At 38.2% G+C, this 230686-nt stretch carries 228 protein-coding genes, 4 tRNA genes, 3 rRNA genes and 27 pseudogenes (2 of these 262 cut by a window edge); 86 read left to right on the forward strand and 176 right to left on the reverse strand.

The genetic code is table 11. The annotated features are described in order from the left end of the window. From FGL31_RS17465 to FGL31_RS17480, 4 genes are all read left to right on the forward strand, one after another. Positions 1–436, forward strand: the 3' portion of a protein-coding gene (locus FGL31_RS17465; protein WP_138093368.1) for a LysR family transcriptional regulator. It extends 464 nt beyond the left edge of the window; 436 of the gene's 900 nt are visible here — the last part of the coding sequence; its start codon lies beyond the left edge, outside the window; it ends in the stop codon at positions 434–436. A gap of 74 nt (positions 437–510) precedes the next feature. Continuing rightward, positions 511–1113: a hypothetical protein gene (locus FGL31_RS17470; RefSeq protein WP_138093371.1), complete on the forward strand. Its 603-nt coding sequence runs from the start codon at positions 511–513 to the stop codon at positions 1111–1113. Positions 1114–1193: 80 nt separating this feature from the next. Beyond that, positions 1194–1394 (forward strand): tetratricopeptide repeat protein, encoded by a 201-nt coding sequence (locus FGL31_RS17475; RefSeq protein WP_138093374.1) that lies wholly within the window; start codon positions 1194–1196, stop codon positions 1392–1394. Further along, a complete protein-coding gene (locus tag FGL31_RS17480) occupies positions 1367–6304 on the forward strand; it encodes an alpha-2-macroglobulin family protein (RefSeq protein ID WP_138093376.1) in 4938 nt (1645 codons plus the stop codon). Before FGL31_RS17475 ends, FGL31_RS17480 begins: the two co-directional genes overlap by 28 nt. 66 nt (positions 6305–6370) lie before the next feature. On the opposite strand, the gene FGL31_RS17485 is transcribed toward FGL31_RS17480, so the two are convergent. From FGL31_RS17485 to gyrB, 7 genes and pseudogenes are all read right to left on the reverse strand, one after another. After that, a complete protein-coding gene (locus FGL31_RS17485) occupies positions 6371–8617 on the reverse strand; it encodes a sodium-translocating pyrophosphatase (protein WP_099371772.1) in 2247 nt (748 codons plus the stop codon). A gap of 143 nt (positions 8618–8760) precedes the next feature. Continuing rightward, positions 8761–9795 carry a RecQ family zinc-binding domain-containing protein gene (locus FGL31_RS29180; protein ID WP_317131056.1) on the reverse strand — a complete coding sequence of 345 codons (1035 nt, stop codon included), beginning with the start codon at positions 9793–9795 and terminating at the stop codon, positions 8761–8763. Beyond that, positions 9776–10681, reverse strand: a complete 906-nt coding sequence (locus FGL31_RS29185) for a RecQ family ATP-dependent DNA helicase (protein WP_317131057.1) — start codon at positions 10679–10681, stop codon at positions 9776–9778. The genes FGL31_RS29180 and FGL31_RS29185 overlap by 20 nt, the downstream gene beginning before the upstream one ends. Then, entirely contained in the window at positions 10647–12710 is a 2064-nt protein-coding gene (locus tag FGL31_RS17495) for a ComEC/Rec2 family competence protein (protein WP_138093379.1), read from the reverse strand. Before FGL31_RS17495 ends, FGL31_RS29185 begins: the two co-directional genes overlap by 35 nt. Continuing rightward, positions 12710–14746, reverse strand: coding sequence for a ComEA family DNA-binding protein (locus FGL31_RS17500; RefSeq protein WP_232046899.1), 2037 nt, complete (start codon positions 14744–14746; stop codon positions 12710–12712). Before FGL31_RS17500 ends, FGL31_RS17495 begins: the two co-directional genes overlap by 1 nt. A gap of 167 nt (positions 14747–14913) precedes the next feature. Then, positions 14914–16074, reverse strand: a complete 1161-nt coding sequence (locus FGL31_RS17505) for an FG-GAP repeat domain-containing protein (protein WP_138093385.1) — start codon at positions 16072–16074, stop codon at positions 14914–14916. A gap of 168 nt (positions 16075–16242) precedes the next feature. Next, positions 16243–18203: pseudogene (gene gyrB, locus FGL31_RS17510) on the reverse strand (DNA topoisomerase (ATP-hydrolyzing) subunit B). A 200-nt stretch (positions 18204–18403) separates the two neighbouring features. On the opposite strand from gyrB, the gene FGL31_RS17515 reads away from it, so the two are divergent. The 3 genes from FGL31_RS17515 (at position 18404) to FGL31_RS28265 (ending at position 20059) form a co-directional block, all read left to right on the forward strand. After that, positions 18404–19015, forward strand: a complete 612-nt coding sequence (locus FGL31_RS17515) for an OmpH/Skp family outer membrane protein (protein WP_099371778.1) — start codon at positions 18404–18406, stop codon at positions 19013–19015. A gap of 137 nt (positions 19016–19152) precedes the next feature. After that, positions 19153–19485 (forward strand): CorA family divalent cation transporter, encoded by a 333-nt coding sequence (locus FGL31_RS28260; protein WP_262709157.1) that lies wholly within the window; start codon positions 19153–19155, stop codon positions 19483–19485. 34 nt (positions 19486–19519) lie between these two features. Continuing rightward, a complete protein-coding gene (locus FGL31_RS28265) occupies positions 19520–20059 on the forward strand; it encodes a CorA family divalent cation transporter (RefSeq protein WP_262709158.1) in 540 nt (179 codons plus the stop codon). Between the two features lie 81 nt (positions 20060–20140). Here the strand turns inward: FGL31_RS28265 and tsaB are convergent, their stop codons facing one another. From tsaB to mscL, 5 genes are all read right to left on the reverse strand, one after another. Next, the gene (tsaB, locus tag FGL31_RS17525) at positions 20141–20626 is read right to left on the reverse strand and encodes a tRNA (adenosine(37)-N6)-threonylcarbamoyltransferase complex dimerization subunit type 1 TsaB (protein WP_232046900.1); all 486 of its coding nucleotides are present in this window, start codon (positions 20624–20626) and stop codon (positions 20141–20143) included. Positions 20627–20781: 155 nt separating this feature from the next. Continuing rightward, complete coding sequence (yidD, locus tag FGL31_RS17530; protein ID WP_099371780.1) at positions 20782–21036, reverse strand: membrane protein insertion efficiency factor YidD; 255 nt, start codon at positions 21034–21036, stop codon at positions 20782–20784. After that, complete coding sequence (locus tag FGL31_RS17535; protein WP_099371781.1) at positions 20999–21412, reverse strand: ribonuclease P protein component; 414 nt, start codon at positions 21410–21412, stop codon at positions 20999–21001. The genes yidD and FGL31_RS17535 overlap by 38 nt, the downstream gene beginning before the upstream one ends. A 58-nt stretch (positions 21413–21470) precedes the next feature. Then, positions 21471–21629, reverse strand: coding sequence for a 50S ribosomal protein L34 (gene rpmH, locus FGL31_RS17540; RefSeq protein WP_099371782.1), 159 nt, complete (start codon positions 21627–21629; stop codon positions 21471–21473). 171 nt (positions 21630–21800) lie between these two features. Beyond that, on the reverse strand, positions 21801–22208 hold the full coding sequence (mscL, locus tag FGL31_RS17545; protein WP_099371783.1) for a large-conductance mechanosensitive channel protein MscL: 408 nt from the start codon (positions 22206–22208) through the stop codon (positions 21801–21803). 306 nt (positions 22209–22514) lie between these two features. On the opposite strand from mscL, the gene FGL31_RS26375 reads away from it, so the two are divergent. Together FGL31_RS26375 and FGL31_RS26380 are read left to right on the forward strand one after the other, a co-directional pair. After that, positions 22515–22904: a response regulator gene (locus FGL31_RS26375; RefSeq protein ID WP_232046901.1), complete on the forward strand. Its 390-nt coding sequence runs from the start codon at positions 22515–22517 to the stop codon at positions 22902–22904. After that, entirely contained in the window at positions 22888–23160 is a 273-nt protein-coding gene (locus tag FGL31_RS26380; RefSeq protein ID WP_232046902.1) for a helix-turn-helix transcriptional regulator, read from the forward strand. The genes FGL31_RS26375 and FGL31_RS26380 overlap by 17 nt, the downstream gene beginning before the upstream one ends. A gap of 33 nt (positions 23161–23193) precedes the next feature. On the opposite strand, the gene FGL31_RS26385 is transcribed toward FGL31_RS26380, so the two are convergent. From FGL31_RS26385 to mraZ, 20 genes and pseudogenes are all read right to left on the reverse strand, one after another. Continuing rightward, on the reverse strand, positions 23194–23457 hold the full coding sequence (locus tag FGL31_RS26385; protein WP_232046903.1) for a hypothetical protein: 264 nt from the start codon (positions 23455–23457) through the stop codon (positions 23194–23196). After that, positions 23454–23909: a sugar phosphate isomerase/epimerase family protein gene (locus tag FGL31_RS26390; protein WP_232046904.1), complete on the reverse strand. Its 456-nt coding sequence runs from the start codon at positions 23907–23909 to the stop codon at positions 23454–23456. The genes FGL31_RS26385 and FGL31_RS26390 overlap by 4 nt, the downstream gene beginning before the upstream one ends. Continuing rightward, positions 23906–24334 (reverse strand): IolE/MocC family protein, encoded by a 429-nt coding sequence (locus FGL31_RS26395; RefSeq protein WP_232046905.1) that lies wholly within the window; start codon positions 24332–24334, stop codon positions 23906–23908. Before FGL31_RS26395 ends, FGL31_RS26390 begins: the two co-directional genes overlap by 4 nt. Before the next feature lie 82 nt (positions 24335–24416). After that, entirely contained in the window at positions 24417–24602 is a 186-nt protein-coding gene (locus tag FGL31_RS17560; protein WP_099371786.1) for a BF3379 family histone-like protein, read from the reverse strand. A 131-nt stretch (positions 24603–24733) separates the two neighbouring features. Continuing rightward, positions 24734–26458 (reverse strand): cell division protein FtsZ, encoded by a 1725-nt coding sequence (gene ftsZ, locus FGL31_RS17565; protein WP_138093388.1) that lies wholly within the window; start codon positions 26456–26458, stop codon positions 24734–24736. Positions 26459–26623: 165 nt separating this feature from the next. Continuing rightward, entirely contained in the window at positions 26624–27985 is a 1362-nt protein-coding gene (gene ftsA, locus FGL31_RS17570; protein ID WP_138093391.1) for a cell division protein FtsA, read from the reverse strand. Between the two features lie 33 nt (positions 27986–28018). Further along, positions 28019–28849 (reverse strand): POTRA-like domain-containing protein, encoded by an 831-nt coding sequence (locus FGL31_RS17575; RefSeq protein ID WP_138093394.1) that lies wholly within the window; start codon positions 28847–28849, stop codon positions 28019–28021. Further along, the gene (murC, locus tag FGL31_RS17580) at positions 28839–30197 is read right to left on the reverse strand and encodes a UDP-N-acetylmuramate--L-alanine ligase (RefSeq protein WP_138093397.1); all 1359 of its coding nucleotides are present in this window, start codon (positions 30195–30197) and stop codon (positions 28839–28841) included. The genes FGL31_RS17575 and murC overlap by 11 nt, the downstream gene beginning before the upstream one ends. Before the next feature lie 3 nt (positions 30198–30200). Continuing rightward, the gene (gene murG, locus FGL31_RS17585; protein WP_138093400.1) at positions 30201–31301 is read right to left on the reverse strand and encodes an undecaprenyldiphospho-muramoylpentapeptide beta-N-acetylglucosaminyltransferase; all 1101 of its coding nucleotides are present in this window, start codon (positions 31299–31301) and stop codon (positions 30201–30203) included. A 12-nt stretch (positions 31302–31313) separates the two neighbouring features. Continuing rightward, a complete protein-coding gene (locus FGL31_RS30565; protein ID WP_512745614.1) occupies positions 31314–31454 on the reverse strand; it encodes a hypothetical protein in 141 nt (46 codons plus the stop codon). Then, entirely contained in the window at positions 31390–31968 is a 579-nt protein-coding gene (locus tag FGL31_RS30570) for an FtsW/RodA/SpoVE family cell cycle protein (protein WP_512745631.1), read from the reverse strand. Before FGL31_RS30570 ends, FGL31_RS30565 begins: the two co-directional genes overlap by 65 nt. 210 nt (positions 31969–32178) lie before the next feature. Further along, positions 32179–32460, reverse strand: a complete 282-nt coding sequence (locus FGL31_RS30575; RefSeq protein ID WP_512745632.1) for an FtsW/RodA/SpoVE family cell cycle protein — start codon at positions 32458–32460, stop codon at positions 32179–32181. A 69-nt stretch (positions 32461–32529) separates the two neighbouring features. Next, positions 32530–33909: pseudogene (murD, locus tag FGL31_RS17595) on the reverse strand (UDP-N-acetylmuramoyl-L-alanine--D-glutamate ligase). Between the two features lie 4 nt (positions 33910–33913). Then, a pseudogene (mraY, locus tag FGL31_RS17600) lies at positions 33914–35157 on the reverse strand (phospho-N-acetylmuramoyl-pentapeptide-transferase). A 5-nt stretch (positions 35158–35162) separates the two neighbouring features. Further along, positions 35163–36621 (reverse strand): annotated as a pseudogene (locus tag FGL31_RS17605) (UDP-N-acetylmuramoyl-L-alanyl-D-glutamate--2,6-diaminopimelate ligase). 1 nt (position 36622) lies between these two features. Then, positions 36623–37741 carry a penicillin-binding transpeptidase domain-containing protein gene (locus FGL31_RS28270; protein ID WP_262709159.1) on the reverse strand — a complete coding sequence of 373 codons (1119 nt, stop codon included), beginning with the start codon at positions 37739–37741 and terminating at the stop codon, positions 36623–36625. Next, positions 37668–38750, reverse strand: a complete 1083-nt coding sequence (locus FGL31_RS28275) for a penicillin-binding transpeptidase domain-containing protein (protein ID WP_262709160.1) — start codon at positions 38748–38750, stop codon at positions 37668–37670. The genes FGL31_RS28270 and FGL31_RS28275 overlap by 74 nt, the downstream gene beginning before the upstream one ends. Before the next feature lie 15 nt (positions 38751–38765). Then, on the reverse strand, positions 38766–38963 hold the full coding sequence (locus FGL31_RS26405; RefSeq protein WP_232046906.1) for an FtsL-like putative cell division protein: 198 nt from the start codon (positions 38961–38963) through the stop codon (positions 38766–38768). 224 nt (positions 38964–39187) lie between these two features. Then, positions 39188–40099 (reverse strand): 16S rRNA (cytosine(1402)-N(4))-methyltransferase RsmH, encoded by a 912-nt coding sequence (rsmH, locus tag FGL31_RS17620; RefSeq protein ID WP_138093403.1) that lies wholly within the window; start codon positions 40097–40099, stop codon positions 39188–39190. Next, entirely contained in the window at positions 40092–40562 is a 471-nt protein-coding gene (gene mraZ, locus FGL31_RS17625) for a division/cell wall cluster transcriptional repressor MraZ (protein ID WP_099371798.1), read from the reverse strand. The genes rsmH and mraZ overlap by 8 nt, the downstream gene beginning before the upstream one ends. Before the next feature lie 603 nt (positions 40563–41165). On the opposite strand from mraZ, the pseudogene aspS reads away from it, so the two are divergent. The 3 genes and pseudogenes from aspS to FGL31_RS17640 all read left to right on the forward strand — a co-directional run bounded on the left by aspS (position 41166) and on the right by FGL31_RS17640 (position 45306). Further along, positions 41166–42926 (forward strand): annotated as a pseudogene (gene aspS, locus FGL31_RS17630) (aspartate--tRNA ligase). A gap of 161 nt (positions 42927–43087) precedes the next feature. Continuing rightward, a complete protein-coding gene (locus FGL31_RS17635) occupies positions 43088–44497 on the forward strand; it encodes a LutB/LldF family L-lactate oxidation iron-sulfur protein (RefSeq protein WP_138093406.1) in 1410 nt (469 codons plus the stop codon). A gap of 272 nt (positions 44498–44769) precedes the next feature. Continuing rightward, the gene (locus tag FGL31_RS17640) at positions 44770–45306 is read left to right on the forward strand and encodes a hypothetical protein (RefSeq protein ID WP_138093409.1); all 537 of its coding nucleotides are present in this window, start codon (positions 44770–44772) and stop codon (positions 45304–45306) included. Between the two features lie 64 nt (positions 45307–45370). On the opposite strand, the gene FGL31_RS26410 is transcribed toward FGL31_RS17640, so the two are convergent. From FGL31_RS26410 to FGL31_RS26420, 3 genes are read right to left on the reverse strand one after another with little or no spacing between them, the layout of a single operon-like run. Further along, positions 45371–46459 (reverse strand): vWA domain-containing protein, encoded by a 1089-nt coding sequence (locus FGL31_RS26410; protein ID WP_262709161.1) that lies wholly within the window; start codon positions 46457–46459, stop codon positions 45371–45373. Further along, entirely contained in the window at positions 46456–46995 is a 540-nt protein-coding gene (locus tag FGL31_RS26415) for a von Willebrand factor type A domain-containing protein (protein ID WP_232046908.1), read from the reverse strand. The genes FGL31_RS26410 and FGL31_RS26415 overlap by 4 nt, the downstream gene beginning before the upstream one ends. A gap of 4 nt (positions 46996–46999) precedes the next feature. Then, the gene (locus FGL31_RS26420) at positions 47000–47218 is read right to left on the reverse strand and encodes a carboxypeptidase-like regulatory domain-containing protein (RefSeq protein WP_232046909.1); all 219 of its coding nucleotides are present in this window, start codon (positions 47216–47218) and stop codon (positions 47000–47002) included. A 79-nt stretch (positions 47219–47297) separates the two neighbouring features. Here FGL31_RS26420 and FGL31_RS17650 point away from each other — a divergent pair, with 79 nt between their 5' ends. From FGL31_RS17650 to FGL31_RS17665, 4 genes are all read left to right on the forward strand, one after another. Further along, positions 47298–47804 carry an RNA polymerase sigma factor gene (locus tag FGL31_RS17650; RefSeq protein WP_232046910.1) on the forward strand — a complete coding sequence of 169 codons (507 nt, stop codon included), beginning with the start codon at positions 47298–47300 and terminating at the stop codon, positions 47802–47804. A gap of 62 nt (positions 47805–47866) precedes the next feature. Then, positions 47867–48166: a hypothetical protein gene (locus FGL31_RS17655; protein WP_138093412.1), complete on the forward strand. Its 300-nt coding sequence runs from the start codon at positions 47867–47869 to the stop codon at positions 48164–48166. A gap of 25 nt (positions 48167–48191) precedes the next feature. Continuing rightward, positions 48192–48380, forward strand: a complete 189-nt coding sequence (locus FGL31_RS17660; protein ID WP_138093415.1) for a hypothetical protein — start codon at positions 48192–48194, stop codon at positions 48378–48380. Between the two features lie 25 nt (positions 48381–48405). Continuing rightward, positions 48406–49167 carry a carboxypeptidase-like regulatory domain-containing protein gene (locus FGL31_RS17665; RefSeq protein ID WP_138093418.1) on the forward strand — a complete coding sequence of 254 codons (762 nt, stop codon included), beginning with the start codon at positions 48406–48408 and terminating at the stop codon, positions 49165–49167. A 278-nt stretch (positions 49168–49445) separates the two neighbouring features. Here the strand turns inward: FGL31_RS17665 and tsaD are convergent. After that, positions 49446–50448, reverse strand: a pseudogene (gene tsaD, locus FGL31_RS17670) (tRNA (adenosine(37)-N6)-threonylcarbamoyltransferase complex transferase subunit TsaD). 43 nt (positions 50449–50491) lie between these two features. Here tsaD and FGL31_RS17675 point away from each other — a divergent pair. From FGL31_RS17675 to FGL31_RS17710, 8 genes are all read left to right on the forward strand, one after another. Further along, complete coding sequence (locus FGL31_RS17675) at positions 50492–51268, forward strand: DUF748 domain-containing protein (protein WP_262709259.1); 777 nt, start codon at positions 50492–50494, stop codon at positions 51266–51268. A 14-nt stretch (positions 51269–51282) separates the two neighbouring features. Beyond that, on the forward strand, positions 51283–51549 hold the full coding sequence (locus FGL31_RS17680; protein WP_138093424.1) for a hypothetical protein: 267 nt from the start codon (positions 51283–51285) through the stop codon (positions 51547–51549). A gap of 105 nt (positions 51550–51654) precedes the next feature. Beyond that, positions 51655–51924: a hypothetical protein gene (locus FGL31_RS17685; RefSeq protein ID WP_138093427.1), complete on the forward strand. Its 270-nt coding sequence runs from the start codon at positions 51655–51657 to the stop codon at positions 51922–51924. Positions 51925–52435: 511 nt separating this feature from the next. After that, a complete protein-coding gene (locus FGL31_RS17690; protein ID WP_138093430.1) occupies positions 52436–52855 on the forward strand; it encodes a hypothetical protein in 420 nt (139 codons plus the stop codon). Beyond that, the gene (locus FGL31_RS17695) at positions 52836–53114 is read left to right on the forward strand and encodes a hypothetical protein (RefSeq protein WP_138093433.1); all 279 of its coding nucleotides are present in this window, start codon (positions 52836–52838) and stop codon (positions 53112–53114) included. The genes FGL31_RS17690 and FGL31_RS17695 overlap by 20 nt, the downstream gene beginning before the upstream one ends. A gap of 42 nt (positions 53115–53156) precedes the next feature. Continuing rightward, positions 53157–54209: a translocation/assembly module TamB domain-containing protein gene (locus FGL31_RS28280; protein WP_138093436.1), complete on the forward strand. Its 1053-nt coding sequence runs from the start codon at positions 53157–53159 to the stop codon at positions 54207–54209. After that, entirely contained in the window at positions 54181–54603 is a 423-nt protein-coding gene (locus tag FGL31_RS28285) for a translocation/assembly module TamB domain-containing protein (RefSeq protein WP_262709260.1), read from the forward strand. The genes FGL31_RS28280 and FGL31_RS28285 overlap by 29 nt, the downstream gene beginning before the upstream one ends. 29 nt (positions 54604–54632) lie before the next feature. Beyond that, entirely contained in the window at positions 54633–54929 is a 297-nt protein-coding gene (locus FGL31_RS17710; protein ID WP_138093442.1) for a hypothetical protein, read from the forward strand. Here the strand turns inward: FGL31_RS17710 and FGL31_RS17715 are convergent. Beyond that, on the reverse strand, positions 54922–55209 hold the full coding sequence (locus tag FGL31_RS17715) for a hypothetical protein (RefSeq protein ID WP_138093445.1): 288 nt from the start codon (positions 55207–55209) through the stop codon (positions 54922–54924). The genes FGL31_RS17710 and FGL31_RS17715 overlap by 8 nt on opposite strands. Positions 55210–55371: 162 nt before the next feature. On the opposite strand from FGL31_RS17715, the gene FGL31_RS23830 reads away from it, so the two are divergent. From FGL31_RS23830 to FGL31_RS17730, 4 genes are all read left to right on the forward strand, one after another. Beyond that, the gene (locus FGL31_RS23830) at positions 55372–55551 is read left to right on the forward strand and encodes a hypothetical protein (protein ID WP_197734305.1); all 180 of its coding nucleotides are present in this window, start codon (positions 55372–55374) and stop codon (positions 55549–55551) included. A gap of 38 nt (positions 55552–55589) precedes the next feature. Continuing rightward, complete coding sequence (locus tag FGL31_RS17720) at positions 55590–56264, forward strand: helix-turn-helix domain-containing protein (RefSeq protein ID WP_197734306.1); 675 nt, start codon at positions 55590–55592, stop codon at positions 56262–56264. Positions 56265–56357: 93 nt separating this feature from the next. Further along, positions 56358–57311, forward strand: coding sequence for an MBL fold metallo-hydrolase (locus tag FGL31_RS17725; protein ID WP_138093448.1), 954 nt, complete (start codon positions 56358–56360; stop codon positions 57309–57311). 46 nt (positions 57312–57357) lie between these two features. Beyond that, positions 57358–58359: an aldo/keto reductase gene (locus FGL31_RS17730; RefSeq protein ID WP_138093451.1), complete on the forward strand. Its 1002-nt coding sequence runs from the start codon at positions 57358–57360 to the stop codon at positions 58357–58359. A gap of 73 nt (positions 58360–58432) precedes the next feature. Here FGL31_RS17730 and FGL31_RS17735 read toward each other — a convergent pair whose 3' ends face one another. Beyond that, entirely contained in the window at positions 58433–60670 is a 2238-nt protein-coding gene (locus tag FGL31_RS17735; RefSeq protein ID WP_138093454.1) for a Tex family protein, read from the reverse strand. Between the two features lie 70 nt (positions 60671–60740). After that, positions 60741–61289 carry a Sec-independent protein translocase subunit TatA/TatB gene (locus tag FGL31_RS29190; protein WP_138093457.1) on the reverse strand — a complete coding sequence of 183 codons (549 nt, stop codon included), beginning with the start codon at positions 61287–61289 and terminating at the stop codon, positions 60741–60743. Between the two features lie 153 nt (positions 61290–61442). Here FGL31_RS29190 and FGL31_RS29195 point away from each other — a divergent pair, with 153 nt between their 5' ends. Further along, positions 61443–62213, forward strand: a complete 771-nt coding sequence (locus FGL31_RS29195) for an MATE family efflux transporter (RefSeq protein ID WP_317131058.1) — start codon at positions 61443–61445, stop codon at positions 62211–62213. Further along, positions 62203–62820 (forward strand): MATE family efflux transporter, encoded by a 618-nt coding sequence (locus FGL31_RS29200; RefSeq protein WP_317131059.1) that lies wholly within the window; start codon positions 62203–62205, stop codon positions 62818–62820. Before FGL31_RS29195 ends, FGL31_RS29200 begins: the two co-directional genes overlap by 11 nt. 54 nt (positions 62821–62874) lie before the next feature. Here the strand turns inward: FGL31_RS29200 and FGL31_RS17750 are convergent, their stop codons facing one another. From FGL31_RS17750 to FGL31_RS17760, 4 genes are all read right to left on the reverse strand, one after another. Next, positions 62875–64296 carry a dihydrolipoamide acetyltransferase family protein gene (locus FGL31_RS17750; RefSeq protein WP_138093460.1) on the reverse strand — a complete coding sequence of 474 codons (1422 nt, stop codon included), beginning with the start codon at positions 64294–64296 and terminating at the stop codon, positions 62875–62877. A 107-nt stretch (positions 64297–64403) separates the two neighbouring features. Further along, positions 64404–65654 (reverse strand): competence/damage-inducible protein A, encoded by a 1251-nt coding sequence (locus FGL31_RS17755; protein ID WP_138093463.1) that lies wholly within the window; start codon positions 65652–65654, stop codon positions 64404–64406. A 23-nt stretch (positions 65655–65677) separates the two neighbouring features. Beyond that, entirely contained in the window at positions 65678–66382 is a 705-nt protein-coding gene (locus tag FGL31_RS26435; protein WP_394366156.1) for a putative LPS assembly protein LptD, read from the reverse strand. A 49-nt stretch (positions 66383–66431) separates the two neighbouring features. Further along, on the reverse strand, positions 66432–68303 hold the full coding sequence (locus tag FGL31_RS17760; protein ID WP_232046911.1) for a putative LPS assembly protein LptD: 1872 nt from the start codon (positions 68301–68303) through the stop codon (positions 66432–66434). Positions 68304–68498: 195 nt separating this feature from the next. On the opposite strand from FGL31_RS17760, the gene FGL31_RS26440 reads away from it, so the two are divergent. From FGL31_RS26440 to FGL31_RS17775, 5 genes are all read left to right on the forward strand, one after another. After that, the gene (locus tag FGL31_RS26440; protein ID WP_232046912.1) at positions 68499–69011 is read left to right on the forward strand and encodes an N-acetylmuramoyl-L-alanine amidase family protein; all 513 of its coding nucleotides are present in this window, start codon (positions 68499–68501) and stop codon (positions 69009–69011) included. Further along, positions 68962–69393: an N-acetylmuramoyl-L-alanine amidase family protein gene (locus FGL31_RS26445; RefSeq protein WP_232046913.1), complete on the forward strand. Its 432-nt coding sequence runs from the start codon at positions 68962–68964 to the stop codon at positions 69391–69393. The genes FGL31_RS26440 and FGL31_RS26445 overlap by 50 nt, the downstream gene beginning before the upstream one ends. A gap of 67 nt (positions 69394–69460) precedes the next feature. Then, on the forward strand, positions 69461–69844 hold the full coding sequence (locus FGL31_RS28295; protein ID WP_262709162.1) for an N-acetylmuramoyl-L-alanine amidase family protein: 384 nt from the start codon (positions 69461–69463) through the stop codon (positions 69842–69844). A gap of 58 nt (positions 69845–69902) precedes the next feature. Next, positions 69903–70307: an N-acetylmuramoyl-L-alanine amidase family protein gene (locus FGL31_RS28300; RefSeq protein WP_262709163.1), complete on the forward strand. Its 405-nt coding sequence runs from the start codon at positions 69903–69905 to the stop codon at positions 70305–70307. Between the two features lie 57 nt (positions 70308–70364). Continuing rightward, on the forward strand, positions 70365–71312 hold the full coding sequence (locus tag FGL31_RS17775; protein WP_099371818.1) for an MlaD family protein: 948 nt from the start codon (positions 70365–70367) through the stop codon (positions 71310–71312). Positions 71313–71642: 330 nt separating this feature from the next. Here the strand turns inward: FGL31_RS17775 and FGL31_RS26450 are convergent, their stop codons facing one another. The 8 genes from FGL31_RS26450 to FGL31_RS17805 all read right to left on the reverse strand — a co-directional run bounded on the left by FGL31_RS26450 (position 71643) and on the right by FGL31_RS17805 (position 76868). Further along, positions 71643–72353 carry a S9 family peptidase gene (locus tag FGL31_RS26450; protein WP_232046914.1) on the reverse strand — a complete coding sequence of 237 codons (711 nt, stop codon included), beginning with the start codon at positions 72351–72353 and terminating at the stop codon, positions 71643–71645. A gap of 1160 nt (positions 72354–73513) precedes the next feature. Continuing rightward, the gene (locus FGL31_RS26455) at positions 73514–73753 is read right to left on the reverse strand and encodes a hypothetical protein (protein ID WP_138093466.1); all 240 of its coding nucleotides are present in this window, start codon (positions 73751–73753) and stop codon (positions 73514–73516) included. A gap of 142 nt (positions 73754–73895) precedes the next feature. Then, the gene (locus tag FGL31_RS28305; protein WP_262709164.1) at positions 73896–74438 is read right to left on the reverse strand and encodes an inner membrane CreD family protein; all 543 of its coding nucleotides are present in this window, start codon (positions 74436–74438) and stop codon (positions 73896–73898) included. Beyond that, on the reverse strand, positions 74392–75174 hold the full coding sequence (locus tag FGL31_RS28310) for an inner membrane CreD family protein (protein ID WP_262709261.1): 783 nt from the start codon (positions 75172–75174) through the stop codon (positions 74392–74394). Before FGL31_RS28310 ends, FGL31_RS28305 begins: the two co-directional genes overlap by 47 nt. Next, on the reverse strand, positions 75140–75394 hold the full coding sequence (locus tag FGL31_RS26460; RefSeq protein ID WP_232046915.1) for an inner membrane CreD family protein: 255 nt from the start codon (positions 75392–75394) through the stop codon (positions 75140–75142). Before FGL31_RS26460 ends, FGL31_RS28310 begins: the two co-directional genes overlap by 35 nt. Beyond that, on the reverse strand, positions 75384–75866 hold the full coding sequence (locus FGL31_RS17795; protein ID WP_171017723.1) for a Coq4 family protein: 483 nt from the start codon (positions 75864–75866) through the stop codon (positions 75384–75386). Before FGL31_RS17795 ends, FGL31_RS26460 begins: the two co-directional genes overlap by 11 nt. Before the next feature lie 79 nt (positions 75867–75945). Then, positions 75946–76248, reverse strand: a complete 303-nt coding sequence (locus FGL31_RS17800) for a winged helix-turn-helix domain-containing protein (RefSeq protein ID WP_138093472.1) — start codon at positions 76246–76248, stop codon at positions 75946–75948. Continuing rightward, positions 76245–76868 carry a hypothetical protein gene (locus tag FGL31_RS17805; protein WP_099371823.1) on the reverse strand — a complete coding sequence of 208 codons (624 nt, stop codon included), beginning with the start codon at positions 76866–76868 and terminating at the stop codon, positions 76245–76247. Before FGL31_RS17805 ends, FGL31_RS17800 begins: the two co-directional genes overlap by 4 nt. Before the next feature lie 317 nt (positions 76869–77185). On the opposite strand from FGL31_RS17805, the gene FGL31_RS17810 reads away from it, so the two are divergent. The 4 genes and pseudogenes from FGL31_RS17810 to FGL31_RS29210 all read left to right on the forward strand — a co-directional run bounded on the left by FGL31_RS17810 (position 77186) and on the right by FGL31_RS29210 (position 78673). Beyond that, a tRNA-Leu gene (locus tag FGL31_RS17810) sits at positions 77186–77267 on the forward strand. Positions 77268–77338: 71 nt separating this feature from the next. After that, positions 77339–77809, forward strand: coding sequence for a trigger factor family protein (locus tag FGL31_RS29205; RefSeq protein ID WP_317131060.1), 471 nt, complete (start codon positions 77339–77341; stop codon positions 77807–77809). 15 nt (positions 77810–77824) lie between these two features. After that, positions 77825–78088 (forward strand): annotated as a pseudogene (locus FGL31_RS30580) (trigger factor); the annotation flags it as partial. Continuing rightward, positions 78068–78673, forward strand: coding sequence for a trigger factor (locus FGL31_RS29210; protein WP_512745633.1), 606 nt, complete (start codon positions 78068–78070; stop codon positions 78671–78673). The pseudogene FGL31_RS30580 and the gene FGL31_RS29210, both read left to right, overlap by 21 nt. A gap of 215 nt (positions 78674–78888) precedes the next feature. On the opposite strand, the gene FGL31_RS17820 is transcribed toward FGL31_RS29210, so the two are convergent. Further along, entirely contained in the window at positions 78889–80367 is a 1479-nt protein-coding gene (locus tag FGL31_RS17820) for a DUF3943 domain-containing protein (protein ID WP_138093475.1), read from the reverse strand. A 112-nt stretch (positions 80368–80479) separates the two neighbouring features. Between FGL31_RS17820 and FGL31_RS17825 the strand changes: the two genes are divergently transcribed. Beyond that, positions 80480–81169: a hypothetical protein gene (locus tag FGL31_RS17825; RefSeq protein WP_138093478.1), complete on the forward strand. Its 690-nt coding sequence runs from the start codon at positions 80480–80482 to the stop codon at positions 81167–81169. Positions 81170–81226: 57 nt separating this feature from the next. Here FGL31_RS17825 and cysM read toward each other — a convergent pair. From cysM to FGL31_RS17855, 9 genes and pseudogenes are all read right to left on the reverse strand, one after another. Continuing rightward, a pseudogene (gene cysM / locus FGL31_RS17830) lies at positions 81227–82100 on the reverse strand (cysteine synthase CysM). Beyond that, complete coding sequence (locus FGL31_RS29215; RefSeq protein ID WP_317131062.1) at positions 82100–82384, reverse strand: serine O-acetyltransferase; 285 nt, start codon at positions 82382–82384, stop codon at positions 82100–82102. The pseudogene cysM and the gene FGL31_RS29215 overlap by 1 nt, the downstream one beginning before the upstream one ends. After that, entirely contained in the window at positions 82381–82908 is a 528-nt protein-coding gene (locus tag FGL31_RS17835; RefSeq protein WP_317131063.1) for a serine O-acetyltransferase, read from the reverse strand. The genes FGL31_RS29215 and FGL31_RS17835 overlap by 4 nt, the downstream gene beginning before the upstream one ends. A gap of 34 nt (positions 82909–82942) precedes the next feature. Next, a complete protein-coding gene (locus FGL31_RS28315) occupies positions 82943–83110 on the reverse strand; it encodes a DUF3037 domain-containing protein (RefSeq protein ID WP_317131064.1) in 168 nt (55 codons plus the stop codon). Then, complete coding sequence (locus FGL31_RS17840) at positions 83074–83325, reverse strand: DUF3037 domain-containing protein (RefSeq protein WP_262709166.1); 252 nt, start codon at positions 83323–83325, stop codon at positions 83074–83076. Before FGL31_RS17840 ends, FGL31_RS28315 begins: the two co-directional genes overlap by 37 nt. Then, the gene (locus FGL31_RS29220; protein ID WP_317131065.1) at positions 83315–83596 is read right to left on the reverse strand and encodes a hypothetical protein; all 282 of its coding nucleotides are present in this window, start codon (positions 83594–83596) and stop codon (positions 83315–83317) included. The genes FGL31_RS17840 and FGL31_RS29220 overlap by 11 nt, the downstream gene beginning before the upstream one ends. Then, a complete protein-coding gene (locus FGL31_RS17845) occupies positions 83569–84102 on the reverse strand; it encodes a HipA family kinase (protein ID WP_317131066.1) in 534 nt (177 codons plus the stop codon). The genes FGL31_RS29220 and FGL31_RS17845 overlap by 28 nt, the downstream gene beginning before the upstream one ends. A gap of 3 nt (positions 84103–84105) precedes the next feature. Beyond that, complete coding sequence (locus FGL31_RS17850) at positions 84106–84402, reverse strand: DUF4269 domain-containing protein (RefSeq protein WP_138093481.1); 297 nt, start codon at positions 84400–84402, stop codon at positions 84106–84108. A 25-nt stretch (positions 84403–84427) separates the two neighbouring features. After that, positions 84428–84637: a DUF4269 domain-containing protein gene (locus FGL31_RS17855; RefSeq protein ID WP_138093484.1), complete on the reverse strand. Its 210-nt coding sequence runs from the start codon at positions 84635–84637 to the stop codon at positions 84428–84430. Positions 84638–84764: 127 nt separating this feature from the next. On the opposite strand from FGL31_RS17855, the gene FGL31_RS17860 reads away from it, so the two are divergent. From FGL31_RS17860 to FGL31_RS17880, 6 genes are all read left to right on the forward strand, one after another. After that, positions 84765–85304 (forward strand): DUF1599 domain-containing protein, encoded by a 540-nt coding sequence (locus tag FGL31_RS17860; protein ID WP_099371862.1) that lies wholly within the window; start codon positions 84765–84767, stop codon positions 85302–85304. Positions 85305–85544: 240 nt separating this feature from the next. After that, complete coding sequence (locus FGL31_RS29995) at positions 85545–85787, forward strand: MauE/DoxX family redox-associated membrane protein (RefSeq protein WP_394366194.1); 243 nt, start codon at positions 85545–85547, stop codon at positions 85785–85787. Beyond that, entirely contained in the window at positions 85732–86520 is a 789-nt protein-coding gene (locus tag FGL31_RS17865) for a hypothetical protein (RefSeq protein WP_317131067.1), read from the forward strand. The genes FGL31_RS29995 and FGL31_RS17865 overlap by 56 nt, the downstream gene beginning before the upstream one ends. After that, entirely contained in the window at positions 86517–87047 is a 531-nt protein-coding gene (locus FGL31_RS17870; protein ID WP_232046916.1) for a shikimate kinase, read from the forward strand. The genes FGL31_RS17865 and FGL31_RS17870 overlap by 4 nt, the downstream gene beginning before the upstream one ends. After that, on the forward strand, positions 87037–87990 hold the full coding sequence (locus FGL31_RS17875) for a glycerophosphodiester phosphodiesterase family protein (protein ID WP_138093487.1): 954 nt from the start codon (positions 87037–87039) through the stop codon (positions 87988–87990). The genes FGL31_RS17870 and FGL31_RS17875 overlap by 11 nt, the downstream gene beginning before the upstream one ends. Before the next feature lie 157 nt (positions 87991–88147). Further along, positions 88148–88744, forward strand: coding sequence for a putative outer membrane beta-barrel protein (locus tag FGL31_RS17880; RefSeq protein WP_138093490.1), 597 nt, complete (start codon positions 88148–88150; stop codon positions 88742–88744). Between the two features lie 98 nt (positions 88745–88842). Here FGL31_RS17880 and scpC read toward each other — a convergent pair whose 3' ends face one another. Further along, positions 88843–90330: a succinyl-CoA:acetate CoA-transferase ScpC gene (scpC, locus tag FGL31_RS17885; RefSeq protein WP_099371834.1), complete on the reverse strand. Its 1488-nt coding sequence runs from the start codon at positions 90328–90330 to the stop codon at positions 88843–88845. 354 nt (positions 90331–90684) lie between these two features. Between scpC and FGL31_RS17890 the strand changes: the two genes are divergently transcribed. Further along, a complete protein-coding gene (locus FGL31_RS17890) occupies positions 90685–91494 on the forward strand; it encodes an AraC family transcriptional regulator (RefSeq protein WP_099371835.1) in 810 nt (269 codons plus the stop codon). Between the two features lie 10 nt (positions 91495–91504). Next, entirely contained in the window at positions 91505–92362 is an 858-nt protein-coding gene (locus FGL31_RS17895; protein ID WP_138093493.1) for a 3-keto-disaccharide hydrolase, read from the forward strand. A gap of 146 nt (positions 92363–92508) precedes the next feature. Here the strand turns inward: FGL31_RS17895 and rpsT are convergent, their stop codons facing one another. After that, a complete protein-coding gene (gene rpsT / locus FGL31_RS17900; protein ID WP_099371837.1) occupies positions 92509–92763 on the reverse strand; it encodes a 30S ribosomal protein S20 in 255 nt (84 codons plus the stop codon). Between the two features lie 118 nt (positions 92764–92881). Here rpsT and FGL31_RS17905 point away from each other — a divergent pair, with 118 nt between their 5' ends. Both FGL31_RS17905 and sucD read left to right on the forward strand, forming a co-directional pair. After that, on the forward strand, positions 92882–93421 hold the full coding sequence (locus tag FGL31_RS17905; RefSeq protein ID WP_138093496.1) for an RNA methyltransferase: 540 nt from the start codon (positions 92882–92884) through the stop codon (positions 93419–93421). Positions 93422–93494: 73 nt separating this feature from the next. After that, positions 93495–94367 (forward strand): succinate--CoA ligase subunit alpha, encoded by an 873-nt coding sequence (gene sucD / locus FGL31_RS17910; RefSeq protein ID WP_093098465.1) that lies wholly within the window; start codon positions 93495–93497, stop codon positions 94365–94367. A gap of 79 nt (positions 94368–94446) precedes the next feature. On the opposite strand, the gene FGL31_RS17915 is transcribed toward sucD, so the two are convergent. The 5 genes from FGL31_RS17915 to FGL31_RS17935 form a co-directional block, all read right to left on the reverse strand. After that, positions 94447–94992, reverse strand: coding sequence for a DUF4252 domain-containing protein (locus FGL31_RS17915; RefSeq protein WP_099371839.1), 546 nt, complete (start codon positions 94990–94992; stop codon positions 94447–94449). A 28-nt stretch (positions 94993–95020) separates the two neighbouring features. Beyond that, on the reverse strand, positions 95021–95491 hold the full coding sequence (locus FGL31_RS17920) for a DUF4252 domain-containing protein (protein WP_138093499.1): 471 nt from the start codon (positions 95489–95491) through the stop codon (positions 95021–95023). 13 nt (positions 95492–95504) lie between these two features. Continuing rightward, complete coding sequence (locus tag FGL31_RS17925; RefSeq protein WP_138093502.1) at positions 95505–96194, reverse strand: hypothetical protein; 690 nt, start codon at positions 96192–96194, stop codon at positions 95505–95507. Next, positions 96172–96678, reverse strand: a complete 507-nt coding sequence (locus FGL31_RS17930) for a GFO_1088 family ECF-type sigma factor (RefSeq protein WP_099371841.1) — start codon at positions 96676–96678, stop codon at positions 96172–96174. The genes FGL31_RS17925 and FGL31_RS17930 overlap by 23 nt, the downstream gene beginning before the upstream one ends. A 154-nt stretch (positions 96679–96832) precedes the next feature. Further along, on the reverse strand, positions 96833–97327 hold the full coding sequence (locus FGL31_RS17935; RefSeq protein ID WP_138093505.1) for a DinB family protein: 495 nt from the start codon (positions 97325–97327) through the stop codon (positions 96833–96835). An 83-nt stretch (positions 97328–97410) separates the two neighbouring features. Between FGL31_RS17935 and FGL31_RS17940 the strand changes: the two genes are divergently transcribed. Further along, positions 97411–99294, forward strand: a complete 1884-nt coding sequence (locus FGL31_RS17940; protein WP_138093508.1) for a CocE/NonD family hydrolase — start codon at positions 97411–97413, stop codon at positions 99292–99294. 74 nt (positions 99295–99368) lie between these two features. Next, the gene (locus FGL31_RS17945) at positions 99369–100217 is read left to right on the forward strand and encodes a TraB/GumN family protein (RefSeq protein ID WP_138093511.1); all 849 of its coding nucleotides are present in this window, start codon (positions 99369–99371) and stop codon (positions 100215–100217) included. A gap of 52 nt (positions 100218–100269) precedes the next feature. Here the strand turns inward: FGL31_RS17945 and putP are convergent, their stop codons facing one another. From putP to FGL31_RS28320, 24 genes and pseudogenes are all read right to left on the reverse strand, one after another. Continuing rightward, entirely contained in the window at positions 100270–101766 is a 1497-nt protein-coding gene (putP, locus tag FGL31_RS17950) for a sodium/proline symporter PutP (protein WP_138093515.1), read from the reverse strand. Between the two features lie 25 nt (positions 101767–101791). Further along, the gene (locus FGL31_RS17955; protein ID WP_138093518.1) at positions 101792–104665 is read right to left on the reverse strand and encodes a tetratricopeptide repeat protein; all 2874 of its coding nucleotides are present in this window, start codon (positions 104663–104665) and stop codon (positions 101792–101794) included. A gap of 51 nt (positions 104666–104716) precedes the next feature. After that, positions 104717–106189, reverse strand: a complete 1473-nt coding sequence (locus tag FGL31_RS17960; RefSeq protein ID WP_138093521.1) for a S10 family peptidase — start codon at positions 106187–106189, stop codon at positions 104717–104719. Between the two features lie 83 nt (positions 106190–106272). Then, on the reverse strand, positions 106273–107649 hold the full coding sequence (locus FGL31_RS17965; RefSeq protein ID WP_197734307.1) for an alginate export family protein: 1377 nt from the start codon (positions 107647–107649) through the stop codon (positions 106273–106275). 44 nt (positions 107650–107693) lie between these two features. After that, positions 107694–109469: an amidohydrolase gene (locus FGL31_RS17970; RefSeq protein WP_138093524.1), complete on the reverse strand. Its 1776-nt coding sequence runs from the start codon at positions 109467–109469 to the stop codon at positions 107694–107696. A gap of 62 nt (positions 109470–109531) precedes the next feature. After that, positions 109532–110206, reverse strand: a complete 675-nt coding sequence (locus FGL31_RS17975) for a hydrolase (RefSeq protein WP_317131150.1) — start codon at positions 110204–110206, stop codon at positions 109532–109534. A gap of 92 nt (positions 110207–110298) precedes the next feature. Next, complete coding sequence (locus FGL31_RS26465) at positions 110299–110547, reverse strand: pirin family protein (RefSeq protein ID WP_232046917.1); 249 nt, start codon at positions 110545–110547, stop codon at positions 110299–110301. Beyond that, positions 110514–110831, reverse strand: a complete 318-nt coding sequence (locus tag FGL31_RS26470) for a pirin family protein (protein ID WP_232046918.1) — start codon at positions 110829–110831, stop codon at positions 110514–110516. The genes FGL31_RS26465 and FGL31_RS26470 overlap by 34 nt, the downstream gene beginning before the upstream one ends. Before the next feature lie 61 nt (positions 110832–110892). Next, the gene (locus tag FGL31_RS26475) at positions 110893–111174 is read right to left on the reverse strand and encodes a hypothetical protein (RefSeq protein WP_232046919.1); all 282 of its coding nucleotides are present in this window, start codon (positions 111172–111174) and stop codon (positions 110893–110895) included. A gap of 178 nt (positions 111175–111352) precedes the next feature. Then, positions 111353–111754, reverse strand: coding sequence for a Crp/Fnr family transcriptional regulator (locus FGL31_RS17985; RefSeq protein WP_197734309.1), 402 nt, complete (start codon positions 111752–111754; stop codon positions 111353–111355). 153 nt (positions 111755–111907) lie between these two features. Beyond that, entirely contained in the window at positions 111908–112219 is a 312-nt protein-coding gene (locus tag FGL31_RS17990; RefSeq protein ID WP_099371850.1) for a hypothetical protein, read from the reverse strand. A 1144-nt stretch (positions 112220–113363) separates the two neighbouring features. Beyond that, positions 113364–113475 (reverse strand): 5S ribosomal RNA (rrf, locus tag FGL31_RS17995). Positions 113476–113561: 86 nt separating this feature from the next. Then, positions 113562–116452, reverse strand: a 23S ribosomal RNA gene (locus tag FGL31_RS18000). A 143-nt stretch (positions 116453–116595) separates the two neighbouring features. Then, positions 116596–116669, reverse strand: a tRNA-Ala gene (locus tag FGL31_RS18005). A 4-nt stretch (positions 116670–116673) separates the two neighbouring features. Next, positions 116674–116750 (reverse strand) — tRNA-Ile (locus FGL31_RS18010). Between the two features lie 129 nt (positions 116751–116879). After that, positions 116880–118407: ribosomal RNA gene (locus tag FGL31_RS18015) — 16S ribosomal RNA — on the reverse strand. Together the 16S, 23S and 5S rRNA genes with 2 tRNA genes alongside form the textbook arrangement of a ribosomal RNA operon. A gap of 1320 nt (positions 118408–119727) precedes the next feature. Beyond that, positions 119728–120114 (reverse strand): GtrA family protein, encoded by a 387-nt coding sequence (locus FGL31_RS18020; RefSeq protein ID WP_099371870.1) that lies wholly within the window; start codon positions 120112–120114, stop codon positions 119728–119730. A gap of 2 nt (positions 120115–120116) precedes the next feature. Next, positions 120117–120815, reverse strand: coding sequence for a CDP-alcohol phosphatidyltransferase family protein (locus FGL31_RS18025; RefSeq protein ID WP_138093530.1), 699 nt, complete (start codon positions 120813–120815; stop codon positions 120117–120119). A gap of 23 nt (positions 120816–120838) precedes the next feature. Next, complete coding sequence (locus FGL31_RS18030; protein WP_232046920.1) at positions 120839–121741, reverse strand: NAD-dependent epimerase/dehydratase family protein; 903 nt, start codon at positions 121739–121741, stop codon at positions 120839–120841. A gap of 16 nt (positions 121742–121757) precedes the next feature. Beyond that, positions 121758–121829 (reverse strand): annotated as a pseudogene (locus FGL31_RS30000) (NAD-dependent epimerase/dehydratase family protein); the annotation flags it as partial. Continuing rightward, positions 121826–122032, reverse strand: coding sequence for a hypothetical protein (locus FGL31_RS26485; RefSeq protein ID WP_232046921.1), 207 nt, complete (start codon positions 122030–122032; stop codon positions 121826–121828). The pseudogene FGL31_RS30000 and the gene FGL31_RS26485, both read right to left, overlap by 4 nt. Continuing rightward, positions 122010–122828 (reverse strand): hypothetical protein, encoded by an 819-nt coding sequence (locus FGL31_RS18035; protein WP_232046922.1) that lies wholly within the window; start codon positions 122826–122828, stop codon positions 122010–122012. Before FGL31_RS18035 ends, FGL31_RS26485 begins: the two co-directional genes overlap by 23 nt. A gap of 132 nt (positions 122829–122960) precedes the next feature. Further along, complete coding sequence (locus FGL31_RS18040; protein WP_262709167.1) at positions 122961–123782, reverse strand: aminotransferase class I/II-fold pyridoxal phosphate-dependent enzyme; 822 nt, start codon at positions 123780–123782, stop codon at positions 122961–122963. Between the two features lie 32 nt (positions 123783–123814). Further along, entirely contained in the window at positions 123815–124171 is a 357-nt protein-coding gene (locus FGL31_RS28320; RefSeq protein WP_262709168.1) for a PLP-dependent aminotransferase family protein, read from the reverse strand. Positions 124172–124469: 298 nt separating this feature from the next. Here FGL31_RS28320 and smpB point away from each other — a divergent pair, with 298 nt between their 5' ends. Next, entirely contained in the window at positions 124470–124925 is a 456-nt protein-coding gene (smpB, locus tag FGL31_RS18045) for an SsrA-binding protein SmpB (protein ID WP_094257745.1), read from the forward strand. Here smpB and FGL31_RS26490 read toward each other — a convergent pair. Beyond that, positions 124912–125151, reverse strand: a complete 240-nt coding sequence (locus FGL31_RS26490) for a helix-turn-helix domain-containing protein (RefSeq protein ID WP_232046923.1) — start codon at positions 125149–125151, stop codon at positions 124912–124914. The two genes, smpB and FGL31_RS26490, sit on opposite strands and share 14 nt — an antisense overlap. Positions 125152–125180: 29 nt before the next feature. Continuing rightward, positions 125181–125675: an AraC family transcriptional regulator N-terminal domain-containing protein gene (locus tag FGL31_RS26495; protein ID WP_232046924.1), complete on the reverse strand. Its 495-nt coding sequence runs from the start codon at positions 125673–125675 to the stop codon at positions 125181–125183. Positions 125676–126006: 331 nt separating this feature from the next. Here FGL31_RS26495 and FGL31_RS30405 point away from each other — a divergent pair, with 331 nt between their 5' ends. The 6 genes and pseudogenes from FGL31_RS30405 to FGL31_RS18065 all read left to right on the forward strand — a co-directional run bounded on the left by FGL31_RS30405 (position 126007) and on the right by FGL31_RS18065 (position 129239). Further along, on the forward strand, positions 126007–126933 hold the full coding sequence (locus FGL31_RS30405; RefSeq protein ID WP_317131068.1) for an aldehyde dehydrogenase family protein: 927 nt from the start codon (positions 126007–126009) through the stop codon (positions 126931–126933). Next, positions 126881–127030, forward strand: a pseudogene (locus tag FGL31_RS30410) (aldehyde dehydrogenase family protein); the annotation flags it as partial. The gene FGL31_RS30405 and the pseudogene FGL31_RS30410, both read left to right, overlap by 53 nt. A gap of 80 nt (positions 127031–127110) precedes the next feature. Then, on the forward strand, positions 127111–127509 hold the full coding sequence (locus FGL31_RS30415) for an aldehyde dehydrogenase family protein (RefSeq protein WP_317131069.1): 399 nt from the start codon (positions 127111–127113) through the stop codon (positions 127507–127509). A gap of 147 nt (positions 127510–127656) precedes the next feature. Beyond that, the gene (locus FGL31_RS18060) at positions 127657–127920 is read left to right on the forward strand and encodes a DUF779 domain-containing protein (RefSeq protein ID WP_232047178.1); all 264 of its coding nucleotides are present in this window, start codon (positions 127657–127659) and stop codon (positions 127918–127920) included. 239 nt (positions 127921–128159) lie between these two features. Then, positions 128160–128435 (forward strand): oxidoreductase, encoded by a 276-nt coding sequence (locus tag FGL31_RS26500; RefSeq protein WP_232046925.1) that lies wholly within the window; start codon positions 128160–128162, stop codon positions 128433–128435. 36 nt (positions 128436–128471) lie between these two features. Then, complete coding sequence (locus FGL31_RS18065; RefSeq protein WP_232046926.1) at positions 128472–129239, forward strand: oxidoreductase; 768 nt, start codon at positions 128472–128474, stop codon at positions 129237–129239. A gap of 2 nt (positions 129240–129241) precedes the next feature. Here FGL31_RS18065 and FGL31_RS18070 read toward each other — a convergent pair whose 3' ends face one another. The 4 genes and pseudogenes from FGL31_RS18070 to FGL31_RS29240 all read right to left on the reverse strand — a co-directional run bounded on the left by FGL31_RS18070 (position 129242) and on the right by FGL31_RS29240 (position 132350). Beyond that, the gene (locus tag FGL31_RS18070; protein WP_099371879.1) at positions 129242–129643 is read right to left on the reverse strand and encodes an acyl-CoA thioesterase; all 402 of its coding nucleotides are present in this window, start codon (positions 129641–129643) and stop codon (positions 129242–129244) included. Between the two features lie 22 nt (positions 129644–129665). Continuing rightward, a complete protein-coding gene (locus tag FGL31_RS26505) occupies positions 129666–130100 on the reverse strand; it encodes a MutS-related protein (RefSeq protein ID WP_232046927.1) in 435 nt (144 codons plus the stop codon). A 1-nt stretch (position 130101) separates the two neighbouring features. Then, positions 130102–131184 (reverse strand): MutS family DNA mismatch repair protein, encoded by a 1083-nt coding sequence (locus FGL31_RS26510; protein ID WP_232046928.1) that lies wholly within the window; start codon positions 131182–131184, stop codon positions 130102–130104. Between the two features lie 508 nt (positions 131185–131692). After that, positions 131693–132350 (reverse strand): annotated as a pseudogene (locus tag FGL31_RS29240) (protein-L-isoaspartate(D-aspartate) O-methyltransferase). 179 nt (positions 132351–132529) lie between these two features. On the opposite strand from FGL31_RS29240, the gene FGL31_RS30010 reads away from it, so the two are divergent. After that, positions 132530–132772 carry a DUF4886 domain-containing protein gene (locus FGL31_RS30010; RefSeq protein ID WP_394366157.1) on the forward strand — a complete coding sequence of 81 codons (243 nt, stop codon included), beginning with the start codon at positions 132530–132532 and terminating at the stop codon, positions 132770–132772. Next, positions 132678–133385, forward strand: a complete 708-nt coding sequence (locus FGL31_RS18085; protein ID WP_394366158.1) for a DUF4886 domain-containing protein — start codon at positions 132678–132680, stop codon at positions 133383–133385. Before FGL31_RS30010 ends, FGL31_RS18085 begins: the two co-directional genes overlap by 95 nt. A 90-nt stretch (positions 133386–133475) precedes the next feature. On the opposite strand, the pseudogene FGL31_RS30015 reads toward FGL31_RS18085, so the two are convergent. Further along, positions 133476–133598 (reverse strand): annotated as a pseudogene (locus FGL31_RS30015) (hypothetical protein); the annotation flags it as partial. A 156-nt stretch (positions 133599–133754) separates the two neighbouring features. Here FGL31_RS30015 and FGL31_RS18095 point away from each other — a divergent pair. After that, a complete protein-coding gene (locus FGL31_RS18095) occupies positions 133755–134396 on the forward strand; it encodes a DUF6266 family protein (protein WP_138093533.1) in 642 nt (213 codons plus the stop codon). A 6-nt stretch (positions 134397–134402) separates the two neighbouring features. Here FGL31_RS18095 and priA read toward each other — a convergent pair whose 3' ends face one another. Together priA and FGL31_RS18105 are read right to left on the reverse strand one after the other, a co-directional pair. Then, on the reverse strand, positions 134403–136883 hold the full coding sequence (gene priA, locus FGL31_RS18100; RefSeq protein ID WP_138093536.1) for a replication restart helicase PriA: 2481 nt from the start codon (positions 136881–136883) through the stop codon (positions 134403–134405). 190 nt (positions 136884–137073) lie between these two features. Further along, positions 137074–137463 (reverse strand): DUF423 domain-containing protein, encoded by a 390-nt coding sequence (locus FGL31_RS18105; protein ID WP_099370067.1) that lies wholly within the window; start codon positions 137461–137463, stop codon positions 137074–137076. Between the two features lie 133 nt (positions 137464–137596). Between FGL31_RS18105 and FGL31_RS18110 the strand changes: the two genes are divergently transcribed. The 5 genes from FGL31_RS18110 (at position 137597) to FGL31_RS18130 (ending at position 144319) form a co-directional block, all read left to right on the forward strand. After that, positions 137597–140248, forward strand: a complete 2652-nt coding sequence (locus tag FGL31_RS18110; protein WP_138093539.1) for a PQQ-binding-like beta-propeller repeat protein — start codon at positions 137597–137599, stop codon at positions 140246–140248. Positions 140249–140364: 116 nt separating this feature from the next. Next, on the forward strand, positions 140365–141372 hold the full coding sequence (locus tag FGL31_RS18115) for a DHH family phosphoesterase (RefSeq protein ID WP_138093542.1): 1008 nt from the start codon (positions 140365–140367) through the stop codon (positions 141370–141372). Positions 141373–141399: 27 nt separating this feature from the next. Further along, entirely contained in the window at positions 141400–142389 is a 990-nt protein-coding gene (locus FGL31_RS18120; RefSeq protein ID WP_099370064.1) for an FKBP-type peptidyl-prolyl cis-trans isomerase, read from the forward strand. Positions 142390–142498: 109 nt separating this feature from the next. Further along, positions 142499–143293, forward strand: a complete 795-nt coding sequence (locus FGL31_RS18125; protein WP_138093545.1) for a TatD family hydrolase — start codon at positions 142499–142501, stop codon at positions 143291–143293. Between the two features lie 3 nt (positions 143294–143296). Then, a complete protein-coding gene (locus FGL31_RS18130) occupies positions 143297–144319 on the forward strand; it encodes an asparaginase (protein WP_138093548.1) in 1023 nt (340 codons plus the stop codon). Here FGL31_RS18130 and FGL31_RS29245 read toward each other — a convergent pair. The 24 genes and pseudogenes from FGL31_RS29245 to FGL31_RS26585 form a co-directional block, all read right to left on the reverse strand. Beyond that, positions 144306–144806: a glutamate ligase domain-containing protein gene (locus FGL31_RS29245; protein ID WP_317131070.1), complete on the reverse strand. Its 501-nt coding sequence runs from the start codon at positions 144804–144806 to the stop codon at positions 144306–144308. The two genes, FGL31_RS18130 and FGL31_RS29245, sit on opposite strands and share 14 nt — an antisense overlap. A 112-nt stretch (positions 144807–144918) precedes the next feature. Next, entirely contained in the window at positions 144919–145608 is a 690-nt protein-coding gene (locus tag FGL31_RS29250; protein WP_317131071.1) for a bifunctional folylpolyglutamate synthase/dihydrofolate synthase, read from the reverse strand. A gap of 10 nt (positions 145609–145618) precedes the next feature. Then, a complete protein-coding gene (locus FGL31_RS26515) occupies positions 145619–145810 on the reverse strand; it encodes an energy transducer TonB (RefSeq protein WP_232046929.1) in 192 nt (63 codons plus the stop codon). A gap of 31 nt (positions 145811–145841) precedes the next feature. Next, positions 145842–146243: a hypothetical protein gene (locus FGL31_RS26520; protein ID WP_232046930.1), complete on the reverse strand. Its 402-nt coding sequence runs from the start codon at positions 146241–146243 to the stop codon at positions 145842–145844. Next, positions 146197–146373 (reverse strand): hypothetical protein, encoded by a 177-nt coding sequence (locus tag FGL31_RS26525; RefSeq protein WP_232046931.1) that lies wholly within the window; start codon positions 146371–146373, stop codon positions 146197–146199. Before FGL31_RS26525 ends, FGL31_RS26520 begins: the two co-directional genes overlap by 47 nt. Before the next feature lie 125 nt (positions 146374–146498). Beyond that, positions 146499–146908 (reverse strand): annotated as a pseudogene (locus FGL31_RS18145) (ExbD/TolR family protein). A gap of 32 nt (positions 146909–146940) precedes the next feature. Next, positions 146941–147643: pseudogene (locus tag FGL31_RS18150) on the reverse strand (MotA/TolQ/ExbB proton channel family protein). Positions 147644–147681: 38 nt separating this feature from the next. Beyond that, complete coding sequence (locus FGL31_RS18155; protein ID WP_138093551.1) at positions 147682–147879, reverse strand: hypothetical protein; 198 nt, start codon at positions 147877–147879, stop codon at positions 147682–147684. Positions 147880–147970: 91 nt separating this feature from the next. Next, the gene (locus tag FGL31_RS18160; RefSeq protein WP_138093554.1) at positions 147971–148432 is read right to left on the reverse strand and encodes a hypothetical protein; all 462 of its coding nucleotides are present in this window, start codon (positions 148430–148432) and stop codon (positions 147971–147973) included. Beyond that, positions 148389–148667 (reverse strand): hypothetical protein, encoded by a 279-nt coding sequence (locus tag FGL31_RS18165; protein ID WP_138093557.1) that lies wholly within the window; start codon positions 148665–148667, stop codon positions 148389–148391. The genes FGL31_RS18160 and FGL31_RS18165 overlap by 44 nt, the downstream gene beginning before the upstream one ends. Before the next feature lie 101 nt (positions 148668–148768). Continuing rightward, positions 148769–149158: a TonB-dependent receptor gene (locus FGL31_RS26530; RefSeq protein ID WP_232046932.1), complete on the reverse strand. Its 390-nt coding sequence runs from the start codon at positions 149156–149158 to the stop codon at positions 148769–148771. Positions 149159–149180: 22 nt separating this feature from the next. After that, the gene (locus tag FGL31_RS26535) at positions 149181–149366 is read right to left on the reverse strand and encodes a hypothetical protein (protein ID WP_232046933.1); all 186 of its coding nucleotides are present in this window, start codon (positions 149364–149366) and stop codon (positions 149181–149183) included. A 22-nt stretch (positions 149367–149388) separates the two neighbouring features. After that, complete coding sequence (locus FGL31_RS26540; RefSeq protein WP_232046934.1) at positions 149389–150492, reverse strand: hypothetical protein; 1104 nt, start codon at positions 150490–150492, stop codon at positions 149389–149391. After that, entirely contained in the window at positions 150489–150863 is a 375-nt protein-coding gene (locus tag FGL31_RS26545) for a tetratricopeptide repeat protein (protein ID WP_232046935.1), read from the reverse strand. The genes FGL31_RS26540 and FGL31_RS26545 overlap by 4 nt, the downstream gene beginning before the upstream one ends. Then, the gene (locus tag FGL31_RS26550) at positions 150815–152572 is read right to left on the reverse strand and encodes a tetratricopeptide repeat protein (RefSeq protein WP_232046936.1); all 1758 of its coding nucleotides are present in this window, start codon (positions 152570–152572) and stop codon (positions 150815–150817) included. Before FGL31_RS26550 ends, FGL31_RS26545 begins: the two co-directional genes overlap by 49 nt. 375 nt (positions 152573–152947) lie before the next feature. Next, positions 152948–153112: a hypothetical protein gene (locus FGL31_RS26555; protein ID WP_232046937.1), complete on the reverse strand. Its 165-nt coding sequence runs from the start codon at positions 153110–153112 to the stop codon at positions 152948–152950. A gap of 11 nt (positions 153113–153123) precedes the next feature. Beyond that, entirely contained in the window at positions 153124–153507 is a 384-nt protein-coding gene (locus tag FGL31_RS26560) for an outer membrane protein assembly factor BamD (protein ID WP_232046938.1), read from the reverse strand. Between the two features lie 438 nt (positions 153508–153945). Then, positions 153946–154881, reverse strand: coding sequence for an aspartate carbamoyltransferase catalytic subunit (locus tag FGL31_RS18180; protein WP_099370054.1), 936 nt, complete (start codon positions 154879–154881; stop codon positions 153946–153948). Positions 154882–154902: 21 nt separating this feature from the next. Further along, positions 154903–155449: pseudogene (pyrR, locus tag FGL31_RS18185) on the reverse strand (bifunctional pyr operon transcriptional regulator/uracil phosphoribosyltransferase PyrR). A 132-nt stretch (positions 155450–155581) separates the two neighbouring features. Beyond that, the gene (locus FGL31_RS26565; protein WP_232046939.1) at positions 155582–156256 is read right to left on the reverse strand and encodes a hypothetical protein; all 675 of its coding nucleotides are present in this window, start codon (positions 156254–156256) and stop codon (positions 155582–155584) included. A 25-nt stretch (positions 156257–156281) separates the two neighbouring features. After that, a complete protein-coding gene (locus tag FGL31_RS26570; RefSeq protein WP_512745634.1) occupies positions 156282–156572 on the reverse strand; it encodes a hypothetical protein in 291 nt (96 codons plus the stop codon). Positions 156573–156594: 22 nt separating this feature from the next. Continuing rightward, positions 156595–157317 carry a hypothetical protein gene (locus tag FGL31_RS26575; protein ID WP_232046941.1) on the reverse strand — a complete coding sequence of 241 codons (723 nt, stop codon included), beginning with the start codon at positions 157315–157317 and terminating at the stop codon, positions 156595–156597. 38 nt (positions 157318–157355) lie between these two features. After that, entirely contained in the window at positions 157356–157904 is a 549-nt protein-coding gene (locus FGL31_RS26580; RefSeq protein ID WP_232046942.1) for a hypothetical protein, read from the reverse strand. Further along, complete coding sequence (locus tag FGL31_RS26585; RefSeq protein WP_232046943.1) at positions 157895–158608, reverse strand: glycosyltransferase family 117 protein; 714 nt, start codon at positions 158606–158608, stop codon at positions 157895–157897. The genes FGL31_RS26580 and FGL31_RS26585 overlap by 10 nt, the downstream gene beginning before the upstream one ends. Before the next feature lie 264 nt (positions 158609–158872). Between FGL31_RS26585 and FGL31_RS18195 the strand changes: the two genes are divergently transcribed. Continuing rightward, positions 158873–158943, forward strand: a tRNA-Gln gene (locus tag FGL31_RS18195). Positions 158944–158983: 40 nt separating this feature from the next. Here FGL31_RS18195 and FGL31_RS18200 read toward each other — a convergent pair. Genes FGL31_RS18200 through FGL31_RS18210 form a run of 3 tightly spaced genes read right to left on the reverse strand, consistent with a single transcriptional unit; the run spans position 158984 to position 165006 of the window. After that, a complete protein-coding gene (locus FGL31_RS18200; protein WP_138093564.1) occupies positions 158984–160414 on the reverse strand; it encodes an arylsulfatase in 1431 nt (476 codons plus the stop codon). Positions 160415–160421: 7 nt separating this feature from the next. Continuing rightward, positions 160422–161933: a RagB/SusD family nutrient uptake outer membrane protein gene (locus tag FGL31_RS18205; protein ID WP_138093567.1), complete on the reverse strand. Its 1512-nt coding sequence runs from the start codon at positions 161931–161933 to the stop codon at positions 160422–160424. 4 nt (positions 161934–161937) lie between these two features. Further along, a complete protein-coding gene (locus FGL31_RS18210; protein ID WP_138093570.1) occupies positions 161938–165006 on the reverse strand; it encodes a SusC/RagA family TonB-linked outer membrane protein in 3069 nt (1022 codons plus the stop codon). Between the two features lie 570 nt (positions 165007–165576). On the opposite strand from FGL31_RS18210, the gene FGL31_RS18215 reads away from it, so the two are divergent. The 3 genes from FGL31_RS18215 (at position 165577) to FGL31_RS18225 (ending at position 168146) form a co-directional block, all read left to right on the forward strand. Continuing rightward, positions 165577–166209, forward strand: a complete 633-nt coding sequence (locus FGL31_RS18215) for a response regulator (protein WP_138093573.1) — start codon at positions 165577–165579, stop codon at positions 166207–166209. A gap of 213 nt (positions 166210–166422) precedes the next feature. After that, on the forward strand, positions 166423–167379 hold the full coding sequence (locus tag FGL31_RS18220) for a ribose-phosphate pyrophosphokinase (RefSeq protein WP_099370049.1): 957 nt from the start codon (positions 166423–166425) through the stop codon (positions 167377–167379). Positions 167380–167549: 170 nt separating this feature from the next. Then, positions 167550–168146 (forward strand): 50S ribosomal protein L25/general stress protein Ctc, encoded by a 597-nt coding sequence (locus tag FGL31_RS18225; RefSeq protein WP_099370048.1) that lies wholly within the window; start codon positions 167550–167552, stop codon positions 168144–168146. A gap of 91 nt (positions 168147–168237) precedes the next feature. On the opposite strand, the gene FGL31_RS18230 is transcribed toward FGL31_RS18225, so the two are convergent. The 8 genes from FGL31_RS18230 to azu all read right to left on the reverse strand — a co-directional run bounded on the left by FGL31_RS18230 (position 168238) and on the right by azu (position 174984). Further along, a complete protein-coding gene (locus FGL31_RS18230; RefSeq protein WP_138093576.1) occupies positions 168238–168855 on the reverse strand; it encodes an SCO family protein in 618 nt (205 codons plus the stop codon). Between the two features lie 6 nt (positions 168856–168861). After that, a complete protein-coding gene (locus FGL31_RS18235; protein ID WP_232046944.1) occupies positions 168862–169632 on the reverse strand; it encodes a formylglycine-generating enzyme family protein in 771 nt (256 codons plus the stop codon). Between the two features lie 55 nt (positions 169633–169687). After that, on the reverse strand, positions 169688–171082 hold the full coding sequence (gene nirK, locus FGL31_RS18240; RefSeq protein WP_138093582.1) for a copper-containing nitrite reductase: 1395 nt from the start codon (positions 171080–171082) through the stop codon (positions 169688–169690). A gap of 431 nt (positions 171083–171513) precedes the next feature. Further along, positions 171514–171948 carry a hemerythrin domain-containing protein gene (locus FGL31_RS23835; protein ID WP_197734311.1) on the reverse strand — a complete coding sequence of 145 codons (435 nt, stop codon included), beginning with the start codon at positions 171946–171948 and terminating at the stop codon, positions 171514–171516. Continuing rightward, on the reverse strand, positions 171941–172126 hold the full coding sequence (locus FGL31_RS23840) for a DUF542 domain-containing protein (RefSeq protein ID WP_197734312.1): 186 nt from the start codon (positions 172124–172126) through the stop codon (positions 171941–171943). The genes FGL31_RS23835 and FGL31_RS23840 overlap by 8 nt, the downstream gene beginning before the upstream one ends. A gap of 4 nt (positions 172127–172130) precedes the next feature. Continuing rightward, complete coding sequence (locus FGL31_RS26590) at positions 172131–172460, reverse strand: hypothetical protein (protein ID WP_232046945.1); 330 nt, start codon at positions 172458–172460, stop codon at positions 172131–172133. After that, on the reverse strand, positions 172448–174367 hold the full coding sequence (locus tag FGL31_RS18250) for a nitric-oxide reductase large subunit (protein ID WP_232046946.1): 1920 nt from the start codon (positions 174365–174367) through the stop codon (positions 172448–172450). Before FGL31_RS18250 ends, FGL31_RS26590 begins: the two co-directional genes overlap by 13 nt. Before the next feature lie 71 nt (positions 174368–174438). Further along, positions 174439–174984 carry an azurin gene (azu, locus tag FGL31_RS18255; protein WP_099370042.1) on the reverse strand — a complete coding sequence of 182 codons (546 nt, stop codon included), beginning with the start codon at positions 174982–174984 and terminating at the stop codon, positions 174439–174441. A 125-nt stretch (positions 174985–175109) separates the two neighbouring features. Between azu and pth the strand changes: the two genes are divergently transcribed. Then, positions 175110–175673, forward strand: coding sequence for an aminoacyl-tRNA hydrolase (pth, locus tag FGL31_RS18260; RefSeq protein WP_099370041.1), 564 nt, complete (start codon positions 175110–175112; stop codon positions 175671–175673). Between the two features lie 73 nt (positions 175674–175746). Here pth and FGL31_RS18265 read toward each other — a convergent pair whose 3' ends face one another. Together FGL31_RS18265 and FGL31_RS18270 are read right to left on the reverse strand one after the other, a co-directional pair. Beyond that, entirely contained in the window at positions 175747–177741 is a 1995-nt protein-coding gene (locus FGL31_RS18265) for a M56 family metallopeptidase (RefSeq protein WP_138093585.1), read from the reverse strand. A gap of 4 nt (positions 177742–177745) precedes the next feature. Next, complete coding sequence (locus tag FGL31_RS18270; RefSeq protein WP_138093588.1) at positions 177746–178108, reverse strand: BlaI/MecI/CopY family transcriptional regulator; 363 nt, start codon at positions 178106–178108, stop codon at positions 177746–177748. 313 nt (positions 178109–178421) lie between these two features. On the opposite strand from FGL31_RS18270, the pseudogene FGL31_RS18275 reads away from it, so the two are divergent. Continuing rightward, positions 178422–179712: pseudogene (locus tag FGL31_RS18275) on the forward strand (citrate synthase). 557 nt (positions 179713–180269) lie between these two features. Here FGL31_RS18275 and FGL31_RS18280 read toward each other — a convergent pair. Further along, positions 180270–180716: a T9SS type A sorting domain-containing protein gene (locus FGL31_RS18280; RefSeq protein WP_138093591.1), complete on the reverse strand. Its 447-nt coding sequence runs from the start codon at positions 180714–180716 to the stop codon at positions 180270–180272. A 207-nt stretch (positions 180717–180923) separates the two neighbouring features. On the opposite strand from FGL31_RS18280, the gene FGL31_RS18285 reads away from it, so the two are divergent. Then, positions 180924–182864, forward strand: a complete 1941-nt coding sequence (locus FGL31_RS18285; RefSeq protein WP_138093594.1) for a KUP/HAK/KT family potassium transporter — start codon at positions 180924–180926, stop codon at positions 182862–182864. A 416-nt stretch (positions 182865–183280) separates the two neighbouring features. Here FGL31_RS18285 and FGL31_RS18290 read toward each other — a convergent pair whose 3' ends face one another. Both FGL31_RS18290 and FGL31_RS18295 read right to left on the reverse strand, forming a co-directional pair. Next, positions 183281–184969, reverse strand: coding sequence for an amino acid permease (locus FGL31_RS18290; RefSeq protein ID WP_099370035.1), 1689 nt, complete (start codon positions 184967–184969; stop codon positions 183281–183283). Positions 184970–185010: 41 nt separating this feature from the next. Further along, on the reverse strand, positions 185011–185694 hold the full coding sequence (locus tag FGL31_RS18295) for a hypothetical protein (protein WP_099370034.1): 684 nt from the start codon (positions 185692–185694) through the stop codon (positions 185011–185013). A gap of 84 nt (positions 185695–185778) precedes the next feature. Between FGL31_RS18295 and tyrS the strand changes: the two are divergent. Next, positions 185779–187064, forward strand: a pseudogene (gene tyrS, locus FGL31_RS18300) (tyrosine--tRNA ligase). Between the two features lie 147 nt (positions 187065–187211). Next, positions 187212–188662 (forward strand): annotated as a pseudogene (locus FGL31_RS18305) (IS1182 family transposase). A gap of 242 nt (positions 188663–188904) precedes the next feature. Here the strand turns inward: FGL31_RS18305 and FGL31_RS18310 are convergent. After that, entirely contained in the window at positions 188905–189525 is a 621-nt protein-coding gene (locus FGL31_RS18310; protein WP_138093596.1) for a DUF4397 domain-containing protein, read from the reverse strand. Positions 189526–189828: 303 nt separating this feature from the next. Between FGL31_RS18310 and FGL31_RS28335 the strand changes: the two are divergent. Both FGL31_RS28335 and lolA1 read left to right on the forward strand, forming a co-directional pair. Continuing rightward, positions 189829–192356 (forward strand): annotated as a pseudogene (locus FGL31_RS28335) (FtsK/SpoIIIE family DNA translocase). Next, complete coding sequence (gene lolA1 / locus FGL31_RS18320) at positions 192356–192994, forward strand: outer membrane lipoprotein periplasmic chaperone LolA1 (RefSeq protein WP_099370030.1); 639 nt, start codon at positions 192356–192358, stop codon at positions 192992–192994. The pseudogene FGL31_RS28335 and the gene lolA1 overlap by 1 nt, the downstream one beginning before the upstream one ends. A 61-nt stretch (positions 192995–193055) precedes the next feature. On the opposite strand, the gene FGL31_RS18325 is transcribed toward lolA1, so the two are convergent. The 26 genes and pseudogenes from FGL31_RS18325 to FGL31_RS30430 all read right to left on the reverse strand — a co-directional run bounded on the left by FGL31_RS18325 (position 193056) and on the right by FGL31_RS30430 (position 216152). After that, positions 193056–194807, reverse strand: coding sequence for a hypothetical protein (locus FGL31_RS18325; protein WP_138093599.1), 1752 nt, complete (start codon positions 194805–194807; stop codon positions 193056–193058). A gap of 42 nt (positions 194808–194849) precedes the next feature. Further along, entirely contained in the window at positions 194850–195347 is a 498-nt protein-coding gene (locus tag FGL31_RS23845) for a hypothetical protein (protein ID WP_197734313.1), read from the reverse strand. A gap of 245 nt (positions 195348–195592) precedes the next feature. Next, positions 195593–196297, reverse strand: coding sequence for a hypothetical protein (locus tag FGL31_RS23850; RefSeq protein ID WP_197734314.1), 705 nt, complete (start codon positions 196295–196297; stop codon positions 195593–195595). A 153-nt stretch (positions 196298–196450) separates the two neighbouring features. Then, positions 196451–196663, reverse strand: coding sequence for a hypothetical protein (locus FGL31_RS23855; RefSeq protein ID WP_197734315.1), 213 nt, complete (start codon positions 196661–196663; stop codon positions 196451–196453). 196 nt (positions 196664–196859) lie between these two features. Continuing rightward, positions 196860–197453 carry a RagB/SusD family nutrient uptake outer membrane protein gene (locus tag FGL31_RS23860; protein ID WP_197734316.1) on the reverse strand — a complete coding sequence of 198 codons (594 nt, stop codon included), beginning with the start codon at positions 197451–197453 and terminating at the stop codon, positions 196860–196862. Further along, positions 197410–198450, reverse strand: coding sequence for a RagB/SusD family nutrient uptake outer membrane protein (locus FGL31_RS23865; RefSeq protein ID WP_197734317.1), 1041 nt, complete (start codon positions 198448–198450; stop codon positions 197410–197412). Before FGL31_RS23865 ends, FGL31_RS23860 begins: the two co-directional genes overlap by 44 nt. Before the next feature lie 39 nt (positions 198451–198489). After that, on the reverse strand, positions 198490–198738 hold the full coding sequence (locus FGL31_RS18340) for a TonB-dependent receptor (RefSeq protein WP_138093602.1): 249 nt from the start codon (positions 198736–198738) through the stop codon (positions 198490–198492). Beyond that, the gene (locus FGL31_RS18345) at positions 198707–199927 is read right to left on the reverse strand and encodes a SusC/RagA family TonB-linked outer membrane protein (RefSeq protein WP_138093605.1); all 1221 of its coding nucleotides are present in this window, start codon (positions 199925–199927) and stop codon (positions 198707–198709) included. Before FGL31_RS18345 ends, FGL31_RS18340 begins: the two co-directional genes overlap by 32 nt. Before the next feature lie 16 nt (positions 199928–199943). After that, positions 199944–201119: a TonB-dependent receptor plug domain-containing protein gene (locus FGL31_RS18350; RefSeq protein WP_138093608.1), complete on the reverse strand. Its 1176-nt coding sequence runs from the start codon at positions 201117–201119 to the stop codon at positions 199944–199946. 1 nt (position 201120) lies between these two features. Continuing rightward, positions 201121–201615 carry a carboxypeptidase-like regulatory domain-containing protein gene (locus FGL31_RS18355; RefSeq protein WP_138093611.1) on the reverse strand — a complete coding sequence of 165 codons (495 nt, stop codon included), beginning with the start codon at positions 201613–201615 and terminating at the stop codon, positions 201121–201123. A 19-nt stretch (positions 201616–201634) separates the two neighbouring features. After that, positions 201635–202483, reverse strand: a pseudogene (locus FGL31_RS23870) (RagB/SusD family nutrient uptake outer membrane protein); the annotation flags it as partial. Positions 202484–202558: 75 nt separating this feature from the next. After that, on the reverse strand, positions 202559–203341 hold the full coding sequence (locus FGL31_RS23875; protein ID WP_197734318.1) for a RagB/SusD family nutrient uptake outer membrane protein: 783 nt from the start codon (positions 203339–203341) through the stop codon (positions 202559–202561). Between the two features lie 37 nt (positions 203342–203378). After that, a complete protein-coding gene (locus tag FGL31_RS23880; protein WP_197734319.1) occupies positions 203379–203552 on the reverse strand; it encodes a hypothetical protein in 174 nt (57 codons plus the stop codon). Positions 203553–203564: 12 nt separating this feature from the next. Continuing rightward, a complete protein-coding gene (locus tag FGL31_RS18365; RefSeq protein ID WP_138093614.1) occupies positions 203565–203789 on the reverse strand; it encodes a hypothetical protein in 225 nt (74 codons plus the stop codon). A gap of 139 nt (positions 203790–203928) precedes the next feature. After that, complete coding sequence (locus FGL31_RS18370) at positions 203929–206022, reverse strand: SusC/RagA family TonB-linked outer membrane protein (protein WP_138093617.1); 2094 nt, start codon at positions 206020–206022, stop codon at positions 203929–203931. Next, positions 206009–206734 (reverse strand): TonB-dependent receptor plug domain-containing protein, encoded by a 726-nt coding sequence (locus tag FGL31_RS18375; protein WP_138093620.1) that lies wholly within the window; start codon positions 206732–206734, stop codon positions 206009–206011. Before FGL31_RS18375 ends, FGL31_RS18370 begins: the two co-directional genes overlap by 14 nt. Positions 206735–207176: 442 nt before the next feature. Next, positions 207177–207506, reverse strand: coding sequence for an FGGY-family carbohydrate kinase (locus FGL31_RS29255; protein WP_317131073.1), 330 nt, complete (start codon positions 207504–207506; stop codon positions 207177–207179). Position 207507: 1 nt separating this feature from the next. Beyond that, positions 207508–208341 carry an FGGY family carbohydrate kinase gene (locus tag FGL31_RS29260; RefSeq protein ID WP_317131074.1) on the reverse strand — a complete coding sequence of 278 codons (834 nt, stop codon included), beginning with the start codon at positions 208339–208341 and terminating at the stop codon, positions 207508–207510. 203 nt (positions 208342–208544) lie between these two features. Then, a pseudogene (locus tag FGL31_RS18385) lies at positions 208545–209820 on the reverse strand (sugar isomerase). A 31-nt stretch (positions 209821–209851) separates the two neighbouring features. Then, a pseudogene (locus FGL31_RS18390) lies at positions 209852–211961 on the reverse strand (bifunctional aldolase/short-chain dehydrogenase). Between the two features lie 33 nt (positions 211962–211994). After that, a complete protein-coding gene (gene rhaT, locus FGL31_RS18395) occupies positions 211995–213068 on the reverse strand; it encodes an L-rhamnose/proton symporter RhaT (RefSeq protein ID WP_099370020.1) in 1074 nt (357 codons plus the stop codon). Positions 213069–213624: 556 nt separating this feature from the next. Next, on the reverse strand, positions 213625–214176 hold the full coding sequence (locus tag FGL31_RS18400; RefSeq protein ID WP_317131151.1) for a 3-oxoacid CoA-transferase subunit B: 552 nt from the start codon (positions 214174–214176) through the stop codon (positions 213625–213627). An 82-nt stretch (positions 214177–214258) separates the two neighbouring features. Beyond that, positions 214259–215435, reverse strand: a pseudogene (locus FGL31_RS18405) (thiolase family protein). Continuing rightward, positions 215428–215709 carry a CoA transferase subunit A gene (locus FGL31_RS30420; protein ID WP_262709173.1) on the reverse strand — a complete coding sequence of 94 codons (282 nt, stop codon included), beginning with the start codon at positions 215707–215709 and terminating at the stop codon, positions 215428–215430. Before FGL31_RS30420 ends, FGL31_RS18405 begins: the two are co-directional and overlap by 8 nt. Further along, complete coding sequence (locus tag FGL31_RS30425) at positions 215693–216079, reverse strand: CoA transferase subunit A (protein WP_262709174.1); 387 nt, start codon at positions 216077–216079, stop codon at positions 215693–215695. Before FGL31_RS30425 ends, FGL31_RS30420 begins: the two co-directional genes overlap by 17 nt. Next, the gene (locus FGL31_RS30430) at positions 216051–216152 is read right to left on the reverse strand and encodes a CoA-transferase (RefSeq protein ID WP_232046949.1); all 102 of its coding nucleotides are present in this window, start codon (positions 216150–216152) and stop codon (positions 216051–216053) included. Before FGL31_RS30430 ends, FGL31_RS30425 begins: the two co-directional genes overlap by 29 nt. Positions 216153–216605: 453 nt before the next feature. Between FGL31_RS30430 and FGL31_RS18415 the strand changes: the two genes are divergently transcribed. From FGL31_RS18415 to FGL31_RS18425, 3 genes are all read left to right on the forward strand, one after another. Continuing rightward, positions 216606–217193 carry a hypothetical protein gene (locus FGL31_RS18415; RefSeq protein ID WP_099370016.1) on the forward strand — a complete coding sequence of 196 codons (588 nt, stop codon included), beginning with the start codon at positions 216606–216608 and terminating at the stop codon, positions 217191–217193. A 299-nt stretch (positions 217194–217492) separates the two neighbouring features. Further along, on the forward strand, positions 217493–218410 hold the full coding sequence (locus FGL31_RS18420) for a hypothetical protein (protein WP_138093623.1): 918 nt from the start codon (positions 217493–217495) through the stop codon (positions 218408–218410). Next, complete coding sequence (locus tag FGL31_RS18425) at positions 218407–219081, forward strand: ABC transporter ATP-binding protein (protein WP_138093626.1); 675 nt, start codon at positions 218407–218409, stop codon at positions 219079–219081. Before FGL31_RS18420 ends, FGL31_RS18425 begins: the two co-directional genes overlap by 4 nt. 378 nt (positions 219082–219459) lie before the next feature. On the opposite strand, the gene FGL31_RS23885 is transcribed toward FGL31_RS18425, so the two are convergent. From FGL31_RS23885 to FGL31_RS18455, 8 genes and pseudogenes are all read right to left on the reverse strand, one after another. Beyond that, positions 219460–219894, reverse strand: coding sequence for a DUF8731 domain-containing protein (locus tag FGL31_RS23885; RefSeq protein ID WP_197734320.1), 435 nt, complete (start codon positions 219892–219894; stop codon positions 219460–219462). Beyond that, positions 219878–221101: a M14 family metallopeptidase gene (locus FGL31_RS18430; RefSeq protein ID WP_197734321.1), complete on the reverse strand. Its 1224-nt coding sequence runs from the start codon at positions 221099–221101 to the stop codon at positions 219878–219880. The genes FGL31_RS23885 and FGL31_RS18430 overlap by 17 nt, the downstream gene beginning before the upstream one ends. 160 nt (positions 221102–221261) lie before the next feature. Beyond that, a complete protein-coding gene (locus FGL31_RS30585; RefSeq protein WP_512745615.1) occupies positions 221262–221387 on the reverse strand; it encodes a hypothetical protein in 126 nt (41 codons plus the stop codon). Beyond that, positions 221374–221637: pseudogene (locus FGL31_RS18435) on the reverse strand (DUF8731 domain-containing protein); the annotation flags it as partial. The pseudogene FGL31_RS18435 and the gene FGL31_RS30585, both read right to left, overlap by 14 nt. Then, on the reverse strand, positions 221618–221878 hold the full coding sequence (locus FGL31_RS18440; RefSeq protein WP_138093632.1) for a hypothetical protein: 261 nt from the start codon (positions 221876–221878) through the stop codon (positions 221618–221620). The gene FGL31_RS18440 and the pseudogene FGL31_RS18435, both read right to left, overlap by 20 nt. Continuing rightward, on the reverse strand, positions 221875–222198 hold the full coding sequence (locus FGL31_RS18445) for a M14 family metallopeptidase (protein ID WP_138093635.1): 324 nt from the start codon (positions 222196–222198) through the stop codon (positions 221875–221877). The genes FGL31_RS18440 and FGL31_RS18445 overlap by 4 nt, the downstream gene beginning before the upstream one ends. Beyond that, on the reverse strand, positions 222179–222895 hold the full coding sequence (locus FGL31_RS18450; protein WP_138093638.1) for a M14 family zinc carboxypeptidase: 717 nt from the start codon (positions 222893–222895) through the stop codon (positions 222179–222181). Before FGL31_RS18450 ends, FGL31_RS18445 begins: the two co-directional genes overlap by 20 nt. Positions 222896–222972: 77 nt before the next feature. Continuing rightward, positions 222973–224100, reverse strand: coding sequence for an alpha/beta hydrolase (locus tag FGL31_RS18455; protein WP_138093641.1), 1128 nt, complete (start codon positions 224098–224100; stop codon positions 222973–222975). A 267-nt stretch (positions 224101–224367) separates the two neighbouring features. Between FGL31_RS18455 and atpD the strand changes: the two are divergent. The 5 genes and pseudogenes from atpD to ilvB form a co-directional block, all read left to right on the forward strand. Then, a pseudogene (gene atpD / locus FGL31_RS18460) lies at positions 224368–225873 on the forward strand (F0F1 ATP synthase subunit beta). A gap of 115 nt (positions 225874–225988) precedes the next feature. After that, positions 225989–226237, forward strand: coding sequence for an ATP synthase F1 subunit epsilon (gene atpC, locus FGL31_RS18465; RefSeq protein ID WP_099370009.1), 249 nt, complete (start codon positions 225989–225991; stop codon positions 226235–226237). A gap of 368 nt (positions 226238–226605) precedes the next feature. Beyond that, the gene (ilvE, locus tag FGL31_RS18470) at positions 226606–227349 is read left to right on the forward strand and encodes a branched-chain-amino-acid transaminase (RefSeq protein ID WP_232046950.1); all 744 of its coding nucleotides are present in this window, start codon (positions 226606–226608) and stop codon (positions 227347–227349) included. A gap of 130 nt (positions 227350–227479) precedes the next feature. Further along, positions 227480–229181, forward strand: a pseudogene (ilvD, locus tag FGL31_RS30435) (dihydroxy-acid dehydratase). A 193-nt stretch (positions 229182–229374) separates the two neighbouring features. Then, positions 229375–230686 (forward strand): annotated as a pseudogene (ilvB, locus tag FGL31_RS30025) (biosynthetic-type acetolactate synthase large subunit) (it continues 434 nt past the right edge of the window).

Raw genomic sequence — 230686 nt, forward strand, 5'->3', positions numbered from 1 at the left:
AGCATTGGGAATACAGTCTGTTCCTATTTTGACGGAACATTTCTCCCTAGTCGTACCAAAGAAAAGGTTTCCAAAAGCAAAGGGAAAAGTAAATTTGATGGACTTTGCCGAAGAGCCATTTATCTTATTCTCGAAGGAATACAGCAATTCATATTATGAATTGGTCATGAGTATTTTTGATGACCATGGGTTTGAACCGAATGTAACCCTAAAAACCGTCAATGCATTGAGTATTTTTAATTTGGTGAGTCAGGGCTTGGGAGTTGCCATTGTACCTACTTCATTGAAAAAGGGTTACCATACCCATGTTGATTTCCTTGAATTGAACCATTTGCCACAACGGACAACATTATCATTGGTATGGAACAAAAAAAACAGAAACCCAGGGATCCCTCTGATGTTGGAAATTGTAAATGGGCTGAAAGGAAAAAGTTAATTTTTTTCTCCTAAATTTATGGAATCCAAACTTTTCCTGCATCCGTAGGTGAAACAAGGTTTTATTTAATGGTTATGAAAAAATTAATCCTGCTAGTTATCATCCTTGCCCCTATTTTTTTGTTCGGGCAGAAAATCAAGACAGATCCTATGATTGCAGAAAAATGGAAAGAAATAGACCGTCTCAACTCCATAGGGAATTTTGAGCAGACAGCCCCTATAGTGAAGGAAATAAAGGCTTATGCAAAAAAGAACAATGATGCTCCAATGTTAATTCGAGCAATTCTTGCTGAAAGTCAATTCCTAAGGATTAATACTATGCAGAAAGATTTTTTTAGTAAAGTCGAAAAACACTTTCAAGAAAATATTAATGAAACAAATGGGGTTCAAAAAAGTCTTCTATATGGTTTTTATGCTCAATTCTTAGGCAGTAACTCCGCTTATTATAGTGAAGGCGACAATAAATTTCTTACATCTGATGAAAAAACTAAGAATAAAATCATTGATTCTATTTTCCAAAAATCAATTGAAAATAAAGATCTTCTGTTAAAAGAGTCCATAGATAAATGGTTACCCCTGTTTGCAGATACGACCAATGTATCTTTGACTCCAACCTTGTACCATTTTAACATCAATTCTTATTTAGCCTTTTTAAGACTAGATAGGGAAGCAATATAAGCAGAATAGAGAGCTTATCGAATGACCTGCTAGCTATCAATGCAAAAGGTAGTTACCATAATGCAACATCATACCTATTATTGAACAATATCTCTAAAGAAAACGGAGACCCAAAGGATAAAATCAATGAATTAAAGAAAATAATTGCCCAAAATAAGAGTGATTTCAATGCTTATATTTATTCCATGATGGCCTCATTGGCACATCAACAAGGTAATTCCACAGAGGGAATTGGTTATTTAGAAAAGGCTAAATGGAATACCCCAAATCACCATGGCTGAGAGAAGTTGCTGTCATAGAACATTCCATAAAAAAGGCTGAATTGGATTTCAGGATCAACAAAATTCTTCCATCTAATGAGTTTAGTCCTATTGAGTTGAGCTTCCGAAACACTGAAAAATTGTTTATCAAAATTTTCAATACGACCAATACCCCAAAAAACTTTAAAAGATATAAGGTTGAAATTGACAGTATTACTTATAAAGTGTCATTAGATGCTAAGGAAGTATATTCTGAGGTAGTAGAACTTAAAGATTTTGGAGATTATAAATTTCATTCTACGATTTATAAAATAAATCCATTGCCATACGGTAGTTATGAGTTAATGATTTCCAACAACAGCGAATTTATTAATGATGGAGCATTCAACACGGTTTCTTCCTCTAAATTTCTAGTGAGTGATCTATTTATTTCGAGTGGAATTGAGCATAATATTGACAATTCACAAAGTTTTATTGGGATGCTAATGAATCGGAAATCAGGCAATCCTTATGCAAATAAGACGCTGAATATTTTCGATATAAACTCAGGGAAACAGCCCAAGCTAAAGACAACCGTTAAAACCAATGCTGTAGGTAAATTCAAAATATCAAAAATATCTCAAGAGGAACCACAAAGAATTGCCGAATTGCAAATCTTTATTCCTGAGGAGAACCAATTGATTGATATTCAGAACTACGAGCAATTTACGGGAAATGTGGATTTTTGGGATAATGAGTCAATAAATTTCAATAGCAGGACACTAACAGACCGTGCGATTTATAGACCAGGCCAAAAAATATTATTCAAAACTATTGTTTACAGCTCTAATTTATTGGCTGGAAAAATAGAAGCAGAAAAGAAAGTTCAAATCATATTAAAAGATGCAAATGGTCAAAAAGTAGACTCTCTGAATCTAACTACCAATGGATTTGGATCGGTAAATGGTGAGCTTCAGATTCCCAATAATATTTTAGCCGGTGGATTCAACATTTTGGTTTTGGAAAATGGAAAACAGATTGGTTTCCATTTTATCCGGGTAGAGGAATATAAACGACCTACCTTCAAGGTGTCATTTGATGAGAATAAAGATACTTACAAAAGAAGTGACATTGCAGTCTTCTCAGGGAAAGCAGAATCTTTATCCGGCGCTAATCTATCTGGTGCTACGGTCAACTACATTGTCAATATATCTAGCCATTCACCACGTTATAAGAGTTTCTTACTTACGGACAGCTCAGTTATTGCAGATGAAAATGGCAAGTTCAGCATTAAAGTTCCACTTGAGGATACGGCTTTAATGAAGTACGAGAATTTCACGATTTCCATAACTGCTGAAGTAGTGAATCAAACCGGTGAGATGCAAAGTGGATTCACCTTTTATACCTATTCCGACAAGCCTTGGAGAATAAATATTCTCACTCCATACCAAGTTGAAGCTGGGAAATGGGATTCAGTTGAAATTCGAACCGTGAATCAGAACGGTCAACCATTGAAGTTTGCTGGTGAAATTAAGATATTTAAATATCCAGAACCTGGGATTACTTTGCCAACTGATTTTAGGAATATTTTCTTGGACTTAAAATATAATCTACTTAGCAATGAAGAATACAAAAAATATTTTCCAACCATATTTGACGAATCTTTAGAAAGCAAACAAGAATCAGAATTGATTAAAACGTATTCCTTTGACACAAACGATACGACCAAAATCAAGATTGACCCTGAATTATTCAAAAAGGGGAAATACTATATCCAAGCAATGTCTATACAGGGGAAAGACACGGTAACATCAGTACATAATATTCAGGTGTTTGATCCTGTTACCAAAAAAACTAGTGACCATGATTATCTAGTCTATAGTTTTGACAAAGAAAGCTATGGTCAAGGAGACCAAGTAAAAGTTACATTTTATACGGATATCAAAGAAGCAGAATTAATTTACCTGTACCCATACACCGATATAGAAAGTCTAGAGACCATAACCATTCCTGTTAAGGATGGAAAAGCTTTCTATGAATTTACATTGGATAAGGAGAAATTCAATAAATCTTATCGCATTCAGGCTATGCTTGTTGTAGACAACAAACAAGAAAATGTGTTTGTAAATATTCCTATTAAGGGCAAAGATCAAGACTATATAATTAAAATCAACACATTTAGGGATAAAATAACTCCTGGTGTGAAAGAAAAATGGAGCTTTAATATTTTTCAAAAGGATAGGGTTGTTCCAACTGAGGTTTTGGCAACGATGTACGATATGTCCTTGGATGCTTTCGCAGGAAATTATTATCCAGCCTTTTTTGATAAAAATAATAGCTTTTACTTTCGCACATTCCATCGTCTTGGCGAAAATTTCAATCAGGTTCAATACTCTAATAGACTACCTGATTATTGGTCCATAGAAAATTTGACCGGCATAGAACTTCCAAATGTCTATAACTATGGATTATGGGATTATATGTGGTTGAGTCCAAATGAAATAGTTTATTATGGATATGGGGCGAATATCTCTAGTTCATTAGCTGGCAAGGTAAGTGGAATGGCTGCAAACGCAGCACCTGCAAGGCTTATTTTAAGGGGTGCTACTTCTATTGAACCAACTGTGGTAGATGCACGTCAGGTGGTTGAGGAGGTAGTTGAACAGGATTTATTGGCAAATAAACTAAATGAACCACCAAATATTGAGAATAATGAATTTGAAATTGATTTAGATCAGGTTCAAGCGCGCACCAACCTTCAGGAAACAGCCTTCTTCTATCCCACCCTTTACACGGACAAGGACGGAAACATAAGCTTTGAGTTCGACAGTCCCGAAGCTTTGACCACATGGAAACTACTCTTGTTTGCTCATGGCAAGAACCTTGAAGTTGGCTCAGGTCAGTTTGTGACCCAGACACAGAAGCAATTGATGGTGCGCCCCAACCTTCCCCGTTATTTTAGGGAATCGGATGAGATCGAAGTCATCAGCCAGATCCAGAACCTTAGCGATCAAGCACAACAGGGGCAGGCAAAAATTGAAATCATCAATCCCGTAGACAATTCCGTCATCACGGAAAAATTTGTGATCAGTCCAGTAACCACGGACTTTAGGGTCGAAAAATCCAGCAATCAAACGGTAAGCTGGAAATTAAAGATACCTGAGGGTCATCCGACAGTTCATGTTAAGGTTGTGGCTGCTTCAGAGGCATTTTCAGATGGCGAGGCTCAGGAGCTGCCGATATTATCGAACAAGGTCCTGATCTCCGAAACCGAAAAGATCACCCTGAAAGCCGGTGAAAATAGAACCTTCGAGATCGATGCTGCCGGAAAGGACAATTTACAGGCCAAGGTGCAAGTTCAGAGCAACCCCATCCTGGAAATCATCTCTGCGATCGACTACCTGAAAAACTATCCTTTCGAATGTACAGAGCAGACCAGCAGCAAGTGGTTTGGACTGAAGATGGTCCAATATATCGGAAAAAATTATCCTGCGATCTCTGCATATTTTAAGACCATCAAATCAAGGGAGACCAAGAGCAGGTTGGAAGAGAACGCCGAACTGAGCGAGCTGAAGCTCCAGGAAATGCCTTGGCTCAGAGATATCCAACATGATGACAAAAGAATGGATCAGTTGGCCGAGCTCTTCAATACCAATATCGGGTCAGAGTTGAATTCACTGGAACAAAAATTGATCAGGAGCCAACTGGACAATGGTGCATTCCCGTGGTTCGAAGGCGGAAAAGAAGATCAGCATATTTCTATACGGATCCTGGAGATAGTAGGAAAGGTCTATAATCTGGACCCGACATTGGTCGATTCAGACCTGTATGGCAGCATGAAGAAACTGGCGGGTTACCTGGACAAGGACAGGGAAATCACAAAACCGAATTCCTCCGCTACTTTGGCACTTGATTATTTATATGCACGACATTTCTGGAATTCGGAAGTGAAGGTTCCTGAGGACAACAAACAAGTCCTTAAAACAAAGATTGCCAAGGCTCCGTTGATCACTGCCAAAGGCCCTGCAGGATATGCTGCGAAAGCATGGATCGTCAATCAGCTCTTCGGAGACAGCAAAGAGGCCAACGAGATCAAGAACAGGATCCAACAGGAAGTTATCCTTGATCCCGAAAAAGGAATGTACTGGGAAAGCAATGGCAAATCCTACAATGACATCAGCCTGCACAGTTACCTGCTGGAAGCTTACAGATTATATGACCCGAGCAAACTGAACCAGATCAGTCAATGGATCTTCTATCGCAAAGAAGCAAATTATTGGAGAAGTACCTGGTCGACCGTAGATGCTATCTACAGTCTGTTACTGACCAATAACCCCAAGGACTTCAGCCTTGACAACAATGTTACGGTATTGGTAGATGGTCAAAGATCAACAATGGACTCGGTGGTGCTTGGTCAAGTTTCCAGGACTTTTGACAGGGAAGATCTTTCAAGCAACAGGTCTGTCCAGGTACAGAACCACAATGACAGGCCTGTCTTTGGCGGAGTGTTCCACCAGTATTTCCTGGCGGTTTCTGAGGTCAGGAGTTCTACGAACGACCTGAAGGTGAGCAAGCAGTACATGGTAGAGCGAAACGGAAAATGGGTAGAGAGCAACGAAGCCAAGCTCGGCGAAAAGATCAAGATCGTCATCACGGTGATCAACGACCAGAACTTGGAGTATGTACATCTGAAAGACAGCCGCCCAGCCGGTGTCGAACCAGTGTTTGTTCCTTCAGGATACAACTGGAGAAACAATTACTACTTCACCCTGAAGGATGCTTCGACCAACTATTTCTTTGGCAACCTGGCTAAAGGAAAACGGACCCTTGAATATGAGGTGAAGGCAAATAACATCGGAGTATTCAATTCAGGAATTACTACCATAGAAAGTATGTATGACCCTACGGTGAATGCGAGGTCGGACAATAAGGTGATTACGATAGTGAAGTAGGTACCAAAGAAAAATCCTTCTGGAAACCATATGGCTTTCAGAAGGATTTTTTTATTATAAAGTTTTCTATTTAACTCTTGAAATTGTTGGTTTTTGATCGACAACTACCACTTTTTCTTTAGTCTCAACCTTTTCTTTCTTGGCATTTTCACTAAGCGTATGACCACCTAAAATAGGTGCAATTACTAAACCTACTAAACATGTCAGTTTAATCAGAATATTCATTGAAGGTCCAGATGTATCTTTGAATGGATCTCCGACTGTATCTCCAGTTACTGCAGCTTTATGGGCATCAGAACCTTTATAAGTCATTTCACCATTGATCATTACACCTGCTTCAAATGATTTTTTGGCATTATCCCATGCTCCACCGGCATTATTTTGAAAGATAGCCCACATTACTCCAGAAACAGCAACACCTGCCATATAAGCTCCTAATGCTTCAGGTCCCATCACAAAACCAACAATAATTGGAGTAATAATGGTAATAGCTCCTGGAAGCATCATTTCGCGCAATGCTGCCTTCGTAGAAATATCCACACATCTTCCGTAATCAGGCTTTCCTGTTCCTTCCAAAATCCCAGGGATTTCACGGAACTGCCTTCTAACTTCATTCACCATGTCCATTGCTGCTTTACCAACAGATTGCATGGCCAACGCCGAGAAAACAACAGGTATCATCCCACCGATGAACAATGCCGCCAACACATCCGCTTTGAAGATATTGATTCCATCAATTCCTGTGAAAGTAACATAGGCAGCAAATAGTGCCAATGCAGTCAATGCTGCTGAAGCAATAGCAAACCCCTTACCTACCGCAGCTGTTGTATTTCCTACAGAATCTAACACATCCGTACGCTGACGAACTTCTTTAGGTAATTCACTCATCTCAGCAATACCACCTGCATTATCAGCAATAGGTCCGAATGCATCGATTGCCAACTGCATCGCTGTGGTTGCCATCATTGCCGAAGCCGCAATAGCAACTCCATAAAATCCTGCCAATTCATAAGATCCCCAAATTGCAGCAGCAAAAAGGATAACTGAAGAAGCTGTAGATTTCATACCTGTAGCCAAACCTGCAATAATATTGGTTGCTGCACCAGTTGAGGAGTTTTGTACAATATTCAATACTGGTTTTTTACCAAGACCAGTGTAAAACTCAGTAAAAGCTGAAATTAATCCACCCACAGCTAATCCTACGATTGTGGAGTAGAAAATGTTCATGCGCGGTACATCTTGATAGCCCTCACCAAAGAATTTCATCTGAATAACTTCTGGTAACATATATTGGATCAAGAAGAAACACGCAATCACAGTCAATATAATCGAAGCCCAGTTACCTGTGTTCAATGCTTTTTGAACTTGATTCTCTTTAGCATCATTTGAAGATACATTGACCAAGAAAGTTCCGATAATGGACGCAAGGATACCCACCCCTGCAATAACAATAGGCAATAAGATCGGACCCATTCCATTGAACGCATCTGTATATTGAGAGCCTGTAACTTCCGACATATCCTTGATAATATAATTACCAAGAACCATGGAGGCTAATACAGTTGCCACGTACGAGCCGAATAAATCTGCCCCCATACCTGCAACATCACCCACATTATCGCCTACATTGTCTGCAATAGTTGCTGGGTTTCTAGGATCATCCTCAGGAATTCCGGCCTCTACTTTTCCTACCAAATCCGCACCTACATCGGCAGCTTTGGTATAAATACCACCGCCTACACGTGCAAACAGGGCAATAGATTCAGCTCCCAATGAAAAACCTGCCAGGGCTTCCAAAACAACGGTCATCTCATTATAGAAATTACCGTTTTCTGTAAGGAACATCTTAAGGAACAATAAAAAGAAAATGCTTAATCCCAATACCGCCAATCCAGCTACGCCGAGTCCCATAACAGTTCCTCCGGAAAAGGAAACCTTTAAGGCTTGTGGTAAACTAGTCCTAGCTGCTTGGGTGGTGCGTACATTGGCACTGGTCGCAATACGCATACCGATATTTCCTGCCAATGCCGAAAAAAAGGCCCCGCAAACAAAGGCAACCACTATAATCCAGTGAGATGTCTCAACAAGCGTAGACACAATAAATAATGCAATCGAAGCGATTACAACGAAAATCAACAGAATCCTGTATTCAGCTTTCAGGAAAGCCATCGCTCCCTCCTGAATACTTTTGGAAATGGATTGCATTTTGCCGTCGCCAGCATCTTGCTTACCAACCCATCCTGCCTTGACAAACATAAATAAGAGACCCAATACAGCGAGTGCTGCTGGTAAATAGATGATAAATTGTTCCATACAAAGTTTATTTGGTTACTATTAAAGATAACAACTTTTTTTATCAATATACAAGACCAAAAAAACAAGTTTATGATATAACTCAATCGATAAACCTTGGAGAAACAATTACTTAGAGATAGGAAATAATAATATTTAAAACCTTAAAAGGCATTCCAATGGTAAAGCTCATCTTCAATTTTGACTGTATCGCTATCCATCAGGCTTCTCAGGACTTTTAGACGATCTTCTTCCTTGCCGATTTCTATGGCTTCGATAAGGTAATGCAATGGCAATGGTTTTTCCAATAGGAGATATTGGATTTTCTTTTCAATGGATTCAGATACTCCCGATTTATGCTGCCTGACCACGCATAGGTCACATACTCCACACGGTTCTGTCGCCTCTTCACCAAAATAATGCTGTAATGATAAACTGCGGCAATCCTTACCGTCCAAATATTGATAGATAGCTTTAATTTGCTCTTCTTTTATCGCTTTTCGCTCAGCAATAAACTGAGTGTCGATATAAAGATTTTTATAATCCACTCGAGGTTGCAGAAACTGTAGCTGAGGGGCATCAGTTTTGGCCACATAGGTGGCGAGCTCTTGTTGTTGTAAGGACCTTAACATCTTAACGACCTCTTCATAAGGTTTGCCAATCTTCTTTGCAATTTCAAATTCATTGATTGGAACATAATAATCAAATACTCCACCATAAGCTCGAAGAATAGCTTTGATCAACGGATCAAAATGGGCGCTTTGAACTTGAAATCTATATAACTCTTGATAATCTACTTCAAATTTAATTCGAGCAGGAATATAAACCGCCTCACTCAGGGCCAACCATTTGTCCCTCTCTAAAAATTTCAGCGCACTCAAGGTTTTCACGACATCCAATTTATATTTTTTGGAAAAATCAACTACATCAAAGTCATAAGTCAATCCCTTGCCAGCACCATACGCTATTTGATAATAATTGCATAGATGATGGTACACCTGTTGAATAAATTGAAAGTCAGGGAAGCTGAGGTCAATATTTTCCCAAAGCTCATTTCTATCAGACTGTTGATACAGCATAACGGGGTATGCTTTTTTACCATCTCTACCTGCCCTACCGGCCTCTTGATAATAAGCTTCTAAAGAATCTGGAATATCAAGGTGGACAACAAACCTGACATCAGGTTTGTCTATGCCCATACCAAAAGCATTCGTCGCTACTATAACACGAATTTGATTGCTGGTCCAAGCATCCTGTTTTTTTTGCTCTACTCTGCATATCCAACCCCGCATGATAAAAATCTGCAGGAATGCCATGGTTCAATAAATACCTCGCTACCTCTTGCGTCTCCCGCCTATTGCGAACATACACTATCCCCGTGCCACCAATTTTACTGATCACCTTCAGCATTCTACCCATTTTGTTTTCTTCATCGAAAACCATATATGCTAGGTTTTCCCTTCTGAAACTTTTAGATAGAACATTTGAAGTTTGAAATCCAAGTTTATCTTGAATATCATCAATTACCTTCGGAGTAGCTGTTGCAGTAAGCGCTAAAACAGGAACCTTAGGTTTCAGTTCCCTCAATTTTATTAGCTCTAGATAGGAAGGCCTAAAATCATAACCCCATTGAGAAATACAATGGGCCTCATCAATGGCAAACAGGTTCACGTTCATATGACGGATCCTTTCCTGAACCATATCATTGTACAAACGCTCTGGAGCAAGATATAAGAACTTGATGTTCCCGAAAATACAATTGTCTAATGCGATATCAATCTCTCGGTGAGACATGCCTGAATAAATCGCAATTGCTGGAATATTTCGCTTTCGAAGGTTTTCTACCTGGTCCTTCATCAGCGCAATCAAAGGACTGATTACAATACAAATCCCCTCTCTCAATAATGCCGGAACCTGAAAACAAATAGACTTACCACCACCTGTAGGCATCAAAGCCAAGGTGTCATTTCCTAAGAGAACCTCGTGAATGATTTCTTCCTGCAATGGACGAAATTTATCATAACCCCAATATTCCTTAAGTATGGATAAGCTAGTTTTTTCCATGGTTGTTATTCTTCCAAACATACGCAAAATTATCCTTCAATACGTAGTAAGCCCGATTTTTGGACTCTAGAACAGACACTGACTGATGAATATGTTTCCAACTATTGGACCCATCTAAGATGGTCAAAGTTGAATTTATTTCATTTGGCAAGTCGGTATTATTCCTGAGAAAAAGGATTTTAGAGTTATGAACGGAATCATTATTTCCATTCATTACATATAAACTCATATCGGTTTGAATAGCTAAAGATTGGTTTTTATTATTACCACTTAAATTAGTAAATCCTATTTTGGAGAGCTCGGTATATCTTTTGAGATCCGGATGTACAGCAAATTTTAATGCTTTGTGGGAAATTGAATCGTAGGTACTGTAAAGATGGACTGATCCTGCATCGATAATGGCAAATGTCAATTCTTTTTTCGTATTGTATACTTTTAATCCTTTAAAGGATTTATTTATTAACCTGGAATGCAATACTAAACTGGTCGTTAACATAATCAAAGACAAACTGATCATAAATAACCATTTCTTCTGAAATCTAATCGAAAGAAATATCAGCAAAATAATTATATAAGATAATATGGTAAGTGCTGCGGAGAATGGAATCCCTTGAATACTTGAAAAAGGCAAAGAATCAATATAATTCAAGATATCATAAGTAGATAAAACTAGTTTTTTGACGATGTCTCCCAATATTTCGTTAAATCCTGTCCAAGGAACAACTAAAAAAGTACCAAAGTATAGAATTAGGGTGGAAGGAATTGTAAGAATAAGGTTTGAAATCAAAAAGTAGGTTGGAAATTGGTGGAAATAGAACATAGCTAAAGTAGTTGTAGTTAGTTGAGCAGATAGTGACACATACACTATGGTTAATATGTTGTTTAGGTATTTATTTTCACATTGATACAGTTTCTTGAGGAGGGGTACAAAGAGTATAATTCCTAAAACAGCTAAATAGGATAATTGAAAGCCTATATCAAATAGCATAAATGGATCATAAATCAAAAGGAGAAATGCGGATGAAAAAACAGCATTGACCGAAAATAAAACTTTATTTTTCCAATACCCAATTAAGAAAATACTGAACATCAAGGTCGCTCTTAGCACTGCAGGGACAAGTCCACAAATCAAGGCATAAAACCAAATAAATATCTGTACAAATAAAAACCTCAACGACCGGCCTTTTGGCAGCCTATCCATAGGCTTTAAAACCCAAGTCAATAAACCGAACATCAGACTGACATGAAACCCTGAAACACTCAATACATGAATGGTCCCGGTATTTGAAAATACCTCCAAGATCTCTGCCGAGAGGTCAGCTTTATATCCAAATGTTATCGCACTTGCTATTTGATACGCTGAATAATCACTAATAAACCTCTTAAACTTTGACTGTAAAAAGTTCTGGATCTTAAAAATATTGGCTTCAAATTTATAAGCATCCTTTGGTATTTTAGAAAGTATCTTAAAATCTTTGGAGGGAATAAATATCTGATAAAATATTCCATTTCTTTTTAAGTAGCTCGAATAATCAAATTGCTTGGGATTATAGGCAGAAGGCAAGTTTTGAATCCTTCCTTTAAATACAATGACATCTCCTTTTTCAAGGTTCATAATCATTAAATCTTTATCCCAAATTGTTGTTTGTAATCGAAGGTTCGACGATTTCAAAAATCGAAATTCTAGTGTGTTTATTAATTCTACTCTAGTTTGTAAAATCTCTCCTTTTCTTACTGGAATTTCGGTTACTACAGCTTGATAAACCCTTGTGTTTTCAAGGTCTGGAATATCTATGGGCAATTGATTGGCCATGCCCAATACTCCTAACAAAAATATGGTTAGAAATAAAATATAATCTCTGTAATTGTATATTTTGAAAAACAACAGTCCAATGTAAATGCACAAAAGAAGAAACAATGTGACGATAGATGATAGTAATAGGAATTCACTCCAAGTCATCCAAAATGCAATCACAATTCCAAAAGCATAGAAAAGAAAAATCCTCAAAAACGGAATCTGTTGGAGATTGATCTTTTGAATTTCCAGCATCACCAAGAATATCGAAGTTGGAGCCTTACATCTGATTTTTGATTTCCAGCAATTTTATCCAAACCAGAACCAAGCTCACTAATTCCTAAATAATGTGTAAGAGCATAGCGAAACCAGATATCCAATCCCCTAACAGGTTTGATCTTCTTGTTAAAATAAATCCTCAATCCTTTCCTGAAATAGGACGGAAATGAAAAAGAATGCAAAACATTTCTTTCATAAGCATATAACCGTGATTCATAACCATCAGCTTGAAAATAGGCTACCCTAAAATTCCCTCCTATTTTCCATTTCGGATATCCCCATATCACATCCTGAAAAATTAAAAATCCATTCTTTCTTCCCACAGCTGTTTTTTCGAAACGCTTAAATTCAACCTGATTTCCAATCTGAAAGTTGGGCTTCAATTTATACAGAAAAGCTACTCTAGCTTGTTGTCTTGCCACATCCGCAATTCCTATTTTACGTTTCATTTTGGATGGAAAATTCTCCTGAAAGAACTTATATTGATAACGGAACTTCAAATGCCCTTTCTTGTACCAGATATAGCTGAATTGCGTCCTTCCCTGAAAAGAGAAAGTAGATTGATTTGCACGAAATTTCTTCCATGGAAATTGAGTATAATCTACGCTATTCATCCATTCAATTCTCCTTCGAGGATGGTATACAAAACTTAGATGCCAACCTTTTTCATTGGCAAGGAGTGATTGATCTTGAAAGGACTGAGCAAAAAAACTGTGATAGTCAACCGTATAATTTCGATAACTTAAAGAAGTTGAAAACTTCCTACCTAAGGCAGCAATTACCCCATGATTATTTGCAAAACCAGAACCTACCGAATGTGCCGATTCACCAAAAAACAGTAAGTTGTAAAAATTAAAACGATAATAAGCTGAAATATTTTGAAGAGCATGGCCTTCAAATCGATACTTACTATATTCTCTTGAATTTAGTTTCAGAGGAATTTCAAAATGAGTAGAAATAAAATTAGTACCTATTACAAATCCCCTTTTTTGATAATCTGCATTCAGACCATAGGTTGTTTGGCCCAAACCTCTTCGATTACGCAATTCAGAGGGAGTGCGATGAAGTCCAGAATAATTGATGCTAGTTACATTTCTATGAGGACCTTCTTCCTTTACTGTAGCAGTTAATCGATTATATGAAATAAATGGTGTAAGATTAATTTTTTTGAAAAGAAATGTACCAGCAACTCCTCGCATATATTTGCTCTCCATCATGCCAGTATGCGGCCTAATCCCCAAACCTTGCTGCATAACATGAGCTACGGAAGCACCTTTTCCAAAGACTGCGCCATTCCATATAGTCAAACCTTGACCAAATTGTAACAAATAATCCCCAAAAATAACCTTAGAAAAAGGACCGACTTTATTGAATAAAAGTGAACCTGAAATATGATCAAATCCGTATATTTTTTCTTCCATAAAAAATGGCTCACCGGCATCCTTTTCCATATTTAAAGTCATCCGCAAACGATCTTGATATGTCCAGCGATAGCGCACGCTCATCTTATCTGGTGTACCTAAATATTTGGATCTTTTTGGATCCGAAATCTTATAGCCCTGTGGAACCTGCAAAGATCTCCCATAAGTAACTATCACTGTACTGATTGCCTTCTTGGCCACTTCTGGAATTGAAAATTGATCTAAAAATGGTTCTTTAACGATTACAAATGGCAAAAGCTGATCGAGAGTTTCTAGACTTAATCCAGGGATCACCTGAAGCTCCAAAGGCGAAATAAAAGAACCGACCTTTTCGCGATGCAATAAAATCTGTTGAATCTGAAATGCTGAAAGAAAGATTAATTGGTTTAGGTCCTGCTCAGTCGCTTTGTTAAGATCAATAGGTTTTTTTAAAATATCTAATAAGGCTTCACTATATTCTGCAAGCTCATTGGATGCTTCAGATTCATCCAAAACTTGATTGGCAATTATATCTTCAAGCTGATTATTTTGTTGAGCAGATACCTCTTTTGTAAATAATGACAATAAAGGCAACAGCAAAACGTAGCCCACATATGGTCTCCGACGCCATGAAAAAATCACCCCATAAACAAAAATTGCCATCGATACTAAATATCGGATGGCAGTTTTAGTTCATCATAAATTCCTCTTTAAAGATATAAGTAGGTTACGAAGGTTATTATTAAGAAATTGTTAGGACTTTAGCCTTTAGAATCCCCTTACCTACTTCCTTCATTAAAAAATATATACAGTCCATCTTTTCCCGCAACCACAATATCCTTCCTACCAGACTTCCTTAAATCTTCGATTGCAAAATAAATTCCAGCCCCTTTCCCATCTACACCAGATCCATAAGCAACAATATTTTTAGTAAAAGATTCTCCATTCCATTTAAAATAATAAACTCCCGCAGGATCATTAGCACCCGGATCACCTCCATTATGTGCTCTATATCGTTTTCCGGTTACCAATTCATTCTCGCCATCATTATCGATATCTACCCATTCCATGGTGTGGTATTGTGAATTATATGGATCAATAACATGTTTTTTCCAAGTGGTATTTCCTTTTTTATCTTTTACCTGTTCATACCAATCCAATCCATAAGAATGTCCTTGCCCCACGATCAAGTCATTTAGACCATCATTATTTACATCAACCACTAGAATTGGCACTCCAGCATCTCCAAAATCAAACCCTTCATGAAGCTTCCACTCTGCATTTGCCGTTGCTGGTCCTTCCAACCAGCCTGTATTCAATATTATATCTACGCGTTTGTCCCCATTGATATCTCCAAATCCAAAACCATGACCCTGCGTTTTGGCGACTTCAACCTTTGTGAATTTTCCTGTTCCTTTTCCTTGAGCATCCTTTTCAAGCTTATAATATTTCAATGGATGATTAGGATTGTTAGGTATAATCTCAGGTGTGCCATCTCCGTCCAGGTCATATGCTCGAGTAGTTTCAATATTACCGGTTTGATCAATTACATGTTTCTTCCATGGGCCATCATTCCCAGGATTTTCCATCCAGATAAGAGAAGCATCAAACCATCCACCTGTGATGTAGTCCATCTTTCCATCACCATTCACATCCATCGGAATATTTGAAAAATCATCCCAATATTCCTGCACACGTTTTACTTCTCCAATAAAATGCCGTTTTATAAAAGTTGGTCCTTCGTACCAGAAAGCACCAGAAACCAAGTCTGGATGGCCATCATTATTGACATCCATCACCCCCACAGATTCATAGGTCTCCGAAGAAACTTTCATTTTTGTGAAGTGCAATGGACCAGCTGGAAGTTCTTTTTTAGGGTTTTGGCCAAAAGCTAGATTGGACAATCCCAAGGATAATAATAAAGGTATAATTAGTCGCATACTACAAGTTAGGAAACTTGAATCGCTTAACTGTCATGGCGCATCATGCTCTATATCAACAAAAAAAAGCCACCTTAATGGTGGCTTTTCCGATTTTATCAATTTTTGACTTTTAGATCAAAAAACCTTTAGCTTCTCTTATCTCCCATCACAAATCTCACATCTATTCTAAATATCAATCTTCGCATAACGTGCATTTTGCTCGATAAATTCACGACGAGGAGCAACTTCATCACCCATCAACATCGAGAATATACGGTCACATTCTGCTGCATTTTCGATTGTAACTTGGCGTAATGTACGTCTTTCTGGATCCATTGTAGTTTCCCACAATTGCTCCGCGTTCATCTCACCAAGACCTTTATAACGTTGAACATGTACGCTATCTTCTTTACCAGCACCCTTTAAGCGCTGAATAGCTGCCAAACGTTTGAGGTTCGGTCCATGCATATTCAAAATCTTTACCTTTCTTAACCAAATATAAAGGCGGCGTTGCGATATAAACATATCCGCGCTCGATCAATTCCTTCATATAACGGAAGTAGAATGTCAACAATAAGGTTGCAATGTGAGAACCATCGACATCGGCATCCGTCATGATGATAATCTTATGGTAACGAAGTTTATCAATGTTCAGAGCTTTTGAATCTTCGGCTGTTCCAATGGCTTACACCAAGCGCAGTAAACATATTCTTGATCTCTTCATTCTCATAGATCTTATGTTCCATTGCTTTCTCCACATTCAGGATCTTACCTCTCAAAGGCATAATCGCTTGTGTAGCACGGTCCCTACCTTGTTTAGCAGTTCCACCCGCAGAATCACCCTCGACAAAGAAAATCTCACATCTATTAGGGTCTCTGTCCGAACAGTCCGCCAATTTACCCGGTAAGCCTGAACCACCCATCACAGTTTTACGCTGTACGAGTTCTCTAGCTTTACGAGCAGCAGCGCGTGCCTGAGCAGCAATTACTACCTTTTGAACGATCTGTTTAGCCTCCTTAGGGTTTTCTTCCAAATATGAGCTCAAGATCTCGCCTACAGCAACATCTACAGCACCCATAACTTCAGAGTTTCCTAATTTGGTCTTTGTTTGACCTTCAAATTGTGGCTCTGCAACTTTAACAGAAATTACAGCTGTTAAACCTTCACGGAAGTCATCACCTGTGATTTCAACCTTCAAATTTTTCAACAAACCAGAGTCATCCGCATATTTTTTCAATGTACGTGTCAATCCTCTACGGAAACCTGCCACATGAGAACCACCCTCAATTGTATTGATGTTGTTCACATATGAATGTACATTTTCTGAATAAGTATCATTGTATTGAAGAGCAAGTTCAACTGGTACACCTTGCTTAATACCTTCAACATAAATTGGCTCAGGGATCAATGCAGTTCTGTTACCATCCAAGAATTTAACGAATTCTTGAAGACCACCTTCTGACAAGTATACATTTTTCTTGAACTCGCCATTATCCAGGATTTCTCTCTCATCGATCAATGTCAATGTAATGCCTTTGTTCAAGAATGACAATTCCCTTAAGCGGTTAGCTAAGGTGTCATAGTTATATACAGTGGTAGTTGTAAAAATCTCTGGATCCGGTTGGAATGTAACGATGGTACCAGTATCTTCACTGACACCGATTTCTTTTACATCCTCTTGTGGTTTACCTTGAGAATATTCTTGCACAAAGATCTTTCCTTCTCTGTGTACTTCTGCACGCAAATGCGTAGATAAAGCGTTCACACAGGATACACCCACACCGTGCAAACCACCGGAAACCTTATAAGTATCCTTGTCGAATTTACCACCGGCGTGCAATACTGTCATTACAAGCTCTAAAGCAGATTTCTTTTCTTTTTTATTGATTCCTGTTGGAATACCGCGACCATTATCGCGAACTGATACACCGTTAGATTTTAAAATGGTTACTACAATGTCGTTACAATAACCGGCAACAGCTTCATCGATAGAGTTATCGACTACTTCATAAACCAAGTGATGTAGACCTTTTACGCCTGTATCACCGATGTACATGGAAGGGCGCTTACGTACAGCTTCTAATCCTTCTAATACCTGGATATTATCCGCTGAATACGTAGATGCATTTTTATTTTCTTCGCTCATGAAAATCCTTTAAAATTACTGTTGATTAACTTTCAAAAATACGAAATTTTGTCCTAATTATCAAATAAAAAAGGCAATGTGAACGAGCAAAATTAACATAATTTAAGAGTTGATTTTTACCGTAAATAATGTCGATTCTATAATATTTCAAAATTTTATCTTAGGTTTGTCATTGACAAAATCGAAATACAGTAAACAGAATGAATAAACTATTAAAAATTACCCTAGGCCTTGTTGCAACTGCAGCGATCGTATCATGTAACCAACAAGCTAGTACAACAACTGAAAAAACTACAGCACCTGCAACTGAAACTGCAACTGCTGCTGACCCAATTGACAAAATCGCATATGTAAATTCAGATACATTATCTGAAAAATACCAATATTTCAAAGACATCCGTGCTAAACTAGAAGCTAAAGTTAAAAAAGCACAGAATGATCTTCAAGCTAAAGGACAAGCTTATCAACGTGAGGTAGCTGATTACCAACAAAAAGCACCTACTATGAGCGCATCTGAGCGCCAAGCTACTGAAGAACGCTTAATGAGACGCCAAAACGAACTTGGCCGTCTTGATCAAAACGCATCCACTTCTATCGCACAGGAAGAACAAACAGAATTTACTAAGGTATATACATCTATTACAGACCACCTGAAAAAACATTCTGAAGAAAAAGGATACAAATTAGTATTGACATATTCTAAAACTAATCCTGCTGTATTGTACGCAGACCCTAAAATGGATATCACAAATGAAGTTCTTACTTCTTTGAATAAAGAATATAGTGACAAGAATGCTGCAGCTAAAAAATAAGCAGCTTCTTTAAACATAAAAAAACAGGTCATTAACATAAATGACCTGTTTTTTTTATGCTCTAATTTTCAAATTCAAACTTGTAATCAATTTGATTTCTGCATTAATCTCATTAATTTCAATTAAAATCTACTCATATGGTAAGACAAATTCTACGTAAAGAAGAAAACGGTTACGACTGGTACGAAATTCTTGACCCTACTCTGGAGGATTTTACAGAACTTAAGGAAAAATACAACCTAAACGACGCCTCCATAAAAGATTGTCTAGAAATTGGTCACCTACCAAAAATCGAAGAATTTGAAAATTACCACTTCCTGATCTTAAGATCGATTGCAGAAAATTTCCCAGAAAATTCAGATACCCTAATGGATATAACCTTGCGTATCTCGGTTTTCTATGATGAAGACTTTATTATCACAGTCCACCGCAATGAGATCAAACTATTGGAAGAGCTAATAAATCTTTGATAAAACCAATAAAAAACTTAAGTCAAGCAAAAGCTTGGTCAATAGCCTAGTCTCTCAATCGCTAAAAACCTTTGAAAACTTAGTGATCAATGATCTATCTGAAAAATTAGATGATTATGAAGAGAGAGTATTTTTGCACAGCAGAAGAAAACCGTTTTTGATGAGACTTTATTATCTGAAAAGACAAATCGACCTGATTCGCATCATTCTGACACTTTACAAAGATATTGTCGATTATTTCCACATGCCGGAATATCAGAACATCTACACCCAAGACCTCAGGGATATCTACTCTAGAACCAACACCCTTTTCAGAAACATTGGCGAGAATACGGCACAACTATTATCGGTATACTTCAACATCGAGTCCAACCATACCAATGAAATAATGCGGACCCTGACGATTATATCGGTATTCTTTATGCCACTTACCTTTATCGTTGGAGTCTACGGGATGAATTTCAAATACATGCCTGAATTGGACTGGAGAATCGGATACCCAGCAGTTTGGTTGTTGATGGTAGTAGTATCGATCCTAATTTACATCTGGTTCAAAAGAAAGAGATGGCTATAAAAGCGGTGATTTTTTTAGGTGTTGTCGCTACAAAAATCTTTAAGGTAAAAAGGCTCAAAATATGCAACATCCTCAAAAACTTCATTCTGATATTTTTGAAAAGAAATAGCATCCCTGATAGAACGCCAAAGAATCAAATCCTGAGATTACCTGAACAGAACTGTTGTTTTCAAAGGTCTCCTTGAACTTATCAGCGCCCGATCCAAAAAGAACCAATTTAAAACCTTGTTCTAAATAAGGGTTGAAACTTTCTTCATCAATAATCAGAGCTTCAGTCTGCTTGATTAAGCTGCCATCATTAGAATAGACCGCAGTATAAACCTCTCTCCTTCTAGCATCGATCATTGGCAACAATAAAGTCTTGCTATCTATTTCTAAAGTATTTTGAGCTAATAACCCTACGACAAGCGCATCTAAGGTGTTATTGGCAATTAATGGAATATCCAGCGCATAACATAGACCTTTAGCAGTAGAAACTCCAATCCTGAGACCTGTATATGATCCCGGACCCATACTTACTGCAACTGCAGCCAAATGATTGAATTGCAATCCTGCCTTCTCTAGCAACTCCTGGATGAATTACGGTCAATTTTGTTGCATGAAGATTGGGCTCTTCACCTACAACTGATAGAACATGTTCACCATGATTGGATAAAGAAACAGAACACAGGTTGGTAGCTGTTTCAATGGCAAGGATATAAGAATTTGACATCATTTTATTTCTAAGGTACTGGATCATGCCCATGCCCGCCCCATGGATTGCAGCGAACAATACGTTTTATGGTTAACCAACCTCCTTTAAAAGGTCCATATTTTAGGATCGCCTCCTTCCCATATTGTGAACAAGTTGGGGAATAGCGGCAACTAGCGCCCAATAAAGGTGACAGGAATATTTGATAACCCCGAATAATCACAATAAAAAGCCATTTCAATGGCTGCTTAATTCCCTTCTCCCAGATTAGATTTAGATATCTCATTTTTTAGTTTTCCTATCAATTGTTGGAGCTTGGACTGCAATGTTTCCAAAGGAAGCTTTTCGTTGCTCACATATTGAATAGCTAACAACAAATTTAAAGAATGATCCTTTAAAAAGGAATAGAGCTGATGTTTTTCAAGCCTATAGCTTTCACGCATCAATCTCTTGAGATAGTTTCGATCTACAGCCCTTTTAAAGCGCTTCTTTGGAACAGATGTAATTACTTGTACAGGGAATTCCTGATTTGGATTGTCGGGTTTTACGAGAAAAACAACCCGAAAAGGATATACAACAAAAGAAGAACCATTATGGAAAAGGTCATCAATCAACCTTTTGCTACATAATCGTTCTTCTTTTGTAAATGTATATTTTTTCATCTCGATGACCATAAAGCCGGCTAAAAGCTCGGTCCCTACATCACCGGCGAGAGTAATATTAACCTTTGTGGCGGCTTTCGTCAGAAACTGAAAGGCGTTTTCTTCCTTTTGCTCTACGAGAAGCAAGTACTCTTCTACCATTTGCAGAGCTCATACGCTCTCTGAATCCGTGTTTATTTCTTCTTTTTCTTTGCGAAGGTTGAAATGTTCTTTTCATGACGCTTTTATGCTTTTTTAAATACTTTTTATCAAATTATCCCTCAAAAGAGGAATGCAAAAATAAAGTTTATTTCACAAATAAGCAATACCCAAAATCTAATAAATAAAAAAAAGCAGATTATTTCAGCGAATAACTGTCATAATCTGCTATAATGCTCAAAAATTAAGCTTATTTATTTTTTAAAATATCGCGAATCTCAGTAAGCAATGCCTCTTCCTTAGTAGGAGCAGGAGCTGCTTCTGGCTCTGCTGGCTCCTCCCTTTTCAAGGAGTTGATACCTTTGATCACCAAGAATATACAGAATGCAATGATTAAGAACTGGATCAATACATTGATAAAGTTACCATAGGTAATAGCAACTTCTGTAACGCCAGCAGCCTCATTGGCCTCCTTGATTACATACTTCATGCTCGAAAAATCAACACCACCAGTAATAAAGCCAATTGGAGGCATGATAATATCGTCTACCAATGAAGTAACAATTTTACCAAATGCACCTCCGATTACCACACCGACAGCCAAATCAATCACGCTGCCACGCATAGCGAATTCTTTAAATTCTTTTAAAAATCCCATAAGTTTAATAGTCTAAAAAGTGAATATAATGTAATTAAATAGTTTCGTAAATGTTTAGTAAGTATTACTACCCTACAAAAAAAGCTGTTTTACTTTCAGAAACTGAAATTTTATTCAAAATAAATGAGTATTTTTAGCATGTCTGTAGATTAATTCAGTAAAATAATTTTAAAATTAAGTGAAAACGTATAAAATTATTATATTTGAGGAAACAAATTAACTACTAAAAACAATTTTTCAACCTTTTAAATCCTCCGGTTGAAATCATTCAAAAAGTGAATCTAGGAAATTTGTGTAATAATCTTTATGAAAAAAATATTAATAGCCGACGACCATATCATAGTACGCCTGGGTGTTTCAACTGCAATCAAAGAGACCATTAAAGCAGTTGAAATTGTTCATGCTCAAACATATGATGAGGTATTTGCACAATTAAAAGCAACAAATTTCGACCTCCTGCTACTGGACATCAATATGCCAGGCGGAAACAATATCAAAGTTATTAGAGAGTTGTTGGACATACAACCGGACTTGAAAATCCTAGTCTTCTCTTCTTATGACGAGACACTCTACGCTCTTAGATATATTGAAGCTGGAGCTGCTGGATATGTCAATAAAACAACCAGCATGACCGAATTCACTAACGCCATCAACAGCATTTTTCGAACGTGGCCGCTATATGTCAGAAGCAATTAAGGATCTATATGTTCAAAAACTGACAACCAGCAAATCTAAAGTAGATAGCTTAAACCCGCTTTATAAATTGTCTAACCGTGAGATGGATGTCGCAAGGCACTTGATTGAAGGTCTAGGAATTATTGAAGTGTCAAACAGGCTTAATTTGAGCTCATCAACGGTCAGCACTTATAAAAGTAGAATTTTTGAAAAACTGGGAGTACACAACATCCCAGATTTAATATCACTGTTCAAAATGAACGCAGATAAGGAATAACCAAACGGTTATTCCTTATTTTTTTAACTTACCTTATCTAAGCTGATCCATTGTCATTACTGGAATATCTTCCCTATTGACTGTTTTCAGTTCTTTCTGATCCGTATATTTATATCCATTTTCCCCCAATTTCCACAACAGTGGCGACAAGAAGTTGATACAAGCTTGTGCTCCTTGATTAATCGCTGCCATGTTTTGGGTATCTTTCGAATTCTTGGCCTCATTCTCAATTTCAAAAGGACCGCTAAAACCTCGGTCGTGCAGCACCTCCACAAAAACTGTTCCAATCCATATCATCTGTTCCACCAAAAACCGGGTAACATTGCCGTGTAGTGATGCCTGTCCCAATCGCTTTGAGGAATACTGACTCCCGCAAGCTTTGCCAATTCTTCATTCACATGCTGCATAGGGTACATTCCACCCCATTCTATCCTACCTTTGCTGCTCAGCATCCTTGTGGTCTTTACATGCACTCGTTTCAACCTCGAGATATCCATCTCTTCGATAACCTCAACAGGATCCGTATTTTGCCAAATGTCATGTGAAGGATCATAAATTTCCCCATGTGCTTTACTTGGAACTAAGGCATACATGAGTTTCCTAGCAGCCAATACACCTGGAAGGTTATTAAAAGTACTTGTAAACCTGGATGAACGCCACCCTTCCATCGGACAGTTTTCATAAACAATCGTTACCCCAAGACTCTCAGCATAATCTACAATCGGACCGAATACTTTTTTTATATTCATCTAGGTTCTTTTTGGAAACCATCAATTTGGTTTCCAAGTTCGTGATTGTAACCTACGAAAGTCCCAACCATCGCATTGTTTTCATCGCCACCCAGCAAATAAGCTATTCTTATCAGTTTTAAGAGATGATTCTGGTTCTTAAGCCTCTCAGACTCTTCACCACCAATCATGTTCTCAAACGCCCCCAAAGACAGTCTCAAGCCTTTAGAATTGAAAGCTTCTAATGTTTTCTTGGCGTCATCTGGAGTAAATCCATCATAATCTAAATGCGTAGCAGTATGATCTTCCCGAGACCCGTCCTTCCTGAACACACATAAATCTATTCCTTGGGCACCTAATCTTGCTGCAGTTTCTAATAATTCAGATTGATTGAGTTTATCATAAGCTGAACTCATCAGCCATATGGGGTTTTGAATTTGCTTCATTTATAATTTAGTTCTTTTGTTCAAATATACTCATAAAAAAAGCCCAGAACTGGGCTTAGATTGTAACAGAATCTTAAGAACTTTATTTCTTGTTCTTCAGATCCTGGATTCCTAGGCGCAAATCTTGGGCTAAAGTTTTAATATCCTGAAGACCTTTTCGAACACGGGTACCAGCTGCGCTGTTTCCCTTTGCAAAAAATTTGTCTGCATCTCCTTCTAATCCGTCGACTAGAGACTTTAGCTCTTTAAATTTATCAATACTTGCCATAATCTTAAGTTTAGTTTATAATGTTTTTTAGTAACTCACTTAAAATTAACATCTTTTTTCCATAAACAAAACCTAAACACAAAAAAAGGTGACCTTTGCAAGCCACCCTTTATTTATTAAATAGGATAAGATTAATCTACATTGTCATGTAAGAATGAATTATTTGGTCTGATTTCAGTCTCACCATCATCAAATGACAAAGTGAAACGTGATACCTGAGACTCTGAAGAATGAGGAACATCATCTAATGTTTTTTGCTTTCTTTTATAAGCTGGCTCATTCTCAAGCTCTTGAAGACCATTCGAAGATTTCAACTTCATGCTCAATTCTTTCAAACGCAAGATACGCTCTTTCGTTTTCAACAACTGATCTTCAAAGTTTGTTTCTTCTTTTTTCGCTTCTTCCAATTCAATTTCAGCTTTTTGCGGCTGCGCCTCCATGATTGGTTCAGGTGCAGGTGCTGGAACTGGCTCTTCTACAGGCTCCTCAGATTTGTAAGTGTCAAATACCGTAGGTAATTTGAATTCAAACATCGAAGGTGATGTTTTCAACTCAAAACCGTGTGGATTCGGATCTTCTTCAATCTCTTCAACATCTGAATTATCTTCTAATTCCAATGTATGACGGATCATCTGAGAATCGTTCTTTTCAACAGCATTTGCATTTACTTGTTGAGTAGCTGCAGCAGCTTTGTTAGAGAACAAGTCTGTTTGTGGAGCTTGATTTGATGGAGTTTCCGTTGGAGTGCTAGGTTTCACGAATGAACTAGCCTCTGTATTGGTTCTGTCCACAAATTGATTTGTTGCTACGGGTTTTACGAATGCAGAAGTTGGAACTTCTGGTGTCAAGGGAATGGCAATTTTCTCCATTTCCTTCTCTTTAACACGTTCCTCTGCAGTTTGGAAACCAGTCGCTATAATAGTTACCGAAAGTTCATCTTCAAAGTTCTCATCAATACAGTTACCCCAGATCAAGTCAGCCGATAGACCAGCTTTCTCTTGGATGTAATCCGTAACGATTGCAACCTCATCCATTGTTACTTCACGTGTTCCTGAAGTTATGTTCAATAAGATGTAACGAGCACCCTCGATTTCATTGTCTTTTAATAATGGAGAAGCCAACGCGCCAGTTACAGCATCTAATGCACGTTGTTCACCTGTTGCCACAGCATTACCCATGATTGCAACACCAGAATCGTTCATCACAGTACGAACGTCCTTGAAATCCACGTTTACATAACCTGGGATGGTAATGATTTCAGCGATACCTTTGGCCGCAGTGGTCAAGATATCATCCGCTTTCGCAAATGCCGCCGTCATCGTCAAGTTCCCAAAGATCTCGCGTAAACGATCGTTAGAAATAACTAAATAAGAATCTACATACTTACGCAATTCCGAAAGTCCGTCTTCAGCTTGCATACGACGTCTCTTACCCTCGAAAGTAAATGGAGTAGTAACGATCGCTACTGTCAGAATGCCCAACTCCTTTGCCGCTTTCGCAAGCACAGGACTAGCACCAGTACCAGTACCACCACCCATTCCAGCTGTGATAAACAACATCTTCGTATTGGTACCCAACATACGTTTGATATCCTCAATACTCTCGATAGCTGAATTTTCACCAACATCAGGGTCGGCACCTGCACCCATACCTTCAGTAAGACTCGCTCCTAATTGTACCTTGTTTGGAATAGGACTCAACTCCAAAGCCTGCGCATCAGTATTGCAAACAATGAAATCAACTCCACTTATTCCCTGCTTATACATGTGATTAACAGCGTTGCCACCGCCACCACCAACACCGATTACCTTAATAATCGATGAGTTCTCCTTTAACATTTCAAATTGTATCGACATATATTTTATCCTATTTAATTCTTCATCAATCTATTACGTTAACACAACGTAAGTCGACAATCCTAATGTAATATTACCAAAATCTTAACAAGAGTTTTCCACATTTGTTAAATTGTGGAAAAAAACATAGCGATGTTTGATAATTATTTCTTACCAATGAAAGTGTCATCGTCTATATCCGCCCCATCTTTGATCCAATCGCCTAAAAAAACGAGTCAACCAACCCTCCTTTTTGCTTTGACCTTCCGCTATCTCTTTAACGCCTTCTTTGTGCTTTTCTTTTGTAGGAGCTGCCTTTTTGATGAATTTTTCTTCGTTCCTCTTCTCCTCTTCCTCAATCGACTGAATACCCTTAATCAATAAACCAATACCCGTCGCATACAATGGGCTCTTCAGCTCATCGAATGCTTGCTTGTTCAACATATCTGTCTTAGCAAGGTATTCGTTCGGATATCCAATACGACAATCGATTCCTGTGATATACTCAACTAATTGAACCAAATGTTTCAATTGTGCTCCACCACCGGTGATCACGATTCCCGCAATTAATTTATCTTCATATCCTGAGGCCTTGATTTCGTAGAATACGTGCTCAATGATCTCCTCCATTCTAGCCTGAATAATAAATGCTAGATTCTTTACAGAAATCTCCTTCGCCTCTCTACCTCTGATTCCTGGAACACAGATCACTTCGTTTTCTTTGTTCTCATCAGCAAGTGCAGAACCATATCTTACTTTCAATTGCTCAGCTTGATTGCGCAATACTGCACAACCTTGACGAATGTCTTCTGTAACGATGTTACCTCCCAATGGAATTACTGCCGTATGGCGAATAATGCCCTCATGGAAAATAGCAACATCTGTCGTACCACCACCGATATCTACCAAAACAACTCCCGCAGTTTTTTCCTCTTCATCCAACACAGCCTCGGATGATGCTAGAGGTTCAAGAATCAATTCTGAAACTTCAAGATCTGAGTTGTCAACACATCTCTTGATGTTCTTGATATCAGTAACTCGGCCTGAGATAATATGAAAGTTTGCTTCCACACGTCTTCCTGCCATACCGATAGGTTCTTTGATACCTGGTTCGTTGTCAATCGTAAATTCTTGTGGCAATACATGAATGATCTCCTCTCCCGGAGGAAGTACCAATTTGTACATGTCTGAAATCAAACGCTCAATGTCTAAACGGCCGATCTCATCATCGTCATTCTTCGTTAAAATACCACGGTGCTGGATACTCTTGATGTGCTGACCTGCAATACCAACATTGACTACCTTGATGTCAACATTCGATTGCCCTTCAGCCACAGCAACAGCTTCGCGGATGCTCGTTACCGTCTTCTGGATGTTCGCAACAACCCCACGGTTTACGCCGGCAGACTCCGCCTTCCCTACACCTAATAACTCAACCTTGTTCGATCCACTACGACGACCCACTGTGACGCAGATCTTTGTAGTCCCGATGTCCAATCCCACAATGATTGGATTCTCTTTTTCATTTTCTACAATTCTAGGTTTCATATGCTGTGTTTGATGCTGTATGTAATTAATTTCTTATATTTTCTTATTTATTTTCATTTGAAGGCTATCGATAAACCAATCGCCCTTCCGCTCGCAGACTATCTGTCCGCTGTACTTCACATTTACCTTACTGTAAGCATCAGAACCTACCTTCGGTAAAATATGAGTGTAAAATTTCTTCAATCGATCCAATTTATAGCTCAATGAATCCGCATTGCCAATGATCAATTGCTGATTTCCAACCCTTGGAACAATCTCGATATCCTTGTCGTCATTCACATATAATTGAACAATCTGATTGCTCCACAATTCATCAGACTTGGTATCTTCAACGATTTTTACCAAATCTTTCACTAAGTCGCTGGTCACTGGCTCCAAAGATTTTTTATATCCCTCGCGGATATTTCCATTCGCAACCATCACATGTGGTACATATTTCAATGTCACCGGAATTTTGTTGCCTTTTGAATCAACATAATACTCTTGCCCAACCTGGTTAATGATTCTTACTACCACTTCCCTTTGTTGAACTGCAACCTGCATCGTGCCATCCATATCCATATGCACATCTGCTGAAGATACATATGGAGATTTCATCAATTCGGTTTCTATCTTTTGCAATGGCAGCGCATTTAGTTCCTTGCCAACCACCTTTCCAAACTTTTCTTTGATCATGGAGGAGATATCATTTTGATCAATGAAGGTCTCCTTTCCCTCAACCATTACTTTCAAATCAGTACATACTTGAACTTGGTCCTTCTTGTTTACCAAACTCATCAACATACCAACCCCAACTAATCCAATCAGACCTAAGAAAAAATAGCCTACTTGACGCCATTGAATATTTCTTATTCTATTTAACATGGTTTAATTCTTCTTTTAATGGTTTCACCAATTTATCAATATCCCCTGCTCCAACCGTTACAAGCAGTTCAGGGTTTTCTGTCTTAACGATTTCAAGAACCTCTTCCGGATTTACCAATCGCTTGTTTTCAAGATTAATTTTTTCCAATAACCAAGATGAATCAACCCCTTCAATCGGCAACTCCCTCGCTGGGTATATTTCCATTAACAACAACTCATCCGCCAAGCCCAATACTTCAGCAAATCCGTCTACGAAATCACGGGTCCTGCTAAAAAGGTGTGGCTGAAATATCACTGTCAATTTCTTCTCCGGATATAATTTGCGCATCGATGTCAGAAATGCTCTCAACTCTTCAGGATGATGAGCATAATCATCGATATATACATTATTATCTGTTTTTACAATGTATTCGAAACGACGTTTTACACCTTGGAAAGCAGATAATGCCTTAACAATTTTATCAGCCTCGATATTCAACAATTTGGCAACCGTAATCGCAGCAACTGCATTCTCTACATTGTGCAAACCTGGTATTCCCAAATGAATATCTTTGATGTTTAAATCCGCAGAATGATAATCAAAATAGAACTCGCCATTTTCAACACGAACATTTTCAGCATAGGCATCGCAAACTTGCTCACGTGCATAACTGATATCTCCACTAAATGGAAGTCCTAACTTCACAATTTTAGTTCCGCCATCAACAACTCTGTCCAAGAACATCTCAAAGGACAGCACCAATTCCTTAGGATCACCATAGATATCCAAGTGATCAGCATCCGCAGAAGTAACGATTGCAATATTTGGATGCAAAGTCAAGAATGAACGATCGTATTCATCGGCTTCTACAACTACTACATCATTGTCCCCAAACAATACATTGTTTTGGTAATTCGTACTGATACCACCCAAAAATGCAGAGCAATCATAGCCACTATGTTTCAACACATGTGCAACCATCGTTGAAGTTGTAGTTTTACCATGGGTACCTGCAACGGCAATCGTGAACCTGCTAGCAGAAATAAATCCCAATACTTGTGAACGCTTGAACAATTCATGACCGTGGTCTACGAAAAATCCTTTTAACGCCAAATCCTTTGGAATAGCAGGAGTAAATATGATCAGGGTTTCTTCACTTGCAGTTTTGAATGCTGAAGGCACAGTTTCCACATCATCCGTATAGGTGATTGGCATACCTTCTTCTTCCAATGTTCTAGTAAGCTCAGTTGAGGTACGGTCATAACCAGCAACCTCACATCCCAAACGACTAAAATAACGAGCCAACCCGCTCATGCCGATTCCGCCAATCCCAAGTAGATAAACTCTTTTTATTTTGTCGATATTCATATTCTATTTTTTTATTAAACTCAATACTTCTTGTGCAATTACTTCGTCCGCATCTGCAAGTGCCAACATCTTAATCTGCTCTTCCAGCTCCCGTTGCTTTGCTTCATCTTTGAAAAGACCCAAAACAGTTGGAACTAATTCTTCTCTAGCAACAGCATCTCTGACCATTAATGCAGCATGTTTCTGAACCAATGCATTCGCATTTTTGGTTTGATGATCATCTGCTACATTTGGTGAAGGAACCAAAACAACCGGTTTTCCTATCACACATAGTTCCGAGATGGTTCCTGCTCCTGCCCTTGCCACAATAACATCAGCAGCAGCATAAGCATAATCCATACGCTCTAGAAATGGCATCAACTTAATTGACTCTGGCAAGGTATCACCAAGCTCAGCCTGCAATTTCTCATAATAGTAACTACCACATTGCCAAATCACTTGAATTCCTGCAGCTGTTAATGCTGGAATACCAGCCTTGATACTATCATTCAGGGTCAATGCGCCTAAGCTACCCCCAGTTACCAATAAGGTCTTCTTTTCAAGATCCAATCCAAATGCATGGATAGCTTCTTCTCTTTTTCCTTCTATAGCAACCGAAGACTTACGGATAGGATTCCCTGTCAACAGTACACGCTCGGCAGGAAAAAATCTTTCCATCCCTTCATATGCAACACATATTTTCTTGGCCTTCGCACCCAACTTTTTGTTGGTCATCCCTGCATATGAATTTTGCTCTTGGATAACAGTCGGCAAACCCATCATATTTGCCATCATCAACAATGGACCAGAAGCATAACCTCCAACACCAATTGCTGCCTCAGCTTTAAAATCTTTAAGAACTCTTCTCGCCTTCCATAAGCTTTTCAGCATCTTGAATGGAAGACTAATGTTTTTTAATAATGATTGACGATTGAATCCAGCAATATCCAATCCTACAATCTCATATCCCGCAGCTGGAACTCTTTCCATTTCCATCTTTCCATTGGCACCTACGAATAGGATTTCAATATCCGGAGATATGTTCTTCAACGCATTGGCAATCGCTATCGCAGGAAAGATATGACCTCCCGTTCCACCACCACTTATGATTACTCTATGCGCCATTCAATATTTCAATTAAATTGTTCCAACCACTACTTTACGTGGAGCTTTCACAACTTCTTTTTCTTCTTTTACTTTTAATTCTTCAACATTACGGCTTACACTCAAGATAATTCCTAATGCAACACTCGTAAATAAAATGGACGTACCACCCATACTCACCAACGGCAATGGCACCCCTGTTACTGGGCCCCAACCCTACGGCAACTGCCATGTTTGCCAAGGCCTGTATCGTAAGACTGAAGCCCAAGCCGGCCGCTAGAAAGGCCCCGAATGCCCGAGGACTCAACGTGACAATCCGAATACATCGGTACATCAATGCAATATACAGGAAGAGTAATACCGCCCCTCCAATTGTTCCATATTCTTCAATGATAATCGCGAAAATAAAATCCGAATAAGGGTGTGGCAATACATTTCGTTGAACACTGTTACCAACTCCTTTTCCAAACATTTCACCTGTCGCAATTGCTATTTTCGCATTATTCGCTTGGTAGTTCTTGTCATCTTGGAATGAAGTCTTTCCATCATGAACCTGCTCCGTATTAAAGAAACCTTGGATACGACTCAAATAAGTAGCACGCCTTGGCCCCAAGAATATTACAAGCATCAATAAAACTCCACCGCCCATACATACCACAGGCAATCTGCTTGAAACTGATACGACCAATTAATAATAACAATACACTAACGCCAAAAAGCATCAAAGCAGTAGATAAGTTAGCCCATGCAATCAATACAAACACAAAACAAACCGCTCCCATGATAGGTATAAAAGACTTCTTTACATCCTTGATTTCCTCCTGCTTGCGAGATAACATCCTTGCCAAAAAATGTGATCAATGCCAACTTCGCCAAATCCGAAGTCTGAAACGTTTGATTAATCACAGGGAATAGTCAACCAACGACTAGCCTCATTGACCTTACTACCAAAAACTAAGGTGTAAAGCAATAGAGGAATCGTAATGACCATCAATAACTTCGAAATACCAGCATAATAACGGTAATCCAATTTATGTGAAAGGTACATCAATGCTAAACCTGCAATCACAATGAATAGGTGTTTGAATAAGTACATCTCAGTACCTTTACCTTCCTTGTAGGCCAATGTTCCCACTGAACTGTAAACAGCCAATAGTGACCAAATGGATAATAGAATCACCAATGATCCAAATCCATTTATCGCCTTTTAGTTTTAGAAAAAATGTATTCCATTGTCTCTCTTTTATGATTATAAAGTCATTACTGCTTCTTTGAACTTGTCTCCACGGTCTTCGTAGTTTTTAAACCAATCAAAGCTGGCACATGCTGGTGACAACAATACCGTATCACCTTTTTTAGCCAAATGTGAAGCTATTTGAACAGCATCACTCATAGATGCGCTGTTCACGATTACATCAGTGTCATCCTCAAATGCTTCGTGGATACGACCAGTATCTTTACCGATGCAGATGATTGCTTTTACCTTAGAACGAACAAGATCTTTCAACATCTCATAATCGTTGCCTTTATCAACACCACCCATGATCAATACGATATCCGTAGAGAAACTCTCCAATGCATACCATACCGAGTTCACGTTTGTAGCCTTTGAATCATTGATATAGTTCACACCGCCAATACAAGCAACGTGCTCCAACCTGTGCTCAACATTCACAAAGGACCCCATGCTCTCCTTCATCTTTTGGTTTCCTCAATTCCTGAACCTTAGCAACTAAACCAGAAGCCATGTTGTTGTAAACATTGTGCTTGCCCTGCAGTGATAATTCTTCAATATTCATGATAAAAGCTTCTCTATTTGGTATTAAAAATGTTCAAATTCTTCTCGTCGTCCAGATACGCTCCGGTATCTAATTTCCCCTCCAATGTGAATGGCAAGTGCATTGCTGCTGTTGGATGTTTATCCAGGGCTGCCACAGTTTCAGGATCATCCTTGCAATAAATAAAGTAATCCGTATCCTTTTGATTTTGAACCATGCGGAACTTTGATGCCACATAATTCTCCATCTTGTATTCATATCGATCCAAATGATCGGGTGTAATATTCAATATCACTGCTTACATCTGCCCTGAAATGGTACATATCATCCAACATAAAACTGGAGATCTCCAATACATAAGCATCATGTTTTTCCCTTGCTACCTGCAATGCGAAGCTATTACCAATGTTTCCTGCAAGACCAACATTCAAGCCTCCATTTTTCAACATGTTATAGGTCAACAAGGTGGTCGTTGTTTTTCCGTTTGACCCAGTGATGCAAAATAATTTCGCATCCGTATATTGCGCGGCAAACTCGATCTCCGAAATAATCGGCAAAGCCTAAGCCTCTCAATTTTTTAATTAATGGAGCCTTTTCAGGAATCCCAGGACTTTTTTACAACTAAATCAGCATTGATGATCTGGTCCTTAGTATGCTGTCCCTCCTCATAGGCAATACCCTCTTTTTTCCAAAGTGGATTTATACGTATCAGCTATGCTTCCCATATCTGACACAAATACATCAAAACCCTGGTCTTTGCCGAGAATCGCAGCTCCAACGCCGCTCTCACCAGCACCTAGTATCACTAAGCGACCTGATTGTGGGTAATATGTATGTGCAATATTTGGCATTTCGTTATCTTACTTTCAATGTCACAATGGTTAAAATCGCCAAGATGATAGACACAATTACAAAGCGCGTACAATCTTGGATTCGTGATAACCTTTCTTTTGATAATGGTGATGCAATGGAGACATCAAGAAAATCCTTCTTCCCTCTCCAAACTTCTTTTTGGTGTATTTGAAGTATGATACTTGAAGGATTACTGACAAGTTCTCGATCAAGAAAATACCACATAGCACAGGAATCAACAGTTCTTTACGAATTAAGATCGCAAAGGCTGCAATGATACCCCCAATAGCCAAACTACCTGTATCTCCATAAACACCTGTGCAGGGTAGGCATTGTACCATAAAAAGCCAGTACATGCCCCAACAAAGGCTCCCGCAAAAATTACCAGCTCACCCGAATTCGGAATAAACATGATGTTGAGGTAATCCGCAAAAATGATGTTACCCGATACATAGGCCAAAACAGCTAAGGTAATACCCATAATTGCCGATGTACCCGTCGCGAGACCATCAATCCCATCCGTAATATTCGCTCCATTGGACACCGCAGTAATAATAAATACGACTACGACCAAGAAAACAAAGAACGTCGCCATAGGGCTATTGACACCGAATACATCCAATACTTTGGAGTAATCGAACTCATTGTTTTTATAAAAAGGAATGTTCGTCTTCGTAGACTTCACATTCTCAGCGTATGACTTCTCTCCCGTTGAAGGATTGATAATAACCTCTACCGGTTTCGAAGATGTTGGATTCGCAACCTGTTGCCTTGCAACAATCTCAGGATGGAAATACATCGTAATAGCAAATCAAAACCCCTAATCCCACTTGGCCAATTACTTTGAACTTCCCTGCTAATCCTTCTTTATTCTTACGGAAGACTTTGATATAATCATCTAAAAATCCAATTGCACCCATCCAAACTGTGGTAATGATCATTAATATGATATAGATATTGTCCAGTTTAGCAAAGAGCAAGGTTGGTATTAAAATACCAGCGATGATAATCAAACCACCCATTGTCGGAGTACCTTGTTTCTTTTTCTCTCCCTCTAATCCAAGGTCGCGAATAGTTTCTCCAACTTGTTTTTGATGCAACAAACGAATTAAACGGCTACCATATACAGTAGTGATAATCAACGAAGTGATAACTGCCATGGCTGTACGAAACGATATAAATTGGAATAATCCAGCACCTGGAATATGGATGTGCTCGTTTAGCCAAGTGAATAAATAGTAAAGCATGCAGTTTAATTGTGTTCGTTAAAAATCTTTATTAATTCCTCTTTGTCATCGAAGTGATTCTTCACCCGTTTACATCTTGATATTTCTCGTGTCCTTTTCCAGCAACCAAAAATCAACATCGCCTGGCTGTGCCAGATGAAAAGCAGCACGAATTGCCTCTCTTTCTATCTGTTATGGAAAACACATTCTTTCTTTTGTCTGACGGAATACCCACTTCCATCTCCCTGATGATAGTACCTGGGTCTTCGGTCCTCGGATTGTCTGAAGTCAAGACTACTTTATCGCTCAATCTTGCTGCTACCTCAGCCATCTCGGGACGTTTCGTTTTGTCACGATCTCCACCACAGCCCAAAACCGTCAAAATCTGCTGACCTGGCTTTCTCAAATCACCAATCGTTTCCAAAACATTTTCTACAGCATCCGGTGTATGCGCATAGTCAACAATAGCAACCACGCCAGTCGAAGATTTCATTGTCTCAAAACGACCCTCAGCACCAGAAATCTCACTCAATGCCATCAACACCTTCATCGTTTCTTGCTCCAATAAAATTGCAGCACCGTATACCGCCAATAAATTGTAAGCATTGAAATCACCTACCAATTTTACCCACACTTCCTGACCATCAACCTGCAAAAGCATCCCATCGAAATGGCTTTCCAAAATCTTGGCCTTAAAATCAGCCATCTGGTGCAAACCATAGGTTTTCTTGTGCGCAAAAGTATTTTGAAGCATAACCAATCCGTTTTTATCATCGATATTGGTCAATGCAAATGCATATCTGTCTAAATCATCAAAGAACTTTTTCTTCGCCTTGATATAGTTGGCAAAGGCTCCATGGAAATCCAAGTGATCATGCGTGATATTGGTGAAGATGCCACCAGCAAACTTCAACCCTGCAATCCTTTGCTGAACTACAGCATGCGAACTCACTTCCATGAAACAATAATCACATCCATCCTCAACCATATCCTTCAACAAGGAATTCAATGAAATTGGATCAGGTGTGGTATGTGTTGCTTCAACAACCCTATCCCCAATCTGATTTTGAACAGTAGACAATAAGCCTACATGAAAACCCAGCTTGCTAAAAAGGTTGAAAAGCAAGGTAGCAACCGTTGTTTTACCGTTTGTACCTGTTACTCCCACTAATTTCAATTTCGAGGAAGATTGCCGTAGAATGTCGATGCCATCACTCCTAACGCATAGGCCGAATCTCCAACAACAACATAAACTACTTTTTCATCCAGCTCCTCTGGTAATTCTTCAACCACCACAACCGAAGCACCCAATTCAATGGCTTTACCAACAAATAGATGACCATCAGTTTGATGTCCACGAACTGCCACAAACGCACTGCCTTCAACCGCTTTTCTCGAGTCTAGACAAAGCGAGCTAACCTCTGTCTCCAGAGAACCTCGGTAATCAGTTACCGGAATAGCATGTAGCAACTCCTTCAACAACATATTAATTCAATTCTATTAAAACATTAGTCCCTGGTTTCAATCGCTGACCAGCTGCTAATGATTGATTCACAACTTTACCCTTTCCTCTAACTGTCGCTTTAAATCCAGCGTTTTCCATTGCATACAATGCATCAACCAAACCCATCCCCTTCACATTCGGAACAACACCTTCTTTAAACTCGCCAACAGTAAATGCCTGTGCCGTATGATCCGAAGAATCTTTGTCAGACTCAACGATCGAATTCCAGTTTACAGACTGAACACCTAACATCTGATATACTTTGGCTGTAGCATCTTTCGACCCTCTCAATGTATAAGGAACTTTACTTCCTGATACATTCACTTGACGGTTGTTGAATGTTTTGTGCAATGAAAGGTCATTTGCATAAACCATATCCGCCAACTCTCTGAATACTGGTCCAGCTACCGAACCACCATAGTATCCATTCCTTGGGTTACGAATAACCACAATCATGGAATATTTAGGATTCTCTGCAGGAAAATATCCAGCAAATGATGATTGATACCTTCTCGCTCCATACCCACGTGCACCATCTGCCATCTGCGCAGTACCAGTTTTACCTGCCGAAGTGTACAATGGACTTCTCAAGCGTTTACCCGTTCCTTCAGTCATCACCCCCGCCATCATCTTCTGCATTTTACCAATCGCCTCCTTAGAAGCAATTTGTTTATTGATCACTCGAGCTTCAAATTTCTTTACGGTTGATCCCAGGTGTTGAATTTCTTTTACAAACAATGGCGCAACCATTTTACCGTCATTTGCAACTGCATTGAACAAAGTCAATGTCTGCAAAGGAGTTAATTTCAGCTCATATCCATAGGCCATCTGCACCAATGAAAGCTTACTCCAAGATCTGCTATCTGGCATCTTAACCCATGGGTTAGCCTCTCCCGGAATCTGAAGACCCAATGGTTTCGCCATACCCCACTCATGAAGTTTACCAGTGAATTTTTCCGGATTCTTACCGTAATGCGTACCAATCGTTTTTGCAACACCCACGTTTGAAGACTCCTCAAATGCCTCTTTAATAGTCCACTTTGGATTTCTTTGGTGGATGTGAATCTTTAATCGTGTGTCCAGGGACTTTCCAAGTACCATTACCGATATCGATAACAGTGCTTGTATCAACCATATTGTCATCCAATGCCACCAAATAAGAAGCTACCTTGAATGTTGATCCCGGATCCGCTCCTTGAGCAATAGCATAATTGAATTTTTCTCTATAAACACCTTCAGAATCCCTAGTAAAATTGGCAATCGCCCTTACTTCCCCAGTCGCTACCTCCATCAGCACTACACAGCCATTATCTGCATTACTTTGGATCAATTGTTTCTCCAAAGCACGCTGAGCCATGTCCTGCATGTTGACATCTATGGTTGCAATAATATCAGAACCATCAGTCGGAGCGACTTCCATCTCACGGTTTACAGGAATCCAAACACCACCAGCAATGCGTTGCATTAACTGAACACCACTCTTACCTTCAATATAATCCCCATAAGCACCTTCAAGACCAACACGTACAGTATCACCCTTACTATTTTTGTAACCAATGGTACGTGCTGCCAAATTTGTAAATGGCAGGATACGCTTGTTTTCTCTAACTGCTATCAAAGAACTTGAGAATCTCTCTTTCTCTTCCTTAAAATTCCTCAACAAAGGAAAGGTCTTTAAGACCTTCAGTTGTTGATGCGTAACATCACGTTTCAAAAGCACGTAACGCTGCTTTTTAGCTCTGGCTTCTTTTAACTGGGTCAGATACTGCCTAGCTGACCTGTCCTTAAAGTAGGCAGCCAGCTTGTTGGCCAAAGAATCCACCCGAGCATTAAAAACATTGTTATGCTCGGATGGAATGGCCATCGCATCAAACCGTATCTCATATTCCGGAACAGAAGTAGCCAGTAAACTTCCGTCATTGGAATAAATATTTCCTCTTGCCGCCTCGATCACACGCTCGCGAATAGTCAAACTATCTGCAATTGCGCGCCACTGATCCCCATCAACATATTGAAGGTGCAATAACTTGCCGAAAACCAATAAAGCACCAAAAACCATCAGGCCAAATGCCAGGTACACCCTAATCAATATGGACTTCCTAATATTCATCTATTGGTCTCTTTATTATTTTACTTCCCTTACTATTTCTAACTTAATTGGCGGTTCTGTTCTTTCTTTCAATCCCAGCGTATCCGCTCTTTTAGCAATCTCTGTTTGCGTCGTCAACTTCATCAATTCCGCATTCAATGACTTGTAATCCCAACCTAGCTCCTTCACTTCCCTCCCCAACTTATCAATCCTTCTAACCGTGTTCTCTGCCAAGTGGCGATTCGAGATGTACAGCAATCTAACAAGGCAAGAAATGCCACAAACGGCAAATTTCTGGCAACTAACAAGGAAGAGATTTTTTTCTGCGAAAAGAATGTTTTCAGAAAGTCCTGGGTCTCCTCGACCTTCTCCTCCAATGCATCCGACATCTCCTCTTGAACTTCCTCACTCAGCTCCTTTTGCTTTATAGTATTTCTCTTTGCCATACTTTTACTCTACTATATTTTTTCTGCGATCCTCAACTTTGCACTGCGTGCTCTGTTGTTTTGTTTTACTTCATCTCCCGAAGCCACGATCGCTTTCCTACTAATCACTTTAAATGGCTTAATCTCATTTCCAAAGAAATCCTTCTCTACTTCTCCTTTGAACTTACCCTTGGCCATAAAATTCTTTACCAATCTATCCTCCAACGAATGATATGACATCACCACCAATCTGCCTTCAACTTTCAAAACTCCTGCAGTCTGTTCCAAAAATTCCTGCAAGGCCTCCAATTCTTTGTTAACTTCAATTCTTAATGCCTGAAAAACCTGAGCATGATATTTATGCTCCTTGCCTTTAGGTACTAATTTTTGAATCGCAGCTTTCAACTCAGCAACAGTCTGGATTGGATTGCTCAATCGGCCAGTCACAATTGTTTTGGCCAACGATTTAGCATTTTGGATTTCACCGTACATGCCGAAAATCCTATGCAAGTCCTCCTCAGAATATGTATTCAATACTTTGCGAGCATCAAGATCAGCGATCTGATCCATCCTCATATCCAAGTCCGCATCAAAGCGAATTGAAAAACCGCGGTCCGCAGCATCAAATTGATGCGACGAAACCCCTAAATCGGCCAAAATACCGTCTACCTGTTTTACACCTTCTAAGCGCAGATAATTTTTTAAGAACTTAAAATTTTGGTGGATCAATGTAAACCTTTCATCCGGAAGCGCATTTTTAATAGCGTCAGGATCTTGATCAAAAGCGATCAATCTTCCCTGCGGCCCCAAATGCTTTAGAATCTCTTTCGAGTGTCCGCCACCCCCAAATGTCACATCTACATAAATCCCGTTTGGTTTTATAGCTAGTGCGTCAATACACTCCTGGAGCATTACTGGAACGTGATAACCGATTTCGTTACTCATTGCCATCTCCGAAGTTAAATCCGCCCATTACTTCTTCTGCCAATGAAGAGAAGTCATCATCCAAACTTCCATCCATCATTTTTTCATACTCATCCTTCGCCCAAACCTCGATCTTGTCGAACTGACATTGCAAGAAAACATCTCCGTTAACATTTGCATACTCCAACAATGATTTTGGCAAAAGAACCCTTCCTGCAGAATCCAAGGAAAGCTCCGTAGCACCACGCATAAACTGACGGATGAATTTTCTGTTCCGCTCGTTATACTGGTTCAACTTCGACAACTGAAGCATCTTCTTGCTCCACTCCTCTTTCGTGTAAATCACCAAATTCTTCTCAAAACCACGATTCACAACAAGCCCTTCACGCTCTACATCAGGCAGTTGCCTTTTGAGCGCTGCAGGAACCACCATTCTTCCTTTGGTGTCCAACTTGCATTCGAATTCGCCGATTAATTGAATCATTTAGTAAACTTCTACAGTAATATTAATGTAAAAGTATACACTTTCTCCCACAATCTCCCACAATGCCCCACAAAAAAGTTTTCCACATAGTATATCGACTACAAAAAACCCCTTTAAACACCCTAAAACGCATAATAATATTGAAAACCACAATAAATTAAGGTTTGTAAAAAATCTCTGCTTTACGCCAAAAAACGGATACAAATTCCTTGTTTTTAAGGAATTGAATTACCCAAAAACAGCAAAAGTGGGGCCAAAGTGGGAGGAACATCAGCAGAATCGAAGGTCAAGTGGGAGGAAGTGGCAGAATCTGTGGTCTTTTTGAGAAAAAATCCGACCGATCTGGATTTGTTTTATATGAATAATACAAGGTCAAACAGGGGACTTGTTCCACTCTCGTTATTCTTTCATTCGGACCTTCTTCGGACCTTGTTCGGGTGTTTTCCGAACAAGGTCCGAACAAGGTCCGAACAAAGCCCGAAGGAGAGACGAATGAGAGTATAACAAGGACCTTATTATACTGCGCTGCTGATAGTATAGATAATATTCTTTATTCTCGCATAAATCCGATAATTTTGTGGGTCAATAAAAATTGAGATAATCATGCACAGAACACATACTTGTGGCGAATTAAGAATTGAAGATTTAGGAAAAAACAGTAACCCTGTCTGGATGGGTACAAAAATCACGTGACTTAGGTGGAATGACTTTCATTGATGTACGTGATAGATATGGAATAACACAACTGACGTTCAATAGCGAGGATGATGAAACCCTGTGCAGCAATGCACGTGATTTGGGTAGAGAATATGTAATTAAGGTAACAGGAACCGTTATAGAACGCTCAAGCAAAAACCCAAAACTCCCTACCGGAGACATTGAAATCAAAGTGAGTAATTTAGAAATTCTGAATGAGTCAAAATTACCTCCATTTACTATAGAAGATGAAACTGATGGTGGTGAAGACATCAGAATGAAATATCGTTACCTTGACATCCGCAGAAACCCTGTTAAAAACAGCTTGCTATTCCGTCATAAAGTAACACAAGAGGTCAGAAATTATTTATCAGGGTTGGATTTCTGCGAAATCGAAACGCCTTATTTAATAAAGTCTACTCCAGAAGGTGCAAGAGATTTTATTGTCCCTTCACGTATGAACCCAGGCCAATTTTATGCCCTGCCACAATCCCCACAAACTTTTAAACAGTTGTTGATGGTAGGTGGAATGGACAAATATTTCCAAATCGTGAAAATGTTTCCGCGATGAGGATTTACGCGCAGATAGACAACCAGAGTTCACTCAGATTGACTGTGAAATGTCTTTCGTAGAACAAGAGGATATATTAAATGTATTTGAGGGGATGACTCGTCATTTATTGAAGACTATCCACGGCATTGAAGTCGCTGAATTTCCGAGAATGACTTTTGATGAGGCGATGCGTACTTATGGTAACGACAAACCTGATATTCGTTTTGGAATGAAATTCGGGGAATTGAATGATGTCGCTCAGCACAAGGATTTCGCTATTTTCAATAATGCAGAATTGGTGGTCGGCATTGCTGTACCGGGAGCGGCTTCTTATACCAGAAAACAGATCGATGAATTGGTAGATTGGGTAAAACGTCCTCCAAGTAGGTGCTTCAGGAATGGTATATGTAAAATGTGAAGCTGACGGCACTTTCAAATCTTCGGTAGATAAATTCTATGATCAAGCAGATTTAGCTAAATGGGCGGAAGCAAACTGGCGCTAAAGCTGGAGATTTGATTTTAATCCTTTCGGGTCCTGCAAATAAAACAAGAGCTCAACTGAGCGCACTTCGTATGGAATTGGGTAACCGTATGGGTTTACGCAAGCCTGATGAGTTTGCACCGCTATGGGTAATTGACTTCCCATTATTGGAATGGGACGAAGAGACAGAGCGTTTCCATGCTATGCACCACCCATTTACTTCTCCAAAAATTGAGGATATGCCTTTGTTGGACAGTGATCCAGGAAAAGTGCGCGCGAATGCTTATGACTTAGTGCTGAATGGTAATGAGATTGGTGGTGGATCTATCCGTATCCATGACAAAAGATATGCAAGCATTGATGTTCAAGCATCTTGGATTTACACCAGAACAAGCTCAGGACCAATTTGGTTTCTTGATGAACGCTTTCCAATATGGAGCTCCTCCACATGGTGGTTTGGCATTCGGACTTGACCGTTTGACAGCAATCTTGGGCGGACAAGAAACTATTCGAGACTTCATTGCATTCCCTAAAAACAATTCAGGACGTGATGTTATGATCGATGCGCCTGCAGAAAATTGCTAAAGAACAATTGGATGAATTGAGCATCAGCTTGATTGAACCAAAGAAATAACAATACAATCGATATTTATAAAGCGGTCTTTCTTAATTAGGTTGACCGCTTTATTATTTTCGGAATTTTTGCACAGCAGGGATTTTATAAACATTCTTGAAGGTATCACAGATAATTTTTTATCTTTAAAATTGGTTGATTTTCACGGTCAACCTTTAATTTTGCAATTAGCAACGAAATCATCCCTATGGCCACAGACAGTAGCAGATAAATTCTTGAAGGATAGTGCTTCAAAATCATTTGATTTACAGCATCGTCAGGTTATCAGTAATAATATTGATAAGTATGAGATTGCTTTTGAAAAGGGAAAGAGCAAGTTTTTTGACTTGGAGAACAGCAAGACCAAGGCTAATTTGATCAAATGGAAAGCTATTGAAAACTTGGACCGCTATTTATTGGATTTTGAGTCTAATTTTACGGCCAAGGGTGGCAAGGTTATATGGGCAAATGATGCTGCCGAGGCTCGGGAAGAGATTTGGCGCATTATGGAACATCACCAAGCCAAGTCTGTCGTGAAATCAAAATCAATGGCAACCGAAGAAATTGAACTCAATCATTTCTTGGAATCCAAAAACATCGAAACCATAGAAAGTGACCTCGGTGAATTTATAATTCAATTGCTGGGTCAAAAACCCTATCATTTCGTAACTCCTGCTATGCACTTAAGCTTGGAAGAAATTGCCAAGTTATTTCACGAAAAATTTGACACACCTCTTGAAGCAACTGCTGAGGAACTCACCATGAAGGCTCGTGAAATCCTGCGTGAGAAATACACCACTGCGGACGTAGGTATTACAGGTGCAAATTTTTTGTTGGCAGACACCGGTAGCATTGCCATTACCGAAAACGAAGGTAATGCAAGACTGACCACAACATTTCCAAAAGTTCATATCGCCGTGGTAGGAATTGAAAAAGTGTTGCCAAGCATCAATGACCTCGACTTATTTTGGCCTCTCCTATCAACGCATGGTACTGGTCAGAACCTGACCGTTTATAATACGGTACTTTCTGGTCCTCGAAAAATCTCGGAATACGACGGACCTGAGGACATGTACGTCATCTTGCTAGATAATGGAAGAACAAATGTTCTGGAACAAAAAGATCAACGCCAAGGACTTTATTGTATCCGCTGTGGAGCATGCTTGAACGTGTGTCCAATCTACCAAAATATCGGCGGACATACTTATGAAACAACCTACCAAGGCCCAATTGGCTCTCTAATTTCACCGCATCTAAATGGCATGAAGGAGTTCAAACATTTGAGTTATGCTTCTTCCCTGTGTGGTAAATGTACCGAAGTTTGTCCGGTAGGCATTGATATTCAAAAGATGTTGCTCTTGAATCGTAGAGATGCTGTACAACAAGACCTCGTGAGTTCGGTCGAGAAAAAAGGATGGAGTATGTTTACTTGGGCAATACAAAAGAGGAAACTCCTAGATTTCTTTGGCGGAAAAACCAAAAACTTCTTCGCTCGAAACTTCTTCAAAAAAGCGTGGGGCAATAAAAGAGAATTGCCAAAAATCGCCGATAAATCCTTTACTCAACAATGGAAAGAGAAAAAGAAGGATTAGATATGAGATGTGGGATGTGAGATGTGAGATTTGAGATGTGGGATTTGAGATGTGGGAAAAGAAATTGGTGAAATAAAGATTTTACTTTATTTATACTTTATTTATACTTTATTTATAATAGAAATAGGGAGTTTGGATTCAGGCTCCCTATTTTTTATTGTTGTATTTAAGGAATATAAAGAATTAATACCAAAATTGATTGTTTTTTAACACATGATTAATATTAATTAACCATTTTGACCAAAAGTAATTATCTATTAAACATTTACCGTATGAAAACAATCACATCATTGCTATGCTTGATGATTTTGGCATCCGCATTAAAAGCTCAAAAATTAGTTAACGACAGTACGTTAATGATCAATGACAGTCTGCAAATTCAAATTTATGATCAAATCCTGGTCAATGTTCCTCATTCCTATGAGTTTGTTTCTATTGAAGAGCACAAGCGTCATAATGTTAGTTTATCAAATCTAGGGAAAGTAGGTCTTGCTGCTGGTGCAACTATTGGATTAGCTGGAGTTACTTCCGAAAATTTGGGTATTGTGCATGGTGGGATTAAGGTAATTTCGGGTTCATCGGTACTTTCAGGCGCTGGATTGACACAAGAAGCCATCAATGAAATGAAGGTTTCAAAAAATGCCAAACATATTATAGGAAAAACTTTGAGAATCGTTTCATTTGAAAAGAAAGGATCAAAAAAAGATGGCTATGCGTATGAAGTCATAACAAACGTACCAGGTGAAAAGAAAAGATACAAAATCGACATTGCTCAAGCTCTTCGATTAAATGAAATTATCATTCTATAACAAAATTAAAAAACAAGCCAGGCTCAAATTGAACCTGGCTCGTTATTTTAACAACCTTACTAATCTATTTCTCAGTATCTAAAATTGATTTGCTATTTTCTGCTAGTCGAATAAATTCTGCTCTATATCCTTCATCGTCTTTTCCTTTTGCTGCTTTTGCTCTAGCCACTAAACTTTCAAAACTGGAGTTTTGCTTATAATCCGAGTTGCGAAGCAACATGCCAAATTCAGCAACAGCGGTTGCAAACCTGAAGTCTTCCGAAACTGCATCCAGAGGTTTTGCTACATTGGTTACTATCGTTTGCTGTAATTGACTCTTATCGGATTCTGGATCTTTATAACGGAACTTAACCGTTGCTAGTTCCCCATTTTTTGAACCCACATTTGGTTTATCATTATTTTGATATTTCAGTGGATCTACGGTTCCAATAATTGAGCTCTTCACACCAACAGGAATAATTTCATAAATTGCTGTTACGGTATGCCCTACCCCCATATCACCACCAAGTTTTGCATCATTATTAAAATCTTCTGCTTCCAACAAACGATTCTCATAACCTACCAATCTATAGCCTTGAACATAAGCCGGATTAAATTCCACCTGAATTTTAACGTCTTTGGCAACTGTAAACAATGTCGCACCGAACTCAGTAATCATTGCTTTCCTAGCCTCAGAGATATTATCTATATAAGCATAATTTCCATGACCTTTATTTGCTAAGGTTTCCATTTTGCTATCCTTTAGATTTCCCATGCCATAACCCAAAACCGTTAAATGAACTCCACTTTCTCTTTCTTTGGCAATTAGGTCTTCCATTGCTTCATTGCTAGATTCACCTACATTAAAGTCGCCATCAGAAGCTAATATGATTCTATTATTTCCGCCCTTGATAAAGTTTTGTCTAGCGATCTGATAAGCCTTTTTGATACCTGCTGCACCTGCAGTAGAGCCGCCAGCAACTAATTCGTCAATCGCTGTTTTAATTTTCATTTTTTGGTCACCCTTTGTACTTTCCAATGGTACCCCAGCACTTCCTGCATAGGTTACTATAGCTACTTTATCTTCTGGTCTCAACTGATCGACCAATAATTTCAAAGAAGATTGAACCAAAGGCAATTTATTATTTGCCATCATAGAACCCGAAACATTCAATCAGGGAAAACCAAATTTGAAGGCTTCAGATCTCCCTTAGGAATATCTTTAGCTTTTAATGCTATACGCATCAATTGATGTTCTTTGTTCCATGGAGCTGTCGTAAGCTCGGTATATATTTTTACAGGATCTCCATTGGTAGGTGCTTGTAGATCGTATTGAAAATAATTGATCATTTCTTCTACCCTTACCGCATCCTTTTGTGGCAACTGACCCGAATTTATTATTCTTCTCACATTACTATAAGATGCTGCATCTACATCGACTGCAAAAGTAGAAAGTGCTTCTTTGGTTGGAGAAATAAATCCATTTTCTTCAAAACGTTGATATTCCTCATTATGCTGCGGCTTAGGTTGTATATATATTCCTGCGACACGACCACGCACTTGCGCAGTGGACATAACAGTTGGTACCTGCTTCGCTTGAGATTCATAGCCAAGCACAACAATTTCTTCCAAATTATGTGATTCTGCTTTCAACAAAACATCTATCTTCTTTTTCTTACCAACTTTTATTTTCTGAGTTTCAAAACCCAAGAATTTAAATAAAAAGAACATCACTATCTTCAACCTTTATGCTGTATGCTCCATTATTGTCAGTAAGAGTTGCAGTATTTTTCCCTTGAACACTAATTTCAACTCCTGAAAGAACTGCTTTACTATCGGCGTCCTTGACAGTACCAGTAATTGTTCTTTGTTGGGCTAGTCCGCTACTACCTAGAGTAAGCAAAAGGACTATAAAAGCAAATATTTTATTCATGACTAGTAAATTTTGTCAAGGGATGCATAAAAAATCAAATTTCCATAAACGAGAAAAAAAATTTATTTTTCAGCAGTAAATGAGCAATAGGACCTTGTCAAAACAGCGCAATCAAACAGATGAAGATCTGCTCGGAGACTACCTTCGGGAAGGAGACCTCCGCTACCTAGGCGACCTCTATCAACGACATAGCGAAATGGTCTATTATGTGTGTTTACGCTATTTCAAAGAGCCTGAGCGCAGCAAGGACGCGGTCATGCAGATCTTTGAAGAACTTATCGACAAGGTAAAGAAACAAGACATCCAAGACTTCCCCCGCTGGCTTTATGTAGTCAGCAAGAACCATTGCTTAATGGCCCTGCGATCTGCAAAAAACAAGGTTGAAATTGTTACAGATAATTTTGTGGAATTTTCTATGAACCTGCATCAGGAGGAAAACTATCAAGAGAGGGAGGAACAATTATTGAGATTAGAAAGCTGTTTGGATACATTGATCGAGAAACAAAAAAGAAGTATCCAATTATTCTTTATCGAACAGAAATGCTACAAAGAAGTGGTAGAAATAACCGGCTATAGCATGGAATGACGTAAAGAGTTTTATCCAAAACGGCAAAAGAAATCTTAAAAACTGCATGGAAAGGAATTCTCATGAATAAGAACTTTGACATAGCCTACTTACGTAAATACGTGAACGGAGAACTGAGCAGCTCCGAGATGTATGCTATTGAAAAAGCTAGCCATGAGGATGAATTTTTAATGGACGTCCTTATGGGGTTGGAAGAAGAAAAGAAACTCAAAAAACCACTTGATGTTTCCGACCTGCATACTCCAATATTTGAAAGAAGTCATGAACCAAAAATACGCTCCTTTAGAAGTTATAGATTATTAGGTATTGCAGCATCCTTGTTATTAGTTTTTGGGTATTGGGACCATTTGGTTTCTAAATAAAGACCAAAAACAATTACATGAGACCTTGGAGGCGGCATCCGTTGAGCCAGCAGAGGTACCAACCGACACCACACTGAACAGTATAAACCTGGACAGTCTGGAAGGTCAAAGCGACGAGGAAACATTGATAGCAATGGCAAGTCCTGAGGCAGCGCCGACTGAAGAATTAAAAGACAGCCGATCTTCAAAAACAAACTGCGTCAGCAGCACCTAAACAAGCCAATGAAGTAGACAGGATTGTGGCTCAAAACAAAGATATCTTTCTGAAAGAAGTGCCAAGAGCAGATACCAGTGGTTTTTCTGATAAAGACGAGTTGCGTATTGCTAGTAATTATGCGCCTGAACAACAAGTTTTATCAGACAATTCTCCAGTGATTCAGATTCGCAGTAAGAAGGCTCCTCAAGCAAAATTAGCCGGAGCAGTCAGTGGAATACAGGTAGACAGAGTATCTTCTTTGCAAGATGTTAAAAAACTTGCTACCGGAAGAGTATTGGATCAGCAGTCGGGAAGACCAATTGCCAATGCTTCGGTAAGAGATATTAAAACTAATGATGTGGTGATGACTGATGCAAATGGTGAATATGTAATGCCTTTGACTTCGGATAATCAGAAATTGGAAATCTTATCATTAGGCTATGAAAAAGCAAACATCATTGCCAGCAACAATAAAATCGTGCAATTGGAGCCAAGTTTTGCTCAATTGGATGAAGTTGTAGTTGTAGGTTATGGTGGCAAATCGCCGAAAGTAAAATCCGAACCTTTGGTGGGATGGGTCGCTTACAAAAAATACATAAACGACAATTCCTATCAAACCTTGTTAGGCAAAGGTTCTGTTACCTTGATATTCGACATCTCTACATTTGGACGTCCGATTGATATCACCGTTAAGAAAACAAGCAACCCAGAACTAAACCAAAAAGCCATTCAAATTATTCAAAATGGCCCAGACTGGAAAAAAGGAAACGATGGAAAGAAAATCGAAGTGAAAATTAGTTTTTAGGTAGGTTAGACAGTAGACATAAGACATAAGACTATTTCTGGATCTCTAATATCTTATGTCTATAACCAAAAGTCTAAACCTCATTATTGCTGATGGACTAATGTCTTATGTCATATGTCTATAACCACAAGGCAAAACCCCCATTCTTGTTGATGGTCCAAAGTTTTATGTCTATAAACACAATTCTAAATCCCATTCTTGGTGATGGACTAATGTTTTAGATCTAAAGTCTAATGTCTTGTGTCTTATGTCTAATGTCTATTACCACAACTATATGCCTAAACCCCCATTCTTGCTAATGGTCCGATGTCTTGACCGATGAAATCTTGTTTTAGGAAACTTTTGATATCCTGCAATTGCGATCATTGCAGCATTATCGGTGCAATATTCGAATTTAGGAATAAAGACATTCCAGTTATATTTTTGGCCCATTTCTAGGAGACCGTTGCGGAGTCCTGAGTTTGCTGACACCCCGCCTGCGATAGCAATATCCTTTACTCCGGTTTGTTTCGCTGCTTTTTTAAGCTTATTCAATAATATCGAAACGATTCTACTTTGCACGGATGCACATAGATCATCCATTCTTTCGTCCAAGAAATTAGGATTCTTTTTAATTTCATCTTGCACTAAATATAGAATAGCAGTTTTCAGTCCCGAGAAGCTAAAATTAAGTTCGGGAATCTGAGGTTCTGGTAATTTAAAGGCATTTGGGTCACCATCTTTAGCGTGCTTATCTATCAATGGTCCACCTGGATAAGGGAGATTCAAGATTTTGGCAGTTTTATCAAAGGCTTCACCTGCGGCGTCATCCAATGTTTCTCCGATAAGGTCCATTTCAAAATAATCTTTTACCAATACAATTTGTGTATGGCCTCCTGAAACCGTAAGGCATAAGAACGGAAAATTCGGTTTTGGATTATCAATAAAGTGGGCTAATATATGTGCCTGCATATGATTCACCTCAATCAATGGAATATCTAGGGCAAGAGCAAACGACTTTGCAAAAGAAGTTCCTACCAATAAAGCACCTAAAAGTCCAGGTCCACGCGTAAAAGCTACTGCATCTATATCATTTTTCCGTATTTTAGCAGAAGCGATAGCTTGGTCTACTGTTGGAATAATATTTTGTTGATGTGCTCGAGAAGCTAACTCAGGAACTACACCCCCATATTTAGCGTGAATTGCTTGACTAGCAATAATATTTGACTTAATTTCGCCATCTATACATATAGAGGCCGAAGTTTCATCACATGAAGATTCTATTCCTAGAATAATGGCCATTTTGAGAGAAGTATAAAATTTAATTTACAAAAGTATCAAAAAAATACTTAAAATAACGTTAATAAGCCTGCTCAGCATCTTAGCCCTGCTGTCAATTCTGCTATTCTCTCTACAGTTTTCCGCTGTTCAAACATATGTTACCAAAAAAGTCGCTAAATATCTTTCTAAGGAGTTGAATGCAAATGTTGAGATTGGAAAGATTTATTTCAAGCCCTTTTCAGAACTCAACCTCTACGACTTCAATCTTTCCGATTCAAAAGGAAACCCTATACTTTCAGCAAAGAAGCTCAATGCAGATCTGATCTTAACAGATTATTTTCAGAACAAGATTGTCATCGAAAGATTAAATATTGAAAAGGCGTATGTGGATTTTCAAGTTTACAAGGACAGTTCGAACCTTAAGTTCTTAATAGATTATTTTGCTCCGAAAAAGAAAAAAGATCAAACTCCAAAGAAGAAAATGGAGCTAAAGCTTTACGAAGTTAATTTGGTAGACAATTATGTCAAAATCATTAACCATACGCAGAAGCATCATAGCCGTGGTGTTGATTTCTCCGATATTGAGTTAACCCACCTAACTGGAAATTTCAGTAAAATTGAGCAAGATTCCACAACTCTGAAAGCAATTATTAAAAAGCTTTCTTTCCAAGAGAAATCTGGCTTTAAAGTGAAGGAATTAAGTTCTCATGCAGTCGTAACGGACAAGTTCATGGAATTTGACAATTTAAAGCTCTTGACTAACAACTCCACGCTTGGAAATTACTTAAAATTCAGCTATAAAGATTTTGGAGATTTCGGAGATTTTTGTAAAGAAAGTTAAACATAGATTCCGAGATGGAAAATGTCTTTGTTGATTCTAAGGACATTGAATACTTTGCACCTGACATGAAATTTGTCAGATTTAAAGCGGAAGTAAATCAAGGAAATGTCAAGGGCACTGTAGCCAATATCCGCGTCCAGAATGCCGATATAGAAACCGGGGATGAAACCAGGTTAATTGGGGATTTCAATATTAAAGGTCTGCCAAATATCAATAAAACCATTTTTGACTTTTCAGGCCGAACGATTGCAGACTTACTGCTCAAGATATTGAAAAATTAGTTCCTGAACTTTCAAATAGAGGTTCTTTTACCCTACCAGAACAACTTCATAGATTAGGATTAATAAGATTTGCTGGTTCATTTAATGGCTTATATAATTTATTTGATGTCAAAGGAAGATTTTGAAACAGAATTGGGTCTTCTCAATACGGAGAGTCACATCAATATCCAGAAAAACATCGTTTACGCAGGAAACCTTCAGAGTGATGATTTCCAAATCGGAAACCTCATCAACAGCAACAGCATAAAAAACAGCGCATTTGATTTAAATTTTGATGGCCAAAACCTAGATTTCAAAGGAAATCCAATTGAACATCATTGGAGATTTAAGGAATTTTCAAATGGGCAACAATCAATACGACAGCATTTCTGTTGACGCCTTCTTATTTGAAAGAGCAGATTGAGGCTAATGGTCATATCAGCGATTAAAAATGTAGCCTTAGCCTATGACGGTAAAATAAAATCTCCAGGAAGAGCAAAGTGTCTATAATGTGGATGCCCAAATTGATATGATCAATTTGAAAAAGCTGGGTTTTGTGACTAAGGATAGCATTTATAATTTATGATTCCAATATCAGCACACATTTAACGGGGAACAATCTCAACAATCTAAACGGGGACTTACGTGCCAACCAGATTTCCATGGAAACTTCAAAGGGTAAGTTCACGATTGATGATGTTTATTTTTCTGCTGAAGGAAATGAAATGGATAGGTCCTTGATACTTAAATCCAATGTGATGGGATGCAGAGGTTAGAGGTATAATTGACCTCAATACCATTGTTCCATATTTTAAGGCATTGGCGATGCGCTATGCTCCAGCAATAGGATTAGAAACAGAGGCATATAACCCGCAGTTATTTGATTTAGATCTCAATATAAAGTCATTTGAAGCGGTATCCAGCGTTTTTAGACCCAACCTTAACCTTGGAAGATGGCGCCACTTTGGAAGCTCACTTTTCGTCGGAAGACTTTACCGCCCAGTTTACTGCCTTCAGCCCATTTGTAAAATATCAAGGGGTTAATTTACAGAACCTGACCATCAATGAAAATGCAGATCAAAATGCTTTTTCACTCAACTTAAAAGCAGATAAAGTATTTTTAACAGACAGCATATTTGTTAATAATGTTGAAATAAACAATATCCTCTCCAATGATAGTCTTTTATTTAATATTAAAGCAGCAGAAGATACTGATGAAAACTTTATGAGGTTAAATGGAAACATACATTTTGCCCATAATAAACCTGCTTACATCAGGTTTGACGAATCTACGATTGTCTTGAATTATGAAACCTTGGACTTTTAATACCGATGCTGAAATGCGGGTTTCAAAAGGAAAGTTTTACTTGGATAATTTAGTAGCTTCACAAGGAAATCAAAAGGTGGAATTCAATGGAGTGTTATCAAATGAAGATGACAAATTAGAAGTTCAATTCAGCAGATTTAATCTACACTCACTAGAATCGGTCACAAAACCTATGGGGATCCATTTGGATGGTGAGTTAAATGGTCATATTGAAGTGCATTCGATCTTTAAAAAAACCGTTACTTATCAGCGAATGTAAGCACTACCCCAATGGTTTGGAAACCAAATTCCAATAGGACAGATGGTCTTATTGGCAGATTTCGACCCTGAGTCCAAAGTTGCAAATTTAGACTTTCAGCTATTGGATGACCGAAAAAGGGGGTTGACCCTGAATGGAACTTATCAAGTTGTTTCTGGGGATCAGGCTATCAATTTAAAAGGTAGATTGACACAAGCAGAACTTATATTGTTCCAACCATTTATTCGCAACCTAGCTTCGGATCTGCAAGGAAAAATGGATGCAGAATTAAATATAGGTGGCACTCTTCAAAATCCACTCATCAATGGTACTGCTCATATAGAAAGTGCATCTTTCAAAGTGAACTATCTTAAAACTACCTATAATCTGAATAGTCAATCGGTCATGATTGATCAGAATAAAGTTATGATGAATAACTTGACCTTTACTGATATCAAAGGTCATCAAGCTGTTGCGGGTGGAGTTGTGGATCTTTCAAAATTAGCTAACCCTTACATTGATGTTAATGTAGCAACAAACAATGTAATGATTTTGAATACGACCTATAAGGACAATAATCTTTATTATGGTACTGCATATGCTACTGGTACATATCAATTCAAAGGGTTTACCTCGGCAATTGACATCAATATCAAGGCAAGATCGGAAGAAAATACTACCATTACCATTCCTTTCAATACAGCCATGACGGTTTCAGAAAGTGACTTTATTTATTTTGTCAGTAAAGATTCTACGGAAAACCAAGAGAATGCATCTCGTTACTTTTTGAAAGGCATGACGATGAATATGGACCTAGAGCTTACACCTGCTGCTGAGGTAAACCTACAAACCGACATTGGTTCGCTAAAAGGAACGGGTACGGGAGAGATAAGTTTGAAGGTTTCGAGTTTGGGGGATTTTGAAATGTTTGGCGACTATGCCGTAAATTCTGGAAAATTCCATTTTACAGCTCAAGATTTTATCAATAAATATTTTGACCTTAAGCAAGGTGGTACTATCCGTTGGACAGGATCTCCTTCTGGTGCGACGGTAAAATATTACTGCAGTCTACCAACAAAGAACATCCATACGGGACTTATACAATGCCGCAGGTAGAGCTGGGCAGGATGAAAGGGTATTAGCTCAGGCCGATATGATCATCAAAGGAACGCTTAGTCAACCCGATGTATCATTTGATTTAAACTTCCCGCAAACACCTTATGTTAAGGATGAGTTGCAGGCTTATTTTTCAGATGCAAACAACGTAAACCAACAAGCCCTGAGTTTAATTATCCGAAGGAGTTTTACAGCCAACAATTCTGGAGAGCTTGGAAGGGAAGTAAATAACACGCTCCTATCTGCAGGAACTGAGATTGCATTCAACCAATTGAACAATATCTTAGCCCAATCCTTAAACATTAATTTTTTGGACTTCAATATCCGATCATTGAATGATGCATCAGCGTCGTTTAGATTCTTTGATGACCGATTGGTATTGACTGGAGGATAGTAGACCGTAGAAATATTCAAACAACAGATTTGACTTTCTTCTCAAATCAAGTAGCTACGGATGCTGAGTTGACCTATAAAATCAGAAGGGATGGAAGCCTTATGTTCAGAGCATATAACAGGCTAAATACGAGGAATATTTTATTTACACCTACTGATGATTACATCAATGCTGTAGGATTGGTATACCGTACAGAATTCAATACCCTAGGTGAGTTTTGGAAAAAGATGTGGACTTTTAAACCTCGGAGAGACACCATTCCTACGATCCCTACTATTTCACAAGATAGTATCAAGAATTCATCTCAGCTGCCCGCAGCTAACTAAGATATTTTTCCAAAAGATATTCTCTTTCTTCATCTAGAGAACCTTTAAATTCTGGTTGTTTAGCACGATTGTACCAATATCTAGCATTCCACAGATCACCCTCTACCCTATGCAAATAAGCATGGACATGAGCAGACACCATATCATTCAATTGATCGATGAGGTCATGCGCTTTTTTCCAATCTCCGTTGGCATCATACCATAAGGATTTGATCTGTACATCCCAGTCTGGGTTTGGTTGAGGATTGTTAAGGGTGGCTTTAAATTCTTGTAGTGTCATGGAATTAAGTTGATTTTTATTACAATAATTAAATATCATATTTAGTCTTCAAATATCCTTAAAGATAGGTATTTCGACATTTTAGCTTTCAAAAATATTAAGGAACTGTAAAGTTTATATTAATTACAAAATTATTTTATTTGAATTTCTTAATTTTGATCTATGAAATTAAGAGAGGATATAATAGAGTTTTATGATCGGATTCATTATGATGCTCAGGAGGTAGTTTCTCAGGACCGGCCACACATCAATGTATTTGAGCGCTCTTCATGTATTGGATCTATGCCTTATTCCCGAAGGGATTATTATAAAGTCACATTGATTCAGGGAAGGGAACACTAGAGTATGCTGACAAGACATTTGAAATAAAACAAAGTGCCTTGCTATTTTCGACTCCCAAAATTCCTTACAGGTGGAAAGGCGACGGAGGTGAACAACCAGGCTGGTTTTGTATTTTCAATGAAGCTTTTGTTAAAAAACAGGATGACTTTTTATACAATCTTCCAATGTTTCAAATTGGCACCGATAAGCTTTTCTATTTAACTGAGGAAACTGAAAGCTTGATTTCAGTATTATTTAAGGAGATGGTTGCTGAAAACTCTTCTAATTATCAATTTAAGCAAGAAATATTAAGAAGCTACCTGCATTTGATAATTCATCAGGTCATAAAATCCAAACCTTTTGCATCAAACAATTATGAGCACAATGCATCAGAGCGTCTAGCCATGCTATTTTTGGAGTTACTTGAGCGTCAGTTTCCCATCGATGCCATTCATAATCAGCTCACATTAAAATCCGCGAAAGATTATGCAGATCGATTATCAGTCCACACCAACCACCTAAACCGAGCCGTAAAAGAGATAACGGGAGAGACCACCTCCTATCACATTTCGAATAGAATCATTGCAGAAGCAAATGAATTACTTCGGTATACTAACTGGCCGATATCAGAAGTAGCTTATTCGCTAGGTTTTGAATACCCCGCATATTTCAATAATTTTTATAAAAAACATACAGGTAAAACACCGCGAGAAATAAGAAAGCTGGCAGTTTAAGCTTTATTATTTGAATTTTATAATTTTTAGTTTGAATCGATCGTAAATTTCAAAGGATTCGCTTTTAGCTTTGACTTAAGAAAAATTACGATTATGAACAAACAAACTTCAAGATTGCTTATTCATGAGGAAGAGAAAACTCCAATTGTAAGAAAAGCAAATTTCCAAAAGTTAGCATTCGATAATTACAAGCTTACGATATTATCGGATGGATTTATACCCCGTCAACCTATTTACCCGGATTTTGCACCCGAAACCTCTAGAGAAGTTCTAGAACAGCTCTTGCTATTAAACGTGAGATCAATAGAAACAATTGATTTAGAAATCAATACAGTTTTAATTGAAACAGAAAACAAGAAAATACTGCTGGATGTTGGCTTGGGAAAATCTAATGAAAATCCAGATATCGGTTGGTTGGTCGATAGTCTGTCATTATCAGGAGTAAGACCTGATGAAATCACCGATATTATTATTTCACATTTACATCCTGATCATATTGGAGGATTATATGGCTTAAATAATAGTATAAACTATCCCAATGCTCGCATCCATCTGTCAGAACTTGAATGCACTTTTTGGAGAAACGCTCAATTATCTGATTTTACAGAAAGTGGTATCTATCATATGGATCGTGAAGGATTAAAACAAATCATCCAAATGATACCATCTATGTTAGAAGACTTCAAGCACCAGATTGAGTACATTGATTTCACAAAAGGACTTTTTGGCTTCCTCTCCTTCCTGCCAACACCAGGACACACTCCTGGAATGTTTAGCACTAAAATATGTAGCGACCATCAATCTGTTACTTATATTGCAGATTTAGCTCATCATGAGCTTATACAATTTGAACATCCTGAATGGTCATTTTCTGGAGACCACAATCCCAAATTGGCAGCAGAGACCCGGATCAATTTTTTCCATGATTTTAACAATACTCAAGAATTAGTTATTGGATCTCACCTCCCTTGGCCAGGAATTGGAAGAATTAATTCAAGCGAAGGAGAAAATCGATTTGATTGGAATCCATATGGATCCATAAGTTAAGCCAAAGGAGTTTTATAAATATGATATCACATTAAATAATATAAACATGAAAACGAGAAAATTAGGAAATACAGGCGAGCGTTTGTCAGCTATAGGTTTGGGCTGTATGCCTTTGAGTACAGTTTACGGTCATACTGATAAATCAGAAAGTATTAAATTACTACATGAAGCATTAGATTTAGGAGTAAACTTTTGGGACACTGCAGACATGTATGGTAATGGTGAAAACGAAGAAATTATTTCAACCGTATTAAAAGACAACAGGGATAAAATTTTCATTGCAACAAAATTTGGGTTTCGATTCAATGATACTGAAAACACCGTTCACAGTCCATTTAATTCTTATTTTGACGGGTCACCAGAATGGATGCGACAAGCCGTCGAATTGAGTCTAAAAAGATTGAAGGTAGATGTTATCGATCTGTATTATGCTCATCGAGTTGATCCCAATATCCCAATTGAGGAAACAGTTGGAGCAATGGCAGAATTGGTGAAGGAAGGGAAGGTTAGATATCTTGGACTTTCTGAAGCTTCATCCGAATCATTAAAAAAGGCAAATGCGATCCATCCAATTGCAGCATTACAAAGTGAATATTCAGTTTTGACGAGAGAAGTAGAAAAGGACATTCTTGCTACAGCTCGGTCATTAAATATTTCGTTAATACCATACTCTCCATTAGCAAGAGGTTTATTTAATATTATTAACCAAACGCGAGATTTCCAAGAAGGAGACTTCAGAAAAAATCTCCCTAGATTCCAAGACGAAAATCTAGAAAACAATATCATGTTGGCAGAGGCTTGGAATGAATTTGCAAAAACAAAGGAGATTAGTGGAACTCAATTAGCGTTAGCCTGGGTCCTTGCCCAAGGAGAGGATATCATACCGATTCCAGGGACTAAACGTTCGAAATATTTAAGGGAAAACATAGAAGCAGTATCTATTGAACTTTCTCCAGAGGATTTGCAGCAGATAGATGAAATATTGATTAAATACCCTAATACGGGAGAACGTTATCCTGAAGCGTCCCTAAAATTAGTAAACAATTAATCGGTTATAGATAAAAAGAAAGCTTGGGAATTAATTCACCAAGCTTTCTTTTTATTTATACCTTAAGATTTCCCTACTTAAACTTGCTTGCCAATGCAGCTAGCTTAGCGGCCATATCGGTTTCTGGAGCTTTCTCTTGACGGCGGTCAGAACGCTTCTCAGAATGCTTCCTTGGTGCTTTATCTTCAGTTTTCATCGATAAACTGATTCTGTTTCTTTTTTCATCAACTTCCGTTACTGTGACCTGAACCTGCTGTTGAACTTTTACAATTTCATGTGGATCAGATACGTAATGATTTGCCAATTGACTTAAATGCACCAAACCATCTTGGTGAACACCGATATCAACAAAAGCACCGAAATTAGTAATGTTAGTTACAATTCCTGGAAGCTTCATTCCGATTTTCAAGTCAGCGATGCTATTTACACCTTCAGTAAATGAAAATGCTTCAAATTTATCACGAGGATCCAAACCTGGTTTTGCCAACTCTGCCATGATATCATTCAATGTAGGAAGACCTACTTCCTCGGAGATATATTTTTTCAGGTCGACACTTTTTCTCACTTGATCATCTTTCATCAGATCCTGGATGGATACATTCAAGTCCTTAGCCATTTTTTCAACCAAAGCGTATCGCTCAGGATGTACAGCTGAAGAATCTAATGGGTGCTCTGCATTACGAATTCTTAAGAATCCCGCTGCTTGTTCGAAAGCTTTATCGCCTAATCTAGGTACTTTCTTCAATTCACGGCGTGAACTGAATGGACCATTTTCTTTTCTATAATTAACGATTTGTTGTGCCAATGCCGGACCTAATCCTGAAATATAAGATAAGATTTGTTTTGAGGCTGTGTTTAGTTCTACTCCTACCGAGTTTACACAGGACATAACAGTATCATCAAGGGCAGATTGCAGCTTATTTTGGTCAACATCATGTTGGTATTGACCAACACCAATTGATTTAGGATCGATTTTAACGAGTTCTGCCAATGGATCCATTAGTCTTCTGCCTATGGAAACGGCACCTCTAACGGTAACATCATGCTCTGGAAACTCTTCGCGCGCGACTTCCGATGCAGAATAGATAGAAGCACCACTTTCATTGACCATCACGATGGTCGCACCTGGCATATTCATTTTACGGATAAAATCCTCCGTTTCACGTCCGGCTGTACCATTACCAATAGCAATTGCTTCAATATCATAAGAAGATATCAACCGTTTAACAATACGTTCAGCTTCAGCTTGGCCTCCAGCACCGTTATGAGGGAAGATTGCCGTATTCTCCAACAGATTGCCTTGCGCATCCAGAACCACAGTTTTACATCCTGTCCTGAATCCTGGGTCAATAGCCAATAAACGTTTCTGACCAAGGGGAGCAGCCAATAATAATTGCCTTACGTTGTCTGCAAAAACTTTGATTGCTTCTTCATCCGCTTTCTGCCTAGTTAGCACACGGATTTCAGTTTCCATTGATGGCTTCAACAGGCGTTTATAGCTATCTGCTAATGCCAATGAAACTTGATTACTGGCTTCATTATTTCCTTTGATATATAGCTTTTCGATTCCAGGGACTACATCGGATTCAGCAACATCAATATCAAGATATAAAAGCTCTTCTTTTTCACCTCTTCTCATTGCAAGAACACGGTGTGATGGAGCATCTTTCAAGGATTCAGTCCAATCGAAATAGTCTTTGTATTTCAAGGCTGCTTCTTCTTTTCCAGGCACTACCCTGGATACGAAATTTGATTTGTTTAAGATTGCCTTTCTTGCATGGGCTCTCACTTGTGCATCTTCGGCAATTTGTTCTGCGATGATGTCACGAGCACCAGCTAAGGCCTCTTCAATTGAAGTTACAGCTTTCTCTTCATCAATATATGAACCTGCTGCTGTCTCAACATCTATTTTATCCTGCGCCAATAATAACTCAGCCAAGGGTTGCAATCCTTTTTCACGAGCGACAGATGCTCTTGTTTTACGCTTCGGTTTATAAGGAAGGTAGATATCTTCCAGAGCTGCCATGGTTTCGGCAGACTTCACTTGAATTTCAAGTTCAGGGGTTAGCTTCCCTTGTTCAGAGATGGATTTCAGAACCGCATCCTTGCGTTTGTCAAGGTCTCTCAATTGTTGCATTCTATCCCGAATTGCTGTGATCTGAACCTCATCCAGGCTTCCTGTCAATTCTTTACGGTATCTGGCAATAAATGGCACCGTCGCACCTTCATCCAAAAGGTTGATGGTGGTATTCACTTGTTTCTCGCTAATCGACAACTCTTTCGATACGATAATCTCGTGTGATGTAATCATATATAAATCTAAATGGAAATAATAAAGCTGTTGGAAGAATACCAACAGCTTTTAGATATAAGAATATTTTCTAGGCTTGTTTAGAATTATTATCTTCTAATGGATTTTTATCAACTTCAGGAGCAGGGTTCTCCTTAGCAGCATCTTCTGCTGCATTATCTTCAACTGCAGGGGCATCATTATTCGCAAAGTGGTCATTGTAACCATAGCTATAATAATCATCTGCTGTTGGAGTAGTGTAAGGTTTGTGCTCATAAGTTCCTGCTGGTGCAGTAAATTGAGGCACTTTCTTTTCAGCAACAACTTCTTCTTCCGTTACGACCTCATTTTCATTTGAAGCCAAAGTGTTTTCAAAATCTTGGGTTGGTGTCGCAGCAGGTTTCTTTTGTTCAGGCTCTCTTTCAATATCGGCCTTTACATCGTCAATTTCTTTTTCAAAATTGTTGATCTGATCTGAAATCTCTCTTTTAATCCCTTCTGAAGCATCTTTAAATTCCCTTATTCCTCTGCCCAGTCCTCTTGCTAACTCTGGTAATTTCTTGCCACCGAAAAGTAATAATGCCACTAAAATAATCAGCATCATCTCTTGGGTACCAATGTTCAAAAACGCTAAATTCATCTCTACTTTATTAATTGATAATAAGCTAAGGTAAGTCTATTATTTTTTTTCAGCAATAAATTCCTGTAATTATTTAGCAACAAAAAGTTAAACTAAGATGATTTTCTATGCGAGTTATAACTTGTACCTTTGTGCTCCTTATTATTTTATTATATGCTCCAGAACTTCAAATCCAATAAAATATATTATCTAAGCACGATGGCCTTGGCAGGTCCGGTTGTGATTTCACAGCTTGGGCATACCTTGGTGCAGACTGCAGATACTATTATTGTTGGCCAATTCGCAGGTACGATTTCATTAGCAGCTGTTTCATTGGTGCACTCCGTTTTTATGGTTGTGTTGGTAATTGGGTTAGGTATTGCCTACGGACTTACCCCTCTGATTGCTCAAGAAAACGGAAGACATAATTTTAAGGAATGTGCTCAATTATTGTCGAATAGCTTCTGGTTGAATCTGGTCTCAGGAATATTATTGTTCCTATTTGTTTACTATGGTTCCATGTATGCCATGCAGCATGCAGATCAAGATCCATTGGTGGTAGAAACTGCGAAACCCTATCTGTTTATATTGAGTTTATCAATTGTTCCTTTGATGATCTTCAATACGTTTAAACAATTTGCTGAAGGCTTAGGTTTTACAAAACAGGCCATGAATATTACGATTTGGGGAAATGTATTGAACGTAATCATAGCAGTCATTCTTGTAAAGGGTATGTTCGGTATTGAACCTATGGGGGTAAGAGGTGTTGGTATTGCCACACTGATTGACCGTATTGTGATGATGGCAGTGATGGCATGGTATGTATTGAATTCTGTGAATTTCAAAAGGTATATCCAACATTTTTCTGTTAAGTTCATCGATTTTGATAGCGTAAAAAAAATATTGAAGATCGGTGCTCCCGTAGCTATGCAATATGTATTTTGAGATTGGGGCATTCGCAGGTGCAGCATTGATTGCTGGAAAGATTGGCGCCATTGAACAAGCAGCACACCAAACTGCGATTACTCTTGCTGCAATGACCTATATGATGGCAAGTGGGATTGCTTCTGCTGCAACCATCAAAGTAGGAAATGCCTATGGCAACAAAAACTTCTTTAGACTTCAAAAGTTTGCTACCGTATCCTACCATCTTGTACTGGTATTTATGATAATTTGTGCGATTATATTTGCTGTCTTCAATCAATATTTACCATACATAATTACCAAGGATAAAGAAGTAATTGTGATGGCTGCCCAGTTGTTAATCATTGCTGGGATGTTTCAATTGTTTGATGGAACTCAAGTCGTGGGGTTGGGAACTTTGAGAGGAATGGGTGATGTGAATATCCCTACCTTTATTACGTTCTTTGCTTATTGGGTAGTGGGATTACCGATTGCTTATGTATTGGGCATTACGCTGAACATAGGGGTCAAAGGAATCTGGTATGGACTAACCTTAGGACTTTTAACCTCATCCATTCTTCTATATTTTAGATATCGTTATATGGTTCAAAAGAAATTACCTAGAAACCAAGTTTTGGTTCAGGGGTAATAAAAAAGAAAACGGCTTAGGAAATCCTAAGCCGTTTTTCTTTTTTATCTTGAATTATATAACTCTTTCAGAGTCCCAATTTTCTAAATAATCTGCTACTCTACGGATGAATTGTCCTCCAAGTGCTCCATCAATTACACGATGGTCATAAGACATAGAAATATACATCATGTGTCTAACAGCAATTACATCACCGAATTCTGTTTCCAAAACTGCAGGTTTCTTCTTAATAGTACCAACTGCTAAAATTGCAGCTTGAGGTTGATTAATAATCGGCATCCCGAATATGTTTCCAAAGGCTCCAATATTAGTAAAGGTGAAGGTTCCTCCTTGGGTATCATCAGGTTTCAATTTATTTCCCCTAGAACGATTAGCTAAATCATTCACAGATCTTGAAATCCCTGTTAAGCTCAATTGATCTACATTCTTGATGACTGGAACTATCAGATTTCCTGATGGCAATGCTGTGGCCATCCCTATATTAATGTTTTTCTTGCGAATAATATTGTAGCCGTCTACCGAAACATTAACCATTGGAAAGTCTTTAATAGCTTTGGCTATTGCTTCAATGAAAAGTGGTGTAAAAGTTATGTTTTCACCTTCAGATTTCTTATAAGCATCCTTTACTTTATTTCTCCAATTCACCAGGTTCGTAACATCGGCTTCAACTACAGAAAAAACATGTGGCGAAGTTTTAACACTGTTGACCATGTGGTCAGCAATTAATCTACGCATACGGTCCATTTCAATAATCTCAGAATCGCCATTGCTGCTCTTTACTACTTGAGCAGGCGGAGTCTGTATAGCTTCTTGTTTTTCAACCTTAGGTTGATGAATTTCCTCTTCGACTGGAGATGCAGGCTTAGGAATTTGAACACCTTTGTTTTTTTCAAGGAAATTCAGAACATCCTGTTTCGTTACTCTGCCTTCCCCACCGGTCCCAGGAATGCTATCCAACTCTTGTTGGGATATACCTTCTTGTTGAGCAATATTTCTCACCAATGGAGAATAGAATCGTAGACCTGAATTGATTTGTTGATGATTCTCTTGGAAAGATGGTCTTTCGGCAACCTGATCAATTCCTGGAATTTGTTCTTCAGAAGATTGAACAGATTCTTGTGTACTTTCTTCTGATATATTTCCCTCAGCTGCTGGTTCTGAATGATTGTTTTCAGCTTCATTTTCAACATGCTCCTCGTGTTGAGGGGCTTGTTCTTGATGGTCAGCTTCAGGACCGTCAACCTCGATCAATGCGATGACATCACCAACTTGTACTACTTGATTTTCTTCGAACAATCTTTCTTTAAGAATACCAGAAACTGGCGATGGGACTTCAGAATCGACCTTATCGGTAGCAAGTTCAACCACCGCATCATCTTCATCGATTTGATCTCCAACCTGCTTTACCCATTTGGTCAATGTCGCTTCTGACACGCTCTCTCCCATCTTGGGTAACAATAGTTTATATATAGCCATCTATAATTATTTGGATTGTTAGATTACTAAGTTAAATATTTATACTTACTTGACAAGTGAACAAAATTAAATATTTTGCAGGATATACTGAACAAAATAACATTCTGTCAATTCTGGAGTTCTGCTTGATATAAGTTCCATAGCATCAGGAATGCCTGAGCTGTAGTGCGTTCAATATTAATTAGCCTGTCGTGATGAAAATGAAATAACTTCGTTTTCACTTCATTTTTCCCAGCTACAGCAACCCACACTGTCCCTACTAGCTTTTCAGGTGTACCACCATCTGGTCCAGCAATCCCACTTGTTGCTATGGCATAATCCACATTCAATAGTTGTTTTACACCATTTGCCATCTGAATTACCGTTTCCTCGCTAACAGCACCATGCGCTTTTAAGGTTTCTATAGATACACCCAACACACCTTCCTTAACTTCATTCGCATAAGAAACAACAGCACCTTGAAACATTTTGCTAGATCCTGGAATTTCTGTAATCAATCTGGAAATATTACCTCCTGTACAACTTTCTGCAGTTGCCAATGTAAGTTTATGGTCTGAAAAACTACGAACAATTACTTCTTCAAAACTAACATCTTCAGTAGCCACTACTGTAGGTCCAATACGTTCCACAAATTTATTCTTCCATTCCTCAGCTTCAACTTCAAGGGCATCGATATCCTTCCCTGTTAATGTCAGTCGCAATCTTACAAGACCAATTTTTGGTAGGTATGCCAGGTGAACATGATTAGGAAAAGTGTTTTCGATTTCTGCGATATGTTCTGCTAAATGCGATTCGCCAATTCCAACGGTTAGGATATATTTATTAACAACTTTTTCCTCGGTCTGAAATTCTTTAAGTTTTGGCAAGACTCGGAAAGTCATTAAGTTTTTCATTTCAAAAGGAACCCCAGGAAGGAAAATGTAGACCTTTTGATCGTGTTCTACCCACATGCCAGGTGCAGTGCCCCAGTCATTGAATAAAACCTCACAATTAGCCAACACCTGTGCCTGTCCTTTATTGATATCTGGCATCGTTCTATTAAACCGCTGAAAAATCTGTTGAACATGGTCCATCACATCTTGGTTAAACACCAGATCAGTATGGAAGAATTTTGCTGCAGTGAATTTAGTGACATCATCTTTGGTAGGACCTAATCCACCTGTACAAATAATAATATCTGCACGCGACCCTGCATCTGCCAGTGCAGACAAAATATGATCTTCAGTATCTGTAATAGAAGTGATTTGTTGTATTTGAATTTGCTGGGCAAATAACTCTTGGGCAATCCAGGCTGAATTGGTATCCACAATCTGTCCAAGCAAGATCTCATCACCAATGGTAATAATTTCAGCTTTCATAGATATCGTATTATTTAGAGCTTTTAATATGTGAAATGGCTCTGTCTCTTGGTTAATTTTAAATCCTGCAAAATCGATGCTTTTGCTCGAATGGTGATGTTATAACTCTTATATCTTCCAAATGGCACCCAACCTACCGACATATCCCAACAGTGTAGGTCACGATAGATACTGATCTGACTCATGGAAGCTTCTTTTTGCACAAAGTCATATCCTGTGTTGAATTGAACTTTCCATTTCGGGGTTACATTGAAATCACCATGTACATTTACTGTACTTGTAATTCTAGTTTCCATCTGCATTCTTTCACGGCTGAAAACCTGGTTATAGTTCATGCTGAAGGATCCCGCTAAATTCCAAGGAATATTGAAATCTACGAATGCATTTGGATCAGTACTGATTCTTGCTAATGCTTGTGCCTGCTCAGGCGTAAGGTTAGGCATAGAACTACGTAAGGAATCTATATTTTCACTTCGATTTTCATTTGCCTTAGGGTTTAAGCTATAATCAAATGATAATCCAAAATTAGTCAATCGCGCTAATTTACCGTCTTTAATCGCAAAGCGATCAATTCTAGTACCGGTATACCTATCATAAGAATAAGGATCGAATGAACCATTAAAGTTGACATTTACTTTTTTGTCAAACAATGCTGTACGACCAGAGAAGCTAATTTGAGATAGTTTTAGTGAGTCGGCAGCAACATTATAATTTCCGCTAAAGGTCAAACCTTGAATAATCGGAACTTTCTTGACGCCAGTACCCGTAGTATCTTTATCATTTCCGGATTTTAGCCTCTAAGTTATTATCAACTGAAAATCCTATCCCAAATGATTTGCCAGCCCCTGGAGTTCCATAAACTCCATTTTCGAAAATCGAATATCTTTTATATACTCCATTTTCATCCGTAAAATCCCTGTAAAAATTATATCTAGGATCTGAGAAATCAGGCCTATAGTTAACATTAATAGATGGGGTAATGGTATGACGCATGGCCTCAACCTTACCAATTTTTCTGTTCATCTGACCATAGATCTTGGTTGAAAGACCGGTAGATACAGAATAATCATAAGCCCGTTTGAAACCCTGCAAGGTATCTTTTACAGCCTTGAACCCATAAGGTTCATTGGTCAGCCTATTACGTACAGACTGAAGATACCAACGCTCGGTGTAATTAAATGAAGTATTGAATTGGAAATACTTCATCACATTTAAACTCAGACTTACTGGAATATTATGTTGGATACCATTTGTAAAATCGCGAATTGATTCTTTTCTGAACAATAAAGAATCTTTGGTTTGGATTCTGTTTTGACCTTGTAAGCTATAACCTACTGTAATTCTCTGATACCATTTTTGTTCACCAATACGATCTTTAGAATCAAATGGGTTAAAGGTAGCTACGTTTAAACTTATGGTAGGTAAATCTAAGGTTAAGTCTCCAGTTGAAAGGTTTTGGTCATGGGACATATTAGCTGTAAAATTCACCTTTCCATCTGCAAATACTTTTCCATAAGCAATTGATGAGCCCATCCTATTATTGATTGCTTCCATCGGATTATATTGTCCTGTTGTTGCAGCATTTCTATAGGCATTACGAGAACCAAAATTTACCGAAGCTGAGAATGAAGTTCCTGGGTTGGCTTCTTGTCTTTGGCTATGGTTCCAGGTAAACCTGAAGTTCTTTTCGCGGCCAAAGCTGTCAGTACCTTCAACACCCTGAACATAAGATCCGTATTGAAGAGCAAAGTTACCGTTGAATTTATAATTTACTAAATATTGCGTTCTTATATTCGCTTCCCAAGTACCTTTGGAATATAATGTTCCTCTAATTTCAGAATCCCAATAATCATTGAACGTAAGGTACCAGCCTAGGTCACGCATTGCGAAACCGCGGGCAGCGTCTTCACCAAATGATGGAAATAGAAATCCAGAACTCTTTTTATCCTGTTTAGGGAAAAAACCAAATGGAATAGCTAAGAATTTAATTGGTATATTCTCGACAACTAAATAGGAAGGTCCTGCGATAATCTGTTTTTGAGTAATCACTCCTTTGGTAATCTGTATACCAAAGTGCGTATGAGGGTAAGGTAGATTACAGGTCGAATAGAGCCCTTGATATAGGGACATTTCATCATAGATGTTCTTTCTGACCTCACGTGCCTGGATATAACCCCCATCGACCTCAGTCATGACGCCAAAGGTTTTGGGCACTTGTGTTTTGTAATTATAGAGCAGGGAATCGACAGCAATTGGAGACTCTCCCGGCATAATAACCACTGGCCGTCCTACATATTTGCCATTATGGTCTATGACACCCGTTGCAAATAATACATTCGTATTTCTATCTAATCGGATGTAATCAGCTGCAAGTTCAAAACCTTCATATTTTACCTTCGCGCCTTTATAGAGATGTAAAATATTCTTGCTAACTTCATTCCATGATGAGTCATTTGCGGTAATTGTTACTACCGTTTCAAGACCACTTTCATTATTCATATGAACGGTGTCTTGCCCATTAACATCTTTGAAATTATTTTTGGAAGTATCTGTAGGAATAGTATCTCTTTGAAGGGAATCTATTGTAACATTTTGATTGTTAGTATTAGGTCTTACCTGAGCATGAAGCACAGATAGCCCTACAAACAAAAACAGAACAGAAAGTAAAAAACAACTTAAGGCCTTCAAAATGAAATATGAATGTTATTTTTGTGCTAATTTTAAACTCTTGTTGGCAAAAATAGTCAAAAATCAATAACAACGATTAGGTTTTTGATAAAGTTCACCATATTTAACAGTTTAATCAACAATGTTGCTGGCAAGACTTAAATAATGACGTTAACTATGCATTTTAATAAATCTACAAAAATTAGCTTAGCAGTATTCGCAATCCTTCTACCTACGATTTTCTTCAGCAGTTTAGTCAATTCTCAAGAGAAAGAAAATCAGGACAATACCACTTCACAAACCACTCAAAATAATAAAGCATTTAAATTGGTCGTTATCGACCCGGGACATGGTGGAAGAATACCAGGAGCTTATGGAAGTATTTCTGCCGAAAAAGACATTGTGTTACAAGTAAGCAAGAAATTAAAAGAAGCTATAGAAAAAGAAATGCCCGGTGTAAAGGCGATGTTGACAAGAGATACCGATATTGATGTTCCTTTTCACGAAAGAACAGCATTAGCGAATAAAAACCATGCTGATCTTTTTATTTCCATTCACTGCAATTCAGCGAATTCAGAAAAAAGAGTACGTGGGAAAAATGGCAAGTATGTAACTCAAACAATCCGTAGACCGCAAGTTAGTGGAACGGAAACTTTTGTTTGCGGTTTTAACAGGTTGCAAAAAAGGTGAATCAGAAGTTGCCGTAAGGGAGAATGCCGATATTTTATTCGAAGAGAATTATCAAGAGAATTATGGTGGCTTTGATCCGAATGATCCATCCACCTATATCATTTTCTCCTTGATGAAAAGGACTTACAGAGATAAGAGCATTCGTTTTGCAACTTATATTCAAAACGAGTATGTGAAAAAAGGAAGGTCTAATCGTGGTGTACAAGAATTATCATTAGCGGTTCTTGCTTCCGCAGCAATGCCAGCAGTACTTACAGAGATCGGATTTATCTCAAATCCCGATGAAGAGAAATTTATGTTGTCAGAAAATGGACAAGCAGAGATTGTGGGCAACCTAGTTGATGCCATAAAACATTATAAAACCAGTACTGGTTTACAATAAGGTATAGAATTTGTTAGAAAACAGAAACAAAAAGGATAAATTGAAAAATTTTATTAAAACGAAGAAGGTGTTTGGGAAAGTAAGTTTAGTAATAACCTGTGTTTCAGTCGTATTATTAGCGAGTTTTAAGCCGATTGATCCACAAGATGATCAAGGGACTCAAAGAAAATTAAAAACAATCGTTCTAGATGCTGGACATGGAGGGCATGATTCAGGGGCAGTTGGACGACAATCAAAAGAAAAAGATATCGCCTTGCAAGTAGCCCTGAAACTTGGAAAAAAAATCCAAAAAGAATTCCCGGGGATTAAGGTCGTGTATACTCGTACAACAGATGTGTACCCGAAATTGTATGAAAGACCTGCATTAGCTAATAAGCATCATGCAGATTTATTTATTTCTATCCACTGTAACTCAGGTGGCGCATCATCACGTCGAGTAAAAAAACAGTAGAGGGAGATATGTAACTCAACGTGTTTTAAATACCTCTGCTAAAGGTACAGAAACCTTGGTGCTGGGTTTTAGCCGTACAGGCGACCAAGATGTAGCTATTCGTGAAAATGCTTCCATCCTAATGGAAGAAAACTACAAAGAAAACTACGGTGGTTTTGACCCTAAGGACCCTTCAACTTATATTGTGTTCTCCTTAATGAAAAGAAGATATAGAGAACAAAGCATTAAGTTAGCTTCTTATATGCAGGATCAATTCGCAGGATCGAACAGGACTGATAGAGGTGTCAAAGAACAATCACTGGCAGTATTGGCGACAGCAGGAATGCCAGCAGTACTTACTGAAATTGGTTTTATTTCTAATCCCGACGAAGAAAGGTTCATGATGTCATCAGCAGGTCAAGAATCTATTGTAAATGATTTATTTAATGCTATAAATACATACCGAAAGAGTGTAGAAAAATAAACTTTTTTCTTAAATTGGCGGTAGAAATAAAGTAAACACTATATAACTAGGGTAATTTTGAAAATATCTAACGAAACTAAAGTCGGAGCATTAACCAGTATTGCTATTGCTATATTATTTATTGGCTACAGTTTCCTTAAAGGAAACAATGTATTTAGCAGCGAAAATACTTTTTATACCGAATATGATAATGTTGACGGACTAGCGGTTTCTAAACCTGTTTTGGTCAGCGGATTTCAGATTGGTAGAGTCTCCGACCTTACTCTACAGCCAAATGGAAAAATCAGAACAGAATTTAAGATTAAAAATGAATACGATATTCCATCCAATACCGTCGCTAGAATTGTAAGTGCCGACCTTTTGGGAAGTAAAGCAATTGTATTCGAACTTGGAAACAGTACAACTATGGCCAGAAATGGAGATCCTCTCCTTTCGGATGTACAAGCCAACCTGATGGAAAAAGTAGAACCTCTACAAAAGAAAATCGAAAACTTAGTGGTAAAACTCGATTCCGTACTATCTGGTGTAAACTCTGTATTGGACGAGAACTTTCAACGTGACTTCAAAAGCAGCGTTCATAGTATTTCAGTTTCTTTGAAAAATCTTGAAAAGATCACTGGTGATGTAGATGGATTGATGGGTGCCGAGAAAAATCGCTTGAGTAAGATTCTTTCAAATATGGAGTCCATTACCATGAACTTCAAAAACAATAATGAAAAAATCAATTCTATATTAGCGAATTTGGACAACCTTTCAGATGACCTTTCTAAAACTGAAATCAAAGCTACAGTGGACAATGCTAATCAAGCCATGAAAGATGTGATGGAAATCACCAATAAAATCAATACAGGCGAAGGTTCTTTAAGCCAATTGATTCATGATGAGAAATTGTACAATAACCTTACTAATGCCTCTGAAAGCTTGGATCAATTAGTAAAAGACCTGAAAGAAAACCCAGGGAAATATTTGAAAATCTCAATCTTTGGTAAGAAGGATACGAAGTAGATGTGGGATATGAGATGTGGGATGTGGGATATGAGATGTGGGATGTGGGATATGAGATGTGGGATAGAAAGCGTATTAGCAAACGAAGTAGATGTGGGATATGAGATGTGAGATGTGAGATAGAAAGTGTATTAGCAAACAAAGTAGATGTGGGATGTGGGATGTGAGATGGGGATGTGGGATTGAAAGTGTTAATGAAGGTTGATTGATGAGGTGGGATAAGAGTTGGAAAGTAATTAAATAAACAAGATAATAAAATAAGGGTTCGGTGTGCCGAACCCTTATTTTATTTTAATCAGTATTGTGAATTTTAATCACTATTCTGTTCTATTACTTTTTCAAAGTTTCGTCTAGCCATCCGAAGAATTCTCTTTGCCACACTTGAGCGCTTTGTCCTGATAACACCCAGTGGTTTTCATCTGGAAGATATACCAATCTACTTTTTACCCCTCTTAATTGTGCTGCTTGAAATGCTTCTAAGCCTTGGCCGATTGGAACACGGTAATCTTTACCTCCCTGAAATATTAATATCGGAGTATCCCATTTCTCTATATGGTTGCTCGGGTTGAACTCAGTATAGGTTTTCTCATTTGCTTTATCCCAATACGGTCCTCCTAGATCATGATTGGCGAAGAACAATTCTTCTGTTGTACCATACCAAGATTTCATGTCAAACAAACCGCAATGTGAAATAAATGACTTGAAACGTCCTTCGTGAACTCCAGCCAACTGGAATACAGAATACCCTCCGTAACTAGCGCCAACCGCTCCTAGCCTATCTTTATCTACATATGATTCCTTAGCAATATCATCTATTGCTGAAAGATAATCCTGAATTGCTTGTCCACCCCAATCTTTGGAAATTTGCTCATTCCATTTTACTCCCCATCCAGGCATGCCACGACGGTTTGGAGCAATTACAATATATCCTTGGGAAGCCAACAACTGAAAATTCCAACGGAAGGAATAAGATTGTGTAGTTGCAGATTGAGGCCCTCCCCTGACAAAACAAAAGTGTAGGGTATTTCTTAGTAGGATCAAAATCTGGCGGGTAGATCACCCATGAGAAAAGATCTAAGCCATCTGTTGCCTTAGTAATCCTTGCTTCAACTTTAGTATCTGCAACAGTAGCATACATCTGGTCGTTGACATTGGTAATCGGTGAAAGAGACTTGGATTTAAAATTAAACATAAATACCTCTGTCGCTCTAGTCATTTTAGTAGAGGTAACAACCAAGCCATCCTTTACTTCACCAACAATTCCAGTAATATCAAAATCACCTGAGGAAATTTGTTTGATATTTGGCAGAGACATATTCTTAAGATTGGCAGGAATCTGCAATTCAAAAACCTGAACCGTCCCTTTAGTAGGTGCTACAAAATAGATTTTCTTATTGTCTTTGCTCCAAGTATATGAATTGACGGTACCATCCCAATGGGCCGTAAGATTTAGCTTTTGCCCAGACACAGGATCTTGAATATAGATATCATTTTTATCTGCTTCATATCCGTCCGTTTTCATGCTCAACCAGGTCATCATTTTCCCATCAGGGCTAAAACCAGGTGTATTGTCATAGCCGTTCATTCCTTCGGTCAGGTTTGTAGTTTTTCCTGAAGCCAAATCATAACGATAAATATCTGTGTTGGTACTTTGAGCATATTCAGTACCGAACTTCTTCTTGCAAACATATAGTACGGATTTGCCATCAGGAGCCCAAGCAAGGTCCTCTGCCCCACCAAATGGCATTGTCGGAGAATAATAAGGTTCATCAGCCATTATGTCCTTTGCCTCTCCAATCTTTCCATTATCATAGGTGGCAACAAAAGGATGGTTAAACTTCCCGTCGTTCCAAGTATCCCAATGCCTGTAATCTAAATTATCATAAATATATACATTGGATTTAGGAAGGTCTTCATACTTGTTAGGGCTATAATATGGTTTCAGAAGTACAGCTTTGCTAAAAAGGATATGCTTTCCATCAGGGGAAATTTTCACATTTTCAAGGCCATCTTCATAATTCGTCAATTGAATAGAATTGCCATCCTTAAGGTTCTTTTTCCAAATCTGTCCTTTGAACATGTAAAGGATATCATCGCCTTCAACCTTTAAAACAGATTCAGATCCCGCCTCAGAGGTAAATTGTTTAGCCTCTCCTCCGTTTACAGGAATAACAAAAAGGTTCTTTTCAGATTTATTCTCTTCAAAATTGATAATTTGAAACTCCATATATCAATTGAGAACCATCTTTGGAAAGCCCCTCGGCTGTAACTCTTCCCAATTCCCATAATTTCTTTGGGCTCAATGGTTCAACATTTACAGAACGCCTTACGCGATTTTCTACTTTTGGACGATCCACCTTTTGCGGAACTTCTTTTCCTTCTTGTGCAATAACCATATTATTGATCAATAAGAATGCGCCAATCCATGTTATCTTGTGCATAATTTAAAATTCGTTTTGCCTGCCAATTTACTAAAGTTGACAGGCAAAGCGAAATCATGATCTAAATTCTGCGGCTGACTTTCCAAAAATAACAGCCACATGCTCGTCAGATACATTCTTATGGATGTTTTACTTAGCTTGATCATTGCTTTTCAAATTGGTACCAATTTATTTTTGTTGATAATCTCATCAAGACAGCAAGAATAATGAATAACCCAACAGTACCCACGATTAATGAATAATCTCTGAGTTGCAACAGCACAAATATAAATGTATAAAACAGGGTTAAAATAGCAGCAAAATTCAGTGCCGATTTCATATCCTTGGTTATCGCTTTTATAAATGATGATATCAATACAATGGTGGCTATAGCGGCTATAAGATAAGCCATGTTAAAGCCTATATGTTCAGAAATCGCAAGCAATAGCGCATAGAATAATACCATTGCAAATCCAATCAACACATATTGAATGATGTGAACTCTTTGCTTTTTGATAATTTCCATAAATACTAGAGAAATGAAAGTCAGAGCGATCACCAAAGCTCCATATTTTGTTACTCGAGTTGATTTCTGATAGTTATCTACATTTGGCAAGAAATTAATCTGAACCATATCATAATCATTCGCTAATGTCTGGCTATCTGTTACGCCATTGGCAGCAGCAAACACTAGCAGAGGCTGCATCTTGATAGGAGATGTTACCGTCAGCTTCATTTGCTAAATCAATTCCCGAGAAATCATAAATACGCATAGGATCTCCTTTCCATTGCTGAGGCTGCTTCCTGCTAAAGTCAGGAATATTCCAGCTGGCTTTAAAAGTTTCTCCAACTTCTCTCTCATCAGGTAAAAAATTGCCGTTGAAACTTGGATTTGACCATTTACCAGTTGCCATGATTTTTGTCTGGCTAGCAAGAGACAAGAAGTTCAAAGATTTTGAACCTTTTAAATCCATGTTGATTTCAAATGATTTATTTAATGACTCATTTCCTTCCAAAGGCAAATCAACAGTTAGATTTTGATTGAATAATCTGAGGTCTTGTTCATATTTTCCCATCTCATATTCCTTGCCATCCCATTTGAATTTAGGACTTGCGGAAATACCTTTAATATCTTGAATCCCAAAGACTAATTTTGCTTCATTCCACTTCAGGTCTGCGGCTTGAATTTTCAATTTATCCAAATCAAAGTTTTTAAAATTCCCTTTAATATTGATCTTTGAGTTATAGACAATAGCTTGGTAGATGCCTCTTTTCAGCACTGTAGGTTCTACATCCGCCTGGATTTGAGTTTGGTCAGCCATTAAATAGGCATACTCAGTCTTAACAGTGCGGCTAATCGAACTGCTCTTGCCATCGGAGGACGGCTCCACAGTTTCTAACACGATATCATAGGGAACTGCTATTATTGGACTTGTAACCACCTGTTCCAAACCCCCATTTTCGAGCAATCTCTGTTGATACATTCGACTCTCGATTGTTCCGCTCTGAAATCAAATCTCCGATCAATCCCAACGGAATCAATAGAATCAGCATCAAGAAAAATATTACAAAGATCTTTAGAATCAATGAATCGGTTATCTTTTCGATCAAGGTCTTTTGAGAACTATTCTCAGTGCCTTGGTTTAATGAATTATTTTCCATGTTTTAGTAGATTTACTTGAAGTGTTAGTTGTTTGTTATAAAATGAGTTTTGTAATTCAATGATAGATTCAGAAAGGAATTCCTTGAATTCTATATGGTAGAATTTATGCATGGATTTTCCTTTCCTATAAGAAGACCAATAATACTGACTGTGCTCAGGAAAGATTAAAGTACCAATAAATAACATCGCAATCAGGTAAAGACTGATTTTCCCATTTCCAAATAAGAGATATTGCATTGCAATCTCATCAGAAATGTCAGTTCCAGTTTCTGTCAATAGGTGAAATACATCATGATTTTCTAGCTTTGGCATTACGTCAAAGCCCTTTTCTTGATAAAACATTCCCATTGCGTAGCCCAAACTTCCTTGCGGATAGTTTAAAAAATCTTGTTTTGAAATGCCCCATGCCGCTTTATATCCTTTAAAAAGCTCAGCATACAACCTGGATGACCAGTTGTATAAAAATAACATGAATTTTAATCGTAGTCCTCTCATTTTTTTTCTTTTCAAAAAGTACTTTGACTTTCAAAGTATGTAGTTAAAAAAAATTTTATTTATACTGTTGTTTAATTAAACTCTCAAGCGCAATCAAATGATTTTCAAATGCTTTTTGTCCTTTATCTGTTTTACTATAGCTGGTATTTGGCTTACGATCAATAAAGGTTTTACTAACCAAAATGTATCCCTCCTTTTCCAAACTTTTTAAGTTGGATGCAAGGTTACCATCTGTCACCTCCAACAATTCCTTCAAAGAATTGAAATCATAGGAATCATTTGCCATCAATATACTCATGATTTGCAGGCGGACCCTATTTTCAAATACCTTGTCATATAATGTTAAATCCAGACTCACTTTCTTTCGTACTTTTTATGGACAATTAACCCGTAAACGATATGTAATACTCCAAATCCCAAGGCCCAAAACACGACTCCATATCCAGGGAAGGCCAAAGCTAACAAGCCTAAGATGATTTCCAAAATTCCAAGTACTCTTACTTCACGGAACGTGAATACACTTGCAGCAGCTAACGAAAGACCATAAAATATCAACAGACTGGATGCAACCAACCCAAATACACCTTGACTGATAAGGATAATTGAGAATAGACCTCCTGTTATCAATGGAATAGCCATCGCCTTTAATAATGCTTTACTGGTCGGATTCCAAATACTCTGTCCTGCTTTTTTTGCTTTTGCCTTAGCCATGATCACCCCTACGATAACTGAAACTGCCAATACAATAAAAGCTATGATAATAAGTTTCCACAATACTTGTTCATCCAGAACATAATAATCCCTATATCCAAAAAGGCTTCTGGATCCATATACTACAAAATATGCTGCAGTTGCGCCTAACAATGCAAAACAACCAATCAAAACTCCCGATAGTCCACTGATGGACATAAATTTCGACGACTTCTCCATCATGGAGCGGATCTGGCCTATTTCTTTTAAGATATCTCTCTGGTCCATAAAAGTACTTTGTGTTTCAAAGTAAGTGCAAATATTTCATACTCCCAAATAATTTTTATTTTTTTTTCACAACAACACCGGAATTGGTAAAATTAGGAGGAAATCAGGATACTATTTTAGCTATATAATATTTGATTCTTGGTTGAATTTAGGGCATTATCTCATTCTTAGCGTCTAGCGCAACCAAAAAACGGCGTCAATTGAAAAATTAGGTCGTTAACATACAAACAGTTATGAGTAGATATCCAAAAAATAGTAAAAAAAGCTTGACATATATAGGTTTGGTTTCTATCTTTGTGCTCAATAAAATCCTAACTGCGGAAGTGGCGTAATTGGTAGCCGCACCAGACTTAGGATCTGGCGCCGCAAGGCGTGGGGGTTCGAGTCCCTTCTTCCGCACTTGATGTCCTCCCGAAAATTAAACGTCGGGAGGATTTTTTTTATTAATTGCGAAAAGCTAAAACAAGAGTATGAATATTTCACACCAGAACATTGATGACATCAACGCTAATATCCAAGTGGAAATAGCACCTGAGGACTATAATCCACAGGTTGATAAAGCAATTAAAGACCAAGCAAAACAAGCTAAACTACCAGGCTTCCGCCCAGGGATGGTTCCTACTGGACACATCAAACGTCTGTACGGTAAAGCGATCTTATTCGATGAGATCAATAAAATTATCAATGATAAAATTGCTGAATATATCAGTGAACAAAAACTAGAAGTATTAGGACAACCTCTTCCGAAAGAAGAAGATAAAGACGGTCAATACAACTGGGATTTCAAAGATACTTTTAACTTCGACTACGAAATCGTTTGGCTCCTCAATTCGATATTCCGTTCTCTAACGAGACTGAATTTACTGAATACGACATCAAAGCTGATGAGGAAACTCTTGCTGAACGTATCAAAAACTTGCGTCGTAGCTATGGTAAAATGACTAAACCCAGAAGTTTCTGAAGAAGGTGATGTCCTTTATGCTACTTTGAAACAAGATAAAGAAGAAGGTATCGAAAAAACAACTTCGATCCGTACGGATATTATCGAAGATGCTAAAGTGAAAAAATCACTTGTAGGATTGAAAAAAGACGATACTGTAAAAGTAGACGTTAAAAAAGCTTTCAAAGTTGCTGACTTAGCTCGTATCCTTGGCGTAACTGAAGATGAAGCTGAAAACTTAGACGTTACTAAATTCGAATTGACAGTTAAAAACATCAATAGATTAGAAGAGTCTGACTTGAACCAAGAGTTTTTCGATAAATTGTTCCCTGCTGGTGAAGTAACTACAGAAGAACAATTCAACGAAAAAGTAAAAGAAGAAGTTGAGAACTTGTTCAAACAAAACTCAGCTCAGAAATTACGCAACGATATGTATACTTTCGGAATGGAGAAAGTTGATGCGAAATTCCCTGAAGAATTCTTGAAAAAATGGTTGAAAGCAACTAACCCGAACTTAGAAGCTACTGAAATCGAAGAAGGATTCGAAGATTTCTTGAACAACTTGAAATGGACAATCATCGAAAACCGCATCGTAACAGCTAATAACTTAGAGGTTAAATATGATGAGGTTGTAGATCTAGCGAAAGAACGTATCTATGCTCAGATCAAAATGTACAACATCAATGAAGAACCTACTGATGAGCAATTACAACAATTTGCAATGCAATTGTTAGGCGACAGAGAGCAAGCTAACCGTTTGTTCGAAGAAGTGAAAGCTTTGAAAGTGTTCGATCAATTAAAAGAAACTGTTAAAATCAAATCTAAAAAGATTGATTTTGACAAATTCGAAAAGCTTGACAAATAAGAAAAGCACGAATTAGTTATAAAATAGAAAAAGGCTTGAAATTTATATTTCAGGCCTTTTTATTTATACAGTAACTCTTCATTATCATTTAAAGAAATTGATGATTTACTAGAACTAAATGACAAGGCCATTCCTGCATTGAAGTCTTATACCGTTTTTGGTCCAATCGGGTGCTCGAATTGAAAGGTTAGAATCGGTAATAGAACGGATAAATTTTAAAAGAAAATGTTATAACCTACTGAAAGTCGTCCATAGGGATATTCCCTGTTGAAATCAGGATATTGTTGGTCCCTGAAATGTCCTTGCAAATTGAAATATCCAGAACTTAGATTAATCGACCACCTCTTGTATAACCTGAGGCTAGCCTCAACATTCAAACCATGTAAAACATAATATGAATCAGTTCCAGATATAGTAAAGAAAACACCACCATTATAATCAGCACTCAACATAAATCGGTTGAGGATCATCAAATCTCCTCTAAATCTATAGGATGCCCCCGGTCCATAATTATAATTTCGACTTGCACCGTATAAAAGATATGGATCTGGTACCGCAGCCAAAACAACTGCACCTGCACCAACACTCAGATTCAGTCGATTCCCTTTCTTGTACCTGAATTCAGATAGCCAATTATAATTCAAACTCTGGGCGCCATAAAAGAAAGCATCGTTGTTATAGAAGTCATAATGCGCATTTAGGGTGCCATAATGATCTCCTTTTTGGGACTTGAAAAACTTGGCCCCGTAAAGTAGAGCATGAACATTCACAGCATTGATAAATGAACTATCCCCATTCCCTAATTCAAGGTTGACCGAGAATTGATCAAATGGTCTTTTATAATTATGGTCCCCATTGCTATAGCGGAATCTCAATCTTCCATAAAAAGCATTCTTACCCTCATTTAGAAAGTCTCCTTCCTTAGCGTCAAATCTTCGAATTCCCAAATCCACTTCTGCCGTGATTACGGATGAATCCGCACCATAATAATCATCGATCTTCTTGCCCCATTTTCCATCCAAAAACCTGTTTAAACCATTTATTGGGTTTACTATGGTTGCTACGATCTCATTTCCCAATCGGTTGTGATCGGTTCTGTTCCTTGCCAAGATATTGCGGGATACTCGATGCATCATCTCCCCCATCAGGATGCCGCCAAATGTTGTATTGACCAAATCATTGATGGAAGGGTGTTGGGTCTCTCCTGCAGTCTCCCAGATATAACTACCAGCAACAGTAGCGAGACTAGACTGGTAAAAATTATAACCATTACTTCGAAAAGCATTAAAATATATCTGACCATGAAAAGGATGGTCAATCTGATTGGTCGTAAACTGGTTGTCATCCCAATCCCAAGCACTAAAACGCTGATGGTCTAAAAAGTTCTGAAAAGAGATGTATGAATATGGATCTTTTGTTATAAAGCGGTTAAAGGATGCCGGCAATGCCTGTGCAAGAAACCATTGAGCCCCTGCTCGCCAAAAATTCTTTTTACGCTTTGGATTTAAATCCCATTCAAGGGTATCATTTAAGAATTTGGGTTGGGTACTTAATGTGGAAAGACTATCCTCTCGAAATCTCAGGCTGTCACCAATAGACTTTGGCAAAGAATCCACCTGACCGAATGAGGTAGAAATCGATAAAATAAATAACCAAAAAAAACTAACTAATAGTATACTGTGAGATTTCTGCAAGGCTGCCCGTTTTAAAATTTGCGTAAAAATAACCCTTTGATATGAAGAATCAAACAGTTTGTGTTTTAAATGGTTTTAATTATATTTAAGAGATAACCAACAGAATAACAACATGAAAAGAATATTTTTAAGTTTGACGATTCTGCTGATGAGCTTTGCAGTCATGGCTCAGAGTAAGCAGTCCCTTACAGGAGCATACCTAGCTAAGGATGGCAATGTAAACCATTTATGGCTATTCGTAGATGGATACAGTTCTTATATCCAATACGAAGACAATAAGTATCTCTCAACTTGGGGTGGACCATTTTCTGAAGGCACCAATGGAATTCAAGTACAAGTAGAGTATAACGATGCTAAACCGGATGAAATTGGAAAAGCAAAGGAAACCAATGCCAAAGCAAATGCAGATGGAATTACAATGGGAAACCTAAATTTCAAAAAACAAGTTGCCAATAAGCAAGATTTGGATGGGCTATGGAGAATAACAGGTCGCAAGCAAGATAATAAAATGTCTGAAATCCCTCGGGGTGACCGCAAGACCATAAAAATACTGGTTGACGGGTATTTCCAATGGATTGCAATTAATCCTGCTGAGAAAGGATTTTATGGAACTGGTGGCGGAACATATACCTTTACCAACAAAAAATACACCGAAAAGATTCTTTTCTTTTCGAGAGATAATAGTCGCGTAGGTGCTGAACTTTCTTTTGATGGAGAAATCAAAGATGCCCAATGGCATCATAGTGGTTTGAGCTCCAAAGGAGATCCAATCTATGAAATATGGTCTCGTGATAACAAATAAAAATATACCATAAAAAGAATCGGGCTGATAAACTTATCAGCCCGATTCTTTTTATGATTAACCGAATAAATCGGAACTTAGGTATCTGTCGCCTCTATCACAAACAATAAATACAATAACACCTTCGTCTATTTCATTGGCTACTTTGAGAGCGGCATGAAAAGCTCCTCCAGAACTCATTCCAGCAAATACACCTTCCTTTCGAGCTAATTCTCTAGCCCTTTCTGTCGCATCCTTCTGGTCAATATCAATTACACGGTCCACTCGGGAAGGATCGAAAATCTTAGGAAGATATTCTTTTGGCCAACGCCTTATTCCCGGAATAGAAGATTCCTCGGTAGGTTGACAACCCACAATCTGAACATCTGGATTTTGCCCTTTCAAATAAATCGAACAGCCCATAATTGTTCCAGTTGTACCCATAGCACTTACAAAATGTGTTATTTTACCTTCCATATCTCGCCATATCTCAGGACCTGTGGTCTTTACATGAGCTTCATAATTATCAGGGTTCGAAAATTGATTTAAAATAAAATACTCTCCGCTTGCTGCCTTTTCTTCAGCATAATCGCGGCTGACCTCCATATTATCCAACAAAGTTACTTTTACCGCCAAATGCCTCCATAGTCAACGTCCTTTCTCTGGTAGAAGTAGAAGGTATCACCAATTCGATCTCCAATCCAAACATACTGGCAATCATAGCCAGTGCAATCCCTGTATTACCACTCGTAGCTTCAATCAATTTCGTATCCTTAGTAATTTCACCTCGTTCCATAGCCGAGCGAATCATATTTAATGCTGCCCTATCCTTGACGGATCCACCAGGATTATTGCCTTCTAATTTTGCAAATATTTTCACCTTTGGATTATCATGAAATCCTTTGATTTCAACCATTGGGGTATTGCCAATTAAGTCTATTATATTTCCCATTACATGATAGGTTTTGAGTCTATAAATTTAGAATTCGGTTGGTGATAAACTGTTGTATAAGGATCAACACTACTTGTCAGCCATACATTCCCGCCAATTACTGAATGGTGCCCTACTACAGTTTCGCCACCAAGAATGGTAGCACCAGCATAGATGATAACATGATCTTCAATGATTGGATGTCTTTGCGTATTGGCCATGTTCTTCTCAACACTCAATGCTCCTAAGGTTACACCTTGATAAAGTTTAACATGCTTGCCAATTCTTGTGGTTTCTCCAATCACAATACCAGTACCATGATCGATATGAAGGTACTCATCAATAAAGCTCCCGGATGAATATCTATCCCGGTTTTAGAATGCGCATATTCAGTCAATATCCTAGGAATTAAAGGTATTCCTTGAGTCCAGAGTTCATTTGCCAATCGATAGATACTAATCGCCAAAAAACCCGGATATGTTCTAATAACTTCATTTAAACTTTGAGCTGCTGGATCACCGTCCATTATCGCCTTTGCATCCGTAAGCATTCTCTCGTAAATAGATGGAAGATTGGTGAAAAACTGCTCCGAGATTTTTTTGATATTACAACTTGAACATGCTTTGGTTTTAAACAACATTAAATATAGATCAGCCTCAGATTGTTTAAATGCGTCCTCTATTTCCTGGACAGTATGAAAAGTCTTGGAGTTTCGCTCCGGAAACAACAAGTGCATCAACCCTACTGCCCATTGCGCAATAGCTTTGTTGCTGGGCATATCTTGAACAGCTTGTTGCTTTTGATAGATATGTTGATAAAAATCCTCCATTATTAATAGGTAAACGGTTTAAAGTTGAATTTAATTATAGTACTAATTTCTTGAATAACTCCTGATGGGTTTCTTTGGCATCGACACATAAACCCGGATGTACTGATGAACACTGGATTAAAGTGCTTCGTTTCGCGGTTAACCATCGGAACCTTTCAGTTTGATCTAATTGAGCCAAGGCTCCGCCAGCCTTAGTGCCCAAGCATACTTGTTTGATCGAATCCAGATGACTAGAATCTGTTCAAAATCAATCTCAGGACTCAATAAGGAACATCGTTCTTGATCTATATGGTACAATATATCAGCATAACGCTGCTTTCTACAGTAAAGTAAAACCCCAATATTCACAAATTCCTCCCGTTCTACACGTGGAACTAACCTTACAACAGCATATTCATATAAAGTTCTATCGTGCATTTTGAATCTGATTTACAAAGACCTCAGAATTTTCAGCCCTTTTTCCAATAAACTCTACATAAACGTCTCTTACCTGTTCAGCGTCAAGCCCTCTCACCTCATCTATCAACCATTCATCAGGAATGGCATCCAATACTTTTCTGATGTTTTCGCGGCTGAACATACTCTTGTAGTCTGCATCAATCTTATCGACAACACTAGCCTTCGATAATAAAACATGGTCCTTAATCTGAACAAAAGGTTTTAAGACCGTATCTTCCCAATTATCCAATTATGGTGGAAGTATAGAGCTGCACCATGATCAATAAGCCATAATTCCTTATGCCAAATCAACATATTGGTGTTTTTAACGGTCCTATCAACATTCATCAATAAACCATCCAACCATACAATTTTTGATGCCTCCTCTGCAGATATGTCATCCACATTCGCATCAAAGGTTATTGCTCCATTCAGGAAACTAACACCAAGGTTCTTGCCTACGGAAAATTTCAATAAATCTTGGATTTCTTCATCGGGCTCAGTTCTTCCAAACCCCTCATCCAGGTTGGCATAAACCATCTCAGGAACTCGCAATCCTAAAAATCTAGCCAATTCTCCACCAATAAACTCGGCAACCAATGCCTTTTTGCCTTGACCTGCCCCTCTGAATTTTATCACATAACTAAATCCATCATCGGCATCCACCAAACCAGGTAAAGATCCACCCTCCCGAAAAGGTTGAATATAGCGGGTAATCTCAACTTCCCGTATCTCAGGACTTTTTATCTCCAACATCTATTAATTATTATAAGTCAATAAGCTTTCATACGGGTCTCCTTCTAGATTTAGCAAATGGGCAAAGGCAGCCTCTGTCTTAATTCCTCCCGCTTTAAGCCTCAGAATTTCTGCTTTGAACACTTGGCCAAATTGCATAAGCAATTGATGTTCTTTCACCATATGCTTATATCCATATTGCTCAGTTACGACAATGCCTTCTGCATATAACTCAACCCGCATATCAGCAATTTTAAAGTTAACAATTCCAACTTCTTTTCCACGTAGAGTTTTGATTTTAAAGTTATATTCTTTGTGAATTCCGAAGTGTTTTAGACAATTCTTTTCAAATTCTTTTCAAATCATAAACCTCACATGCAATATCTAGATCGCTCTCCTCAATTGCAATATCAATCGGAATTGTTCCAATTAAAATGGGATTATACTCAGACAGATGTTCAAAAACCATATACTCCTTCAATAGATTGAAAGATTTTCTTTGAATTTCGCTTCCGTTTTTCAGATAGTCCAAGGTATGGAACATTGGATATTGCATAGTTCAAAGTTAATTGAATGACTCAATAAATATTGAATTTCGAAGAAATTGTACATCAATGTGACTGAAAGGTTAATGATATTCTAGCTATATTTGTGAGAGTCATACAATAATGCAAAATCAATTTATGGATACAAACACTGAATACAATCGTATTATAAGCATCTGTCAAGAATTATTTATCAAAAAAACCAAAGACTATGGTACTGCTTGGCGAATTTTACGATTAAGTTCTTTAACTGACCAGATCTATATTAAAGCCGCTCGTATCCGTTCTCTGGAAGAAAAAAAAGAATCTAAAGTTGGCGAAGGTGTCGTTGATGAATTTATAGGAATCATCAATTATTGTGTCATCGCACTCATGCAATTGGACTTCGGAAATACTGAAAACGAAAACCTAGACCCTAAAATTGTTGAAGAGAAATATTCCGAAAAAGTAAATCAGACTAGAGATCTTATGTTTGCCAAGAACCACGATTATGGCGAAGCTTGGCGTGATATGCGCGTCTCTTCTATGACAGATTTGATCCTGATGAAGTTGCACAGGGTTAAACAGATTGAGGACAACAACGGTCAAACACTAGTATCAGAAGGATTGCAAGCAAATTATCAAGACATGCTAAATTATGCGGTTTTTGCATTAATCAAATTAGGCTTAGCAAAATAATATATAACCATGACGTATACACAAAGCTATATCCAAACACAACAACCCAAACCTAATGCTTTATTATGGATTGCTAGAATTCTAGTTGGTCTGCTGTTTATCTTCTCCGGATTGATAAAGGCAAATGACCCATGGGTTTTGGATATAAGCTCCAAGAGTATTTCCATGTTTTGAACCTAGGATTTTTTAAATGACTATGCCACTTGGATCGCAATTTTCCTATGTGCTCTTGAAATTATTCTGGGAGCATTATTGATCCTCGGTATTGCAGGTAAAAAAGTAGCATGGGGATTATTGATCCTTATCGTGTTTTTTACCTTCCTCACATTTTATTCAGCATTCTTCGAGGTCGTTAAATCTTGTGGATGCTTTGGTGATGCAATACCATTGACTCCATGGCAGTCCTTTATAAAAGATTTTAGTCCTATTGATTTTGATCGTATATATATTTATCAAAAGAGATCAAATCAAACCATTCATTAGAAGTCTTTTCACTAGAAATCTATTAGCAGCATTTATTATTCTTGCATCATTTGGTGCTGGTATATATACTTACTATTTCTTGCCTATAATTGATTTTCTACCCTACAAAGAAGGAAACAACATTCCTGCATTGATGAAAGTGCCAGAAGGGGCAGAACCCGATGTATTTGAGCACATTTATGAATTGAAAAACAAAACTACTTCTGAAACAAAAAAAGTTACAGATAAGGAGTATATGGGTCAAAAACTATGGGAAGACGAAAACTGGGAAGTAGTAGGCGAACCTCAAACCAGATTGGTAAAAAAAGGATATGAACTAAAGATCCCAGATCTTATCATCTCGGATATGGATGGCAATAATGTTACTGAAGAGATCATCAATAATCCATATTATAATTTTATCGTTGTAAGTACAGATCTTAAAAAAATGTCACCATTTGATTTGGCTGCTCTCGACAGAATCAATACTACAATTAGAGATCTTTCTGCAGATTATAATATTAGGGCAATCCTAGCAACTGCCTCCTCAGCAGATGAAGTAAATTACCTCAATGATCAGATGGAATTAGTATTGGAAACCTTCTCTGTGGATGCAGTTCCATTAAAAAGCATGGTTCGCGCAAATCCAGGCGTAATGTTGATGTTAAATGGAAATGTTGTGAAAAAATGGTCTCCACATAATTTTCCTAGCAAACATGAGTTAATAACTAAATATCTAGATAAGATAGAATGATTCAAAGACCAGTTTTTTTGATTGGATTTATGGGAAGTGGGAAGACCACTTGGGGAAAGAAATTGGCAAATGCTCTAGAACTTCCATTTGTAGATCTGGACCATGAGATTGTGGACAGCATAGGCATGAGTATTCCTGAATATTTTGCCCAACATGGTGAAGAAAAATTCAGGGAAATCGAACGTGAAGTACTTCAAAAACAACATGGAAAAGCCAGTATCATATCCACTGGAGGAGGTACTCCATGTTATTTTGACAATATGGAGTGGTTGTTGAATAATGGAACAGTTCTCTATTTAAAACATAGCCCAAAATCTTTATGGAATAGACTCAGTCAATCTGACGTAAATAAAAGACCTGCATTAAAAGGATTCACTGGAGAAGAATTACTTCAATTTATCGAAAGCAAACTTGAGGAAAGAAGCCCTTTTTATGATAAGGCTCATATCTTGGTGGATCAGATCAATACTCCCTTAGAAGATTTAGTTTCTTTAGTAAAAGCAAATATTCAAATTCATGAACAATAGAGTTTCCATCCAGACAATTTTTAGTCTTATTATTCTTATTGCTTTTTCTTCATGTTTTAGAACAAATAGTTCTTCGAATGTCAACAATATGCCTGCGGTTGATCAAGTCTTCAACTTGAAGACGGCGGACGACTTGTATCAATTCTTGACTTATAATGAAAATTCTTACCCGCTGATCAGTGCACATAGAGGTGGTCCGAGTGATGGATTTCCTGAAAATGCTATCCCTACATTTGCGGAAGTAGCTCGTAAAATGCCTGCCATAATTGAATGCGATATTGCAATGACCAAAGATTCAGTCCTGGTCTTAATGCATGACGAAACATTGGACAGGACAACCACCGGCAAAGGAAAATTATCCAAGAAAACATATGCCGAATTACAGGAACTTTATTTAAAAGACAATAATGGTCAAGTAACTCCATATAAAATCCCTACGCTCGAAGAAGCCTTGAAATGGGGCATTGGAAGAGTAATCTATACTTTGGATGTAAAGAGGTCGGTTCCATACGAAAAAGTCATCGAATCGATCAGAAATAACAAAGCAGAATCTAACAGCATAATTATTACCTACTCTGCAAACCAAGCCGAAGTTGTAAACAGATTGGCACCTGATATTATGATATCAGCAACTATAAAAAAAGCAGATGATTTAACGCGATTAAGCGAACTGGGTATTCCTGATACGAGATTGATCGCATTTATAGGAACCAGCGAACCTGATTCTACCGTGTATTCCGTATTGAGACAACATGGTATAAAATCAATTTTAGGAACGATTGGTAACTTGGACCGTTCTGCAGAAAGAGCCGGATATCAGCTTTATGCAGATTTTATCGTCAGAGGTGCTGACGTGCTTTCTACCGACAGACCTTTCGAAGCATGGAAAGCTTTGGATTTTTATATCAAGAAAAGAAATTTAGAATCTCCATTCATCAATTAGACGGGAATTTCTTTTAAAATATAAGCCCTGTTTTATTCAATTAAGACAGGGTTATTTTTTTGTAAGTCATTTACTACAATTGTTATTTTTATTCCAAAACGAAAACAATTTTAGCCATATCTTGTTCAATAATTAAATGAATAAATATAAGAGCATTATGAAAAATTTACTACTAACATTAGCCTTATCGATTGGCTTTATTACTTATAGCTCTGCCCAAGTAGAGGTAAAAACTGTTCCACAATCATCTGCGGATGTTGGAATGGCTCCAATTAGACAAGGAAACTGGATGATCGGTGGATCTGTAGGAAGTTTGGGATATAGCTTTGAGTCAGAATCTTTCAACATTCAAGTGAATCCAAGAGCGGGTTATTTTGTTTCTGATGGTGTAGCTATCGGTGCACAAGCTAACTTAAGCTTCAGAACTTCTGATGGAGAAGGTGACGCTAGTAACGAATGGGGTTATGGTATTGCGCCATTTGTGCGTTACTACTTCCCAGGAGGTGCAAGCGCAACTGGACGTTTCTTTGGTCAAGGTGATATTGGTATCGGTGGTAGTTCTGCCGGTGATAACGTATCATTGAACCTAGGATTGAATGCTGGTTATGCCCACTTTATTACTCAGACAGTAGCTCTTGAAGTAATGGCTGGATACAACTACTCTAAAGCAAACATCAGTTCTGATTTGGGTAAACAATCTGGTCTAGGTGTAGCTGTAGGTTTCCAAATCTACCTACCTGGAAGAAACAGATAAGGTAAAAAGTATTGACGTTCCATGAATTAATCCATTTACATTGTTACGTTAATTTAAAAAGGTTGTACCTGAAAATTTGGGTACAACCTTTATTTTTTTTATTTCTTCATACTGCCCGTCTCATTAAATCGGATATGCCAACTAAAGGCTTCTTCCAATAAATGAGGGGTATGCCCGCCACGCTCGCAAGCACGGTCAAAGTAAGATTGTAATTCCTCTTTGTAATCTGGGTGAACACAGTTGTCAATTATCTTCTGTGCTCTCTCCCGAGGTGCCAAGCCGCGCAAATCTGCCAAACCAATATCCGTAACCAATATGTCGACATCATGTTCCGTATGATCGGTATGTGAAACCATAGGAAGAATATGAGATATTTTATTATCCTTGGATGCTGCTTGTGTTACGAAAATACTTAGGTAAGCATTTCTCGCAAAATCCCCAGAACCTCCGATTCCATTCATGATCTTAGTTCCTCCGATATGAGTCGAATTAACATTGCCATAAATATCAAATTCTATCGCAGTATTGATGGCAATAATACCTAATCTGCGAATCAAACCTGGTGTATTAGATATGTTCTGTGGACGAAGGACAAACTTGTCGCGATATTTCTGAAGGTTATCGAATACTCGATCATAACATTCCTTGGATACAGTAACTGAAGAAGCAGAAGCAAAACTTAATTTACCAGCATCCATTAAATCAAATGCTGAATCTTGCAACACTTCTGAGAACATCGTTAGATCATAAAAATTACTGTGCAGGAACCCTGTCAAAACAGCATTGGCAACTTTGCCGATACCTGCCTGTATAGGTAGCAATCGATCTGTCAAGTGCCCTAGATTAACCTCCTCTTCAAAGAACTCAAGGATATGCTCTGCTATCTTGGTTGTTTTCTCATCTGGTGGAGCAATATCAGCTGGACTGTCATGCTGATTAGTGAATACGATCGCGGCAACCTTATCCGGATTTAAAGGAATTGATTTTCTTCCAATCTTATTCCAAGGTGCAACAATAGGAATTACATTTCGATGAGGATAGTCCTCAGCTTGATAAATATCATGGATTCCATACACATTTTCGTGAACTGAGGTGTTGATTTCCAAAATTACTTTCTTTGCTAAAGATGCAAAGGTTACTGAATTACCAACAGAAGTAGTAGGTACTATGCTTCCATCTCGATCAATATAAGCGACTTCTAAAACAGCAATATCAACATCTGGAAGATTTTTATTGTGCAACAGCTCTGCGCTCTCGCTTAAATGCTGATCGATAAAAAGTACTTCGCCGTTGTTGATCTTATTTCTTAAAACCGGATCTACTTGAAAAGGCATCCTTTTCTTTAATGCCCCAGCTTCTGCTAATTTCCCGTCAGTACCATGACCTAAGGAAGCACCCGTCATAAGGGTAATTTTAATATCTTCTTTCTTGGCACGTTCGGCTAAGGCAGGTAATATTACCTTACTATCTCCAGCTTTGGTAAATCCGCTGGAACCTACAACCATACCATCTTCTATTAATTTGACAGCCTCCTCGGCAGTAGTTACTTTGTCTTTAAGTCTTTCAAGACGAATTCTGTCCATCATATCAGTGAGTTTCTATTTTCTCTAAAAGAGTGTGGCAATATTAATCAATATTTTATTTATAAAATTATCCATTATAGCCAGTTACTTTCAAATCAAAAATTAAAAGTAACCGGTTACTTACCACATCCGTATCGCAACAATTGTATAAAACATAGGTGTGTGCAGCTCTAGGTGATTTTATGCTGCCATGAAATTAGATGAAATGCAATAAAATCCAAAAGATGAATTGTACTTTTTTTATTTAATTGTAAAAATGGTATGCAATCACTCACAAATATGCCGGGCTAGACTTGTCGCTTTTGCTTTTATCAAATAAAAACAGGAAATTTATGCCACATTAACGCCTTATTTTGAATGCAAAAGGAATATATTGATAAATACTATTTGACAGAAGTTGATACATACGACAACAGTATCTACTGTCATCATGCAGTAATGGGCGAATCCGTTACTGAACATAGCCATAAAAAAGGGCAATTCCTTTACACTGAGGGCGGTGTAGTTTTCTTGAAAACTGCTGAAAAATCTTATTTCCTCCCAGCTAGACATTATATCTGGATTCCACCTTATGTAAAACACAGTATACATCCGAGCAGTCCAGAAGTTGTCATGAGAAATCTGTATTTTCCAAAATATGAAACTGACACAGAATTCTTCGACAAGGTCAACATCTACCCTGTCAACGATTTGCTGATCGAATTGATCATGTTTACAAATCGATGGAATGGTAACATCTTCCCAGAAGAGGAACCTAGATATTCAATCGCGAAAGCATTCAAACTTATATTACCAGAACTTTCACAGACTGAATTACCACTTGCACTACCCTATCCAAAGAATGAAAAGTTAAAACAGATCATTACTTACCTAGAACAAAATATTGCGGAAAATATAAGCTTCAAAAGTCTAGCTGAGCATTTCGATATATCTGAAAGGACTTTGGCAAGACTGTTTCAGAAGGAACTCGCGATGTCTTATATCCAATATTTCACCATATTGAGAATGCTGACTTCCTTAAAGCTCCTTTTAGATGACAAGTTGAGTGTCAACGAAGTAGCTCTGAGGGTTGGATACAATAGTCTGCCAACGTTTAGCAACACCTTTAATAAGGTTATCGGAGTCCGCCCAAGTGAATACGTTAAAAACCGAAATTTACTATTATAATCCCTTATTCATGAACTTTAAGACCATTATCGCCGGCTTGCTGTTGGGAACCCTGTTCTCTTGTTCAGCAACTTCTCAAGTCAACCAAAAAACAACCGTTAAAACCCCTAAACCTATTCAATTGTTTAATGGAAAGGATATCAAAGATTGGACTCCTAAAATTAGATTGCATGAAGTAGGCGACAATTACGCTAATACATTTAGAGTCGAAGATGGACTCCTAAAAGTACGTTATGATGGATATGACGATTTTAACCAACAATATGGACACCTTGCATACAACAATCCTTACGGTTACTATGTGCTAAGATTGGAGTATAGGTTTGTTGATGAACAAACCAAAGGTGGTGAAGGTTGGGCCTGGGCCAACAGCGGAGCAATGCTACATGGTCAAGATCCCAAAACAATGCTGAAAGACCAAGATTTCCCTATATCCATTGAAGGTCAGCTATTGGGAGGAAACGGAAAAGATGAAAGAACAACTTCAAATCTGTGTACACCAGGAACAAACGTGGTCATTGATGACAAATTGTTTACTCCGCATTGTTTAAGTTCAAAATCAAAAACTTACCATGGAGACCAATGGGTAACTGCAGAATTTGTTGTCCTAGGAGATTCATTAATACAACATGTATTGGATGGTCAAGTAGTTCTTCAATACAATAAACCGCAAATTGGAGGCGGAAATGTAGACCCTGTTGATCCAAAAGTTAAACAAGATGGCAAATTATTGGATAAAGGATTTATTTATTTGCAAAGCGAGAGCCATCCTATAGATTTCAGAAAAGTTGAGCTTTATGATTTGGAATCCTATAAAGGAGATAAACAAAAATTAGATCAGGTCGTTAAATCAATCCTGAATAAATAAGAAATGTTTAATATAATATAAAAAGGCTAAGAATTTCTTCTTAGCCTTTTTTATTTTTGTTTGAAAACTATAAAACTCAAAAGTCCACAAACAAGAAAAGGGATGTCGTTAAAACACCCCTAAAATATTTTTTAAAAAAGCTTAAATTACGCTAATTTATTAACGAATTTAGTCAATTTAGACTTGTTATTAGAAGCTTTTTTCTTGTGAATAACGTTTTTCTTAGCAAGACGATCAAGCATAGATACCACGCGTGGCAATAATTCTTTAGCTTCTTCTGCTGTAGTAGTGTTACGTAATTTCTTGATTGCGTTACGTGTAGTTTTCGCTTGGTAACGGTTTCTTAGACGCTTCGCAGCGTTTGCTCTAATTCTTTTGATCGACGATTTATGATTTGCCATTTCTCTTAGCTATATAATATTTTAAATCTTTTATACTTTATTTCGGACTGCAAAAATAACACAGAAAATCTAATATTCAAAATCATTTTTAATTTTTCGAATTCCTTATCTTTGCAAGATGCAGAAATTATCCATGGATCAGCTCAATCGAGTTGATGTAGACACATTCAAATCACAGGAAAAAACACCCCTTGTCATTGTTCTTGACAATGTTAGAAGTATGCACAATGTGGGTTCGGCATTTCGAACTGCAGATGCCTTTGCTATAGACAAAATTGTCCTTTGTGGAATTACAGCAACTCCACCGCACCGAGAAATAGAAAAAACAGCACTAGGGGCTACACAATCTGTTACTTGGGAATATGTCAAAGAAAGTGTTGAGGCTGTAAAACAATTGAAAGAACAAGGTTATGAAGTTTATGCCATCGAACAAACCAACAACAGCATTTCCCTGGAAAAATTTCAACCATTGACCAACAAAAAGTATGCAGTTGTCTTTGGAAATGAAGTCCATGGCGTAGATGAGGAGATTATTGCATTAGCAGATGGCACCTTGGAAATACCTCAATTTGGAACAAAACATTCGTTCAATGTTTCTGTTACTATAGGTATCGTCCTGTGGGATTTAATTAATAAAACTAAGTTTATTAAAAAATAACAAAATACCTACCACTCTGATTTTTAGAAGTCAGTTCAAAATAGTAGATTTGCGTTGCAAAAAATAAGACAAAATGAGTGTATTAGTTAATAAAGATTCCAAAGTAATCGTTCAAGGTTTTACCGGAAACGAAGGTACTTATCATGCGTCTCAGATGATTGAGTACGGTACAAACGTAGTAGGTGGTGTTACTCCAGGTAAAGGTGGTCAAACACACTTAGACCGCCCAGTATTCAATACAGTTCAAGATGCTGTAGATGCTACAGGCGCAAATGTTTCTATTATTTTTGTTCCACCTGCATTCGCTGCTGACGCAATCATGGAAGCTGCTGCCGCTGGTATCGCTTTGATTGTTTGTATTACTGAAGGTATACCTACTAAAGATATGATTCAAGTAAAATCTTACTTGAGCGACAAAAATTCACGCTTAATCGGACCTAACTGTCCTGGTATCATCACAGCAGAAGAAGCTAAAATCGGTATTATGCCAGGTTTCATCTTCAAAAAAGGATCTGTGGGTGTAGTTTCTAAATCAGGCACCCTGACTTATGAAGCAGTTGACCAAACTGTAAAAGCTGGATTAGGTATTACAACAGCTATCGGTATTGGTGGTGACCCGATCATCGGAACTACAACTAAAGAAGCTGTGGAATTGTTGATGAACGACCCAGAAACTAAAGGTATCATCATGATCGGTGAAATCGGTGGTGGAATGGAAGCTGAAGCTGCTCGTTGGATCAAAGAAAACGGAACTAAACCTGTAGTAGGATTCATCGCTGGCCAAACAGCGCCTCCAGGACGCCGTATGGGACACGCTGGTGCTATCGTAGGTGGTGCTGACGATACTGCTGCCGCTAAAATGAAAATCATGGAAGAATGTGGTATCCGCGTAGTAGAATCTCCTGCTGAAATCGGAAAAGCAATCGCTGAAGAATTAGCTAAATAATTCTTTCAACATTATTATATAAAGAAAGCCTGACTCAAAATGAGTCAGGCTTTTTCTATATTAACTAAACAACAAACGTTTACGATTTTTCTACAACCTCAGTCTTCTTGTCTTTTTCGGACTGGGTTTGCTCATAATGCTCAATCAATTCATTTAACTCATTCAGATTTAAATCTGATTTCAAGTCCACAAATACATGATCATCCTCATCTGTAATTCCTAACATTACATTTTTTATCCTATCTCCTTTGGTCCTTGTATTGATCGAAATCTTTGAACCGTCACTGTAGATACTCATCAATTCTTCAAAATCGTTCTTTGCCAAGTAATTGCTGAACTTATCATATAATTGAGTCTGTCCATTTCCCGACACTGCCATCAATTTAATTTTTTTGATCTTTTTCAATGCCATTGCCAATACTGGATCATCCTCCTTCAATTCTTTGATCTCTCCGCGCAGGAAAGCTTTCATGAGTATACCAGGAACTCTGATGGATACGATCTCAGCATCCTTAGGAAGATCAGCTCCTTTCGCAAAGTCCATGTTCGCCCCTCTTTTCACCATGCAACTTTGCATGTTTATCAATAATATTGCTGCACAAATAATTCCGATTATACGTTTCATAATTTTATAGGTTTAATTCTTTGAATACTTAGTTATTATTTACTAAAGTGTTGATGTCATCATATTTCAATGCTCCATCCAAGATCATAAAAACAGTCTCTTCTTCTGAGTTTATACTCAACAACAAGTTGCTTAAAAAGTCACCGTCAGTATTTTCCGCCAAGAACCTGATTTTGTTTCCATCAGAATTTACAACCAACAGCTCCTCATAATTCAAATTCCCAATAGCGAAACTTACTTGATTCTGAATATCTGACCCTGCATCTTCAAAAACTAGCATCTTGATAGAATTGATCTTGCTCAAAAGAGGCTTGATGGTCTCCACATCAGCATCGTTGATTTTCATTTTGTTCAACATTTTGAACATGGGCTTACCGATCTTAATAGAGGTGACACCTTTCTGTTCTTTATATTGTTCAAATATTTGGTCCAATTTGGAAATTTGCGCTTGTGCCATGCTCGCCACAAACAGGCTGATTATTAACATGAACGTTTTCATAGCTTTCATTTGTTTAAATTTCAATTTTTAGGTACTTAATGTTTTCAACTCCTTCCATTCCTTTTTTCAGATTTGATGTCGCCAGATGCAATGCTGTTTCAGTAACTTCTAATGCTTTCTCTTCATCATAGATTCTGACTCCATTGATCTCAACATACAATTCATCTTCCAAGGCATGGGAAACTTTAACAGGCTCCTCCTTGTTGACTGTACGACCACTCATAGAAGCCATTTGAACCGTTTTCCGAGCATCTTTTTTCGGAACGTATTTAGACACCTCTTTCTCTACAACAACCGCTTGTGGCTCCTCTTTTGGTCTTTCAACATCTAACGCCTGCGCACCAACTTCTTGGTGTGCAATCACAGGCGCAACATCATGCCCTACTTCTTTGCTCAATAAATCTGAATTCGAAACTCTGTTCTCAACCATTTGACGAATCACAAAGAATCCCATTAATACTGCTGCAGCAATACTGGTAATCATAATAATCCTTCGAGAAATCGGAACAATCTTCTTTTTAGGAGATTCTTCTTCGACTTGTTCCAAAAAGGATTCAAAACTCCAGTCCATCTTCTCCTCCGGTTCATTCAATGCACTGAAGAATTCATCTTCTTCTAGTGACTTCAACCGGCGTTCCTCCTCAATTGAAGTTTGACCTTCTAGGTACTTCATCCTCAGCTTATCCAATTCTTCTCTTTTCATAGTCAAAAACCTTTGTTAAGTTTACTCTAACTGTCGTTCTGGCCCTTGATAAATTAACCCGAACTGCATTTTCCTCCAGTCCTGCCATCTCAGCAATGTCTCCAATCTCGTACTCTTCGACATCCCGTAAATACATCACCAATCTCTGCTTTTCTGGAAGTTCATCGATCATCTTCAAGATTAACTCTTTAGTCAAGGAAGGGTACTTTTCAGCTTGAATATCGGGAGGCAATTGCTGAATGTACTTCGCTTGCCTGCCCATTTTATCAATCCTATTGTACGCCATGTTCCTAACCATTTGCATGGAAAAAGCTTCTATGTTCTTCAACTGTTCCAATTGACCTCGCTGCTCCCACAGTTTCAACATAACTTCTTGTACCAGATCGTAAGCGTCTTCCTGATGCTCCAAAAACCTATTTGCAAATCGGTAAAGCTTATCCTTAAGGATAAATACCGTATTTTTAAAGGTCTCTTGGTTCATCATATAATCGCTTATTTAATAACAAGACAGATTGCACTGCCAATCTATTACATAGAAATTTAAAAAAAAAATGAAATAATTCGTAAATACCTAAAAATCAACAAATAAAAATAGCCAGATTTTAAAAACCTGGCTATATAATTAATAGAATTTCTATTTATTTCTTCTCATCAGCTGATGGACCGTACATGCCTGGTACCGGGATATCCAACAAACGTAAATACACTGACAATTGACCGCGGTGATGGATCAAATGGTTATTAATAACGAAACGCAAAGCAGCTAATTTCGGCATTTCTGCTACTACATAATTATCTACTCGCATTGTCCAATTTGTAAACCATTCTTCTTCAGGAAAAGTGTCTATCGTCTTTTCGTTTCTTTTGTATCCTTCATCCAATGCTGCTTTAAGTTCAGAAACTTGGGTAGGTTTAAGTGGTTTAAAATCTGTGGCAAGATTGAAATCATTTTTTGTCAATGCGTCCGAAATCCAATTGTGCAAATCCACAATGTGACCCGCCAAACTTCCCAAGGACATAGATTTCTCATGCGGCCTGAAGGACAAATCCTCATCCTTCAAACGATCCAATATTCTTCTTGTATTATTAGTTTCACGCTCTAATTCAACTAAAAACCCTTCTTTAATGCTCATATCATTCATGTTTTTTGTTAATCGAAGTTATCAAAAAAAGCATAACTTTATCATGATTAATCTAAAATAAAAACCATATCCAAATGAAAAGACTATTCATACTTTGTATCCTATTCATTTTTTTTGCAGCACATAGTAATGGTCAAGATGCTAATGCTGATTATGTAAAGCAAAACTATGACAAAGTAGAACAATACATAACCATGCGCGATGGCACTCGCTTGTTCACCTCAATTTACACCCCTAAAGATAAATCCAAAAAATATCCCATCTTGTTAAACCGCACACCTTATACCGTAGCTCCTTATGGTCAAGACAAATTCAAAGCAAGTTTGGGCAACTTCCCTGAAATGATGAAAAAAGGCTACATTTTTGTTTATCAGGATGTCCGTGGCAAATGGATGAGCGAAGGAACATTTGAGGATATCAGACCTACTAAAACTAAAGAGAACAAACAATCAATCGATGAAAGTACCGATACGTATGACACCATTGATTGGCTGGTCAAAAACTTGAAAGGTAATAATGGTAAGGTTGGGATGTATGGTATCTCCTATCCGGGTTTTTATTCAACTGCAGGTTTGATAGGAAGTCACCCTGCACTTAAAGCTGTTTCCCCACAAGCGCCAGTAACTGATTGGTTTATCGGAGATGATTTTCACCATGGAGGTGCACTTTTCTTGATGGATGCGTTCCGTTTCATGTATACATTTGATGCGCCAAGACCAAATCCTATAACCAATGAGAAAGGACCCAAAGGTTTTGACCTTCCTTCCAAAAATTATGCAAAATTTTTTATGGACAACCCTACCCTTTCTGGGTTAAAAGATAAATACCTGAACCATACCGTCAAGTTTTGGGACAACTTAGCAAAACACAGTACATTGGATACCTTTTGGACAGCAAGAACGATTACCAATCATTTGAATGATGTCAAACCAGCTGTAATGGTTGTCGGAGGATTATTTGATGCCGAAGATACCTATGGTGCATTTGAAACCTACAAACAGATTGAAAAAAGGAATAAAAAGAACAATTCAATCCTTGTTATGGGCCCTTGGTTCCATGGTGGTTGGGTTCGCTCGGAAGGAGATTCCTTTGGTGACATCAGATTCGGACAGAAAACAAGCTTGGATTACCAAAAGAAATTTGAAGAACCTTTCTTTGATTATTATCTAAAGGGGGAAGGTTCTTTTAATCCTGCTGAAGCAAATGTTTTCTTCTCAGGTTCCAATGAGTGGATTTCGTTTGATCAATGGCCGCCCAAAAATGCGGAAGAGGTTGATTTATTTTTAAATGGAAATGGGCAAATTTCCAAGTCCCCATTATCAGATTCTGAATCTTTCACAGAATATATTAGTGATCCCAATAAACCCGTACCTTTTCAAGAAGGGATAATCGAAAACAGAACTAGAGAATACATGGTTGCTGACCAGCGATTTGTCGCAAACAGACCTGATGTATTGGTGTTTGAAACAGAACCTCTAGAAGATGACCTCATATTATCAGGACCAATCACTGCAGAATTAAATGTTTCTATGACTGGAACTGATGCAGATTTTATTGTAAAAATAATTGATGTATATCCGGATACGTCCGCTGCCACCTCCCCAATTGATGAAAAGATTGTAATGGCCAATTATCAAATGTTGGTCAGAGGAGAAATTCTACGTGGCAAATTCAGAAATAGCTTTAGTAATCCAGAACCCTTTAAACCAAATGAAATCACTCCAGTTAAAATTACCCTACCGGATGTCGCCCATGTTTTTAAAAAAGGTCACAAATTTATGGTTCAAATACAACATACTTGGTTCCCTCTAGCTGATAGAAATCCTAATCAGTTTATGGACATCTATCAAGCTAAAAAAGAAGACTTTATTAAGAATACCCACAGATTGTATTTTGACAAAAACCATCCAAGTAAGATAAAAGTAACGGTCCCTGAAATTGTCATCAACAAAAGGTAAATTAAAATAATTGCATATTTTTTGTAACGATTTCAATCGAGCATATACTTACTATGTGATTAAAAACTATTAATATGAAAAAATACATTCTATCTGTATTTGCTATTTTGATGGCTATTGCAGTATTCGCACAAGACACCAATACTTTTTTATGGAAAGTTTCAGGAAATGGCTTAAAGAAAGATTCTTATGTTTTGGGAACATTACATATGGCATGTGGTCCTGATTTTAGAATTGATGATAAAATAAAGGAAGCTATCAAAGGGACTGATAGGATTGCCTTGGAATTAAACGCCAATAATCCTGAAACTGTGAAGGCTCTTCAGGCTAACATTGGTCCTGTCCCTGGTTTTTTTGATAATCTAGCACCAGAAAAAAAGAAATTGATTGATAGCGTTTTGACAGCTAAAAACTTAAACCCAGCTATGTTAGATCAAGTCGGCCCTGCTGTACTAGTTTCGTTGCTATCTATGCAGGCTTTCGAATGCCAGGATCCAGCAGCTATGAAATCTATGGAATTGGAATTATTAAAATTAGAGGGTGCTGAAGGTAAACCTGTAGATGAACTGGAAACAGCGGAATTCCAAATTAACTTAATGAACGAATTCTTTAAAGCTGAAGATTTATATACTTACTTGAGAGATATGGATATCATGAAAGCGGAAACTAAAAAATTAGTCGCTGCTTACTTCAATAACCAACCTAAAGAGTTAGAAGACTTAATGGCTAAAACTTCAACCATGAGTCCGGAAAAAGAAGAATTGATGCTGACTAAGAGAAACAAAGAATGGTTGAATAAAATGCCTGAAATGATGAATAATAACTCCGTATTCTTTGCGGTAGGTGCTGCTCACTTATTGGGTAAAAATGGAGTTATACAATTATTGAAAGATAAAGGTTATACCGTAACTCCTGTGATATAATTAAAATAAATTATAAAGAAATAGCCGCTAAAATTTAGCGGCTATTTCTTTATTATGACTTGACAATTTTAGTGACTTCATCAAATTCATCTTGTACTTCCTTAGATACCGGTTTCGAAAGCAATGAAACAACCACGATCGTTAAGAAACCCAGAATAAAACCTGGAATCATCTCATAGACATCTTTGTGGTCATGCGGAAGATAAACCCACAATAACACGGTTGCACCGCCTACTATCATGCCCAATAATCCTCCCATCGCAGTTGTCCTCTTCCAAAGTAATGACAATAAGATCAATGGACCAAAGGCTGCTCCAAATCCTGCCCAAGCATTTCCAACTAAATTCAAGATGCTATCTTTTGGAGTCAAGGAAAGTAATAAAGCAATGACAGCAACGATAAGAACGGACAGTCTGCTAACCATTAACATCGTCTTTGCTGAAGCTTGTCTATTAAAAAATGCACGATAAATATCTTCAGTCATAGAACTTGATGTAACCAATAATTGAGATGAAATGGTACTCATAACAGCGGCTAGTATTGCTGACAATAAAAATCCACCAATTAATGGATGAAACAAAACTCTCGAAACATAGATAAAAATCGTCTCTGCTAAAGCTTTTGAACCATCAAATTTTGTCATTGTCTCTGCATCAAATTTTGCAAGATATGCAATACCAAATAGACCAACCAACATAGCACCACCCACAGTAAAAATCATCCAGCTGATACCAATATTCCTTGCCTTTGAAATATCTTTAACGCTGTCAATGGCCATAAAACGAACTAGAATATGTGGCTGACCAAAGTATCCCAAGCCCCAAGCTAATAAAGATATGATGGAAATGGTAGTAGTACCTGTAAACAAGTTAAGATATGTTGGATTTTTATTTTCGATGATTTCCATAGTTTCTCCTAAACTTCCAATTTGAAAAACCATAACGATCGGTAAAATCACCAAGGCTGTAACCATAATGGTTCCTTGAACAAAATCCGTCAAGCTAACAGCTAGAAATCCACCTAAAAACGTGTATAGAACTACGACAAACGTTGTTACATAAAGTCCGGTGTAATAATCCATATTAAAGGCAGATTCAAATAATCTTCCTCCAGAGACCATGCCTGCAGATGTATAAAGAGTGAAGAACACTAAAATAAAAATCGATGACACAATCTTCAACAGTTGTGTTTTGTCATGAAATCTATTCTCAAAGAATACTGGCAAAGTAATGGAGTTTTTGGCTACCTCTGTATAGACCCTCAAGCGTGGAGCTACCAATACGTAATTCAAAAAGGCCCCTATCGTCAATCCAATGGCAATCCATGAACTAGATAATCCAGCTGCATACATTGCACCAGGCAATCCCATCAGCAACCACCCACTCATGTCAGCAGCGCCTGCCGACAAAGCGGTGACTGCAGCACCCATCTTGCGCCCTCCAATTAAAAATTCCTCCGAATTACTCGTCGATTTGCGCCAAGAATAAAATCCTATAAGCACCATCAACAACATATAAAGACCAATTGAGATTAATTCGTATGTATTCATGTATTTAGTTTAATATGCAAATATGCTATAAAATTGGAGAAATCTCCATCTCTTTTAAATGCTGGGTTAAAATTTTATCTGCAGTTTTATCGATCTTAGATAAATCCTTCAATAATATTAAGCCATCAATTTGATATGGGTAAATTTTCAAGGCATTATCTAATAGTTTGATAGCCTCCAAATTTTCTCCTGCTTTTATGTTTATCAAAGCTTTACTGACCAATTCTGAAGACTTATAAAATATTGAATTCTCAGGATTTAGCTTCTTAAGGAATGTTTTAGCTTCCTCTATTCTATCATTTGCAACCAACAACCTTATTAATCGCTGATTATTTAGTGGATCCAATCTTGCTGGATCTCCGCCTCTAACCATCAATTTCTCTAAATAGATAGCCAAATCACTGGTCATACCTAATTTGGAATAAACTTCAGCAAACAACAGTTCAAACTCAGGACGGTTGACTTGGGAAGCTTGTAAGGTTCGATAAATCTGTTGAAGATTCTTCAATGCTTCCTCATATTCATTATTTGCAATTAATGCTTCAATGTGCTGCGTACGAATGCTATAGTTTTGTGGCTTTTGAGAGGCCAAATAACTCAAAACTGCCACTTGATCTTTATTTCCCAATAAAGCTTTTTGCCAAGCGCTGAATGCCTTCGATTCATCTTTTCGATCCCTCAAATATGTTGAAATCTCAGAACCATTCTTCATATATTCCTCTGCCACATCCAAGGCATCCTTAAGCTTACCCCTTCTGAAGTAAGAATTCCGATATTTAAATGAATTCTGTGCCTTTTCCATATAATCCTTTTCATAATCATAGGCTTTTTTCAGCAATTCTGCTTGAGCTTGATAATTATCTGGATCCTTCGCTATGATTAAGTCTGCTTCCGTACTGTAAATAGGTGCATATTCCGAATCTATTTTCTTTGCAGCCTCAAGACGTATCTCGGCATCCTCATATTTTCCCTCTTCCACTAAATTTTCAACATACGCAATATGGGCTGGCAAATAATCGCTATCATATTGTAAGGCCGTATCTAAATATTTATAAGCTTCATTTAGATCATTCTTCGCAGCGTTAGTCGCTAGATTTACATAAACCTGGGACCAATTGGAGGCCATAGCACTATTATCCCCTGCCAAATAAGCCTTTTCATTCGTAATCAGTTCATCCAAAAAACGATACATTTCAGGATCCTTACTTTTTAGATCATTCAAGGTGTTCATTGATTTAAAATCTAATGGATGAACTTTCACCTTTTCGAAATAAGCAGGATAAGTTTGGGCAAAATATTCTGATTCATTGTTCTGTGAGTAATAATCCAATGTCAGGCCTTTTTCCATAGCATTGTAATACAGCTCCCGAATCTTACGATTTTGTCCATCTGTCAAAACCTGTCCATGAAATAAATGAACATATTCATGCAATAGTACATTTCGTTCCTCAAATGCTCCGCGCTCCACATATTCTATCGCTGCAGCACCAGAACCTACACCTCTAATATCCATCCATTGTCTATTGTCGAAGGTAGAATTGAATCTAAAATAAGGTGCTTTCATAGCTAAGGCCAAATCAACATGCAGCGGCGGAATAACAAATAATCGGTGCTGCTTTACTAAGAATGGAAAATAAACAGTCGATGTATACAATTGATTCCATGCCATGCCTTTAGCTACATTCCCCGGATAGTAGGCAACATCTGGGAATATTTCCAAAAAATCATCCATATTGTTGATCTTTGGATTTCTTAGAGATGACATGATATTATCGTATGTCTTCAGATATGGAATTCGTTTTGATTTGATAACAGCAGCTAATCCATTGTGAGCAGGGCCATAATGCTTTTTCCGGTTTAAAATGTCTAAGAATATCTTTTCAGATCTCGTTAACCTGGCTAATCTATCTGAAGCATCAAAATCACTGTACAGCAAAGATGCTTTGTGCATAGCAGGTAATATAGATTTTGAATGGGAAGCTTCAATTTCTTCTACTTTTCTTAATGCGGCATCAATTTGATTGCTTGTAAACAATTGATCTGCAGCTTCCAATTCTTGACGAATTTGCTTTTCATTTTCATCTACATAATCCGCAAAGGTCAAATTCGTATGGCCATTCCCCAAATGCCAATGTGATTGAAAATGCAATGGGTTTAGAGCCAAAGCGATGTCCCACTGTGCAACCATGTCATTTAATTGGGTAGCATCGATTCTTCGCCATATGGCGTAACCATAATAAAATCGTGCATCAGCATTTAATGGATTTATCTTTAAACCCTCCTTTAAAACTTCTTCCGCCTCTTTTGGCTTTTGATCCCAAAAAAACACGTCAGCTTTTAAAAAATAACCCGAGGCATTCTTAGGATGTTCTTGAATTAAATTATTCGCTAGAGCTAACGCGTCAGCATACTTTTTCTGAAGCATTAGAGAACGCCCTAGTATCAAGCTTATGTCAATGTCCTTAGGATTTTTCGCTAATAACTCCCGACTCAGTTTTTCTGCCTTGTCCAATTCCCAAGCTTCAATTTCCAACAGCGCAAATGAAGCCTGAACTTTTAAATTTTCCCTTTCTTTAGCTTTAAGACCGTTCAAAATATTTTCTGCAGCTTGAAAATCATTGTTTAACCAAGATATTTTGAATTTCAGCAAAGCACTTTCAACAATGCTTAAGGTTTTTGAATCTTTTATTGCTTTTGCAACAAAATCCCACTCCCCTAAATCTAAGAGATGATTCAGAAGTTCATACTGATATTTGGTATCAGTCTTTAAAGATTGAATCGTTTTATTCTTTTCCTGTTTTAAATAATTGTGTACAGCTTCTGTGTCGTTAATGAAATCTTGAGCGTAGGTAGTTCCGAAACAAAAGATTATAGATAGGATGAAACTTTTTATTTGCATGTCATGAATTATATAAAAGCCAGTCCTATTGAACTGGCTCAAATGATTTTTCTAATATTTTGCTGCTTGATCTGCCGCAGGCGTTGACTTTTTAATAAAGGCTCGAATATCTTCATTGGCCTTAATTAAATCTTCCTTTCGTAGATACATCATGTGGCCACTACGATACCCTTCAAAACTCATCCTTGATGAAAGTTTTCCTGAAGGATCCATCTGCCACATATTATATTTTGCATTAAAATAATCACATGCCCCATCATAATACCCAGATTGGACCATGACATGTAAATAAGGGTTTGCTGCCATAGCTTGCCTTAAGCTAAGACCTGTATTATCATTGCTTCGGTCCCAAGGATGAACATTGCCAAACATATTGTATTTGACATCCGATTTATAATTCAATTCGTTGGCATAGTAATAATTAATAGCCGGTGTGAAAGAATGTATCCATGAGGTCAACTCAGCATTGTAATCCGGTCTCTCACCACCATCCCTGAAATCCAAGCCGATGTACCTTGAATCTAGTCGTCCAATAGTTTGACCCTTGTCCCGCATTAGTTCTTTCCAATATAGGGAAGTCGGAATATCTAAATTATTTTGAGCAATAACAGTTTCAGACAAGCCTGAATACTTGGCCATCTTTTTAATTACTGCAGCTTTTTCATCCTCAGAAATACTCGAACCTTTTGCTATCGCCGGTAGGAGTTCATTGAGAGTAAATTGTTCAACTTCAGGCAATAGGTCATTTAAGTCTCTATTCTGTAATTCAGGTGTTAATCTCTTGTGGTACCAAGCTGTTGCTGCATAATAAGGCCAAATATTTGCCTTGGCAACAGCGCCATCACGTTTAATCCCCAACTCAGTCGGTGAAACCAAAATAACACCATTTAAATACATCCACTGAGCATTTTGAAGTTCTAATGCTAAACCTGAAACGCGTGTTGTACCATAACTCTCTCCGATTAGGTATTTAGGTGATGTCCAACGATTATTTCTAGTTACAAAAGTGTTCAACCATTCTGCTAGATATTTGATATCGGCATTGGTTCCGAAAAATAATTTCCGGTCAGCCTTCTCATCTAGAATACGTGAATACCCTGTATTTACCGGATCGATATAAACGATGTCGGCAACATCCAAAATCGTGTATGGATTTTCTTTTACACCGTAAGGTTGCAAAGGATATCCTTCGTCGTCAATGTTCAACAATCTAGGACCTGTATAGGCCAAATGCATCCACACGGAGCCGGAACCTGGACCGCCATTGAAAGAGATAACCAAAGGGCGCTTCTCCCGATTGCTAATCCCATCACGGGTATAATAAGTAAAATGAACTGTCGCCAGGACCTTACCATTATCATCCCAAATGGGTTGTGTACCGGCAGCAGCTGTATAGCCAAACTTTTGGCCGTTCGCTGTTATATTGTGCTTTGTAACAATTGTGCTATCCGCAAAAGGAATACGCTGCCCTTGCACGGAAAAACCTAAGATAAGGCATGTAAACAGTAGAATATAACTTCTCATATTTAAAAATCCATTAATTTTTGATTAGAAATGGAAGTTATAATTATTGTCTTGGATACCAAAATCAAGACTTACAAAAATCCTTAAAATTTAACTTGTGCTGTAAGTCCACTGATGTAAATATCCTTGCCTGCACTAACATCTTTTATATAGTCGCCAGCTTGGAACCATGTAAATTCACCACGAAAAGTTAAAAAACGATTAGGACTATATAAAAGAGCGCCTATTAATTGATTTCCTATATGTCTGTTCTGGCTTCCACCATCATCATAAATCTGAACCATATTCACACCATAAATCCCATCTGCTTTACTGTATCTCCAGAAAAAGTCATAATCTACAGAGAATTCTAAATCCTTTGCGAGCTGGAAGTTGATGGAAGGATGAAATTCAGCTAAGTTTGATGGACCAATCAATGCTGCCAATCCAAAATATGCGCCCTTGGGATACAACGCATTGAAAGACCCAACACGGTCCTTTTCACCTTGATCACCACTGATAAGCTCTGCTTTCAAACCAATTTCAGGCTTAAGAAAAACATCATCAAATGAATATGTAGTATTGATGGAAGCTGTCCAAGCCAGGATTTTCGAACTGCCCAGTTTTCCAAATTGCACAAGCCCTTCAATATCATAATTCCAAGAATCTAATCCTCCAAAAACTCGAGATCCAACAGAATGACGCAATTCTCTTCCTTTGACATCAGCAAATAATGCCGATTTCTTATAGAATCCAAGATAATAAGCATCGATACCACCTAAACCCGGGACGGATTTGAAAGTTGAATATGCACCCCATAGACGAGTGTCTTTATTAAAACCATCATCGAAAACACCTTTTTTTGCAAGAACGTAATGGGAATAAAACAAATCTAGATTTACATCTTTTGTCTTATACATGATTTTTGCAGCATCAAATGCTTGCCGATTATTTGGATTTTCCCTGACGGATATCAACCGCTGTGAACCATAAGATAATTCCTGTCTACCGACCCTAAAAGTCATGGAAGAATGGTCTGTGTCGAATGCTGATACGTCTACAAATGCTTGGTGCAGATCTAACGGATTTTCCTCCACCGGGGTGGTTATCGGTCTACTGCTCGCAAGACTGCTTTGAACTTGAACAAAGGCCCTCACATTTTTAGAAAAACGCCAATCTGTATGGAGCAGGAACCTCGACAACAAATAACCGTCTCCGTCATTTTCACTGTCGCCCCAATCTTCATTCTGAATATAGAAATATTGGCCTCTGGCCTCCCCTCCTACACTTAAATAACTATCGCTTTTCTGCTTTGAAAATGGGATATATTTCAACCCCTCATAAAATGTTCTTGAACTGTCTTTTGCCAAGTAACTATAATCTTCATTATAGCGCAAAGGCTTAAAAGAAGGTTGATCTTGGGCAAGAGCAATGCCATTGCTCAGCAATAATAAAATCCCAAATAGGCGCAAACGAACCATGTTTTTAAATCGTTTTTTTACTTTAAAAGATTTACAATGGCTATCTATTTTTGATTTTGGTAGCCACCATAATATTTCACGGGAGACCATTCCGGCAATACTGAAAGAGGCTTGGGAGCTACCTCCTGATAATCACTATCACCATATACTATTTTGCCATCTAAAATAGTCAATTTTGAGGTAATATTCTTTATCTTTTCAGCATCAATTTTAAAATAATCTTCGTCTAAAATGACTAAATCCGCATAGTATCCTTTTTCAAGCTTACCCTTCTTTTCATCCTTGATTAATTCATAGCCTTTATGAGTTGCTAATCGCAATGCAGTGGTCCGGTCAAGTATATTTTCTTCAGCCATTACTTGGTTTCCGCCGATGGTTTTTCCTGTTGTAATCCAGTAAAGAGCAACCCAAGGATTGTAGGATGCTACCCGAGTGCCATCTGTTCCCAATCCAACAGGAATACCCAGTTCAAGAATCCTTTTGATAGGAGGCGCAGCCAATGCTGGTTTTTTGCCGTATCTCTTAATAAACAATTCACCTTGGTAAGCCATTCTATGTTGAATAGCAACACCACCACCCAAACTTTTTATCCTCTGTAAATTCTCCTCACTGATCGTCTCGGCATGGTCTATAAACCACATATTATCCTTCAAGGATACCTGAGCATCTACTTTTTCAATGATATCTAAAAATCTCGTAATACTCTCATCGTATGTAGCATGGATACGAAACGGCCATTTCTTTAATGCTAATAATCTAATTACTGCCTTCAGATTGGTTTCCAATGTCATTGGTAATTCTGGTCGTGGAAAAAGAAAATTCTCGAAATCTGCAGCATCTGCGACTAGGTTTTCACCACCACCACCAATGTAATAGTCTATTTGATTGAATTTATTGTTGGCATGATTACCAACATCTGCCATTCCTACCCATTTTGTAAAGTCTTCCAGTTCCTTCCCTTTTTTCTGTGCAAACAGGAAATATGGTAAGCGAATCGTAATTTTCCCTTCTTTGTTCAAAGAATCGGTTATTCCATAGTCATCCGGAAAATTTTGAAAACCTCCTCCGGCATCCATCACACCTGTTACACCGATTCTGTTTAATTCGGTCATATATTTTAATGTAGAATTCACTTTTTGTTCTGGAGTAAGCTCAGGAAGTTTTGCCAAGGTAGAATATAATATGAATGCGTTAGGCTCAGCCACTAACAATCCTGTCGGATTGCCTTGTTCATCCTTTTCTATAAGTCCTTCGGGAGGATTAGGTGTGTCACCAGTGATATTTAATTTTGCTATACCAGCTTTGTTCAACCATGCTTTACCATATAAATAGAGGATAAATGTTGGTACATCACCTGTGACCGCATTAATTTCTTCAAGAGTTGGAAGTCGTTTTTCTTCAAATTGATATTCGTTCCAACCACCTACGACACGAATCCATTGGCCTTCAGGTGTGCTAGATGCCTGTTCCTTCAACATTTGAAGTGCAGTTTTTAAAGATGTTACCCCATCCCAACGCAATTCCGTATTATAGAAGCGTCCTCCGCGGATGACATGGCTATGGCTATCAAATAAACCAGGAATAACACGACGATTTCCTGCATCAATAACCTTTGTATTTTTGCCCTTCAATTTCAATATCTCACTGTTTGTTCCTGTTCTCAGAATTTTGTTCCCTGAGATAGCGATAGCCTCAGCCTCTGGGTTTTCATCTGATAAAGTAGTGACTTGAGCATTACGAATGATAATGTCTGCTCTCTGTCCAAATACTGGGGCGATCAATACGACCGTCACAAGAATACTAAATGCTTTTTTTAACATAATTGTATGGTTTTTTTAAAGCGGACATGTTGCCATGCCCGCTTACTGTTGAATTAATAGTGTTAGTGCTTCAACATCTCTCTTGAGTATTGAATCCCAATACCGTAAGATCCAGCATATTTAACAACTAGGTCGTTAACTGCTTTATAGGTGTCTTGACGTGCCCAATCACGTTGTAGCTCTAATAAATATTGAATTGATGTCATCGGTTTGGCACCTGCTTGTACCATTCTTGTGATCGCTTGATCATGAGCTTCTTTGGTAACATCTCCTGAAGCATCTGTAATCACATAAACATCATAACCATCATTCAATGCTGACATTACAGGACCAACAACACACACACTAGTCCATAAACCTGCCATCACAATCTTTTTCTTTCCTTTACCGGTAATCGCTTTGTAAGCTTTTACATCTTCCCAAGTGTTCATCGTAGTTCTATCGATAAACTCCGCTGTATTTGGGTAAAACTCTAAAATCTCAGGAAATACGGGTCCACTGAATGACTTCTCCGCAACAGTAGTAACAACAGTAGGGATTTTGAAAATCTTGGAAGCACCAGCAACCAATCCAGTATTGTCTCTCAACTCGTTCATCGGAATACTGTGAGTAGCAAATGCCATTTGACCTTCGTGATCTATTAAGACTAAAGAATGATTCGTCGGATTTAAAAGCTCAGGACTTGGTTTTTGAGCGAATGTAATAAGTGAAGCTACACCTAATGCAATTGTTAAGATTACTTTTTCATTTTGATTAATTATTAAACGTTTGTTATTTTATTTTGTTTATTGTATTGTATTTTTGCGAAATTTATTTTCCATCCGATAAATTATCCAAGGATCATTGGGACTTCCATTAATAGAATTTTGGTAGATGGTGAAGTGGATCTTATTTCTATAGAGCTGATATTCCATAACCCGAATCCATCCCTACTATTTAGATTTTGATTACCTACCAGCGCACTTCCCTCAATCAAGAAGACATATAGACCATTACCTGACTTCTTAATTTTATAATTACTGATAACACCAGCCTCAAACTCTCCTAAGTGAAACCAAGCATCTTGATGTATCCACACGCCATCATCATCATGGTTAGGGGACAGTATTTGTTGGAATCTATTTTGAGTGAATTTTGATCTATAGATTGTTGATCATATCTTGGTGCTACATTCCGGCGATTTGGATAGATCCATATTTGAAGGAATTTGACAGGACGATCTTCATTATAATTGAATTCGCTGTGCATAACTCCTGTTCCTGCACTCATAACTTGGATATCACCATTCTTGATCACAGATACATTTCCTAAATTATCCTTGTGTTCCAGATCTCCGTCTAATGGAATACTGATGATTTCCATATTGTCATGGGGATGGTTCCAAACCCTTTTCCACCCTCTACAACATCATCATTCAAAACTCTCAATACACCAAAGTGCATACGCTCAGGGTTATGATAATGGCAAAACTGAAGGTATGATGGCTCAGCAACCATCCATGATCCGCCTTGCCTCTGGTAGTTGAATAATGAATTACTGAATTGTCTCTGGAGATTAGAATCCGTATTTGGAATATGTTGAAACCAATAAAATCTAATGGTGCTAGTTCTTCTATTTCGTTTTTTAGGATATTCCCTAAAGCTGCAGTAGCTGCGAACATCCCCGTTCCTACAAAACCTTTTTTTATGAAATTCTTTCTGTCCATTACTGTTTGTTGTTTGATGAAACAAAATTAGGACGTCTAAAACCCCTATCCATTGAACTAGTTAAAGAAATGTTTAATTAGTAAAAAATAAAAAAGCCCGAACATATTGTCCGGGCTCAATTAAAAAAAATAATATGATCAGCCTTTTGCAAGTCTCTTTTTTATGATACTCACAAACTCAGCTGAAACTCCAAGGTATGAAGCAATATAATATTGAGGTACGCGTAAGGGGATACTCGGATAAAGCTTTAAGAAATCCAAATAGCGCTCTGGTGCCTTTTGTGGCAATGGTATTGATCAACCTATTCTGAAGGACTGAAAGATTCCGCTGAACCAATAGCCGGAAGAACAGCTCAAATTTTGGCAAGTCCATCAAGAGTTTTGCCTTGCTAGTTGGTGTCAACACCAACATCTCTGTTTCTTCTAAGGTCTCAATAAAAAATTTGGAAGGCTTTTGGTCATGGAAAGATGCAATGTCACTTACCCACCAGTCTTCAATACCAAAGGAGATGGTTACTTCAAAACCATTCTCATTGACATAAAACGTCCTGACGCAACCCTTTATAGATATAACCTTCAAACTGACAGATATCTCCCTCCCGTAATAGAATGGTCTTTGGAGGAATTTTCCGAATCTTCAGATGATCTATAAAGATCTGTTGCTGCTCAGCGGTCAACTGAATATACTTGCAAACATTATTTTACTATTTGAATGTACATGAGACCAGGAAGGTTAAAATTCATAATTAGGGAAAAGACTATAAATTTCATTCTTAAGAAGCCCGCTGCCACCTCCAAAATGTTGGATGACCTTAATATGATCATCCACACATAGTGCATAAGCCTTAATGCCAATTTCGGTAAACTCTGGTAGGCCTGAACTTAAAATAATAACATCAACAGGATGGTTGTTCAGATAAGTTTTTAGTTCATTTTCATCATCCATCACATAAGCAGTCCACCCGGTGTTATTCTCAATCAACCTCTTCAAGGTATTGAGAATATCCACATTCTTTCCTATCACTACAAAATTAAGCAGTTTCATTAATAATATTATTATTTAACTAAAAAATGATTTTAAACCATGGTTAAAGTTTATACTCGAAAATATATTTGTAACACAAATACAAAAATTAACCTTGAAATAATAAAGAAACGTTTAACTAGTTATAATAAATGGGGAGGTAGATGTGGGATATGAAGATGTGAGATATGAGATAGTAAGCGACAGGACCTAAAATTGATAGACAAAAGACATAAGACATAAGACAATAGACATTAGACAATAGACATTAGACAATAGACATAAGACAAATAGACATAAACAATAGACATAAGACAATAGACATAAGACAACAGACATACACATAATAGCCATAGGGAACCAACCCCTGTAAGGGTGACACTATTATAGAATACATGTTATTATAACCCGTGCAACCCGCTAGGGGTGTAACTATTATAGAAAATAGATCATAGCGACGCCACACAGCCCTGTAGGGGTGTAACTATTATTAGAAATGATCATGCGACGCCACACAGCCCTGTAGGGGGTGTAACTTTTATAGAAATGATTATACGATGCCACACAACCCTGGGTAGGGGTGTAACTATTATAGAACAATGTCCTTATAACCCATGCAACTCCGCTAGGGGTGTAACTATTATAGAAAAATGATCATGCGATGCCACACAACCCTGTAGGGGTGTAACTATTATAGAAAAAAATGGCCATAAACCCCAAAAACCCCATCGGGGGTTAAATGCCGGAGGCATTGAAATGTCTCTTAAATGCCGTAGGTATGAAATATCTATAGAAATGAAAATCACCCCAAACACCAGCGCCGTAGGTGCGGCATGTTTGTTAAATGCCCCGCTATAATAGTGTCACTACAGATGGGTTGTGCTATTATCGGAATTGATATTTCAAGCCAAACAATCCTGTTAAGGGTGCAACTATTATAGAAAAATGTCATATTAACCCATACAACCCTGTAGGGGTGTAACTATTATAGAAGAATGCCAGTATAACCCCAACAAACCCCGCTAGGGGTGTAACTATCATAGAAATGATCATGCGACGCCACACAACCCTGTAGGGGCTGACCCATCATGGCGGCCGGCAATTGGGGGACGGCCATAAAACAGGAAAGCCCGATGTCCTCATGGACAACGGGCTTCCGTATAAAATTAGGCACCGACCTACTCTCCCACCTGTTACGGCAATACCATCGGCTCTGGCGGGCTTAACTTCTCTGTTCGGAATGGGAAGAGGTGGACACCGCCGATATAGGCACCTGAATACCTTTTTGACAGACATTGCTCTGTCATTGACATGTTATTGGAAGAAAGGAGGTTAAAAAGAGAGAGGACAACAGACTATCCGCATTGGAAAGCTTCGGGCTATTAGTACCACTCGGCTTTGGTCTCTCAACCTTTACACCTGTGGCCTATCGACGTCGTAATCTCCGACGACCCTTATGAGGAAGTCTCATCTCGTGGCTAGTTTCGCACTTAGATGCTTTCAGCGCTTATCTATCCCGGACGTAGCTACCCTGCCGTACACCTGGCGGCATAACAGGTTCACCAGCGTCCGTCCAAACCCGGTCCTCTCGTACTAAGGTCAGATCCACTCAAACTTCCAGCGCCCACAACAGATAGGGACCGAACTGTCTCGCGACGTTCTGAACCCAGCTCGCGTGCCACTTTAATGGGCGAACAGCCCAACCCTTGGGACCTTCTCCAGCCCCAGGATGTGACGAGCCGACATCGAGGTGCCAAACCTCCCCGTCGATATGAGCTCTTGGGGGAGATCAGCCTGTTATCCCCAGAGTACCTTTTATCCTTTGAGCGATGGCCCTTCCATACAGAACACCGGATCACTATGTCCGTCTTTCGACCCTGGTCGACTTGTAGGTCTCACAGTCAAGCAAGCTTATGCCATTGCACTCCTCGTACGGTTACCAAGCGTACTGAGCTTACCTTTGAAAGCCTCCGTTACCTTTTTGGAGGCGACCACCCCAGTCAAACTACCCACCAAACAATGTCTCCCGGATGCCGGATTAGAAACCGAATACAGAAAGGGCGGTATTTCAAGGGCGTATCCGCGATTCCTGGCGAAACCGCTTCGACTACTCCCGCCTATCCTACACATCCTGTACCCAATTTCAATGTTAAGCTATAGTGAAGGTTCATGGGGTCTTTCCGTCCCGTTGCGGGTAACCGGCGTCTTCACCGATACCACAATTTCACCGAGCTCATGGCTGAGACAGCGCCCAGATCGTTACACCATTCGTGCAGGTCGGAACTTACCCGACAAGGAATTTCGCTACCTTAGGACCGTTATAGTTACGGCCGCCGTTTACTGGGGCTTCGATTCAATGCTTCTCCTTGCGGATGACATCCCCTCTTAACCTTCCAGCACCGGGCAGGTGTCAGGCCTTATACCTCATCTTTCGATTTTCGCAAAGCCATATGTTTTTGCTAAACAGTCGCCTGGGCCTTTTCACTGCGGCTTCTCCACCCGGAGGTGGAGGAAGCGCCCCTTCTCCCGAAGTTACAGGGCCATTTTGCCGAGTTCCTTAGCCATGATTCACTCGAGCACCTTAGGATCCTCTCCTCGACCACCTGTGTCGGTTTGCGGTACGGGTCTTGATGACCTGGAGCTTAGCGGGTTTTCTTGGAAGTCTGCTTACCTGCGCTATCAGCGCCCCCGAGGGTTTGCTGTACTATCGGGCTTCGGCTGTACCGGCGGATTTGCCTACCGGTCCAATACCTTTGCCTTCAACGAACTATTCCGTCAGTTCGCGGCAGTGTCACTACTCCGTCACCACATCGCAGTCATCAACAGTACGGGAATATTAACCCGTTGGCCATCGGCTGCCTCCATTCGGATGCGCCTTAGGTCCCGACTGACCCTGATCCGATTAGCGTTGATCAGGAAACCTTGGTCTTTTCGGTGGGCGGGTTTCTCACCCGCCTTATCGTTACTTATGCCTACATTTGCTTTTCCATCAGTCCACCACAGGTCGCCCTGCGGATTCGCCCCCGATGGAATGCTCCCCTACCAGTGCAACACGAAGTTGCAATCCATAGCTTCGGTACCGTTCTTGATGCCCGTTTATTATCCACGCCCGGCCGCTCGACTAGTGAGCTGTTACGCACTCTTTAAATGAATGGCTGCTTCCAAGCCAACATCCTAGCTGTCTGGGCAACCGGACCTCGTTAGTTCAACTTAGAACGGATTTGGGGACCTTAGCTGATGGTCTGGGTTCTTTCCCTCTCGGCCTTGGACCTTAGCACCCAAAGCCTCACTGCCGGCCATATCTAGCAGCATTCGGAGTTCGTCTGGATTTGGTAGGATTTGACTCCCCGCACCCAATCGGTAGCTCTACCTCTGCTAGACTCCATGCCGACGCTGTTCCTAAAAACATTTCGGGGAGTACGAGCTATTTCCCAGTTTGATTGGCCCTTTCACCCCTACCCTCAGGTCATCCGGAAACTTTTCCAACGTTTATCGGTTCGGTCCTCCAGTACGTGTTACCGCACCTTCAACCTGCCCAAGGGTAGATCACAAGGTTTCGCGTCTACCTCGTCCGACTCTGCGCCCTGTTCAGACTCGCTTTTCGCTTCGGCTCCTGGCCTTAAGCCATTAACCTTGCCGGACAAGAGTAACTCGTAGGCTCATTATGCAAAAGGCACGCCGTCACGGAATCGCTCCGCTCCGACCGCTTGTAAGCACACGGTTTCAGGTTCTTTTCACTCCCCTGTTCGGGGTTCTTTTCACCTTTCCCTCACGGTACTGGTCCACTATCGGTCTCTCAGGAGTATTTAGCCTTGCCAGATGGTGCTGGCGGATTCCCACAGGATTTCTCCGGTCCCGCGGTACTCAGGATACCACTATGCCTGTATTCTTTGCCTGTACGGGGCTCTCACCCTTATCGCGCAGTTTCCCACCTGCTTCCAGTTCATAGCACAGTACAACCTCGTGGTCCTACAACCCCATGCATGCCGTGACATGCATGGTTTGGGCTCTTTCCCGTTCGCTCGCCACTACTTGGGAAATCATTGTTATTTTCTCCTCCTACGCCTACTTAGATGTTTCAGTTCAGCGCGTTCGCCTCATTTGATGGCATGCCTTCAGCATGCCGGGTTGCCCCATTCGGAAATCCACGGATCGAGTCGCATTTGCCGATCCCCGTGGCTTATCGCAGCTTATCACGTCCTTCATCGCCTCTGAGAGCCTAGGCATCCCCCGTGTGCCCTTGTTTACTTTCTTCGCGCCACCACCCCTTTTGCCAAGTGGTGGGCTGCTTTCGGTGCACCGCATTGCTGCAGTGAACCTCTGTTGTCTTCTCTTGTTAATCTCTTTTCTTCCAATATGTCAAAGAACTCTTCGTCGCACCAAAAGGTGCGGACCTGTGGAGAATAACGGATTCGAACCGTTGACCCCCTGCGTGCAAGGCAGGTGCTCTAGCCAGCTGAGCTAATTCCCCGCGGTGGTAGTCCCGAGCAGACTTGAACTGCTGACCCCTACATTATCAGTGTAGTGCTCTAACCAACTGAGCTACGGGACTAGCTTATCTCTCTCATCTTCTCTCGGTGACGATCACCCCGATACCGGGATGGGCACTTTCTTCTGAATCTGTCTTCTTTTTTTTCCTTGGATCATGTATGTGGCGCAGCGGCCCCGGCGCGGGCTCTAGAAAGGAGGTATTCCAGCCGCACCTTCCGGTACGGCTACCTTGTTACGACTTAGCCCCAATTACCGGTTTTACCCTAACACGCTCCTTGCGGTTACATGCTTTAGGTACCCCCAGCTTTCATGGCTTGACGGGCGGTGTGTACAAGGCCCGGGAACGTATTCACCGCGTCATTGCTGATACGCGATTACTAGCGAATCCAACTTCACGGGGTCGAGTTGCAGACCCCGATCCGAACTGTGAATGGCTTTTCGAGATTGGCATCACATTGCTGTGTAGCTGCCCGCTGTACCATCCATTGTAGCACGTGTGTAGCCCCGGACGTAAGGGCCATGATGACTTGACGTCGTCCCCGCCTTCCTCTCTGCTTGCGCAGGCAGTCTGTCCAGAGTCCCCACCTTTACGTGCTGGCAACTGGACATAGGGGTTGCGCTCGTTGCGGGACTTAACCCAACACCTCACGGCACGAGCTGACGACAGCCATGCAGCACCTAGTTTCCTGTCCCGAAGGACGCATCCGTCTCTGGATGCTTCAGTAACTTTCAAGCCCGGGTAAGGTTCCTCGCGTATCATCGAATTAAACCACATGCTCCTCCGCTTGTGCGGGCCCCCGTCAATTCCTTTGAGTTTCACCCTTGCGGGCGTACTCCCCAGGTGGATAACTTAACGCTTTCGCTTGGACGCTTACGGTATATCGCAAACATCGAGTTATCATCGTTTAGGGCGTGGACTACCAGGGTATCTAATCCTGTTCGATCCCCACGCTTTCGTGCATCAGCGTCAATAACGGCTTAGACAGCTGCCTTCGCAATCGGTGTTCTGAGACATATCTATGCATTTCACCGCTACTTGTCTCATTCCGCCGTCTTCAACCGCATTCAAGCACTTCAGTATCAAGGGCACTGCGACAGTTGAGCTGCCGTCTTTCACCCCTGACTTAAAGTGCCGCCTACGCACCCTTTAAACCCAATAAATCCGGATAACGCTCGGATCCTCCGTATTACCGCGGCTGCTGGCACGGAGTTAGCCGATCCTTATTCTCCGGGTACGTTCAGCCCACTACACGTAGTGGGGTTTATTCCCCGGCAAAAGCAGTTTACAACCCATAGGGCAGTCGTCCTGCACGCGGCATGGCTGGTTCAGGGTTGCCCCCATTGACCAATATTCCTTACTGCTGCCTCCCGTAGGAGTCTGGTCCGTGTCTCAGTACCAGTGTGGGGGATTCTCCTCTCAGAGCCCCTAGACATCGTCGCCTTGGTGGGCCGTTACCCCACCAACTAGCTAATGTCACGCGAGCCCATCCATATCCTATGAATATTTGACGCCGGAACGATGCCGTCCCGGCGTGTCATGCGGTGTTAATCCGGATTTCTCCGGGCTATCCCCCTGATATGGGCAGGTTGCTCACGCGTTACGCACCCGTGCGCCACTCTCACCGGAAGTAGCAAGCTACTCCCGGATCCCGTCCGACTTGCATGTATTAGGCCTGCCGCTAGCGTTCATCCTGAGCCAGGATCAAACTCTCCATTGTAAAATGAAGTGTAAGACCGTGACTATTCATAATAAATAGAAACGTCTTGTTTTTAATGTTTTCCTCCCGCTCCGGGATACCTGAATTGATTTATCTTGTATATCTTTTCAGCGTATGCTTCCTTGCGGAAACTCCGCTGCGCTACATGATCATTTAAAGAACTTATCTCGCCTCCGCTTCGCGCTTCGGCTCTATGCTGTAAAGTACACTGATGTACCTTCAAACTGTCATTTCCGTTGGCTCCGGGCGTCGCGCCCATCGCCGTTTCCCCTGGTTGGGACTGCAAAGGTAGGAGCTTTTTTCGAATCCGCAAAATTTATTTTGAAATAATTTTCGCGGCCCCTTTTCGGCTTCCCGTGCCGGCAATGTGCCGCCTGCGGTGTCGCCCGTCCTTCCCCCTATTTCAGTGGCGTTTCCGCCGTCCCTCCCTTGCGGAGTGGTGCAAAGATAGGGACATTTGCACATTACTTCCAAGACCACGGCACAACATTTTTTGCCCAAGGGGCGTAACTCGCTATCCCATTGAAAGATAATTTTTCGGCCGGGCAGCAGATTACCGGCACCCGGGTGCGCCAGCGGGGGAAAGCGCGCCCCCGGCCGACCCCGGCGGGCACGGAAACGGAACGGTGGCCGGTGCGGACACCGGCCACGGCAATGAGGGCCCGGCACGGCAAAAATTCTTTCCAAATTTGATCCACATTTTAGATCACGTCAATCATTTTCACCCTTGATTGGCATTTCCGCCTCTGGGCATTTACACTTTTCACCTTTCCATCTTTCGATCATTAAAATCACGTCTCATCTATGCCTTTCTCCGTATAATCATGTTGATCATGTTTAATCAGATCAATCATAGTTTAACCATATCAGTCATTTTCACCTTTGATTACATTTCCTCCTTTGTGTCTTTCCACAGATAATCATGTTGATCACGACTAATCAGATCAATCACAGTTAAATCATCTTCATCAGGATTAATCATAGTTTAACAGGTGGCCGGTGAGGACACCAGCCACGGCGGTCGTTTTAATCTCCTTCCACTCTCCTTCCACTCTACGTCCACTCTCAGTCCTCTTTCGTTCGCACCTCGTTCGCACCTCGTTCGGGTGTTTTCCGAAGCAGCTCCGAACAAGGTCCGTACAAGGTCCGAACGAGAGACAAACCAGAGTATACCGAGAAAGGAACAAGACCATAACAAGAACCCTCAGAGTCAATATCAAGTATGAAACAGAAAAACTGTAAATCAAGGGTAAAACAAAAAAGCCACCTTGGTCCGAATCCAAGATGGCTTTATAATAAATTTCTATTTAGCGTTGAGGTCTATTTCTTAAAAACCCAAAATCTCTGCATGGTATAATTGAATCCCAGTGAAACGACGATTTCAACAATAGCCTTTGACAACAAGAAATGCCACTGCCATAAATTCACAAAAACAAAAATCCCCAAAGTCTTCAATGTGATACTACCAAGAACTACAACAATAAACTTCCAGAGCTGACTGCCCAAGGATTTTTCTGTATTCCCAAATGACCAGTACCGATTGATTGTAAAGTTAACGATAGCCCCCAGGCTCCCGCTGACCACGTTCGAAAATGGAGCCGTGAATCCCAGAACCTTATAACAAAAAGTATAAATACCGAAGTCCGATATCCCGCCAACAAAAGCGGATAACTGAGCTCGAAGAAATACCCTAAGTTTATCTGACATCTTTAATCGTTTACTTCTGCTTGTTTAAGTTTGTTCGCTTTTTCTTCTTTATCCTTGGCATCACCAAGGTCCAAAAGTTTTTTCGTGTCCCCAATGTTGATAAAGAACAGGATGATACAGATTCCCAACACTGAATAGTTGATGGAACCTGGCACTAGAACCTCAAGAACCAAGACCAAGCTGATGATCACCCTAATTTCAGTAGGGCCCAACAGACCCGCATCGATCGTATATTGATCTGTGATCCTGTATCTCAGCTGAGAGATTATCATCGCCCAACCATATAGTGCTACCAAGGTAAAACCAAGATATTTAAAATCGCCGACAGCATAAAAGACATACCCCAGTCCGATGAACACCGTTGAAACCCAGTCCATAACGATATCTAGGGCAAAGCCATACCATTTTCTTGATTTATTTCGGTAGAAGGCAATCCTTCCGTCCAATGAGTCTCCAAACCACTGAACAAAAAATCCAACAATCCCCAAAAGAAGATAGTTGATGTTGACATATTCTGCGAGTAGAAAGCTGCCCAAGATCATAAAAGACCCAAACAGACCAATGGCCGTCAATCCATCTGAGGAGATCCACTCCGGGATTTTCGGAACCAGATAACTGATCAGTCTTTGTTCTGGAATACTTAAAATATTCGTACGCTTTCTATCTTGAAAAAGCTTTTTATTGATTTGTTGTTCACTCATTTCATAGGAAATTTTAGAGCCACTTATTTTCTTTGTACCAAATTAAACTCTCTTTTAAGGCCCGTCTGAAGGTTATATTGAGGCTTAAAATCAAGATTATTCATCGCATGGGTAATATCACAGCCCCAGTTTTCTGCCGTCAGTTCTCGTAAACGCTCGGGATAGATCACTGGCGTTTTTGAAGAATTGCGATACAGTCTTTGGGAAATTTCTGCCACGCTCCGCACAAGTCCCAATGGCACATGCATGCGAAACATTCTTTTTTGGAATACTTCCTTAAATATCTCAGCCATAGCATAGCGAGAGTAAACTTCACCATCGCTAATATTATAAATCTGGAGACCATCCTGCTTCACTATAACACCCTTCAATAGCACATCGACCAGATCTTTCACATAGATAAAGCTCAATTTCTGCGGATTTCTGCCGATATAAGGATCAAAACCTTTTTTCATGGTGTCAAAAAGAATGAAAATATCTTTTTCACGGGGGCCATAAACAGCAGTAGGCCTAAAAATGGAAACAGGGGCATCCGTGAATTTCTGTTGGATCATCAATTCAGAGGCTTCCTTGCTTTTTCCGTATACTGTTAAAGGATTATAGGGGGTGTTTTCAGTAATCAGTTTTTCGCTGCCATAAGGTATGGGGCCAATTGCTGCCAGACTACTGACATAGCTGATCCGCTCCAAAGGCATCTCAGCAGCAGTTGCAGCATCCAAGATACTATCGGTATAGCCGACATTGACCAGTCGCATAACGTTTTCATCCTTTGCTTTTGTCATTGCCGCAGCATGGATGATATAGCTGTACTGTTCTTTATTGAAAAGGGATTTTAATTCTTGTGGGTTTCCCAGGGTCTGGGAATACGAATTGATCAACGAAGGGCTCAATATCCCTGATGTTGCTGGATTTTCTGACCGCAGCATGCACTTCGAGCCCTAAATTTTGGGCAGCCTCAACAAGGTGAGAGCCTACAAAACCGCTCGCACCAGTTATGAAAATCTTTTTTTTCATATCGCTTTTTCAAAAAGACGATACCGCTTATAGAATTCGGCATTGATTTGTTCAATAGCGTGATTCATGAGGTAGTTGTGGTCCAACATCCAAGAGCATTCAGCTTCCTCGATGCCAGATGGGATGGCATTCTTGATAATCCTCCCATACAAACAAGCTTCAATTCCCAATTTTCTATAATTATCCAAAACACCAAGCATCAATACCCTTAGGGATTTGATCTTTTTTCTTCCAAATAATAGCTTTGAAAATTCCTGTCGGGAACAGTCTTCCTCGTTTAATTTTGATTTGGATTTCATTAATATTTGGAATACCAAGTGCAAAACCGATGAGCTCATTGTCCTTTTCTGCAACAATACAGTATTTCGGATCAACGATCATCTTTAAATCTTTTGCGGTATGTGCAAATTCATCGTCAGTCATTGGAACGAAACCTAAGTTTTTGTCCCAAGCCTTATTATAGACTTTCTTGATCTTTTCTGCCTCATTGGCAAAATCCTTCAAGTTAATCTGTCTCAATATAATTCCAGATCTACCCAACCTTTCTTCCAATTTATCGAGTAACATTACAGAGCGTTTATTGGAATTTTCCTTATTGACAAGATAAGCTCTTAAGTCGACTTTTTTCTCAAAGCCGGCCTGCAAAATCAAATCTTGATAATAAGGGAAGTTGTATGGCATCATTGCCATCGGAGGTCTGTCAAAGCCTTCCACTAATAATCCTGTTGAATCATTGGTGGTCAGGTTGATTGGTCCAACGATATTGTTGGCTCCCTTTTCTTTAACCCATTCTTCTGCTGCCTGAAACAACTTGTCGGCCACCTCTTGGTCGTTGATACAATCGAAAAATCCAAATTGGCCTTCATTGACATTATTGAAGGCGTTGTGGTTTGTATTGTAGATTCCGGCAATCCTACCTACGATCTTTTCGCCTTGGTAGGCTAAGAAAAGTTGCAGGGAGGAGTGTTTGAAGAAAGGATGTTTATTAGGATTTAACATATCATCCTGTGCAACAAAAGCTCAGGAACATAATTCGGATCTCCTTCATAAAGGTCATGAGGAAAATCGATGAATTTTGCTCTTTGTTTTTTAGTTTCAACCAGGAACTATCGTAATCACCTTGATAAAATTTTATTCGCTAAAACTTTCTACCTCCAACGTTTTGAAAACCTTAGTCATTTTCTCAACAGCTTCATCGATCTGGTCGAACGTATGTGTAGCCATAAGAGAGAAACGGATCAAGGATTCCTCAGCTGGTACTGCAGGCGCAACTACTGGGTTCACGAAAACTCCGTCGTCCTGTAGCATTTTGGTAACAATATATGTTTTTTCGTTGTTTCTTACGAAGACTGGTAAGATAGGACTTTCAGTAGCACCTAGGTCAAAACCGTTTTCTAACAACAATTTCTTAGCATAATTTGTGTTTGCCCATAATCTTTCGATATGTTCAGGCTCAGTTTGAATGATCTCTAATGCTTTCAATGTAGAAGCTACAGAAGCAGGAGTCATACTGGCGCTGAACATCAACGATCTTGCTCTATGTTTAAGGTATTCGATTGTATCGCTATCTGCAGCCACAAAACCTCCCAAAGAAGCGAATGATTTACTGAATGTACCCATGATCAGGTCTACTTGATCAGTCAAACCAAAGTGGCTTGCTGTACCGGCACCTTTTTCACCGATTACACCCAAACTATGTGCATCATCACATAATATGGCAGCATCATATTCGTTTGCTACTTGAACAAGCTCAGGTAGTTTAACGATATCACCTTCCATAGAGAAAATGCCATCGGTAGCAATCAATTTGAAGCTCTCTTCAGGTAAACGAGACATTTTGTCTCTTAAATCATCAATGTTATTATGTGCGTATTTGATTACTTTAGAGAATGAAAGACGAGAGCCGTCGATAATCGAAGCATGGTCACGTTTCGTCAAGTAGGATATAGTCATGACGACCAGTCAAACAAGATAAAGGACCTAAGTTAGATTGAAAACCTGTGCTGAAAAGAATTGCAGCTTCCTTGGCCTACATAATCAGCAAGTTTTTCTTCCAATTCAACGTGAATATCCAAGGTTCCATTTAAAAAACGAGATCCTGCGCATCCAGTACCATACTTTTCCAATGCATCTTGAGAAGCTTTGATAATACGTGGGTCAGTAGTTAACCCTAAATAGGAATTTGAACCAAACATCAAAACCCTGCGCCCATCAATTTTAACCTCTGTATCTTGTTTGGATTGGATAGGTCTAAAATAAGCATATAAGTTTTTTGACTTGATATCGCCCAACTCGCCATTTAAAAAACGCGCGGTTCTTTCGTTTAATTTTCCCTTGCTCATTCGTCAGGTATCTATTTTCTCAATAATATTTACTTTTTGAACTTTTAACAAAAATCGTCAAAAATCCCACAAAGGTACAAAACTAGATTTATTAACATAATAAAATCATGCTTATATTACCTTTCTTTACAAAAAATCGACGCAAACATACAAAACTTAAACTTCAAATTATGTTTTGATTGACATATAAATATCATAAAATTAAATTAATATTAAGAGAATGTTTACAGTAAATTACTTTGAAATTTTGCAAAAATTCATAAATTCTTACATTTGTGCTTCAATATAAATAATAAAAATGGCAATTTCATCAACGGTTAACATCAAAAACAAGCGCGCATCCTTTGAGTATCACCTACTTGACACCTATGTTGCCGGTTTGGCTTTATTGGGTACCGAGATAAAATCCATCCGTGAAGGCAAGGCAAATATCAACGATAGTTTCTGTGCATTTTTTGAAGATGGGCTCTATATCAGAAATATGCACATCGCAGAATACTCTTTCGGTTCGTTCTATAATCATGAATCTAAAAGGGACAGAAAGCTTTTGTTGACGAAAAAAGAACTGAAAAAACTACGTGAAAAAGGGGAAGAAAAAGGGTTTACAATCGTCCCATTGAGGATTTTCATCAATGAAAGAGGATTTGCCAAAGTGGAGATCGCCTTGGCTCAGGGTAAAAAAGACTTTGATAAGCGTGAAACCATCAAAGAACGTGAAAGCAAAAGAGAGCTTGACCGCGCTATGAAACGCTAATATCACTCTTCCGCTGATAATTTCCAGGAGTAATCTGTTCTCTTGATTTGAATATTCTGATAAAATAATTGACATCGCTGAAGCCACAGGCATAACAAACTTCTTTGATAGTCATATTTGCACTCAGCATTTCCTTAGCTTTTCGAAGACGCTCTTGAATCACCAACTCCATCGGTGTAATGCCATATTCATCCTTGAACAACCTGAAAAGGCTCGCTTTACTCATATTCGCTTTTAGGCTTAGATCATCAATCGTTAGTTTTTCAGATAAATGTTCCGAATATATTTTTTCAAATGAGAAATCGACTCATTAACCTGTGCCGTTGGTTCCATTAATTCGCCCAATTGCTGCTGTTGGATAATTCTGATCAGCAATTCTTTAAAAAGCAAATCAGCTAGCACGTCTTTATATGGATCACTGCTGATCATATTCGTAAACAACTTGCTGGTTAGGGTAGCCAACTCATCCGTATTTACCAAATGGAATTTATTCCATGAGAAATCCCATGATAATTTATTTTCTATTCTTGGGTAAGTCTTGTTCAAATATTGAATTGTTTCTTCAATCTTGTCTGCAGAGATCAACAAAGCTGTACATTGCGTGGGATCCTGGATCTGAGCTTCAGGAAAGTCGATTTGCATTTTTCTATGTGCAGGAAGGACCAAAGTTTCACCGGGTAAATAATCAAATGCTGGGATATCTTCCAAATGCATTATTTTTTTCCCCTTGAGCATATTGATAATAACCATATCATTGAACTTTAGCGGGACGAGATGACTGGCTGATAAGTTTCATATACATTCAACTCGAAACTATTCAATGTATAGGCTCTCCTATTTTCAACCAATGTATTCAATTCCCTCTCCTTAGAATATGGTAGTTCACGGACTAGATTATTCTTTCCCATAGTGATTTTATTTTATAATTGGCTGTTAATCAAATTTAAAAAAATTATCACAAAACAAAAACAGCGTAATGATATTATTATGCTATGAATAGCGAGGATAATGCTATTCAAAAAAATTACCGCTTGGTAAATTTGGGAAAGAGTCCAAATATAAACTTAGTAAAAACAAAACTATGAGCGAAATTAAAAGACCGACGTTTAAAGAGCGTTATGATAATTACATTAATGGAACTTTTGTTCCGCCAACTCAAGGTAAATATTTTGACAACATCTCACCTATTGATGGACAGCCATTCACACAAGTTGCGCATTCGACCAAAGAGGACATTGACAAGGCTGTAGAAGCTGCAGCTAAAGCATTTGAAACATGGAGCAAAACTTCAGCTACCGAACGCAGTAATATATTATTCAAGATAGCAGACAGAATAGAGCAACATTTGGAGGAAATTGCTGCTGTAGAAACCATCGACAATGGTAAAGCAGTCCGCGAAACTTTAAATGCTGATATTCCTTTGGCCATCGACCATTTCCGTTATTTTGGAGGGGTAATCAGAGCTGAGGAAGGATCTTTATCAGAACTTGATAGCACGACTGTTTCCTTAATAGTAAACGAACCAATTGGAGTTGTTGCACAGATCATCCCTTGGAATTTCCCTATTCTTATGGCTGTTTGGAAATTGGCCCCTGCATTAGCAGCTGGATGTACAGTTGTGTTAAAGCCAGCTGAAAGTACACCGACATCCATTATGGTGTTGATGGAAATCATCGGAGACTTGCTTCCTCCAGGAGTGGTAAATGTAATCAATGGATTTGGTTCAGAATTGGGTCGCCAATTGGTTACTCATCCTAAAGTAGCGAAAGCAGCATTTACTGGTTCAACTGCAACTGGGCGTATGGTGATGCAATATGCTACAGAAAACATTATACCGGTTACCTTAGAATTGGGTGGTAAATCTCCTAATATTTTCTTTGAATCTGTGATGGCTGAGGATGATTCATTCCTAGATAAAGCGATTGAAGGAGCTGTATTATTTGCTTTGAACCAAGGTGAGATCTGTACAATGTCCATCCCGATTGTTGATTCAAGAGTCGATCTATGACAAGTTTATTGAGCGTGTTGTAGAGCGCGTGAACCAAATCAAAGTAGGAAATCCATTAGACCCTACTGTTATGATGGGTGCACAGGCATCAAAAATCCAAAAGGATAAAATTATGTCTTATATCAAATTGGGTAAAGAAGAGGGTGCTGAAGTATTGACGGAGGTGATGAGAACCAATTGGGTGGCGATATCAATGATGGATATTACATCAAACCTACCCTTTTCAAGGGCAATAATAAAATGCGCATCTTCCAAGAGGAGATATTCGGACCTGTATTGGCCGTTACAACCTTTAAGGATGTCAATGAAGCAATTGAGATTGCCAATGATACGAACTATGGATTAGGTGCAGGTGTTTGGACTCGTGATGCCCATGAACTATACATGGTGCCTAGAGCTATCCAAGCAGGACGTGTATGGGTAAATCAATACCATAGTTACCCTGCAGGTGCTCCTTTCGGTGGTTATAAGCAGTCGGGAATCGGCCGTGAAAACCACAAAATGATGTTAGCCTACTATCGTCAAGCTAAGAATATGCTTATCTCCTATAGCAAAGAAAAGCTTGGCTTCTTTTAATAAAAGAGTAGTTAATAGTTAAATGTGTGATAAGGGGTTATATTCATAACCCCTTTTTCATCCAAAATCGAGGATTATGACTTCAAGAATAGATGTAACAGACGCTGCAAAAGCAGTAATCAAGGAATTGGTAGAAAAACATGGCCCATTAATGTTCTATCAGGCGGTGGATGTTGTGAAGGAACGCAACCTCAATGTTTTGAAAAAGGTGGATTTTATCCAAGGATGAACGATGCCATGATTGGTTTGGTAGAGGGATTTGAATTCTGGGTTGACCGAGACTTATTTGAATATTGGAAATTCTCACATTTCACCTTGGGATGTATTGGATGGATTCGGCCCAGGAGGCTTTTCATTGGAAACCCCAATGGGGAAAACATTCAAAATTCATTACCGATTATTTACAGATGATGAATTGAAAAATCTACCTGAAGTAGTAAGGAATGAGTAATATCCCACTCCCAATTGGGGCATAGATTGCGCTAGCCAACTTATACTCATTAGAATTGTCACCTTTAATAATTAAGTCATTTTCGAAACCAACTTCTGTAAACAAAGTTTGCTTTTAAGCTCTATCACTAATTTCTTGTGCCTTTGAAATAAACATATATCAACTGGGCTATTTTATATTATTCTTATAACTTTAGAATATGAAAGCGAAGCATTCCTTATTTTCCGAACTACCACTCAAGAATATGACATTATCCAATAGAATTGTTGTTTCCCCCATGTGTCAATATTCAGCCATTAATGGTTTTGCCACTGACTGGCATTTGGTTCATTTGGGTCAGTTTGCGATTGGTAGAGCGGCAGTTGTGATTCAGGAAGCTACAGCTGTAAGTGCGATTGGAAGAATATCTTATGGAGATTTGGGAATTTGGTCAGATGAGCATATTGAAAACTTAAACAGATTACAGAATTCATAAGCAGTCAAGGAAGTATTCCCGGCATTCAGTTGGCACATGCCGGAAGAAAGGGTAGCACTGATAAACCCTGGATCAGCAAGAAAACAGTTCAGTCCAGATGAAGAACATGGCTGGCAGACTATTGCTCCATCAGCTATTCCTTACCATGACTATGTAATTCCGCCTACAGAGATGACACTTGCGGATATACAGGCGGTTGTTTATGAATTTAAACTAGCTGCCCGCAGAGCTGTTTCAGCAGGTTATAAAGTTATTGAAATCCATGCTGCCCATGGGTATCTCATCCATCAGTTTCTATCACCCCTAGTAAATTTGAGGGATGACCATTATAGCGGACCATTTGAAAACAGAATTCATTTTTTACTTGAGATTGTCCATGCGGTAAAGGAAGAATTGGGTAAGGAACAGTCTCTATGGGTTCGATTGTCTGCTACGGATTGGGCTGAAGGAGGCTGGGATCTGGAACAAACGATAGAATTGGTAAAGATTTTAAAGCTGCTAGGTGTTGAAGTTGCTGATATTTCTTCAGGTGGAGCGGTTTCCTACCAACAGATTCCTGTAGAACCTGGATATCAAGTTCCATTTGCCGATGAAATCAAAAACTCTACTGAGATCTGTACCGGAACTGTAGGTTTGATTACTTCTGCAAAACAGGCCAAAGATATCATTAATCGAGCTGCTGCAGACTTTGTTCTGATTGGCAGGGAGTTCTTGCGTCATCCACATTTAGTATATGAATGGGCAAAGGAAATGGGAGAAGATATCAATTGGCCCCCTCAATATGAAAGGGCCAAAATCGAATAATTTTATTGAACGTCCAGACCTTGTAATACAGGCACAGGTTTTTTGTTATCATCTAGGGCAACGAAAGTAAATCTTCCTTGTATTGCTAATTCGCGTCCGTCTTCGTACATGCTTTCCAAGTATATTTCTACATATACTTTTAAGCTGGTTCTTCCTACACTCTCAACCCTTGCTATCGCTTCAACAATACTTCCAGAAGGTATGGCTTTGTGGAAGTCAATTTTATCGGTGGAGACCGTAACCAATGATTTTCGACAGAAACGGGTTGCACACATAAAGGAAACCTCATCCATTATCGCCATGGCTTTTCCGCCAAATAAAGTGTCGTGGTGATTGGTAAGGGAAGGAAACACAGTCATTGTAATACGTGTTTCACTTTGGTCGATACGTTCTTGAACAGTCATTATAAAATTTGAAAGCGCAAAGTTAATCAACTTTTTCGCTTTCAACGACTATACCGATGCCTTTCAATAGCATTGAAGCATTAAAGATGGTACATGCACCGTCTTTTAATTTATAATCAAATAACATTTCCGACCCTTGTACCTGAATATCAAAATGGTAATTTTTTAAGTAACCCGGATAGTCGTTAACTAATTCTGAAAGCTGCAAGTCGTGGGTCGCCAACATACCACGCCCATCTAAACTTATCAGTTTTTTGATGATTGCCTTTGAACCTAAATATTTATCGACCGAGTTTGTACCTCTCAACATCTCATCTATAAGAAAATAGCTTGATTTGATGTTTTTCACTCGCTCGAGGATGAATTTCATACGATCTAATTCAGCTTTAAAAGTTGAGGTACTTTCATTCAAAGAATCCTTAATACGCATGTAGGTCACCAATTCATAAATCGGCAATTCAAACTTTTTTAGCGCAGGTCACTGCTCCCGTGTAGGCCAATACCGCATTGATACCAATTGTACGTAGGAAAGTACTTTTCCCTGCCATATTACTTCCAGTAATCAGCGCAATTTTATGATCATTTGCTTCATAATCATTTCCTACAGATTTGGTTTCTGGAATCAAAGGATGGTTCACTTCGATTGCTAGCACATGATCGTTTTCAAAATTATCTTTAATTACAGGTTGTGTCCAGCCTGGATGGTTGTAAGCAAGTAAAGCCAAAGAGACTAAACTCTCATATTTAGCAACCGCATCAAATCCGGAAAGGATGGAATCTTCATATTGGTTCTTCCATTTACTGATTGCCATTACCTGTTTGAAATCCCATAAGAACAGCATATTCAGAATGGCACCGACCAACATGTTATTTCTAACATCCAATTTGTCGATAAGCTTTCCCAATTCACTGATAATGCTAGACAACTTCTTTTGATGTGCATCCACTTCAATTTTACGTTGTAATTCCTGATTCAAGGGAGCTACATACTTTCTGTCTTCCATGAGTTTGATGGCATCGGAAAAACCGATTAAGGAAACTCCAATTTTATCAATCCGATTTGAGAATTGGCTTACCCTACCACCCTGGGACATCGTCCATAAAAGGTGTATAATTGCTAATCCCAAGAGATAGCCAGAAATATTCTGAACGAATACAGAGAATAATATGCCCGCTAGGAATATCCAAGGCACCAATGGAACATAAAGTTTATAAAATCCATTTCCGAATTGAAAGGATTTATCATGGAAATAGCTGTGGATATATGATCTCAGATTGATCTTGGAGCCAAGGTTGAAGAGCATTTTAGTTTGAAATGCCTGTAGATGTTCAGGGTCGACCTTTAACTCATTGACAGCTTCCTGTCTTGCAGTTATTTCTTCTTTTTGTGCAGGAGCTTCCATCCAAGATTTCAATTCCGACACACCATCCTTCGTAGCACACCTATTGACCAGCTCAAACAACGAATTGGGACCAAAAATATCAAGATCAGAACTGTAGGGATGTTTCCCGTCTTCAAACTCTACCCCATCATCGTACATGTTTTTTCTTACGATTCAGTACCTCAATCTCATTCTCATTAATCCGCAAATATACTTTTGCCTCTTGTAATTTACGATCCACCTTGGATTGACGAAACACGAGAAATGCAAACAGAAATATAACAAATAGAAATGCCCCTAAAACCAAAAAAATATTGTTGAGACCAAATAATTGCCAAATACCAATTCCTCCCAAATATCATTAACCCCAGCCTCAAAAAGGCATTCTGATTAATCTGTTTATCTAGAAGTTTGATCTGTTCTTTCGTCCTATCGACATTGCTTTGGTAAAATTCTGCACTCATGGTGCTAAGATAGACAAAAGACATAAGACACAAGACATTAGAAATAGTAAAATTGCTACTTGGGAAAGGGTATTATCGAAAAAGGATTGAAAATAGAGAGCTGTCAAGCAATTATTCAAAATCCATCAAATCCTAAACAAACCGACAAATCTAATGTATGTCTATTGTCTAATGTCTACTGTCTAATGTCTTAGTCTGTAAACTTACCACGCTTGATCACCTACTAGAGGTACAAATCTGAAGGTATCGAGTTCGATTCTTTCGAAGTCATTTTCTCCGACGCGCAGTAGAGTTACCATTTTTTGGAATTTCTCATCACCGACCGGGATGACCATCAGTCCTCCAAGTCGAAGTTGCTTGAGCATTTTCTCTGGTACGAAAGGCGCTCCAGCAGTAACGATAATTTTATCGTAAGGTGCTTTTTCGGGAATACCTTTGGAACCATCTCCTAGGAAAAAATTGGGCTTATACCCCATATAGGGCAATACTTGGATTGTTCTATGGTAGAGGTTTTCTTGTCTTTCTATAGTGTAAACGTCTGCACCAAGTTCCATGAGGATGCAGGTTTTGGTATCCTGATCCTGTACCAATTTCGAGGACCTTATCCCCTTTCTTGATATGCAGTAATTGACTCTGGTAAGCAACTGTATATGGCTGGGAAATAGTTTGACCATCCCCGATTGGGAATGCTATATCACGGTAAGCTTGATTCCAGAAAGTCTCATCGAAGAAATAATGGCGTGGCACCTTGGCAATTGCTCTCAGCACATTCTTGTCCTCAATCCCACGTTTCTCCAAGTGCTTCACTAATTGCTTCCTTGCGCCTTGCTCCCGATAATTGTCAATAAACTTATAAGCCATATTCTTCAAAATTAGCCTTATTTTACGATATTTTTATGGTTTAAATGCAAAACATTCAAGGTCAGAATGGTTCTGATTTTTCAGAAAGAAATTATCCCTATCCTTTATTTTTTGTACATTTATAGGTATCAGAATTGATGGAAAATCTATTTCCACAATAACCCAAAATGAATGATAAAATGAAGAAATTATCTATTTACCTGTTATTCTTACTATTGCCATTTCAGTTGGTCCTTGCACAGGAAACTTCGCCCAAGGATGACGACATCATAAAAGTATTGGCCATTGGCAATAGCTTCTCCGAAGATGCGCTGGAGAACTACTTATATGAACTTTCTACCGCAGCAGGCAAAAAAAATTGTTATCGGCAATCTATACATTGGTGGCGCACCATTAGAACTGCACCTAAAGAATGCGCATAACAACTTAAAAGCATACAGCTATAGGAAAATTAACCTTGATGGCGTCAAAAAAACAACCGAGCAAGTTAGCATCGAAGATGCATTAGCAGATGATAACTGGGATTATGTAAGCTTACAGCAAGCTAGTCCTCTTTCAGGGAAATATAATGTTATCATGCAATCCCTGGGAGACCTGTGGACTTATGTATTTGCTCATGTTCACCCTGATACCAGATTGGTGTACCATCAAACTTGGGCATACCAACAAGACTCGAAACACGAAGGCTTTACAAACTATGACAATAGCCAGAAAAACATGTACGATAGCATCATGAGCGTGACCTCTAGATTGGAAAAAACTGGTGACTATGCTTTTATTGTGCCTGACGGTACCACTATCCAAAATGCAAGAACTAGTTCGTTAGGAGATACTTTTACCAGGGACGGCTACCACTTGAACCTTGACTATGGCCGGTTTGCAGCTGCACTGACTTGGTACGCGAAATTGTTTGACCTTGATCCGACAAAAACGGACTATAGACCTGATAAAGTGACCGAGAAACAGGCGAAAATTGTGAAAGAAGCAGCAAAGAAAGCTGTTAGAAAACCGTATAAGGTGTCGAAAGTACGTTAATAAACAGGATTAACAGGATTAACAGGATTTGCAGGATTAGCAGGATTAGCAGGATTAGCAGGATTAACAGGATTAACAGGATTAACAGGATTAAAATAGTCTATCATGGGTTATATTCCTATTAATCAGACGTCTATATTGTAAGCTTTTGCCGCCAAAGTTTATGAGCATTCCGACCTCGAGGTTATAAATTTCCAGATTATTGATGGCTTGGGCTAGGTGGACAGGTTAATATCAAAGCGCTTTTTATTGATTAATAATAAATTCAAACAAAACTATAGAATGTTTTTCCTTAAAAGAAATTAATTTAAATATTAATTGTTTTAGATTCAGTCATTTATTATATTTATCAAAACAGCAGTTTAATTTATGGCTACAGCAAAAAATGGAAAGGTACAATCATTTACAGGTATGGTTGGAAATTTAGTTTATTGTAATTGGAAAGGGATTCCGTATGTACGTTCTCGCCCTGATGTTAGAAATCTTAAAAGGTCCCGGCTGCAGGTAAAAGCCAATTCAAAATTCAAGAAACTTCAATTGATGCTATCACAGATTCTACCTTATATCAGACAAGGATTCAAAAACTTTAACAAGGAATGGACCAGTCATAATTCTGCTATGTCTTATAATCTCAAGCACGCCATTATCGAAAAAGACAGTAATTTCGAAATCGACTGGTCAAGTTTTTCTATAAGCAGAGGAATTGAAAATCCCATCATTGGATATACCTTGATCGTTAGTAAAGGTAAGATGATCATCGATTGGCAACTAAATATTGATCATGTTGAAAAACAAAATTTATGGAAATATAGGTGCATGATTTTAGCTTATCCTGAGAATCCAGAAAATCAAGTTTTTGGGGTTGTCAATGGGAGTCTACTCGATGAGCTCAAACATAGTATCCATTTTATTAAACCAACAGAAACTGCTGTCTATCATGTCTATATTGCTTTTTTATCGAACGATGGGAGTTCCAAAAGCACTAATAGCATTTATTTGGGCAAGGTTTAGTTAGAATTAATACGGGTCTACATCAATCTGAACTCGTACTCCTTTATTCTTTTTGTCAAGTTCAAAATGTAGTAATGCTTGTTTGATTAATTCCTTAACCTTTACGATGGAGATATTCTTTCTTTCGATTTTCAAAGTAATCGTTTGGATGAAATTATTTCTCACTCTTGATACCAATGGAGGTTCAGGGCCTAATACCCTCTCGGCTAATTGCTGTTTTAAAAGGGACGCAAGTCTTTTGGCAGCATCATGGACCAAATCCTGGTTACTATGCTTGACATCTAGCTTTATTAAGCGATAAAAAGGGGGGTATAAATAGTTCTTTCTTTCCGTAATTTCGGACATAAACATCTCCTGATAATCATGATTTGTTACTTGTTCGAGAATTCTATGATTTGGGGTATTTGTTTGTATGATAACTTTTCCTTCATTCTGTCTGCGTCCTGCTCTACCTGATACTTGTGAGAACAATGAAAATGCTCTTTCGTAGGCTCTGAAATCAGGAAAATTGATCATGCCATCGGCATTGATAATTCCTATTAACGTCACGTTGCCGAAATCAAGACCTTTTGTAATCATTTGAGTACCGATAAGCACATCAAACTCTTGGTTGTCGAATGCAGAAATCACTCTGTCGAAACCATATTTTCCTTTAGTAGAATCTAAGTCTAGCCTTCCGATCCTTAGTTCAGGCAATTGAATTTCTAACTCCTCTTCTACCCTTTCAGTACCAAAACCCTTGCTCTGCATATTTGGCAATCCACAAGCGGGACAGGTCTGCACCAATTCTTCTGAAAATCCGCAATAGTGACAATGCATTAAATTACTGGATTTGTGATAAGTCAAGCTGACGTCGCAGTTAATACATTTTGCGACATACCCGCATGTTCCACATTGAAGGAATGGTGTATGGCCACGACGGTTCTGAAACAATATTACCTGTTCTTTCCTTTTAACGGTTTCGTCGATGGCTTGCAGCAATTTTGCGCTGAAGTAGGAGAACATTTCTTCCTTTCTGGATGCTTCAGTAATATCTACGATTTCAATTGCTGGCAATTTAGCTTCACCAAATCTTTCCGTCAATTCAATTAGGCCGTATTTCCCAGCTTTTGCATTGTAATAACTTTCAACAGAAGGTGTGGCGGAACCTAACAAAACTTTGGCTTGATGCTGCTGCGCAAGGTAAATCGCTGTATCCCGTGCATGATATCTTGGAGCAGGATCATACTGTTTATAAGAATTTTCATGCTCCTCATCTACTATGATAAGACCAAGATCATTAAAAGGTAGGAATACGGAAGACCTGGCTCCTATAACCACCTTAAATTCACCTTTGTTTACTTTATGCCATACTTCGGCACGTTCATTATCATTGAATTTTGAGTGATATACACCTAACTCATCACCAAAATGGAGTTTAAGTCGCTCGGTAATCTGGGCGGTCAAAGCAATTTCTGGCAAGAGGTAGAGGGCATTCTTGCCCTTTCTCAATACCTCTTCAATTAGGCGGATATAAATTTGAGTTTTTCCGGAAGCAGTAACTCCGTGTAAGAGGACAACATCTTTTTCTTGAAAGGACTCTTCGATCTGTTGAAAGGCATTTTGCTGTGCTTGGCTGAAATTGAAATCAGGAGATAACAACACATCAGTCCCTTCGAACCTACTGACTACTTTCTCTTCAACGGTAAATACACCTTTTTCGATCAAACCCGTAATTGCCCCTGCCCCACTTCCTGAAGCTTCCATAACCTCCTGTCTGCTGATATCATTCTTGGACTTCAACAGCTGTAGGAAAGCTATCACTGCATCTTGTTGCTTTGGAGCACGATTGAGGCTGTCCAATAATTCTCTTCTGCCATCTGGATCGTTAAATTCCGAGGCCAATCGCAGAAAAGATTTAGTCTTAGGTTTATATTTTTGTTTTATTTCTTCAGATATTAAAATAAAACCGTGTTCAAAAAGACTTCTTAATAGTGGGAATACTGTTTTTTGCCCTAATATTTTGATAACATCGTTAACGGTCAATTCACCGGCGAGGTCTAATGCTTCTAAAATCATGTATCCTTTGTCGGATACTATGGATCGGTCAAGACTTGGGTCATCCGATGCCATAATTTTGGTTTCAGAAGCCATCTTTAATGCTGCAGGCAAGGCTGCTTGCATGACATCTCCAACGTAACACATATAGTATTCAGCTATCCAATCCCACATCTGTAATTGAATATGATTGACAATGGGTTCATTATCGACTACATCCAATATGTATTTAGCTTCGTATTGTAAGGGAGCTTCGGTCGTAATGTTCTTTACGATAGCAGAATATATTTTGTTCTTACCAAACTGAACGATTACCCTACAACCTACCGCTATCTTGTCACTCAGGTCAAATGGAACTCTATATGTATAAGATTTAGCAATCGCCAAAGGCAAGATGACCTCTACAAAATAAGTAGTGCGATTTGGAGCAGTTAAATCCAGTTGAGACATAGGGCAAAGATAAGGTTTAGATTTGGGATGTGAGATATGAGATATGAGATGTGAGATATCATGCGCTAATAAAAAAGATTCCATCGAATATTCGATGGAATCTTTTACCAGTATTATTTTTATAAATCTGTCTTAATCTTATTTATGAGATTTAATATCACAATACTCATATCTCATATCCCATATCTCTTTACGCTCTATTCTTCATTGCAGCGATAAACAACGCGATCCAGCCGACCATAAAACATACACCACCGAGTGGTGTTACTGGGCCGATGATTGAAATATTTTCGATTCCTAAGAGGTTACGGGTACTTAATAGGTATAAAGATCCTGAGAAAAGAATAATCCCTATCGTGAACATGATATAGGAAACTTTAATGGATTGACTTTTTGCTCTTGAAAATGTTGAAAGGAATAAAAGAGCAAGTGTGTGGTAAAAATGATATTGGTTTGCGGTTCCCCATGTTTCCAGTTGTTTGTCGGAAATTTTTCCTTCTAAACCATGAGCACCGAATGCACCAAGTATTACAGCTAACAGGCCAAAAAAAGAAGCAGTTAGGATAATTTGTTTGTTCATAAAAAAAAGCTAAAATAATCGCTTATGAAATTTCGTTTATAAATGTATAAAATAACTTCTTAAAAAGCACTCCTATTTTTGCAAATTTGTCTATATTCAACATTAAAACAAACAAAAGGAATACTTTTCGTTCATGAGAAATACAATAATTGTTTCAGTCCTTCTATTTATTGCGGTGGTTGTAGCGTCGGTGTTTTACTTTGGGGATTTAAACAAGGAACAAAAGGAATATGTAGGTCCAGTACAGCATTTACCTGAGGATACCTATTTAGTTGCATCGTTTTTGAATGACGCAACGACCGACAATATCTTTAAAGATTTTGAAATTTTTGAAGCGATGCTTGGCAAACATGCTATGCATCAATTGAAGCAGCTCAAACAAAACTTACTTCGTAACAAAGCATTATCACCACTGGTTGGCGGTGCAGAAATATTGATGTCTTTTCATCCCGAAAAAAATGGGATAAGTACATTATTCAGTATCCATAGTTCAGAAAAGGTAGACCAAGCGGTTTTAGATCAAACCTTTCTGACCTTGAGCAAGAAGTATAAAGTCAGTACGCAGGATACAGCAGGAATTAGAATTTATCAATTTGCGAATCTTGAAAGGGATACTACTTTTAAAGATGACAAACCGTTGGACTCCTTGTTTTATGTCACCTATCAGGATAATATTTTCTTTTCTAGTTTAAACAAGGGGTTATTGGTAAAAGTTACGGATAAAAAGATTGAAAAGTTAAAAGAAAATCAGGTTACTTTTTTCAACGAACATAACAACAGAAATGCTCCTTTCACCGTATATATCCCTCAACAGAATATCCCGGCATTTATTTCAGTATTTAAACAGAATAAACCTGGAGATTTTTTACGACAATTTGTAAACTTAAAGGGAGAGACAGTTTGGAACATCAATTTTAAACAAGATGCATTGATGTTAACCGGAGAAAGCCATTTAGCGGAAGGTAAAGACAAGGAATATATAGCTCTTTTTGCTAATCAGAGCAAAACCACACAAAAGCTATACAATTACTTTCCTTCAACGACCATGATGTATGTGGAATATTCTTTTAGTGATTCTAAATCATGGTTCGAGGATTTAACATTATGGCAATCTAAACAAGATAATTATAAACAGCTACAAGGACAGTCTCAAGAAATCAACAAAAGCAAGGAAGGTTTATTAAGTGACTTCCAATCCGTACTAGCTGGAGATTTTGCGGTTGCAGAACAAAGCAACTCCGATTATATAGGTTTTATTACCATCCAGGACAGCAGTAGGCTTGACTCAATTATTGATGATATTGCCGAAAATTTAAGTGACAGTACTTATCGTTTCCGATACGCTAATATTCCATATCGTTTCTTTGGCGAAGGCTTAAAAGCTTTTTCAAGGCCATATTTTGTTAAAATCAATGATATGTTGGTCATGGCAAATCAATTGTCAACCATTCAAGAATACAAAAGAAAATGGAGGAACAAAGATTTCTTGATAGCAAGTTTAGGTTTTAAAAACTATGAGCAAATCCAAGGCAATGAAGCCAATGTCACGTTCTTTATCAACACTAAGAATGCAAACAATTTTATAAACAATACATTAAATTCTGATTATCGTAAGAAGTTCAGAGAAGATGAGGAATATGGATATCAGGATTTTTATTCATGGTCTTTACAGCTTTCAGGCAATGCTGGAAACTTTTTAAGTAGGTTCTATGGTATTTACAAAAGCAAGAACAGACTTGGAGTTACCCCTTCATGGACCTATAGTATGGGAAGCAGACTGATCAAAGGTCCTTATGTTTTTGAGCAATCTGATACTTCTCAGTTTATTCTTGTTCAGGAACAAGACCATACTGTGCATGCCATCCATCCTTCAGGAACTAAGTTGTGGTCTACCTTGTTTGCAGGGCGAATAATTGGTGATGTTAAGCAATTGCCGGATCGTAGTCTATTATTGGTAACGGACCGTCGGAGGCTTTATCGTTTTGACAGCAGTGGCAAAACATTGCAAGGATTTTCGACCAGTGTTTCAGCAGAACCTACATCAAATCCTGAAGTTGTAGACTGGAATGGTCAACAGGTGATATTGATTCCTTCCAAGAACCGTATTATGGCTTATGATATGGAAGGTGGACCTATGAGTGGTTGGGATAATTCAACAGTTGAAGGGGATATTTTAGGTAACATCGTATTTGTTGACAATCAAGCTGTAGTCGCTACGAGTTATGGAAGGGTTTATTTCTTTGACCAACAAGGGAACAAGACTAAAGAAATAGACATTGAAGGAGATGTAAGTTTTGTTAGTCCATTAGCTGTTACTAGTAAAGACAATGAATACATTTTTTATTGCACAGATAGTGATGGTAAAGTACATCAGATAAAATCTGATGGTTCCAATAAGGTTGTTATGGAAAATCAATGGAAGAAAGGTTATTCTGTTTATTTCAAAAACATAAATGGCACTACTTCTCCTGAAATGATAATCATTGACGGCTCTTACCTTCAAGTTTTCGAATTAGGAGATAATCCTAGGCAGATATTTGATTATACCTTCACCAAAGAAATAGATGCAGAGCCTTTATTCTTCCCTATTTCCAGCAGCATGTTCCAATTAGGTATTGCTGATGAGGAGAACCTTGTTTATCTATTTGCAGAGAATGGTAGCTTAGCGGATGGATTTCCTGTGGAGGGTTTACCATTGTTTTATTATGGCAAAATCAACTATAACTCAGGGAATTATTTGTTGACAACAAAAAGAGATTTCAAAATCTATGCTTTTCCTCATTAACAGTTTAATATTCAATCGATTCACACATTAAAAAAATTTATAAAAGATTTACTTAAAGACTTAAATTTTTTTATTTGCAGACTTTTTTTCATTAGGTTTGCATTCACAAAATAAGTATGTTACAAGGAGAAGAATATTTAGAAGCACTTTCCAGACCTAAAAAGATTATCATCACTACTCATCATAAACCTGATGGCGATGCATTAGGTTCATCATTAGGACTTTACCATTGGCTAAAAGGTAAGGGTCATGATGTTCATGTAGTATTATCTTCTGATTTTCCTACCTTTTTAGATTGGATGCCGGGATTTGATGACTTAATATACTATCCTACTGAGACAGAATTATCACATAATTTATTTGCAGAGGCAGACATTATCTTTTGTTTGGATTACAGTGCTCTTTCACGGACCAATATACTAGAACCTGTCATTCGTGAGGCAAAAGGACAAAAATGGATGATAGATCATCATTTGGATCCTGAGGATTTTGCTGCGGTTGAATATTGGGATTCTAGTGCTGCTGCAACAGCACAATTGGTTTATACCTTTATAGCCGATGTTTATCAAGATAAAGATTCGATAACTCCAGAAATTGCTTCCTGTTTATATGCCGGGATCATGACTGATACCGGATCATTTAGATTTCGTTCGACTACTTCTGCCGTTCACCACATCATCGCAAACCTGATTGATGCTGGAGCCCGTAATTGGGAAATCCACGAAAATATATACAATAGTGCTACAGAAAACCGTTTAAAGTTCTTAGGCTATTGCTTATTGAATTGTTTAGAGGTTATTCCGGAATACAATACTGCTTTATTTTCCTTGACAAAGGAAGACTTGGCAAAGTTCAATGTTACAACTGGAGATACCGAAGGATTAGTAAATTATGCACTATCCATAAAAGGTATCCGACTAGCGGGACTATTTGTTGATAGAACTGAATTAATTAAATTATCTTTGCGGTCGATTGGAGAAATTCCTTGCAACGAGATCTGCAAGAAATATTTCAATGGAGGAGGGCATTTAAATGCTGCTGGTGGTAATTCCACTGAGGATTTAGACACCGTAGTTTCAAGGTTTAAATCTATTCTTCCTGAGTACAAGAATTATTTAACATAGAATATAATAAGCGTTATAAATAAAAAAATGAAAAAATCAATTTTAGTATTAACAGCATTAGCGGGCCTTATGCTTGCATCATGCCAAAGTTTCAAAAAAGGTGAAGGTGGCCTAGAATATAAATTCTTCGAAGATAAAGGCGGCGAGAAAGCTGTTGGAGGAGATGTTCTAGCTATGGATATTGTTGTTAAAACAGACCGCGACTCTTTATTAGCAAGTACATATGACCTTGGATTACCTCAAATTGCACCTGTGATTCCAGATTCATTGGTTCAAGGTGGTTACCCAGGTGACAACAACACAATCTTGAAAATGTTAGGTGAAGGAGATAGCGCAACTTTCAAATTGAATTTGGATACTATGGCAGCTAGAACTGGTCAACCTAAGCCAGATTTTGCTGATAAATACATTCAGTTTACTATTAAGGTTAAGAAACTTTTCAAAAAAGGTAGCTTAACAGATTCAGCATTGTTTGAACAAGTTAATCAATATTACCTAGCTCAAATGGAAGGTTTGAAAAAAGCTGAAGAAGGTAAGATTGCTAAATTTGTTGAGTCTAACAAACTACAACCTAAGAAAACTGCTACTGGATTACAATACGTAATCAAAGAAGAAGGTTCAGGTGCTAATCCAGTTGTTGGAGATACAGTAGTATTGAACTATACTGGTAAATTAACAAACGAAAAGTTATTTGACACGAACGATCCAGAATTAGCTAAGAAAGAAGGCAAATTCAATCCTATGAGACCTTATGAGCCATTACGTGTTCGTATTGGTCACACACCAGTAATTCCAGGATGGACTGAAGGACTTCAATTATTGAAAAAAGGTGGAAAAGCTACTTTGATTATTCCTTCATCATTAGGATATGGTGAACGTCAGCAAAGTAATGAGATTCCTCCATATGCTCCGTTGGTATTCGACGTTGAAGTATTGGATATTATCGCTGGTCCTAAAGGTGATACACCTCAGGTAGTAGCTCCAACAGGAACTCCAGTAACTCCTCCTGCTAACTAATCAGGATTTATATTACAAAATTTATAAAAAAACGCAGTTTTCATTATGAGAACTGCGTTTTTTCATTCCATAGAAACATATTATCTGACAATATGTTAACTTTGGCTCAATGACAGAGCAAATTGATTTAAAAAATCAGACTTTAACCGACACTCATACGCATATATACTACCAAGCAGGTACCCCTGTTCTGAAGGAACAGATGGAGCGTTGTTTCCAAAATGGAATTACACGATTATTCTTGCCAAATGTAGATGTAGACTCTATGGAGAAGGTTTTTGAAAATGTCAAAGCCTATCCTAATCATTGTTTCCCGATGTTAGGACTTCATCCTTGCGATGTCAAAGAAAATTATCAGGATCAATTGGATCAAATCTATAGCAAGATTCAACAATCAACAATCTACGCTATTGGAGAAATTGGAATTGACCTTTATTGGGACAAAAGCACATTAGCTATTCAGCAGGATGCTTTTGCACAACAGATCAACTGGGCAAAGGATCTAGGGTTACCGGTTTCCATTCATTGTAGAGAAGCTTTTGATGAGGTTTTTGAGGTGTTGGATGCCCATGCTGATGAGCACCTATTTGGTATCTTCCACTGTTTCACGGGTACGTTGGAACAAGCCCATAGAGCTATTAAACTGGGATTTAAATTAGGCATTGGGGGAGTATTGACGTATAAAAAGTCTGGCCTTGATGCTGTTGTAAAAGAAATCGACCTTGAACATATTGTTCTTGAAACAGATGCCCCCTACTTGGCTCCGGTTCCATTCAGAGGAAAAGAAAATGAAAGCAGCTACCTCATTCATATTGCGCAAAAACTTGCCGATATCCATGAGACAGGAATAGATAAAGTAGCAGAAATAACAACTAATAATTCTAAAAACGTATTTAAAATCTAATAGATGCACAATATTTTTATTATTTATACTGGCGGTACCATTGGTATGGTTCAAGATTCAGAAACAGGAACCTTTATTCCTTTTGATTTCGAATTGATTGAAAAGAACCTACCTGATTTAAGTCGTTTAAACTATAAACTTACTGTACATTCATTTGACCCCATTATTGATTCATCTAATATGCGTCCCAGCATTTGGTTGGAAATGGCTAAAATAATTAGAGACAACTACGAATTATATGATGGTTTTGTAATTCTTCACGGGTCAGACACCATGGCTTTTTCTGCTTCTATGTTGAGTTTCTTGTTAGAGGGATTGCAAAAACCGATAATCTTCTCTGGATCGCAATTACCAATAGGAGAAATTAGAACAGATGCTAGAGAGAACCTGATGACTGCACTTGAGATTGCTTCTGCCAAAAGAGATGGAATCTCTATCATACAAGAGGTTTGTATCTTGTTTGACAATAAGTTATTTCGCGGTAACAGATCTTTTAAATATAACTCAGACAAATTTGAGGCATTCCGTTCTCCAAACTTCCCTGTATTGGCGGAGGCCGGAATTCATATCCGATACAATGATGAGGTATTGGTAAATAATGCTGGTCAAGAATTTATATGTCATTATCATATTGATAACCGCGTAGGTGTGTTAAAACTCTTCCCGGGTATAAGCAAAGATACTATTGAAGCCGTTCTCAATTCAAACGTTAGAAGTATTGTTATGGAAACTTTCGGAAGTGGAAATACAATGACTGACTCTTGGTTTTTAGAATTATTGGAGAATGCGATTAAATCTGGCAAGAATATCCTTGATATTTCTCAATGTAAGGTGGGCTCTGTAGAACTGGGTCGTTATGAGACCTCACAGGGGCTTAAATCTATCGGAGTTCTGAATGGCTATGACATGACATTCGAAACCGCTGTAACCAAGCTTATGTACCTTCAAGGCGAATTAGAAGGCCAAGAAGATGTTGCGCATTGGGTACAGCAGAGTTTAAGAGGAGAGCTAACTAAAAATGATTAGTTAATACTTCAGCTACCACAAAGGTACTGCCTCCAATAAATATCAAATCATTTTCTTTATAAGCTTTATTAGCTGCTTTAAAAGCTTCTTCGATAGTTGGGTAAGCATTGCCCTTCAATTCAAAAGAATGTGCCATATTAGCTAATTCTTCAGCTTTCATAGCACGAGGCATTGCGGGTGCCGAGAAATAATATGTTGCATGTTTTGGCAATAATGGCAAGATATGACTCAGGTCCTTATCTCTCATTGCTCCAATAATAAAATGCAGACTATTAAAATTCAAAGTAGTCAAGTTTTGAATGACAGCTTTTATTCCATCTTCATTATGACCTGTATCGCAGATAATCCATGGATCGGTTGATAAAGTTTGCCATCTTCCTCTAAGTCCAGTTGATTCTTGTACGTCAGCTAAGCCAGATTTTACAGATTCATTTACAATGTTAAATCCTAAATCTCTCAATTGATCGATTGCTGTTAATACACCCAAAATGTTCTTCTTTTGATAGGATCCATTTAGGTCTAGATGCCAGGTTTGATTTTGGTTTAATTTTTTTGATTCAACTGTTATTTCTATCCCTTGTTGCTTTTTCTCAGCCTGTTTAACTTCGTAATAATCGTCGGCAAAAAAACAATGGGCTATTTCCTTCTTTAGCTTTTTGGATAAAGACCTGTTGAATTTCGTTTTGTCGTTCTGAAATTACAACTGGAGTATTGGGTTTTATAATCCCTGCCTTCTCTCCTGCAATTTGTTCAAGGGTATCTCCCAGTATATTCATATGGTCCATTCCAATATTTGTAATGACGCATAATTCAGGGGAAATAATATTTGTGCTATCTAATCTACCGCCCAATCCAACTTCAATAACAGCAATATCAACGTTTACTTTCGCAAAGTAATCAAAGGCCATAGCCACGGTTACCTCAAAGAAGGACGGCTGAATTTCTTCAATTAATTTCCTATGATTATTGACAAAATCAACTACGGTTTGTTGTTCAATCATTTCACCGTCTACACGAATTCGTTCTCTAAAATCTACAAGGTGTGGTGAAGTGTATAGTCCTGTTTTGTATCCAGCTTTAGCCAGGACAGAGGCTAGCATATGTGAAGTTGATCCTTTGCCATTGGTTCCGGCAATATGGATTGATTTGAATTTATTTTGAGGGTTGCCAAGAGCTTGGCATAATAGAAGAGTTTTATCTACATCGGGATTGATTGCAGAAGCACCATCACGCGTAAACATAGGTAATCGAGCAAATAAATACTCGATTACCTCTGTAAATGTTTTCATATAATTAGAATTATCTTACTCTAAATCTGAAAGTAATAAGACCGGTTTGGGTCTGAGGAGCATTAGGTAATTCGTTCAAACGAGCTCGTTGAACTGCGCTGATACATTTTTCTATCAGTCTGTAGTCAGCGATTGTTGTTCCTTTAGCTTGTCTAGCTCTTGTGATATTACCACTTTTATCCACTGTAAACTCTATCTTCACGATACCGGTTTGTTGTCCGTTGTCATCGATTTTAGGTGCACAGTGAATCTTCTGTTTCCAGGGACAACATAGCGTTCCCGAAACCAGATCCACCATCGCCATAGTTACTTGCCAACGGATCCCCTAACTTAGAACCTTGATTTCCAGGAGTTGATCCTGTCCCATCACCAGTTCCTTGTGCATTATTCTTTTTGCCTTTATACAAAGCATTTGGGTTCACTGCAGGGGTTGCATCTTTTTTCTCTGCTGTTGACTGTTCAGCATTTGCCTTAACAGGTTTTTCAGTTTTAGCAACAACAGGAGCTTCTTCCACATCCTGGGTAGCTACAGCTTTATCAGCAACTTGCTGTGAAGGTGTAGGAATAGGTGTAGAATTCGGATCAATTTTATCGGGTCTTACATTGTTGGCATTTTCGTCCATGGGACGGTTCATCCACACTCATGTAATCTTCGCCCATACCTTCAGGTGATGTACCGTAATTCACGATGATACCACCCATACCATATTCTGGAAGATTTTGACCAAATACAATAAAGAAGCCAATGACTCCTAACGCAGCCATTACCAATGTTGAAATCCCTAATGCCTTAGGTAAATTATTTTCTTCTTGAAAATTGATTGTAGTACATTTTTCCTTATCACTTCTATTTCGACCTACGAAAGCCTAAAACGTTTAATATTAATTTATTAATCCTTTTTAGGTTCTGTTGCCAACACCATTTTCACCTTCAATTTGTTTGCGATGTCCATAACGGAAATCACATTTTTGGATAGGCACAGTACTGTCAGCATAAAGCATAACCGTTAGTTCTTCCCCCAGTCGCCATATTCGATTGAATATAAGATTCCAGGTTTTCTAGAGGCATTGCTTGTTTATCCACATGATATACTAAATCGCTAGTAATAGAGATTGTCATTGTCTTTTTAGCCACTGACTGTTCTCCAGCACTTGATTTAGGTAAAAGTAATTTTACCACTTGTGGATTTGATACTGCGGAAGCCAACAGGAAGAACAACATCAAGAAAAACATGATATCATTCAAGGCAGCTGTATGTACTTCTGCAGCGGGTTTATTTCTTCTATTACGTAAATTCATGTTAAGTTATTTTAAAGATTAGGATGCTTAGCTTACATGCTAGGCTCATCCAATAAATCGATAAATTCGATTGCGTCAGTTTCGATGCGCAAAATCAAGCGCTCAACCATCATGTTCAAAATATGGTATCCGATATATGCCAAGATACCAATTGTAAGACCAGATGCAGAAGCAATCATCTTAACGTAAAGACCACCAGATACGGAACCGATATCGATACCGCCAGCCATCTCTACATCACGGAAAATCTGGATTACCCCGAAGATTGTACCAACGAAACCAAGCATTGGAGCAATACCTGCGATAATACCTAAGATATTGATGTTTTTTCTCAAGTCTAGAAACCTCTAGTTTACCTTGATTTTCAATAGCACCTTCAATATCTTTAATTGGGCGTCCAACACGTGTCAACCCTTTTTGTAACATTCTTGACAATGCTGAATTGTTGGAACGACATGCAGCCATTGCTGCATCAATTTTTCCAGACAAAACGTTACTTTTCACCTGTGCCAATAATCCACCTTCGGATCTACTTGCTTTACGAATAGTAATATAACGTTCGAAAAAGATAACCAATCCTAGGAAGAATAATAATAGGATCGGAATCATAATCCATCCACCCTTCATTAGGAGTTCTAAAAGATTAAGATCATCTGTAGGAGTAGCTAATGCTACTGGTTGTTGTACCGCTTGATTCAATGTATCAACGATTCCAGGGTTTTGTACTAACGACATAGTTTAATAACGTATTTTTTGCTGTTTGATTGATTTACTTATTTAATTTTTTGACTCCATGCATCTGCGACATATTGTTTTCTTACAATTCTCAATGCTGAATCTGCTTGTTCTTTTGTTTCATAGGAATCCCAAATCACCTTCTTTTTGTTATGCGCCAAATTACTTGGAATCACTCTTACAGATTCGACACCTGCTTTATTGAAAGACTCTGCTTGTTCGTACGCTTGTGCCAAAGTGTTATGTGTACCTATCACTATCTGATAGGTATGATTTTCTGGTATTAAAGGATTATAGACCTTCTTTCCTGCAACTGTAGCAGCACTATCAGGAGCATTTGGATTCGTAGATAAATGTAGAATCCTGAGGCGTTCCGATATTGGCTGTAGAATCTGTAGCAGGTTCTTCTATACCTGCATTCAATAGGCTGTCAGATCTTAAGGCTGCTTCTTTGACTGAATTTGTATGATTCACATAAAGCAATCCAGCTATAATCAAAATTGCGAGGACTGCTGCCCAGATATACCATTTTGATTTATTTGGAGCTTGAGGTTCTTCATAATACTCTTCAGTAGCTACAGCTTCTGTCTCTTGCTCTAAATTCTCTGCGGCATCATCCACAGGCACTGTTTCTTCTATTGGTGTTTCCACAACCGGCACAATCTCTTCAATAGGTGGACCTTCCACCACTGGCAGAGCTGTACCTTCAATAGGTTGAAGCTGAAAACCGCTTAAGTCTTCTGCTTTAAATACTAAAGAAGAACCGTGCTTGATTAGCTGTCCGACCATGGTTCAAGGTAACTGAACCATTTTCCTTGATAGTTTCCAGAAGGTTAAAAACTGCTTCCTGAACTTCCGCCTCAGCGGCTTGTCTAGATGATTGAGTTGACTGCTGAATAAAGTCAATAAAATCAACACCATCAGTAGACTTGCTATCAAATTCCAGATATTTTACAGGAGGTAAATACACTCCTCTGCGGTCATCATATACCGAAGGTGTATGAATGCGTTTGAAAACTCCCAAAACCCTTCACATACACTTCGTTTCTATGCTTTAATACCTGATGAATGTATCTTCCTAAATCCATTTATTCGTTTGCTGATGCAAATTTAAAGTTTGTTAGATTAAAACGAAAAATTTAAACCACCTAAAATATTAAAACCTAATTTAGGATAGTATAAATAACGTTGGTATTCTGTGTTCAGCATGTTATTTGCTTTCACAAAAACACCTAAGTATTTTGTTGCCTTATACTCAGCACCCGCGCTTAAATCAAAGAACGATGCAATCGTTTCTTTATTGAATGCATCTGCAATCAATACTCCATTTGAATCATAGCTATATTGAGGTGCATATGCATTTCCATGGAACAATGCTTCAGCATCAATAAACAATTTCTCAGAAATATTGAATCTAGCATTAGCTGCTAAGCGCATTTTTGGAAGGTGCCAAGCCTCTTCTTGGTTCACCATGGTATACTGATCGATGTTTAAGCGACCTCCAAGATTCACCAATTGTGATAACCTTACATTAATTTCACCTTCGATACCCTACATGTTTTACGGCTTCATCTCCGTTACCATCATATACTAAATCAAATCTGAAAGGTGTTTCCATATTGTTTACAAACATTGCCATGTTTTCAACTTTTCTGTAGAAACCTTTCACCTTGTAACCGAATGTTGCACCTGCATTTCCTTTAATACCACCATAGATATTCATACGGTCGATAGTGTTTTGGATATTAAAGTTTGGGACCTAGGTAAGGATTCAGTCTAGTAAAATCACGGAATGATCCTTTTTCAACTCCTCCGGTCACACCTCCAAAGATGTAAAAATACTTAGGTGCCAGGGCGAAATCGATTTCTGCTTCAGGGAATACATTAAATCTAGAGTTGTCTCCAAATTCTGAAACGATGTTTGCACCTAAAGTGATATTATAGTTATCCCCTTTGAAACGGATATAAGGATTAATACTTGCAATTGAGTTGTTCAATTTACCATTATCGGTATTATTTACACCGGTAATACCATTGTAATCCAATGCAAGATTTGCCCCTGCATTGAAGGCACGGTATCTTTTATTTAAATATCCTGATAGGGCGATTGAGTTTTCCTTAGCACTAAATTTATCGCTGTATGTGTAAGCATCTGCTTTTACAGAGTAGCTTAATGCATCTTCGTTTTCAGGGTCATAGTTGCTTGTCAACTCGCCTGTGAAATAAATATCATTGAATCGTTGTGCTTCGCGAGTTGGATTAATGGTATTTCCATCAATGTTTTCAGGAATACCATAAAAACGTGTTCCAAACCCATTATATCCAATCACTCCATCTAGGGTAAATAAAGGGAAAATACGGCGTCCAAAAACTCCGACTTCTTGTTTAGAGAATTTTTGATCTTCTAAATTACCTTTTTGACCTAAATGTTTTGCGAATCCTCCGAATCTGATATCTTCATAATCTTCGACAGCAAAATAAGCTTCGCCTAAGATTGTGTTGAAGTTACCAGCTCCAAATTTGAAATAGTTACTTTTATGGTCCAATATTTTTGAGAATGGCGTTTCCATAATTCTCAATTCACTCAGACCTGTATTGATATCTAATTTTTTATCAGGAACACTACCATAGCTCAGCTTAGGCATGTATTCTCTTTTGTTAGTCATATCAGGACTACGACGGATTTTTACTGCGTCAGCAAGAATAGGTCTATAATCACGAACGATATCAAATGAATCCAAAGTTACAGGGCGGTCGGTAGTGTCTCTTCTTTGAGCTTGTGCTCCTATCCCCATCCCCAACAACAAGGTTAATATTGCAGATTGTTTAAAAACAGTGTTCAACTTCATCTTTTCCTATTCTTATTTAATTTTTTCCATAATTTTTTCGCTTCATCCAAAATACCATCTTCAGTATTTTCATAATTGTCGATGACACTTTCTAATGTTGATTTTGCTTGGAATTTATCTCCTTTAGCGTCGTATGCTTGAGCCATTATGATAAATCCTTTTGCAACCCAATAATCGTATGAAGAGAAGGAATCAGATATGTCAAGTGCAGATTTGATTGCACCATCATAATTTTTATTTTTCAATTGTTGTTCCGCTACCAAGAATCTTGCTTCTGCTCCGGTCTCAGTTTTAGACTTCAATGCAGCTAAGTTTAATTCTTTCATACCTTCACCACCTTTAGAAGTTGACAAGTAAGCTTTTGCCAGCATATAAGGTGTGCTCTAGCAATTTCTTCTTCAGAAGACTTTTCATACTTCTTGATAATGTTAGCATAGTTCAATGTCTCAGCGTAATCACCCATATTGAAGTAACTGATCAATAGGTTATTTACTGCCCAACCATAATTCTCTTTGTACTCAGAAGTTAACTCTAACTTCTTCAATACCTGAACTGCCTCATTATATGCTTTATTTCTGATATGTAATTTCGATACAGAAATCAATGTACGCTCGGTATATGCAGATGTCCAATCATTCATAATGATATTGAAATCATGCATTGCTTCTGTGTCATTGCCTAAATTCGCGTTACTTTCAGCACGGATAAAACGAGCATGTTTCTCTTGAATTGGTTTAGGGAATTTATCAAAGTATGCATTGACAGCTTCAATGGATGCCTGCCAGTTTCCGCGGTCAAATAATGTTCTTGCGATTGAGAATGTATGAGCATCCTGTTCAGCAGTACTTAAGTCACCGATGTTCGTACTTGTAGCATAGCGGATATATCCGGAAGCATCACCTTTATCTAAATAAATGTTCTCAATAGATGCCAATGCTTGTTTAGCCTCATCTGTAGTAGGATATTGGTTTACTACTCTTTGGAATGTAGCCAATGCAGCATCGTTATCATCTTTGTTATATTGAACTAGACCAATTGTGGTAAGAGCTCTAGGAACATATGAACTTCTAGGGTATTGTTCAACCATTTTTTGAAGTCCATCGATAGCCCGGTCGTGATCACCCATTAAGAAATAAGTGTATGGCACTTCAAACGCAACATCATCTGCATAGTTTGATTTCGGGTATTTCGACATCACAGAATTCAATGTCGAAATCTTTCCATTATTATCACCTTGTAAACCTAATAAGATACCTTTTTGGAACAAAGCATAATCTTGACTTTGTGCACCAGAAGAGATCAATCTATCGTAGTAATTAGCTGCTTTGCTATAGTTCTTGATTGCTAAATACGAATCCGCAGCACGAGCCATGGCATCATTTCTAGTATTCAGGTCAATACCGTCTTTACCACCACCAGCTAAGAAACGTTCAAAGTAATTAGCCGCAGTACTGTAGTTGTCAGCTCTGAATGCTGCATATGCCAAAGCATAGTTAGCATAGTTATAAACTTCAGTTTTTCTAGCTGCTGGTAATTGCAAGAATTTGTTGAATGCAGCAACTGCTTCTTTGTATTTGCGAACTTCGTACATTGCTTCAGCTTTCCAATAGGTTGCTAGAGCAAATATTTCCTCATCGTAACGGTTTGCTTCAGAACGCATAAACATGGAAATAGCATTTTCAAATGCACGTTCATTGTAGTATTCAAGACCACGGTAATAAGTTACTTTTTGGTATGCTGCATTGGCGTCTTTACCTCTAGTTGGCAAATCTTCCAATACATCTACCGCAGCACGGTAGTTTTTGGTACTCAATAAAACTTCTGCCAATAATGTCTTAGCTTCTTCCTGGCGCTTTGACCTTGGATAAGTCTGCATATACTCGTTAACAGCATCCAGAGCTACTTGGTGGAATTCTAAGTCATACGACAATTTCGCATAATTGAATAAACCTTCTTCTTTTAATTGTGGATCAAAATCCAATTTTGATGCTCTGAAGAAAGCATTTCTAGCGCTTTGTTTATTGCCAGTCTTTAAAAATGCATCCCCTAAAGTAATCATGGCACTTTTGGAAATAAGCATCAGGTTCTTCTAATTTTTCTAATTCGGAGATCGCTTTTTCGTATTCACCTAATTTGTAATTGATATAACCAATTTGGTAGCTATCTTGGTTGTTCTGAGTTTTGCCTTGATCCTGAGCTTGGAAACCTATCGTAAAATTCTTTTGATTTTTCTAAATCTCCCTTGATAAAATATGTTGCAGCTACTATACGCAACATTTCAAGTTTCGCTTTCCTGTTTAGTTGTTTCTAACTTAGGGAGAGCGTAAGCCCAATACTTCATCGTAACGTTTATCTAAGAAGTATAAAGCTGTGATATAATATGGATAACTGTTTTCATAAGTTTTTGAACCTTCAAGACGTTCAAATTCATTTAAAGCAGTTTTATATTCTTGATTTAAATAGCTTTAGGTATGCTGAATAATAGATTGATGCTTCCTGATACTGGCCGCTTTTGGTCCTTCAATTCATTGAATACAGGTCTTGCAGCTTCATAATCACCAGTCATGAATTTTGAATAGGCAAGTTTGAAACGATATTCCGTATTCTCTGCACCTGCCAAATTCTTGCTATCTATTTTTTCAAACCACTCAATTGCTTTTGGATAATCTTTTGAGCATAATAAGACTTACCGATTTGGAAATAAGCGGCTTTTGAGTTAGCACTTGCCGGGTAGTCTTTAATATATTTTAAGAAACGATTTTCAGCATCTGTTTCACCTAGTTCAAGTGCGCAGACTGCTTGGTAGTATCTTACATTTTCTTTTAATAAACTTAGTTCCTTGGTTTCATCTAATTGGAGAGAAGATTTAGTTCTGATTTCTTCAAACTTATCGAACTGTTTTGCCGCCGAACTGAACTTCCCTCTTTCATACAGCTCTAGACCATCCTTATAGGCTTTATTTACCTCTTGCCAAGCAGAATGTTGCGCCAATACTGGTGTACTCAATAAGCTCATCGCCACACCTAACTGGTAAATTTTTTATACATATGATTGAATACTCCTTAAAATGAATGCTTTTTTGTTTATCGATTTTGTTGTATCAATGTGATAACATGATACAACTCCTTCAACCTACGAAATTAATGTATAACTTGTATGTTTTCCTCAAAAGTTGTTAACAACTGTGGATAACCTAGAGGTTTTAACGATATTTAACATTAGCAAGGAAGAGGTTAATTTTAGTCGGTAGAAACTCAAGGATATTTCGAGGACGAGCGAAAAGTTTTTGGATGGGATTATAGCTCCAAAAACCTAATATTTGACAATAAAAATAAAGGATAAAAAAAGCGTATGAATACTGACTACAGCAATCTTACGCTTTTGTAAAAATATTAAGACGTTATCTCTCTGTTAAGATCGACAGCTCTCTATTGTCTTATTTCGATTGTCTAATTATCCTCTCTTTCCTGCCAATAGATAAAGAACAGCCATACGAACGGCTACTCCGTTTTCAACCTGGTCAAGGATAATTGAATGGCTACTATCAGCTACGTCTGATGTTATTTCGACGCCTCTGTTGATTGGTCCCGGATGCATGATAACGATTTCTTTATCTAATGAATCCAATATTTGTTTGTTTAGTCCGTAAAGCATTGAATATTCTCTCAATGAAGGGAAGTACGCAATATCCTGACGTTCTAATTGTATTCTCAGCATGTTTGCGACATCACACCAATTCAAAGCTTTCATTAGGTCATGTTCGACTTTTACCCCTAAAGAAGTAATGTATTTAGGAATAAGGGTTGTTGGTCCGCAGACCATAACTTCGGCACCTTGTTTTTGTAGACAAAGAATATTTGACAGAGCTACTCGAGAATGTAGAATATCACCTATGATTGCAATTTTTTTACCGGCTACTTCACCAAGTCTTTCGCGTATTGAAAATGAATCCAATAATGCTTGAGTAGGATGTTCATGAGCACCATCTCCTGCATTTACGATTTGTGCATTCACATGTTTACTCAAGAATACGCCTGCACCAGCATAAGGATGTCTCATCACAATCATGTCGACTTTCATCGCCAAGATGTTGTTTACTGTGTCTATTAGGGTTTCACCCTTGCTCACAGATGATGATGATGCAGCGAAATTCACGATATCTGCTGACAATCTCTTTTCAGCCAGTTCAAAAGAAAGTCGAGTTCGGGTTGAATTTTCAAAGAAAACGTTGGCAATGGTAATATCTCTCAATGAAGGCACCTTCTTGATAGGACGGTTCAGCACTTCTTTGAAGTTTTGTGCGGTGTCCAGGATCAGTTGGATATCATTGCTATTTAGATCTTTGATACCTAATAAATGGCGTGTACTAAGTTGTTCAGAGTTTGACATTTGTAAACAATAAAATCTTTTCTATTTCTTCTCGGTGATCAACACAATTACTATCGTTATCATCGACTTCTTTCCAGCTCACGATTACTTTTTGTGAATCTATTGAATCTACTTGGATTCCAATATAGTCAGGTTGTATTGGGATCTGTCTTGAAAAGCGGCGATCTACCAATATCATCAATTCTATTCTGTTGGCACGTCCGAAAGCTTGGATGGCATCCATTGCCGAACGAATTGTTCTTCCAGTCCACAGTACATCATCCACGAGGATAACATCCTTACCTTCTATAATAAAATCTATGACCGTGCTATTGGCAGCAAGAGGACTTGCTCCCTTCATTCTGAAATCATCTCTATAAAAAGTAATGTCCAAAATACCCAAAGGCACTTCAACACCTGTCATTTCTTTGATTTCCTGTACTAATCTTTTTGCTAAATAGGTTCCTCGGGGTTGAATTCCAATTATTACAGCGTTGGAGAAATCTCCGTGATTTTCAATTAATTGTTGAGACAATCGCTTGAGCGTAATCTGAAACTTCGGTCCATCTAATAATATCGATTGTTTCATCTATGGATTTATTTAGGCAAAAATAAGGCATTTTTTCCAAAAATCGTAATCTAAGCCAAATAGGATCGGAAAATAATCCAAAAAAAAAGCCCATGCATAATCTGCATAGGCTTTCCATATTATTTTCTATTTCTAATTATTCGCTGCTTCGAATAATGGTCTATATGTTTCAAAGATTTGATTGACTTCTTTCAACAGATCTTGTTGTTTAGCATCCGTCAAAACTCTTTGATAGTTTTGGATTGCTGCCAATCCGAAACGCATATTCCTGAATTCCAAGTTTGGTTTTGTTTCAGCTATATTCATATAGTAAGCCATATTCTCGCGTAAGAACTTAAGATTTCTCTTTACGATTTCATTCGCCTTTTCTGCCTCTCCAGTTTTGTACATGGCATCTACCAAACTACTGTATGAGAACACTTCAGACATCAAGTAAGGACGTTTAGGCATATTTTCATAAGCATTTACAACTAGCTTTTTCGCTTCGTTGTTCTTACCCATTGCCAATAAGTTCTGAGCTGTTTCACCGAAAATAGTTCCAGCATACATACTGATATAACGATATGAATCAGGATCTAAATATTTAGAATTAGCGATATTACCCCAAGTGAATTTATTGATGATATTATTATAGGTTCCTTCAACATCAGAAATTGGTCCTGAAACATCTCCTTCAGATGCTATAGCAACTGGCATCAAACGCATTGCAAAACCTTCAGATACTAAGTATTTATCCAATCCAATAAAGTTTTCTTCAGGTGTTGTCGTAGTAAAATAAACTGGGCGTTTCCAATTATTATTCGCCAATATCGCCAGTATTGATAGATCAGCTCTACTTACAATGCCACTTGCTATAGTTCCATTGCATTGTATCGACGATTGCATCTTCCCATTCTTTAGGCACAACTTTATTTGCAACGACAGCTTGTTTATCAACTCTTAACTGCATATTCTTGGTAGGCAGAATGTTTGCCCAATCACCGCTTTGCAATTGTACTTTGTACTGTTGATCATCAGACAACATAATCTGCAATAGGTCTTCCACATCTACATATCCCGGGATATTCATATCACTGAAATATATAACATCACGAACTCCATCTTTGATTTTTTCAGGGTCAATGTTTAATGGTAATGCATCAGCGTCATTTCACTTTATGCATCATTTGCTTCATATACCAATCTGCACTCAATAAACTAAGGTTGACTACACGCACGTCTGTTCTAAAACCTTCAACTTCTTGAACGTACCACAATGGGTAAGTATCATTATCACCATAGCTAAATAGGATTGCATTAGGAGCACATGATTCCAGATAATTTTTGGCCATATCACGTGCCAGGAATTTTTCCGAACGATCGTGGTCATCCCAGTTCTGGCTTGCCAATAATACCGGTCCACACAACATAGACACAGCTGTAGCGCCGATCGCAGCGTTTTTAGCATTTACCTTTTTACTTAATAGATCAGCAATCCAAATCACACCCATACCAACCCAAATACAGAAAGCATAGAAAGAACCTGCATAGGCATAATCTCGCTCACGCGGTTGTAATGGAGTTTGATTTAGGTATAATACAATGGCAAGACCTGTAAAGAAAAACAGAAGAGCAACCACTGAGGCGTCTCGCTGTTGATTTTTAAACTGCCAAAGAGCTCCCAAAATTCCCAAGATTAAAGGCAAGAAGAAATAGGTATTTCTTCCAGCGTTTTCTTTCTCTGAGGTTGGCAAAGCATATTGTCCTCCTAATCGGATATTATCAATGGGTTTAATTCCCGAAATCCAGTTTCCTTCAGTGAATGAACCCTGTCCTTGTTGGTCATTTTGTCGACCTACAAAATTCCACATAAAATATCGGCTGTACATCTGCCCTATTTTGATATCCGAAGAAGAATTTCAGGTTATCAGCCATGGTCGGTTTGTTCCTGTGGACCGAGATTTAAAAATTCCCTATAATATGATTCATGTTTATCGGAATATATACGCGGAAATAAGGTACTACGACTCCAGGTATAATCGAATTTTTTCTTAGCTACAACATATTTATTACCATCCTTACGATAGATATTTCCTGTTTCAAATACATCTGTTGGTTTGGCATCAAAGTATCTTCCTTTCAACAATGGTTCATCACCATATTGTTCACGGTTTAAGTAACTTAAGAATGTAAATACGTTATCTGGGTCGGAGTTGTTTAAGGTAGGGTTTGCCTTAGCACGCACTAAAATCATAGTGAATGAACTATATCCAAAGATTACGAATGCTAAGCTTAACAATGCTATGTTTAGGATAGGTTTCACATTTTTCCATGAGTACCAGATTCCAAAAACAAGCAGTCCGGCTACCAATAAGGCGAAGAATGTTGCACCTGTTCCAAATCCCAATCCCAATGAATTCACGAAGAATAGGTCAGTGAATGCTGCGAACTTAATCAAGTACTGAATTACCCCCAAAGTACGATTGCTAGAACCAGGATTCCAATCCCTAATGTTTTTGCTATCCCTGCTCCAGTGATTTTAGAAGACCTTCTGAAATATACAACTAAAGCAATTGCAGGAATCACCAATAAATTCAGCAAGTGAACTCCGATTGAAAGTCCCATGACATAAGCGATCAAGATCAACCATCTATCGCTTCCTGGCTCATCTGCATGCTCTTCCCATTTGAGAATAGCCCAGAATACGACGGCAGTACACAGGGAAGACATGGCATATACCTCAGATTCTACCGCTGAGAACCAAAATGTATCAGAAAAAGTGTAAGCCAATGCTCCTACTACTCCTGCTCCCATAATCTTGATCAGATTACCTTCTGAAATACCTTCTGTTTTTGAGAAGCTTACATATGCTTTTTTCGCAAGGGCTGTAATGGTCCAGAACAAGAAAGTGATGGTTAGTCCGCTACATACTGCTGATCCTACGTTCATCCAATATGCAATACGGGTATTGTCTCCCAATGCGAGGTTTGAAAACAGATTTTGAATCATCAAAAACAAAGGAGCACCAGGCTGGTGTACAATCTGTAACTTATATGCTGAGGCAATAAATTCACCTGTATCCCACCAACTCGTTGTTTTTTCAAGCGTCAATATATAGGTCAAGGTGGCTATAATTCCCACTGCCCAACCTAACAGATTATTGATTTTTTTATAGTTCATACTAAAATATAGAAGGTTTTTCTAAAAAATTATGCTTCGAAAATAAGGATTCCAAATTATAATTAGACAAATAGTTTCTATTTATTAGCCATAAAAACTTTGAATCTCTTCATATGGGCCCCTAGATCGATAATACCTAAAAAATATTGCTCTGAAAATCAGTATATTTAATAATTAACGCAATTTTTTATTTGCAGATTAGAAAAGTCGACGTATATTTGCATCGTCAAAAGGGGATAACCTGATGACAAAACCAAAAAGGATTGCCCAATAGTATAATGGTAGTACGACGGTTTTTGGTGCCGTTTGTCTTGGTTCGAATCCAGGTTGGGCAACATCAAAAAGGCTTGAAACAATGTTTCAAGCCTTTTTTCATTATTTCTCCATATCGGACCAATCAAACGTCGGATTTTCAGGACTTTTTTTCACTTCTAGAATTTTAGCATATAGGTTTTTCACTAATTCAGGATATTTCTGGGATAAATCTACCTGTTCGGCAATATCATTTTCCAGGTTATAAAGTTCTAATATTTCTTTTTTCCCTTTTTCCTTGAATCGGATAAGCTTCCAATAACCTTGTGAAATTGCTTCTTTAAGAACTCCTTTTTCATTAAACTGCCAATAAAGGTAGTCATGTAATTTATTTTGATTTTCGCCAATTAATGTAGGGAAAAATGATAATCCATCAATATCTTGTGGGATATTTAATCCCGCTATTTCGGAAAATGTTGGCATGATATCCCAAAAAGCCCAGGGATCATGGATTTCTTTGGTTTTATTGTTCTTTCCTGGAATTTTTGCAATAAATGGCACTCTTATACCACCTTCATACAAATCTCTTTTTACTCCTCTTAACTTCCCCCAACTATTGAAATATTCAGGATCTGCTCCACCCTCTATATGCGGTCCATTATCACTACTAAAGAAAATATAGGTATCATCTTCTAGTCCCAATGTTCTCACCAAGGCAACAATTTTACCTACATCAGTATCCAGTTTTTTGACCATTGCTGCAAATGCGGCATGAGGCTGAGCTTGATCATCATAATTCCCTTTCTTGACAAAAGGCTTTTCTGGTTCAAATAAACTAGACCCATCTGCATTCTGGAACTCTTTAATTAGGCTATCTGGAACTATTAATTCTGCATGAGGCAAAGTGAAAGGAACATATAAAAAGAATGGATTATCCTTATTTTCTTTAATAAATTCCAAGGTTTTATTGGCAATTAAATCTTGTGTATAATGCTTGTTATTTACTCTTATGAGCTGTGTAACTCCATTTTTTATTTCATATAAACTATCGGTATAATAATCATGTGCATGAGACTGGTCTAAGTACCCATAAAAATTATCATATCCTTTTAAATGTGGGGCTCCTTTGGAATCTATATCTCCCAATCCCCATTTTCCAAACATACCTGTCCTATAACCTGCATCTTGAAAAAGCTCCGCAATTGTTAAATCTTGCTCTCTAAGTGCGCCTTTCCCATCTTTTGCTTTTGAGTTTCCACGGATATAAGCAGTTCCCATATGCTTTCCTGTCATCAATGCACATCTCGAAGGAGCGCATACTGTGTTGCCTGAATAAAAACGTGTAAATTTTATTCCATTAGCAATTAAATCATCTAGATTCGGGGTTTTTATTGGAGAATTTGAATTAAAAGCACTGACATTTCCATATCCCAAATCGTCCGCTAAAATAAATATTACATTTGGCCTTCGATTATTTTTTGATTGAGCATTTCCACTTTTGCCTGGCAAAATGTACACTGCTATAACTACTATGATAAAAATGATTCTTTTCATGTTTATATTAATTTCCATAATTTGGATTTTGTATTAATTGGTCATTGTTTTGAATTGCTAAGGAAGGGATAGGCCAAAGATAATCTCGATTTTCTCTAAAAGCCCTGGAGTCAATCCTGTTACCATTTAAATGATATATTTCAGTGTTCAGAACTTGGCTCGCTATTTTCCACCTTCGGATGTCGAAATAATATAAGCCTTCACCTGCAAATTCTACCCTTCTTTCATGACGTATTTCTTTCCTTAGCTCATCTTTGTTCAGATCTCTATTGATTCTTGCCATACCCACTCTATCTCTAATTTTATCTAGAGCATTGAAGATATCATCTGATGGACCAGCAATTTCATTTTGAGCTTCGGCATAGGTCAAAAGCACATCTGCATACCGCAACACTATATAGTTTAATTCGGATGTACCACTTGTCTGAACTGCTAATGGTTTTTCCAAATCTTTATAGATTGTGTATTTTTTCAGCCCAGCCCCAGTACTCGGGTATTGATTGGTAGCGACAACCGACCCTTTGAAGATAGATCCTGGCAAAACTACAGTTGCATGAAGTCTTGAATCTCTATTTTTATAAGGTGATGTTTTATCATAAAGGGACGACTTAGAGATTGGTTTTCCATCGATCGCATAGTAAGCATCAATTAATTCTGGCAAAGGAGAGGATCCCAACTGTTGATCAAGAGATACATCCAATGAATGGGCAAATTCAGGATATGCATATTGTATATCGAAAATTACTTCTTTATTTCCTTCGTTTTCCAACAGAAATAATCCTCTATAATCTGGGAACAATTCATATTCGTTCAATTCGATTACCTTTTTTGCAGTGATGGCGGCTTCATTCCACTGACCAGCATACAGCAATACTCTAGCTTTGAAGGATAATACTGCACCTATCGTTGCTCTTCCTTTTTCTAATCCAGAATATGATTTTGCCAATACCCCTTCCTTACTAGCATCATTCAAATCTGACAGGATTTGTTTCAATAAATCTTCTTCAGAGCTACGACCTAAATCACGTTGAGATTCCAGATCTGGGGCTTCAGTAATCAATGGAGCACCTCCATATAAATTCCAAAGTGGAAAATAAAACAAGGCTCTTAAAAATTTTGCTTCAGCAATATATCGTTCCTTATCTTTTGATTGAAGTTCAACTTTGTCTATGTTAGCCAAGATATTATTTACCCTCCCTATTCCTTCATAGCATTGGTTCCAAGTTGAATTAAATTTTCCAGTATTTGCGTCATGGAGTCCTCTAGAAATTAAGTTCCAATCTCCGTTATACTGATAAGTATTTGGAGTTAAAGCATCTAAATAAACCATGTTGGGTGCTGCAAAAAAGGAATTAGCATTATTGAGAACAGAATAGGAGCCAATTAGAGCTGCTTCAATTTTTTCTTTGCTATTCCAATAGGTTTCTTGTGTGAACCTATCTGTTGGAACAGTATCTAAATAAGAATCGCATGCTGTAAACAGCGATAACCCGGTAATATATATAATAATTCTTTTCATTTTATTAAAGGTTTAGGTTAATCCCAGCTGTAATTGTTTTAACATTTGGATATTCAATTAAATCTGCGCGTGTTAAATTTCTCTCTGGATCGGAGAACTTAAAATCGGTAAATGTCAGCAAGTTTTGGGCATTGACAAATATGTTTAACCCTTTAATATGAAAAGGTGACAATAATTCATGAGGTATTTTATAGCTCAATTGCACATTTTTCAAACGTAGATAAGCTGCATTACGAATCCAAAAACTTGACGTAATAAAATTTGGAGGATACCCATTTGAGGTTGTCAATCTTGGCAGGGAAGCATTAGGATTTTCTGGTGACCAGGAATCAGTCAACCATTCTCTTGTGACACCAGCACCGTTCTTATAAGGGAAAGCTAGGTTTCCACTCAAAAAGGTGTTTACTTTTCCGACCCCTTGAAATATTGCAGAGAAATCAAATCCTTTAAAACTCAACCCTAAATTAAAGCCATAAGTGATTTTTGGGACACTATTCCCAATAATTGTCCTATCGTTGTTGTCCACAATACCATTTCCGTCTAAATCTGCATATTTAAGGTCTCCTGGCTTAGTTCCATTAGATTGAAAAGCATGTTGTTTAATTTCTTCCTCGTTCTGAAAAATACCCAAAGCTTGCAATCCATAAAAAGAATTGATGGATTCCCCTTTTTGAATAATTGTATTACTACCATAATAAACCTGTCCTTTTAGATTTTTCACTTCATTCTTAATCCATGAACCTGTTGCTTGGATACTAAAATTTAGATTATTGAATTGGCCTTTATATCCCAATATTGACTCGACCCCACTATTATTAACTGTTCCAATATTTTGATAAGGTCCATTTAAATTTCCAACTTGGCTAGGGATCGTGATTTGCCTTAAAATATTAGTTGTTGTTTTATTAAACCAATCAATTTCTATTGTTAGATTATTATTAAAAAATCCTGTTTCTATTCCTACATCCGAAATTTGAGTAGTTTCCCAGGTTATTAAGGGGTCAGCCAATTGTTTTACTGCTGCCCCTGCAACCAGATTTCCGTTAAATGTATAATTTTCACCTAAAGCAAAAGCATTAATATATGTATAGTCAGGTATGGCTTGATTTCCCAATTCACCATAAGATGCTCTTAATTTCAAATGGGAGATCCACTTAATAGGTTTGAAAAATTCTTCCTGACTGATTCTCCATCCTGCTGATATAGAGGGAAAGAATCCCCATCTCTTACCTTCGGCAAAACGAGAGGACCCGTCATGTCGAAAATTAGCTTCTAATAAATAGACTTGGTTGTAATTGTAGTTTATTCGCCCGAAATAGGAAAGCAGTTTAGTCTCATTTGAAGAACCAGCGACTTGTGGCGAAGTACTCCCTGCATTTAATTCTGTAAGCTCATTGCTAAGGTACCCTTGATTGTATGCTGAGAAATTCCCATTATTAAATTTCTCCCAACTAAAACCTGCCAATACATCAAACTGATGGTTATTGATTGATTTTACCCAATTCAAAGTATGGAAATTGGTAAGATTAATTCGATTTTGACTGATTTGCCTCACTCCTCTAACCGGAGTATTTCCAATAGGTGTAACAATTCCGTTTTTTGGGTTTGTGAGATTTATTGAGGGATAGGAATATTTTTCCAATCCATATATCAAGTTTGCAGCTACTGTGGTTTTATAGGATAGGTCCAACGGCAATTTTATTCCTAAGGATACATTGGCAAGAGGATTAAAATTATTGTATTTTCTGAACCCTTCTTTAGAAAGAGCTACGGTATTTCTAAAGAAATTATGTCCTGGCACTCTAATCCATTGGTCGGCATAATTTCCATCTTGTGCATATGGTACTTGAAATGGCAATGCTCTATAGGTAAGTCCCAAAATACCTCCTTCTCCATTACCTTCATCAGCAGTGTATGCACTCTCCTGATTTGCACCAAATGTTCCAATTAATGAAGCTTCTACTTTTATATTTTTGGTGATTTCACTCTGTATATTTGAATTCAATGAATATCGGCTTCCGAAAGTTTCTATAAGAACCCCTTGTTGATTCAGATATCCCATTGAAATAGAATATGTAGTTTTTTCACTTCCTCCAGCGAACCGCAAATTATGTTCTTGAATCGGTGCATTTTTGAACATGATATCCATCCAATCAGTATTAGCATAGATATATTCATCATGATTATTTCTGAATTCATTTATTAAATCGTCCGAATATTCCGCACTTTTCCCTTCATTTTCTAAAGCTTTATTTCGGCCCAGCATGTATTCAACCGTATTTGTTACCACATTTGGAAACTTTGTTGCGGCCTGAGAGCCGAAATAGCCTGAATAATCGACTGATGAACTTCCTTTAATTCCTCGCTTGGTGGTAATTAGAACCACTCCATTCGCTGCCCTATTACCGTAAATTGATGCTGAAGCTGCATCCTTCAAAACTGAGATCGTTTCTATATCATTTGGATTAATTTTATTTATATCGTATTCCACACCATCTACAAGAATTAAGGGGTTATTATCATTTAAAGTTCCTAAACCTCGAATTCTAATATTTGCACCATCTGCTCCTGGACGCCCTTTTGTTTGATTGACATAAACTCCTGGAAGATTTTGAAGGGCTTGTGAAGAGCTTGTAATTGGCCTATTCTTTAGAGTTTTACCATCTAAACTTGCTACAGATCCTGTAAGGTTAGCTCGTTTTTGCTTACCATATCCTACTACAACAACTTCTTCAAGATCAGAAGTAATTTCTTCCAAAGAAATCGTGACTGGTGAAGTTGTCACCAACAATTCTGAAGGTTTATATCCAACATAGGATACCGTAATATGGAAAGGTAATTTTTGACCGGTGACGAATTGAAAATTACCTTCTCGGTCTGTTTTCACCGCATGGGTTACGGCTTTGAGTTGAACCGTTGCGCCTTCAATAGGCAACGAGGTTTTTAAATCAATAACCTTACCTTTTAATGAAGCATTAATTATTGGATTTGATTCTTGCCCTAATAAGTTAATAGAAAACAAAAGGCATAAGAATATTAGATGAGAGTACAACCATACTCTATTATTTTTCATATATTTAATCAGTTTAATATTAGAAATGCATGCAAGTGCCAACGCCAATTGTATACTTGTATGCTTTGTTAGACTCTGGGAAGCAGATGCTTCCCTTTTTTTATAATACTAACTCATTCGCATTCTATAACATAAGCAAAATAGAATAACTAAATTTTGAGAAATGTAAGATTGCTTGGCAGTTCCAGGTAATTTTCTTTTCATGGATTTTTTAGATAATTTTTAAGTTTAGGTTGTGAACAATTATCAAAGATAATGCAAAACAACAATAATGTCTACTATTTTAGTAGATTATTTAAATAATATTTGATAACCTTAAATAAAAACATTGAAATTCAATCACTTATATAAATTATAATCGAAAAAAATGCTTATCCTAATATGAAAGTTCATAAATTAAATTATCCTATAAATAGGTATTTTTCAAACCTATCCAATATATTGGCAAAAGATTTGACATATAGGCAGAAATAAAAAACAGGTATAATAATACAATTTGTGCATACACTTGGATCCATTTGGAATAGATTCTTTAGTACATAAGTCATTGGATTGTATAAATAGTAATATATGTCTGATCACAAGAAAAAACTAGCTTTAGTAGATGACCATCCTATCGTTATTGAAGGATTAAAATCAATTATTACGGCTTGGAACAACCAATATGACCTGACTTGTTTTGCAGACGGCAATTCGGTATTGTCTTATATAAAGGAGAATTATGTGGATATTGTGCTTTTGGACATCTCTCTTCCTGACATCAACGGTTTGGATGTATGTAAGATTATCAAATCTGAGAACCCAAAGATAAAGGTTATAGGATTGAGCAATCGTGCAGAAATGAGTATTATTTCTGACATGATGGATAATGGTGCTTCTGGTTTTCTATTAAAGGAAATCCCTTCCAGTGAGATTTTGAAGAGCATTGAATTGGTTCTGAAGGGCGGCATTGCATTGAATGAAGGCATACAAAAGATCCTAGCTGAGAAAACTGAAATAGCGTCAAAGCTACCTTCCTTGACAAAGCGTGAGAGCCAGCTTATCCAACTCATGGCTCAGGGAAAAACTACAACAACCATTGCAGAAGAATTATTCCTCAGCAAATTCACGGTTGACACTTACCGCAAGAATTTGTTACAGAAATTCAAGGTCAAAAACAGCAATGAGCTATTGGTATTACTCATTGAGAATAAAATGATTTGAACCTTCGACAATAAATTAAAATTATATAGTCCCAAAAAGTATGATTCGATCTATTTCTTGAACAATATACCTGAGGGTCTTTTAATCTAATTTTATATTCTAAAACATTTATCTAACTTTGCGGCTATATAAAGTTAACAAGCTTTTAAGTAGAATAACATTGGTGCAGAAAACGAAAATTCAATATAAAAAACCCCAATAAATCATTTCACCATGCCTTTGCAATTTAATACCGTAAAATTATTTGCTGGTTCAGGAACCTTAGAATTAGCAGACAAGATTTCAAAATCATACGGAAAACCCCTAGGAGACATGACTTTGTCGAAGTTTTCGGACGGCGAAATTCAACCATTCTACAACGAATCAGTACGTGGTAGTGATGTTTTCCTTATCCAATCTACCAATCAACCGACCGACAATCTTTTGGAATTGTTATTAATGATAGATGCGGCTAAGCGTGCTTCAGCTCACTACATTACTGTTGTTGTTCCCTATTTTGGGTATGCCCGTCAAGACCGTAAGGACAAACCACGTGTTGCGATCGGTGCAAAAATGATTGCTAATTTGATCATGGCTGCCGGAGCACACCGCATTATGACGATGGACTTACACGCTGCACAGATCCAAGGTTTCTTTGACATCCCTGTTGACCATTTGGACGGCGCTATCATTTTCGTTCCTTACATCAAATCATTGAATCTAGAGAACTTAATGATTGCATCTCCTGATATGGGTGGTTCTTACCGCGCACGTACATTTGCAAAATTCTTCAATGCTGAAGTTGTTATTTGTGATAAACGCAGAAAACGTGCGAATGAGATTGAATCTATGTCTATTATTGGTGATGTAACAGGTCAGGATGTCGTATTGATCGATGACATCTGTGATACTGCAGGTACACTTTCTAAAGCTGCCGCATTGATCATGGAAAATGGTGCAAAATCGGTACGTGCTGTTTGTACTCACGCTGTATTATCAGGGAAGGCATACGAAACTATCGAAAATTCTGTGTTAAGTGAAATGATTGTTACTGACACGATTCAATTGAACCCTGAGAAAGCTGCACAGTGCACTAAGATCAAGGTTCTTTCTACTGCGAGTTTATTTGCGAACGCCATTAAGAATGTTAATGAACACGGTTCAATTTCTGATTTATTCGACGTTAAATAAATCGATGAACCATCAAAATACAAGAGGATACCTTATAAGGGTATCCTTTTTTTATGCTTTTTATTATTTCAACTGACTATGAAGCATTTATTTTCCGTTAACGGTAAAAATTTCCTTTTAACAATTCAAGTAATTGATTATCTTTGCACCTCAAATTTAATAACATTAATATGAAATCAATTGCTATTAGCGGTTCTCCAAGAGAGAACGTAGGGAAAAGAGATGCAAAGGAATTGCGTTACGAAGCTAAAGTACCAGCAGTTCTTTACGGTGGTAAAGAACAAACACATTTCTCTGTATCCGCAGCTGATTTGAAACCAGTTCTTTACACTCCAGAAGTAATCTTCGTAGAATTGGATATCGATGGCAAAAAATCTAAAGCTATCGTTCAAGAAGCTCAATTCCATCCATTAACTGACGAGGTTACACACGTAGACTTCTTACAATTATTTGATGACAAGGAAGTTTCTGTAAACATTCCAATCAAATTAGTAGGTACTTCTCCAGGTGTTAAAATGGGGGGTAAATTAGTTCAAAAATTACGTAACCTTCGCGTTAAAGCACTTCCTAACAACTTACCTCAAGATATCGAGGTTCCTATGGAAGGCTTAGAAGTAGGTAAATCTTACCGTGTTGGCCAAGTAGAATTAAAAGATGCTAAAGTATTGAATAACTCTGACGATACAATCGTTTCAGTTACTATGTCACGTGCTCTTCGTCAAGCTGAGCAAGAAGCTGCTAAAGCTGCTAAAGGTGGTAAAAAATAAGTAATACTAACATCTAGTATAAAAACATTGAAGGCATCGAATAATCGATGCCTTCTTTTGTTCAACTAAATATATAAGGTTTAATGTGTTCTTAAATCTTGTTTGCTTCCACCTCAATAGCTTTAATCGTAGGTGTATAATCTACTCCCAAACCTTCTTGCTGATAAACCAATTCACCTTCCTCATTGAATAAACTTATAATATTTGAATGTGAAAAATCAATTGGAGAAATCTTTTTATAGTTCACTGCCAGCGTTGCGGCAAATTCTCTAGTTGCTTCATTATCGGACCGCAGGAATAACCACTGATCACCATCCATCTCATTATCGATAGAAAATTGCTTTAATTTCTCGGGTGTATCCGTTTCAGGATCGATACTTACCAATAAAAACTTGACCTTATCTTTGTTTTTAGTTTTTATGGTCTTTTCTATATGTCTCATATCTGCCACCAATCTAGGACATGCTGCTTGACAGGAAGTATAGATCATAGCCACTACGACAACATTTCCTTTTAAATCTTTCAACTCCATCTGTTGCCCATTCTGGTTTGTCCAATTTGCGGGCAGGTTATAAACTGAAAGATCAGATAAGTCCTCTGTCACTGTTGGTTGTTTCAGATTGTTTTCATGTTCACTTTTTGTATTTTGGCAGCTGAAGAACAATCCTCCGGCAACCATAAAAAGGCCTATGTATTTTATTATTTTCATGTTGTTTTATTTAATGTCTCTGGCACATCGAAAGCCTAAATTTCTTCCTGTATATGCCGCTTTCATGCTTCCACGGAAGGCATACCTCATAAATGCAGCATAGTTCATCAAATCACTGGCATTTACGGAAGCTCCTCCACAAAACAGGTTTCCATCATCACCTTTATCTTTTCTTGATTCTCCTGACAAGAATATGCTGTTGAAATCGGAGGTCCATTCCCAAACTAAACCATGCATATCATAGACTCCCCAGAAATTTTTAAAAGTACTCCCGACTTCATTATTATAAGTTCTAGGTGTTTCATACCAGTTTAAGATGTACTGATTATATGATTTCTTTGTTCTGGCATCAAAAGTTTTTGCATCAGACATGGCTGCGTATTCCCATTCATCCATTGTTGCCAACCTCTTTCCTTTGCTTTCACAATATTTCTTTGCTGCATACCAAGAGACATTAGTTACAGGCGAATTCGGCTTGGCATCACCGTAATCAAAGTCGGACTTCCAATAATTCAAATAACTTTTGTCCGCGAAAATCCTTTTTACCTGGGATTTCGAAAATGCATTATTCTGTTTGAGGAATTCCAGATAATTCTGATTGGTAACAGGAAAGACATCCAGATAAAAAGATTGTACTTCCACCGGCTTTTTATCAGCGGTACCATACAATGGAACATAACTTCCCTTTTTTACCAGAACCATTTCCTGCCTTATAGCTATTGGTATAAATAGCAACGACGCCAATGGTATTAAAATATATGTCAATGCCTTCAACATATTTGATCAATTAATTGATTGGAAGCACGAGAATACGTGCTTCCAAAAATTCTTGTTATTTAGCGCGGCGTTTTTTGATATCCGCAGGAGTAAGGACAGTTTTGTTATTGCCCCAGTTATTGTAAACATAATTCAGAACGTCTGCTACTTCTTGGTCACTTAATGTTTGACTAGGCATCACAGAGTTGTATTTTTCTCCATTTACGGTGATCTCACCTTTTAATCCAAACAAGACAGCATCAATAGATTTATCTTTATTGTTGTTCAGATAATCAGATTTTGCCAATGGAGGGAATACAGCTTTTATCCCTTGACCTTCACTTTGGTGACATGCTAAACATGTTCTGGCAAATATCGCCTTACCATCATTGATAGACTGTTCAGGCGTTTTGTTGACCACCACTTCTTCTTTTTTCTTTTTCGGCATTTGTTGAATAGTACCGCCCTCAGGCAAATAGATTCCTTCCATGATTTTTCCTGAATAGATTTGGTGATTTTCTTCACCTTCTACTTTCATCATACCCAATGCACCTTTATTAAATGCCCTAAAAATGGAGTGGTCGACAAGAACCAAAGTTCCTGGTACATCAACTTTGAATTCCACGATAGCAGATCCACCAGCAGGAATTAATGTTGTCTGTATATTTTTATTGATGAGATCTCCACCTTCGACATGAACTTTGTCAAAAATTTCACCGATTACATGGAATGATGACACTAAGTTTGGGCCACCGTTTCCAACGAACAAGCGTATCGTTTCTCCAACTTTAGCCTGAAGAGCGTTTTCATTAACCAATGCATTAACATTACCATTGAAAACTACATAGTCCGCTTCTTCTTTGATGGCTTTGTTCATATCAAATGCTTGAAGACCTTGCTCTCCATATCCACCTTCGGTATAGAAATCACCTTGCATAACATAGTATTCTCTGTCAACTGGAGGTAATCCTCCTTCAGGTTCTACCAGAATCAATCCGTACATACCATTCGCTACGTGCATACCTACTGGAGCAGTTGCACAATGGTAAACATAGAGTCCAGGGTTTAGACATTTGAATGAAAACGAAACTTCATGTCCTGGAGCTACCAATGACGATTCAGCACCTCCACCTGGACCAGTTACAGCATGTAAGTCAATATTATGCGGCAACTTATTGTCTGGGTGGTTCTTTAGTAGAAATTCCACTTCATCTCCTACTCTCGTTCTAATAAACTGACCAGGCACGGAACCTCCGAAAGTCCAATAGGTATATTTAACCCCATCAACCATTTCTCCTTCAAGTTCAAGAATTTCCAAGCTCACTTTCAACTTGGTGGCCTCCCTTTTTCCGACGGGTTTCGGAACATGTGGTGGTGATGTCAATTCAGCAACTGACTCCCCTTTTACAGGAATTTTACTGGTATCAGTCGCCTTGCTTTCTGTTGAATTATTACAGCTTGAGAATGCCAATGTAACCCCCCAATAACATGCTCAAAATTTTGATGTTTCCTTTCATATTGTTTTTGTTAATATGTACTCGTTTTACCTTTTTTCCTTATTTAAAAATACCTCTAAAAACGTTCATAAAATATGAGATTACCCATTGAAAAAAGTAGTCTTCATTACATTTTTGTGACAATAAAATCTTTGTTATTTTAACTGAAAATCCACTTTTTCAAAAAAAGAAGAGGATGAAATCAACATCCTCTTCTTCTTACTTAAATTAATTTTCATTCGTTGTTTAACGGTTTTTGCTGGCGCAAAATAATTGAGTCAAAATATGGAGATTTTAAATAAGGGTCTTTTCTAATTTTATTGATTTTGGGAATAAAATATTGTTCTCTAAATGTATATGTTTATGAAGGTCTTGTTCAAATTCTTTGAGCATATCGAATGCTACTCTATAGGTTGCTGCAAGAATCTTCGGGTGCAGTATAGTTATTTGTTAATTCTGCGATTTTTTCAAAACGGTTTCCCTCTGCTTCATGCTCATGGATCATCATACTGATTGGGTTTTGAACAGACCCAAATCCTGGCTGCAAATATTGTCCATTCCCACTTTTTGATTCTTCCATTTTTTCAATAAATGGAAATAATACTTTTTCTTCTTTTTCCAAGTGATGTCCGAGTTCCAGCGCGCACTCTTCAAACAATTTATTGATTTCATAAAGCTCAGGATGTCTTTCGCCATGAACTTTGCAGATTTTATTTAAGTAGGTCAATAGGATAGGCGTTTTTTCCCTTACGTATCTATGATGGGTCTTCACAATATAGGAAGCCAATAAATCCGATGGCCATGAATTAAAATCAATTTGCTCACTAGCACCTTCATTCAAAAACAGCCTGTACTTCTGTCAATAAAGCATTTTTGTCAATCCCTTTTTTCTCGGCAGCTTTTTCGATAGACACTTGTCCACCGCAACAGAAATCTAATCCATATTTTGTGAATACTGCAGCGGTTTTAAAATTCTGAGCTACAACATTTCCGATTTTTTCATTTATTAAGTTTTCCATGATATTATTGTTTTTTATTTTTTAGCGTTAAATCAAATACAAACCAAGCTATTGCGAATACACCGATTGCGAATACGACATCTCCAGGAGTACGCATCCATTTTAAGAACACCATTCCTGGCTGCTGCATCAATTCAGCAGATCTTGCGTACCACATTCCTTTGCCGATACTTTCGATTGCTTGCCAAATCCCAACAGGAAGTAAGCTCAACAATGCCATTCCCAAAAGACCGATATTTAAGCCCCAGAATCCAACTTTGATCAGTTTGTCATTCCACTTGACATCTCGGTATAAGCTTCTGAGCACAAACAGCATCAATCCTATACCCAACATTCCATAACTCCAAACAAAGCAGTGTGACCATGCAAAGGTGTTGTGTTCAAGCCTTGCACATAATACAGTGCAATTGGAGGATTGATGATGAATCCAAATACACCAGCTCCCAAGAAATTCCAGAATGCCACGGAAATCAAGAAGTAAATCGGCCATTTATAATCTTCCAACCATTTTGTTGCTTTGGAAATTTTATAGTTATGATATGCTTCGAATCCAATAATGGTTAAAGGCACAACCTCCAATGCACTGAAAGTTGCTCCCAATGCCATTACAGCTGTTGGTGTTCCTGAGAAATATAAGTGGTGGAAAGTTCCAAGAATTCCTCCTGACAAGAAAATTATCGTTGAAAACAGAACGCTGGAAGTTGCACTTTTTGGTTTTAACAGCCCTAGCCTTACGAATAAGAATGCCATTACTACAGTTGCAAATACTTCGAAGAATCCTTCTACCCATAAATGAACCACCCACCATCTCCAGTATTCAGCGATTGCCAAATTTGTTTGTCTTCCCCACATTAATCCAGCACCATAAAATAGGGCGATGGCAGAACAGGAGATCAAAAACATAATGATAAGGTTCTTTTCCTCCCCTCCTTTTTTCAAAACCGGCAATAGCGGTCTGATCATTAATGCTAACCATACAAAAAGACCAACAAACAAAAACAGCTGCCAAAATCTGCCTAGATCTACATACTCGTAACCTTGATGGCCAAACCAAAAGTTGTCTACCATATCCAGTTTTTGCATCACTCCGAACCATTGGCCAATCATTGAGCCAGCAACGATAATCAATAAGGCTATGAAAAGGAAGTTAACACCAAAGACTTGAAATTTTGGATCCTTACCAGATACCGCTGGTGCTATATATAACCCGGTTGCCAACCAAGCTGTCGCAATCCAAAAAATTGCTAACTGGGTATGCCAAGTTCTGGTCACAGCATAAGGCAAGAATTTATCAATCGGGATTCCATAAAGTCCATCGCCTTCAACTCCATAATGCGCTGTTACTATCCCCAATCCTACCTGAACCAACATTAGAAGGCTTACTACCCAGAAATATTTCTTCACCAAACGCATCGAAGGTGTTACACCTTGCCTTAACAAAGGATCTTCAGCTGGATATAACAATTCATCGTCTTCACCTGATTTAACTTGATAAAGAACTAATGCCCCTACACAGAAAATCAGCAAAATAATACTGACTCCAGACCAAGCGAGCAAATCCATGGTCATTTCGTTGCCCACTAATTTTTCATTTGGCCAATTATGGGTGTAAGAGACATCTGAATCTGGTCTATTGGTAACTGTTGCCCAAGTCGCCCAAAAGAAGAAAGCATTCATTTTCTGCATTCTTTCTTCATCCTGTATGGAGTTTACTGGAATGGCATAATCTTTCCTCAATTGATCAAACTTAGGGTCATCAGTAAATAACCCTTTATAGTAATTAGATAATTCTTTGTAAGCAGCTAACCGTTCAGCATCAATAGTGATCGTGTTAGTAGCTGGATCAAATGTGTTTTTTCTGATTTTATTTTTTAGACGAGTTGAAAGAAGAGCTTGTTGTTCTTCTTCTAAATCATCATAAGGTTTAGAATATTGATTATTTGAATAGATATTTAAAATATAGAGTGCTTCACGGTGCAGATAATCAGCAGTCCAGTCTGGAGCGACATACGCACCGTGCCCCCAGATCGAGCCCACTTCTTGGCCTCCTATGCTTTGCCAAACATTCTGTCCGTCCTTAATATCCTCACCACTGAATATTTGATTTCCATTTTCATCTACGACTTTTTCTGGAATGGGCGGAGCTACTTGATAAATCTCATATCCATAGTATAATAATACACCGAAGGATATGATAACTACCAATATAAAGGACCACCATAATTTTTTCTCTCTTGTCATTTTTGCTGAGGATTTTATCTTTTGAAAAAACTAGTGCAACTCTAAAGCTGCACTAGCTTAACTTATTTCAACTATTCGGCTATTATTTTTCCTTTCATAAGTGAAGCATGCCCAGGGAAAGAGCATATAAAATCATAGGTACCTGGTTTATCCAAAGTAAATTCGATTTTGCTTTCTTCTCCTCCACCAATTAAATCTGTGTGAGCCACTATATCACTCGATTGAGGGATATATTCTGTTTCCTGTGCTTGTAGAGCTGCTTCAGAGAATTTAGCTACGTCAGCACCTGCCTTTAATACAATTAGGTTATGGCCCATCACCTCTTTTCCCATTTTGCCAACATGTTTCAGTGTCAAACTAATTGGTTCACCTGCTTTTACATGTAATTCATTCACATTAAACTGCATTTGGTCATTACTTTCTACCGTAATGGTATTTGAAGTTGTAGATGTTGTCTCTGAAGGCGCTGAAGTTGTTGCAGGAGCTTCTGCTGGAGTTTCAGTAGTATGAGCGCTATGGTCTACTTGACTGGAGTTACTTTGTTCAGAGTTTCCACAAGAAGCCATAAATAAACTTGTTAATAATGCTAAAGATCCGATGTTGAATAATTTTTTCATGATAGTGATTTTTATTTAAGACAAATTTGTCTTTTTTGTACTTGTTAAAAAATTCCTTTGGTCACATTTTTCCGTGATAGATATAATATTTCTATAAAAGGGGTTTAAATCTTACTTTTGCAAGCATGAATTATCTAATCGTAGGTCTTGGTAACATTGGTAAGGAATATGCCGATACGAGGCATAACATTGGTTTTATGGTTGCCGATGAGTTGGCTAATCAAGCAGGGACGACTTGGTCTACCTTAAAACACGCTTATTATACAGAATACAAGCAACGCGGTCACAATATATTTGTGATTAAACCGACGACTTTTATGAACCTAAGTGGCAAGGCTGTAAACTATTGGATGCAAGAGTTGAAAGTTCCCATTCAGAATGTTTTAGTTATTGTAGATGACCTTGCTATTCCTTTTGGGTCATTGCGTGTAAAACCGAAAGGATCAGCTGCAGGCCATAATGGTTTAAGGTCTATTGAAGGTTCTGTTGGAGGTCAGCATTATGCCAGGTTAAGATTTGGCATTGGTGACAACTATCCTAAAGGAAGACAAGTTGATTATGTTTTAGGGCCATTCGACAAAGAGGAACAAAGGGAATTGCCAGCATTAATAGAACATGCGGTGAAAATGGTCAATAGCTTTATCAATATCGGGATTGAGCTCACTATGACTAACCTTAATACCAAATAAAAAATAAAGGCAACCCTGCGGTTGCCTTTCTAGCCTAATTTTGATTTAATTAAATATTTATTTTTAAAAGTTTTTATTTCTTTTTGGTTGTTATAATCAAGGCCCCTGTCTTTGCTTTTTTTCCATATTTTCCTACAGCAACATCGCCTTTAAATACTTCAAATGAAGCAATATGATTAGGATCAATAGAATTTACTTTTTTTAAACTTGATTCTTTTCCATCAATTTCGATATATAAATCCCGATAATCATTATTTGCCAAGACATCCTTGAACGACTTTACTCTGTTTTGAACACGTCTTTCATTAACTGCAGGAATATTTGTCTGTTCTGTATCAAATAATTCTTCCTTGATTTTATTTTTCTCAGCATACTCCTTGCTAGTTATTTTAATGACCCCACCTTTACCAGTTTTATTCACTACAATTGATTCTATGGTATTAGGATCAAGTTTATCCAAGCCACTTTCTGAAATCTTTTTACCATCTAATTGATAATCTACATTTTTCATTCCAGAAGCATTTTTTATTATTACTACATTTTTGTGTTTTAATGAGTCTGATCTCAACCCAATTCCTACAACCCGACCATTTAAAGAAGGATTATGACTGTCAACTTCAAATTTTGAATTTGGAAAATCCCCTTCTAACTTACCCGAATCATAAGCTTTATTCCCCACATGATTTACTGAGACTATTTTTCCCACCGTATTCACCTTCCTAAGAGTATCAATAGACAAATTTAAATTTTCATTGCCTTTGGTAGTAATTAAAATGACGCCATTTTCAGAGCCCTTACCGTATTTTTCTGCATCTTTTCCTTTAAATACACTTAGGTTCTCGATAAGTTCGGGTTTCAGTGCATCAAGTCTGAATTTTTCGGGCATTCTTTCTCCGTCAAGAATTATCAGTGGCTGATTTAAATTGTCAATTGAACTCAACCTAACCATATTTACAGCTTTGGAGGCTCTTTGTCCATTTTCTGATTTAACACCTGTTCCTACATAATCTGCATATTCTTTGATATTAATTGTTCTTATAGAATCCAGATCCGATGAATCTGCTTTTACATTTTGGATTTTGACTTTAACAATCTCATCTTTCTTTTGTTGAGGTTTTGTCGAATCAACTTGCTTCTGCACAAACACCTCTTTGATCTGTTGTTTAAGGTCGGTGTTTTCCATATTGATCACTACGGTTTCAATCTTAGCCTCAGCTTGATTTACTGTGAATGTGATTCCGGTAATGATCAGGATTGGAAGTAGGAAAACGTATTTACTGAGTTCCAACTTGGATGATCTTTTCTTGTTCATCATCATAATGCGCTTTTTTAAGGTTTTAAAGTTAAACTGATTGCTGATGCCAACCTGAGCACCCTGCTTGGTTACATTCAGCAACGAGTATTGATAGGCCTGTCGGTCTACACCCTTATCCAGCACTTGTTGATCAGTCAAGAATTCTAGATTTTGACGTACGGATTTGCGCATCAGCCATACGAAGGGATTATACCAACAGATTAACAATACTATTTCAAACCATAGAACATCGATACTGTGATGGCCTCTCACGTGTACATATTCATGCTTGAAAATATCATTCAGCTCCAGCTCATGATGCTGTTCTTTATGTATATAGACTTTATTGAAAAAAGAAAATGGAGTAATTGGGAAGATAACATTCCTAAACAAAAATTCACGCCATTGTGACGGTTTGGAATACCAATGGATCCGTGCAAGACTAAAGAGCTGAACAATCAGCTTAAAAAGGAAATACAGCGCACCTAAGGATGCTATGTAAACCACAAGGTCATTTATACTAAACTTGCTTTCATCAGACTCAATCACAAAAGGAATGTATTCTAAGACAAGACCTTGAGGTATGCTCACTTTTTCTGAAAACCAATCTTTGAAATTTAAAAATGGATATACAAAAGCATATAAAGATCCAAGTAAAAAGTATATCCTATTCAACCTGTAAAATGTCAGATTCTTTAACAGGTAATGGTAACCTAAAAACAATAGCCCCAACAAGAGGTTTACTTGGATAATATAGGTTAGTAGAGATTCCATTGTGTTAGGATTTATTGTTTTTGATCATTTCCATGATTTCTTCAAGTTCTTTTTGGCTTAACTTCTCTTCTTTGACAAAGAATGAAACCATTTCTTTATAGGAATTTTTGAAATAGTCTCCAACGAAAGAATTCATGAATTTTGCTTTATATTCTTCGGCCACGACAATAGGCTCATATCTTTTAGCATTCGCATATTTCACCGCCTTAACATAGCCTTTCTTTTCCAGGTTTCTTATTGTTGAAGCCAATGTTGTATATGGTGTTTCTTTATCTTTTAAATTATCCAATATTTCTCTGATAAAACCACCGTTCAATTGCCAGATTGACAACATCGCTTCCTCTTCTTGTATTGTTAATTTTTCCATTGGTCTACGTATTTATAACTAAATTACGAATATTTCGTAGACTTCAAAATATTTTAACATTTTTTAGGAGGATTAGGAACTGATAATTAGAGGAATAGTATTGGAAATCTTAAAAATTTCGATATTCTAGGGCTATTGGTTAAAGATTTGACCTGAATGAACAAGTTTGATAAATAATGTACAAAATGTGTCTTAAAATGACTGTTTTGTGTCATAATTATTCATATTACGCCTCTGAAAATAGAAATCAATTTTATACATTTGTAAGAATACGATAAAAGTATAAAACACAAATAATACAAGAAATTTGATTATGTCGGAAACTGCATCTATTAACTTAAATGGGTCTACATATGAAATGCCTGTAATCACAGGAACGGAAGATGAAAAAGCCCTAGATATTTCAAAATTAAGAGATTCAACTGGATACATTACTTTAGATCCAGGATTCAAAAAACACTGGTTCTACCAAGAGTGCCATTACCTTTTTAGATGGTGAAAAAGGCATCCTTCATTATAGAGGATATGCTATTGAAGATTTAGCTGAGAAATCAACCTTTTTAGAAGTAGCCTATTTATTGATTTATGGAGAACTTCCTACGAAAGAAATTTTAGAGAAATTCCGTTCAGATATTAGAGCTCAGATGATGATCCACGAAGACATGAAGAATTTCTTCGCAGGCTTTCCATCTAAGTCTCACCCAATGGGTCAATTATCATGCTTAGTTGGCGCATTGTCTTCATTCTATCCGGAGTCCTTAAATCCTAATCAAACTGAAGAAGAGGAAAACAAAACGATCATCAATTTATTGGCTAAGATGCCTACGATCGTTTCATGGATCCAAAAGAAATCTTTAGGTCATCCTGTTGTTTATCCTAAAAACAACTTCGGTTATATTGAGAACTTCTTGAACATGATTTTTGGAGAGGTTAATCAAGACAAGACATTTGATCCATTGGTAATCGATGCGATGCACAAACTATTGATCTTACATGCTGACCACGAACAAAACTGTTCAACATCAACAGTACGCATGGTAGGTTCATCAAATGCTAACATGTATGCATCTATTTCTGCTGGTATCAACGCTCTTTGGGGTCCATTGCACGGAGGTGCTAACCAAGCGGTAATTGAAATGCTTGAGGCAATCAAAGAAGATGGCGGTGATGCTGATAAATATTTAGCGAAAGCTAAAGATAAAAATGACCCTTTCCGTTTAATGGGATTCGGTCACCGTGTTTACAAGAATTTCGACCCACGTGCTAAAATCATCAAAAAAGCATGTGATGATGTATTGGAAAAATTAGGTGTGCAAGACCCTGTATTGGATATCGCTAAACGTCTTGAAGAAGCAGCGTTGAATGACCAATACTTTATTGACCGTAAATTATATCCAAACGTTGACTTCTACTCAGGTATTATTTACCGCGCATTAGGATTCAACTCAGATATGTTCACTGTATTGTTCGCTTTAGGTCGTCTTCCAGGATGGATCGCTCAATGGAAAGAGATGCGTGACAACAAAGAACCTATCGGTCGTCCAAGACAAGTTTATATCGGCGAAACTCTACGCCCTTACGTGGAGATTTCAGATAGGAAATAAAGAAGTTATAAAAAAGAAAAGCCCCGACTGAGTTCGGGGCTTTTCTTTTTTATAACTGATATGGGATGTGAGATGTGAGATGTGAGATAGAAAACGTGGGATCAAATGATTAGACATAAGACATTAGACATAAGACATTAGAATTGACTGGGGGGGGAAAGAAAAGGATGAAAATTGAATGATAAGGGTCAAAAGGATCAAAAGCAAACTTAAGACTAAATGTGGGTGAAAATGGGGAAAGAAGGGTGAAAATTGAATGGTAAGAGTGAAAAGGATAAACAGAAAACTTTAGACTTGATGTGGGGGGAAAAAGGTGGATTAATAGGATAAGAATTTACTGATGTCAAAAGGATAAACAGAAGACTTTAGACTAAGGGTGAAAATGGGGAAAGAAAATGATGAAAATTAATGGTAAGGGTAAAAAGAATAAACAGCAGACCTTGGACTAGATGAGGGTGAAAAATGGGTGGTATGAGGATGTTGAAGTTGTTCTGTGGAAATTAAACATAAAAAAAGGCTCCGAGATGGAGCCTTAAATATTTTTATGATTTTTAAAATTAGTTCTTGATTGAAATTCTCTTAACGATTGTTTCTGATCCTCCGGATACTCTTACGAAATAGAAACCATCTGCAAGTTTATTTTGGGTATCGAAGCTTAGGCTTTGCATTCCCGCGTCTAAGCTGCCATTGTGAAGACCTAAAACTTCATTTCCCAAAGCATCCATTACTTTGATAGAAATATTGTTTACCTTTGCGAGCTTGAATGTTACGGAAATCTGTTCAGAGATAGGGTTGTAAAAAACCTTAACATTATTGATCAGCTTATCATTGTCTTCATCCTTTTTAGGACCAAGCTTATCGAAAGCTGAAAAATCAGGACTAGAAATTACCGTTGATTCAGGAGAAACAGATGAATTAGAGGCTTGCACAAAGCTTCCCATACCTACAGAAAGGCATAGTGTGCAGATAGCAAGTTTTGATATTTTCCTTAATTCTAATTTCATGTTTCTATATGGATTGTTTGAAATAGGTAATGGTTTAATCAAATGTAAACATTAATTCCATAAATCCTATCACAAAAGTAACTATTTTTAAAAATTTTTTGCGGGATTTTTAAATGCTTTAACAATTTTTAACAGGAAAATACGTTGTCGCATTAAAAGTTGTAATTTCGTCCCAAATTCATAATAGAATACTAACATTAAATTAATATGTCAGGAGACCATAAGCAGAACCTTCAGCGCCTTAGCTGGTCAGGTTTATTAATCAGTTTAGGTATCATTTTCGGAGATATCGGAACCTCTCCCCTCTACGTTTTCAAAGCAATTTTTAACAAAGGTGAAATACAGGAAATCATGATCTATGGAGGTCTATCTTGTATTTTTTGGACCCTGACTCTTCAAACCACCATTAAGTACGTTATCATTACGCTTAATGCGGACAACAAAGGTGAAGGTGGTATTCTTTCTCTTTACTCCTTGGTCAGGAAAAGGGCAAAATGGCTAATCATCCCCGCCATCATTGGTGGAAGTACCTTGTTGGCAGACGGTATGATCACCCCTGCCATTACCATTTCTTCGGCCGTGGAAGGTATAGCCATTAAGAACCCCGGTTTTCCAACCATTCCGGTAGTTGTTCTGATCATCTCATTGCTTTTTGTCATACAACGGTTTGGGACCAATATCGTTGGGCGTGTATTTGGACCCTTAATGTTTATCTGGTTTTCAACCATTGGGGTTTTAGGATTCTCTTACCTTCACCATTCACCCGAAATTTGGAAAGCTTTGAATCCGTATTACGCTTATGAGCTTCTAGCCAACTATCCAAACGCTTGGTTCATTATCGGTGCCATATTTCTGTGTACCACAGGTGCTGAGGCGCTTTACTCAGATATGGGACATTGTGGAAAGGCAAATATCAGAATCAGTTGGATCTTTGTTAAACTGATGTTGATATTCAACTATTTTGGTCAAGGTGCATGGCTATTAGAACATGTAGGCACACAGATGGGTGAAATCAATCCATTCTACGCCATCATGCCAGATTGGTTTATTATCTGGGGGGTAACCATTGCAACTATTGCGGCAATTATTGCCAGTCAGGCCATGATTTCAGGTTCATTTACCCTTATTGCGGAGGCAGTACGTTTAAATATTTGGCCGAAAGTTGCCATTAGATATCCTAGTGACCATAAAGGCCAGATTTACGTTCCTTCTGTGAACTTGATATTATACTTGGGCTGTATGTTGATTATTTTGATCTTCAGGGAATCTAGCAACATGGAAGCTGCATATGGTCTTGCCATAAACTTAACTTTTATCATGACCACGATACTGATGACCGTGTTTATGATCAGAAAGAGAATCAATCCATTCTTGATAGGTCTTTTTGCTACTGTCTACACTATAATCGAATTAGCTTTCTTAGTGGGTAACATCAGTAAAATTGCTCATGGTGGTTGGTTAACCTTACTATTGGCATTGACTCTATTTGTTGTGATGTACAGCTGGTATGGAGCAAGAAAAATCAAAAACAGCTTCGTTAAATTCATTAATATCCGAGATTACTTCCCTATTCTTTCTGAATTAAGTGAGGATAAAACCGTACCGTTATTTTCATCACATCTCGTTTATTTAACGAGTGCCAATAACATCAATGAGGTGGAAGCGAAAATCACCTATTCCATCATCAATAAAAAACCAAAAAGAGCAGATGTATATTGGTTGGTGCACGTTGATGTCATGGACAACCCGCACACAAGAGAATATAAAGTAACTCAGTTGATTCCAGGAAAGTTAATACGTATTGATTTTCACTTAGGATTTCGCGAAGAACAAAAGATCAGTCTTCTTTTCCGTAAGGTGGTAGAAGATATGGTTAAAAAAGGTGAAATTGATATTACGAGCAATTACGAAACCCTGAAAAAACACAATATCCCTGGAGACTTTAACTTTGTAGTTCTTGAAAAGGTATTCTCGAAAACTCATTTCTTGAAATGGAATGAAAAGATAATCCTTGAAATCTATAAGATATTGAAGAAATTCAGTCTTTCCGAGGAAAAGGGATTTGGACTCGACAGTAGTTTTGTGACTTTGGAAAGAGTGCCATTAACCATACCGAATACGGAAGAAGTCAAACTGACTAGATTATAATAAACATAACAGGCTCGGAAAATCCGAGCCTGTTATGTTTATAGACATTAGACATTAGACATAAGACATAAGACCTTTCTCTTGGCTATAATCTATAGTCTCTATTCTTTAGCCCCTAATCTATTGTTTATAGTTCCTTTACTATAGCCCCTAGCCCAATGTCATTAAGTTAAGAGAAAAATAAGGCCATACACTCCAAAAAACCCCATCGGGGTAAAATGCCGGAGGCATGAAATATCACTTAAATGCCATCGGCATGAAATATCTATAGAAATGAAAATCGCCTCAAACAGCAACGCCGTAGGTGTGGCATGTTTGTTAAATTCCCTTAACTTAATGACATTGCCCCTAGCCTTTAGTGTATGTCTAATGTCTAATGTCTAATGTCTATTGTCTATCGTCTATCGTCTAATTTACTAATCTTCTCTCGTTCTCAGCTTCGAATGTTTGTATCCATATCCAAAATAGATCACTAATCCAGCGATCAGCCACAGGATAAAGATAATCCAGTTGCTGGCACCCAATTCTGACATCAGATATAAGTTGATTAAAATCCCCATAACCGGCAGCAAGGAGAAATTGTATTTAAAGCTCATCACACTCAGAACCAACCAAGCTAACCAAAACACTATAACCAACGATTTATGCAGCAATATAGCCGATGATCCCATGCTCATCCAATCAGAAATAGATTCTCCACTGAAACGAATTGCCAGAACCAATCCTATAATCAAACTAATGCCTACAATATATTTACCGTTGATGTAAGGAACTTTGAATTTAGACTTCTTTGATATACCAGAATAATCCATATACAGCACTCCGCAGCACACTAAAATAAATGCAAAGAATGTACCTACGGAAGTTAAATCGACAAAGAAATCCATTTTAAAAAACAATGCTGGAATAGCGACAACAATACCGGTAACTATAGTTGCAAATGATGGAGTTTTATATTTTGGATGGATAGTTGCAAACTTTTTCCAAAGCAGTCCGTCCCTACTCATGGTCATCCAAATCCTTGGTTGTGCCAATTGGAAGACTAACAATGCACTCGTAATAGCTATCACGGAAGTTACAGAAATAATTCCGGCCATATGGTCAAACCCTACATACTCGAATACATAAGCCAATGGATCCTTTACGTTCAGTTCTTTATAATTCACCATACCGGTTAATACCAATGTAATGGCCACATACAATACAGCACAAATCAACAAACAATAAATCATTGCTTTTGGCAAATCACGTTGTGGATTTTTACATTCTTCAGCCGTTGTAGATATGGAGTCAAAACCAATAAATGCAAAGAATACCGCGGCTACCCCACTCATCACACCTCCAATCCCATTCGGTGCAAATGGCACCCAGTTTTCAGGTTTAACAAAGAATATACCGCCTATAATCACGGCCAAAATAATCCCTATTTTGATTAATACCATGATATTGCTGGCGCGCCTAGATTCCTTGATCCCTATATAAACCAACCAGGTAACAAAGAATGTTATCAATCCAGCAGGGATATCGAGGATGATTGGAATATCTAGAATTCTAGGAGCAGATTGATAAGCTTCTAATGCAACTTTATCAATTTTCTCCATGTTTTCTATCCCTACTTCTAGGAATTTTTGTTGAGCATCTAGGGCATAACCTGGTGCCATTGTCATCCATTTGGGCAGATGTATCCCAAATCCTTCGAGCATGGAAACAAAATATTGTGACCATGAAATTGCAACTACCATATTGGAAACTGCGTATTCGAGGACGAGTGCCCATCCTATGATCCATGCGAACAATTCACCGAATGCTACATATGCATAGGTATAAGCACTTCCAGATACAGGTACTGTACTGGCGAATTGCGCATATGAAAGTGCTGTAAACACACAAGCAAAAGCAACAAAAACAAAGAGTAGAGACACTGCCGGGCCGCCGTTATAACTTGCAAGACCTATGGTGCTGAAAATTCCAGCGCCCACGATGGCAGCTATACCAAGGGACACTAAATCCCGTACTCCTAAAATTTTTGCTAATCCAGAACCGCCATGTTCAGCGTCTGAAAGAATCTGATCTACGCTTTTCTTTCGGAAAAGTCTATTAGCCATATTTAGTTAATTTATTGGACAAGTAACAAAAGTGAAAAAAATTATGACAAATACATTAAGTTATCATGAATATATGTGTAGATATCTTTAAAATCCCGCATCTCTACATCACAATAAGATACCAACACATCGGTTAATTTTTCATGAATTCCTTCGGGTGTATCGAAAGTCCATACTCTTTTCGAAATGTTTATAAGTGGTTTTGATATTTCATTCAGATCTTTATAATTCGCAATATAGCGCCATTCCAAGAACTTATCGTAAAAGGCCATGAATCCATCGATGTCTTCAACACCAATAGTTTTGAGGTAGCCCTTCAGTATTGGTCGGTTAATGTTTTCCAGATGTTCATAGAGACGAGCTACATTGACCAACTGATGTTTTATCAGCAAATGGTCAAGCATAAGTTCCACGGCTATATGTGCCATGAAAGTTCCACGAATAGGCGTACCTTCCAAAACTGGGTCTAATTTTCTCTTTAGATGGTGGCAATGTGAGATAAAAAACTCACTGCTATGGAAGAGTTTATCTACTTCGACATGTCGGTACCATCCTTCGGAAATTTCCATGCTCAAGGGATGAGCAAAGAGTTGTTCTTCGAATCTTTGGGGATGGAAGACATAGGATTTATCTACATTTTTCAATAAGTCTGGCAGCAACGAACCCAATACTCTTTCGGGAACAGTAGCAAACCTTTCAAAATAAAAATGAGAAAGAAAATTCATCCGCAATTACTAATCATTAATATCTGAAAGATACAGTTTAATCTCGTATCTTTGCAACTTAAATAAAAATCTTAAGGGTATATTATGAACTTTGTAGAAGAACTACGCTGGAGAGGCATGCTTCAAGACATCATGCCAGGAACAGAAGAATTGTTAAACAAAGAACAAGTAGCGGGTTATATCGGTTTCGACCCAACGGGCGATTCTCTACATGTTGGTCATTTAACTCAAATCATGACTCTTATTCACTTCCAACACGCAGGCCATAAGCCTATTGCCTTGGTTGGTGGTGCTACAGGGATGATTGGAGACCCTTCATTCAAATCAGCAGAACGTAACCTTCTTGATGAAGCTACGTTAAATCACAATGTGGCAGCGTTGAAAAATCAACTCACCAAATTCTTAACATTCGGTGAAGGTGAAACAGATGCTAAAATGGTGAACAACTTCGATTGGTTCAAGGAATTCAGTTTCTTGGATTTTATCCGTGATGTTGGTAAGCTGATTACCGTGAATTATATGATGGCCAAAGATTCTGTAAAGAAACGTTTGGAAGGCGAAAATGGTCTTTCCTTCACTGAGTTCTCCTATCAATTAATTCAAGGTTATGATTTCTATTATCTTTGGAAAAACCACAACTGTAAAGTACAGATGGGCGGTTCTGACCAATGGGGAAACATTGTAACAGGAAGTGAGATTGTTCGTCGTTTAGAGCAAGGAAATGTCTTTGGATTAACAACACAGTTGATCAAGAAATCAGACGGGCAGAAAATTTGGAAAAACAGAATCAGGAGCAGTATGGTTAGATGCCAAGAAAACTTCTCCTTATAAATATTATCAATTCTGGTTGAATGCAACTGACGATGATGCAAAAAATTGGATCAAGATCTTTACATTAAAACCAAAAAGAAGAAATTGATGCATTGATCGCTGAACATGATGCGGCTCCACATTTGAGAATTGTCCAAAAAGCTTTAGCACAAGATATCACAATCCGTACACACTCGGAGCTAGACTATGAGACTGCAGTTAAAACCTCTGAATTCCTATTTGGAAATGGAGATTTAAGTTTCTTAGCTAATCTTGATCACGAAGCTGTATTGGAAGTTTTTGATGGTGTTCCTCAATTTCAACTTGAAAAAGAAAAATTGAACGCAGGAATCAACATTTTGGATCTACTAGCGGTAGAAACCCAAGTTTTCTCTTCAAAAGGAGAAGCAAGGAAAATGTTGCAAGGTGGTGGTGTATCTTTGAACCGTGAAAAATTAAATGACATTGAGTTGGTGGTTAATACCGATCAACTTATTAATGGTAAATATTTGATTGCTCAGCGCGGTAAAAAGAATTACTATCTAATTACTGTTGAATAACAATATTCAAATCATAAAAAAAGCCTGTAGCAAAAAATGTGGGCACTGAAAAAGTCCCCTTTTAGAATGGGCTTAAAAAAGGAGTGGAAAACAACAGTTTTCTGCTCCTTTTTTCGTATCTTAAAGTAGGCTTTAACGGACATCAGGATGCTTTCTACCCAACAAAAAATTCAGTTCAGTTCCTATTCGGGATTGTACGATATCATTGTTCCAAAAGACAATCTACTTCGCAAAATCAACGATCTTATCGATTTCAGTTTCATACATGAGGAACTTTTTGGAGAAGTATTGCCAGACCAATGGGCGTACAGCAGAGAGCCCCATCAAGATGTTCAAGTACCTTCTGTTAAAGACGATCTACACCGTTTCGGATGTTGATGTCGTTGATCGTTCCAGATATGACATGTCCTTTAAATACTTTCTGGAAATGGCCCCTGAGGAGGATGTGATCAATCCAAGTTCGCTCACCAAATTCCGTAAGCTACGGTTAAAGGACATGGACCTGTTGAACCTGTTGATCAATAAGACCGTAACGATCGCTCTTGAAAAGGGTATTATAAAATCAAGGTCCATCATCGTAGATGCCACACATACCCATTCCAGATCGAACCCATACACAGCACAGGGAGTGCTAAAGGAACGATCCAAGCTGTTGAGGAAAGCAATATATCAGATCGATGAGGACTACAAAGGGCGCCTACCACAAAAGAACGAGTCCAACGACCTGGACCAAGAGCTTGCCTATTGCAGGGAATTACAGAGAGTGCTGGATCAGGATCAATCTATCAGTGAAATACCGGCTGTAAAAGAGAAGTTGAACCTGTTGAAAGAAACCATCGAGGACACAAAGGAATACTATCTGCTCTCAAAAGATGGTGAAGCCAGACTTGGACATAAATCAATGGACAGTAGTTTCTTTGGCTATAAAACACATCTGGCAATGACCGAGGAACGCATCATCACAGCAGCGGTCGTTACTACAGGCGAGAAAGGTGATGGTCCGGAACTGCCCCGATTATTGGAGATCAGCCAGCAGAATGGAATGGAAGTGGACACGATTATAGGCGATGCCGCATATTCTGGAAAGGACAATCTACGGCTGGCAAAAGAACAGAACATTGATATCATCGCTAAATTGAAACCGGCAGTCAGCCAGGGATCCAGGAAAGAAAGCGATCACTTTCACTACAATAAAGATGCGGGGATGTTTGTCTGTCCGGCTGGCCATCTAGCAATCCGGAAGGCCCGTCAGGGCAAAAAGAACATAGGTAAAAATCAAGCAGACACGTATTACTTCGATGTGGATAGATGTAAGGTTTGCCCTCTCAGGGAAGGATGTTATAAGGATGGGTCAAAAACAAAGACCTATTCGATAACCATTAAATCCGAACTCCATAAAGAGGCAGATGGCTTTCCAGCAAACCTATCATTACCGGAGCAAGTCTAAGGAAAGGTATAAGATCGAGGCAAAGAACAGTGAGCTCAAGAATGTCCATGGTTATGGAAGAGCAGATTCCTATGGCATCCAAAATATGGAAATGCAGGGTGCAATGGCCATCTTCACGGTAAACTTGAAAAGAATCCTGAAATTGATCTAAAAAGGAGGAATATTACCTCAAAATCAATGGATTTGAGATTCTGAAAGCCTAAATAGCCACTCATGGTCGATTAAACCTTCAATAAAACCATTAAAAAACAAATTTTCAGAAATCCCTAGAACAAAAATGACCGAGTAAGATAAATCCTGTACTCAGTCATTTCTTTAAATCTCATTAAAAAGTTGAGACTTTTTCAGTGCCCTCCAAAAAATGTTACAGGCTTTTTTTTATGGCTATTCAAGTTATTTATTTTCTATGATTTTATATTTTACTTCTCGTTTTGATGTTTCCTTATTGATATCCGTATAGAAAACAATGGTATTGATCGATTGGTCATCACCATCAAACTCAAACTTTACAGCTTCATATTTACCGTCTGTTGATGATAAATTAAAAGTTATTTTTTCATTGGATGCATATTCTTTATAAGCTAATACTCTTTCTTTAAAATCATAGGATTCTTGTGAGTTCAAATAGTTATAACTTAATTTAAGATTTCCTTCCGAAACTAAATTAACTACTCTCACTTTCTGCTTTCCATTTGCAGGTTTAATAAAATCATCCTCCGCAGTCATAACAGTAGCATTTAATTGACCATAAAAGAAGATGCTATAAAATTTAGAAGCAACTGTTTTTATTCCCCCTTTGTAATAAATATGGCCTTTCGGACTAATGAGACTTAATTTTCTATCGCCTGGAAAAATTGTTCTAGGATTTAAATAACCTCCAGTTTGAAAATTCTCATCTGTTCTGTTGATGACTTTATCATCTACCAATAACTGTAGGTTTTCAGTGCCTTCGATAGCATTAAATGCGGAAATTCCAGCAAAATCTTGTTGGTTAAGTTCTTCCAGGTGAACCATTTAACTCGTCTTTTGAGCAGCCAACAAACCAGGATTGTCATGAAAAGAAAAACAGTGACAAGCAAATTTTTATTTAATCGATTCATTCTTGTATTATATTCTTTATATTCAAAGATACAACGAAATTGGAAAGCTTATTGCTACAGTAAAAGAGAATTCAAATCAAGGAAGACTAACATTCTCTCATTTTTTTTTAAGTTTGTAGTAACGAAAATCACGTCATATTAATGGCTAAATTAAATACATTTAAAAACGGTAGCAGCACGACTGGGACTAAAAAGGCGAAAAACACTACCATTTCATATCAAAAAAAGGGTTAAAACCAAGTCCTTTGACCAATTCAATTTTTCTGAAGGTCAAAGAAAGGCTTTGAAAATATTAGGTTTATTTCTTTTATTACTTTCTGGATTATTTACAGTTGCATTTGTTTCTATTTATTCACGTGCAGACAGATCAAAGTTATATTGCCCAAAGTAATGGTGGTTGGAGCACTTTATTGCAAACTTCCTCAGAAATAAATGATGAAACTATCGACACCCCCATTGTTCAAAATAAATTGGGAAAATTTGGTGCTTTATTAGCTAATCAATTTATTTATGAGTGGTTCGGGGTAGCGTCCTTTCTATTTATCCTGATCCTATTTGTTATTGGCTATAAATTCCTTTATAAAAGATCTCTCCTGCCTGTCTGGAAAACGGTATTATATTCTTTAATATCCATCATTATCCTTTCGGTAACTTTAGGATTTGCACAAGACTTTATTTCTAATACACCTCATATCCTTGAAGGGAAATTTGGATTTTGGACCAATCAAATTCTTAAGAATCAAATCGGAACTGTTGGTACCGGCGGTTTATTGGTGTTCGTATTTTTAACGGCATTGGTGTTGCTTTACAATTACGACCTTAAATTCTCGTTCCAATCTAAAAAAGTAGATGATGAGGATGAGGAATATGAAGAGGATGAAACCAATTATACGACTGTAAACAACAAAATAAGGCAAAACCACCAACAAACTGTTGATTCAGATACCTACTCTATTCCTGAAGATGAGGAAGATGAGGTGGGCACAATGGAATTAAAAGCTGAAGAGGAAGGAAGAGGACAATACGGTTTCACTTCCTTTAAATGTTAATACTATTAACCCAAACACAAATTTCATTGAGAATCAAGAGAAGGAAATCGAATTGAGTATCGATCCTCCTCCTGTTCCTGAAAAACGCACAGAAGTAGCGCCAGAGCCGGCATTAACGGTAGAGAAAGTCATTGAAGAAAAACCAATTTCTGCAAATGATTTGGTGGAAAAATTTGGAGAATACGATCCTAAGCTTGATCTATCAGGTTATCAATATCCAGGATTGGATTTATTGAAAGACTATGGAACTGGCAAAATCACGATCAATCAACAAGAATTGGAGGCCAACAAGAACAAAATTGTTGAGACCCTTAGAAACTATAGTATTGAAATCGAACATATCAAGGCGACCATAGGTCCGACTGTGACGTTATATGAGATTATCCCAAAACCAGGGGTTCGTATTTCAAAGATCAAGAATTTGGAAGATGATATTGCCTTAAGCTTAGCAGCCTTAGGAATCCGTATTATTTGCTCCTATGCCTGGTAAGGGGACTATCGGTATTGAAGTTCCAAACTCAAGTCCTGAAATGGTTTCGATGAAGTCCATTTTAGCGACTGAGAAATATCAAAAATCGGATATGGATTTGCCTATTGCATTAGGAAAGACCATTTCGAATGAAGTCTTCATTGCCGATTTGGCAAAAATGCCTCACTTACTAGTTGCTGGTGCTACCGGTCAAGGTAAGTCAGTAGGTATTAATGCTATTCTTACCTCATTACTTTACAAAAAACACCCGGCAGAATTAAAGTTTTGTCTTGGTTGACCCTAAGAAAGTAGAATTATCTTTATTTAAGAAGATTGAAAGACATTTCTTTGGCGAAACTACCGAATGAAGATGAACCAATTATTACGGATACAAAGAAAGTAGTAAATACCTTAAATTCCCTTTGTATTGAGATGGATCAACGATATGATCTATTAAAAAATGCTCAAGTAAGGAATTTAAAAGAATATAATGCAAAATTTATCAATCGCAGATTAAACCCTGAGGAGGGTCATCGATTCTTACCATTTATAGTTCTTATAATTGATGAGTTTGCCGATTTGATCATGACAGCAGGTAAGGAGATTGAAACTCCGATTGCTCGTCTTGCACAATTAGCCCGTGCCATTGGTATTCACTTGGTCATTGCAACCCAAAGACCATCTGTGAATGTTATCACTGGTTCGATTAAAGCTAACTTCCCTGCACGACTTGCCTTTAGGGTTCTTTCGAAAACTGACTCCAGAACAATTTTGGACAGCGGTGGTGCCGATCAATTGATTGGTCGAGGTGACATGTTGCTTTCAACAGGTAGCGACCTGACCCGTATCCAATGTGCTTTTGTAGACACACCAGAAGTGGATGAGATTTCTGACTTCATCGGTTCGCAGCGAGGATATCCTTCAGCCCACCTATTGCCAGAATATGTGGATGAAAATGGTGAAGGTTCAGGACTAGCGGATTTCGATCTTGCCGATAGAGATCAGTTGTTTGAAGAAGCTGCAAGGTTAATCGTTATGCATCAACAAGGCTCAACATCATTAATTCAGCGCAAATTAAAATTAGGTTATAACCGCGCTGGAAGAATCATCGATCAATTGGAAGCTGCAGGTATTGTAGGTCCTTTTGAAGGCAGTAAGGCACGCGAAGTGCTCTATCCTGATGAGTATTCATTGGAACAGTATTTGGAAACATTAAGAAAAGATTAATGATGATGAAATTTATGTATTTATTGGTTGCCTTATTCAGTGCAACATTTGCATTCGGGCAAAATGCCAAAACAATTTTGGATCAGGTGTCCAAAAAATATGATGGGTATAGCACCATTCAATCAGACTTTACATTCAAAGCAGCACAAAGCAATGGTGAAAACTATACTGACAAAGGACAATTGTTTTTAAATAAAACTGCAAATCAGTATAAGATTACTTTACCATCTCAGGATTTAATTTCTGATGGAAAATCCACGTGGTCCGTACTGAAACAAGATAAGGAAGTACAGGTCTCAGATGCTGACAATAGCAGCCAAGCAATTGGTCCTAATAACATATTCACTTTTTACAAAAATGGATATAAAATTGGATCTGCTAAGAGTGAATCAGCTGGTTCAGCGGGTAAATTAACCGCTATTGATTTAACACCAGAAGATACGAAGAGTAACTACTCAAAAATTCAAGTTCGTGTAAACAAAAACACACATATCCATGATGTGACTATATTTGATAAATCAGGTGCAAAATATACCTATACCATCAACACATTATATGTAAATAGTCCTATTGCTAATACTGCATTTCAGTTTAACAAAGCAAAATATCCTGGGTTTGAAGTAGTGGATTTACGTTAAGAAACCAAACATCTATTATAAAAGGAGGCGGGTAACCAATTGGTTTAACCGCCTTTTTTAATTATTCTACTCCAATTGTTAAATTCAATCGTCCACCAGGGGCAGTATCTCCATTGATATACCAATCCAAAGGATCATCCTTCATCATATTATCAGACCATTTGAATTCAATGTTAAAGCCTTTAGCTGGCAACCCAATGGTTGAGTTAGGGATTTTTATAAGTAATTCATTATCAGAAGTTACAAAATCAACGGTTCCAAATTCTTTCCAGAAACCATTGCTAAATTGCTGCAACCGATTTCCATTAACCACACGATAGTCATAGCCGAACCAACCTGAATTGTAATTTGCATCTGTATTCAACCATAATACCATCCAATTGTTGGAGTTTCTTTCTGATAACTTATTATTAGTTTGTACATAAAACCCCATTTCTTTGGGTGAAGATGCAAATTTTAAGGTTTTCAAATCATTTCTACCAGATTCATTTTTATATTGAACTGTGGGCTCGCTTTGAGCTCCTGGGTGGTCTCTTTTTAATATATCCCCGATATAGTCAACATAGATATCTTCCATAGTACTCCACCCTTTCAATTCCGGCAATTTATCCATGCTTTTGACTTTTTTCGAGGCATCCATGCCTTTATACCTCAAAATATTACTGATCATTTGCATATAGTAATTGTCCTTCAATCCACCGGTCCATGTCGGCTCAATATCCCTACTATATTCTGCATTTGCTTGATCAACAAAATGAGCTTGGTTTTTCTTCTCATCTGATCTGCTCCATTTACCGGCAATCCATTCATTCCATCCCGTTATAAATACAAAAGGAACATCTTGTGATAGCGCGTAATCCCATTGTTCTTGGATATTATATCCAAAGAAGATATCTTTATCAGGATTTCCGGGATGTCCTTTTCTATAGCTCCGTCCCCAATTTCCTGGAGCACCATAAAAAGCAGAACCGCCCATTGAAGCATCCAAATTGGGATGCTGCGAAGCAGAGACATTGATAATCTCGCGTTCTCCACGATGGTTTTTATAAACTTTCTGTGGCCGTTGAAACTCTATCCATGGCCATCCATCTACTTTTTCAGGTTCATTGGGCCATTGAGATTCACGGATAGTGAAAAATCCTTCATAGTTTCTTCCTTTCGCATCTTTCCCTAGTCCAATTATCAACGGTTTTCCATCCAAGATAAACCAACTTTCCTCATCTTTGTCTTTGGCAGTATTCGCATAAAAAGTATCGTAGATCTCTTGCATAGCATCAGCTGAGGCTGTATTGGTATAGAATACCAGCTTAGGTGCTTTTTTACCTTGTGCTCTGACTGTTTTTAATGCAGCAAGCAAGGCTCTGACTTGTGGGGCATAGGTCAATCGATTGGTCGCATCCAATATTAGAAAGTCTACTTGAGCATCCGTCAGCAATTGCATATTCTTCAGATGTACCCAATAGTCGTCGCCTTTATAATACCCATAAATAGGCTCTCCCCAAAAGTAATATTTTCCAGGGCCTGCAGAACCTCCACCCCAGTTTGGATGATGAAAGTCTTGGAAGACCTCAGGGTGATACTGATAAAGTTTGGTCAGATCCCAATTTCTTTCAGATGTTGGGGACCCCCTATCGCCTTGCCACAAAAAATAAAAGATTCCAACCTGCTTTCCTGCTTTTTTTTCTCCAACTTCATTTTGCTGAGGCAATACTCTGCCTAAATCATCTACTCCGGTAAAGACTTGGGCGTAACTGATAGTAGAGAAAAAAGTGAATGAAAAAATTAGAGAAAAACTCAATATTGACTTTTTCATAATAAGTTTTATTGTTAAAAAATTAGGTTTGCATTTCAATCTCTAATCTGCTTTATAAACAAAATTAAATCGACCACCAGGTGCTGTATCACCATTAACATAGAAGTCCATGATATTTCCGTTCTCTTGCATATTATCATTCCATTTAAATTCAAAATTTACAGGTTGACCTTCTAATTTTAACAACGACCTGGAAACAGCAATTTCAAGTCGGTTATTCTGTATGGATATTGGAGCTGATCCAACGGATTCCCACTCCCATCGACCAGCTATATTTTTCTCTATAACAGCTTTGTTATTCTTGGGATTTATTCTGTTAATCACATAATCATACCCATTCCAACCGGTGCTTTTATCTCTATCTACATCAATAAACAACATCATCCAATTTCGATCAGTGGACGGACTCAACTTTTCCGCTGTTTCGACGTAAAAGAAGACATTGTCTTTATCTCTAGCAACCCGAGCATCTACAATATCGTTTCTACCCGTATTATTGGTGTAATATTCACTGTATCTTCCACGGTGGTCCCTGTGCATGGTATTACCTGCATAATGCTTATACTGTGGGAGTACATTATCCCATTCATTTGCTTTTCCAATTTTAATGGTCTTTGCTTCAGAAACTTTGGGTTGGAGGGTCCAATCCTTTAAATTTCCTCACGTTGTCGATCAATTGTTGGTAATATACATCACCTTTGTCACCCCAACCCTTATTAGGTTCTATATCGCGGCTGTGAGTCCAATCAAATTGATCAACGAAGGAAAAAGGATCTCCTGTCCAATTAATGTTTTGGTAACCATTGTCCAGCTATATATTCATTCCAACCAGTCACAAATACGAGTTCTGGGTCCAATTCAAAGGCTCGATCCCATTGTTCCTGAAAATTCCAGCCATATAGGTAACCATCCACTCTAGGGTCAAAACCATTTCTCATACTAAAACTTCTCCCATAAGTTCCCGGAAGGTTGAATGCTGAGCAATGCCCATTGGTTGAAGGTCCTGCGTTTTGAGCAACACCTACCGCAACCTGTTCAAATTTCCCATTGCCTAATGGTGCATATCCGTGTTGAGGGTAATTCTCAAGCCATGCCCATTGGTCTTTCCTTGTAGGGCCATCTACGTAATCTGGCTGTCCAGGCCTGAAAGTAAAGAAGTTTGCAATTTCAAGGTCGGTTCCATTCTTTTCTAAATTATCTGGATAAGCCATAATGCCAGGCTTCCCTTTCCATATAAACCAAAGATTTTTATATCTGCCCGGCTGATAGACATCCTTATACAATTGTCTCAATGATACTGCCGAATGAGGTACAGGTCCGAATGGCAACAGAAAAGCTATTTTAGGTACATTGACCCCATCTTTTTGTGCTTGATCCCAGGTTTTAAACAATGCTTCGTAAGATTCTTGCCAAGTCAAACTTCCGTTGGTACAGTCAAAAAATACCACATCCACCCCTGCGTCTGCCAACATCTCAGCATGCTTTCTCAAAAACCCAAGGGTCTGTTGTTTTATAGTATCCGAATAAAGGTTCCTCCCAAAAAAAGGAAACCAGGTTTTTTTGTTCCCCATGCCGGATGGTCATAATCCTTCATAGCTTCAGGATGTTCTCGGACGATATTGGTTATATTCTTAACTTGATAACTAGTGTCGTCGTTTCCTTTGGTGCCATGTCCAATAAAACATGGCTACGGTTTTATCCCGTTTTGGAGCACCCTTTTCAGAGCTTATTACTTTCCTGCCCAATGCATCCGTAAATGCCCAGTCATTACTGCTTACAAAAGGTACATGCTGTGAAAATGAGGTGCCCATTCCCAATAAAATCAGGAAGATGGTTGTTAAAGAAAATTTATCCATTAGGTTTAGGTTTTTTGGGATGGCTAATCAAGCCATCCCGGGTTCTGCCAATTTTCTCCAGTTAACTGGAAAATTTTGTTCACTTCTATTTGATCAATAGGGTATAATAAAAACTTGTCAGCTGCACTACCTCGATCTCTCAGTTTAAATCTGGTAAACGTTTCTGATTCACCGTTTTTCTGAATCCGCATCCCCGTTACGAATTTGTCGGTAGTACTAAGAATTTTCCCATCTGGCGGACATCAAAATAACGATGCTCCTCAAATGCCAATTCGATACGTCGTTCATTCCGATATCTTTTTTCAAAATCCTCCTTTGTCATCCCGGTTTTTAGATCCGGCATGCCCGCTCTTTTTCTAATAGCATTCAGAGCCTCTCTTGCACTTAATCCTAGATTTGAATCATTCACTTTTACATCAGCACCAACAGATTGATAAGCTGCCTCAGCAAAATTCAGGTACAACTCAGCAAGACGGAATAATCGTACTGCGCCATCAGAATTATTACTTGCTCCAGAGCGATGATTGTTGAATTTCCTTAAATAATATCCTGTTCTAGTATATCTTCTATCTGTGGTAGAAATACCTTCCGCTCCTCCAACATAGGTTTGAATCAAGCTGCCGGCAAGGTTTCTATCAGCGCCGTTATAATAAATCGAAGCATAGAAACGTGGATCTCGACCTTCATAAGGTTTCATTGGATCATAACCAGATGCTGGATTTATAATGGGTTGTAGATGATTTGCATCAGCATAACCCAAAATTGGGAGTTCCCCCATTTGCCATTTCATAGCTGTCCACTAATTCTTGAGTAGGATTTGGCCCTGCTCGTTCCATTCCCGGATTTGTAGGCAAGCCAGCATTTTTCCAAACTTGCAATTGACCACCCAATTGATAAATTGTTTCTTTATCAACAGCACGTTGGTCATTTGAGGAAGTAATAAAATATAAGGCATAGGGATTCTGGGCTATGCCCGCCTCAGGCTTATTTGCAAACAATTCATAATCATTGGCAAGACATTGTGCTAAGGCTTCTGCCGTGATTTTTGTTGCATCCTCCCATGTATAGGTTCCATCAGACCATAATGGGCTAGCTGCATAAGTAACTGCTTGAGATTTGATTGCATAAGCTATTGCCCTAGACATTTTGCCAAATTGATTATCATAGATTGCCCATGAAAAACCATCTCTGGTATCAGGAACTTTTAAGGCCTCATCACAATCTTTCAGAATAAAAGTTACGATCTCCGAAAAAGAAGATTTTTTATCCTGAGAGAAGTCATGGTCCAAAGGTAATGGAGCATCAAATAAGGGTCCAGATCCGTATCGTTTTATTAACTGTAAATAATACAATGCCCTTAAAGTATGAGCTTGAGCAATCCAACCTGCCTTTTCCTCATCCCCAACATATACGGTTGCTGTCTTTATGTTTTCCAAAAAGACATTGCACTTTCTTATTCCTTCATACAAACCTGTCCAAGGAGCTCCGTCAGGAGAATACATGGGGAAAGTAGAAGTTGTAATATTCCCACCATACCACATGATGTATTGTGAACCATCAATTACATCATCAGCATCCTGAGCTTCATCACTATATGATGATCTTATAATATTTGGAGCTGGGGCATGTCCATAGCAAGAATTCAGATACCCTCTCGTTCTATTGTAATCACTGAATACCTGATCCATACTGATTCTACCATCACTTGGTAAATCCAATTGCTTATTACATGATGTTGAAAAACATATCAGAAGCAATGAGTAAAAGATATTTTTATGTAGTTTCATAATTTTTGTTCTCTTAAATCAATAATCTATTTTATATTTCTACAACATGAGATTTACCCCAAAACTATATACTCTATATACCGGGAAAGTCATATATCCACTCCCTTCAGGGCCAAAATCTTTGGTTTTCATCTTATCCCAAGTAAATAAGTTTTGTCCAGACAGTACAATCCGGATTTGATCAAATCCTATTTTCTTGGTAGACTCTCTTTGCAAGGTATAGCCCAACTCCAGGTTTCTCAATCTGAGGTATGACTTATTGAAATTGACAAAATCGCTTAGCTTCATGGTTAACTGATTTTTCTGTAGACAATGCTGGCCATGTTATTGTTTCTCCATTAGCATAGCGCTCAGCAGTCCAAGCGTTTTGATGTAATGCTGTATACATGCCTCCATTCGTAGTTTCCCAAATCCCTGGACCCATCATGATTCTTGAATAATCCCCGATTCCTTGGAAAATAAAGTTCATGTCAAAAGCACTATATTTCAATCCTCCTGAAAATGCATAAGTTACTCTTGGCACCATACCGTCACCAACAGGTCCTTGGTCTCTCTCATCAATGATCCCATCGGCATTCAAATCCTGATACCTTAAGTCACCAACCCGAACTGCACCAAATCCATAATCCAAACCTGCAGCATCAATTTCAGCTTGAGAATTGAAAAATCCATTTCCTTGGCTATAGTCAACTAAGTATCCAAACTGTTGACCATATGAATATCCTTCTTCTCTGAGACGGTATTGAAAATCTTCCGTACGCTGCGCCTCGTTCCAACTAATAATTGTATTATGGTTTTTTGAGAACATCCCTTCAACATAAAATGAGAGCTTATCATTTAATCTTTTGTCGTATCGAAGGGTCAATTCATAACCTTTGTTTTCGAAAATCCCCTGATTTAATCTTGGATAATTTGAAAGAGGAATCCCTTGATAGGAAGGAATGGTAGAAACCGCTCCTACAACCATATTTTCCATCTTCTCTTTGAAAATATCAGCAGAGAATGTAATTGAATTAAAAAGTCCGAGGTCGAGACCAAAATTTGCTTTTGTAGAGACTTCAGCTTGTATATTTGGGTTACCGGTTTGTCTTTCGGTGATTAAATATTGCAAATAACCTATTGGTCCACCTGATTGTTGCGTGATCTGATCCAAATAGGCGTATCGTTGTAACCCACTCTGATCATTCGCAGTTTTCCCCCAAGATCCCCTAAATTTCAAAAGGCTCAACCACCCGGAAGTTGATTCCATAAAGGATTCATTGCTCGCGATCCAGCTGGCTGCTACCGCAGGAGTAAACAAATACCGATGTGAACGAGCATATTGTTCAGAACCTGAATAGCCAAACACTCCTTTTAAGACATAACGGTCATCGTAATTGTAAACCAATTGCGCACCAGTACTAAGACGTTTGTATGGCAACAGTTCAGGTGCATTGGTATTGGCTTTGGTCAGGTCTTGGAACAATCCATAAGCCATAGCATTAATTGAATGATCACCAAAAAACCCTGGAATAATCAAGCTGTCCCTTATAGGTTAAATGATAATAATAAGAATGTGATTTACCATAGGCTAACGGTGTATTGTTTTGTTCTCCTTTTTTTGAAAATTCCAATTCATCCCAATTATCAGAACGGATATATCTTTCATAATTCTGAGTGGTGGCTAAACTTCCAACAGAATTGGTTTGATAGGCAAATACACCTGAAAGGTTAAGCCCTTGAGTCAAGAAACTCATATCAAGGTTCAAACCAAATTGTGAACTGATATTGGTTACAGTATGATTGTAATATCCAGTTCTATTAAGTATTCCATAAGTTGATTGATCAACACGATCTGTGACAACTACTTGTCCGCTACCTGGTAGCTCTACACCATTTTCATCTTTTATAACTGGTGTCAATGGTTCATAGGTAGTTGGAGGCATGAGAAACATACTTGCATAAGTTGCATCATTGGATGCTCCGCCAGGCACATGTTCTCTCTTGACATTCCCACTTAATCTTAAAAAACCACTCAAATAATTATTGAATTGAATATCTACATTGGAACGATAATTTACCCAAATATTTTTTGGATTAGCATCATAGTCTTTAGATTCGGTATTAAAATAGCCACCTTGATGCATAAAGTTCAAATTTGAAAAATAGGTTACTTTATCATTTCCGCCTGTGATATTCACACCTAATCTTTGCATGGAAGCAAAATCTTTGAAATATTTGTCATACCAATTATTGCTAGGATATAATTCCGGAGAATCACCTGTACGATAATGTGAAACGATATCTTCAGAAAATTGACTGAAAGGACCTAATCCATCATTAACCCCGGCTTGATTACTGAACTCAGCATATTGGAGGGCATTGTACATTAATGGTTTGGTAGTGACTTGTTGAAAAGATTGATCTAATCTGGCTTTAATTTCCACAGGACCTTTTTTCCCTCTTTTTGTTTTGACCACTATCACGCCATTTGCGCCCTGAATACCATATATAGCTTGCGTAGAAGCATCCTTCAGTATGGTAATGGATTCAATTTCATTTGGAGAGATATATTCCAAGGATTGATTACTATTATAAGAAGTAGGAATTCCATCAATCATGACCAAAGGGTCACCACTTCTTGCAGCGGATATTCCACGGACAAATAGGTCGGTATTCGCTCTTGACAATTCAGAAAAACGTTTCTTGTGTTGTTAATCCAGCAAGACGTCCAGCAAATGTTTGACTCAGATTAGCAACTGGATGTCTTTCTAGTACATCACCTTGCACAATAGAAACTGCGCCTGTTAAGTCTCCAAAGGTCGTGTTACTATACCCTAGATCAATAATTTTATCCAATTGATGATTATCGGTTTTTAACACCACAATCAAGGTGCTATCTCCTCCTTGGATATTTACTATTTGTGTTGAATAGCCTATTCTTTCAAATTTTAATTCCTCAATACTTAACGGAATTTCAAGATCAAATGTTCCTTCCCAGTTTGTGGAAGTTCCTATTTTATTGTTTTGACTTGAAATGATAACTTCCTTGATCGGGTTTTGTTGTTCATCAAGAACTTTCCCCGACAACATTACAGTAGATTCTTGTGCAAGAACCTGTAGCTGTAAGATGTTACATAAAAACACAAGGAGGCTCAACTTAAAATATGTTCGAAAATTTTTCATCGTATCTTATTAAATAATTTTACCATCCTGGATTTTGCCAATTTACCCCAGTTATTGAATTCAACCTATTTGCCTCTTCTAAAGGAATTGGCAACCAAATAAACTTGCTTGCATAGTTTCTTCTTTCCACGTCTCTTACCACTCTTCGAGCATAGGCATAAGTTCCATCTGCATTTCTTGTTATGTTCATTGCAGTAATCCATTTATCTGTTTTAGCAAGATTTTCCCCAGGTTTTGCCCATCTTCTGACATCAAAAAACCGCTGTTCCTCAAATGCCAATTCCACTCTTCGTTCATGTCTTACTCTTAATATTAGATTTTCTTTGCTCAGTCCTGCTGGTATTTCTGGCATCCCTACCCTTGCACGGATTTCATTAACTGCAGTTCTAGCTTCTTCCAGATGACCGGCCTCTGCTGCCGCCTCCGCAAAGTTTAGGATCACTTCTCCCAGTCTGAACAATTTTGCGTTAGCACCTCCGATAGGGTTATTAGTACTTGAATTAGGATGCAAGAATTTACGTTGAAAATAACCTGTCCTTGTAGCTTTTCGAACCGTTCTGTCAATACCAGTCTGTGGTTCTCCTTGGTAGGTTGCGATAATCCTGGTGCGGTTACCCATACCTGCCGGGAAATTCTCAGGCGATTCCGCTACTTCCGCGAAATTCCAAAAGGCGTAACGCTTCGATCCATTATAATAGATGTTGGCATAAAACCTAGGATCTCTATTTGCATAAGGGTCATTGGGATTGTAGGTTTTGTTATTTTTGTTATAATTTGGTTGAAGATGTTTTTCATCAAGATATGGATTGGCTAAATCCAAAATTGGTTCACCATCAATGGTTTCAAAAGCATCAACAATTTCTTGACTCGGACATGTACCTGTTTTATAACCATCCTTGCGCCCCCTATTCCATCAATATTCCAAATATTACCCTGTCCGTCTCTACTTTGCCAAAATTGTTTCCTTATCGATCCGAGTACCTGAAAATTGCATTCCCTGAGTAAAGTATTCATTATACAATGATGCTTTCTCATTCACCGTTGGACCTATAAAAGCTGTTGCTGAAAGATAGGTCTGTGGATAGTTAACTTTATTATAAAGTTCATATCCATTTGCTCGCAGGTTTGCTAACGATTGCTTATTCACAGTATATGCTTGTTCCCAATAATTTTGTCCAGCATTATTCTGTGGGCTTGCTGCATATAAGATCACTTTGGATTTTATGGCTTCTGCCACAGATTTGGTAATCCGATGTTGCTCACCTTGGTCGGTAATGGTCCATGGCAACTCGGATGTTGCCAATGCGACATCACAATCTTCCATTATAAATTTGACCAAATCATAGTAAGTTGGTTTTTCAACTCCTGAAAAGTCAGCATCAAATTCCATTGGCTCCCTCATGATAGGTAACGCAGAACCAAACCATTTCAATAATTCGTGATAATAGTATGCTCTTAACAAATGGGCTTCAGCTTTCCATCTTTTACGGTCTGTTTCACTATTAACAGTTGCCGCGTCGATATTCTTGATAAATACGGAACAATTTCTAATTCCTGCCCAATAGCGGTTCCAATAGTCTCCGTTTCCTGCATCAGCGCTAATGTTGGTCATTGGATGAAAGGCAGCTGAAGCATCACCATTGTATACTCTTCCGGACATCAAGGTCGGTTCAGATTCTGCATCTGTGTCCCAAGCTTCATCGCTCCAAACAACGGGCCCACGCATCCAGAAAAAATAACGTGTACCCTTTGCCGGAATTTGATTATAACAGCTGTTCAAAGAAAGCTGCTACCTTGATATTATCCTTAAAGACATCATCAATGGAAAAATAACCATCGGGTGCCATATCTAGTTCTTTATTACAAGAATTCAATCCAACTGTTAGGAAACCAGCTAATATAATCGTGTATATATTTTTTCTTAATCTTAAATTCATGATTTCTAAAATTTAAAAAGTTACATTAACTCCCATATTTACCATCTTGGTCACCGGATATCCAATTGGATCCATGTTTTCTGGATCAAGATGCTTCATCGGGAGATTGTCCCATAAGAATAAATTATGTCCACTTACATAGACTCTGAATGCATTTACACCAATAGGCTGCAATAATTTTGCAGGCAGCGTATATGCCAATTCCAGATTCCTCAATCGTATGTAAGATCGATTCATGATAAAGAAGTCATTGTTTACATGGTTACTGTTGCTTTGAGTACTCAGCGCTGGATAGGTAATTTCCTCCCCATTGGCAAATCGTTCAGCAGTCCAAGCAGTTTTGTGATATCCAAAATAGGTTCCTCGGTAAGTGTTTTCATATACACCCTGTGTACCGCCCCCACACTCCTGAATAGCGACCTACTCCTTGAAAAAACACCGTAGCATCAAATCCTGCAAACGAAACGGTCATTCCAAAACCATAGGTAATACCAGGAATAGTAGAAGCCCCAATCGGCACTTGATCTTTATCATCCACCACACCATCTTTATTTAAATCTTCATATTTGAAATAACCAACTCTGGGAACTCCAAACCCATAACTCGTGGTTGCTAAATAACTATCAAGTTCTTCTTGGCTATTGAACATTCCATTGCCATTGCTATAATCTATTTTATAACCGAAATTTTGTCCCATGGCATAACCGGTTCCACGATATCGATGTACATAAGACTCATCGCGAATAGGTTCATCAATGAACTTAACTACATTTCTGTTTTCACCATAATTACCGTTGAAGCTCAGGTGCAACTTGTCTGTAATGGTTTTTCTATAAGTCAACTCTACTTCGAATCCCTTATTGTTCACGATTCCCATATTAACTCTAGGGATATTTCCTAGCGGTACACCTTGAAAGGAAGGAACAGATTGTCTTTGAATAAGAATCTGGCTCCTGTCTTCAATATAATAATCAAATGCAGCTGTCAATTCCTTAAACAGCCCCAAATCCACACCATAGTTTTGCTTTTCGGCCAACTCCCAAGTAACATTTGGATTGCCGATCAAGCCTTGATTGATTCCTTGACCTAAACTCGAATTCGAACCTGGTATAGTGGCTAAACTACCCAAAGGACCTCCTCCTAAGGTATTCTTGGTTTGATATAAGAACCTAACTCCCCCCATTTGGTCATTACCAACTTTACCATAGGATGCTCTGAATTTTAAATTATCAAGCCATTCGTATTTTGGCATATAGGGTTCATTGCTCAGAATCCATCCAACAGAAAATGCTGGAAAGAAACCAAATCTTTTACTGGGAGCAAATTGTTCAGAACCATTATACCCCATATTGATCTCTGCCAAATAGCGGTCATCATATCCATAGGTAAACCTTCCTGCAACACCGATGACATTAAAAGGAATTTCACCGGCTGTAGTTTCCCAGTTATCCCGCTGCGCGAGGATCATTCCGGTGATGTTGTGTTTCTCAGCGAATGTTTTTACATAATTAATGGAACCTTGTAAATTGATATTATACCTGGAATCAGCACCTTTAACAAGACTTAAAAGTTCCTCTTCGGAACGTTTCACGGCATAATTCAATGTATTTGATGCGGGCACAATTTCAGCCAGGTAAAGTCTTTCCCTTTTATACCCTTGGGCAGCGGTGGTTGCTCTGGTATCGTATGAAACCATACCTTTCACACTTAATCCTGGAACATACTTTCCTAAAGAGACATCAATACCTAAGGAAGCATTTAGATTGGACCTGATTTCATTCCTATATCCCATTCGATTGATGATTTCAAAGGCTGATCTATCCATATATCCCGGATCAACGATCTGGCCAGGCTCAATACCAAATCCACCAATAGTCACTGGTCCAGGGGTAATAGGTAAAATTGATTGAGCCTGATACAATAAATCACGCATCATCCAATTGGTATCTCCTCCATATAAACCTGCTGAAGGCATATTTACTTGCTCAATATACGTCCCGATATTTAAGAAAGAATTTACGTATTCGCTTATTTTATAATCCAGGTTAGATCTAAAGTTATATCTCCGCATCCAAGAGGAAGGGTCATATCCTAACTGCTCTTTAGGCTCAGTTATCAAATTACCTCCCTGTCTGAGAAATGCGCCATTAACGAAATAGCTCAATTTATCTGTACCCCCGCTACCGTTGATATTTACTCGAGTCTGAGGTGTATTTTTAGCTATAAATTCACGGTAATAATCATGGTCAGGGTACATATAATTTAAGACCATTGCCTTAGTATTGTAATCTGGATCATTGCGATCGAGACCCGCCAATGGATTTTCATATTTCGCGATGATATCAGCTGAAAATGGTGCTTCCAAACCATCATTTAGGGATGCCTGATTTCTCAGGTTCAAATATTCTAAGGATGTTAATCGTTCAGGTTCTCTTGTAAAAGATGTCCAACTTTGATCAAGGGCTGGCATTCAATTCTATCTTACCTACTTTACCTCTTTTGGTTGTAATTAAGATTACGCCATTGGCACCTCTTACCCCAAAAACGGCGGTTGCGGAAGCATCTTTCAAAACCGTCACTGTTTCTACCTCATTGGCATCCAGCGTTCGGATATTATCCCTTGGTACCCCATCAATTAAGATAAGTGGCGCTTGTCCATTTGTTGTTGCAGCCCCACGAAGAAACATGGTTGCATCATCACGGCCAGGTTGTCCACCACCTCTTTGCACAGAAGATAGACCAGGAAGTTTACCTGCAAGAGCGACAGCCAAACTTGCTGAAGGCGTTTTCTTCAGATCTTCGCTGCTAACTGAAGATACAGCACCCGTAACTGATAATTTCTTTTGTTGACCATATGCCACAACAACAACTTCATCAATATCTTCGCCCTGTTTCAACAAATCAATGGTTAGATTTCTAGCCGCATTCACTTCCGTTTCTTGCTGTTGGTATCCAATTAAGCTGAAATTTAATTTTCCGCTATTGGGAAGGTCAAGTTCGAAACGGCCTTGATCGTCACTGGAAGTAGCGATATTGCTGTTTACAAATCGAATGGTAACTCCCGGCAAGATTTCCTTGGTTTCTGCATCACGAATCGTCCCTTCAATTTTAAACCCTGATTGGGCCCATAAAACATGAACTGAAATAAATAAAATCAGAAGAATGGATAACGACTTGAACAAAAATACTTTTCCAAAATAATGTTCCTTTCATAGTCTTAGGTTTAGTTTATAGGTAATATTTAATATTCATCACTTGATATCAATTTTCCTTAAACAGAAATGAAGGCTAATATTTCTCGACTAAAGAGATGTTAATATCAATAAGAAATTTATTAGTAATATGATTTTGACCTTGGTTTTAATTTGGGTCGGTTTATAATTTGTTTTTCTGAGATAAAAGTACCGATACATGCACAATTCCGCATCCTGTGCCATCCTGATTTCCAATTAATTATAAGAAACCCGTAAATATTCAACAAAAAACGCTAGCTAAAACAATTAACTTAAATAAAATTTTTAACGAATTCGTGTAACGAAAAAAACGACCAACATGCCATGCTGATCGTTTTTCATTAATTATTAAACTATAAAATGAAAAATTGAAAATGAAAAATTTTATCAATTAGGTTCTAAAGAACCTCAATTCTATCAAATCATTAGGGATAGGTAAGGAATTCCAATGCTCATGGATGACCAATGCAGCACCAACTGCTGTTGCTTGCGCCATGGATGCAGCATATACTTCAACTTCTGGATATTCCTTTGCCAACAGGTTCATGTAGATTGAATTTTTACTGAATCCTCCATCTACAAAAACTCGAGTAATTTTTCCTTCATTCATGATCAAGTTGGTCGATTTCACTTGTGCTTTAACCAAATGTAGCATCAAAGAATGATAAGCTTCTGTATAATTAGCAAACTCATTAAGATCTATATTTGCAAAGGCATCCAAATCATTTGAAAATCGATTTATTGTTCAGTTCATCTACTAATTTCCAATCGATTTCCATATTCCGAAATTTGGCTGTTGTAATGCTAAAATGATCTGCAATTCTTTTTGTTTGCACATCATGTTCATGACCTGCAAATAACCGAGATGCTTTGACCGGATCACCTTTATAGGAAAGATAAAAAAGACAATCTTGTACGAGTTCGTCTTTGGTCAATGGACTATGATTAAACGGATTTAAAGAAATGCACCATGTGCCTGTAGAGATCAAAACAAAGGGTTCATGAAAATTCAAAAGATAAGGGATTAATGCTGAAGACGAATCATGCAAACCGCAACCAATCTTGAATGTACTTCCCGGGAAATTAGCTGCAAAAACTTCATTCGCCTGAACGATTGGCGCTAACTTTTCCTCGATTCCATTATCCTTTACCCATTGGTGATAATCTTGTGTATGGTAATCCCATAAGGCTGTATGACATCCTATACTTGTTTTATCAGAATACATTTTCCCAGAAAGTAAAAAGCTGAGATATTGTGGTAAATGTAGGGCAGATTTGGTCTCTGCAAAAATTTCTGGTTTTTGATGTTTTATTCTATATAATTGTAAGCCTGAATTTAAACTCCCTAAATCTGGAGATGCGGTATCTAAACTGAATTGCTCAAGACCGGCATATCGATTATGAAGTTCGTCCTTTAAATCTTTTGGATATTCTTTTAGGTAATTGTATAGTGGAGTCAAAGGCTGACCATCTTCCCGGATCAGTACGAAACTTGCGCCATAGGAAGTGAAATTGATAGCCTTTACATCGTATTCAGTCTTTCGGAAAAATCTCATGTAAAGAGTCGAATACTGACAATCTTAAACTTTCCAAGTTTTCGCATGGATCACCATCTTCATCCACTGTTTCTAAAAAATCTAGCGGATTTTTCAAATACAATTTTATAGTGTTCGTCAAACAAGAACAACTTTTTGTTTGTCTTGCCCACATCAAAAATTGCAACAACAGGTATACGTTCTTTTTGTCCCATGCTCACCTTCTATAAGCCAGTTGCCACTGAGTTTTCACCTCTTTCCTTTACCAATTGTTCTCTCACAGCTAATTCATCGAATAACTGCAAAGGATCCAAAGCTGCTCCTGCACGTAATCTCGCCTCAGCAACAATAGGTCTAACATCTGTGCGGAATGCATTCTGCAAAATATTCTGAGCTTTTACGATATCATTGTTTTTTTTGTGCTTCTTTAAGAGCTTTTCGGTCCACCAATAATGCCTGTGCATAAAGCAATCATGATCGCTTCAACAGATTGCAATAAGTCCACCAATGGATCTTTTAAGTTATGGGATGCATCTATCATCCAACCTAGGTCGGTCACATGGTCCATGCCTCGATTATCCATTCCCTCAACCAATTCATTGAAAATCAAAAACAACTGATAAGGTTTGATTGACCCTGCTGTCAAATCATCATCCGCATATTTACTATCGTTGAAGTGGAATCCACCAAGTTTTCCCTCCATTAATAATAAAGAAACTATCTGTTCAATATTTGCATTCGGAAGGTGATGACCTAAATCCACCAAGGTATAAGCTTTTGGTCCTAATTTACTCGCCAATAATAAAGATTGTCCCCAATCACCAATGGTCATGGAATAGAAAAAGGGCTCAAATGCTTGTATTCGACAAATAACTTCCAATCTTCTGGAAGATGTGCATAGATCTCCTTTAAACTTTCCAATGTATTTTGGAATGCTTCACGGAAATTCAGCTGCCTGGAAAGGAAGAACCATCTGCTAACCAGACTGTCAAAGCTTTAGACCCCAATGCAATACCATGGTCAATGACTTCTTTGTTATGTTCAACAGCTTGTTTCCTTACCTTGGGATCTACATGGTGCAAAGAACCATGTTTATAGCTTAATTCTTGCTCCTTTTGGTCTTGAAATGTATTGGAATTTACGGCATCAAATTTAAGGTCAAGGGATGTCGCCAAAATCTTTGATCTTGTCAGCATCCTTAGGGATATCCCAAGGAATATGTAATGATATGGCACCACTCGATCTATTCAAAGCATGCAACAGACCAACGTCCTCAATCTTTTCCTCCAAAGTACCCGGTTCTCCTCGACCACTGAATCTGCCGAATCGCGTACCACCAGTTCCCAATGCCCAGCTTGGAATAGCAATCTGAAATTGCTCCAATTTTGAAACAACCTCTTCAATTCCTGCAATATCTTCTTTTAAGAATTGGAAAGCCCGCTGATGCTTGGCTTCCAATCCTTGATTATGTTGTTTAATTTGTTCTCTCTCAATTCTCATCGTTTCTGCTTTAGGCTTATTCTAGTTATAATTATCTGACAAATGACATGGCAACTCCGCCATCCACATTCAGAACATTACCTGTAGATTTTTTCAACAATCCACCAACAAATGCAAAACAAGCATTTGCAATATCTTCAGGTAGGATTACCTCATTGAGCAACGTACGTTTTGCGTAAAAAGCAGGTAGCTCTTCAACCGAAACGCCATAAGCTTTTGCACGGCCTTCAGCCCATCTCCGGCCCAGATATTACTGTCGGATATCACCGCATCAGGATTTACCACGTTTACTCTGATTTTATCAACTCCCAATTCAGCAGCATTCAGTCTACTCAGGTGTAATTGAGCAGCTTTAGCACTTCCGTACCCCGCATTGTTAGGACCACTAACCAATCCATTCTTACTAACGATATTCACGATGTCGCCTCCAATTCCTTGGGATTTCATAACACGTAACAGCCTGTTGCGTGACATAAAATTGTCCTTTCACCAAAACATCGTACAATAGATTTAAATCTTTCTCAGTATGATCTTCTATACTTTTTGAAATCGACAATCCTGCATTATTCACGACGATATCAACACCTGCATAGTTTAAGCATGCTTTTTCAAATGCTACCCTGATTTGTTCTTCGTTGGTTACATCTAAAGGTACTGATACTACATTATCATTTCCAAAAGCCTCCTCAAATTCTTTTTTCGTACCTGCCAAACGTTCTGCATTCAAATCATTCAATACAATGACTGCACCTTCTTCAGCAAATTTTTTGGCAAATTGCTTTTCCTATTCCTCCAGCACTCCCTGTCACCAATGCAATTCTTCCTGATAAAGATTTCGGTTTAGGCATACGCTGTAACTTCGCCTCCTCCAATAACCAATATTCAATATTGAAAGCTTCTTGTCTTGGCAATGAAGTATATTCACTTACCGCCTCTGAGCCTTTCATTACATTGATGGCATTGGTGTAGAACTCTGCTGCTACCCTAGCTGTTTGTTTGTCCTTCGCGAAAGCAAACATCCCTACTCCAGGATAAATGATGATAACTGGATTCCTATCACGAATGGCCGGACTATTCGGATGCTTACAGTTTTCATAATATTCTGTATACATAGCTCTATAGTCTTCAAACAAAGGTGCTAGTTTTTCTTTTAGTGCTGTTACATCACTTAAGTCATCATTTTTATCCAAATTTAAGATTAAAGGTTGGATTTTTGTTCTTAAGAAGTGGTCAGGGCAACTAGTTCCGAGCGGTGCCAATTTCTCAAGGTCATTGGAATTGATGTATTCCAATACACGATGGTCATCGGTAAAATGGCCGATCATATGGCGTTCGCTAGAACAGAATCCTCTAAGGACTGGCGCTATTTTAGCTGCTTGAACTTGTCTTTCTTTAGGATCGAGGCTTTCGATTTTCTGTCCACCAAAAATAGCTCTGTTTTTGCCATAATTTTCTTCAAGGTAGTTTGCACAAGTTTCAATCACGTCGAGTGAATTGATGTAGCATTCTTTGGCAGTATCGCCCCAGGTAAATAATCCATGTGATCCCAACATTATCCCACGGATTCCAGGGTTTTGTTCTAGGCACTCCCTTAATTGTAATCCCAGATCAAATCCTGGCTTTTGCCACTCTACCCAGCCGATACTACCATTGAATAATTCTTGTGTTATCTTCTTTCCATCTTTTGCTGCAGCAATGGCGATTGCTGCATCTGGATGTAGATGGTCTATATGCTTAAATGGTAGAAAACCATGCAAAGGCGTGTCGATTGAAGGTGCTTTAGAAGCAAGGTCAAAGATACAGTGATTGAACAGTTCAACCATTTCATCTTCATGGTCGATTCCGCGGTACACTTTTTCCAAATCTCGCAACCGATCCACATATAGTGCGGCAAGTCCAGATTTCTTCAGCGTGCCAATGTCACCTCCAGAACCTTTAATCCACATGACCTCCACCTCTTCTCCAGTCAATGGATCTTTGTCCATAACCTTACAAGAAGTATTTCCACCACCATAATTGGTAATCCTTAGATCAGACCCCAAAATGTTGGAACGGTATAATAACAGAGCCACTTCGTCACCCGCAAGCTGTTGAGCGTACTCATCGTCCCATAAATAATTAACGTGTTTGTATGTTCTCACTGTTATATATTTTTTAGTTTACTATTCTATTATCTATTCTAATGTTTTTGCAAATCCCACAATGCATATCGAAATAATGATTGTAGCAATTCCAGCAATAATAGCTGTGTATGTAGGCTTGCTAACTCCCTTCCATTCCTTCAGGGCAATCCCCCAAGCATTGGAAATCAAGATTATAAATGCCATATGCAATATCCATGAGCTGGCGCCATTACCCAACCTACTTTCACCCATTCCATAAAAGAAGAACTGCAAATACCATGTTGTGCCCGCTATAGCGCATAACAAGAAGTTCTTAGCTAGTGGCGCACTGGATTTTGTATAATCAGAGAATGAGTGATTCTTTATAAGAAGGTATAAGCACCATAAAAAGTTCGTTGTAAATCCTCCCCATAGTATGACAATGTAGGTTACATTGTTTTGGTACAAGAATTCACCTTGGTTTGGATTAGCGGCTTTCCAAAGGTTGTTTGCCACATCAGCCATCGGTTTTCCCGATTCTATTCCAAAATTGAAACAAGCACTCAGTACGCCTGAAACTATGGCTACCACAATCCCCAATCCAAAGTTATAGTCTGATTTTGCCTCGCTGGATAAGGTACCCAAGCTCTTCTCTTTCAGCACACCGGCTTTTCCACATAAATAGATCCCTATCACACAGACCAACAATCCAATCATCACGCAAATGCCCGCCTTATCTGTAAAGAAGTAATCTATTCCGTGCTTTCCTTCGGCTTTATTGAAAAAATAATAAACCGCCGGCATCAGGGATCCGAAGACCATGCTCAATCCCAAAATCACACTGCTCCCTAAAGAAACCCCCAAATATCGTACCCCTAGACCATAGGTCAATCCGCCGATCCCCCAGAGTATTCCGAATAAAAAGGTATAACCCAATATGCTGGAGTCCGTATTGCTGATGATATCTGCAAAGTTGGGAATGGTAAGCCATGCTGCAATCGGAGGTACTATTATCCAAGAAAATAATCCTCCCAAAATCCACATGGATTCCCATGACCAGCCTTTCACTTTTTTATAGGGGACATAGAAACTCCCCGATGCAAATCCTCCAATAAAATGAAATATTACTCCTGCTAGTGCATTCATACTTGATCTTAAAAATTGATTTAGGTTTATAAGTTATTTCGAAGATATTTTAAATCTTTCGCATAACTGTTATGGACTGTCATGGCTAGATAAAATCATTCTGATGGGCTTAGTTGTCGCGGCAGGGTTAGTTGACTTGGCAGGGTAAGGCGCCGTGGCAGGGTAAGTAGCCGTGGTAGGGGGCCCTACCTCGCCCTGGGTTGGTGTCTCCACCAACCAGCTGTTTATTTTAGTGGCAGGTGGGGACACCTGCCACGGCGAAGTGGGGACACCAACCAGGACAGAGTTGAGCCTCCAACAAGGACGTGTTACTAATATTTGATATCAGGGAATAAATAGTTTCTCCCACTAAAGCGGGAGAATGACACGGCTCTCTTATAGAATAATGGGCGAATTTTGGAGGAAAATTTCTGCGGCTCGCTGCAGAAATTTTCCTCCAAAATTCGCCCTCATGCTCCGGGCATGTGTGTCATTCCCGAGCTTTAGCTCGGGAAACTATTTTTAGGGAATTATCATGCATTTATCTTGCTGGTTGGTGGGGACACCAACCAGGGCCTTAATAAAACAACTTTCCTGCTGTACTCTGTTTCACCATATCCAGAGATACGCCATCATGCAGTTCGAGGACTTTGAAACCGCCTTCCGGCATAATTTCAAAAACCCCGAGTTCTGTTACTATTTTTTTGACACATTTAACACCTGTCAGGGGTAGTGTACAATTAGGTAACAGTTTGGATTCACCGGCTTTGTTTACATGTTGCATGGCGACTATAATATTTTCGGCACTTGCTACGAGGTCCATTGCTCCACCCATTCCTTTAACCATTTTTCCTGGAATTTTCCAGTTGGCGATATCGCCATTTTCAGAAACTTCCATTGCTCCCAAAATGGTCAGGTCAATTTTTCGGGACCTGATCATTCCAAAGCTCATTGCCGAATCAAAGAAAGCTGAACCTGGCAAGGTCGTGATGGTCTGTTTTCCGGCGTTGATATAATCAGCATCTTCTTCACCTTCAAAAGGAAATGGTCCCATTCCCAATAAGCCGTTTTCACTTTGTAAAACAACATTGATATTCTCAGGGATGTAATTTGCTACTAGGGTTGGAATACCAAATTCCTAAGTTCACGTAATAACCGTCCTTTATTTCCTTAGCAATCCTTTTTGCTATTCCGTATTTATCCAACATAGGTTAACATTTCTTTAGAAGCATAGCGCTTGCTCCACCGCCTCCATTACAGATTGCTGCTAAGCCTAATTCGCCTCCTTCTTGATGTAAAACATTGATTAAAGTCACAATTATCCGGGCACCCGAACAACCTAGCGGGTGGCCCAATGCTACTGCACCACCATAGACGTTGATTTGATCTTCCGAAATATCCAATAATTTAGCATTTGCCAAAGCTACTACCGAGAATGCTTCATTAAATTCGAAATAATCAATATCGTCAATAGTAATTCCTACCTTCTGCAATAATTTTTCAGTTGCAGCGGCGGGTGTTGTGGTAAACCATTCTGGCGATTGTTCTGCATCAGCATAGCCGACAACCTGTGCCAAAGGTTTCAACCCCAATTCATTGACTTTTTCTTCGCTCATTAATATGACTGCTGCAGCGCCATCACTCAGTGTTGAAGCATTTGCAGCTGTAATGGTACCATCAGCTTTAAATGCGGGACGCAATTGACTCACTTTTTCAAAGTTGATATTCTTAAACTCTTCATCCTCATCCACCATTACAGAACCTTTGCGAGATTTCACCTCTACAGGCACCACTTCATTCTTAAATTTTCCACTTTCCCAAGCTATTTTACTTCTCGTGTAAGATTGGATAGCATATTCATCTTGATCAGCTCTGCTGATATTATATTTTTCGGCACATAATTCACCGCAATTTCCCATGGCTTGATCAGAATAAACGTCTGTCAGTCCATCTTTCTGAATACCATCAAATAGTTTCTGGTCGCCATACTTTGCTCCCCACCTTACCGCAGCATCGTAGAAAGGCACATTGCTCATACTTTCCATCCCTCCAGCGACTACGACTTCTGCATCTCCCAGTAATATCTGTTGTACCCGATGGATATGGCTTTCATTCCACTAGCGCATACCTTGTTTATGGTTGTTGCAGGTACGCTGTCAGGAAGTCCTGCATATTTTGATGCTTGCCTTGCAGGTGCTTGCCTAAATTTGCCTGTAATACAGAGCCCATATAAACCTCATCCACTTGGTGAAGTTCTAATTTCACTTCTTCCAATACTGCTTTAATTGCTTTGGCACCCAATTCTGTTGCAGAAACTGAGGCTAAGGAAGAACCAAAACTTCCCATTGGTGTACGCTTAGCTGCAACGATATATACTTTTTTACTCATTATTATCTTTATTTCTTACTGTCCTTTGTTCAATTCTTTTTTCATATTTCTCCCCTTGGAAGATCTTATTGACGAAGATGCCCGGTGTATGTATATAATTAGGGTCCAGTTCACCTGGTTCAACCAATTCTTCCACCTCGGCAATGGTGATTTTGCCACACATTGCAACGGCATGGTTAAAGTTTTGTGCAGTACCTCGATAGACAAGATTCCCTGCTTTATCACCTTTCCAAGCTTTCACAAATGCAAAATCGGGCTCAAATGCATATTCCATCAAGATAATCTTTTTCAACACCATGGAAGGTGAATTTTCTTACTTCTTTACCTTCTGCGACTTCTGTCCCTACTCCTGCGGGGGTATATATCACCGGTAATCCATACCCTCCGGCCATCAAGCGTGTGGCCAATGTACCCTGAGGAACCAGCTCTACCTCGAGTTCTCCACTCAACATCTGTCTTTCAAACTCGGCATTTTCACCTACGTAAGAAGCAATCATTTTTTTTACTTGTTTTTTCTGCAATAGAAGTCCGAGCCCAAAATCATCGACCCCAGCATTATTGCTGATACAGGTAAGGTCTTTGACGCCTTTATCCAACAGTGCAGAAATTAGGTTTTCAGGAAATCCCGCACAAGCCAAAACCACCCAAGGAAATGGTCATCCCATCTTGAACACCTTCAATAGCTTCTTGCGCATTAGATACTGTTTTATCAATCATATCTTATTCTTGCGTTAGCTCCCTAATGGGAATAAATAAATTTTAAAGATCTAATAGAAACCAATAATCATTTATAAATCAATGATTTGATAAAATATTCGTCGGTGAATATTTTATGAATGGCCTAAAGTTTATAATCATGATAAAAATAACGAAATTATCTTAATCCTCTATGAATTAGCAACTTTTACTATTCTAGAAACAACATTGATGAATTTTTCAATAGTTCATAGAAAATGGTCAGCATAATTAAAAATGCTTAAAAGGATTTAGAGATGAATTAGATATTATAAAATGCAGGGTTATATAAGCATAATAATAAATAATTATTAACCTTTGATTAAACCCTTGAGTGCAAATTGGTAATCTGGCATCAATTTCCAATATTTCTTTTGTAATTCTAATTAAATTGCTAAACTTGACATGTAAAAGCAAGAAATACACCTTATTACTATGAGATTATTATCTTTTATTCTACTATTTTGGGTTCTGAGCCCTTCCTTATCCGCTCAGACCTTACAGCAAAAACTTAAAACATCGCCTCTTGACAGCCAGTTTGTGTACTTAAACTTACAATCACGTAATCAAGACAAGGATTTTAAGATTATTCGAAAAACAAACCTCGACATTATCCGCCAGAATGTTAAGGATTCATTAAGCACTTACAAAAAGCAAATTTCAGAATTGAAGGGCGATGCTTCATCGAGCGCCGGTAGTATTACTGGACTTCAAGATTCTGTAAAAAACTTGAGTGCAGCACTTGAACAAGAACAACAAAAAACAGATAGCATCTCCTTTTTAGGAATTCAGTTCTCTAAAAGTTCTTACCATATGATGGTTTGGATCATCATTGTGGTCCTTGCAATAGCCTTATTCGCAATCTTGGCAGCATTTAGAAAAGCTAAAGTGGATACCGATGAAAGTAAACATACTGTAGATGAACTTCAAGAAGAACTTCAATCTTTAAGAAAGAAATCTATGGAAAGAGAACAACAATTGAAACGCCAATTATTGGATGAACAGTTGAAAAGGAATTCGTAAAGAGATATGAGATGTGGGATGTGGGATGTGAGATAGAAAACGTGAGAGAGAGGTTAGACATAAGTCTTTAGACATTAGACGTTAGACATAAGACATTAGACATGGCATAGTCTTTAGAAAAAGCAAATTTGGTATGGCTAAAATCTTATACTTTAGAAAGGCAGCTTTGGTATGGCTAAAGCCTTATTAAAAGGAATGATATAGGAGTAGGTTCGGTAACGAACCTACTTTTTTTTGGCGGAGGTGTAACAATAAATGTATAATAGGTACTAATTGATTGATAACTTGGACCATTTATTATGCTAAATAATTATTTTAAACTTCAGTATCGGATAATCTCTAGAAGTTTTGAAGAATTTGGCTTCAACAAATATCTTCTGGTACCTGTTATTTTAGCGTTTTATATCTCCCTCTTCTATTTTATTTCCTTATCTCCAAGCTGGGGAGTTTATTTAGTTAGTTTATTGAACTTTCAATGGTTGTTTGCACTTTCGGGATTTAATAGAAATGAGTTTTTAAGAAATACGTTCGAAACTAAAGACTTTCATTTCATTCGGCTATTGGAAAATTTTACTGTCAGCATTGGGACCATAATCGTCATAACCATCTCGGATAATTACCTTTTAGTGGGAATACTTTTGGCACTTTGCGTATTATTTGTTTTTATTTCAACAAACAGCATTTGGTCCAACAGAATCCCAACACCATTTACCAGAAAGCCATTTGAATTTATAATTGGCTTTCGAAGCACTTGGCTTTTAATTGTTTTATTGTACAGTATTGCGGTTATCGGATTGGTCTATAACAATCAGAACCTCGCTTTAGTTAGTATGTTTGTCATTTGCCTCTGCAGTGCATTTTATTATCAGGAACCAGAACCATATATGATTTTTTGGAACCAGGACCGGAAACCCGTAGAATTTATATGGTATAAAATTAAACGAGGAATTATCCAATTAAGCATTTTGTTGATTCCGCTGGTAATCCTCCAAATACTTTTCTTTCCTTCAGAATTATACAAGCCAATCCTTGTATGGGGATTAGGCATCTTGTTGATTCCATTTACCATCAGTTTAAAGTATGCTGCATATCCCGAAAAAGTTGGGATTTCAGAAGGCATTATATTAGCTTTATGTTTAGCTTTCTACCCCTTAATCTTAGCAATTATACCCTATTATTATTTTAAAGCGATTGCAAACCTTAAGAAAATATCATGATTGAAATCATTAATCTATCCAAATCCTATGGTTCTAAACAGGTTTTGAACAATATCAATATTCGATTTGATTCAGGGAAGATTTATGGAATCGTGGGTGAGAATGGCGCTGGGAAAACCACACTATTCCGATGCCTCGCTGAACTTGAAGATTATGATGGCCATATTCAGTCAGATGAACAAAACCTGAAAGGTAAGCTGGGCTTTCTTACCTCTGAACCTTACTACCTCCCAAAAATAACTGGAGAAGAACATATCTATCTGTTGACAGATGCCCGCAAAGTAAAAGTGGATAACTTAACCGAACGAAATATCTTTCAACTTCCCCTAAAAGAATATGTCTCCAACTATTCAACAGGTATGAAAAAGAAATTAGCAATTACTGCTGTTCTTCTTCAAAAGAATGAATACTTCATTTTTGACGAACCCTTCAATGGGATTGATCTAGAAAGTTCTATCATCTTCAGTGCTATACTTAAAAAGTTGAAAGAACTTGGGAAGACCGTAATCATCTCTTCGCATATCTTTTCTACGCTTAAAGACTCTTGCGATTATATCTACAAAATCGAAGAGGGTACGCTTTCATCCCCTTTTGCCAAGGAATCTTTTGATGAGTTGGAAGATGAAATGAGGCAGAAAATCTTGATGAAAGATATCGGGAAGATTCTATAAAATTTTTAGACTCTCCTTCCTATCTCAGTCGTACCTTGTTCCACTCTCCGTCCTCTTTCGTTCGGACCTCGTTCGGACCTTGTTCGGGTGTTTTCCGAAGAAGCTCCGAACAAGGTCCGAAGGAGGTGCGAACAAGAGACGAACGAGAGTAGAAGGAGAACTAGATGTGAGATGTGAGATGTGGGAAATGAGATATGAGATGTGTGATGGGAGATGTGAGATTTTTGATGTTGGGAGACTGGTTGAGGAAAAGACAGGTTTTATTTTATTAGGGAATTGGTGTTCTATTGATAATGGTAAAATCACTGGAACAAAAAAAGCAGCAATCCTGAGATTACTGCTTTGGTTATTAATCGATTTTTAAATTGTTGCGAATGTTTAGGATTTGTTTTCTGAGTCTTTAAGCGGATATTCGAGATACCCACCTTTAGGGCTGTCGATAATGACTTTTGCTGAATTTGGATTGCCTTTTACAATCCATCTAACTTTTACAGCGCTCATTCCGTCGATGGTTGGGATTTCGATTTGCTGAGGTTTGAACTTCTGTTCTTTGGTTTCATTGAAATCACTGTTCAAGACTTGCATTCCTGTCACTACTTGGGCACCTTCCAAACGGATATGATTTGGTCTTTCAATCTTGAAATTTACATCATGGTCCGAATGCGTAGGGACAATCCTACTGTTCCATACCGTTGCATTCACTTCATATAGGTTACCACCCAAGGATTTGATGTTTGACTCAAGGACTTCAAGTTTAGGCATGTGATAGGCATGATAAATGGTAAAAGCAGCATTTCTATGCGCTTCTTCCATCAATAAGAAGCCAGGGTGATTTCTCCGTATAATTTTTCTTGGCTCCTCCGATTTCAATTTTTCCATATTGCGGATGATCGAATTCTTTCCAAGGCACATAAGCATCACCAAACATCAGCAATCTATCAAATTCATAGTATTCATCGCTCTGTCTTAGGCCGCCTTCGCTTTTTTCATTAAAAAGTTTGTAGGTTGTCATCAACTCATTCGAGAAAGTGAAGATCCCACGTGTAAGTGCCAAGAAGTCGATTTCTCCACCGAATACGGTATAGAGATCTTTGTGTATCACGATATAATCATAGCCTGGCAGCATTTTCTCACCGGTTTTGCCGAGGGCATCATATACTTGTACATCTTTTCTAGAATAGAATTTCTCATCGTCAGCCGCACCTGGTCCGCGCAAGATCATTCCACCATAATTGTGATAAGATTGAGCACCTGCTATGTTGGGATGGGAGTAGATAAAATTCTTGACTGCTTGGGTTTCTGGCAAAGTTCCAGGATAATATAATGCTCCACCTTGTACATAATTTGGCTGCCAATTCCATCCCCAATCGCGGTTAGGGTCATAAGTTCCCGTGATGTCTTCATTTACGAGTCCGTCGCCATCGTTGTCAATTCCTTCGAATCCCAACATTTCATATTCGCCTACTTCTCCGGGTTTGGCCATGATCATACGATTTGGATTATCGGGATCGATTTTGAATCTTCCTGTTTTAGACTTGCGTCGCATCATGACAATTTCGCCGTCACCATCCAAATCATCGTATAAGTCTTCTGCTACCAATCCATCACCATCATTGTCAAATGGTCTTCGACCCGTTCGTGAGGAATGCATGGTATTGGGGTTGTAAATAAAGTATTCTCGAGAATCAGGGTTAATAGTTGGGGCAATATAGAATACTTTGTCTTTCAGCAATTCTTTGATAAAAGGAACATTATTGAAGTTTTCGACCAAGTACCAAGCGGTATACATGGATATTTCAGAACCTTGCAGCTCATTGGCATGTATATTTCCATCGATCCACATGGCTGGTTTTCGGTCCGCTTTTCCTTCCCTGAAATCAGTAACCGTTAATACAAATATATCCCGACCTTCATAACTTTTGCCGATAGATTCATATTTGACAAGATCTGGATAAGCTTTTTGCAGGTCTTTGTAGAACTGTTCCATTTGTTTGAGGTCATGATAGCGGCTCCAATTCATTGGAACTTTAGGATTTGAGGGCGAACCAATGGCTCTCAGTCCTGAAATTTCTTTTCCTGCATCCTCGTTTTTCTTTTGAGCAAAAACTGCCGAAACACTAAGTGCTAAGGCAAGGGATAATATTTATAGGATAATCTCATTTCTTAGCAAATTTTATAGGTTAATATCTAATGTTTTTTTCTCCGGCTGTTGGGCATCCTACGATGAGTTTTATTTTGCCTTTCCCTTTTACTAACCAAGAGAACGTGTTTGATGCACCGGCCTGTAGTGTTGGGTATAGTTGCAACCTCTTGCCACTCAGGAAGGATTGATTTTTTCTGCAATTCCATTATAGACTTCATTTTGGAGACATGTTTTATTTTATCTGCAATTTCTGGATATACAGGCATCGCTCCGGTATTGAAGACTTTCACTTCGATTCTATAGATATCATCGCCAAGGTTAGTTACTTTAGGTGCTGAGAATTCCAAGGACGCCAGCGAGCGGGTCAATTCGACTACAAAATCGGCATGCATTTTACCAGCATTTTCTAGCATGGCAATTGGAGGGTTGTTTTTCAAATCTTTCGACCAATCCACCAACTTCGACTTCTTGATTGGGGAAATCGGGATGATTTACTTTTGCCCAAGGCAGGATTGCGCCTTGAACGCCTTGATTTTTCACCCAATTTACAAATCTATCAGAGTTCTTGTTTCCAGGGTTTTTAGGTGCGGCATCTTTATTTATTGGGTTTTTACTGGAGTCAGATGTTGTTGGGATCCACCATGATGGAGTCACGAAGCTGAATTTTCCGGTATGATAATAACAGTTGGGGAGAAATTTCCTTTTCCTTGCTGCATCTTAGGAGCTTCGCCAAGAGGTTTCACAGCATCATTATAGATTTTACTTACAAATGCGGATACTTGCGCGTCATTGTTGGTCCACGATTTCACAATTCTTTCGGAGGCTTTCCTTTGATCAAATTGTTCAGGCACAGACAGGTTGTTTTGGAGACCAAAATGCAGGACAGCGGCAATTTGTGGGTTATCGAAAATCAGATCGATGATTGCACGAGTTTCCGGTTCAGATGCAGCATAGTCACCTGTTTTCGGATTCAAAGAAAGGGTAATCGAAAGTAAAGTTTTTATCAATATTAACTCCAGACTTGTCATCTTCGGAGAATTTACCGTCTTGATCCAAGTCACGACCTTCGCTATAAAGTTCAAAAGAACCAGATTCGCCTTTATTTCTTTCCGCCAACATCAAGTAATCTGGATTACTTGCATGTTCTTTATAAGGACCTGCTGGAGATTTTATTCTCATTTGAGAGATCACACCATCATTATTTAAGTCGGCTTCAGGATCTTCATCGATTCTTCCATCGCGGTCATTGTCGATTGTTCTGGCGTTTCCAGAAGTCAATGAGGCTGCAGTAGAATTTCTTTTATAGGCATCTACATTTAAAACAGGTATAATCCAGATTGATTTATTTGCTAGGATCTGGTTTAATTGATCTGCAGGTAATGCAAGGATATGTTTTGCAACATTCAAGGAGTTAATAACTCCAGCCGGGTGTTTCCCATCAATTCCTGCTACGATCAACAAAGTTGGTTTCGCAGTTTTATCGTTTTGGATTTTCAGAAGCGGAATATCTTCAGCAGCATAGCTTTTACCGACGGTAGTTTTTTCAACGAGTTTATTAGCAGCTACATCTTGAATTTGTTTCTTCAATGCTTCATAATTGGGGTAGTTCCATTGAGCATTTACAAAAAACGGCATACCGCAGCAGAGCAGCGCAATAATCCAATATTTCATACAATTAGGTGTTAGTTCGGCACTAAACTAACTAATTAGCTGAAAAATAAAAAGGTATTAAGCAGGTAATAAATTTGTTATTTTCTATTTTGCCAATAATCGTAGAATTTTCTGAATGCCTCCTGCCAATATATGGCACCGTGTTTTCCTTCATTTTCAATCACTAACTGTAATTTTCCGTCAAAATGTTCCTCCATCCAGGCAAAGTATTTTTCTAGATCAAGTTTCATATTATTACTTGAATCCATCATTCTGAATCTACGTTCCTTGTCGCCTATATAGAAATAGAATTCTTGTTTTTTACGTTCTTCGGTTTTTTCCTTCAATTTCTTAGTTGCGTATTCATACAGATTTTCTTCATCCATCCATATGGATGGTGAGAATGATGCTAATGTTCCAAAAACGGATGGATATTTTAATCCGGCATATAGGGTTAATAACCCGCCAATAGAACTACCTACCATGGCAGTATTTGCAGGATCAGACAATGTCCGGTAGTTTTTGTCTACAAATGGTTTTAATGTTTTTACGATATCTTCCAAATATGCCCAGCCTTGCGCTTTTTCAGAACCATGTCCTGCAGTGACCAAATATTCCTGTTGACGAAGTTCATAAGTTTTGGCGTGGTCAATAGCAATAACAATTGATGATTTGTCTGCTTCATCGAGTGTTTCATCCACCATCCATTCTACGGGACCTGATTTATCGATGGAGATTGCCTCATCGAATAAATGCTGTCCATCATGCATGTAGATTACTGGAAATTTATCGTCAGTTGATGAATATCCTTTTGGGAGATAAATCATTACTTTCCTATATACATTCAATTCTGGGAAGAAGAAATGATCATCTAATATATTGACCTGTTTTGATGCTGTTGATTTTGGGAATTGGTCACGCCAGGCTTCAATTGTAAGATCAATTTCAGTGTCTTTTTGGATTTTTTCCACAAAGGCTGGTTCTAATTTGCCATCTTTTGTGGAAGACAGGGTATTCCAATCCCCTCTGGTTAGTTTAAGCTCCAGGTCTCCAGACTTTATCTCTCCAAGATCGAATACAATATGTTCTCCTTTTTCAGGGATTTTTCCAACATATACCTGTTCCTCCCAATTATTGAAAGTTCCAGTTAGATATAATGAATCTCCGATAAAGCTTTCGGAATTATTTAGGATATTGACTTTGACTAGATGGGTTGTTTTCGACATAATGAATTCTTCAAAGAAGTGCTTGAATTAGTGGACTTCCCTAAAGATAACAAAAAGTGACAATGAGTTATTATTGTACTTAAAAAGGATAAATTTTGGCATAAAATAGTAACAAAAGAGGCATGCTGAAACATTAAATAAAAAAATTGAAATTAAATATTGATATCCCTTTTGGTTTTAATAAGATAAAACTTATTTTTGCATTCCGAAATAGAGGATGTAAAAGTTCTGTATTTAAATTGATTAATAAATTTTAGTCCCTATAATATGCCCAATATTGGTAAAATAGCGCAGATTATCGGCCCAGTAGTTGACGTCAACTTTGCCGACAATGAAAATCTTCCTAAGATTTATGATGCTTTGTACATTGAGAAAGACAATGGTCAACGCATTATATTAGAGGTTCAACAACACTTAGGTGAGGAACGAGTTCGTACAATTGCAATGGATGCTACCGAAGGTTTGATTCGTGGCATGAAGGTAGTTGACACTGGTGCTCCTATCAAGATGCCTATTGGTGAAGGAATCAAAGGTCGTGTATTCAACGTTGTTGGAGATCCAATTGACGGTATTCAATCTTTGGAGAAAGATAATGGTCGTCCTATTCACAACGTACCTCCAAAGTTTGAAGATTTATCAACAGAGACAGAGGTATTATTCACAGGTATCAAAAGTAATCGATTTATTAGAGCCTTATGCAAAAGGTGGAAAGATTGGATTATTTGGTGGTGCTGGTGTTGGTAAGACGGTATTAATTCAGGAGTTGATCAACAACATTGCAAAAGGTCACGGTGGTTTATCGGTATTTGCAGGTGTTGGCGAGCGTACTCGTGAAGGAAACGACTTACTTCGTGAGATGTTGGAATCAGGCATTATTAAATATGGTGATGCATTCATGGAAGGCATGGAAAAAGGCGAATGGCCTTTGGAAACTGTAGATTTAGAGTTGATGAAAGAGTCTAAATGTACATTTGTTTTCGGTCAGATGAATGAGCCTCCAGGTGCACGTGCTCGTGTTGCATTATCAGGATTAACTATTGCGGAATACTTCCGTGATGGAGATGGTGAAGGCCAAGGACGTGATATCTTATTCTTCATTGATAACATCTTCCGTTTTACCCAAGCGGGTTCTGAGGTTTCCGCGTATTAGGACGTATGCCATCAGCGGTAGGTTACCAACCTACATTAGCAACAGAGATGGGTTTGATGCAAGAGCGTATTACTTCAACTAAGAATGGTTCAATCACTTCAGTACAAGCGGTATACGTACCTGCGGATGACTTGACTGACCCTGCTCCGGCAACAACTTTCGCCCACTTAGATGCAACTACAGTATTGTCACGTAAGATTTCAGAGTTAGGTATTTATCCCTGCGGTGGATCCATTGGATTCAACTTCACGTATCCTTTCTCCTGCAGTTTTAGGTGATGAGCACTACAATACAGCACAACGCGTAAAAGAGATTCTTCAACGTTATAAAGAACTTCAAGATATTATCGCCCATCTTAGGTATGGACGAATTATCTGAAGAAGATAAAATTGACAGTACACCGCGCACGTCGTGTACAACGTTTCTTATCACAACCATTCCACGTAGCGGAGCAATTTACAGGTTTGAAAGGTTGTTTAGTAGACATCAAAGACACTATCAAAGGATTCAACATGATCATCGATGGTGAAGTTGATGAATACCCAGAAGCATCTTTCAACTTAGTAGGTTCTATTGATGACGCTATCGAAAAAGGTAAAAAACTATTAGCAGAAGCAGTTTAATGTCAGATATGAGATATTAGATATGAGATATGAGACTTTTTGCTAATCGCAACAAGTCTCATATTTTAAAACATGATCTCAAATCTCACATCTCACATCCCACATCTCAATTCAAATGAAATTAACAATCATAACTCCAGACAAATTAGCATACGAGGGTGATGTAACAGCTGTTACAGTTCCTGGATCGGCGGGTTCTTTTCAGATTCTGAAGGACCACGCGGCTATTGTGTCTACGCTAGAAGATGGTAAAGTCATTATTAAGAATAATAATGACGAGCAAGTCATTATTATTAAAGGTGGTGTCGTAGAAGTAAAGGACAACAATATCATCGTTTTAGCAGAAGGAATTGCCGAAGAATAGATAGATAAAATAAAAGATAATGTAGCCCTTAAAACTCCAAGTTCTAAGGGCTATTTTTTGCAACTTTTTTTGTTACAAAGGCCATTTCAGGAAGAATTTCGGACTCTTAACGAAAAAATTTAAAAAAGTGAAAATATACCAATTTTAATTTTAGTCTACAGACAACAAAATTAAAAGACCAAAATACAGCCATTTGATAAAATATAATTTTTTGAAAATAGATTAATCAAAATAAAAAACTTTATTAAAAAAATTTTACTGGCTATTGTAAAGAATTTTATTTCGAGCTAACTTAACAAAACAGAAAAAAGGGATTCCCTAGTGGGGATTTTTTTGAGGGAATATTATACAAAATTCATCAGGGCATTATGGAGTATTATAATCAAGACACGCTAATCTATTTGAATGGGGAATTTGTAAAGGCGAACAATGCCGGAGTTGATATGTTCGGTCAGTCTTTGCATTATGGGTATGGCGCTTTCGAAGGACTGCGTGCATATAGTACACATAATGGTACCCGAATCTTTAAAGCAGAGGAGCATTTCGAACGATTGAAAGAATCATGTAAGGCTATCGGCCTTCCTTATCAATGGGACAACCGAGAGTTGATTGAGAAATCTTATGAACTTTTAGAGGCCAACAATTTAAGGGCTGCTTATATCCGTCCTTTGATTTATTCTGGTTCGAATATGCACTTGACTGCTTCCGACAAAGCTAATATTATGATTGCAGCTTGGGAGTGGGGTCCATACTTGGGGCAGAACTTATTAAAGGTTAATATTTCAAGAATTGAGCGACCTAATCCTAAATCCTTTCCTATTGAAGCGAAAGTATCGGGTCAATATATCAATTCTATTTTGGCGACGAGTGACGCCATTCAGAAAGGATATGACGAAGCATTGCTATTAGACCAGGACGGTTTCGTAGCTCAAGCTTCTTCAGAGAATCTATTTATTGAAAAGGATTTCAAGATCTACACTCCTCCATTGGGCAATATATTCCCAGGGATTACAAGAAATACGGTCATCGATATCTGTAAGGATTTGAATTTTGACATTATCGAGAAGAGAATTAACATTAAAGATATTTATGAGGCAGACAGTGCATTTTAAGTGGTACTGCTGCAGGAATAATAGGAATTAAACAAGTAGACGATGTTGTATTTGCCGAAGAATGGGAAGACAGCATCGGCGCATCTATCCAACGAAAATATAAAAACTTAGTATTAGAGGCAAGAGAATTATGAAGTCATCATCTGATAACCAAAAGGGAATCAACAAGTACAGCCGCATCTTTACACAAGATGAGACCACAACCAGCGGCGAAAGCCATGTTATATGGTATCGTCTGACTGATGCAGATATGGAAAAGGCGCAAGTGGGAATTGCGAGTATGGGCTACGACGGTAACACGTGTAACATGCACCTTAATGACTTGGCACAAGTGGTCAAGAAAGGTATTTGGAACAATGGGCTGGTCGGATTAACTTTTGGGACTATTGGTGTGAGTGATGGGATGAGCAACGGAACTGACGGAATGCGTTATTCTTTGGTTTCTCGTGATGTTATTGCTGACAGTATCGAAACGATCTGCGGTGGTCAATATTATGATGGTGTTGTGCTATTCCGGGATGTGACAAAAATATGCAGGAGCGATTATGGCGATGGGAAGATTGAATAGACCATCTATTATGGTTTATGGTGGAACTATTGCTCCAGGACATTATAAAGGTGAAGAATTGAATATTGTTTCTGCATTTGAAGCATTGGGCAAGAAGATAGCAGGAACAATCTCCGATGAGGACTATGATGGTGTCATCCGTCATACATGTCCAGGGGCTGGTGCGTGTGGTGGTATGTATACTGCAAACACAATGGCTTCCGCGATTGAAGCTATGGGTATGAGTTTACCTTATTCATCATCAAATCCTGCGGTATCAGAGGAGAAAAAACAAGAATGTCTGGATGTGGGCAAATACATGCGCATTATCCTTGAGAAAGACATTAAGCCGTCTGATGTGATGACACGTAAAGCATTTGAGAATGCCATGCGTGTGATTGTCATCCTTGGAGGTTCTACCAATGCTGTGTTGCATTTTATTGCCATGGGAAAATCTGTTGATGTTGACATTACACCTGATGATTTCCAACGCATGTCTGATGAGACTCCTGTTTTGGCTGACTTTAAGCCATCCTGGTAAATTCTTGATGCAAGACCTACACCAAGTATGGTGGAATCCCCTGCAGTAATGGAAATATTTATTGGATGAAGGCTTGTTGCATGGAGATTGTTTAACAGTAACTGGAAAAACTGTTGCTGAAAACTTGGAGAACGTTAAATCGATCATTGAGTACAATCAACCTATCATCCACAAGTTGGATGATCCTATCAAAGCTACGGGTCACCTACAGATTCTATATGGTAATCTTGCTGAGCAAGGTTCAGGTTGCTAAGATTCAGGTAAAGAAGGTGAAAAATTCACTGGTCCAGCTAGGGTTTTCGATGGTGGAGCATGATTTGGTAAAAGGACTAGAAACCGGCAGAATCAAGAAAGGTGATGTGTTGTGATCAAGAACGAAGGTCCTAAGGGAGCTCCGGGGATGCCTGAGATGTTGAAACCTACTTCATTGATTATTGGTGCTGGCTTAGGAAGCTCGGTAGCCCTAATCACGGATGGTCGTTTTTCAGGGGAACGCATGGCTTCGTCGTAGGACATATTACTCCAGAAGCTTACGAAGGAGGATTGATCGGATTGGTACAGGATGATGATATCATCGAGATTGACGCTGTCAACAACAGTATCAACCTGAAAGTATCCGACGAAGAAATCGCTAACCGCAAAGCGGCTTGGCAACAACCAGCCTTAAAGGTAAAAAAAGGAGTTCTATACAAGTACGCAAAATCTGTTGCCAACGCATCACAGGGTTGTGTGACGGATTTGTAAAATTGATTTTGAGATGTGAGATATGAGATGTGAGATATTACAAGGATGGATCACGTTAATTTCATACATCTAATTATAAAATTTAATAACACTAATTGATATTAGAAAAATGATATCCTGAAATTTTGGAAAGTTTTAATTTCTCAAATCTCATATCCCCACATCTAATATCCAATCAACTAAATACTTCAAAATGAGTACACTTGAAAAAACGGAAACAAAGGAAGCCACAAAGAAAGCGGCGGGAACGCAGATTAGCGGGTCACAAGCTGTTATGGGAGGCCTTAATCCACGAGGGGGTGGATACCGTATTCGGGTATCCAGGGGGTGCTATTATGCCGATCTATGATGCATTGTATGATTACACTGATCAATTGAAGCATATTTTGGTACGTCACGAACAGGGTGGAATTCATGCTGCGCAAGGATATGCACGTACCTCAGGGCGTGTAGGTGTAGCTTTTGCAACCAGTGGTCCTGGAGCAACTAACCTGGTCACAGGTTTGGCGGACGCAATGATCGACAGTAATCCTATTGTGTGTATCACAGGACAGGTCTTTGCATCACTGCTCGGAACCGATGCTTTTCAAGAAACTGACGTCATTAATATTACTACGCCGGGTTACCAAATGGAACTACCAAGTTACAGATGCAAATGAGATCCCTAGTGTATTGGCTAAGGCATTTTATATTGCAAAAACAGGAAGACCAGGACCGGTATTGATTGATATCACTAAAAATGCCCAGCTTCAATTATTCGATTATTTAGGATATGAGTCTTGTAACCATGTACGTAGTTACCGACCTGCCCCTATCGTTCGCAAGGAATATGTTGAGGAAGCTGCAAAAGCAATAAACGAGGCCAAAAAACCATTCGTTCTATTTGGGCAGGGTGTTATTTTGGGTAAAGCAGAACAAGAATTCAAAGAATTTATTGAAAAGGCTGGTATACCTTCAGCAGCAACCGTAATGGGTTTGAGCGCATTGCCTACAGATCATCCATTGCATGTGGGTATGTTGGGGATGCATGGAAATTAATGCTCCAAACGTCATGACCAATGAGTGTGATGTTTTAATAGCAATAGGGATGCGTTTTGATGACCGTGTTACTGGTCGTTTGGATAAGTATGCGAAACAAGCGAAAGTAATCCATTTGGATATTGACCCTGCAGAGATTGATAAGAATGTGAAAGCACATGTTCCTGTTTGGGGTGACTGTAAAGAAACTCTTCCGTTATTGACAGAATTGATAAACAAAGGAGATCATGCAGAATGGTTGAATCAGTTTAGAGAATTGGAAAAAGAAGAGATCAAAGAAGTCATTCATGATGAACTGAACCCTACCTCAGATATTTTGACGATGGGTGAAGTAATCAGGGTTTTAAATGAGTTATCTGGTGGAGATGCAGTTATTGTAACCGACGTTGGTCAACATCAAATGGTTGCCTGTCGATATGCTAAATATAATACATCCAAATCAAGTGTGACATCTGGAGGTTTAGGTA

The organism is Sphingobacterium daejeonense (assembly GCF_901472535.1).
GTDB lineage: Bacteria > Bacteroidota > Bacteroidia > Sphingobacteriales > Sphingobacteriaceae > Sphingobacterium > Sphingobacterium daejeonense.

What these genes read in the sequence shown, in the direction of transcription:
- FGL31_RS17470 (WP_138093371.1), top strand. Translation starts at nt 511, where the DNA reads ATGAAAAAATTAATCCTGCTAGTTATCATCCTTGCCCCTATTTTTTTG.
- FGL31_RS17480 (WP_138093376.1), top strand. Translation starts at nt 1,367, where the DNA reads ATGGAATACCCCAAATCACCATGGCTGAGAGAAGTTGCTGTCATAGAA.
- FGL31_RS17485 (WP_099371772.1), bottom strand. Translation starts at nt 8,617, where the DNA reads ATGGAACAATTTATCATCTATTTACCAGCAGCACTCGCTGTATTGGGT.
- FGL31_RS29180 (WP_317131056.1), bottom strand. Translation starts at nt 9,795, where the DNA reads ATGGGCATAGACAAACCTGATGTCAGGTTTGTTGTCCACCTTGATATT.
- FGL31_RS29185 (WP_317131057.1), bottom strand. Translation starts at nt 10,681, where the DNA reads ATGTTTGGAAGAATAACAACCATGGAAAAAACTAGCTTATCCATACTT.
- FGL31_RS17495 (WP_138093379.1), bottom strand. Translation starts at nt 12,710, where the DNA reads ATGCTGGAAATTCAAAAGATCAATCTCCAACAGATTCCGTTTTTGAGG.
- FGL31_RS17505 (WP_138093385.1), bottom strand. Translation starts at nt 16,074, where the DNA reads ATGCGACTAATTATACCTTTATTATTATCCTTGGGATTGTCCAATCTA.
- FGL31_RS17515 (WP_099371778.1), top strand. Translation starts at nt 18,404, where the DNA reads ATGAATAAACTATTAAAAATTACCCTAGGCCTTGTTGCAACTGCAGCG.
- FGL31_RS28260 (WP_262709157.1), top strand. Translation starts at nt 19,153, where the DNA reads ATGGTAAGACAAATTCTACGTAAAGAAGAAAACGGTTACGACTGGTAC.
- yidD (WP_099371780.1), bottom strand. Translation starts at nt 21,036, where the DNA reads ATGAGATATCTAAATCTAATCTGGGAGAAGGGAATTAAGCAGCCATTG.
- FGL31_RS17535 (WP_099371781.1), bottom strand. Translation starts at nt 21,412, where the DNA reads ATGAAAAAATATACATTTACAAAAGAAGAACGATTATGTAGCAAAAGG.
- rpmH (WP_099371782.1), bottom strand. Translation starts at nt 21,629, where the DNA reads ATGAAAAGAACATTTCAACCTTCGCAAAGAAAAAGAAGAAATAAACAC.
- mscL (WP_099371783.1), bottom strand. Translation starts at nt 22,208, where the DNA reads ATGGGATTTTTAAAAGAATTTAAAGAATTCGCTATGCGTGGCAGCGTG.
- FGL31_RS26375 (WP_232046901.1), top strand. Translation starts at nt 22,515, where the DNA reads ATGAAAAAAATATTAATAGCCGACGACCATATCATAGTACGCCTGGGT.
- FGL31_RS26380 (WP_232046902.1), top strand. Translation starts at nt 22,888, where the DNA reads ATGTCAGAAGCAATTAAGGATCTATATGTTCAAAAACTGACAACCAGC.
- FGL31_RS26385 (WP_232046903.1), bottom strand. Translation starts at nt 23,457, where the DNA reads ATGATATGGATTGGAACAGTTTTTGTGGAGGTGCTGCACGACCGAGGT.
- FGL31_RS26390 (WP_232046904.1), bottom strand. Translation starts at nt 23,909, where the DNA reads ATGAATATAAAAAAAGTATTCGGTCCGATTGTAGATTATGCTGAGAGT.
- FGL31_RS26395 (WP_232046905.1), bottom strand. Translation starts at nt 24,334, where the DNA reads ATGAAGCAAATTCAAAACCCCATATGGCTGATGAGTTCAGCTTATGAT.
- FGL31_RS17560 (WP_099371786.1), bottom strand. Translation starts at nt 24,602, where the DNA reads ATGGCAAGTATTGATAAATTTAAAGAGCTAAAGTCTCTAGTCGACGGA.
- ftsZ (WP_138093388.1), bottom strand. Translation starts at nt 26,458, where the DNA reads ATGTCGATACAATTTGAAATGTTAAAGGAGAACTCATCGATTATTAAG.
- ftsA (WP_138093391.1), bottom strand. Translation starts at nt 27,985, where the DNA reads ATGAAACCTAGAATTGTAGAAAATGAAAAAGAGAATCCAATCATTGTG.
- FGL31_RS17575 (WP_138093394.1), bottom strand. Translation starts at nt 28,849, where the DNA reads ATGTTAAATAGAATAAGAAATATTCAATGGCGTCAAGTAGGCTATTTT.
- murC (WP_138093397.1), bottom strand. Translation starts at nt 30,197, where the DNA reads ATGAATATCGACAAAATAAAAAGAGTTTATCTACTTGGGATTGGCGGA.
- murG (WP_138093400.1), bottom strand. Translation starts at nt 31,301, where the DNA reads ATGGCGCATAGAGTAATCATAAGTGGTGGTGGAACGGGAGGTCATATC.
- FGL31_RS30565 (WP_512745614.1), bottom strand. Translation starts at nt 31,454, where the DNA reads ATGGGTGGTACGTCCATTTTATTTACGAGTGTTGCATTAGGAATTATC.
- FGL31_RS28270 (WP_262709159.1), bottom strand. Translation starts at nt 37,741, where the DNA reads ATGGTACTTGGAAAGTCCCTGGACACACGATTAAAGATTCACATCCAC.
- FGL31_RS28275 (WP_262709160.1), bottom strand. Translation starts at nt 38,750, where the DNA reads ATGAATATTAGGAAGTCCATATTGATTAGGGTGTACCTGGCATTTGGC.
- rsmH (WP_138093403.1), bottom strand. Translation starts at nt 40,099, where the DNA reads ATGAGTAACGAAATCGGTTATCACGTTCCAGTAATGCTCCAGGAGTGT.
- mraZ (WP_099371798.1), bottom strand. Translation starts at nt 40,562, where the DNA reads ATGATTCAATTAATCGGCGAATTCGAATGCAAGTTGGACACCAAAGGA.
- FGL31_RS17640 (WP_138093409.1), top strand. Translation starts at nt 44,770, where the DNA reads ATGAAAACAATCACATCATTGCTATGCTTGATGATTTTGGCATCCGCA.
- FGL31_RS26420 (WP_232046909.1), bottom strand. Translation starts at nt 47,218, where the DNA reads ATGAATAAAATATTTGCTTTTATAGTCCTTTTGCTTACTCTAGGTAGT.
- FGL31_RS17650 (WP_232046910.1), top strand. Translation starts at nt 47,298, where the DNA reads ATGAGCAATAGGACCTTGTCAAAACAGCGCAATCAAACAGATGAAGAT.
- FGL31_RS17655 (WP_138093412.1), top strand. Translation starts at nt 47,867, where the DNA reads ATGAATAAGAACTTTGACATAGCCTACTTACGTAAATACGTGAACGGA.
- FGL31_RS17680 (WP_138093424.1), top strand. Translation starts at nt 51,283, where the DNA reads ATGGAAAATGTCTTTGTTGATTCTAAGGACATTGAATACTTTGCACCT.
- FGL31_RS17685 (WP_138093427.1), top strand. Translation starts at nt 51,655, where the DNA reads ATGTCAAAGGAAGATTTTGAAACAGAATTGGGTCTTCTCAATACGGAG.
- FGL31_RS17695 (WP_138093433.1), top strand. Translation starts at nt 52,836, where the DNA reads ATGAAACCTTGGACTTTTAATACCGATGCTGAAATGCGGGTTTCAAAA.
- FGL31_RS28280 (WP_138093436.1), top strand. Translation starts at nt 53,157, where the DNA reads ATGGTCTTATTGGCAGATTTCGACCCTGAGTCCAAAGTTGCAAATTTA.
- FGL31_RS17715 (WP_138093445.1), bottom strand. Translation starts at nt 55,209, where the DNA reads ATGACACTACAAGAATTTAAAGCCACCCTTAACAATCCTCAACCAAAC.
- FGL31_RS23830 (WP_197734305.1), top strand. Translation starts at nt 55,372, where the DNA reads ATGAAATTAAGAGAGGATATAATAGAGTTTTATGATCGGATTCATTAT.
- FGL31_RS17725 (WP_138093448.1), top strand. Translation starts at nt 56,358, where the DNA reads ATGAACAAACAAACTTCAAGATTGCTTATTCATGAGGAAGAGAAAACT.
- FGL31_RS17730 (WP_138093451.1), top strand. Translation starts at nt 57,358, where the DNA reads ATGAAAACGAGAAAATTAGGAAATACAGGCGAGCGTTTGTCAGCTATA.
- FGL31_RS17735 (WP_138093454.1), bottom strand. Translation starts at nt 60,670, where the DNA reads ATGATTACATCACACGAGATTATCGTATCGAAAGAGTTGTCGATTAGC.
- FGL31_RS29190 (WP_138093457.1), bottom strand. Translation starts at nt 61,289, where the DNA reads ATGAATTTAGCGTTTTTGAACATTGGTACCCAAGAGATGATGCTGATT.
- FGL31_RS29195 (WP_317131058.1), top strand. Translation starts at nt 61,443, where the DNA reads ATGCTCCAGAACTTCAAATCCAATAAAATATATTATCTAAGCACGATG.
- FGL31_RS29200 (WP_317131059.1), top strand. Translation starts at nt 62,203, where the DNA reads ATGTATTTTGAGATTGGGGCATTCGCAGGTGCAGCATTGATTGCTGGA.
- FGL31_RS17750 (WP_138093460.1), bottom strand. Translation starts at nt 64,296, where the DNA reads ATGGCTATATATAAACTATTGTTACCCAAGATGGGAGAGAGCGTGTCA.
- FGL31_RS17755 (WP_138093463.1), bottom strand. Translation starts at nt 65,654, where the DNA reads ATGAAAGCTGAAATTATTACCATTGGTGATGAGATCTTGCTTGGACAG.
- FGL31_RS26440 (WP_232046912.1), top strand. Translation starts at nt 68,499, where the DNA reads ATGCATTTTAATAAATCTACAAAAATTAGCTTAGCAGTATTCGCAATC.
- FGL31_RS26455 (WP_138093466.1), bottom strand. Translation starts at nt 73,753, where the DNA reads ATGCACAAGATAACATGGATTGGCGCATTCTTATTGATCAATAATATG.
- FGL31_RS28305 (WP_262709164.1), bottom strand. Translation starts at nt 74,438, where the DNA reads ATGCAGCCTCTGCTAGTGTTTGCTGCTGCCAATGGCGTAACAGATAGC.
- FGL31_RS26460 (WP_232046915.1), bottom strand. Translation starts at nt 75,394, where the DNA reads ATGGAAAATAATTCATTAAACCAAGGCACTGAGAATAGTTCTCAAAAG.
- FGL31_RS17795 (WP_171017723.1), bottom strand. Translation starts at nt 75,866, where the DNA reads ATGTTATTTTTATACAACTGGTCATCCAGGTTGTATGCTGAGCTTTTT.
- FGL31_RS17805 (WP_099371823.1), bottom strand. Translation starts at nt 76,868, where the DNA reads ATGGACCAGAGAGATATCTTAAAAGAAATAGGCCAGATCCGCTCCATG.
- FGL31_RS29205 (WP_317131060.1), top strand. Translation starts at nt 77,339, where the DNA reads ATGAATATTTCACACCAGAACATTGATGACATCAACGCTAATATCCAA.
- FGL31_RS17825 (WP_138093478.1), top strand. Translation starts at nt 80,480, where the DNA reads ATGAAAAGAATATTTTTAAGTTTGACGATTCTGCTGATGAGCTTTGCA.
- FGL31_RS17835 (WP_317131063.1), bottom strand. Translation starts at nt 82,908, where the DNA reads ATGGAGGATTTTTATCAACATATCTATCAAAAGCAACAAGCTGTTCAA.
- FGL31_RS17840 (WP_262709166.1), bottom strand. Translation starts at nt 83,325, where the DNA reads ATGCACGATAGAACTTTATATGAATATGCTGTTGTAAGGTTAGTTCCA.
- FGL31_RS17845 (WP_317131066.1), bottom strand. Translation starts at nt 84,102, where the DNA reads ATGTTGGAGATAAAAAGTCCTGAGATACGGGAAGTTGAGATTACCCGC.
- FGL31_RS17855 (WP_138093484.1), bottom strand. Translation starts at nt 84,637, where the DNA reads ATGCAATATCCAATGTTCCATACCTTGGACTATCTGAAAAACGGAAGC.
- FGL31_RS17860 (WP_099371862.1), top strand. Translation starts at nt 84,765, where the DNA reads ATGGATACAAACACTGAATACAATCGTATTATAAGCATCTGTCAAGAA.
- FGL31_RS17870 (WP_232046916.1), top strand. Translation starts at nt 86,517, where the DNA reads ATGATTCAAAGACCAGTTTTTTTGATTGGATTTATGGGAAGTGGGAAG.
- FGL31_RS17875 (WP_138093487.1), top strand. Translation starts at nt 87,037, where the DNA reads ATGAACAATAGAGTTTCCATCCAGACAATTTTTAGTCTTATTATTCTT.
- FGL31_RS17880 (WP_138093490.1), top strand. Translation starts at nt 88,148, where the DNA reads ATGAAAAATTTACTACTAACATTAGCCTTATCGATTGGCTTTATTACT.
- scpC (WP_099371834.1), bottom strand. Translation starts at nt 90,330, where the DNA reads ATGATGGACAGAATTCGTCTTGAAAGACTTAAAGACAAAGTAACTACT.
- FGL31_RS17890 (WP_099371835.1), top strand. Translation starts at nt 90,685, where the DNA reads ATGCAAAAGGAATATATTGATAAATACTATTTGACAGAAGTTGATACA.
- FGL31_RS17895 (WP_138093493.1), top strand. Translation starts at nt 91,505, where the DNA reads ATGAACTTTAAGACCATTATCGCCGGCTTGCTGTTGGGAACCCTGTTC.
- rpsT (WP_099371837.1), bottom strand. Translation starts at nt 92,763, where the DNA reads ATGGCAAATCATAAATCGTCGATCAAAAGAATTAGAGCAAACGCTGCG.
- FGL31_RS17905 (WP_138093496.1), top strand. Translation starts at nt 92,882, where the DNA reads ATGCAGAAATTATCCATGGATCAGCTCAATCGAGTTGATGTAGACACA.
- sucD (WP_093098465.1), top strand. Translation starts at nt 93,495, where the DNA reads ATGAGTGTATTAGTTAATAAAGATTCCAAAGTAATCGTTCAAGGTTTT.
- FGL31_RS17915 (WP_099371839.1), bottom strand. Translation starts at nt 94,992, where the DNA reads ATGAAACGTATAATCGGAATTATTTGTGCAGCAATATTATTGATAAAC.
- FGL31_RS17920 (WP_138093499.1), bottom strand. Translation starts at nt 95,491, where the DNA reads ATGAAAACGTTCATGTTAATAATCAGCCTGTTTGTGGCGAGCATGGCA.
- FGL31_RS17925 (WP_138093502.1), bottom strand. Translation starts at nt 96,194, where the DNA reads ATGAAAAGAGAAGAATTGGATAAGCTGAGGATGAAGTACCTAGAAGGT.
- FGL31_RS17930 (WP_099371841.1), bottom strand. Translation starts at nt 96,678, where the DNA reads ATGATGAACCAAGAGACCTTTAAAAATACGGTATTTATCCTTAAGGAT.
- FGL31_RS17935 (WP_138093505.1), bottom strand. Translation starts at nt 97,327, where the DNA reads ATGAGCATTAAAGAAGGGTTTTTAGTTGAATTAGAGCGTGAAACTAAT.
- FGL31_RS17940 (WP_138093508.1), top strand. Translation starts at nt 97,411, where the DNA reads ATGAAAAGACTATTCATACTTTGTATCCTATTCATTTTTTTTGCAGCA.
- FGL31_RS17945 (WP_138093511.1), top strand. Translation starts at nt 99,369, where the DNA reads ATGAAAAAATACATTCTATCTGTATTTGCTATTTTGATGGCTATTGCA.
- putP (WP_138093515.1), bottom strand. Translation starts at nt 101,766, where the DNA reads ATGAATACATACGAATTAATCTCAATTGGTCTTTATATGTTGTTGATG.
- FGL31_RS17955 (WP_138093518.1), bottom strand. Translation starts at nt 104,665, where the DNA reads ATGCAAATAAAAAGTTTCATCCTATCTATAATCTTTTGTTTCGGAACT.
- FGL31_RS17960 (WP_138093521.1), bottom strand. Translation starts at nt 106,189, where the DNA reads ATGAGAAGTTATATTCTACTGTTTACATGCCTTATCTTAGGTTTTTCC.
- FGL31_RS17965 (WP_197734307.1), bottom strand. Translation starts at nt 107,649, where the DNA reads ATGGTTCGTTTGCGCCTATTTGGGATTTTATTATTGCTGAGCAATGGC.
- FGL31_RS17970 (WP_138093524.1), bottom strand. Translation starts at nt 109,469, where the DNA reads ATGTTAAAAAAAGCATTTAGTATTCTTGTGACGGTCGTATTGATCGCC.
- FGL31_RS26470 (WP_232046918.1), bottom strand. Translation starts at nt 110,831, where the DNA reads ATGGAAATCATCAGTATTCCATTAGACGGAGATCTGGAACACAAGGAT.
- FGL31_RS26475 (WP_232046919.1), bottom strand. Translation starts at nt 111,174, where the DNA reads ATGGACAGAAAGAATTTCATAAAAAAAGGTTTTGTAGGAACGGGGATG.
- FGL31_RS17990 (WP_099371850.1), bottom strand. Translation starts at nt 112,219, where the DNA reads ATGAAACTGCTTAATTTTGTAGTGATAGGAAAGAATGTGGATATTCTC.
- FGL31_RS18020 (WP_099371870.1), bottom strand. Translation starts at nt 120,114, where the DNA reads ATGTCAGATAAACTTAGGGTATTTCTTCGAGCTCAGTTATCCGCTTTT.
- FGL31_RS18025 (WP_138093530.1), bottom strand. Translation starts at nt 120,815, where the DNA reads ATGAGTGAACAACAAATCAATAAAAAGCTTTTTCAAGATAGAAAGCGT.
- FGL31_RS18030 (WP_232046920.1), bottom strand. Translation starts at nt 121,741, where the DNA reads ATGCTGCGGTCAGAAAATCCAGCAACATCAGGGATATTGAGCCCTTCG.
- FGL31_RS18035 (WP_232046922.1), bottom strand. Translation starts at nt 122,828, where the DNA reads ATGTTAAATCCTAATAAACATCCTTTCTTCAAACACTCCTCCCTGCAA.
- FGL31_RS18040 (WP_262709167.1), bottom strand. Translation starts at nt 123,782, where the DNA reads ATGACTATATCCTACTTGACGAAACGTGACCATGCTTCGATTATCGAC.
- FGL31_RS28320 (WP_262709168.1), bottom strand. Translation starts at nt 124,171, where the DNA reads ATGAGCAAGGGAAAATTAAACGAAAGAACCGCGCGTTTTTTAAATGGC.
- smpB (WP_094257745.1), top strand. Translation starts at nt 124,470, where the DNA reads ATGGCAATTTCATCAACGGTTAACATCAAAAACAAGCGCGCATCCTTT.
- FGL31_RS26490 (WP_232046923.1), bottom strand. Translation starts at nt 125,151, where the DNA reads ATGAGTAAAGCGAGCCTTTTCAGGTTGTTCAAGGATGAATATGGCATT.
- FGL31_RS26495 (WP_232046924.1), bottom strand. Translation starts at nt 125,675, where the DNA reads ATGGTTATTATCAATATGCTCAAGGGGAAAAAAATAATGCATTTGGAA.
- FGL31_RS30405 (WP_317131068.1), top strand. Translation starts at nt 126,007, where the DNA reads ATGAGCGAAATTAAAAGACCGACGTTTAAAGAGCGTTATGATAATTAC.
- FGL31_RS26500 (WP_232046925.1), top strand. Translation starts at nt 128,160, where the DNA reads ATGAAAGCGAAGCATTCCTTATTTTCCGAACTACCACTCAAGAATATG.
- FGL31_RS18065 (WP_232046926.1), top strand. Translation starts at nt 128,472, where the DNA reads ATGCCGGAAGAAAGGGTAGCACTGATAAACCCTGGATCAGCAAGAAAA.
- FGL31_RS18070 (WP_099371879.1), bottom strand. Translation starts at nt 129,643, where the DNA reads ATGACTGTTCAAGAACGTATCGACCAAAGTGAAACACGTATTACAATG.
- FGL31_RS26510 (WP_232046928.1), bottom strand. Translation starts at nt 131,184, where the DNA reads ATGTACGATGATGGGGTAGAGTTTGAAGACGGGAAACATCCCTACAGT.
- FGL31_RS30010 (WP_394366157.1), top strand. Translation starts at nt 132,530, where the DNA reads ATGAAGAAATTATCTATTTACCTGTTATTCTTACTATTGCCATTTCAG.
- FGL31_RS18085 (WP_394366158.1), top strand. Translation starts at nt 132,678, where the DNA reads ATGAACTTTCTACCGCAGCAGGCAAAAAAAATTGTTATCGGCAATCTA.
- FGL31_RS18095 (WP_138093533.1), top strand. Translation starts at nt 133,755, where the DNA reads ATGGCTACAGCAAAAAATGGAAAGGTACAATCATTTACAGGTATGGTT.
- priA (WP_138093536.1), bottom strand. Translation starts at nt 136,883, where the DNA reads ATGTCTCAACTGGATTTAACTGCTCCAAATCGCACTACTTATTTTGTA.
- FGL31_RS18105 (WP_099370067.1), bottom strand. Translation starts at nt 137,463, where the DNA reads ATGAACAAACAAATTATCCTAACTGCTTCTTTTTTTGGCCTGTTAGCT.
- FGL31_RS18110 (WP_138093539.1), top strand. Translation starts at nt 137,597, where the DNA reads ATGAGAAATACAATAATTGTTTCAGTCCTTCTATTTATTGCGGTGGTT.
- FGL31_RS18115 (WP_138093542.1), top strand. Translation starts at nt 140,365, where the DNA reads ATGTTACAAGGAGAAGAATATTTAGAAGCACTTTCCAGACCTAAAAAG.
- FGL31_RS18120 (WP_099370064.1), top strand. Translation starts at nt 141,400, where the DNA reads ATGAAAAAATCAATTTTAGTATTAACAGCATTAGCGGGCCTTATGCTT.
- FGL31_RS18125 (WP_138093545.1), top strand. Translation starts at nt 142,499, where the DNA reads ATGACAGAGCAAATTGATTTAAAAAATCAGACTTTAACCGACACTCAT.
- FGL31_RS18130 (WP_138093548.1), top strand. Translation starts at nt 143,297, where the DNA reads ATGCACAATATTTTTATTATTTATACTGGCGGTACCATTGGTATGGTT.
- FGL31_RS29250 (WP_317131071.1), bottom strand. Translation starts at nt 145,608, where the DNA reads ATGAAAACATTTACAGAGGTAATCGAGTATTTATTTGCTCGATTACCT.
- FGL31_RS26520 (WP_232046930.1), bottom strand. Translation starts at nt 146,243, where the DNA reads ATGAACCGTCCCATGGACGAAAATGCCAACAATGTAAGACCCGATAAA.
- FGL31_RS26525 (WP_232046931.1), bottom strand. Translation starts at nt 146,373, where the DNA reads ATGGCTGCGTTAGGAGTCATTGGCTTCTTTATTGTATTTGGTCAAAAT.
- FGL31_RS18160 (WP_138093554.1), bottom strand. Translation starts at nt 148,432, where the DNA reads ATGGTCGGACAGCTAATCAAGCACGGTTCTTCTTTAGTATTTAAAGCA.
- FGL31_RS26535 (WP_232046933.1), bottom strand. Translation starts at nt 149,366, where the DNA reads ATGAATATCTATGGTGGTATTAAAGGAAATGCAGGTGCAACATTCGGT.
- FGL31_RS26540 (WP_232046934.1), bottom strand. Translation starts at nt 150,492, where the DNA reads ATGAAGTTGAACACTGTTTTTAAACAATCTGCAATATTAACCTTGTTG.
- FGL31_RS26545 (WP_232046935.1), bottom strand. Translation starts at nt 150,863, where the DNA reads ATGCTGGCAAAAGCTTACTTGTCAACTTCTAAAGGTGGTGAAGGTATG.
- FGL31_RS26550 (WP_232046936.1), bottom strand. Translation starts at nt 152,572, where the DNA reads ATGCTTATTTCCAAAAGTGCCATGATTACTTTAGGGGATGCATTTTTA.
- FGL31_RS26560 (WP_232046938.1), bottom strand. Translation starts at nt 153,507, where the DNA reads ATGAGCTTATTGAGTACACCAGTATTGGCGCAACATTCTGCTTGGCAA.
- FGL31_RS18180 (WP_099370054.1), bottom strand. Translation starts at nt 154,881, where the DNA reads ATGTCAAACTCTGAACAACTTAGTACACGCCATTTATTAGGTATCAAA.
- FGL31_RS26575 (WP_232046941.1), bottom strand. Translation starts at nt 157,317, where the DNA reads ATGTACAGCCGATATTTTATGTGGAATTTTGTAGGTCGACAAAATGAC.
- FGL31_RS26585 (WP_232046943.1), bottom strand. Translation starts at nt 158,608, where the DNA reads ATGAACTATAAAAAAATCAATAATCTGTTAGGTTGGGCAGTGGGAATT.
- FGL31_RS18200 (WP_138093564.1), bottom strand. Translation starts at nt 160,414, where the DNA reads ATGAAAAGAATCATTTTTATCATAGTAGTTATAGCAGTGTACATTTTG.
- FGL31_RS18205 (WP_138093567.1), bottom strand. Translation starts at nt 161,933, where the DNA reads ATGAAAAGAATTATTATATATATTACCGGGTTATCGCTGTTTACAGCA.
- FGL31_RS18210 (WP_138093570.1), bottom strand. Translation starts at nt 165,006, where the DNA reads ATGAAAAATAATAGAGTATGGTTGTACTCTCATCTAATATTCTTATGC.
- FGL31_RS18215 (WP_138093573.1), top strand. Translation starts at nt 165,577, where the DNA reads ATGTCTGATCACAAGAAAAAACTAGCTTTAGTAGATGACCATCCTATC.
- FGL31_RS18220 (WP_099370049.1), top strand. Translation starts at nt 166,423, where the DNA reads ATGCCTTTGCAATTTAATACCGTAAAATTATTTGCTGGTTCAGGAACC.
- FGL31_RS18225 (WP_099370048.1), top strand. Translation starts at nt 167,550, where the DNA reads ATGAAATCAATTGCTATTAGCGGTTCTCCAAGAGAGAACGTAGGGAAA.
- FGL31_RS18230 (WP_138093576.1), bottom strand. Translation starts at nt 168,855, where the DNA reads ATGAAAATAATAAAATACATAGGCCTTTTTATGGTTGCCGGAGGATTG.
- FGL31_RS18235 (WP_232046944.1), bottom strand. Translation starts at nt 169,632, where the DNA reads ATGTTGAAGGCATTGACATATATTTTAATACCATTGGCGTCGTTGCTA.
- FGL31_RS23840 (WP_197734312.1), bottom strand. Translation starts at nt 172,126, where the DNA reads ATGGAAAACTTAATAAATGAAAAAATCGGAAATGTTGTAGCTCAGAAT.
- FGL31_RS26590 (WP_232046945.1), bottom strand. Translation starts at nt 172,460, where the DNA reads ATGTTGGGTATAGGATTGATGCTGTTTGTGCTCAGAAGCTTATACCGA.
- FGL31_RS18250 (WP_232046946.1), bottom strand. Translation starts at nt 174,367, where the DNA reads ATGACAAGAGAGAAAAAATTATGGTGGTCCTTTATATTGGTAGTTATC.
- azu (WP_099370042.1), bottom strand. Translation starts at nt 174,984, where the DNA reads ATGAAAAAATTATTCAACATCGGATCTTTAGCATTATTAACAAGTTTA.
- pth (WP_099370041.1), top strand. Translation starts at nt 175,110, where the DNA reads ATGAATTATCTAATCGTAGGTCTTGGTAACATTGGTAAGGAATATGCC.
- FGL31_RS18265 (WP_138093585.1), bottom strand. Translation starts at nt 177,741, where the DNA reads ATGGAATCTCTACTAACCTATATTATCCAAGTAAACCTCTTGTTGGGG.
- FGL31_RS18270 (WP_138093588.1), bottom strand. Translation starts at nt 178,108, where the DNA reads ATGGAAAAATTAACAATACAAGAAGAGGAAGCGATGTTGTCAATCTGG.
- FGL31_RS18280 (WP_138093591.1), bottom strand. Translation starts at nt 180,716, where the DNA reads ATGAAATTAGAATTAAGGAAAATATCAAAACTTGCTATCTGCACACTA.
- FGL31_RS18285 (WP_138093594.1), top strand. Translation starts at nt 180,924, where the DNA reads ATGTCAGGAGACCATAAGCAGAACCTTCAGCGCCTTAGCTGGTCAGGT.
- FGL31_RS18290 (WP_099370035.1), bottom strand. Translation starts at nt 184,969, where the DNA reads ATGGCTAATAGACTTTTCCGAAAGAAAAGCGTAGATCAGATTCTTTCA.
- FGL31_RS18295 (WP_099370034.1), bottom strand. Translation starts at nt 185,694, where the DNA reads ATGAATTTTCTTTCTCATTTTTATTTTGAAAGGTTTGCTACTGTTCCC.
- FGL31_RS18310 (WP_138093596.1), bottom strand. Translation starts at nt 189,525, where the DNA reads ATGGTTCACCTGGAAGAACTTAACCAACAAGATTTTGCTGGAATTTCC.
- lolA1 (WP_099370030.1), top strand. Translation starts at nt 192,356, where the DNA reads ATGATGATGAAATTTATGTATTTATTGGTTGCCTTATTCAGTGCAACA.
- FGL31_RS18325 (WP_138093599.1), bottom strand. Translation starts at nt 194,807, where the DNA reads ATGAAAAAGTCAATATTGAGTTTTTCTCTAATTTTTTCATTCACTTTT.
- FGL31_RS23845 (WP_197734313.1), bottom strand. Translation starts at nt 195,347, where the DNA reads ATGCACAGGGACCACCGTGGAAGATACAGTGAATATTACACCAATAAT.
- FGL31_RS23855 (WP_197734315.1), bottom strand. Translation starts at nt 196,663, where the DNA reads ATGGATAAATTTTCTTTAACAACCATCTTCCTGATTTTATTGGGAATG.
- FGL31_RS23860 (WP_197734316.1), bottom strand. Translation starts at nt 197,453, where the DNA reads ATGAAATGGCAAATGGGGGAACTCCCAATTTTGGGTTATGCTGATGCA.
- FGL31_RS23865 (WP_197734317.1), bottom strand. Translation starts at nt 198,450, where the DNA reads ATGAAACTACATAAAAATATCTTTTACTCATTGCTTCTGATATGTTTT.
- FGL31_RS18340 (WP_138093602.1), bottom strand. Translation starts at nt 198,738, where the DNA reads ATGAAGCTAAGCGATTTTGTCAATTTCAATAAGTCATACCTCAGATTG.
- FGL31_RS18345 (WP_138093605.1), bottom strand. Translation starts at nt 199,927, where the DNA reads ATGGCTTATGGATTGTTCCAAGACCTGACCAAAGCCAATACCAATGCA.
- FGL31_RS18355 (WP_138093611.1), bottom strand. Translation starts at nt 201,615, where the DNA reads ATGAAAAATTTTCGAACATATTTTAAGTTGAGCCTCCTTGTGTTTTTA.
- FGL31_RS23875 (WP_197734318.1), bottom strand. Translation starts at nt 203,341, where the DNA reads ATGCGTGGGCCCGTTGTTTGGAGCGATGAAGCTTGGGACACAGATGCA.
- FGL31_RS23880 (WP_197734319.1), bottom strand. Translation starts at nt 203,552, where the DNA reads ATGAATTTAAGATTAAGAAAAAATATATACACGATTATATTAGCTGGT.
- FGL31_RS18365 (WP_138093614.1), bottom strand. Translation starts at nt 203,789, where the DNA reads ATGAATCGATCTTACATACGATTGAGGAATCTGGAATTGGCATATACG.
- FGL31_RS18370 (WP_138093617.1), bottom strand. Translation starts at nt 206,022, where the DNA reads ATGCCAGCCCTTGATCAAAGTTGGACATCTTTTACAAGAGAACCTGAA.
- FGL31_RS29260 (WP_317131074.1), bottom strand. Translation starts at nt 208,341, where the DNA reads ATGAGATTTTTCCGAAAGACTGAATACGATGTAAAGGCTATCAATTTC.
- rhaT (WP_099370020.1), bottom strand. Translation starts at nt 213,068, where the DNA reads ATGAATGCACTAGCAGGAGTAATATTTCATTTTATTGGAGGATTTGCA.
- FGL31_RS30420 (WP_262709173.1), bottom strand. Translation starts at nt 215,709, where the DNA reads ATGGAATATGCATTTGAGCCCGATTTTGCATTTGTGAAAGCTTGGAAA.
- FGL31_RS30430 (WP_232046949.1), bottom strand. Translation starts at nt 216,152, where the DNA reads ATGATTGATAAAACAGTATCTAATGCGCAAGAAGCTATTGAAGGTGTT.
- FGL31_RS18415 (WP_099370016.1), top strand. Translation starts at nt 216,606, where the DNA reads ATGAGATTATTATCTTTTATTCTACTATTTTGGGTTCTGAGCCCTTCC.
- FGL31_RS18420 (WP_138093623.1), top strand. Translation starts at nt 217,493, where the DNA reads ATGCTAAATAATTATTTTAAACTTCAGTATCGGATAATCTCTAGAAGT.
- FGL31_RS18425 (WP_138093626.1), top strand. Translation starts at nt 218,407, where the DNA reads ATGATTGAAATCATTAATCTATCCAAATCCTATGGTTCTAAACAGGTT.
- FGL31_RS23885 (WP_197734320.1), bottom strand. Translation starts at nt 219,894, where the DNA reads ATGGAAGAAGCGCATAGAAATGCTGCTTTTACCATTTATCATGCCTAT.
- FGL31_RS18430 (WP_197734321.1), bottom strand. Translation starts at nt 221,101, where the DNA reads ATGAATTGGAGCCGCTATCATGACCTCAAACAAATGGAACAGTTCTAC.
- FGL31_RS18450 (WP_138093638.1), bottom strand. Translation starts at nt 222,895, where the DNA reads ATGAAATATTGGATTATTGCGCTGCTCTGCTGCGGTATGCCGTTTTTT.
- FGL31_RS18455 (WP_138093641.1), bottom strand. Translation starts at nt 224,100, where the DNA reads ATGTCGAAAACAACCCATCTAGTCAAAGTCAATATCCTAAATAATTCC.
- atpC (WP_099370009.1), top strand. Translation starts at nt 225,989, where the DNA reads ATGAAATTAACAATCATAACTCCAGACAAATTAGCATACGAGGGTGAT.
- ilvE (WP_232046950.1), top strand. Translation starts at nt 226,606, where the DNA reads ATGGAGTATTATAATCAAGACACGCTAATCTATTTGAATGGGGAATTT.